Below are 230,686 nucleotides of genomic sequence, written 5' to 3' on the forward strand. Positions count from 1 at the left end.
GGCAGTGCCGATTCAAGCCTTGATGCAACGTAACCCGACTGTCGATTGGTCACAGGTCGATGACGTGATCTATGGCTGTGCCAACCAAGCCGGTGAAGATAACCGTAATGTAGGGCGTATGTCGGCCTTATTGGCAGGCTTACCGGTTGAAGTGCCTGCGACCACCATCAACCGTTTATGTGGTTCATCTTTAGATGCGATTGCCATTGCGGCACGTGCCATTAAAGCCGAAGAAGCCCATCTGATTATTGCCGGTGGCGTGGAAAGCATGTCACGTGCACCTTTTGTGATGGGCAAGTCGGAAAGTGCTTATGGGCGTAGCCAGAAGATTGAAGACACCACCATGGGCTGGCGTTTTATCAATCCAAAGCTCAAAGCCATGTATGGCGTAGAGACCATGCCACAAACCGCAGAGAACGTGGCGCAACAATTTAAGATTGATCGTGCAGATCAAGACCAGTTTGCCTTGACGAGTCAACAGCGCACAGCAACCGCGCAAGCTCAAGGCTTTTTTAAACACGAGATCATCCCGGTGAGCATTGCTCAGCGTAAGGGTGATCCAATTGTGATCGACACGGATGAACATCCGCGTGCATCGACCACACTCGAAGGTTTGGCCAAACTGAAGCCAGTCGTCACAGCAGAAGGCACCGTCACAGCGGGAAACGCGTCAGGCATCAATGACGGTGCGGCTGCTGTACTGATTGCTTCAGAAGCAGCAGTTGAACAATACCAGCTTAAACCCCGCGCCAAGATTATTGCCTCTACGGCTGTGGGGGTTGAGCCTCGCATCATGGGCTTTGCGCCTGCACCTGCGATCAAGAAACTCCTCAAACGAGCCAATCTCACCATCGAGCAGATGGATGTGATTGAGCTGAATGAAGCTTTTGCCGCACAGGCATTGGCGGTGACCCGTGATCTTGGTCTGGCAGATGACACGACACAAGTGAATCCAAATGGGGGGGCGATTGCGATTGGTCATCCACTGGGGGCTTCAGGGGCACGTTTAGTCACTACAGCTTTAAACCAATTGGAACAAACCGGTGGCACTTATGCCCTGTGTTCGATGTGTATTGGCGTGGGTCAAGGCATTGCGCTGATTATTCAACGGGTTTAACCCTCATTCTGATCTGACGTGATGTTTCTACTCATAACTAGCGTGGAAACATTCATTTTTTAATGAATTAAGGAACCATAATATGCCGATTTTAAATACGCCTGAAGTACAACTGCATTATCAAACCTTTGGCGATGCCAGTCATCCTGCACTGGTGTTTTCTAATTCCTTAGGCACCAACTATGGCATGTGGCAGCAGCAGTTTAATGCTTTAAAAGAGCAGTTCTTTGTCATTTGTTATGACACCCGTGGTCATGGTGGATCCTCAACTCCGCAAGGGCCTTATAGCCTGCAACAGTTGGGTGAAGATGTGATTCAGCTGCTAGATCATCTCAATATTCAGCAAGCGGCTTTCTGTGGCATTTCGATGGGTGGCTTAACCGGTCAGTGGTTGGCGATTCATTATCCTGAACGTTTTAGCCATGTGATTGTCTGTAATACTGCCGCCAAAATTGGTCAGGAGCAGGCTTGGCTGGATCGTGCAACACTGGTCAAAACTCAAGGTTTACAACCGATTGCGGACAGTGCAGCCTCGCGATGGTTTACAGATCCCTTTATCCAAAGTCATACTGCAGTGGTGTCCAATCTTCAAAACGACTTGGCAGCTGGTAGTGCCGAAGGTTATGCAAACTGTTGTGCGGCTTTGGCTAAAGCGGATGTGCGGGAACAATTAAAGACAATTACGGTGCCTATGCTGATTATTGCGGGTCAGCAAGATCCTGTAACCACGGTGGCGGATGCGCAGTTTATGCAGGCACAGATTCCGCAGAGTCAGTTGGTCGAGATTGATGCTTCGCATATTTCTAATGTGGAACAGCCGAGTGTGTTTAATCGAAATATTGTAAATTTTTTAAAAAGCCAAACACTCTAATTAGAGTGTTTGCTTTGTGAATGTTATCAATCACCTTTTGTTTGGTAGCCTTAAGCGTTTTCGATAAGAAAAATTAAAAAATAACTCTTATACGGTTAAATCTGTTTATCGAAGCCTGTGAGAACCTGTTCGCGACATGACTTTTAGATCAGGTTCATCACTACAATTTATTCAATTGGCTCAATCTAAAACTCAACTTTTATGCTTATGCCATCAACAGAATCAGCTTAACCAAGTAAATCCAAATCTATGGTGAGCGTCAATCTGCATATCCATTTAAGGATGAACAATAATTTTTACCGCAGACTCATTATTATGAATCAGTGTTTCAAAGCCTTGCGAAACCAGATCATCCAGCGCAATACGCTGGGTAATAAATGGTTCCAGATGAATCAGACCTTGCTCCACTAAACGGATCGTTTCCTGATGGTCATTTACATAAGCAATTGTGCCCCGAATATCTAACTCTTTCATGACCACACTATGCACATTAATCGTGGCAGGATGACTCCAGATCGACACAATGACCACCACGCCTGTGGGTTTCATCGCTGCGACCAGTGTATCCATAACTTTATTGACACTGCTACATTCAAACGCGACATCTACACCACGGTCTTCGGTAATTTTCATGACCTCCTTAACCACATCAACTTGCGATGGATCTAGCACATAGTCTGCAACCCCTGCTTCTATCGCTTTTTCTTTACGTTTTGCACTGAGTTCAGTAATGATGACCGTGAGACCTTTGGCCTTTAAAATAGCCGATAAAAGCAAACCAATAGGCCCCGCTCCACCAACCAAGGCGATGTCGCCCGCTTTTGCACCACTTCTGACGTAGGCATGATGCCCCACAGATAAGGGTTCAATTAATGCTGCCTGATCTAGGGGAATATCCTTCGAAATTGGGTGAACCCAGCGTCGTTGTACCGCAATTTTTTCAGAGAGTCCGCCCCCGCGTCCACCTAGCCCAATAAAGTTCATATTTTTAGACAAATGATACTTATCATTCGGACCTGTAGGCACATCATCAGCAATGATATAGGGCTCAACCACAACATGTTGCCCGATCTGAATATCCTCAACCCCCTCACCAACTGCATAAACTACGCCTGAAAATTCATGCCCCATGGTAATAGGTGCAGACTCTCCAGAAATTGGATGTGGATGACCACACGGCGGAATAAAGATAGGACCTTCCATAAACTCATGTAAATCTGTACCGCAAATACCACACCATGCCACTTGAATTCCAACTGTGCCAGGTAATACATTTGGTTCAGGAATATCCTCAATTCGAATATCCCCTCGATCATAAAAACGAGCTGCTTTCATTGTGTATTCCTTATATTGATATTAACGGTAAATCATTCCACCATCTGTCAAAATAGACTGACCTGTAATGTAGTTTGCATCCTCACTGGCTAAAAATGCAACTAATGCAGCCACGTCATCTGGTGTTTCAGCACGTCCTAAAGCAATACCATCTACATATTTTTTATACGTTTGACCAATTGGTGCACCTGTAATTTCAGAGAAACGCTGATCTATTTCGACCCACATGTCTGTGCCTACAACACCCGGACAATAGCTATTTACAGTAATTTTAGCACTGGCATATTCTTTAGCCGCAGCTTGCGTCAATGCACGAACTGCAAATTTAGTTGCCGAATAAACACCGAGTAAAGCAAAACCTTCATGACCTGCGATTGAGCATGCATTAATAATTTTTCCAGCCTGTTGGCGGTGTTTAAATTTATTTGCTGCAGCTTGAATCCCCCAAAGTACACCACCGACATTGATGTTCATAATTTGGTTAAATTCACTCGGCGTTACTTCTGCCAAAGCTTTAACTTGGGCAATGCCTGCATTATTGATCATGATATCAAAACCATTAAGTGTCGATTCGGCATGATCGATTGCTTGCGCAATTTGAACAGGATCTGAAACATCCGCAATAAATGTGGTGGCCTTTACGCCAAAAGCTTCAATCTCTTGTTGAACAACATTTAACTTTTCTTGATGAAGATCGACCAAGGCAATATGAACACCTTCTTGCGCCAAACGTAAGGCAATACCACGTCCAATGCCTTGTGCTGCACCTGTGATTAACGCGACTTTATTATTTAAACCTCTAGGCATGTTGCGACTCCTTAAATATGGATGGCACGCTGCATCGCGGATAACACCGACTCATGCATCGCCTCAGATAAGGTTGGATGGGGGAAGATCACCTGAGCCAAGCTGTCATCTGTCGCTTCTAGGTATTTGGCAATCGCAAAACCTTGAATTTGTTCTGTGACTTCATGTCCCACCATATGGGCACCCAACAACTCGCCCGTTTCCTGATTAAAAATGGTTTTGACGAATCCTGTGCTATCCCCCAAAGCCAAGGCTTTCCCATTGGCTTGTAATGGAAATTTGCCGACATTAATACAGAAGCCTGCAGCTTTGGCTTGCTGCTCCGTCAAGCCAATACTCGCCACTTGAGGATGGGTGAAAATACAGCCTGGAATTTGCGTACGATCCAAAGCATGTACCTCAGTCAACCCAGCGATTTTCTCGACACAAAGAATGGCTTCATGACTGGCTTTATGGGCTAAACAGGGTGCGCCTGCGACATCTCCAATTGCATAAACGCCTACCACATTGGTTTTGCACCAAGCGTCGACTTTGATATAGCCATGCTCAAACTCAATACCCAATGCTTCTAGACCCAGATTTTGGGTATTCGCTTTTACCCCAATCGCAGAAAGTACCTTTTCAACGGTGATCATTTGCACACCAGTCGATGTTTCTATATAACAATCCACTTGTCCGTTTTTGCTTTCGATACTTTTTACGGCGGCAGCCGTTAAAACTTTCATCCCCTGCTGTTCAAATTGCTTTTGCACATATTGGGCAACTTCAACATCTTCGCTAGGTAAAATCTGCTTGGCGATATCTACCAGCGTCACTTGGCAACCTAAGTCTTGGTAGAGGCTGGCAAATTCGCTGCCTATAGCACCCGAACCAATGACCAGTAAAGACTTGGGTAATTGCTGCGGTACTAAAGCCTCTTTATAACTCCAGACCTGATTACCATCGACAGCAATATGCGGTAAAGTGGCTGCACGTGCGCCCGTTGCCACAATAATATGCGGTGCAGAAATCTGCTGTTTCTGTCCCTGTGCATCGGTAAGCTCTAATTGTTCTTTGGCAATAAACTGAGCGGCTGCATGAAAAACAGTGACCTGATTTTTTTTCAGCAAATGACCGATGCCTTGCACCAATTGCTCGGACACCTGTCTGCTATGACGAACCAGTTGCTGAATATCAAAATCAACGGAACCTACAGTAAATCCAAACTGCTCTGTGTGTTTAAGCTGCTGCGCCAGTGCAGCTCCACTCAGTAGTGCCTTGGTAGGAATACAGCCCCAATTCAGACAGATTCCACCCAAATGCTGTTTTTCAACAATTGCGGTTTTTAAGCCCAGTTGCGCTGCGCGAATCGCAGCGACATATCCCCCCGGACCAGCACCGATGACAATCAGATCAAATTGTGTATCAGACATGGCGACTCTCCTACACTAAAATCAAGGCAGGATTTTCGACAAACTGCTTAAATGCCGATAGGAAATGCGCACCCAATGCCCCATCAATCACACGATGATCGCAAGACAATGTTGCTGTCACCATCTGACGTACAACAATCGCATCATGTTCGACGACAGCGCGTTTCTCCGCAGCTCCCAAAGCCAAAATGGCCCCCTGAGGTGGGTTAATAATCGCGTCAAACTGTTGAATGCCGAGCATTCCCAAATTGGAAATACTGAAACTGCCCCCCTGAAACTCATCAGGGGCTAATTTACCCGTTTTGGCACGGGTCGCCAGATCTCGCATGTCATTGGAAATCTGGGCTAAGGATTTGTGATTGGCGGCTTTAATAATCGGTGTAATCAGACCATTCTCAATCGCGACAGCTACAGCAATATCAGCCTGTTCAAACTGTAAAATTTGCTGATTTTCTTCATCAAACTGCACATTGACCTGTGGAACCTTCATCAATGCGGCCGCAGCAGCCTTAATCAACATATCGTTAATGGACAACTTGACTTGCGGTACACTACTGTTAATTTGCTGACGTAACGCCTGAACCGCTTCAACATTTAAGTCTATGGTTAAGCGAAAGTGCGGTGCATTACGTTTGGCGGCTTGCAGCCTTGAAGCAATCGCTTTACGCATGGCATTCATGGCTATAGTCGTGACTTTTGTTGACTCGGATGAATGCACATGGTCTGCATGTTGAATTTGTACAGGATTTTCACGCTGATAAACGGCTTCAACATCTTCCTTACAGACTCGTCCACGTGAACCCGATGCACGGCAATCATGCAGATTAATGCCCCATTGTTTTGCCAAACGGCGCGCGACTGGGGTGGCGAGCACGTGGCTATCATCCGCTTTAGATTTGGCGGCTTTGGTACTGGCCTGATGACGCACATCTGGCCAAGCCCCGCCTGCGGCTTGAACTGCGGTCTGAATATCCTGAACACTAATACGGCGTTCACGTCCAGAACCTGAAATCTGAGCCAAGTTCACATTATGTTTTGCAGCCAATTTCAAGGCATGTGGCGTAGCAAAAATATCATCGCTATGTTGGTAGCCTTGTAACACAGCAGGAATTGAATATCCGCCCTGAGTCACAGCTTTTGAAGTGTTACCAACACTGTTCTGTTTAGGCACAGCTTGTACTTTGCTTTCCACTTGAGCCGCAGCTACTTTTTCAGGAACCGTTGCGACAGCTTTATGTTCAGTTACAGCAGGTGTTCCACCTAAGGACTGGGCATAAGCCTCAATTTCAGCATCTGACACTTGAGCATCAGCACAAATGGCAATCACACCACCGACAACAAGGGTGTCACCATCTTTGGCAATAATTTTACGCAGCATGCCATCGAAAGGGGCTTCAAGAACATTGACGATTTTTGTGGTTTCAATTTCACAAATTTCCTGCCCTTTACTAAATTGCTCTCCTTCCTGAATCAGCCATTGGGCAATGGTGCCCTCTTCCATTGACAGACCCCATTTCGGGATTTCTAGAGTTTTAATTTCGCTCATCCTAAGCCTCCAACGTTTTACGTACAGCCTGTTCGATACGTTCTACACTTGGTAACCATTCTTTTTCCAACACGGGAGAAAATGGCACAGGTGAATGCGGTGGGGTCACCAGTTCAATCGGTGCTTTCAGATAATGAAAACCTTTCTGGGCAATAAGCGCAGCCACATCATGTGCAAAACCGCAACGGGCTGCCGATTCATCCACAATCACCACCCGACCTGTTGAAGCCACCGATTCTAAAATGCCATCTTCATCCAATGGGGAAATGGTTCGTGGGTCAACCACTTCAACCGAAATGCCTTCTTTGGCCAGCTTGTCAGCAACTTCATTAGCACGATGCACCATGAGACTTAAGGCAATAATGGTAATGTCGGTGCCTTCACGAGTGTAATTGGCGACACCAAAAGGAATGGTATAGGCCTCATCTGGTACTTCGCCTTTAATGTCGTACAACAACTTGTGCTCACAAAAAACCACGGGGTCATCATCTCGAATGGCTTGAATCAACAACCCTTTCACATCATAGGCACTAGACGGCACCACCACTTTTAAGCCTGGCACTGAGGCAAACACGTTATACGGCGACTGAGAATGTTGTGCTGCTGCGGAAAAACCAGCGCCAATCATACCGCGCACCACCATTGGAGCTTTTGCCTTGCCACCGAACATGTAACGGAATTTGGCCGCTTGGTTATACAGCATGTCATAGCACACGCCATAAAAATCCATAAACATTAAATCCGCCACAGGTCTTAAACCTGTTGCAGCAGCCCCTGCGGCCATCCCAATAATGGCAGACTCGGTAATCGGGGTATCAATGACGCGCTCCGAACCGAACTCAGTCCATAGCCCTTTAGTGACCCCCAATACCCCGCCAAACCCTTCGAGTTTATTGTCATCGGTATTTTTACCGCCATGTCCACCACGGACATCTTCACCCACAACGATCACGCTTGGATCACGGCGCATTTCCAGTTCAATCGCTTCTTTAATCGCGTTTCGATAACTTTTATTTGGCATTGTTCTACTATTCCTTTAGTAAGAGACGTAAACATCTGTAAGTAGCTGAGAGACTTCTGGATATTTGGCTGCTCGCGCTTTCGCAACAGCATCGTCCACATTCGCTTTAGATTGGGCATCAATGGCATCTAATTTGGCTTCGTCAATTTGCCCTTTGACTTTTTCACGAAAGATTTTCAATGGGTCTTTATGCTCTTTGACATAATCCAGTTCTTCTTTGGAGCGAATCAGTCCGGGATCTCCCTCAAAATGTCCATAAAAACGGTTGGTTACCGTTTCAATCACACTCGGACCTTCACCACGGCGGGCACGCTCAATGGCTTTTTGCGCAACTTCATACACAGCAAAGAAGTCTGTACCATCCACTTTTTCGGCGGGTAAGCCAAAACCTGCCGCCCGACCTGCAATGTCCTTACTGCCTACGGCATAATCATGTGCAGTGCCTTCACCAAAGCCGTTATTTTCAAAAACAAAAATGACAGGAAGCTTGAGCACGACTGCCATATTCATGGCTTCAAAGGTTAAGCCCTGATTTGAACCACCATCACCCGTAAACGACAAACCAATACCACCAGTTTTAACGGTTTTGGCGCTTAATGCCGCACCAATTGCTAAGGGAGGACCGCCCCCCACAATACCGTTGGCACCGAGCATGCCTTTATCCAGATCGGCAATATGCATGGAGCCACCTTTACCACGGCATAAACCATCATCTTTGCCAAAAATTTCTAACATCATGGCGTGAATATCACAGCCTTTGGCAATACAGTGTCCATGACCACGATGGGTCGAAGTAATAAAGTCCTTGTCGGTTAAATTTTCACAAATTCCCACGGCAACCGCTTCTTCACCGCTATATAAATGAATGAAACCTGGGATATCGCCTGTATTATTTTCATCGTGAAGTCGATCCTCAAATTCACGAATATCGCGCATTCTTTTGTATGCTGCTAGCAATTGCTCTTCCGTTAATTGCATATACTTGATCCTTATTCATAACGCTTAAAATAAAATTCAGAGTAGAAAAACATTCCAACCTGAATTTTTAAACCGTATATTTATATAAGAATATTTTGATTATTTTTCCTATTAGACTAAAAAAAATATTATAGAAAAATTATGAAATAATATTAAAAAACAATACATTAAATACTTAAAAATATCTTTAATTTTTTATTAATTTCAAAAACATATAAAAACAAACCTTTAACCAACCTTTGTTTTATATCATAAGATTTTTGGACTATTTTATTATAGTTTGAATATTTTAATTACAGCTCAAACCTGCAATTAAATGAATGTTTTTATATTAATTTAAACAATGGAATATATAAAATGGATTTAAATCACTCAGTAGCAATTGGAAAAAAACTACGTGGCACTGAAAAATTGGCGCGTATTCCGATTAAAGTGCTTCCAACCGAAACACCACCCAAAAAACCAGAATGGATACGGAGCAAAATCAGTCAGCCTGAAGAAGTGCAGATTATTAAAGATTTATTACGGCAACAAAAACTGCATACGGTGTGTGAAGAAGCTGCTTGTCCGAATTTGCCGCAATGTTTTGGTAGTGGGACTGCAACCTTCATGATCATGGGCGATATTTGTACCCGACGCTGCCCGTTTTGCGATGTCGCTCATGGTCGCCCGAATGTATTAGATGCCCGTGAACCACAGCATTTGGCTGAAACGGTAAAGAACCTGAACTTAAAATATGTCGTGATTACTTCTGTTGACCGTGATGACTTAAAAGATGGCGGTGCACAACATTTTGCCGATTGCATTCGAGCAATCCGTCAAAGCAGTCCAGACACTTTAATTGAGATCTTAGTGCCAGACTTTCGCGGGCGCATGGATCTTGCACTCGACATTCTGAGCCAGAACCCACCCGATGTTTTTAATCACAACATTGAAACTGTGCCACGCCTCTATAAAGCCATGCGACCGGGTTCAAACTACCAGCACTCCTTAGATTTACTCAAGCAATTTAAACAGTACTGTCCTGATATTCCGACCAAATCTGGTCTGATGGTTGGATTAGGCGAAATTAAAGCAGAAGTGATTGTGTTACTGAATGATCTTAAAGATCACCATGTTGACTACATAACCATTGGGCAATATTTGCAACCTTCCAAAGCACATGCCCCAATTCATCGTTTTGTTGCCTTGGAAGAATTTGAACATTACCAAATCCATGGTCAGTTATTACAATTTAAAAATATCTGGAGTGCACCAATGGTAAGATCGAGTTACTTTGCTGAAAAACAATATCATGGAGAAGCCACTCCTAACCCCTTTCATTACAAAAGTGCATTAACCCCATTTTAATTGTATGGTGCATCCATAAAATGAATGAAATTTTTACTAAAATTAGATAGAAAAACGAAGGTTTTCCTATTAGATTTTTGGGATACCGTTGAAAATAAATCCGCTCACAGCTTTAGGAGAAATTCCGTCAATCATCAAAATTTATCATGCAACTTACAGTCATAAAATGACAGGATGAAATTATTACTATTGGGCACAAATGGATATTTCAGCTCAGCCATGAAGGAATATGGAATGAATAATTTAGAAGAATTGAATACACGCTTACAAACAACGCATTTAGTCAATCAAGTTGATGTGAATGCCGCACCCTTAGTGACGCTACCCAAGGAAGAGCGTTTTTCTTTATTCAGTCGTACTATTCATCATACCTATGAAGAACTCTTAAGAATTGCTCACGATTCTGACATGGCAATAGGACTAACCGACCATCATGGGACTCTGCTATGGACGTGGAGTAGTCGAACAATGTTATCGTCTGCGGAACAGGTTCATTTTGTTGAGGGGGGACAATGGTCTACTCAAGCCGTCGGCACCAATGCGATTGGCTTGGCACTGAATAGTCAACGTTCCCGTTGTGTTCACTCTCATGAGAATCAAATGAATAGTGTTCGAGATTGGGTCTGTTACGCAGCGCCAATCATTGACCCGATTTCCAATCAATTTCATGGCGTGATTAATCTCTCGACCAAATATAAAAAACATACGCCTTTGGGCGTTTTAGCCGTTGAACGCTGTGCCGACCTCGTACGTCAATCTCTTTTAATTGAACAAAAAAATATATTGTGTATTAATGCCTTAGGTACACCGAGAGTATTATTCAATCAAACCCAACTGTTATTAACACATCGACAAATTGAGATTCTGTGTATTTTGGCTTTACGTTCGAATGGGATTAGCTTAGAGGAACTTCATTACGCCTTATATGGAGAGCGTGACGTCAGTACTAAAACACTGAAAGCAGAATTGTCACAACTTCGGAATTTATTACCTGACTGCATCGAAGCTCGCATATATAAATTAACCTGTGAAGTACAATGCGATTTTTTACAAGCTGAACAATCATTGAATGCAGGATTTCTCGCCAGTACGTTTTCATTATACAAGGGTTGTTTTTTAGCTAAAACAGAGAGCCCTTTTTTGTGTGCATGGCGCGAAAGTTTTGATGCCCGATTAAGCCATTTGATTTATCAAATGCAAGACATCGACCAATTATTAAAGATTATTAGTTATGTACCTGAGCGAAATGATGCCGTGCTGCGTTTGTTAGAATTATTACCAGAAGAAAGTATCTATCGCGAACGATTTTCAAGATTTATATAGGCTTGACTGGGCAAAACTAGCCTAATGGTTGCTTCGACCTTTTTTTTGCTCAAGATGAGATGAATCAAGAATTCATAATGGCATTCTTTTACATTATGAATTCTGAGCTGTTCTACTTCATCATGGAGCGTTCAAGTACGCTACAATATCATCGACCGTTGCACGTGCAGTGCGTGACACCCCGATTAAGGTGGCGGATGCCATTCCAGTCCACTCGCCATAACCCACGAACCATAAATTCGGCACTTTTAAAGATCGACCATTTTGCACAGCAACAGTATGATCAGGCTCGACAATATTAAGGCTGTTTACATGCTTCAGTGCAGGCTTAAAGCCAGTACACCAAATGACAGCATCGATGGCTTGATGTGTGCCGTCTGACCAAATTACACCATGTTGATTAAAAGCTGAAAAGGGCGCTCGACTATGTAAGACGCCACGCGCTCTGGCATCTTTAACACTCTCCACCATCACAATATCTCCCAAACCGCCCACTGGCTGGTCGACATGGCGTCCTTCTAATTGCACTTTTAAACGTTCCGTTGCCCGAAAAAACAAGACTCGACCATCCACATCATCCGAAAGAAATTGTGGGGGGGTCTGAGTGACCCAAGTGCATTCGGCTACTTTTGATACTTCAGCCAGAATCTGCGCACCTGAGTTGCCACCACCAACAACCATCACGTTCTTATTTTTAAAGGGTTCAGCATTTACATAATCGGCCGAATGTATTTGAAGCCCTTCAAAGTTTTCTATGCCATCATACACAGGAATATAAGGCTGCCCCCAAGTGCCAGTTGCACTGACCACCGCCTTTGCTCGCCAAAACTTTTCTCCCGCATAAACATCTAAAGATTGAGCATGCTGTTCAAGATGATCTACAGAGATCGGGCGTATTATAGGAAACTGATAACGTTGCTCATAAGCATTTAAGTATGCAATGACTTCATCCCTGCTCGGATAAGGCTGAGAGGTTGTCGGCATCATCCACCCCGACAAAGAGCTCCAAGTATTTGGAGAAAATAGACGTAGGGACTCCCAAGCATGTAACCATGCTCCACCAGCTTGAACCTGATCATCTAAAATAATAAATGGAATCTTTTTCCGTTTTAAAAAATATGCAGTCGATAGTGCCGCTTGACCACCACCAATAATGACTACATCAACCTCACTTTGCAGTTGAGCCAAAATTATGCTCCTTCAAGAACCTCAACTAAAAATTAATACCCTATTTTTGGGTTGCCGTCTTTCAAAAATTTATGGAATGATTGTTTATTCTAATTTAAAACATGATTTTGATAAAATTCCAAGACTATTTCAAAAAACTTAAATATACACCCGATAAAATTTTGATTTTTAAATGATGAATCATAAGTTTTATATACACATAGAAATATTATTAATTAAAAATCATTTACAAATAAAATCATCTACTGAATACAAAATAAATAAGTACATTAACTATTAAAATTTAAAAAGCCGTAAAGCTAAAATTTCAACTTTACGGCAATACGAAAATATTAGCCTAAAACTTAAATCCAAAATTTAAATTCACACGGTATAACCACTTATCACTATTTTGCGAGGTGGTTGAGGTATACCCTGTACTATTGGTTGAACCTCCAATGATATTAGAATTTTTTCCCCAAGTATAATCCGCCCACACCAAAAATGGTGAAGCAATAAACATCATGCCTGTCGTATTCATTTGTGAGGCTGACCAGTCACTACGTTCTTTATCTAAATAACTAAAGTCATTATAGAACTTAATTGCCTTTAATTTACCCATGTCCTTCACTGGTAAAGTATAAGCAATATTCAAGCTCGAAATAATGCCTTCAGAAGCAATGAAATAAGATGGAGTTAAACCATTGGTTCCCATTAAAGTCACGTCATTGCTGATACCCTCAGGGTTCTCAGCATCATATTTATAATCTATGACTGAGCCCTGAATATTCCAACGATTGAAATTGGTATTTGCATGTACACCAAGCGCATAATATTGCCCATTTTTATCCGTAGTTTTATTATGCAATTGGGAAATAGCGCCTGATAGCCCGAGTTCTTGCTGCCCCACGCCTGTATCAAACTTTTTTACTACACGCGTATTTAATTGATTGCGCTTTTCATTTTGATAGGCTTTCTGATTCGGGAATGTATTATTTAATTCATCATAACTCCCACTTTCCGGTGAATAACGCATATTGGTTTCCAGCATGGTTGGGTAATAGCCCAACTTAATATCCCAATCTTTATCGTTATAATTCCAATTCAGACCTGGTGCAATGTTATTACCATAGCCCAAGAAAAATGGAAGATGATAAGTCCACCCATTTTGCGGATAAGGATAAATTGCGAATGGTTTATATACAAAACCAGCTTCGAGGCTATTATTTTGGTTAAATTTATAACCAATATATGCTTTTTCTATCGAGGTATATTCATGATCTTGCAATAAGAAACTGCTATTTAAATATACATCCTCATATTTCCCTGTAATATCTAAACGTAAAATATCAAAATCAGTTTTACCAAATCCACGGTTTTTACTTTCAGGCCAGCTTTCATAACGATGGTTAAAACGAACAACACCACCCACTTTCAATGCAGCAGCTCCATCATCACTGTTCCATTCTAGCGCTGACTCTGAAGCCCATGTTGTTGTCGCCAAGCATGACATCATTACACCCACAACAGCCATCATCTGGTTTTTCATTTATACTTCCTCATTGGCTTGCCATTACAAGCTTTGCATTATTTGTTTTACATACAAAACAATGTTTGTTTTGTTTTTTGCTTAAAAAAAATTGGCTTGTATTGGCTAAAGCAAGTCATCCTTTTGCTTTGCACGTCTGATTCACCTTTTTTTAGCATGTGTTCTACCCTACGTGCCGAGGCACGTAGCATAGAAAAAAAAGATTATTTTTTGAGTTAGTCCAACTCAGCACTCTGCAGAGTGTCTATTAGTACAGTTTCTTTTGAGGAGGACCAGCAAAGTTCAGTGGCCCAATCGAATGCATATCCAGTTCAATAATGGCGGGACCATTCAGTGCAACAGCTGCTTGAATCGCTGTCTTAAATTCTTCTGCACTACCGACTTTCCAGCTTTTTACGCCCATTGATTCGCCTAAAAGCTTGTAATCTGGGGTATGCAATTCGTTGTAATACTGTCGACCATTGAAATAGTTATTTTGAATACCGCGCATTACGCCATATCCGCCATCATTCATAATCATTAACACCATGTCAGTATTTTCCTGCACCATGGTTGCGATTTCACCAATCCCGAGCATCAAGCCACCATCACCGACCAAGCCCACAACTTTCTTGTCTGGATTGGCAATACTTGACCCGATTGCATGAGCAAGCCCCAAACCAATTGCGCCTGCAAGTGAGTGGATATTTCGGTTCGGTGCTTGAAATGGGAATAAGCGACTCCCCCATGTACTACCCGACATGGTGATGTCGCGAACAAAAATGCCATCTTCAGGCAGTGCTGCACGTAAATGATCACAAATTAAGGCGTATTGGTCCATCTGTTTACGTAAGGCTGCAACAGCGGCATCTTTAGCAGCCACAATCGCTTGGTCATAGTTTGCATCAACCTTTGATGTGCCATTGAGCTGAGTTAACACGCGTGCCAAAGTGTCTTTGGTATCTGCACAAATAAAATGCCGAATCTTGTAGTTCCGTTGCTGAGCCACTGGATTGGCATCAATCTGAATAATATTTTCAGGAAATTCAACCGAATAAGTTTTAGTCTCATTACTGCGTAAACGTGAACCTACCACCACCACTAAATCAGACTCTTTTAGCAATTGCTCAACTGCTGCCGAGTTATGAAATGCGCCTAAACTGCGTGGATGTGCATCTGCCAAGATACCGCGACCATGCGTTGAAGACACCACTGGAATGCCTAAATCAGCAATCGCTTTAACTTCCTCTACCGCATGTAAAGCACCACCACCCACCCAGAACATTGGACGTTTGGCTTGTTGAAGTTTCTGGCTAATCAGTTCAATTTCAGTATCACTGGCTTGTGGTAATTGGAGCGCTTTGACTGGTCCTAAATCCAGTGGTAAATCAATTTCTGCGGCTTGAACATCAATCGGAAGTTCAACACTGACGGGCCCCATCGGCACAGTCGTGGCAACACGAATTGCTTCACGAATGACACCAACGGCATTGTCTGGACTGGTAATACGAAAGGCGGCCTTACTTGAAGCACGTAAGAACGTAAGCTGATCTTTGGTTTCATGAATAAAGCTGGCATCACGATCCAGATATTCACGCTCCACCTGACCCGTTAAATGCAAAACTGGGCTACCTGCGTTCATAGCTTCAATTAATGAGCCCACCGCATTACCTGCGCCAGCACCTGTACTGGTTAAGGCAACACCCAAGCCCTTAAAGCGTGCATGGGCATCTGCCATGGTCACTGCACCCGCTTCACCACGCGCTGCAACAAAGCGGATTTTCTCACGGCGCCCCACTGCATCGGCAATCGGTAAGTTATGAATTGAAATGACGCCATATATACTGTTTACATTGTGCTGTTCTAACACGCGGGCAATTGCTTCACCTACATTGACACGTTCCGTCATGAATATATTCCTCTAAAAATTCTGTTTTACTATCTGTTTAACTTTGTGCTGACTGATGCTTAGTCTGACCAAGGGTTTGGCGTCTCATTCAGTCCGATATAAATACTTTTTTGTTGCATATAGGACAAAATGCCCTGACGCCCTTTCTCACGACCAATACCGCTGTCTTTGAAGCCACCAAAGGGTGCTGAAATGGAAAATTTCTTATAGGTGTTAATCCACACTGTGCCCACTTCTAAAGCGCGAGCAATACGCCAAGCCTTACGATAACTTTCCGTCCAGATACCGGCTGCCAAACCAAAACAACTGTCATTGGCCTGTTTCAGTAAATCGGCTTCATTGTCATATTTCATGACCACCAAAACTGGTCCAAAAATTTCTTCTTGGCACACTTGAGCATTGTTATTTAAGCCGGTAATAATAGTCGGCAAATAGTAACTACCTTTCTCGAACTCGCCTTCAGTGATTGCTTGACCACCCGTTAGAATCTCGCCACCTTCTTGTTTTGCCAGTTGGACATAACGATCAACTGACTCTAGATGTGCTCGGTTAATTAATGAACCGATATGCACATCGGCTTGTTCAGGATGTCCGACACGAAGCTTCTCGGTGACTTCAACTAGACGTGCCAAAAACTGATCATAAAGACTGCTATGAATAAACAGACGAGAACCTGCAATACATGCCTGACCTGCGGAACTAAAAATTCCATATACGACACCTTTTACCGCCAGCTCAACATCAGCATCAGGCAATACAATCGTGGGAGATTTCCCGCCCAGTTCGAGTGACGTAGTGATCAATTTATCTGCCGCGATATGCGCCAAGTGACGTCCTGTAGTTGTACCGCCCGTGAAGGAAATTTTACGCACCAATGGATGCTTCACGATGGCATCCCCCACCACAGATCCTTTACCGACCAACACGCTGAGCAAACCTTTCGGTAAGCCTGCTTCTTCAAAGATTTTCGCCAATTCAAGTGCAATCAATGACGTTGCTTCGGCAGGTTTTAAAATCACGGCATTACCACCTGCCAATGCTGGTGCAAGTTTTTGCACTTCACTGGCAATTGGGGAATTCCATGGGGTAATTGCCGCCACGACGCCCACCGGTTCATGCACGCTCATGCTCATGAAGTCTGGTGCACGTTGTGAAGTCAGTTCATCATTCATGGTTTCACAAGCAGCCGCTACATAGCGTGCAGTTGCTGCAGCACTCATCACTAAGCCACGTGTTTCTGCTAAAGGCTTCCCGTTATCACGGGTTTGTAACTTCGAAAGTACATCAACACGCGCCTCAATAAGGTCAGCGACTTTATATAAAATTTTGGCACGCTCATGTGGCAAGCTGTTCCGCCATGTGGGTTCACGCCAAGCCTGATCAGCTTTTTGAATGGCTTCTTCGATATCTTCCGGACTGGCTGTCGAAATTTCGGCATTCACCGAATTGTCTGCTGGAAATGTACTTTGGATAACATTGCCTCGACCCAAACGCCACTCACCTGCAATATACAGTTCCTTTACCATGACTTTATCCCTCTTAAATCTGAATCGTTCCAACGCTATTACGACATGCGCGAATCACGCTGAGCGCAGCCAATGTTGAGGTCTTTGGGTTTGACGCAAGTGGTACGCCCATTAGCTCAATGGTCATTTCACCAAAGCGCCCTTCCGCTACAATGGTATGTTTGTTTTTAGTGATCGTCGGATCAACCGTGAGCTCTACTGTGGTGTCGTCCAGGCCCATGCCTGCAAGTGCTATGGTCGCAGCCACATTGGCATTGGCTGGAAATTTTAACGCTGCTTCACGTGCTGTTCCGCGATAAAACACCGTAGCTTCTGTGACTCGATCAAGATCGACCAACTGCTCGGCATAACTGCCCCGCCAGCTATTCGGGCTTTTGCAACCCTTATAGACCACTTTATCAAGCCCGCCCTCTTTGGCTGCCGCAATGCCATCAATTCCTGCAATGGCGCCCGCCAATAAATGTAAGTGCGCGCCATGTTGTTGAGCCGTTGCTTTAAGTTCGGCAAGAAATTCACTGTCTGCTAATGTCCCGACTGAAATCAGTCCAATGGTCCAACCCTGCGCTAAGACTTTTTTCGCATGTTCTTTAACCGCAGCCTGACCTGCAACTTCAATGACATAATCAGGCGTACCATCACATTGAGTTATATCTGAAATTACTTGCACACTATCGGATAATTTTGCTTGTACATCAGCAATGCTATCTGCTGGTACCACAACCCATTTCAATTCAAGGTCATGTGGCAAATGGGTATAGACTTCTGACGCCATCGCGCCGAATCCAATCATCATGAGTTGCTTCATGTCTGTCCTCAAATATGTTTGTTAAAACCACCTGAAACATCGAGTGCTGTTCCTGTGGTATATGAAGCCAATGGCGATGCAAGAAAAACCAAAGCGCGAGCAGGTTCTTCTGGTTTACCTAAGCGTTGCATTGGAATTCCACGCTTTTGTGCAATATTGCCGATCCATTCTTCCCAAGTTTGATTTTGGTCAGAGCGGTCTGCATAGCGGCGTTTCCACTGCGCCGATTCCACCATGCCCAACAAAATGGAATTGACACGAATGCCATACTGAATAAATTCATGTGATAGTGAATGGGTCAAATTCAGCAACGCTGCGCGTGCTGCCGAAGTCGCAATCATGTGCGGCTCGGGTTGCAGGGCTAACAATGAGTTAACATTGGTAATCGAACCAAATGCAGACAGTTTCAAATCTTCCAAAAATGCTCGAATAGGGTTCAGTACGCTGAAGTATTTCAACTCAATTTCTTTCATCCAATCTTCATCTTGTGTATTGTCAAAATTTGAAACGCGACCTTGACCTGCGTTATTAATCAACATGTCGACATGACCAAACTGTTGTTTCACTGCTTGTGCAAAGCGGTTGACTTCCGACTGCGCCAGCACATTACAAGCATGTGTAAAAACCTGCGCATTCGGATATTTTTCTAAAATATAAAGTTTTGATTCAGCAAGGCGTTGTTCATCCCGACCACACCATGCGACTTTGGCACCTTCTGCCACTAAGATTTCGACAGCAGCTAAACCAATGCCTGAAGAGCCACCTGTGACAACTGCTACTTTTCCTTCTATTTGGAAGCTCATAATTGATATCTCGTTTCAATGCTGCGTTGCAGACAAAATAATTGCATTAAATGCTTTGGGTTGATCGACATAACTGAGGTGTCCCGCTTCAGCGATCTCAATATAGTTTTGGCAATCCATTTCCTGAGCCAATTCTGCAATTGCTTGCGATGGGGTAATGCTGTCTTGCTGTCCAGCAACGATCACGCATTTCCCGCCTAAATCTTTCAAATAATTTCGAATTTCGTCATAAGCCAATAAGTAGGATGCTTGGGTAAATCCGCCTAAATTTAAGTTCTGCATCACATGCTCAATCAGCGCTAGGGTTTGTGGTAATTTTAAATACGTTAAATTGGGTCCACGGCTTTGTGCTAGTCCGTGATTGCCCAGCTCAGCCAACATTTTGGGGCGCTTGGCATACACTTCTGCCTGTTGCTCTGCACGATAGCGCTGATAGCCTTGGGCCACATTGGCAATAACCAATTGCTGAACACGTTGAGGATACAGGCGAGCAAATGCACTCGCCTGTAATGCCCCAAGGGAATGCCCCACAACAATCGCCTGCTGAATTTGAAGTGCATCAAACAACGCAGCTAAACGCTGAGCATAATCCTCCGCATTGGGGGTCTGCGTTGTTAATGCATCAGACAAACCATAGCCAGGTGCATCCCATGCAATTACATGAAAATACTGACTTAACTCATTCAATTGATTAACCCACGAGCCAGAACCAGAACTGATACCATGTAATAGCACCAAATACTGATCGCCTGTTCCAGCTTCCCGATAGGCCTGTTGATCGCCATTAATATCAACCAGCTGAATCGGGAAGTGTTTTAATGTTTCAATAAGTGTCATCTGTATTTCCCTGTCTTACATTAGTTGCGTTCAATCTGAGATAAAGGATGCTCAGGTGGATAGTTCGGAATTGTTGGTTTTCCAGCACCGAGCATCACGCACATCAAGGCATCTTCTTGTCCCGGATTAAACAAACCACGATAAATACCGGGCGGGATTGAAATCAGATCACGCTCTTTTAAACGCGTTTGAAACTTTTCACCGTTATGTTCGATGAACAGATCAATTTCGCCACGCAGCATAAAAAAGACTTCTTCTACATCATGGTGAATATGCAATGGACCTTCACACTGTGCGGGTAAAACCATGGTAGAGAATGTGAAATTTTCAGCTGGAACGGTATTACCATCCGCTACAACACCTGTTGCACCCGTCCCCATGTAGCGCATTTGCGCACGGCGATATTTCGGGTCGTAATCGGCTTGGAATTTCAACGCATCAAAGTCATATTTACGCGTCTCAAAACGTGCAATACGGGTATTCAGCCATTGTTCTAAGTTTGTGCCTTCCGGCTGATTCCATGTTTCAAATTGCTGAGAACTCATGTTTTTCACTCCTACTGAAAATCTTTTTAATAACGTTTAAGCAATGGGGTAAGGAAAAATGAACCTACAATTGCCACCACTGCTAAGAATGTGATACCGAGATTAAAGCTGCCTGTTTTCATTACAATCATGCCGATCAGCACTGGCGCAATCGCACTGGCAAAGTTCGCTAAGCCATTGAAAATGCCACCAGCTGTAGCGCCAACATCTGCTGTCGTTACTTTGGCTAAAAGAGCAAAGACTGCAGCTACACCAAATCCCCAAGAAAATGCACTGACCGACATTGACACGATAATCATGAATGGATTGGTCATAATCACCATGAAATAGAGAGAGATCCCTGCAACCAATAAACCAGTAAAGACCTGAATCGCACGCTTACCTAGTTTGTCGGAAAATAACGCTCCCAATACCTCACCGACCAACATGGCAATGAAAGGTAAACTTGAATAAAAGCCGAACTCTTTTAAATTGAAGCCCTTATCCTGAATCAGGTAAGACGGTACCCAGCTGTTCAGCCCCCACAAATAAGTCATCAGGGCAATATTGAAGAAGCAAACCAACCAGAACGATCCGTTTTTCAATAAACTTTTGGTGTTTTGTACATGACCTTGAAAGTTCACTCGTGTGCTGGCATCTTCCAGCTCAATCGTTTTACGCAGGGTCAAATTGCGTAGCCCAACCGAAACCAGAATCATGACAATGAGCGTCAAGCCCGCCATGACAAAAAATGTGCTGTGCCAGTCATGTTTAGCCAGTACTGCTGCCGTAATTGGGAAGCCTAAAAATGCACCTATCGGCGTTCCAAGCAAAAACATGGTTGAAGCACGTGCTTGCTGATGATCCGAATACGTCTGCTTGACGATGCTATAGGCCAAGGCAAAGAGTGGACCTTCGGCAATACCCAATAACACACGTAAAAACAACATGGTGCCGTAATGTGTAGTGAATCCCATAAACAACATGAGGATTCCCCATGATGTTACACTCCAAAACAGCATTTTCTTTGGGTTAAAAATATCGCCCAAAAAACTTAAAAAAACCGAGGAAAATCCGTAAGCCAAAAGAAAGCTTGTCATTAACCAGCCTAATTTTGCTTTATCTTGTGCAATCCCCATTGCATCTTGAAAGTGCGGGTCTGAAAACAATACAGCGATACTAATCTTGTCAAAGAACGCGAGTACCACACACGCCATTAATACAAAAGCAGGTATCCAATGCTTCAACCCCTTCTTTTCTTCTACATCGTTCAGCATATTTAACATTCCTTTGATCTGGCTCAACGTAGTGAAAAAAACGCTATGGTTTTAATTTCATGACATTAAACTCAGGGTTTTTAAGTTGTTCTGGATCTAAAACCGTTTGATTTTGAATCCAACGCTTAGCCAGTTTGACTAACTTGGAATCATTCACGGCGATCATATTAATGAGTCTGTTTTCTGCATCTAGGTACAAATAGCTCTTCTGGGTTGGACTGGTTTCTCGTACAACCAAACTGGACTGCAGCTTAGGTTGATATGTGCCCAAAATTTGAATATTGCAGTGATACTGATCCGACCATAACCAGGGAATATCGGCATATTCTGTGTCCATCCCTAACATGGATTTTGCAGCTGCAATGGCTTGATTTTGTGCATTTGCCCACGATTGAATGCAGTATCCCAATACTGGATGTGTCGCCACATCACCGGCTGCATAAATATCTTGATCGGATGTCTGTCCATAAGCATTCACGACAATGCCATCTCGAACTTCTAGACCCGCATCAGTTCCCAATTCTTTCGCAATTTCTGCACCAGCACCGACCACAACGCAATCAAATACTTGGCTTGGCTCTGGATAATTCAATACCTCTACGGTTTGATTGGACGCTTCAATTAAATGCAATTGCTGACTTTTTAAATGAATTTCAGTACCTGCCTCGCTATGTATCTGCTTTAAAAAATCAGAAACTTCTGGGCTAACACTTCGACCACTAAGACGCTCTGCATATTCATACACATGCACCGTTTTGCCTTGTTTACGTGCTGTCGAAGCGATTTCCAGACCAATCCAGCCACCGCCAATAATGGCGATCCTATGCGATTGTTCAATTTTGTCCGATAATCGTTGGCAATCTTGTACTCCGCGCAGCGTCATCACATTTGGAATATTGATCCAAGTCGCTACTGGAACGCGGGCACGACTACCTGTCGCAATCAGCAATTTGTCATAAGGCAAGATTTTCCCGCTTTCTAGAAAAACCTGTTTACTGTTACGGTCAATTCGTTTTGCCGAATCAGGTTTATGGAGTTCCAAATTAAATTCAGCAATTTGTTCTGCGGTAAATAAATTCAGGCTCTCATAACTGGCTTCTTTAGACAGAACTTGTTTTGACAAAGGCGGACGTTCATAAAAGATCTGATTTTCATCAGAAACCACATGAATTTCCCCAGAAAAGCCACTTTGACGTAAGGTATTTACGGCCCAACCTGCAGCTTGACCTGCTCCAACCACAACTATTCGTTCCATGTCATTCACCTTGCTATTGCCCTAAACCATTAGGCTTTATGTTGACGTCGGGTTTCATGATCCAATCCACCTTCAATTGCCCATTCGGTAAAGAGTTCAAGCGAATGCTCTTCAACACGTGGCGTCCAATCTTCAGTCAAATAATCATCATTGGTGTAGTATTCAAATGCGCCACCGAGTGGTGAATTGACATACCAGAAATAGGCAGAAGAAATTGGATGACGGCCTGGACCAATAAATGTCGACCAGTGCGAGCGGTTCATGTTTAAACCGCCACCAATCACTTCGTGAATATCACGCACTACAAAAGCGACATGGTTCAGTCCCGCGGGCTTATTCGGAATAGACAGCAAAAATAAATCGTGATGGAAACCTTCACCACGGCAACGCAAAAATGCCCCACGCTTGCGATATGCATCTGACAAATGAAAACCAAGCTTCTCTTTATAAAAAGCTTCAGTCGTTTCTAAATCTGGCGTAAAGAACACCACGTGACCAATCGCAACAGGCTCACCTTTGTCATACACAGGGCTTGCAGCATTAATCCGTTGAATATTGCCGTATTGATTAATTCCTTCGGTTTTCTTGTCAGGAAGTTCCTGCGTAATTGAACGCTGAAAAACGATAGTCATTCCATTCGGATCACGACATTGAATGTGATTATCCGCCTGAACAAATCCATCCACATCTTTGAGATTTTGTGCAAGCTGCTGTAAATCAGCATCATTTTCCACTCCCCACGTCACTTCACGTAGAGTTGAACCAGCCTCAATCGCTGGGGGCAAACGGTCATCCCCCATATCAAACACATAGATTTTGCTACCATTTTGGGTATGGAAAAGTTCCGTATTTTCTATATCTGAGTGTGTTTGAGACAAGCCAAAGTCCGATAAAAATTTAATCGCATCCGCTTTATCTTCTACACCAAATTTTAGAATTTCTATTCCTGTGATCATCTTCATTATTCCTTAGTTAAAGACAAAACCACCATTGACGGGAATGTTTTGACCTGTCACAAATGACGCAAGATCAGATAGCAAATATAAAGCTGTGCCATTTAAATCTTGGGGGTGTTGCTGCCTTTGAATAGCTCGACCTGTCACATACAACTGATGACGTGCTGCAGGCACATACTCTGTAGCCTCTACCAAGGTCAAACCCGGTGAAAGCGTATTCACACAGATATTAAATTCACCCAATTCACGTGCCATAGAACGTGTCATGGCAATGATGGCACCCTTACTGGCGACATAAGCCATTAACTTGGGCGCACCCCAAAGTGCTGTATCTGAAGCAACATTCACGATCTTTCCAGCAGCCGATGCTTTTAAATAAGGGGTACAGGCTTTCACCATCAACCATGTACCCTTCACATTGACGGCCATGACCCGATCCCATAAATCAGGGTCATATTCGGTTAAGTCTTTGCCACCAACACCTGTTGCCAATGCTGCACAGTTCACCAGACCATCTATCCCGCCCAGTTGGTCCTGTGCAAATTCCACTGCAGATATAATTGAATCTGCATTGGCTAAATCCAGTGAAACCGCATGAACTGAAAAACCTTGCTGCTTGAGTTTCGTGGCCTCAGCTGTGACTAAATCCAATAAAATATCGGCCATGACAACTTGCGCACCCGCTTGGGCAATTGCTTCGGCAAAAGCCAAGCCCAAACCTCGTGCCGCGCCCGTTACAAGGATTTTCTTTCCGTGCAGTAATGCATGACTGGTCATATGACAATCCTTATGGTGTATCTGGCAGTGAAGATGTATCTAAAACCGCAATTTTCTTTAATTGCTTTTCAGCTTCTTTCTTCATTAGTCGACGCAAACGTGCCAAGCCCACATCGTGCTGATATAAGAATTCTTTTTCTTTTGCATTCGGCGCGAGGTTTTCCAAAATAATGCGATCTTGCTCAAGTACATCCCAATGCAATTTTTCTAGATGATTACGATATAAGAAACGCCATACATTACGCTGCCAGCCACTAACCTTGCGGCAACGCCAGAAAAACACGCGAGTGTTATTGGCATCAATTGGTGTCGCAAAACCGATAATCCAGAATTCACCACCCGGGCCAAACTGCTTACGATAAGGGATGGATAAGCGCAACCAGCTTGCACCAGTATTGGCATATTCCACCCAGTCGAAGTTCACACCTGTTTGGCCTTCTTTCTCAAAGATAAAACCATGCTCAGTAGTGCGATGCTTCATTTCAGCAGTACGCTCACCTTCAGCCATAGAATGCGAAGTACAATGTAAATAGGTGCCGTGCATAGGGTCCATGACATTGTCGATAGCGTATTGATGATTCACTTTCCAATCCGCCTGACACAAAAATGCACTCCATTCTTCATTCGCCAACTGTTCAGGAAACTCCAATGCTTTGGGTGCTTCATTCGGATCAATGCCAAACCACAGGAAAATTGCCCCATGCTGCTCAATCACAGGATAATTCTTTAAACATTTTGTCCCGGTCATTGGACATTCATGTACTGCGGGTACATCTGCAACTACACCATCACCTCGAACTTCTACCCCGTGATACCAACATGCAATGCGATCTCCCAGATTCCATCCCAATGAAAGACGTGCACCACGGTGCGGACAACGGTCTTCAAGTGCATGAATTTGACCGTCAGCATCACGCCAAACCACAATATTTTCGCCCAAACGGGTAATTCCTACTGGATTAGCTGCTACTTCCCAACTGGCTAAAACAGGATGCCATTGATCACGAAGACCAAGTGCCAAATATTCGTCAGTAGATTGTGTAATAGATACAACTGCGTTCATGATTTCTGTCCTTAGATCAATAGCCCAAACGTTGCATTTCTTCTGTAAAAGAATCAGCAGTCCATTTTTCACCAGCTTCAGAACGGAAACCTTGCTGGTTCAAGGCATCAACTACTTCCTCTAATGCCGTCGCGCCATTTGTGAATGCGTTCATTAATTGGCTCACAAAGTCTTGCTCATAAACCGTTGGCTCTTTGTAGCGTGTTTGCCAAACCAACAACTCTGAATGACCAGGAATCTGAATATTATTAATTCCTGCATCCGTTGCTGGCGTCGCATGAATCCAGCTGGCGAGCTTTTCGTTAAACGTTTTCATCACTCTTCTCCTCCCTTCCTTAGATTTAAAGTTGTATCTGAATTTCCTGCCCATCGACACGGACAGGGTAAGTACTTAAATGACGGCAGCCTGGGCCACTAATTAGTTCACCAGTCGTAATGTCAAAAATTGCTTCATGTAAAGGGCATTCAACTGTCTGATCTTCAATAAATCCTTCCGTGAGCAAGGCGTAGGCATGCGGGCAAATGTTTTCAATCGCAAAATAATGATCATTAATCACAAATACACCGATTTTCTTGTCATTCACATCCACTGCTTTAGGTTCATCTTCAGAGACATCTTCTATGCCGCAAACTGAAATCCAATTCATTCTCCGAGTCCTCTATTTTGTTTTATATACAAAACATTGATTTATTTTCAAAACATACAGCAAGAATAATACTCTTGACGTTTTTATGTCAATAAATTTAAGACGATATAATTCAATAACTTAATAAAATTTAGATATTTTGTTATGTTTTTTAATGTAAATATTGTTTTGTATATAAACGTTGTTTTATGCCATTTTTAACTTTAGAATAGACCCAAAATAAAGCAATATGCACTAACTTAAACCCCTATTTTTTATGCAGGAAATTTAATCAAATGAGTGAAATTAACGAAGAAGATATACACGAGTCTGACAGTGCAAAAAATGATGAAAGGTACTTAGTACCAGGCCTTGTACGGGGGTTAGCAATTTTGCAAGCGTTTAATCACGAAGCTCAAGAAATGACCATTTCAGAAATTGCTGAAATTATAGATGTGAACCGTTCTAGTGCATTTCGACTCATTTATACGCTCGAGTCATGCGGCTATTTGAGAAAAGCATCACAAAAAACTTATGCGCTAGATTCAAAAGTAATGGAGCTCGGTTTTAATAGTTTATCCAAGCTTTCCCTGCTGGATTTATCTACACCACTGATGAAAGAATTACGCGATCAAACCAAAATCGCAGTTCATTTATCTATTTTGGAAGGCACACATATTGTTTTTGTAAATAATGTTCAAGCCAGTGGGCCATTTACCAGCACTATTACTTTGGGCACTCGATGGCCTGCGCATGCTACCGTTATCGGACAATTATTATTATCCAACTTGGCAGAGACAGAAGTTCGAAATCGCTATCGAAAATTTAATGAATGGGATACTTTTTCAGAGTTAACACCACAAAACTTAAAAGACTTACTTCAACGACTAAACTACGTCAAAACTCAAGATTCTATGGTGAGTTGGGGCCACTATAATCAAGATATGGCGGCGTGTGCTGCACCGATTTATCGTCAATCAACAAAAGAAATGGTTGCTGTTTTGTCAGTGAGTTGTCCAATTACGACCTATGATGAGCAAACATTTAAAACAAACATCGCTCAACAAGTTATAGAAACTGCAGATAAAATTTCAAAATTTATTTATTAAAATATAGTGTATTTAGAACAAGGCAAAGGACTGCCTTACTTCTATCTTAGCTTGTTGAGCATCAATTTTTTTAAACGCACCCTGTTTTTTTCAAAATAAAAAATAACCCCATGCATCAGAATAGGTTTGATTTCGACCCTTCGGCATATTTATCTGAGAGTTATATTGCTGAATAAGAACTTCCGAACAGCTTTTTGCAACAAAGCTCTTTACCATTTTAAAAGCCGATGCTTCAAACTATGAAACATCGGCTTAAACAGGATTCAGGTTAATTATGAAAAATCCTATTAAAATTTAAAACTATAATCCACATTAATACGCGTTTCATTTGCTGAATGGAAAGTCATATTGGTCGGCATATCATTTCGATAATGAGAAAAACGTGTTCTAAGCCCCAAACCTTTTAAACTCCCTTCAGGTACACGATAGCCTAGCTCAAACTCTAAAGATTCTTCTTCAAAACGTCGTTCACCATATGTTAATAAATCAATATCATCACCTTTAGCATAGCGCGTCATAAAACGTAGACCATTTAAAGAAGTATCGCCTAAACGGACATTCTTAAAATCATAGTCATAACGTAAGGAAATCACTTTTTCATCTTTGTTTGAATAATCCGAACTCATAAAATCTAAAACAACTGGACTTTCAGCACCGGATAAAAATGGCAAACCGGTATTGCCAAAGGACTGCATATAACCAACGGATAATGTATGCCCCTGTAAATTGAGGCCCCAAAGCCCACTAAAGTGTCGGTTATCCACAGCACCGATTTTTTTATTTCCAGCATCATCACTATTAAAAAAGCGAACATCCGTTAAAAAGTTGTACTGATCTGAAATAGGCTGCTTAACATTCAGACCCAGAAATTGCTGTTGGTAAATATCCTGTAGTTCAGCATGGTACATACGGACTCGATAGGCATCACTGAGCTGATAAGCTCCCCCAAGTGTATAGAAATGATCGGTTGTTGCAGCCCGATCAAAGCGATGATTTATATTATCAATACCAACATCGGTATAGCGAATCGAATCGCGTTGACGGACTTTATCGACATAAAACCCTTCCAATTGCAGTTTAGGAATTTCATTCGAAACCACTCTTACACCACGATAAGTTTGTGGGAATAAACGTGCTGGCGAAGAAAAAATTGTGGGCAGTTGCGGAACGAGATCACCCATAAAAAGTTCATTTTTACTTACTTTAACCTTACCAGTTAGGCCAATTTTCCCATAATAATCATCTCTAGAATTATCTGAATTGACGGGTAATAAACCTGTACGTGCGTAATCATCTGCCTTACTTCCTAACAAGTTAAATCCAGCCATCGCAAGGACATCCACACCAAATCCTACTGCACCATCTGTATAGCCAGACTGCCCTTTAAATATGAGTCCCTGAGCCCAGTCTCGAGCAGCCGTATAGCGATAAGGATCATTTTTATAATCCCGATCAAAATAGAAGTTTCGTAATGTGATTTCAGCCTGACTATCTGCAACGAATTGCGCATGTGCCATATTTGCAAAAATTGGGCACAAGCAGATCCCCATCCATAAAGATGTCTTTTTCATTTTTGTCTCAACTTTTATTTTTTAAACAGATACTTAGATCGATGTATTTAAAGAGTAATTTTCACTCTTTTGATGTCGATAAACGGCCTTACCCAAGATTAAAATCAGGAAAATTGCCAAGACAAATACAATGCTGTAGTAAACATAAAGATGTTGCGGCGACATCCCTTGATCCAAAAATAGACCTGCTATCGTTGGGGATAAAATGGCTCCAATACGCCCAAATCCAATCGCATAGCCAACGCCACGACTTCTAATATCTGCCTCATAAATCGTAGGTGAAATTGAATAGAGTCCTGCAACACAACCGTTAATAAGTGTACCCAGCAATAAACCAACCAACAGCGCAATACTCACTTGTGATGAAACTGCGACAAATAAGAAAATACAGAGTGCGGTTAAACCCAAGAACAAACTGAGGGCATGGAAAATTTTAATCCGCGATGCCAAAAGCCCAATAATTGCTGCACCAAAAATTCCCCCAATACTGATTAAAATTCCTGTGCTTACCCCTTGATCTTGCGACATTCCCATTGCAATTAAGATTTTTGGTGTCCAGCTCATTACAAAGTAAAAACCAAACATGACCAAGAAAAATGCAAACCATAAACACAAGGTTTGAAAACCCTGATGACCACGAAATAGTTTGGCAACATCCCCCCCTTTTTGCGGTTCTACTTGTGCATATTGTGGCAGTACGTCTAAATGCTGTAACTGCATACGCTCTAGAATTACATTGGTATTGTCCAACGCACGCGCTGGCTTTTTGGCCAACAAATAATCGAGTGATTCTGGTAATAACCATAAAGCAAAAGCAAACATGACAAGGGTTGTAACACCACCTGCCAAGAAAACAGAACGCCACCCTAAATGCTCAATTAAAACAAAAGTTAGCACGCCTCCCAAAGTTGCTCCAATACCATAACCTGTTGACATCAAACTGACGGCTAGACTTCTCCAACGTGCGTTTGCATATTCACTTGCCAACACGTTACTACTCGCCAAGATTCCACCGACCCCAATACCAGTAATAAATCGCAGTGCAGCCAGCATCGTATGATTTTGCACAATCGCACATGCAGACATACTCAAGCCTGCAATAATCAAACAAATTAGAATTAAGAAACGACGACCAATTTTATCGGCTAATGGGGCTAAAAAAATTGAACCTGCTGCCATGCCAAATAAACCTGCACTAAGCAATATCCCTATTTGTGCACCAGATAAACTCCATTCAGCCGATACAGAAGGCGCAGTGAATGCCATCACCATGACATCAAAGCCATCAATTACATTCAAAAATATACAAATCAGAATCACGAACCATTGGTAACGGCTCATTTTATTATTGTTAATCTCGTCTAAAACATTTCTTTCCATTGTGTATCTCCCAATTAGGTATGGAAATACACACGACCATGTGAAAACACATCATTGGGTGATTATGCATATCCATATCCATAATTGCCTAGAAGGGATAATTAAGAATTAAAGTGATCCTGTACACAGATCATTTTGATGAAGCATCCTGCTCTTTTTCCATACTGTATAAATGGATCCAAAAAATCAACAAATTTGTTAGAATTTTTATAGGTAGATTTAAAATACAAATTAATAATATTAATATTCATATATTTACAAAAAATAAATCAGCTAGATCCTACCTAAACAATGATAACAAAAAACAATATGGATCCACTAAGAAAGCAATTCCAAAATCTCTCAACCCCAAACAAATGGATCCAGAAAAACAACACCACGACTTCACAAACCCATTAAAAAGAACAAATAACCACTCATTTTATCTATAAATACCCTCAATGTATTTGACAAAACTACAAAACAAACATAAATTGGATCCAATAATTGACAAGGAGTCATCATAATGTTCATTAAAAATGCATGGTATGTGGCATGCCGACCAGAAGAAATCCAAGATAAGCCTCTAGGTCGTACCATCTGCGGTGAAAAAATTGTGTTTTATCGTGCGAAAGAAAATCGAGTTGCAGCTGTAGAAGACTTTTGTCCGCATCGTGGCGCTCCGCTATCTTTAGGCTATGTCGAAGATGGCAATTTAGTCTGCGGTTATCATGGACTGGTCATGGGCTGTGAAGGGAAAACCATTTCTATGCCAGCTCAACGTGTCAGTGGATTTCCATGCAATAAAGCATATGCCGTCATCGAAAAATTTGGGTTTGTATGGGTCTGGCCTGGTGAAAAAAGCCTTGCGGATGAATCCAAACTCCCAGTTTTAGAGTGGGCAGATCATCCTGAGTGGAGTTATGGCGGTGGTTTGTTCCACATTCATTGTGATTATCGACTCATGATTGACAATCTCATGGACTTAACCCATGAAACCTATGTGCATGCTAGTAGTATCGGACAAAAAGAAATTGATGAATCGCTGCCAATCACCAAAGTGGATGGCGATCATGTCATTACCGAACGCTATATGGAAAACGTTACTGCCCCACCATTTTGGCAAATGGCACTCCGCGGGAATCATTTGGCAGACCAAGTGCCTGTAGATCGTTGGCAGCGCTGTCATTTTTTTGCACCAAGTAATGTGCATATTGAAGTTGGGGTTGCACATGCCGGACATGGCGGTTATGACGCCCCTAAAGATAAGAAAGTCGCTGCTATCGTGGTTGATTTTATTACCCCTGAAACAGAAACATCACATTGGTATTTCTGGGGCATGGCACGTAATTTCCAGCCTGAAAATACCGAACTCACCGATCAAATTCGTGAAGGACAAGGCAAAATCTTCACCGAAGATTTGGAAATGCTAGAACAGCAACAACAAAATATTCTCAACAATCCACAGCGCAAATTACTCATGTTAAATATTGATGCGGGGGGCGTTCAATCCCGCAAGATTATTGACCGCTTATTGAATGAAGAAAAATCGTCATCGGTCACATCCGAAGTCGCTAAATTTCCAAATATTCACATCATTTAAAGGGAATTAACATGGACGTTATCATTAGTAAAATTCACCAACTCACCCCTTCCATCCGTGCCTTTGAGTTAATTTCAGCATCGGGTGCCGCGTTACCTCGCTTCGAAGCAGGTGCGCATATTGATGTTTTTCTCAAAAATGGCTTAACTCGACAGTATTCACTATCGAATTGTTGCAGCGAACAACATCGCTATGTCATTGGTGTGCTGCAGGATGAAAACTCACGCGGCGGTTCACGCTGCATGCATAAAGACTATCAAACAGGTGATGTGTTAAGCATTGGACAACCGCGTAATTTATTTGCCCTACATGAAAATACGAAAACAGCCCTGCTATTTGCTGGTGGAATTGGCATTACCCCGATTCTCTCAATGGCGTATCGCTTAAAGGAACAGCATATTCCTTTTGAATTACATTATTTTGTGCGCACCCATGAAATGATCGCCTTTTATGGCAATTTGACCACGCATTTTGCTGAACAGATTCACTTTCATATTCAGGATCAGGAGGAAACCCAATGTGATATGCAAACTGTGCTGCAAGACCCACAGCCAGAGAAACACCTTTATGTTTGTGGGCCCACAGGCTTTATGCAGTTTGTCATGCAGTCAGCCGAAACCGCAGGATGGCACGCAGAACAACGGCATCAAGAGCATTTTGTAGCACAGCAAAGCAAGCAGGAAAATAATGAAATGTTTACGGTAGAAATTGCGGGTACGGGACGTCGGATTGAAATCCATCCAGAACAGACCGTGACACAAGCGCTGCTAGAACATGGTTTTGATGTGCCCGTGTCTTGCGAACAAGGCATTTGCGGGACCTGTATCACTCGTGTCATTTCAGGTACGCCTGACCATCGGGATGTCTTTATGACCGAACAAGAGCGGGCTTTAAATAATCAATTCACCCCTTGCTGCTCTCGGGCCAAATCCAAACATTTGGTGATCCAACTATAAGCTCTCTCGCCAGACTCCCTCGCTAAACTGAAGCTGTGGGAGTCGATAATGCTGTTTCACTCATGATTTGTTTAACAGTTTCTCCCAGTAAAGCCACGCTGCTATGCTCTCGCATTAAGCTTTCTGCACGCCCAGATTGTCCTTGCAGTAAGGCTTCATAGATTGAGCAATGCTGCAAATGCGCATAATGCAAGCGACGATATTCGGAGAGTGCACGAGATTCATCATAGGTAATGGCTTGAACGGAAGCCATTGGCAACTGATTATTTTTTGAAAGTGCCTGAATTAACGCAATATTTTGCGCACCTTGAATAATCGTATCATGAAAAATAACGTTAAACTCATGGTAACGTGTCAACTCTTCATCGCCAAATTCGGTATGCTCTGCAAACAGTTGTTCTATTTGTTCAATACAGTTTTTTAAAGTCTGCTGTTGTTGTTCCGATAAGCCTTGCTCGGCTAAAGTCTTCGCGGCCAAACCTTCGAGTACGCCACGCACTTCTAAGGCATCATTCACCAATTTATTAGAGATTTCTCGAACGGTGTAACCCCGGGTAGGGTTTTTTAGTAATAAGCCTTCTTGTTCTAATAAGCGAAAGGCCATCCGTATAGGCTGACGTGAAACCCCCAACAACTCTGCTGTCGGAATTTCCGCAATACGACTGCCCCCTTCGAGTTCCCCCGAAAAAATCATTTTTCTTAATTTAATTAAAACTTGCTGTCCTGAAGACATCCTAGCCACACTGAATGAAATATTTTAAATTGATGCTACCCAATTCATTCAGGTTGTGACAATAGTTTTTTGTAGAAGAACATACTTAAGCAGCAATAGCGTGACATTGGGCATGATCTAAACCATGGGATTATTCTCCAGATTTTAAATTGTTCACCATAATGTCTAAATTGTTTCGAATCAAATAAGCCAGATTTATATCTATGCCTTGCAACATTTTCTGTTCGAGTGCTTCTACCACTTTATTGCACTCAGCCAGTTTCATTAAGCCTAAATCCGTGACTGTCACCAAAATTCGGCGGCCGTGAGTCGGATCTGGTTTTTTTTCAATCCATTGATTACTTTGCAAATCCTGCAAAATAATATTGGCAGATTGTGGTTTCATAAATGAACGCTCGGCCAACTTGGCATTCGACAAATTACTTTTAGATGCCAATACGGATAATGCGGTAAATTGTGGCAGCGTAATATCCAAAGCTTTCAAATGCTCGGTTAAATACTTGCTAACAACTCGGTCTAGACGGGCGATGGTATAACTTAATCGTGGACCATCTGCTATTTTTTTATCAATTGAACTTGTGCTTACCATAATTCTTAATCATCAAAAACCAATGAAAGAAGCATGAGAAGAAACGCTCACACTTCTTTCAATTTAAACTATTTAACGAGCGGTCGTGCTTTGTATTAACTGTACAGGCTGTTTAGGTTTTCTGACAAGCATCAGTGCTGAAATTGCTGCAATCAAAATTACAGGAATACTCGAACCAATCACAATGGTCGCGCTTTTACCAATCGACAGTAAGAACCCTGCCAATAGTGGACCTGCAAACGAACCAATACGACCAATTGCTACTGCTGCTCCAACACCTGTGCCGCGCATTTCAGTTGGATAATACATGGCGGCTAAACCATACAAGGCTGACTGTCCACCGACAATAAATAAGCCACAGCCTACTGCTGACAAAGCCAATAACGCCACTGTCGGTGAAAAAGACAGACAGCAAAGTGACAGCAAAATACCCATATAGATAAATTTAATCACGAAACTCATGCGCATTTTATCCAGCATCATGCCCATCAGTATGGAGCCAAACATACCGCCCACGTTATATCCCATTTGAATATAATTCGCTTCTAATTTCGAAAGTCCTTGAGCTCCCATTAATAGTGGTAACCAATTCAGCAAGAAATATAAAACCACTAAAGTACAGAAGAAACTGATCCAAATCTGAATGGTCGACATGCGGCGATCTTTAGAAAACAGCACCTGCATAAATGGCGTAGTCTGCTGGTTTTGAGTTTTCCGATCCAAGTAATCACTCGATTCTGGCAAAGACTTCAAGAGCAATGGAATGAGTAAAATTGGTGCAATACCCCCGACATAAAAAATATGTCGCCATTCACTATCCCCAACCAGAAGCATAGCAACAACTGAAGTTAGCAACCCACCAAATGGGATACCACTGTACATAATACTCACAGCTGTGCCTTTACGGTCAGATGCAACCGACTCAGAAGCCAGCGTAATCATCATTGGTAATGCCCCGCCCATGCCTAGTCCCGTTAGAAAACGAATCAACAACATTAAATGATAATCTCCCGCAAAAGCAGTCAGCAAAGACATAATGCCGAATAACAATATACTGAAAATTAATACTTTTTTACGCCCAACAATATCTGCGAGTCTGCCACCGATAATCGCTCCAGGTAGGGTGCCGATAATGGCCGCACTAAAAGCCCATGCCATCTGAGCATTATCCAACATAAATTCTGCACGCATACGAGGCGCTGCAACGCCCATGGATTGAAGATCAAAACCTTCAAAAATTGCGATCGCAAAACATAGCAATAAAGTGATTTTTGTCCTTGTCGAAGGATGTCGCACTTTTTCCATAACTGAATCCTTATTCTGCCTGATATTTCCATTACATCTTGTTGTTTTGTGCTGTTCTGTGAACACCCCTAAAATATCAGTTAGACTGATTAAAAAATCAATAGTATTTTTTATTTTTTTAATAAACATATAATTTTAACTATACATTTCATTCACTTAAAAAATAAATTAGAAATTTTCCAAAAAACACTTGAATGTAAGTTTAACTGATATTAGATTGTGTAAAGAACAAACAGACTGTCATTCAAGGAGAAAGCACATGACATATGATAAGCGTTGGGAAACCGTAGATGTACAAGTTGAAAATGGCATTGCATGGGTAACATTCAACCGTCCAGAAAAGAAAAATGCCATGAGCCCGACATTAAATCGGGAAATGATTGAAGTCCTCGAAACTTTAGAGCTTGATCAAAATGCTCGTGTACTTGTCTTGACGGGTGCAGGTGATTCTTGGACCGCAGGGATGGATTTAAAGGAATATTTCCGAGAGGTCGATACCCAACCTGAAATCTTCCAAGAACGTATTCGTCGTGATTCTTGCCGTTGGCAGTGGCAGTTGTTACGTATGTATTCAAAACCAACCATTGCCATGGTCAATGGCTGGTGTTTTGGTGGCGGTTTCTCTCCTTTAGTGGCGTGTGATCTCGCCATAGCGGCAGATGAAGCAACCTTTGGTTTATCTGAAATTAACTGGGGGATTCCTCCTGGCAATTTAGTCAGCAAAGCAATGGCGGATACAGTTGGACATCGTACCTCCCTGTATTACATCATGACTGGCAAAACCTTTAGCGGTAAAGAAGCTGAAAATATGGGCTTGATTAATAAGAGTGTCCCTTTAGCAGATTTAAAAGCGGAAGTGACCGAATTGGCCAACATTCTGCTTGAGAAAAATCCAGTGGTGTTACGTACCGCGAAAAATGGCTTTAAGCGTTGCCGTGAATTAACTTGGGATCAAAATGAAGACTACTTATATGCCAAACTCGATCAATGTATCCATCGCGATACCGAAGGTGGTCGTCAAGAAGGCTTAAAACAGTTTTTAGATGAAAAATCGATTAAACCAGGTTTACAAAGCTACAAACGTACTGGTTAATGATTAAATTTTAGATGGTTATGTAAGGATACAACCCATGCACAATGTACAGTCACTTAGACATGATGAATCTGTAGAAAGCACCGATGATAATGCTCGTGCTGAGCCGCACTTGACTCTAGTTGAGTCTGTGCGAAATCGCGCCACGCCATTGAATCAAGTTCAGTTGCTGATTCATGGTCAGTCAGTCGATGCTTCCAATCACGCGACTTTTGAGCGAATCAGTCCGATTGATGGTCAAGTTGCCAGCATTGCAGCTGCCGCAACCGTAGCCGATGTCGATCGTGCCATTGAATCCGCGGCTCAAGCGTTTCAAGCGTGGTCGAAACTTTCTCCGACTGAACGTCGCTTGCGCTTGTTAAAAGCCGCCGACCTCATGGATCAAAACACTGAGCAATTCATTCAAATTGGCATGCGTGAAACAGGTTCAACAGCGACATGGTATGGGTTCAATGTCCACTTAGCTGCCAATATGTTACGTGAAGCCGCAGCCATGACCACGCAAATGGATGGCAGCCTGATTCCCTCTGATGTACCCGGCAATATGGCAATGGGCATACGTGTGCCTTGCGGTGTCGTGGTCGGCATTGCTCCGTGGAATGCGCCGATTATTTTGGCTACCCGTGCTTTGGCCATGCCACTCGCATGTGGGAATACCGTGGTGCTCAAGGCTTCCGAAGCTTGCCCTGCTACCCAGCGCTTAATTGGTCAAGTGCTGCATGAAGCAGGCTTAGGAGAGGGTGTCGTCAATGTGATTACCCATGCCGCCGAAGACGCACCGCAAATTGTCGAGCGTTTAATTTCTCACCCTGCTGTGAAACGTATAAATTTTACAGGTTCAACCAAAGTTGGCAAAATTATTGCGGAAACAGCAGCGAAATATTTAAAGCCTGTGCTGCTAGAACTGGGTGGAAAAGCCCCTGTGGTGGTATTGAATGAGGCCGACGTGAATGAAGCGGTCAATGCAGTTGCCTTTGGTGCCTTCTTTAATCAAGGACAAATCTGTATGTCTACCGAGCGTGTGCTGGTACAGGAAGATATTGCAGATCAATTCATTCACAAACTGGTTGAAAAAACACGTACGATTCGTGCGGGCAATCCAAGCACGCAACAATATGCGCTGGGTGTTTTAGAAAGTACTCGTGCTGCGCAGCGTATTCAACATTTACTACAAGATGCGCAAAGCAAAGGGGCTGACTTGCCTCTGGGGATTCAAATTGAAGCAACCACGATGCAACCGACTTTGGTGTTGAATATCCAAGCTGATATGGCATTGTATCGCGAAGAATCTTTTGGTCCTGTTTGCACGGTGCAGCGTTTTGGCAGCCTTGAAGAAGGCATTGCCCTCGCCAATGACAGTGAGTTTGGATTATCCGCTGCCGTATTTAGTCAGAATATTGCGCAGGCACTGGATGTGGCGAAACAGATTGATTCAGGGATCTGTCACATTAACGGCGCCACGGTACATGACGAAGCTCAAATGCCTTTTGGCGGGACTAAATCTAGTGGTTATGGACGTTTTGGCAGCAAAGCCTCCATTGCTGAATTTACCGAATTACGTTGGATCACCATTCAAACCCAAGCTCGCCACTATCCAATTTAAGCGTGGATCTGGCATACAGACTAAATATAAATTGCATGAAGCAAAATACAATTAAGCGCAGTGATGCGCTTTCCATGGAGTGAAAACAATGCAAATGAATGCCACTCAATCACAAGATCGCGAAAGATTCGTCAAGCTTGGGCGTCATGATATTGATTATGTGTATCAAGATCAGATCTTGTATCTTCAACCCAAAGAACAACTGAAGAATTACCCGCAAAAATTGACTGATCGTCTGATTCATTTTGCACAAACCAAACCTGAACACATTTTTGCAGCGAAACGCAATGCACAAGGTGAATGGATCAAACTCAATTATGCCGAAACTTTACAGCGCGCTTGGCATATTGCTCAGGCGCTTCATAATCGCAATCTGAGTGAACAACACCCTTTAATCATTTTATCGGGAAATGATCTAGAACATTTAACCCTTTCCATGGCGGCAATGCTGGCGGGTGTTCCCTTTTCTGCCATTTCCCCTGCTTATTCCTTAGTTTCTCAAGATTTTGGCAAATTAAAACATGTGTTTGAAGTACTGACTCCGGGCATGGTCTATGCCAGTGATGGGCGAGCTTTTGCCAAGGCCATTGCAGCATGTGCCCCTGCCCACATTGAAGTTGTGACCAATAAAGGCATTATTGGGGATCATAGTTGCACGGCGTTCCAAGAACTTTTAGATACGCCGGTCACCAATGTCCAAGAACATTATTCAACTTTAGATGAACATCAAATTGCCAAATTTTTATTTACCTCTGGCTCCACCAAAATGCCAAAGGCTGTGCCGACAACCCACTTAATGTTATCGGTGAATCAGCAGATGCTGCTCCAAACCTTTCCCGAGTTTGAAGAAACACCGCCTGTTTTACTGGATTGGTTGTCTTGGCATCATACTTTTGGGGGCAGTCATAATGTTGGAATTGCCTTATATAACGGCGGTACCATTTATATTGACGATGGCAAACCTGTGGCAGGCAAGTTTGATGAAACTATTCGGAATTTAAAAGAAATTTCCCCAACGGTGTATTTAAATGTACCTAAAGGCTGGGAAGAACTGACCGACGCCCTAGAGAAAGATGCCGAACTAAGGGAACGTTTCTTTGCAAAAGTGAAAATTCTGTTTTTCGCAGGAGCAGCCTTATCCGAAGCTGGTTGGAACCGGCTAGATCGCATTGCACAACAACACTGTGGAGAAAAAATCCGTATTATGAGTGGGCTCGGCATGACCGAAACCGCACCCTCTTGTGCTTTTACCACAGGCCCACGCGTCATGGCGGGTTTTATTGGCTACCCGGCTCCAGGATGTGAAATTAAATTGGTGCCATATGGCGACAAACTGGAATTTTGTGTGCGTGGCAAACACGTCATGAAAGGTTACTGGCGTTTAAGTGCCGATCAGCAGAGTCCTGTGTTTGATGAAGAAGGCTTTTTCCATACGGGCGATGCTGTGCGTTTGGTCGATGAACAGGATCCAACTCAAGGGCTGATGTACGATGGCCGGATTGCTGAAGACTTTAAATTAAATACAGGTACTTTTGTCAATGTTGGCACCTTACGAAATAAAGTACTGATTCAAGGCAATTTGCTGATTCAGGATGTCTGCATTACAGGCTCAAACCTGAATGCGATTGGCTTTCTGATTTTCCCTAAACTAGATGCCTGTGCCGATTATGCGGGATTTTCTTTATCAGAGCATAGTGCTGAAGAAATTTTGAAACATCCGAAAATTCAGCAATGGTTCCGTCAATTCTTGATGCACTACAACAAAGATGCGACAGGTAGTTCCAATCGCGTTTCCATGCTTTACCTACAAACTGAAGCACCACAACTGGATGCAGGCGAAGTCACGGATAAAGGCAATCTTAATCAAAGCAATATCCTCAAACGACGCGCCAATCGAATTGAAGAGTTGTATCAGAAACAATCTGATAATGCCCTGATCATTCGGATTCCAACGCTTAACAACTAATCCATTGAAATCACAGTAAAAAAGCTCAGCTAACCTTGGGCTTTACCCTGACTTTTGCCAAAAAAAGGTGAAGTATGCAACACGATACCGAATTTGAACTGTTTAGAGATAACTATCGACGCTTCCTCAAAGAATATGTCGCTCCCCATTATGAGCAATGGGAAGAAGATGGCTTGATTCCGCGAAGTGTGTGGAAGCAACTCGGTGAAAATGGCTTTTTATGCGTGGATGTGCCTGAAGAATATGGCGGTTATGGTGCCCCTGTACATTATTCCCTGATGCTCGTACAGGAAACTGCGCAAGCTGGTTTTACCTCCTTGGCCGTCGCGATTGGTGGACAGAACGAACTGGTCTCGCCCTATCTGCAAAATATTGGCACGGAAGAACAAAAAAAATATTGGCTCCCGAAAATGGTGACGGGTGAGGTCGTAACGGCCATTGCCATGACTGAAGCCAATGCAGGCTCAGACTTACAAGCCATTCGCACTCAAGCGATTTTAAAGGATGAGCATTATATCGTAGATGGATCAAAAACCTTTATTTCCAATGGTCTGCATGCCGACTTAATTATTTTGGTGGCCAAAACCGACCCAGAAGCACGCGCCAAAGGGATTTCATTATTACTGGTAGATGCCAATTTAAAAGGGGTCGAAAAAGGCAGATCATTGAAAAAAATCGGCCTACATGCCCAAGACACCGCAGAGCTTTTTTTTGATCAAGTCCAAGTTCCCAAATCCCAACTTTTAGGAGATGAAGGCAAAGGCTTTTCTTATTTAATGCAAGAATTGCCACGCGAACGCTTGAGCATTTCCATGATGGCACTCGGTTCGATGTTTGGCGCCATACAACTCACCAAAGATTATGTATTAGAACGCAAGGCCTTTGGGCAACCACTCAGCCAAATGCAAAATACCCGTTTTGTGCTCGCCAATACCCAAATTAAAGCCAAAGCTGCGCAGGCTTTTGTGCATGAATGTGCCGAGCAATACCATCAGGACCAATTAACAGTCAGTCATGTCGCTGCATTGAAATGCTTTATTACCGACACGCAATGCGAAGTCGTAGACCAATTGCTGCAACTGTTTGGTGGTTACGGTTATATGCAGGAATACCCAATCTCGCGCTTTTTTGTCGATGCTCGAGTACAAAAAATTTATGGCGGCACCAACGAAATTATGAAGGAAATCGTGGCGCGCGAACTGCTTGGAAAATAATTCGAAATTACAGACATCAAAGGCAGATCATTTATCTGCCTGTTTTAAAACAACAATGATATTTCAGGAAGAAATGCAATGAAATCTAAACTATGGATGTACTCTACCCTCATGCTTTCCGGCACGGCTTTCGCAGGCGGCTTTATTGATAACAGCACGGTCGACTTAACCACACGAAATTTCTATTTTGATCGTGACTATCAGGAAGTATCCAAATATCCCGCAGCGAAAGATTGGACCCAAGGTTTCATTTTCAGAGCCAATTCAGGTTATACCGAAGGCACCGTAGGCTTTGGACTCGACCTTTTGGCCACCGCAGGTTTTAAATTGGATGCCAGTGCAGACTATGCAGGTACGGGTAACTTACCACGTGATCCTGTCACCAATGAACCTGCTTCCAGTTATGGACAAATCGGAATCACAGGCAAATCTAAAATCAGTAAAACCGAGTTAAAAGTCGGTACGCTTAGACCGATGAATCCCGTATTGGTCGCATCACCAGCGCGACTTTTACCGCAAACCTATCGCGGGATTTCACTAGACTCGAAGGACATTCCAAATCTGGATTTTCAATCGGCTTATATTGATCAGGTCAATCAACGCGATTCAACCAACTGGGAAAACCTGCGGATTTCAGCGGTCAATGGTCGCTTTAAAAGCGCTGATACCGATCAACTGTATTATCTCGGGGGCAACTATCAACTCATTCCAAGCACCAAACTGACCAGCTTTTATATGGATGTACAAGACCTGTATAACCAGTCCATGTTTGGTGTTAGCTATAATCACAAATTCAATGACAGCAACAATTTTAGCTCACAATTACGTTACTACCGCAGTCGTGAAGACGGGCAAGCCAAAGCAGGTTTGGTGGATAACGATCTGATTCATGGTTACTTCGAGCTCAAGCATCAAAATCACAAGTTTATTCTTGCCACTTTCCATCATATGGGTGACACCGCTTTTCCATACTTAACAGGGGGGGAAACGGGGCTCTTAATCGACACTTGGCCAGCGGAATTTTTGAATGCCAAAGAGCATGTCTATAGCTTCCGTTACGAATATGATTTTAAAAACTATGTGCCCGGTTTACGCTTTATGACCCGCTATACCACTGGGGACAATATCTATGCACCCAATTTGGGGGGTGACAATTTAAAAGAACATGAAACCGATTTTGATCTTGGCTATACCGTGCAAAAAGGCATCTTCAAAAATCTTGGATTACGCGCGCGTTATGCCATGTATGACAACAACATGCTGTCTAGCGCCAACATCAAACCTTCCAACGAAACCCGTATCAATATCGACTACACCTGGAAATTTAAATAATGCTGACTGAGGTTTTGCTGCTGCCGAACCTCTTTTTATTGAGATCAATATCATGAAAAAAATACTCAGCCTCGGCTTTGGCTTGAGCTTACTCAGCCTGACGCATGCGGAAACTCAATACCATCCACCCACCCCGCATTTAGAACCTTTGGCGCAATTTAACGTAGATTTAAATGCGCCAGTTTGGGAACTCGGCACCACCAGTGATGGGGGAAAACGCCGAATTATTCCAATTACAGGGGGCAGCTTTCAAGGTAAACAACTTAAGGGACGCATTCTCAATAACGGTGCCGATTGGCAGATTGTGGACAGTCAAGGACTGGCGATTATTGATACCCGTTATCTACTAGAAACGGAAGATGGCGCTTTAATTTATTTACAAACCAAGGGCTACAGGCATGGTTCAAGCGAAGTTTTAAAGCAACTGGCTCAGGGCGAAGATGTCGACCCGAACAAATACTATTTCAAAATTACCATGCAGTTTGAAACCAGCTCCCCCAAATATGCATGGTTGAATCAAACCGTTGCTGTCGGCAGTGCCATGCGTCTAGGCAAAGCCGTTATTTATGATGCTTATACGCTGCAATAAGTATCGAAGCTCTATCTATCTTTTAGTCATCTTCCGAAAAATGGATCTTTCATTATGACCCTAAGCACTTTAGCAACATTGCCCCCCATCCACCATCTTCTTGGGGGACACAACATTCAATGGCATGCAGAACAACTGGAACTCGAAATTAGCTATATGGCTTTAGACAGTTTTACCAATCCACGCGGCACCGTCGAAGGTGGCATGCTCTGTGCCATGCTAGATGATGTGATGGGCTTATTTGCCTTTATTGTCAATGGGCAAAAACCCGCAACGAGCATCAACCTAAGCACGGATTTTCTACACCCCTGCCACGTCGGTATCGTCAACACCAAGTGCCGCTTTATCAAGCAAGGCAAGACCATTTTAAATATCGAAAGTGAAGCTTGGCAAAACCATAAACGGATTGCGAGAAGTACTGCCAATTTTATGGTGCTCTCAGATTAAAGTTTAAACAATAAAAATGGATTTTGAACAATGAAAAAACGATTTGCGCCGAGAGATTGGTCTAAGCCTTTGAGCATGCTTGCTTTATGTATCAGTCTGGCGGCCTGTGGCGACAATAGTGAAAATAACGCCAATGTAACCAGCCAAGTTAAGCCACAGATTCCACAACTCACACCTGCGGTTGGAACAACATTAAAAGGGGCTTGTAGCGATTTAACAGGATTCCAATTTGCCAACACCAGTATTACTTCTGCAACCCTAAAAGCAGCGGGCAGCCTCCAAATCGCGGGGCAAGACATTGCAGCACATTGCTTAGTGACAGGCTATATGTATCCACGCACCAGCCCGATTGATGGACAAACCTATCAAATTGGTTTTGAAATGCGTTTACCGCTCGATTGGAATGGGCGCTTTCTCTATCAAGGCAATGGTGGTACTGATGGCAATATCGCAACAGCAACAGGTCAAGTCGGAAGTGGCGGCCCCTTAAGCAACGCTTTACATGATGGTTTTGCAGTGATTTCTTCTGATGCAGGACACAATGCCACACAAAATCCACTCTTTGGACTGGATCCTCAAGCGCGGATAGATTACGGTTATGGTGCCATCAGCAAGCTCACGCCTATGGCGAAAAATTTAATTCAAGCTGCGTATGGGAAACAGCCTGATCGTTCTTATGCAGGTGGAACATCCAATGGTGGACGACATGCCATGATGGCGGCGACACGTTTGGGCGATCAGTATGACGGCATTCTCGCCAGCACGCCTGGTTTTCATCTCCCTCGTGCAGCAGCCGCGCAACTCTATACCGCACAACAATTACGTCGTGTTGCCAGCGATGAAAACGATTTAAGTACGGCCCTCACCCTATCTGAACGCAAGGTTCTGGCTCAATCCATTTTAAATCAATGTGATGCTTTGGATGGTATAGCGGATGGCTTAGTTCAAGATGTAGAAGCTTGTCGCACAGCCTTTGATATCCATCGCGATGTTCCCGTTTGTGCTAGCACACGAGATGGAAACTGTCTGTCTACAGATCAAATTGATGTACTGGCGAATATTTATCGCGGTCCCGTGAACTCAAAGGGTGAAGCCTTATATGCCACGCAACCTTTTGACCCGGGGCTATTGGGCAGCAACTGGGCCAGTTGGAAATTTGAATCTTCGGTCGGCACCGCACGTGACCCTGTGGCTGTGGGAATCATTTTTCAAGTTCCCCCAAATCCCGAGGTCATGCTTAATTCGCGTCAGTTTGCTTTCAATTTTAACTTTGATACAGACTATCCGAAATTATCGGCCAGCAATGCAACCTATCAAGAAAGCGCCATGTCTTTTATGCTTCCTCCAGATGAATTAAATCTGGATAAACTCCAACAACATGGCGGCAAAATGATTGTTGTCCAAGGAACTGCCGATGGAGTATTCTCGGTCGATGATACACAGCATTGGTATGATCAATTACTACAGCAATATCAAAATAATGCCTATGCTACTGCTCCGAGTTTTGTCCGTTTTTTCAGAGTCCCGGGCATGAACCATTCTCGTGGCGGGATTGCAACCGATCAATTTGATGCGCTTACAGCATTAGTCAATTGGGTCGAATATGGTCAAGCGCCTGACCGTATTGTGGCATCTGCTCGCGGTGTCGGAAATGCCAGCGGTGTCATCAATACTGAGCTGCCTGCAGATTGGTCAGCTAACCGAACCCGTCCACTTTGCCCGTATCCATTGATTGCCCGCTATAAGGGTCAAGGGGATAGTGAAGCCGCTGAGAATTTTAGCTGTCAATAGCCAAGTTAAATTTGAAAAGAAAGAGCTTAAATTAAGCTCTTTTTTTATGGCTACTGACTCCCCTGTATAGCCACCCAATCGCTAGCCAGTCAGATTTAGCGCCATGTGATTTTTAAAGCTTGCATTCAACCATCATCCCTCCTATTTGAGTCTGGCGGATAATTTGGTTATCTAAGAATCTTGCCTCTATATTCAAAATGTAAATAAAGATATGAATTTATATTCGAATACATAAATTAAGCTTTTCAATATACTTCAACACATATTATTTTTTATCAATCTATATTCTAATGAAATATCTCGCTTCTTTTATTTCCGTTGCAGTGCTTGCGCCACTGTTTTCGACCTCTGCATTTGCGACAACGGGATATTTCATGCATGCATATAGCGTCAATTCTCAGGGAAATGCCGGAACTGCAATTGCCAATTTTCAGGACAGTTTAACCATTGCCAGTAATCCAGCAGGTTTAAGCTGGTTAGGTCAGCGTTTAGATACAGGGCTCACGATTTTCGCGCCGGAACGTGAGTCGGAAATTTCGGGCAATCTAGCGGGGGCAAATGGGCATTATGATGCCAATAGCCGTAAATACTTCGTCATTCCAGAATTCGGCTATACCCATCCAATTAATTCCCAATTCACTGCAGGTATCGCGGTTTATGGCAATGGTGGCATGAATACCCATTATAAAAATAATCCCTATGCTGTTTTCAATAACAGCGGCAGTGCGGGAATTTCTTTAACGCAAGCCTTTATCTCGCCTGCCTTGGCATGGAAATATACAGATCATCAATCTATTGCATTAGCCGCTAATATTTTATATCAACGTTTCAGCGCACAAGGCTTTAATGGCGATGTGTTCGGTGGGGTTTCAGAAAATGCCAATGCCATTAGCAACCGTGGTAATGATGAATCCTATGGTGTAGGGGCTCGTATTGGCTGGTCAATCAAACCCAATCAAGATCTGACAATTGGTGCAAGTTATTCGTCGAAAATTGATGCCAGCCGCTTTAAGAAATATGCAGGTCTATTTGCAGAACAGGGTGATTTCGATGTGCCTGAAAGCTATGGAATTGGTTTAAATTATCAGCTTACCCCAGCATTATCCCTTGCAACGGACTATTTACGCATTAACTATTCGGATGTAGATTCGGTCGGCAATGGGCTCGAACCGTTATTTGCTGGCAACAGATTTGGTACCGATCAAGGCCCTGGCTTTGGTTGGCACGATATTAATGTCTATAAAGTTTCGACCACCTATCAAGCTACAGACAAACTCACCTTGCGCGCAGGCTATAGTTATAATGATCAACCCGTAGCCAATGATCAAACCTTTCTGAATATTCTCGCCCCTGGTGTAGTCCAGCAACATGTAAGTTTAGGGGCAACATGGAAAATTGATCAGCAGCAAAAAATTAGTCTGGCCTATACGCATGCATTAGAAGAAAGCGTAAAAGGACAAGGCTCAATTCCGGTCAATTTTGGTGGCGGTGAAGCAGATTTAAGTATGAGCCAAAACATTTTTGGCATTGCATACGGATTAGAATTTTAGCACTTCGTAAGCTCGTGTATAGCTCACAGCCGTATTGGCAAAGACAGTATGGCTTATCGGATTCATCTAAAAAAATAGAGAGCATTACAAAGCATTATCAGCACACGATATTTTTTGAGCATAAAAAAACTGCCTGTGTTCGACACAGGCAGTTTTAACTTTTGATTGCCTAACTTAGAAATTTACAGTCCAAGCAAACTGTGCCGTCCGTGGGGCACCAAGGAACAAGTAATCATCCCCGAAGAAGCTACCCGCATCACGCCAGTATTTTTTATTCAACAGGTTATCCACATTAAACCGTAGCGTATTCTCATAACCATAAGCGCGGAAGTTATACGCTGCACCAGCATCAAAGACACTATATCCAGACACTTTTACCGTACCGGCTTTGTTGGCATATTTGCTGCTACTGTATTGCATGCCTGCCAACAAACGTAATCCTTGTACTTGTGGAACTTGATAGGACAAATGACTGGCAAAACGAACTTTCGGAACATTTTGCGTTTGATGGTTTTGATATTCAGCTGTGGCGATGTCCGTTAAACGTGAACGGGTTAATGCCAAACTCGAGGTCATATCTAAATTTGGCGTCAAACGTCCCTGCAAACCTAACTCTAAGCCAAGGTTATGCTGCTCACCATCTGCAACATAATTATAGTTTGAGTCTGTATATTGATTGTCTTGCTTTAAATCAAATATAGCTGCGGTAAATAGCAAGGCCTGCCATTGCTGCTTAACACCGATTTCATATTGTGTCGAATGCAATGGTGCTAACGTAGCAAAAGCATTATTGGCATACCACGGCGCTTGCCCACCATCACTGAGTCCTTTGGCATAAGAAGCATAGACATGGGTCTGTTCCCAAGGCTGATACATGACTGCCATTTGCGGTAAGAAACGGTTAAAGTTGGTGTCGCGAATTTGGTTGCCATCCGCTGCATAGGTTTGTTCATCTAAATGCAGCAACTTGCCACCCAACAGTACCGACCATTGCGAATTAAAAGCAATTTGATCCAATAGATTTAAAGCCGTTTGTTCACTATTTAATGATTTGTAATGATTACCTAAAGCGGTAGTCGATGGGCTATAGGTTGCAGGATCCGTATAAATATTGCCTGTTCCCACTAGCTCATTAATTGCATCATATTGGGCATGACGTTTATAGGTCTGAGACAAGTCCAAACTCAAATGATGCTGCCAAGAACCTGTAGCAAATGTTCCGTTCAGCCCTGCTTTAAACTGATTGGTGAGATAACTGTCATTTGGACTACGGAACTCATAAATATCATAATTGCCATTTTGGTCAAAGGTATTACCTAAACCTGTAAATTGGCACACATCACTATAACAGCCCCAAGGGAATGCTGAATAATCATCTACCACCACTCGACTTTGTGATGCTGAGAGCTTGCCTGTCCAATTGTCATTAAACTGATGAATCAAATTTAAACTGCTATTGAGACTTTCATTGGTCACAGGTTTGCCCCAACTTTGATAGCCGAGCAAACGATCCCATTCCACCCCAGTCGGTACAGTTTGACCATCTAATAATTGATAACCGGGCACAGAGCGTTGACGCTGACGCTGTGATTCAATATCAAATTCAAGTTTTGAACGATCTGAGATTTTCCAGTCTAAAGCTAAAGCCCCAAACAGGCGCTGACCATCGGCATGATCCACATAGGGATGCATTTCTTCTTTAGCTAAATTCATACGATAGCCAAACTGCTGCTCGTGCCCAAAGAAACCACCCAAGTCAGTTGCAACTCGGTTGCCACCATGACTATCACCTTCCACGGTTATAGCGCGAATGTCTTGGGGACGTTTGGTCACATAGTTGACCACCCCTGCAGGAGTCGACATCCCACTTTGAATAGCACTGATTCCCTTTAAAATTTCGACCTGTTCTTTATTTTCCAGCGCGACATTTTGTTCACCACGCAATAAGTGACCATTGAGTAAATAGCTAGAACCAGCATTTAAACTAAAGCCACGCATGACAAAATTAGAATAATAACCAATCGGTGCATAGCCATCGCCGACAGCCGCATCATTTTTCACGACATCTGATAGGTTTTTTGCATGTTGATCCGCAATACGCTCTGCCGTAATGATACTGATTGAAGCGGGAATTTCGGCCAAGTTCTGTTGGGTAAAACCCGTTAAATTGACTGTGGGTTGATAATAGCCCGATTGTGCGGCTTGAGCAGTTACAGTGATGGTTTCGAGTTGTGCTATACCCTCTTCAGCTTCTGCATGTGCCAAAACTGAACTCAGCCCTAAACATGAAAATGAACCTACTGCCAGTAATGCTTTTTGCAACCGCGATATTGAAAATGGATACGTATTCACTGTGTTCGCCTAACCCCAAAAGATAATTTTACAGTCTAAAATTTCGGGCATGAGTATTCACAATTTTCTCGAATTGGACAAGTAGTTCTACAACTTATCTGCGTTTTTTTAAGCGAGGTGCTTGATGTGCTAGATAGGGCTACAAGGAAATGCAGGACAGATGAGTTTGTGTATAAAATATTCTGCCTATAAAACGTAATGTCCTAGCTTTTATTTCGTTGTAGTCTGAACCAAAATAGCAATAGCTCGAGAATTGAGTTTCTTCCAGCTAAACCCTGCGTAGACAGATTCAATATGAAAGTCCTTTAATTTTGCTAGCCTGCTCTGGCCTGTAGAAAAATCCCTACTCTGTGAGGTTATCAAGCATGCTGCTGTTTTCTAAACCCTCCATATTCTAAAAGAAGACCCTCAATGGATCTTCTGTTGTACTGACATAGGTTTAGAACTGATAGTGCATACTGAAAACTGCGTTACGCGGCGTCCCATAATTCATGCTGTTGGCGCCAATGCCCTCGTAATAGACTTCATCAAATAAATTATCCACATTCAGTTGGAGCTTGATCTTCGGGTCGAGCTGATAACCGAGCATAAGACTCGCCAACCAAACCTCATCCTGTTCGATACGGCTCGTACCCGTACCTGTATAAGTTTTACTGCGGTAATTTAAACCTGCGCCAGCACTCCACTGATCCAATTTATATTTCACAAACAGATTGGAGGTGGTACGCGCACTGGTCGTGGTGACTTTATTGCCATCGGCATCTTTCGCCTCAAAATTGGCAATACCAAAATTTACGCCCCAATAATCATTAATTTCCCCATCCAGTTCAAGCTCTACGCCTTTGCTGACTACGCCATCTACCCCGCGATAAGCTTGTTCAGTCGTTTGCACCCCATTTTCAACCACATATCCCCCCGAAACTGCTTCGGCAAAGTTGGTTTGTTCTATTCGGAATGCTGAAAGTGCGGTATTTAGACGGCCAGAGAAAAATTCGCTCTTAATTCCCGTTTCATAATTCTTGCCCACAATCGGATCAAGATAGTGTCCAGTTACATCTCTACGATTTTGGGGTTTAAACATATTGGTATAACTGGCATAGACCGAATGATCCTGCGCAAAATCATAAATCACGCCAAAATACGGTGTGAATTCGTGCTCAAATTCCCGATTACCATTGCCATCTGAAGCTTCAAATTGCCAATCTGAAAGTCGTGCGCCCGCAACAATTTTCACGGGATCTAAAACTTGGAACTTCCCTGAAATATAAACCCCTTGTTGTGTAGTTTTATTCAGCGCCAAACTTTTTGGATTGGTGATTGGCGTTAATAACTGGGTATTCATATTGTTAAAATCCAGTTGGTTTGGGGTATTAATCATTAAATCCCCATCAGCGCCCTGAATCGTGCCATATTTATTTTTGACAATCTCAACTGTATTCCATGAACCACCCACCACAATTTCCTGCGGTCGCCCTGCAAGACTAAATGGTGCATTAATAAAGACGTCGACATTATTTTCATCATTACGCACATCAGATGAATAGACTGAAACAGCGCCTAAACTCTTATTGCTGGCTTTATCTACTTTGCCTGCCACATAGAGCAAAGCCGTGTCTTTATCATCTCGGCGGTAGGTATAAGCAACATTTAAATTCATATCGTTATACAGTTTCTGTTTTATTGAGGCGAAAACCGCTGAGGTATTTACATTCCAATAGGTCCAGTCCGAACTGACCGATAATGAGCGATCAAAGTTAGTCAACGTCCCATCGTTATAAAATGCAGGTAATCCTCCCCAGCGAATCCCCTCGCGTTCTAATTGTTGGTACGTAGCCGCTAAAGACAAACTGGTGGCATCACTTAAATCGTAATCCAAAGCGCCATAAACCACATTTCGCTCTTTGGAATAAAAATCCATAAATGAATCTTCTTGCGAATGCTTCACCAAAACTCGCCCACGCAAAGAACCATCCACATTTAATGCACCAGAAAGATCGGCTGAACTAGAAAAATTATTCCAAGAGCCTGCCGAAGCCTCAATGTTTCCTGTTAATTCTGTGGCGTTGGCATGTTTACGAATAAAGTTCAAACCCATGGCAGGATTGCCCGCACCGGTCATCAAACCATTCGCCCCTTTCACCACTTCAACCCGATCAAAAATCGCCAAGTCAAAATCGCCTTCAGCCAAAGACATGGTCGTCGGCAAACCATCAATCAGGTAATAATCAATTTGAAAACCACGCGCATAATAACTTTGACGCTCATCGGTACGTGTCGCGGTGACCCCCGTGACATTCGCCATTAAATCTTGAAAGGACTCAATATTACGGTCATCCAAATATTCACGGGTATACACTTTCACCGCTTGCGGGGTTTCACGCAATGACAAATCGAGTTTAGTTGCTGTACTGCTGCTGTTCGCTGTATAACTCCCCGAGTTTTCAGTCACTGCACTTTTATTCTCAGCCTTTAAGGTAATTGTGCTCAGTTGTGATACTTGCTTTTGAGTTTCCGGCTCTTGTTCGGTTTCCGCATAGGCAAAGCCTGTAGCACTGGATGCTAAAAAGATGATTTGCATTGCAAGATATAAGGGTTTGGGGGAAGACACAGTAAATTTATACATATCAGGATATTCACGAAAATTTAGAATTAAGATCTGAAAGGACTGATGTTTCGGATGCACTTTGCCCATGTGCTCGAGATATAAATATCTTCATGGACATCTCATTTTCAAAATGGATTCAGGAATATCACTTCCCTATAAAGCTTCTGTTTGAAATTGTGCTGACCAATCCATTGAAATAAAATACTAAAATATTTTAAATATAAATGATACTGATTATCGTTTTTATATTCATTATTGTTATTTATTTTGCAAATAAGTAAATCAGATAAAGCACCTCGGACTCCATACACAGTAAAAGTCTAGTTATTCGGATAAAAGACCTCCAACAATTTAATGATAAAGCACTAGAAAAAATCAGGGACTGAACATCGACTAGAAATAAAACGGCTTTAAAGGTATGATGTCATATGTCTATTTTTCTGAAAAAAATTATGTCTGCAATTAAAGTCACCTGTGCCGAAAAATATGTCTTAATTAATCAGCAGTTTAAGTTTGACTTTCCTGTGGAATACAGCGAGTTTCAACAACTCGATCAAGAACAGTTTCAAACACAAGTTCATAACCAAGATGTCATTATTATTAGTGACCTAAATGTGAACGAGCAAGTTTTAGCCAACAATCCTAATCTAAAATTATTGGCGCTCTGCTCCACAGGGTTTAACCACGTGAATCTGCCACTCCTCAAACAACATGGGGTTCAAGTCTGTAATATCCGTGGTTATGCTGGCGATGCTGTTGCCGAGCATGCCTTTACCCTCATGATGAACCTAATTAAAAACTTTAATCAGCAAACTGAAAGTGTGAAACAGGGTTTGTGGTCGAAAGGTTCTAGCTCTTTTTATCTCGCTGCGCCAATGGGTGAGCTGAAGAATAAAACCCTCACCATTTTGGGCAAAGGCGAAATTGGCGTTTCACTGGCACAAAAAGCTGAAGCTTTTGGCATGAAAGTCATTTTCAGTGAACGTAAAAATGCCCGCGAATGTCGTGAAGGTTATGTCCCTTTTGAACTCGCTGTGCAACAGGCTGATATTTTGTCTTTACATTGTGAACTCAATGCAGAAACTCAACATATGCTGGATGAGTCTGTCATTCAACTCATGAAAGATAAAAGCATTTTAATTAATGTCGGTCGTGGTGGTTTAGTCCATGATGCCGACCTAATTCAAGCCATTAAAAGTAACAAGCTTGCGGGTTTTGGCACCGATGTACTTCATCAAGAACCGCCTACCGACGATCATCCCTTAATTCAATTACAGCGCAGTCATGATAATGTGCTCATTACCGGACATATTGCATGGGGAACCGATGAAGCTCAGCAGCGCTTGTTTGATATTTTAGAACGGAATATCAATCAAAATATGCAAGGCCATCCACAAAATCTGGTCTAATATAAAACAAGAGCCATCATAATGATGGCTCTGCTTTTTCAATCACGAAAAGAACTTAATTAACTGAACACCCAAACTTATTGCTTAAATTTCTTAATACTTTTCGACAAATGCGCACGCATCATCTGACGTGCCAATAAGCCATCTTGATCCACAATCGCATTGAAGATGTTGACATGATCATGGTGTACTGTTTTTAAATAATCTTCACGGTTCACAGGGCTATGTTCAATTGATTTCACCCGCGCACGTGGAATGATTTTTTCACCGAGGTATTTAAGGAAATCAACAAAATATTGATTCTCTGAAGCTTCAGCAATGGCAATATGAAAGTCATAATCGGCTTTGACCGTACCATCATTTACATCTGATGAAATATGTTTTTCAAAATCATCCAGCGCCGCTTTCATTTTATCAATATGTACCTGTTTACGACGTTCTGAAGCCAGAAATACAGCTTCTGACTCCAAACTAATACGCAGCTCCAACAAGGCAACAATGTCATTAATGGTTTCTAGACTGGCATTTGAAAGCAAAAAGTTTTGCTCAGCGGTCTGCTCTTTGACAAAGGTACCAATACCATGCCGAGTTTCGACAAACCCCAAAGAGCGTAATTCTGTAATCGCTTCACGAATTACCGAGCGACTGACTTCAAACTGTTCGATAAGCTCGAGTTCAGTCGGAATTTTTTCTCCAACCTGAAAATCCCCTGACTGAATTTTTTCGATCAATTGTTCTACAATGATTTGGCTTAATTTTTTTGCAGATCTAGATTTAATCGCACTAGACATAATAAAGGAGACTCACCAAATGTTGGAAAATTAGGGACTTAGTTTACTATAACCCTGACCAATAATCCTATATCAAGTGTATTGGATCTCAGTATGGGGCAAACTCACGATTATAAAATAATCACGGCTGAAATGGGTGTATTCAAACTAGCATTGTTTGCTTAAAAATGAAATGCCATCATGACATCCATGCCCGCTCATCATGTAAAATGTCGCTATGGCAACTCTAGTTTATTCAAATACGTCAACTCTGCATGACAAAGATGGCTCATAAGCTTTGGGAAATTTTGCCTCGAACTCTGCTTTTTTATAGGCTTCGTATGACGCTTTGCTAATCATCACCGCTGATTCTCGTCCTTTACGGGTAATTTCGACAAGATAACCCGCTACGGCTTTATCCATAATCATGGACAACACAGCTTTGGCATTACTGCAATTAATACTTTCCATCAAATTCTGTCCTAAAAAAGCCACGCCATGATTCGTCATAGCGTGGCTCATGTGCTCTTAAGTCAATTACACGGCTGCTTTCGTTAGTACACCATTAATCAAACGATTAATTTGTAACGGATTTTCATCTTTTAACGCATCAGGTAATAACACCTGCGGAGTGTTTTGATAGCACACTGGACGCATGAAGCGTTCAATTGCACCTGTACCGACCGATGTGCCACGCGCATCGCTGGTTGCAGGGAATGGACCACCATGTACCATGGCATCACACACTTCTACCCCTGTCGGGAAGCCGTTAAACAACACACGACCTGCCTTACGGGTAAACAACGCCAATAATTGCTCTGCGGTTGCAAGTTCAGCATCTTCACCAATAATGGTTGCAGTCAATTGACCTGCCAATTGTTCCAGACCTTGTAACAGTGTTGCTTCGTCATCCACGGCAATCACAATCGACATTGGGCCAAACACTTCATGTTGTAATTTAGCATTGCCCGACAACAACACACTTTGCTCGGCTTGGAACAAATTCGCTGATGCTTGTGAAATTAGCGTTGCTTGCTGCCCTTGCGCAATCAATTCAAAGCCGGCTTCGGTCTTTAATTCAGCTACACCTTGTTGGTAGCTTTTTAAAGTTCCCGGATTAAGCATCACTTGTGGAAATGCTTGCTGAGTATGTGCAATCAAACCCGCAACAAACTGGTCAAACTCAGGGCTTTTTACCCCTAGAATGAGACCCGGCTTGGTACAGAATTGACCACAACCCATGTTAAATGAAGCCACAGTCTCTTGTGCAATTTGTGCACCACGAGCTGCCAAGGCTTGCGGCATTACCACCACTGGGTTCACACTCGACATTTCAGCAAATACAGGAATTGGCTGTGGACGGTTTTGCGCAATATTATACAGCGCCATACCACCTTCCAACGAACCCGTAAAACCTACCGCTTGAATCAGTGGATGTGCCACTAAATCTGCACCGATACGCCCACCAAAAATCATGTTGAAGGTACCAGCAGGCATTCTGCAATTTACAACGGCTTTTTCGATGGCTTCACCCACCAGTTCAGCAGTTGCCATATGACCTGAATGTGCCTTAAATACCACAGGACATCCCGCAGCTAATGCAGCAACCGTGTCACCGCCCGCAGTCGAAAATGCCAATGGGAAGTTACTTGCACCAAATACCGCCACTGGGCCTAAAGCCACTTTGTATTGACGAATATCAACGCGAGGCATTGGTTTACGTTCAGGCAAAGCTGGATCAATACGTGCAGCATAAAAATCACCGCGACGTAACAATTGAGCAAATAAACGCAATTGACCCGTTACGCGACCAGTTTCACCTTGCAAACGCGCCAATGGTAAACCCGTTTCTAAAGAAGCCACTTCTTGCAGCTTTGGACCCAAAGCTTCAATTTGTACTGCAATTTCTTCTAAAAACTCAGCACGTTGACCTTGAGTCGTTTGGCTGTACACCGCAAATGCAGCATCTGCAGCTTTGGCAGCAGCATCCACTTCTTCAAGTGTTGCCTGGCTGTAAACATAGCCCGTTAACTGGTAGTCTGTTGCGTTAATACTTTCAATTGCAGGTGCATGCGTAGCAACACGCTGACCATTGATAAATTGTTTACCATTATTAATTGCCATGAATGAACTCCAATGCCTGAATCTAAAAACTTATTGCGGACCTAAAGTTGCAATTAATGCAGCTAAATCTTCGTAGTCTTTCGGAGTTAAATCACTTAATGGTGGACGTACAGGACCAGCATCGTAACCAACAATTTTCGCACCTGCTTTAATCATACTTACGCCATAACCTGCTTTACGATCACGGATTTGAATTAAAGGAAGGAAGAAATCTTTAATTAAACGATCAGTCGTTGCGGTGTCATTCGCACGAATTGCGTTATAAAACTCCATGGCAGTTTTTGGAATGAAGTTAAATACTGCAGATGAATACACTGGGCAACCCAAGGCTTTGTATGGTGCTGCAAATACTTCAGCGGTTGGCAAACCACCTAAATAAGACAAACGATCACCGACAGTTTGAGTAATCCCCGTCATCATATCAATTTGACCTGAACTGTCTTTAAAACCAATCAGGTTCGGACACGCTTCTGTCAATTCCTGTAAAGATTTAAGATTTAAAACAGATACGCTACGGTTATAGAAAATTACACCGAAGTCTACAGAGTTACACACTTGTTTAACGTGTTCGATCAAACCTTCTTGGCTTGCTTCCGTTAAGTAGTGCGGCATTAAAAGAATACCTTGCGCACCTAAACGTTCTGCTTCTTGTGCTTGTGCAATCGCCTGACGTGTTGGACCACCTGCACCAGCGATAATTGGCACACTACCTTTACAGGTATCTACTGCAGTTTTGATAACTTCTGAATATTCATTACCAGTTAATGAGAAGAATTCACCTGTACCACCCGCAGCAAATAATGCGCTTGCGCCATACGGTGCTAACCACTCTAAACGCTTTTGATAAGTTTCTTTATTGAAATCACCATTCTTATCAAAGTCAGTTACTGGGAAAGAAAGTAAACCGTCAGAAATAATGCTCTTTAACTCAACTGCTTCCATTGTAGCTCTCCATGTTTTGTTTGCTGTTGTCAGACATCTTACATCATATGTTTAAGCTCTTACAATCCCTTTTCTAGAAACAACGTATTTATTTTTAATTACGTTTAAATATCATATATTTATGAAACATAAAAAATCACTAAACAAGGTATCAATCAGTTGGCACAACACTTATATCTCGTCCAATCATTCAGCAGAGAATAAAAAAAGCTGCCCAAAGGCAGCTTTCTTAAAGCATCAAACTTCTGACTTAGCGCACAAGACAAGGCTTTTTGTTATTAAACTTCCAATCTGGAATTAAAAATTGCATGCCTTCCGCATCATTACGTGCACCTAAACCATTGGCTTTATACAACTCATGCGCACGATTAATACTGTCCCAATCCAACTCAATGCCTAGACCAGGTGCTGTAGGTACCTGAATCTTACCTTCCTTAATTTCAAGTGGTTGCTTGGTTAACTGGTCTGTACCTTCTTGCCAAATCCAATGTGTATCAATTGCGGTCACCTTACCCACTGCGGCAGCCGCCACATGCGTAAACATCGCCAATGAAATATCAAAATGGTTATTAGAATGTGAACCCCAAGTTAAGTTATACATTTGACACAATTGTGAAACACGGACTGAACCTTCAAGCGTCCAGAAATGCGGATCGGCGAGTGGAATATCTACAGATTGCAATTGAATGCTGTGCGACATTTCGCGCCAATCTGTTGCAATCATATTGGTCGCAGTTGGCAAACCGGTGGCTCGCTTAAATTCAGCCATGATTTCACGGCTAGAAAAGCCTTGTTCAGCACCACATGGGTCTTCAGCATATGCCAGAACACCCTTTAAATGCTTACCCAGCGCAATAGCTTCATCTAAATACCAAGCTCCATTTGGATCAAGCGTTACACGAGCTTCAGGGAAACGACGTGCAATTGCAGTAACAGCTTCGGCTTCTTGTTCAGCTGGTAGCACACCACCTTTCAGTTTAAAATCCTTAAACCCATAACGATCATAAGATGCTTCAGCCAGTCGTTGAATTGCATCTGGTGTTAAGGCTTTTTCATGTCGTACGTTATACCAGTCATGCTTCAAATGCGGTGAAGTCGCATATTCCAAAGAAGTCTGCTTACGATCACCAATAAAGAATAAATAGCCCAGTACTTCAACTTCGCTACGTTGTTGTCCATCACCCAAAAGACTTGCAACGTTTACATTTAAATGTTTGCCAAGTAAATCAAGTAATGCAGACTCATATGCCGTCACCACATGAATAGTTGTTCTTAAATCAAAGGTTTGGTTACCACGACCACCCGCATCACGGTCTGCAAAGGTTTGATGGATTTTCTTTAATAAATTTTTATATTCGCCAATCGGCTGACCTTCAACCAACGCTTTAGCATCGTTTAATGTCGCTAAAATTTTCTCACCACCTGGAATTTCACCAACACCGACATTGCCTGAATTATCCTCAATAACAAGGATGTTACGCGTGAAGTAAGGACCATGAGCACCACTCAAATTCAGCAACATACTATCATGACCCGCGACAGGTATTGCTCTGATGGATTTAACAATAGGTGTAGTAGCCGACATTGAAATGCTCCTTGTCTCATTGACTCAAATTTGTAACGCAAAACTTATAAGACATCATATGACTTGTCAAGATGGGCACAAAAAAATTATTTTTTAATCGATAGGCTTGCCAAAATAATATTTTTAATCATATGATGTCATACATCTAAAGATTCCATTTAGAACTAGGACAATGGAAAGAGTGAGATGATTCCCTTTCAAGTTTCACTACTCTATTCTATCGATGAATTTGACATGACGTCACCTATTTCACGGAGCTGAAATAGGTCGCTTACTAAAAGAGTTTGTATATGGACAATTTGCAAACAAGTACAGCTGTAGTGCCAGCAAGGGCAACTCATACCAAAACCCGCTACTATATTTTAGCGATGATTTTTTTGGTTACAGCTTTAAACTACGGTGATCGAGCAACAATCTCGATGGCTGCAACGCCAATGTCTCAGGAATTAGGTTTAAATTCCGTGACGATGGGCTATATCTTTTCTGCATTCGGTTGGGCTTATGTGATTGGTCAAATCCCTGGGGGTTGGCTACTCGATAAGTTTGGTGCGAGAAGAGTATATTTCTGGAGCATTATGCTCTGGTCAATCTTTACTGTGATGTTGGGCTTTGTTGATATTTGGGGCTCAATTCCTTTAATTATTGCATCATTATTCATCTTACGTTTTATGGTAGGTTTATCTGAAAGCCCAGCTTTCCCAGGTAACAGTCAAATTGTGGCTGCTTGGTTCCCAACTAAAGAACGTGGTACTGCTGCTGCAATTTTTAACTCTGCACAATATTTTGCAACCGTCATTTTTGCACCATTTATGGGTTGGCTCGTTGCAGAAATCCATTGGCAATCCGTGTTCTGGATTATGGGTGGATTAGGCATTGTTGTGGCTTTCATTTGGCTTAAAGTGATCTATAGCCCAGAAAAACATCCAAGTGTTAATTCTGAAGAGTTAAAGTTCATTAAAGCCGGTGGTGCCATCACCAACATGGGTGAAAACCAAACTAAAGCAGTTGATGGTAAACCAAAAGTCAGCTTAAAGAATATTAAAAGCCTACTTGCCTCACGCATGCTTTTAGGGATTTTTATCGCTCAGTATTGTATTACGTGTTTGACTTATTTCTTCTTAACTTGGTTCCCTGTGTACCTTGTCAAAGAACGTCATATGTCAATCTTACAAGCTGGTTTTGCAGCTGTTGCACCAGCACTCTGTGGCTTTATCGGCGGGATATTGGGTGGCTTGGTTTCAGACCGATTAATTAAAATGAATCGTTCTTTAACTTTCGCCCGTAAATTACCGATTATTTTGGGTCTATTTTTATCTACCAGCATCGTGATTTGTAATTATGTTGAATCACATACTGCCATTATTTTCTTTATGTCTTTGGCCTTCTTTGGTAAAGGGTTTGGTTCATTAGGTTGGGCGGTCATGTCTGACGTTGCACCAAAAGAAATGGTCGGTCTCTCTGGTGGTTTATTCAATACCTTTGGTAATACTGCCGGTATCGTGATTCCTATCGTGATTGGCTACATCATTAATTCAACAGGTTCTTTCAATGGTGCCCTCGTATTTGTCGGCATCCATGCGGTAATTGCGATTTTCTGCTACCTCTTCATGGTTGGCAAAATTCAACGTTTTGAACTTAAAACAACACCATAAATCCCCTTTCAGATAGATCTGGGTCTAAGTGCTCCAGATCTATCTTCTCCCCCATCGTATACAAGGAAAGATCATGCAACAAAGACCACTACTCATCAAAATTAATCCGCTAGACAACGTCGCTATCGTGGTGAACGATGGTGGTCTTGCCCCAAATACCTATGTTGAAGCACAAGACATTACTTTGGTAGAAGCCGTTCCTCAAGGACATAAAGTTTTATTAACCGAATTAAAAGAAAACGATCCAATTGTTCGCTACGGCGAAATTATTGGCTATGCCAATAAAGATTTAAGTGCAGGTTCATGGGTGAATGAAGCTGTAACACGCATGCCTGAAGCACCAACTCTAGATTCATTAGACATGGCAACCCGCCCTGCCCCAAGCCTAGAACCCCTCTCTGGATATACTTTTAAAGGCTATAAAAACAAAGATGGCTCTGTAGGTACGAAAAACCTTTTAGCCATTACCACCAGTGTGAACTGTGTTGAAGGAATTGTAGATCACGTCGTAAAAATTGTTGAACGTGAACTTCTGCATAAATATCCAAATGTAGATGGCATTGTCGGCCTAAACCATCTCTATGGCTGTGGTGTGGCAATTGATGCCCCTGCGGCAATTGTGCCCATTCGAACTATTCACAACTTGGCATTAAATCCAAACTTCGGTGGTGAAGTGATGGTGGTCAGCTTAGGTTGTGAAAAAATGCAACCTGAACGCCTGCTCAACATTCCAGCAGAAAACAAACGTATTCCAGTCGAAGATCAAGACATCATTCAACTGCAAGACGAACGCCATAATGGCTTCCAAAGCATGATTGACCATATTTTGGCAGTGGCAGAACACCATTTAGAAAAGCTCAATCAGCGTCAACGTGAAGAAGTGTGTGCTTCAAATCTCGTCGTGGGTATGCAATGTGGTGGCAGTGATGCATTTTCGGGTGTAACCTCTAACCCTGCTGTCGGTTTTGCATCGGATTTAATTATTCGTTGTGGCGGCACCGTGATGTTCTCTGAAGTAACCGAAGTCCGTGATGGCATCCATTTGCTCACGCCTCGTGCAGCCGATGAACAAGTCGCCAAAGATTTGATTCGTGAAATGCAATGGTATGATGACTACTTGGCCGCGGGCAAAGTTGACCGCAGTGCCAACACCACACCAGGCAACAAAAAAGGCGGTTTGAACAATATTGTTGAAAAAGCCATGGGCTCCATTGCAAAATCCGGTAGCTCGGCGATTGTCGAAGTATTAGCTCCAGGGCAAAAGCCGACCAAGAAAGGGCTGATTTTTGCTGCGACGCCTTCTAGCGATTTTATTTGCGGTACACAGCAAATGGCCTCAGGTATTACCGTACAAGTCTTTACCACTGGGCGTGGTACACCGTATGGCTTAGCCGCCGTGCCTGTCATTAAAATGGCAAGCCGTAACACCATCGCAAACCGTTGGTATGACCTGATTGACATCAGTGCAGGTGACATTGCTATTGGCAAGCGCAGTATCGAGCAAGTCGGCTGGGAACTATTTGAACTCATTCTTCAGGTTGCCAGTGGCGAAAAGAAAACTTGGTCAGATCATTGGGGCATACATAACTCATTGGCGGTGTTCAATCCAGCTCCAGTGACCTAAAATTGCGGGATGAACGCTTTTGCAGCTTTCATCTCCACCACAATACCACTGGATCCACTTATGTTGTCGAATACACTTAGCTCTACCAGTCCTGTAGCCAAAGCACTTCTCTGCCTAATGACTTCTGCTTTGCTATTTTCGATTATGGGAGTCTGTATTCGTTTTGCATCTGAAACTGTTGATAACCCGACCATTGTTTTCTTTAGAAACGCGGTCGGTCTGTTTATTTTTATCCCCATGTTGTTAAAGCATGGGTTAAATTTTATTAAAACCGATAAATTATGGATGCACACATGGCGCAGTGTGGTGGGTTTAGCGGCAATGTATGGTTTTTTCTATGCCATTGCCCATCTTAAACTCTCGAATGCCATGGTCTTTAGCTATTCCTCCCCCATTTTCATTCCATTAATTGCCTATTTCTTTCTGAAAGAAAGAATCAGTCGTAGCATGATCATTGCAGCGGCTGTCGGTTTAATTGGAGTATTGCTGGTCGCAAAACCAGATGAAGGCATGTTCAATGCCCTGTCTTTTATTGGCTTAGGTGCCTGCTTTTTATCCGCTATGGCCTTTGTGACCGTTCGTGCTTTAACCAATACCGAACCACCTGAACGTATTGTGTTTTATTTCTGCATTTTTGGCACACTGATTTCATCTATCCCTATGTATTGGCATTGGCGTGTTTTTAGTCTGAAAGAACTAGCACTCCTGATTACCGCAGGTCTTTTGGCGAATATCAGCCAAATTTTTATGTCTTATGCCTACAGTCTGGCACCTGCGGGTCAAATTGGCCCAATGAATTATATTGCGATTATATTTGCTGGAGTTTGGGGATTTGTTTTTTGGCATGAAATACCCGATCTACTTAGTATTGTAGGGATCTGTATTATATTGACAGCTATTTTGGCGTGTAACCCCACTATTACGGCTAAATTCAAGCAAGTATTTCATACTAAATCGAAAATTTAGACATTTTATTATCTCGATCTGATCTTGTAAAAATACGCTAGCAGGACATCAAACCGCATGCCCTGCTCTTTTATAGCAATAACTTAATAACCACGTACTAGATCCACTTCATTGAGTAGACTTTTACCTGCCATTATCGATTGATCATTCTGCACAATTTGCTGAACCACCACATTCAAATCGGCATGTGAAGCAATATGTGGCGTCACCACGATATTGGGATGATGCCATAACGGGTTATCTGGGCTGAGAGGTTCATGTTCAAATACATCAAGAATTGCACCGCGCAAATGCCCAGAATCCAATGCTGCAAACAAATCTGCCGCATTTAAATGTCCACCACGTCCTGTATTGATGATTGCAGCTCCCTGCGGCAACAAATCAAAGGTTTTGGCAGACAGAATATTCTGCGTTTCAGCAGTCAATGGCAGCAAGTTAATCAGCACTTGAGGATGCTGAATAAAGTCGACAAACTGCTCCTGACCTGCAAAAGTTTTTACCCCTGCGATAGTCTTGGCTGAATTCGACCAACCCACCACTGGGTAGCCCCTATCTCTGAGTTGCTCCGCGACATGATGGCCAATTTCGCCCAACCCCATAATTCCGACACAAAATTCAGACGATGGTCTTTGCGTGAATTGTTGCCAAACTGCCTTTTGATTATTTTTAAGATAATGATCAAAATGGCGCTGGAAATACAAAATTCCCCAAAGCAAATAATTCAGCATCGCTGATTTATGGCTTTCATCAACAATGCGACAGACTTTATATTTTCCATTTAAAGCATGAATATTTAAATGTTCAACCCCTGCAGCCATAGAATGGATCAACCCAAGCTTAGGTAAATGCATTAATTTATCTATACTGGGAAACCAGCACGCGGCCGTTGTAGCTTCTTGTGCTCTGATATCATCCATGCCGCAATAACTATCTGGCGGTGCATATTTTGTGAAAGCATCCCAAACTATTTGCTCAATTGCAGGAATCTCGGTTGCAATTACAATCATTCACTCACTCCTTGTTGATTATCCTAATTTCAAGTTTTAGTTTTGTGTCCTGCTACTTTTGCCATGAAGGTGCATCAGTATTGCATTTCAATGCATAGCCGAAATTGCAATGTTCCGTCTCATCCCTGCTATGTTTGTCCTCGCAGCAGAGAGATGAACCCGCATGCGAATCATCTCGTCTTTGATTGTAAAAGATTGCTATGCGCCAATATGCGGCATAACTAACATTTCTGCTGTCCTGAAGGTTTTCGTTTTAATACTTGATTTTTTATTGATCTTTAAAACGCAGTGCCATATCAGCGTAGTTCAAGCCTGTACCTATAGAAAACAAGCTATGCAAATGACTCCACAGAAAAGAAAAGCTCTTTGTAGATGAAGGTATTTTTCTAGCCAATTGCTTTCAAACGATTATCCGTGAACTTTCAATCAATATGCTGTAGTTTGTGTTGCTTGGAGCTGGAGATATTTATCTCGGATGATCATAATTGCTTGCAATTTGAATTGTAGTTTAACTTTACAAAGCCTTTTAAAATCATTATTTTGACCCAGTTGAAGATGGGTATCAAAATTTAGGTATCTCTCCCTAGCCTATCGCTTTTTTTGTTTAATCTTATATTAAACTGAGTTGTTTGTTGTTTTTATAGACATTTCTTCTACAATAGTTTAATTCTGAAAAATCAAAAGTTGCTATAGTCTTGTCACAAGTTCTTTTATAGTGATCTTATACGGAACATATGCATGAATTCAGAACGCCAACAAAATTTTCTTTTACGTAAAGAAAAAATCCTAGCAATGGCCGAGAAGCTATTACTTGATAATAATCAAGATATTACTCTCGAAGAGCTTGCATCAGAACTCGATATTGCAAAAGGCACAATTTATAAGCATTTCGACAGTAAGAATCAACTGTACTTAGAACTGATTATTCTAAACGAAAAGCGTTTATTAGATATTTCTCATCAATACAATAAAGACATTAATACCTACGTATCTGAATACATGTTATATAACATGCTCAATTCCAACCGCACGATTCTGCTGCATGTGATTGAGGAACGTTTAACCAATAATGAACGTAAATTAAATAATTTATTTGATGAACTTTATAAAATTCGTGAAGCACGTATTTTAAGCATTAAAGATATTACTGAAACCTATCTCAAAAAAAGCAACAGTGCGATGTCTATTCGTGACTATCAGTCTTATGTCTGGACTGTAACTTATGGCGCCTGCTTACTCTTAAATTCAACGCATTATCAGAAGTCGATTGGCTCACGTGATCGTTTGATTCAACTCTATATTAATCAAGTCTTAATGACGCCGGATAAAGTCATCTAATTGAAAAAGGAGATCTCAGATGATCTCCTTTTTTTTAAGCGCTTTAACCGATGCTCGATAAAAATATTCTATTTTTTTGATGTTATGATTATTTAAATGCTTCAATAATAAAAGGATTGGATATGCCTGTACTTTTACAAGTTGACTTCCCCACTCAAGGCCCTTTCGCAGAAGAAATGACGCAAGCCTTTACCCCACTGGCAGAGAGTATTAATCAAGAAAAAGGCCTAATCTGGAAAATTTGGACTGAAAATGCTGACACTCAAGAAGCTGGTGGCATTTATGTTTTTGATACAGTCGAAAATGCCACCGCGTATTTAGATATGCATACTGCACGATTGCAAACTTTCGGTATCACTCACATTCGCAGTAAAATATTCCACGTCAATACCGAGCTTTCTAAGATCAATCATATTTCACTATAAATAAGCAGTCCTGAATTCTTCAGGGCTTCTTATCGGTTAGATGTAATGATTCAAGTATAGTCGGTTGTACAGGCGTACCGGATTGGTCATGTAAATAGACTTGTACGACTTTAAAGACAATCACGATGGCGAGACAAGTCGCAATACAGAAAATCCAGAAACCAAATGGGCTGCGGATATTGTGCGAGCCACAGTTCGGACATTCTTTAACGTCAGAATCAACCACCATGTCACAACAAGCACAATGATATTGGTACAGCATAGGTATGCTCCTATTTGACTGCAGTCGTTGTTTTTATTTTCACATTCCCCCAGCCTAGGAAATGTAATCTTCTTTCATGTTATGTGACTATTTGTAAATGTACAAGCAACATCATAGAGAAAAGTCGACCACCAAGTTCAAAAAGATCAAACCTACCCTCGCGGATTGTTTTTTGATTTTTATTTGCTAAAAAATCAGCATAAGGCCTGAGCAAGTGGATGGGACTCATTTTTCTGTATGCACGTCACCGGTGAGTTCATGTAATATGAAGCTTAGGATTCGTGGTTATCAAAAGGCGCATAGATGGTTCAATTAATTAAAAAAGGTGGTCTCCGGGAACGTGCCAACCGGAGCCGTAAATACCTTGGTTCGGAAAATACTGAAGCAACTCTAAAACCGAACAGTTACACGCATACTGTTAAAAATGCTGAAACTGCCGCAAGCAGCTCAGCATCTTCGACCAATTCAGAGACTGAAACTAAAACATCTGAATAGCGTCATACCAGAGCCATACTGCAAAAATCAGGAACAAAACTCCCGAAAATATATCTATATAGTGCCCTGAACGTTGATAGAACGCTTTAATTTTCGGGGTAGACATAATAAACATGAACAGGCTAAACACCAAAAAGGTCTGTATTGGAATAATGACCGCCAATTGTGTTTTTAGATGCGTCTGTGCCGATGAACCTAAAGCTAAGGCAAAAACACTGCTAAAGTAGATTAAAGTTTTCGGGTTCGACAGATTGGTGAGTAAGCCCAATAAGAAATATTTCTGATTGCCATTCGGCATCGACAATGTCCCTTCCAATTGTGGACTTTGTGTCGAATTGAGTCCTTCTTTCAACATTCCCCAGCCCATGCGGGCGAGAAAAAAACCACCAATCAACATCAACACTTGCTGTATCCATGGAAATTGCTGAACCAAGACCGTGAAACCCAGTAAGGTGAGTACAACCCACACGACAATCCCGATTGAAATGCCCAAAATGATTTTGAGTGTATTTAATCTGCTGGTCGATGCTGCACTTTTGGCAATCAATAAAACATCGGGGCCAGGCGTTAATTGTGCAACAAAATGCAAAGCACAAATGGTTAATAATAAAGACATCTTTTTATTAAGCGACTCAATTTTTAAAGTAGTTAATTATAATACTTGTTCAAATTTTTACTGTATATTTCACACATAAAAAAACCGAAGCTTTTAATTCACTTCGGTTTTTATTACAGCTTCAATTGATTTGATTATTTATTTACATCTTTCATTTCAATTTTTTTGGCTGCAGGCGTTACTTCACGAGCTTCACCATCAATCACACTTGAATCATGGTACTGACCACCTGACTGCTGGTTTTGCATATCCTGCATCTGACGCATTAAATCTGCAAATGGGTTCTGACCTTGAGCACCGCCCATGCCATTCATATCCCCCATCATGCCGCCCATCATTTTATTCATCATGGCTTGCTGGCGTTTCATCATGGTTTTCATTAACGCGGCCTGTAGCGCCTTTTGTACGGCTGGTATTAACAACAATACTGCAAATACGTCACTGATTAAGCCTGGAATTAACAACAAGAAACCTGCGAAAATTTTCGGTAAATTTCCAGTGAAAGCTGGATCCGCACTGATTTGTCCTGTTTGCATTTGTTGCATTTGCGGCATTATGCCCGCTGAATATTTACGAACAATATTCAGTCCCATAAAGAAGGCAGCCACAAACCAGAAAAAGACATACCACATGCTGCCGACGAGATCACCTACGCCAATCCAGACGAATACTTCTAGTATTAAGCCAGCTAGAACAATCAGAAATAATTTCATGAAAACTAATCAAATCTCTAAAATAAAATTAAACGTCATCATCTTAAAGGTCAGCCAATATGCCTTTTTTTTGATGTCTGAAGTAATGTATATGGGCTTTTTTCACTTTTTAAAGTGTTTAAAGCAAATAAAATTGCAGAAATACCTCAGCATAAACTTCACCTGTGGTTTTTATTGGGCCAAGTGCTGCAAGAATCAGCAAAAACGAAAATTAAGTTCCCATAAAAAAATATAAAATCATATAATTATTTAATCTGGTGCTTAGCTCACCTATTTTCCTTCTACAAAGTTTAACTATGTCATTAATTATTGGGATTGACCCAGGTTCACGCCTCACAGGCTATGGAATTATAGAAAAAGACGGTCAAAAATTACGTTTTGTTGATGCTGGCACTATTCGCACCGAAAGTAAGGACATGCCCGAACGTTTAAAACGAATTTTCGCAGGGGTTGAGCGGATTGTGAAATTTCATGGTCCCACTGAAGCTGCGGTAGAACAAGTCTTTATGGCTCAAAACCCTGATTCTGCCTTAAAACTTGGTCAAGCTCGGGGGGCAGCAATTGCAGCTTTGGTCAATTTAGATTTACAAGTCGCAGAATATACGGCACGCCAGATTAAACAATCGGTCGTGGGTTATGGGGCTGCGGATAAAGAACAAGTCCAGATGATGGTCGTGAAACTGTTAAATTTAAGCGTCACACCACAGGCAGATGCTGCCGATGCCCTTGCTGCTGCGATTTGTCATGCTCACGCTTCTGGCAGCATGACCAAGTTGGCGGTTTTGAATGCTCTCGGTGGTATGGCACGCGGACGCAGCCGTTCCAGCAGTCGCAGACGTTAATTGTAGATTTTATTCAGGATACGAGTCTGGAATGTCTAACACTTAGGCTATTTTATGATTTGAAAATCCTGAAATCCTATCACACCTTCATCTGAAACCGTACTCACTTCGATCACCTGAGCCAGATTCGGTCCGATATACGCCAATTCAATCAAACGTTGTAACTGCGCTGGCGTTGTGATGACCAATGCTTCCACCTGTCCTGTAGGTAAATTTCGCACCCATCCACAGACCTGCAGCTGAATCGCTTGTTGTTGAAACCAACGACGGTATCCAACCCCTTGAACTTGACCTGAAATCGTAAGTTTATAACGCCGTTGCATTCTGCCCACCATTCACGACCTGATAGATGACCCCGCCCATACTGTGCGCTTGTAATCCCCGCATCCCCTGTGCCGCCAAAAGATCACCCGCTTGAGCATGCAAAGTGACGATTTCATGTAAGTGGATTTGATGATGAAATTGCGCTTTTAAACTGGCAACCATTCCCGCAAGCACATCCCCCATGCCTCCTGTCCCCATGCCTGCATTGCCTTGAGTACAAATATACAAGTCTTGTTCCAAGATTAAACTGCCTGAACCCTTCAATACCCATTGCCCCGAAAAGGTCTCTTGTAGGCGATGAATAGCTGCAATACGATCCTGCTCAATGTCCGCCACGCTACACCCCAATAAGGTTGCAGCTTCACCCGAATGGGGGGTGGCATACATATGCTCATTCAATTTTTGCTTGTTTTTCGCTAAAAACCACAGTCCATCTGCATCCAACACCACTTCTAGATGCGAGCTTTGTTTCAATAAACCAAACCACTGTGTAAAAATTTCTGCAGCCCATTCATCACGCCCAAGCCCCATCCCAAAACATACCGCATCAACATGTGAAAGGAGCTGCTGAATCGCTGCTGGATCAAAGCCATTGATATCACGTACCATAATATTCGGTGCACGTGCCAATATCGCTTGATGATGCTTGGCATGACAAACCACACTCACTTTTCCAGCACCTGCATGAAAAGCCGCTTCAGCCGCCATGATCACGGCACCGCCCATATCGGCATGACCACCAACCACCAAGACATGCCCATAACTGCCTTTATGTCCAAATGCTTGGCGTTGCGGTAGCAAAATATGCTTTGGAGATAATTGAGCGATTGGTTTTAATTTTTCGTCAGCTGGAATAAGGCTCAGTAAATGCAGCTGCCCCACAAATTCTTTGCCCTGTCCTGTAAATAATCCTGCTTTATAACCTAACAAGGTATAGGTAAGATCAGCCTGAATTGCACAAGGTAATGCCTGCCCCGTATTCGCCTGTAAGCCACTCGGAATATCAACAGCAATTTTCAATCCAGTTTGCGCATTAAATAACTGAATGATGGTTTGCCATTGCTGATTCAACTCGCGATTCAAACCTATGCCAAATAGGGCATCGATATGACATTCAAAATATTCTAATGTTTGTTGTAATACTGGCTGTGCAATCTCAGTTTCGAGATCAATCAACGAGACATGCTGTGACTGCGCAAATAGATATGCCTGATGTAAATCAGGAGAAGAACCACGTTCTGTTGCTAAAACAGTGACCTGTAAACCCGCCTGTCTTAAATAGCCTGCAATGAAATAGCCATCCCCCGCATTATTGCCTTGTCCACACCAAACCGCGACTTTTTTTATCTGGTTTTGTTCAAACTGTACCAGCAACTGTTGCACGATTGTCCAAGCGGCTTGTTGCATCAAGCCCAAAGATGAATTTTGCTGAGCAAACCAACGTTGCTCCCATGCTTGAATTTCACTGCTATGGTAAACTGAACGTTGCATGATTTCCCCTATTATTGGTTTATGGCTTCAACCTCTTCTTCCTCAAAAATCTCACTGCAACAGCTTGATCTTCAAGAACTGAAAGCATGGATTAAAGCACAGGCTTTAGACTTGGGTTTTGCTGATTGTGTCATTGCCAAACCAGATGCTCAAGCAGAATTAGAACGTTTTAAAGAATATTTAAAACGTGGATACCATGCTGATATGAGCTATTTAGAGGAAAATCTTGATAAACGTGCCGATCCGACTTTATTAGTCCCGGGCACGCGCAGCATTATTTGCGTCCGTATGAATTATTTAGTGGAAACCCCAAAACCACGCTATGTCCCATACGAACCCAATGCAGCGATTATTGCGCGATATGCCCGTGGTCGCGATTACCATAAAATCATGCGTGGTCGACTTAAAACCCTTGCAAGTCGGATACGAGAACGCGTGGGTGAATTTGAATCCCGCCCTTTTGCGGACTCTGCCCCCATTTTTGAAAAGTCGTTAGCTGAAAATGCAGGTATGGGCTGGACAGGCAAACATACTTTACTGATTCATAAAAAATCAGGCTCCTTTTTTGTTTTGGGTGAACTGTTTACTTCTCTAGATTTACCCTTTGACGGCCCAACCACCAAACATTGCGGCTCTTGTACCGCCTGTATTGATATTTGTCCGACCCAAGCCATTGTCGAACCCTATATGCTAGATGCACGAAAATGTATTGCCTATTTAACCATTGAATACAAAGGCATCATTCCTGAGGAATTAAGGCGTGGCATCGGCAACCGTATTTTCGGCTGTGATGACTGCCAACTGATCTGTCCATGGAACGGCTTTGCCCAAAAAGCCAGTATCGAAGATTTTAATCCGAGACATAACCTTGATCGAGTCACTTTACTGGATTTATGGCATTGGGATGAGTCTACGTTTTTAGCCAATACCGAAGGCAGCCCAATACGGCGAACAGGCTATCAAAGCTTCATGCGAAATATTGCAATTGGTTTAGGAAATGCGCCATTTTCTAGCTTAATACTGCAAACTTTGCATGAAACTCGTCACTTACATGATGAGATTGTGCAAGTCCATATTGACTGGGCCATTCAAGAGCAACTGCTTAAATCACAAACAACTTTAAACTGATCTGAAGTGAACCCATCTTTCTGTTTAGATTTACAGTTCTTTGCAAAGTTATTGTTTTATAAAAAGGATAGTTACGCGTTTGTCACAAAATTAATTTCTTTTTTTAGAAACTTTGCTTGGAATTCCACTTAAAACCAGATGATTTTGTAACTAAAGCTTTAATCTAAACAGTCATTGTATCTACTCAAATTAATCGTCAGATACTATAAGTTTTGGTTTTTTTTGCCTTTGGTTTTGGCACGAAATCTGTATGATAAAAGCCAATAAAGAATACAGATGATGGACTTCTAGAATGACTGTACGTAATGATTGGACGCGTGAAGAAATTCAAGCTTTATATGAACAACCTTTTTTAGACTTGGTCTTCCAAGCGCAAAAAGTTCATCGTGAGCATTTCGATGCCAATACCATTCAAGTCAGCACTTTATTATCAATTAAAACAGGAAAATGCCCTGAAGATTGCAAATATTGCTCTCAATCTGCCCGTTACGACTCAAAATTAGAAGCAGAAAAACGCATTGCCGTAGACAAAGTGATTAGCGAAGCCAAAGAAGCCTTAGCTTCTGGTTCTTCTCGTTTTTGTATGGGTGCTGCATGGCGTAACCCACATGAACGCGATATGCCGTATGTACTTGAAATGGTTCGTGAAGTAAAAGCCTTAGGTTTAGAAACCTGTATGACCCTTGGTATGTTGAACCAGTCTCAAGCAGAACGCTTAAAAGATGCGGGTCTAGATTACTACAACCATAATCTGGATACGTCGCGCGAATACTATTCAAACATCATCAGTACCCGTACTTTTGATGATCGTTTAAATACACTTGAATATGTCCGCGGTGCGGGTATGAAAGTGTGTAGCGGCGGTATTGTTGGTTTAGGTGAAGACACAGCAGATCGTATCGGCCTATTACTCGAACTGGCAACTTTACCGATTCATCCAGAATCTGTGCCAATCAACATGCTAGTTCCTATTGAAGGGACACCTTTAGCAGATGTAGAAAAACTTGATGTAACGGAATGGATTCGTACCATTGCGGTTGCACGCATCATCATGCCTAAAAGCTATATTCGCCTTTCTGCTGGACGAGAGTCTTTATCTGATTCAGACCAAGCACTGGCATTCATGGCAGGTGCTAACTCACTGTTCTCTGGTGAAAAATTACTGACCACCCCTAATGCTGGCGAAGGTCGTGACAAGCAATTGTTCAATAAATTAGGTTTAGTGGCAGAAAGAGCTAAACCAACCGTTGCTGAAATTTCAGTAGATGCAATGGCAGGCTAATAGAGCTTCTCAAGTTCTTAAGCACAATAAAAAAGCCAGTTCTATGAATTGGCTTTTTTATTTGTAGTGTATTCCGTATGCTTAACATGTACTCAATGAGTGATCAGCCTCAACCCGCAAAATTATGCGCAGTAATTAAAATGCCGTATTGCGCATTCAGATAATCCCCTTTCCGAATAATATCCGCACCGTTGGCATGATAAACCGTTAATTGCTCGGCAACAGCATCGTACTCAAATCGGTCAAAACAATCCTGATGATGACACAGCCACTTCAATGTATCTGCGAGTTGATCATCAACAATATAAGTATTTTTTTGGAAATCTTTAGCCATATCAAATCAGGAACTATACGATTTTAATATTGTAACCAGCTTGGCTGAATTGGATAAGTGTTTGCTAAAAAATTCTGTCCCCCTGAAAGCACAAAATCCGAAATGACAGTATCACTTCGGATTAAGCTCGGTAAAATACAACCTTTAAGAGGTTTTATTTACACCACACTTTCGACATTCTAGATGCTCACCAATTTCCGCCATTTGTTCATATTCATAAATGTGGAAACACAGTAATTTCTTGAGCAATTGAAGCATTTTAAACTCCTTGTTTAATTTTTTTGCCGCTTAATTGTTTCGGTCCTGAAACATTTATGCATCTCAAGTAACAGATACATGACATAATAATTATCATATTTTGAACAAATGGCAAATAATTATCTGTGATGTACACTGCATTTCATCGGAAAGTTGAGCAAAAGCCTAGACTATTTTCCCTATGCAACATTGACGTTAAACAACGAACCAATGGCGCTCGTAATCAGCATGGCAAAACATCCCCAGAACAAGACTCTTAACGACCCCTTCAAAATTGGAGAACCCGCGGTATAACTCGCCAATGCCCCTAAACCAAGCAGTGAAAAAATTGCAGTAACGACAATGGCGTTGGCCATATACTGTTGTGGCGCAAACAGTACAGCCAGTAATGGAATCACCGCACCAACAGAAAAAGACAATGCCGAAGAAAACGCAGCCTGAAGAGGTTTAGCCACTGTCATTTCACTAATCCCAATCTCATCTCTTGCATGGGCAGCCAAAGAATCATGCGCTGTTAACTGCACAGCCACTTCATGCGCCAGCTTTTCATCTAAGCCTCGATGGATATAAATTAATGTTAGTTCCTTTAACTCTTGCTCAGGATTCTTTTCCAATTCACGGCGTTCGAGGGCTAAGTCAGCTTCTTCAATATCTGCCTGCGATTTCACCGAAATATATTCGCCCGCAGCCATAGAAATCGCGCCTGAAATTAATCCAGCCAAACAGGTAATAAAAATCGTTTGTTGGCCCGCACCGCTTGCAACCACCCCTATGACCAAACTGGTGACGGAGATAATGCCATCATTTGCCCCCAGTACTGCTGCACGCAGCCAACCCGATTTTTCTAAATTATGCTTTTCTATATGTATGGATCTTCTCATCGCAACTCTCTTTTACTTCGTTAGCACTTTTTACTGTCTTTTCAAGATCTTCTTCTATCCTACCGCAAACCCCATTCTAGACCTATGCATTCAGTCAAATTATGTTGTTCTGTTTAAGATTGACAAAAATTTAACCTAATAAAAAAGGTTAATGTCGAATATCCACATTAACCTTCTGATTAGAATTCAGTGAGATCCATAGAGCCCCAACTCGCTTATAGATACAAAATATTAATCAATAACCCTCCGTGATCCCCGCTTCATTGACCTGTCGCACTTTACCTGTGTCTTTATTCATAACTTTAAATTCAATTCTGCGGTTTTTAAATTGCCCTTCTGGCGTGCCATTTTCCGCAATTGGTTGCTCGGCACCGAATCCGACCGCTTGCAATTTAGCTGGATCAACACCTTTTTGTACCAAATAATCCATCACAGCTTGTGCCCGCTTCACAGAGAGCGCTTTATTTTCTTGTGCTGAACCGACATTATCTGTATGCCCTTCTATGACCAATTCCACTTGTGGAGCACGTTTAAGTAATGCGGCTGCCTGATCCAGAATCGACTTATTTAATTCTGGAATATCACTCGAATACGGTTCGAAATTAATAATTTGTAGATTTAGTGCTGTCGCAACATCCAGTGCCCGGATATGTTCAGGATTCAGGCTGGATAATGCTTTCTCAGCATCACTAATACTACTATCCACCGCTTGATTGATGTCTAAAGGCTGCTGGGTCAAAATTTGCATGTTTTTCACCAAAGGCTTAATTTTTTCAGCCAGTTCTGAAGCCCGCACATTACTTTCTGCTTGTATGACCAATTGATCACCCATCCATGTGAGTGAAACATTCGGTTGATCCTTTAAGATTTTGAGTACACTTGGTATTGCATCCTGATCAATAAAGGCACTATGCAGCTGACTATTATCATCTGCACCACAACCAACTGGATGGACAAAAATCTGCTTCACTTCTCCCTGTAAAATATCAATATAAGCTTTATCTGCAATCAAGATTTGACAGGTAACCAGCTGACCATCACTGCCTGTTGTGAGCTGAAACTTCGCTGGCATACTCGCAACCGCGCTACCTTCTGGCATCGGGCTAGGCTGATCTTTTGGACTGCACATTTTCAACAGTAAAACAGCAATCACCCCAAGCACAATAATCAATAAAATAGGTACCCACCATTTTCTCTGTGCTGTTTTATGATGTGAAGCAAGTGCCGTTGGTGCCTGATGCACGGTGTGCCCAACTAGCGTATTTACTCCCAATGCCGCAAGTAAAGGTTTTGCCCATAAGGGTAGCGCGACCTCTATATCGGTACTATGATTTTGCAAGAAATGTTCGATTGTATGAACATTACTAGAACCCGCTTGTGCTTCTAACACCCCCAAGGTCGGTGCAATGGCATGATTCAATGTTTCTTCTATTTCTGACGGCGGAGCAGTCGCACCAATCGCCTCTATGAATTTTTCTTTGAGCGATACGTGGGTTGTAAAAATATCATTTAAACGCGGGTTCAAATGATTCTGTAGCTCCGTGATATATTCAGGTTTATCCTTTAACAAGCTTAATAAAATGGGATAAAAATTATCGAGCGCGTGCTTTTTTTCCAGTAAATGTTCAGTCTCCGACTGTAATACAATGGGGGTGACTTGTTGCTGTAATAATTCAATAATATTGGTAAGCATTTCCTGCCCTCTTATTCTTCTGATGTTTCACTAAAATAGTGTATATGTTCGTTTTTTATACAGTGTAAATTATTGTATTTTCTCAAGCTACATTCAAACATTCCAAATAAAAGAAGCCAGCATTTGCTGGCTTCCACAACATCTATCCGGACTTTAGCCAATAAACGTTTGTACAACTTTACCTGTTAAAGTCTGGTTAATTAGTGGTGTGTTTTTACCTTGGGACAGAATACTGTCTTTGGTCAACGTCCATTCAAGTTCCGGATCAACCAACACCCAACCTGCTTCGTTTAACCAACGTTCTTCCATATTGGCAACTTTTGCAGGGGCTAAGGTGACCTTTTCAACCCATTGTAATGGACTAAATAAGCCTTGTTTCACCAAGTCCACACCCAAAGACACATAGGTATCAAATGCAGTAAAACCAGGCTCTGTTTCAGCAAAAGGTGCCATTTTGGCCGAGCTGCTTAATGGTTCATGGTGCGTACAAATCGCATCGATCACACCATCTTTTACCCCTTGACGTAAGCGCTCTTGATCTTTTTCTGAACGTAATGGTGGACGTACATGCGCCAAGGCATTAAAACCATCAATTAAGCTATCGGTTAAATGCAATTGATGCATGGCAACATCCGCAGTCACCGGTAAGCCTTTTTCTTTGGCAATACGAATTAACTCAACCGAAGCCCCACAAGACAACAAGCTAAAATGCGCTTTAACCCCTGTCGCTTCAATCATCAGCAGATATTTAGCAATCGCAACCGTTTCAGCCAAAGCTGGAATCATCGGCAAGCCTTGGCGTGACGCGATGAAGCCTTCATGTACACAACCATCTTTCGCAATTTGCGGTTCTTCTGCATAGAAAACCACCGTCAACCCTAAACCTGCGGCATATTCCAACGTACGAATCACGACATCATCATTGGCAAAAGGCGCATTGGCATTTGAAACAGCCGTACAACCACCTTTTTTCAAGGCTGCCATGTTAGCGGGTTGCTGGCCATTTAGACCCTGAGTTTGCGCACCAATCACTTGGAGATAAATACCACCATCCAGCATGGCTTTTTCCACTAAACCATGAATTAAGGCACCATTGTCCTGCACAATCGGTTTTGAGTCTGGTGGCGTAATAACATGCAGAATACCATTCTCGCGGGCTGCTCGACCTTCAGATTTTAAAGTCCCATGCTGTTGTTGACCTGGCTCACGTAAGCGCGCGCACAAGTCCACCATGGTTGGCATTAACCATTTACCCTGACCATCAATTGTGCTTTCAACCTGATCGGATGCCGCGACCAATTTACCTTGCTGAAGATAAACGGTTTGCACAGCATCGGTTTGCTGAATAGGGTCTAAGACACGGACATTTTCAATTTTTACAATACTCATGACGTTCCCTTATCCTGCAATTGCGTCTAATAAACCTTGTTCTTGTAACTGCCCCTGCATCGACAGGGCTAAGACTGCCATACGCACAGCAATGCCATTGGTGACTTGATTTAAAATCACCGATTGCGGACCATCAGCAATACTGGAATCAATTTCAACCCCACGGTTCATCGGCCCTGGATGCATGACAATACAGTCAGGCTTGGCTAAAGCTAAACGTTCTTTGTTCAGACCAAACATTTTGTAAAATTCTGCTTGTGACGACAGTGCTGGCGAATCAATACGTTCATTCTGGATACGCAGCGTGATAATGACATCACAATCTGTCACCCCTTCGTCCATTTTGTTAAATAAACGCACCCCAGCACCATATTCTTCAAAACCATGGGGCAATAAAGTATTTGGCGCAATCACACGAATATCGTTACAGCCCAAAGTTTGTAATGCTGCCACATCAGAACGTGCTACACGCGAATGCTTGATATCACCAATGATGGCGACACTGAGTTCTTCAAATGGCTTCTTAGTTTCACGGCGGATGGTCAGCATGTCCAGCATCGCTTGCGTTGGATGCGCGTGACGACCATCCCCAGCATTGATAATCGCAACATGCGGGCAAACGGTATTGGCAATAAAATGTGCTGCACCTGAAGATGAATGACGTACAACAAAAATGTCTGCCGCCATCGCTTCTAAATTCCACAACGTATCACGTAGCGTTTCGCCTTTTGAGGTACTTGAGCGTGCAATATCAATATTTAGCACATTGGCAGATAAGCGCTTCGCCGCAGCTTCAAATGTTGTACGAGTACGGGTGGAATTTTCAAAGAAAAGGTTCATGACCGTACGACCTTCAAGAAGATTGTTGGTTATGAGCTGATTTTGGTCATTAAAAAAGGACTGCGCTGTGTCCAATATTTTCGTGAGAGTGGCTTTCGATAGCCCTTCGATAGTGAGGAAATGCTTTAAATTTCCATCTTTATTGAGTTGAATCTGACTCGGAGTATGCAATGCAGCCAAGTGCATGAGAGATTCCTTATACGTTAAGTTAACGTATTATACAGAGATTCCCTTTATTTGGCAGTTGAAGTTTTCATCATTCACAGTAAATCTATGACGATAATAAAAATGAAACCTGAATTTCCTATGCAATATTTCAATCAGATAATTTAAACAAAATTGATCTCTGCACCTTGCGGCGACCAATCATCATAGATTGAGTGCGCATGATGATTGGCTTTAATGAGATGCTCAGCACCCTTTCATGCAACAAAATTTAACGTAATGCACCAATATAGTGATGATGTACTTGTGCACGATAGATTTCTTCTTCAGTGACTTCATCTTTACGAGGCTGTATAGGCTCAATCATGCGTTCAGCCATCCCTTCAGGTTCAATCTCTGTATCCAAATCCATAAAACTGCGTAAACGCTCAGCCTGTCGCACCAGTTCCGCATCCCCTGTTGCGCATGCCAAATCAACGACGTGTCTTGCATACGCTTTATTTTCTGCAAGATACAGTGCATCAATGACACGTCCAGAAACGCGGCGTAACCGTGTATAAATTAATGTCGCAGCTGAAAAAGCCTCAGGATGAGCAACGAATCCATGATTAGACATCTCTTTCATTCAATCCCCCAGTTTTATTAAATTTAATACGAATCAATCTTTCACAACAAAAGCATGAGAAGAAACACGGCATCAACCTCTTGCCCTTTATGCCTATAGAGTTAGCAAAATACATACCAGTTTATGAGAACTGTGCTTGAAAATATGATTTTTTTTATGATCTGTTTAGCCAAACATGCAATTTAAAAAGCTTTCAAAGCCAAAATCAGTTAAACTTTAGGAAGTATTTTTTTAAATTTTGGTCTATCTAATTTATGAATAGCTCTTCCCGTTTAAGCAACTATTGGGTCACATGTGCAGATGGGCTAGAAACCTTACTCCAAGAAGAATTACAAGGTCTAGGCATCGAACAAATTGAACGCTTTCCAGGGCGTTTAGTTTTTAAAGGCACATTAGAACATGCCTACCGTATTTGCATGTGGTCACGTTTGGCTTCACGTGTGCTACTTCCTATTCATACTCATGAATTAGAACGTAGTCATGATGCGCGGGATGTTGCAGAAGAACTCTATGAAGGTGCCATCAGCTTTGACTGGTCTTTGATTTTTGCACCACAAAGCACCTTTGCAATTCGTTTGCATGTTGAACGCGAAATTATGGTGAACAGCCAGTTTGCAACTTTACGTGTGAAAGATGGTGTAGTTGATTCCTTTATGGAAGCTGTAGGACGTCGACCAAGTATTGACACCAAACAGCCTGAAATTACCCTATATGTTTTGGCGGGTAAAACTGAGCATACTTACTGTCTCGATTTATCTGGTGATTCCTTACATAAGCGTGGCTATCGTCGTTTCATGACTGATGCACCTATTAAGGAAAACCTCGCTGCGGCTATTTTGCAAAAAGCTAAATTACAGCAATTAAACCCTGACATTATTCTCGACCCAATGTGTGGATCGGGTACCTTCATTATTGAATCATTAATGCTGTTAACAGACCGCGCCCCTGGCCTGGTTCGTCGTTTTGGTTTTAATGGTTGGAATGGCCATAATCACGATTTATGGATGTCGATTAAGGCTGAAGCTGCCGAGCGTCATCAACAAGGGATGGCAAAACCATTACCAAAACTTTATGCATTTGATGCGGATTGGGAAGCGGTTAAAGCAACCAAGCAAAATATTATTGCCGCGGGTTTTGAAAGCCTGCTCGACCAGATTCAGATTGAAGAACGTACTTTATCTGACTGGCCTGACTTTGAACTCGGCAACCAGACAGCCTTTATTGTGACTAACCCACCGTATGGCGAACGTTTAGGCGATAAAGCCTCAAACCGTGCCTTATATTTGGGTTTATCGGCATTATTGCAAAAGAACTTCCCAAATCAAACTGCAGCAGTCATTGCTTCCGCAGTTGAGCAAGCAGATGTCATGGCGTTCAGCGATCCGCAAACCATGCGTTTGATGAATGGTAAATTACCGATTTACATTCGTTTAGGTAAAATCAAACCTACAACGGTCATGAAACCTTTCCTTGAAACTTGGCAACCACTGCAATTTGAACCAATTGAAGGCGCAGAAGATTTTGCCAATCGTTTACAGAAAAATATGCAAACCCTGAAAAAGTGGGCAGTCAAAGAAGGTGTATTCTGTTTGCGTTTATATGATGCAGACTTACCCGACTTTAATGTTGCAGTAGACTTGTATGGTGACCGTCTGCATGTTCAAGAATATGCTCCACCGAAAACAATCGATCCAGAAAAAGCTAAAAAGCGTTTTAATTTAGCTTTAGCTGCTATTCGTGCGGTCACAGGCTTAGGGCGTGATGCAATCTTTATTAAGACCCGTGCACGTCAGGAAGGCAAGAATCAGTACACCAAACAAAGTACGGCTTCAAAACGCTTTATCGTGCAGGAAGGTCAGGCCAAAATTTTAGTCAACATGACCGACTATCTAGATACCGGCTTGTTCTTGGATCACCGCCAAATTCGTTTACGAATTGCCAAAGAAGCGCGTGGTAAGCATTTCCTGAACTTGTATAGCTATACCTCAACGGCGAGCTTACATGCGGCTTTAGGCGGTGCTGCAAGTACGACTAGCGTCGATTTGTCGAATACCTACCTGAACTGGTCAAAAGAAAACTTTGTCTTGAATGGTTTAACTGTCGATCATGCCGATGAACAACATCAATTCTTTGCCAGTGACTGTTTTGAATGGCTGAAAGAAGGTCATGAACAATATGACCTGATTTTTATCGATCCACCGACTTTCTCAAACTCGAAGAAGTTTTACGGCACTTTTGACGTGCAGCGTGACCATGTATCACTGCTTAAACGTGCCATGAACCGTCTAACTACTGAAGGGACTTTATACTTCTCAAACAACTACCGTGGTTTTGAGTTGGATGAAGAAATTGAGGCGATGTTTGATGTGCAAGAAATTACCCAAGACACCATTGGTCCAGACTTCAAACGCAATCAAAAAATCCACCGTGCGTGGAAAATTCAACATCATCCAATCTAATCCTAAATAAAAAAAGACCGCGTAAGCGGTCTTTTTTTATAGACTAAAATAGAAAAAAACTTATTCCGTTAAAAATTTCTTTTCACCATATTTATATTCCATCGACATTTTCATGACATCTCCATCACGCTTTAATTGTCCTGACTGCTGCATACTGCTGAACATACTTTCAAGTTCTTGATCAGACATCGGCTGCTGTGCCTTACCCGGCAAACTATTCATAATGGATGCGACCATGTTTTTATCAAACCGCATATCGGCTTTGTATTCAACCAAGCTCGGCACCATACTCACCATGCCTTTCAAAGTTTTTTGGTGACTTGGCATAAAACGCCCCGTCAAACTGGCTTTCGCCTCCCCTGTCCCGACCTTGAGTTGATTATCCTTAGACTCAAACTTAAATCCTTCATTCATCACAGCAAGTAAGGCGGGCTCCAGATCGTCCAATAACTTCTCTTTTGCGAGACAACTATTTTCACTCTTTTCTAGAATATCGAAGAAAGTCTGTAGCTTGGCTCGATTCACATCCAATAAATTGAAATTGAACTCAATATTTTGCATGGCGGGTGAATAAGGAACTTTCATTTCATCAGCTTGAATTGAAAATTTCGTATTCAATACTCGTTCCGTCAAATCACTTTCAGCTTCAATCCGATAGTTCTTTAGCTCGGCACTCATCGGAGTGTTCAAACCACGATCCGACATTTTCAACAAGTCCATATGGACCTTGGTTTTACCCGCTTCCAAATATTGCCCACTTAAGCCCTGATTGGTTTCTAGCGTGAGACCCGTCATTTGAAAGTGCGAATCGGCATCCATCACAGTTAAATTTGGAATCTTTAATTTCAGATCCAGTATTTTCAGCTGGTCATCTACAGGTTTAGCCCGATATTCGAGAGTGACTGGATCTAACCGTGTCTGTAATTGTGCTTCTTTACGACTAATCACAGGGGTGGTCAATGTTGATTTCATACTACCAAGCCAGTTGACCTGTGTATCAAGCTTTAATGGTTCGTTCAACAAGGATTTCAGCGCACTATTCGCTTGTACAACTTTTATATCGGACTGAATATGATATCCATTCCAACTGCGCTGAATATGATCGCGTCCAGTGAGCTTAATCAATTCTTTAGGTTTACATGGATCGAGCAGCAATTCTGCAGTCCAATCAGCACTGCCTTGCAAGGTGCCCATCTCAAAATTTTGGTAATTTAAACTTAAATTTTTACTGGGTTGTTTGGCTTCTTGCTGGTAGTAGCTCTGTAAGCTTTTATCGGCATATATATTCCCTCCAACAGCCAGTGTAGCCACGGCTACAATCCCTCCAATACCCCACGTTATTTTAGACATCTATATATCTCATATTGTCTGTTTATTATGTGTAAGCAGTATAATCAAAAACCTGAATTAAAGATAATTAATTTGCAAATAAAGCACTTATTAGAGATTTTTATCACAGAATAGTGCTAGAAAATGTCAGTTTTCGCCCTAAAAAATACATTGATAACCAGATTTTTACAGGCACAAAAAAACCAGCCGAAGCTGGTTTTTTTTGAAGGATTAAATCAATTTCATTTTATCAAAGACCAACTGTCCATGATCCGCTTTAATCAAAATGGTATCGCCTGGCTGAAATTCCGCTGCGAGAATTTTCTGCGCCAGTGGATTTTCAACTTGTTGTTGAATTGCACGTTTTAATGGGCGCGCACCATAGATTGGGTCAAAGCCAGCATCAATCAATAAATCGAAGGCAGTATCTTCAACCGTCAAACTCAAATCACGCTCAGCCAAACGATTGCGTAAGCGATCCAATTGAATATCTGCAATGCCGCGAATCTGCGCTTTTTTCAATGAATGGAAAATCACCAATTCATCAATACGGTTAATAAACTCAGGGCGGAAGTGTTGAGATACAGCCCCCATCACCACGGCACGTACTTCATCGTCTGTGGCACCTTCACCCAACTCGCGAACATCTTGTGAGCCTAGATTAGAAGTCATAACAATAACAGTATTCTTAAAGTCAACTACTCGACCTTGGGAATCTGTTAAACGACCATCATCCAAGACCTGCAACAAAATATTGAAGACATCTGGATGTGCCTTTTCGACTTCATCGAATAACACCACGCTATAAGGCTTACGACGCACGGCTTCGGTTAAGACACCACCTTCCTCATAACCTACATAGCCCGGAGGTGCCCCGACCAAACGGCTCACCGAATGTTTCTCCATGAATTCACTCATATCGATCCGAATCATGGCATCATCACTATCAAACAGGAAGTTCGCCAGTGCTTTGGTTAACTCGGTTTTACCCACCCCTGTTGGTCCTAAGAATAAGAACGAACCACTCGGACGGTTTGGATCAGATAAGCCGGCACGGGAACGACGAACTGCATTCGACACAGCAACCACCGCTTCATCTTGCCCAACCACGCGATTATGCAGGAACTCTTCCATCTGCAACAGTTTTTCGCGCTCACCTTGTAACATTTTCGACACTGGAATACCTGTCGCAGCACTCACAACTTCTGCAATCTCATTATCGGTAACTTTGCTACGCAACAATTTTGGTGCTTCATTTTCTTCTGCAACCTCAATATGCTCCAACTGCTTTTGCAATTCAGGAATCACCCCATACTGCAAGCGCCCAGCTTCCGCCAAATCACCTTCACGTTGCGCTTTTTCTAGGGCAATACGCGCTTGATCCAACTTCACTTGAATGTCTTTGTTACCTTCAACCAAGGCTTTATCAGCGCGCCAGATTTCTTCCAGATCGTTATATTCTTTCTCAACCGTCGCAATCTGTTCTTCAAGGTGCTTAATTTCACCTTTAGCCCCAGCATCTTCATCTTTCTTGACGGCTTCCAGCTGCATTTTGAGCTGAATCAAACGACGATCCAACTTATCCAAGGCTTCAGGTTTAGAGTCTAGCTCCATTTTAATCCGCGATGCTGCTTCATCAATCAAATCGATGGCTTTGTCGGGTAATTGACGATCGGTAATATAACGGTGTGACATTTTCGCTGCTGCAATAATCGCAGAATCGAGAATCTGCACCCCATGGTGCGTTGCATATTTCTCTTTGAGTCCACGTAAAATTGCAATGGTGTCTTCTACACTTGGTTCATCGACCAATACTTTTTGGAAACGACGCTCTAAAGCTGCATCTTTTTCAATATATTGACGATATTCATCCAGTGTGGTTGCACCAACACAACGCAGCTCACCCCGGGCTAATGCAGGTTTTAACATATTACCTGCATCCATTGCACCGTCGGCCTTACCCGCACCCACAAGCGTATGTAGTTCATCAATAAATAGAATGATCTCACCTTCGTGTTTGGCTAAATCTTTCAGTACCGCTTTTAAACGCTCTTCAAATTCACCACGATATTTAGCACCAGCAAGCAACGAACCCAAGTCTAAAGAGAGAACGCGTTTGCCTTTTAAGCTTTCAGGCACTTCACCATTGACGATACGCTGCGCCAAACCTTCAACAATGGCAGTTTTACCCACCCCAGGTTCACCAATCAGCACAGGGTTATTTTTGGTTCGACGTGACAAAACTTGAATAGTCCGACGGATTTCATCATCACGCCCAATCACAGGGTCAAGTTTTCCATTCAAAGCACGTTCATTTAAATCAATCGTATATTTATTCAGTGAATCACGCTGATCTTCATGATTATTACTCATGACCTTCTCATCCCCTCGAATTTTATCAATCACTTTACGCAAGCTATCGCTTGTTACGCCTACGCTATTTAATAATGACTTGGTTGCTCCTACTTCAGCGAGCGCTAATAACACCCAATCGGTTGAAAGGAACTCATCCCCTACTTTTTGCGCATAACTATCTGCCAGATTTAACGCTTTCACCGCTTCTGGACTCAGATTGATGTCCCCAGTTGGATTGGCAAGGGTTGGAGCATCTTTAATGGCTTGCTGTAATTTGCTTTGCAAATCACGTAAATTGGCACCCGCCTGTTGAAAAATACTGGAATTCGAAGCTTCTTCCAACAAGATCGACAGCACATGAATGCCTTCAATAGAGGTATGATCCTTACCCATAGCCAAGGATTGTGCATCAGAAAGTGCTTGCTGCAGGCGGTTTGTAAATTTCTCGAAACGCATTCTTGTTATTCCTCACAACAAATTTTTAACTTGTAAGATATATGGGAACTTATTTTTAGATTTCAAATTAATTTTCACATATTTTTCAGAAACTTAAATATAAAAATATGCTGTAGCTTAGTTATAATATTGGTATAGTTATTTTTATTTTCAAGAGTGTTGATGTAATTTTTTTACCCAACCGTCTTAAAGCAAATAACCGCCTATTCCTACAAATAATATCGTCTTGCAGATGAAGTCTTAAAAAGACAAACCACGACCTCCCAACAATAAAACGATGACTAGAATGAAAACAGGCTGGTTTAAACCAGCCTGCATTTGCAATTATTCTGCTTCAATAATCTCAAAATCATGTGTGATGATTACACCACCATCAGACAGCATTTTACTGGCCGAGCAATACTTTTCAGCAGACAATTCTACGGCTTTGGCAACCTGTTTTTCCTTCACCGCCTTGCCCGTAACCACAAAGTGTAAATGGATTTTAGTGAACACCGCTGGAATGCTATCGGCACGCTCAGCTTGCAATTGACATACAACATTTGTCACATCTTGACGAGATTTTTTCAAAATGGTCACAATATCGAAGGAAGCACACCCACCAAGTCCCATTAATATGAGTTCCATGGGACGTGGTCCACGGTTTTCACCCCCATACTCAGGGGAGCCATCCATGACTACACTATGACCACTTTCTGATTTCGCTTCAAAAGCAACATTCTCTAGCCAATGTACACTTGTTTGCATTGCAACTACCTAAAAAAAGCTATAAATTTACCGTGTACCTGTACACTAACATAATTTGAGTTGATAAGGAATTTCACCTCTTCTGTGTGACAAGTTCATTTTAGGTCTTGTGCGATCTATTACTTATCCATTTTCGGAAACCAAAAGCATGACTTCAAACTTTTCACAGCTGAGCACTGATGCGCTATCGCCAGGTCAATTACCTGAATCAGTCAAGGCACTATTAAAACGAGCATATATAAACCGTTACCCAAAACGTACAACTATTGTCGACGCTGGAACAGAATCAAAATCACTTTATTTGATTTTAAAAGGGTCAGTATCTATTATTTTACGTGAAGATGATGAACGTGAAATCGTAGTTGCATATTTAAATCCTGGGGACTTCTTCGGAGAAATGGGGCTATTTGAGGCAAATCCTCAACGTACTGCCGAAGTTCGTACACGCGACGTATGTGAAATTGCAGAAATCACTTACGAAAACTTCCACGAGTTAAGCAAACAGTACCCAGACCTAAGCTATGCTGTATTTGCTCAGTTAGTCCGTCGCTTAAAAAATACCACACGTAAAGTTACTGACCTTGCATTCATTGATGTTTCTGGTCGTATTGCACGTTGTTTGATTGATCTTTCTGCTCAACCTGAAGCCATGATCCTACCAAATGGTCGTCAAATCCGTATTACCCGTCAAGAAATTGGCCGTATTGTGGGTTGTTCGCGTGAAATGGTTGGTCGTGTTTTGAAAACCCTTGAAGATCAAGGCATGATTCAAACTGATGGTAAAGCCATTCTTATTTTTGATGTATCTTTAGAGCAGTCTAATACAGAAGACGACTATGAAGATGATGAAGAATAAATCTTCAAACCTAAAAAAAGCAAATCGAAAGATTTGCTTTTTTTTATGCCAAATCAATCCTTTCATTTCACAAAACAATATAAAACTCCGCATTAACAAAGTCGCTTATTTACGCTAGCCTGAGCAAAGCGTTTGTCGATTACTCAGGAAAGATGTCATGCAATTCAAACCATTAGGTAACAGCGGTATTCTCGTCCCCGAAATTTGCCTCGGCACCATGACCTTTGGTGAACAGAACACCCAGCAAGAGGCTTTTCAGCAACTGAACTATGCTTTAGAGCGAGGTCTGTACTTTTGGGATACTGCCGAAATGTATCCTGTGCCACCTAAACCAGAAACTCAGGGTCACACGGAAACGATTATTGGCAATTGGATTGCTCAACACGGCGGTCGGGACAAGTTACTAATTGCCTCTAAAATTGCAGGACCATCTCAAGGTGGCAGCCATATTCGCGATGGGCAAACCCGTTTCACCGCAACTGAAATCTCTTCTGCCCTAGATGACTCCTTAAAGCGCTTACAAACCGACTATATTGACCTTTATCAACTCCACTGGCCACAGCGTAATACCAACTTCTTTGGAAAATTGGGCTATGGCAATACTGAAGCTTTAGATGAAAAACCAGTAACAGCTCTTGCGGAAACTTTAGTTGCACTTGCCGAGGAAGTTGAAAAAGGACGTATTCGTCATATCGGATTATCGAATGAAACGCCATGGGGAACCATGAAGTTTTTACAGCTGGCAGAACAGTTAGGTCTCGATAAAATTGTCAGCGTTCAAAACCCTTATAACCTGTTAAATCGCAGTTATGAAATTGGCATGTCTGAGATTGCCAAATATGAAGGCGTTGGTTTACTTGCCTATTCGCCACTTGCCTTTGGCTATTTAACTGGAAAATTCCGTCATGGCGCTCGCCCAGCCAATGCGCGCATTACCTTATTTTCACGTTTTAGCCGTTACAGCAATCCTCAGAGTGAATGGGCAACAGAACAATACGCCTTATTGGCTGAGCGACATGGCTTGAGTCTAACGCAAATGGCTTTGGCATTTATTCAACAGCAGTTCTTTGTCACCAGTACCATTATTGGCGCAACCAACTTAGCGCAGCTTAAAGAAAACATTGATGCCTTTGACTTAACTCTCTCTCCTGAAGTGCTAGAAGGCATTGAAGCCATTCATCGCCAACAGCCCAACCCTGCACCTTAAGTAATTCACAAGATACCCAAAACAAAAAAGGATGCGTCAAGCATCCTTTTTTGTGATTTAGCAATAAGCTTAAAATTATCGCTTATTGTATACAGCTTGTGCGGCAGGCAAATTTTTACGCATGGCATCAATACGTTGGCTGTTCGATGGGTGGGTCGATAAGAACGATGAGCCACCAGCACCATCTAACTTATTCATTTTTTCCCACAAGCTAATGGCTGCTTGCGGGTTATAACCTGCTTTCGCCATCAACATCAAACCGCCTTGGTCAGCACGACTCTCTAAGCTACGCGAGTATGGCAAGCCTACACCCACCTGAGTACCCAACTGCGCTGCTGCTGCACCCAACTGCCCTACGCTATCCCCTGCATAACTTAAACCGATACCCAGTGCTAAATCTGTTAAAGCCTGTGCACCAATTTTATTCTTAGCGTGTTCTTCTAAGGCGTGAATCATCTCATGTCCCATCACCGCGGCAATTTCAGCATCGCTCAGGTTGAGTTTGTTGACAATGCCGGTATAGAACACGACTTTACCACCAGGGGCAACATAAGCATTGACTTGGTCAGATTTCAATACCGCCAATTGCCAATCAAATTTCGTGCCTGTTTGGTTCATCTGATCTGCATAAGGTTTTAAACGATTAAAGACCGAATAAATACGCTTATAGGTTGAAGAAGAAGTATCTAATGTATTGTTACCGCGTGCCTCTTGAACGGTTTTGTTAAACCCTTGCGTTGCAGCAACATTTAAAGAAGCGGTATCCGCACCTGCCATATCAGCAACTGTCGTACAACCTGAAAGTGTGACAGCTCCTGCCACACACAAACTCAACATCAGTTTGTTCTTCATTCTTTTAATCTCCACCATTCTTGGATTACATCAATATATGCGCATTATATGCAATGAATGTGGAGCTTTATACGTATAACAACTTCATAAACATAGTATTTATGTAATTGTGTTAATGCATAAACTGGTAACTTAACCAGTAGATTAAGCACAATACATTAAGCACCATATACACTTGGCCCAAGGGTTTTATTTTTTCTTCTAATTTTTCATCATTGCGCTTCAACCATAAATAAGCATTTTGAATCAAAATCAGCGGCACCAAAATACAGGCCAGAATTACACTTAAACCAACAAAGGCAGAAAAGACGATGGCAGGGTCTTGGGTTTGTGCTTGAATAATTAAAATTGCAATGGTCGGTGCTCCGCCCATGGCAAAGATTAACGAATGTAAAATGGTACTTGAAATGTTTTTTTGCATCCTACCTCAATCCTAAATGCAGACTTAAATCTGCTTATCCTTACCTTTTTGAAAAATATCAGGATTAAAATTAAATGCAACTTTACTTTAGTCTTGAGATTAAATACGTACAGAATGAAATTAAATCATTCAAATAAAAAGACCCCGCTATAAGCGAGGTCTTTCATTCAACAATTATGCATTAAGCATCAAATGGATGACGTAATACAATTGTTTCTGCACGGTCTGGGCCCGTTGAAATAATATCAATTGGGCACTCAATTAACTGCTCAATACGCTTGATATAGTTAATTGCATTTTGTGGAAGCTGTTCAACGCTGGTTGCACCCACAGTTGATTCAGTCCAACCCGGCATCGTTTCATAGATTGGCTTTAAGTTTTCGTATGCAAGTGCATCAGAAGAACCTACACAACCTGAATCTGTATTTTCGTAACCGACACAGATTTTCACTTCTTCTAAACCATCTAAAACGTCAAGTTTAGTTAAGCAAATACCAGAAAGTGAGTTTACATCAACTGAACGACGTAGAATTTCTGCATCGAACCAACCACAACGGCGTTGACGACCTGTAGAAGCGCCAAACTCATGACCAACTGTCCCTAAATGACGGCCAATCGCATCACCCGTATCGGTTGCTGCATCGTAGTGAAGTTCAGTTGGGAATGGACCCGCACCAACACGTGTTGTGTAGGCTTTGGTAATACCCAAAACATAGTCTAGGTGTAATGGACCTAAACCTGAACCAGAGCTCACGCCACCCGCAGTCGTGTTTGAAGATGTTACAAACGGGTAAGTACCGTGGTCTACGTCAAGCAAAGAACCTTGCGCACCTTCAAACATGATGTTGTCACCGTTCTTACGGTAGTTGTGTAATTCAGTTGTTACATCAACCACTAACGGAGCAACGACTTCACGCCATTGATCGCAAAGCGCAAGTACATCTTCCAATTTCACTGCTTCAACACCGTAGTATTGAGTTAGCTGGAAGTTATGGTAATCCAACACTTCTGCCAATTGTGCTTTTAATGCTTCACCGCCACGAACCAAGTCCGCAACACGCACTGCACGACGCGCAACTTTATCTTCATACGCAGGACCAATGCCACGGCCTGTTGTACCAATTTTTGCATTGCCACGCTTTTTCTCACGTGCTTGGTCAAGTGCAATATGGTTTGGAAGAATTAATGGACAGTTTGGAGAAATACGTAAGCGCTCTTTAACTGGTACACCTTGCTCTTCAAGAATCGTCATCTCTTTGATTAACGCTTCTGGTGAAAGCACAACACCGTTACCAATTAAGCACAATACGTTTTCACGTAAAATACCTGATGGAATGAGGTGTAATACAGTTTTCTTACCACCAACCACGAGAGTATGACCTGCGTTATGTCCGCCTTGATAACGAACTACCGCAGCCGCTTGATCTGTGAGCAGGTCGACGATCTTACCTTTACCTTCGTCGCCCCATTGGGTACCAAGTACCACAACATTCTTGCCCATAATAGCCTCATTACATCATGCTGTTAAAATTAAAACTCCGAGTAGTGACATGAACACCACTCGCAGTGATTAAATTGGTTTAACTTGCCACTCGCCAGCAACATCAACAAGTTGATGTGTCGCATTTGGAATAGAGTTTAAATCATCATTACCCAATAACTGAATTACACTTAAGCCTTGTGCTCGAACGGACGCAATCGCTTGCTGTAAATCAGCCTGTGTGCCTTTAGGCGCAACCACTACATCAGCAGCTTTGAACTGCCCTGCACTTAACGCATACAAGTCACAACTAAAACCTGTTGCAGGACGCGCACGGCCAAAATGCTCACCAATACCATCGTAGCGACCACCCTGTGCCAAAGAGGCTGCACGGTTCGGTGCATAAACAGCGTACATCAGACCCGTGTGATAGTGATAAGAACGAAGTTCAACCACATCCACACCAATCAATAGATTTGGCCAACGCGCCTGAATCGCAGACTGCGTAGTTTTTAATTCATCTAGAGCGTGCTTAAATGCTTCATCCGCTAAAATCTCAGCACTTAAATTAGCTTGCAACGCCACTAAATCATTTGCATAGCGACCTAAAGCATAGAAGTCAGCACCAAAATTCAAATCTTGCGTAAATTCTGCCAGTTCAGGCAATGCTTTACGTTGATAAAGATCAGATAATTCACGTTCGGTATTTTTATTTAAGCTTGCACATTTGACCAAGCTACGGAATAAACCGACATGCCCTAAATCCAGATGGATACCGTCAACTAGACCAGCTTTCTGAATTAGGCCGAGCATCACATCGATCATTTCGACATCTGCATCAATACTGTCTGAACCAAACAACTCGGCACCCAATTGTAAGGGCGCACGCGTGGTATTAAAGCCTTGCGGCTTGGTATGTAACACAGTACCTGCATAGCAATAACGCGCAACGCCATCAACAGGATGAACATGAGCATCAATACGAGCGACCTGCGGTGTCATATCCGCACGCACCCCGAGTAAACGACCAGAAAGCTGATCAATTACTTTAAATGTCGCAAGGTCTAAATCGTGATTCGATTCGGATAAAGAAGAAAGGGATTCTATGTATTCAATAAACGGCGTGTACACCAATTGATAACCTCGAGATGCGAGGAAATCCAAGGCGTCACGGCGCAAGTTTTCAATTACTTGCGCTTGCTCTGGTAATACATCAGCTACACCATCAGGTAATAACCATGTCTCTGAAATGGGCATGTTGTAAACCTAAATTCTTGTCAGCGCGGAAGTAATCCGCATAAAAAAATCGGGAGCACACCCGATTTCTCCTAGTTTAGCACGATAGTTCACACCATGCACTGAGATTTTTATATTTAATCGCAATCTCTCGCCAATTTGTTTGCACTGCAAAGCTATACTTAAGTCAAAGATTGTTATCAATAAATTCGTGTTTGCTATAGAGCATAGAATTAGAGCGGCAGTTCAGTTGTCTGCTTAATGCTCTGTAATGGAATTTCAGTTTTCACATTCTGAATCCCCGTGATTTTATTTAAATGCTGAATCTGAAATTTGCGATATGCATCCAGATCAGACACCACAATTCTTAAAAAGAAATCACAGTCGCCTGCCATGAGTTGGCATTCTACAATTTCAGGAATTTCCCGCACGGAGTCAATAAAATGATTGACCGTTTTTGCATCTTGTCCTTTGAGCCAGATTCGCGCGAACACAGTTAAACCCAAATTGACTTTTTGCGGATTCACCAAGGCGACATACTTTTCAATAATACCAAGATCTTCTAATTGTTTAACGCGTCTTAAACACGGTGAGGCCGAAAGCCCAACTCGTTGCGCCAACTCATTATTGGCCAGTTTGCCATCACGCTGTAAGGTTTGTAATATTCGTCTGTCTATTTTATCCACAGCACCCTCTTAGCATTTATCATTAATTTTTTAAATATTAGAGCAATTTTATGCTCAATTTAAAGCAAATATTGCTTAATTTAGCGTCTAATATCACCACAATGTTTTTAAAATGGCTACCCACGTTGTGAGGTATCTATATGTCCATTTTAAAAAACAGCTCAGTGCATCCGCTCATCATGAAAAGCCACGATCAAGCTGAATTTTTTCGTGGCATTAAAACCACACTCCCGATGCTGCTCGGTTTTGTACCGTTGGCCTTGGTGCTCGGAACCCAAGCTTCACAAAAAGGCTTATCGATTGTTGAAGTATCCCTGTTAACCGGACTGAATTTTGCGGGCGGTTCCGAATTTGCCATTTTAGAAATGTGGACCAATCCTCCACAATTTTTACTCCTCATGTTTATTACCTTTTTAATCAATAGTCGCCACTTGCTGATGGGCGCGAGTTTAGTGCCCTATTTAAGACACTTACCCGACCGGCAAGTTTACCCAGCACTATTTTTTCTCTGTGATGAAAGTTGGGCATTAGGATTATCCAATGCTCAGAAGCGCATTCATCAACTTGGGCTTAAACATGCTTTTAATATGCCTTACTACGCAGGAGTCTGTCTGGCGTTATATGTGATGTGGGTTTCAGTGACTACCTTGGGCGCAGTTTTAGGGCCTGTATTGGGCGATATTCACCCCTATGGTTTTGACATGGCTTTTCCCGCGATTATTTTGGTGTTATTGCGTGGCATGTGGACTAGTTTCGCAGCTGCCCGGCCTTGGCTGATCAGTCTAATTGTCGCAGCAATGGCTTATTTATACTTGCCTGCGGGATGGCATGTTCCTTTAGGAGCTTTGAGTGGAATCGCCTCGGCATTTTTCTTAATCGGAGATGATGAATGATACATAGCAGCACCTTAATTGCCATTTTGTTAGTTGCAATCACCACTTATTTAACTCGTTTATTGGGCTATGCGGTGTTAAAAAACAAGACACTATCCAACAAGCACAAGAAAATTCTGGAAGTTGTACCCGGTTGCGTACTCATTTCAGTGATTGCACCTTATTTTGTCAAAGAACAGCCCGCCGATTTAATCGCGATAGCCCTCACCCTTTTGGCGGCCTCGCGACTTCCACTGCTACCGACGGTCATCATCAGTATGTTGAGTGCCGCCTTATTGCGCCAAATTCTAGTCTGAAATTTGGCGCAAGAGCGTTAAAATGGACGATCAGTTTGCCCAACCGACTTGCTGAGTAAACTGACCAACTCTGCATTTTGCAATTCCAACTGATGCGTTCTTTTAACAGTTTTATCAATTGCTTCTTGTTGCACATGCATTTTCTTCGCGAGGTCTTGCATAATTTCCAGCGTTTTTTTCAGATTTTCCTCAAGGTGCACCACTTTTTCTTCCAGATGCTGTTGATATTCAACATCCCCAGCATTTTCTCCCTGCTGCTTGAACTGAAACCACACCAAAAAAATTACCGCCATCGCCAATAGCAATATAAATCCCCAGATTAACATCATCATACATTTCTCATTTTCATTATGTGCTTTAACAATATAGTACGATAAGAACGCCTTATTTTTTATAAAAATAAATGATTCCACTTATATTTTTAGATTTTTTTATCATCAGCGTATCTATATTCGAGCAACACGTTTCTTATGACGTAAATGATATTTTGATACATGTTTTAGATTCACAACAGACGGTTTAAGCCGATATAGTCAACACGCATAAAACAAGATTCACTTTAGAAAAACATTATTGAGACCTTCCTATGGAATTACATAGCAATCTTTACTACCACCATGTCAATGCAGGGTTGATGGATCAGCTTGATCGCCTGTTCCTACAGCATCAAGACCATCCAGTAACCTTCCTACAATTGGCGGCAGCCATTAATACCGAGTACGGGGCTGAACTTGCGCAGGATCTGCTTGATCAAGTTGACCAGATGGAATACGACCTCGCTCCAGAAAGCGTATCTCGTGTTGCTGGTTTTAGTATTCTGCACTTTGTCCATGGTTCATCAGGCGATGAAATCATGGAAGCCATGTTGTTTTTCTTAAAAGGACTCATTCCTGAGCTACAAGTTCAAGCATGGGGCTGTGGTGATGATGATCCGTGGGAGTTCTGGTTAAAGTTTGAAGGGGATGAACTGGTTCGTGAAGATGATGAGCCGTTCAATGATCCTGATCAAGATCAACTCATTAAAGCTGAAATTTACACATGGTGGCATGAAAATATGCCCAATGAAATTAAAGAAGGATTTCTCAACGAAGTCGAGTCTGAAGAATAAGTAACAATTAAAGCACCTTATGCTAGATCACGATAAGGTGCTTAATTGCATTAAACAAACGACTCGCATAGATCGAGCAAGCGGTTAGCATAACCCCATTCATTGTCATACCACGCGAACACTTTTGCCTGATGCCCAACCACCATGGTTTGCGTTAAATCTACAATCAGTGAATACGGTGAATGATTAAAGTCACTAGACACCAAAGGCTCATCCGTGACTTGCATGATTTCGGCATAATCACTTTCCGCAGCACGCATCAGTACTTCATTAAGTTTATGTACCGTTATTGGCGATTGCGACAAAAAGGTCAGGTCAATGGCTGCGACATTGATGGTCGGCACACGAATTGAATAACCATCTATACGATCTTCCATTTTAGGCATGACTTGTTTTAAAGCCCCAAGAGCCGAAGACGTGGTTGGAATAATATTTTGCCCCGATGCACGTGCACGTCGTAAATCTCGATGCGCATGATCTAACACCGATTGATCTGCCGTTACTGCATGAATCTCAGTCATTAAAGCGGTTTGAATACCAAAAGCATCATCAATAATCTTGACCAAAGGAACCAAAGCCTGCGTAGTACATGACACACTGGAAATAATCTGATCGGAGGCTTTCACGTCATGGTGGTTCACGCCATAGACAATTGCCGCATCGACCATATCAAACGGGGCTGCCCCAATAATGACCCGTTTTGCACCTGCACGAATATGGCGTGTTGCTGCTTCATGGGAACGAAATAGCCCCGTACATTCCAGCACCACATCCACATTTAATTGCTGCCAAGGCAGTAATTCTGGTTGTGCTTCACAAACAACTTGTACTTTTAAACTGGCAAGTCCTGCATGAATATGCATGTAGATTTGTTCATTTTCATATTCGACATCCACCTTGCCTTTAAAACGACCATGCGTACTGTCGTACTTAAACAAGTGAATTAATGTGTCTACATCTGCAATATCATTAATCGCCACGATCTCAAAATGGAAATCTTTAGGATTTTCGAACCACGCACGCAATACATTACGACCAATTCGACCAAATCCATTAATCGCCACTTTTTGCATGACTTTTCCCTTACATGAACCAAAATTTAAGCTGCCTTATGTTAATGGATTTTGCACTTAAACCAAGAGATTTTCGTGCCAAACCTCAACAAAAACTTGAAAGCAACATCAAATGGCAAAAATTGAGGAAAAAATAGACAGACTTATAACTCCCAAATTTCAACTTCAATTTTCAATCATGGCCAGCAGTTAAATTCACTTCAATATATACAGACTAAAGGATGACTTACAATTCCATAGTTTTGTCATTAATTCATAGTAAAGTGATTGGTGCGTGGGGCTTTTTCCGTTATAATTTGGCGTTTTAAAAAATTAAGCCTGTATTTTTATATGGTGCAATTGAGCACCAATAAGTGATACGTTTAGCCCAATTAGAGATTTATGGAGTGACTTGGTTGTGAGTACTCGTTTTATGACATCCGCTGAAATTCGCGAAGCTTTTTTAAGCTATTTTGAATCGCAAGGGCATACACGTGTCGCGTCGAGTTCTCTGGTTCCAGCCAACGACCCAACATTATTATTTACAAATGCTGGTATGAACCAGTTTAAAGACTGCTTTTTAGGTCTAGAAAAACGCGATTATGTTCGTGCAACAACGTCACAAAAATGTGTCCGTGCTGGCGGTAAACACAATGACTTAGACAACGTTGGTTACACTGCTCGTCACCATACGTTCTTTGAAATGTTAGGCAACTTCTCCTTTGGTGACTATTTCAAACGCGATGCCATCAAATTTGCCTGGGAATTCTTGACTGGCGACAAATGGTTAGCATTACCCAAAGACAAACTTTATGCCACGGTTTACCACACCGATGATGAAGCATTTGACATCTGGAACAAAGAAATTGGTTTAGATGCCAGCCGTATTATTCGTATTGGTGACAACAAAGGCGGTCAATACGCATCGGATAACTTCTGGGCAATGGGTGATACTGGTCCTTGTGGTCCATGTTCTGAAATCTTCTTTGACCACGGTGATCACATTTGGGGTGGTTTACCTGGCACACCTGAAGAAGATGGCGACCGTTTCATTGAAATCTGGAACAACGTATTCATGCAGTTTAACCGTACTGCGGATGGTGTACTTCACCCTCTTCCAGCACCTTCTGTCGATACCGGCATGGGCTTGGAGCGTATTTCTGCAGTTTTGCAACACGTTAATTCGAACTACGAAATTGATTTATTCCAACACCTGTTAAAAGCAGCTGCGGAAATTATTGGTTTAGATACTACTGCGCTTGAAGCTGAAGCAAAAGCCAATGGTACACCAGTACAATACCCTGCTTCACTTAAAGTGGTGGCTGACCATGCGCGTTCTTGCTGCTTCCTGATTGCTGATGGCGTAAACCCATCCAATGAAGGTCGTGGTTATGTACTCCGTCGTATTATCCGTCGTGCGGTACGCCACGGTAACAAATTGGGCGCAACAGGTTCATTCTTCCACAAAATGTTGCAACCGTTAATCGAGGTGATGGGTGCTGCCTACCCTGAACTTGAAGCACAGAAAGCACGTATCGAAGCACAATTACTGAAAGAAGAAGAACAGTTTGCTAAAACTTTAGAGCAAGGTCTGAAATTGCTTGAAGGTGAATTAGCTCAACTGAAAGGTTCTGTGATTCCGGGTGAAGTGGTCTTCAAACTTTATGACACTTATGGCTTCCCAACAGACTTAACTGCCGACATCGCACGTGAGCGTGATTTAACCATTGATGAAGCAGGCTTTGAAGTTGAAATGGCTGCACAACGTCAACGTGCGCGTGATGCTGGTAAATTCGCGATTGACTACAACAGCGTTGTGAAAGTTGAAGGTGAAACGCAATTTGACGGCTATGACGCAACAGCAGGTCAAGGTCAAATTATCGCAATCTATAAAGATGGTGAGCAAGTTAATGAAGTGGTTGAAGGTGATGAAGCATTAATCGTCCTCAATCAAACGCCTTTCTATGCTGAAAGCGGTGGTCAAATTGGTGACACGGGTATTTTCAAAAACGACACAGGTATTTTTGAAGTTCAAGACACCAAAAAGTCAGGCGGTGCCTTTGTTCATCAAGGGATCGTGACTGTTGGTCATCTAAAAGCATCACAAACTGTAGAAGCGATTGTCAAAGCGGATATTCGTGCCGCAACTGCTCGTAATCACTCTGCAACTCACCTTTTACATGCGGCATTGCGCCAAATTCTAGGCTCACACGTTCAGCAAAAAGGCTCTTTAGTTGCATCTGACATTTTACGTTTTGACTTTGCCAATGACCAACCTGTGTCATTTGAGCAGTTGCAAGAAATTGAGCGTTTAGTCAATACTGAAGTCCTTGCCAATACGGCTGTCACCACTGAATTATTAGACATCGAGTCCGCGAAAGCAAAAGGTGCGATGATGTTATTCGGTGAAAAATATGGTGATGAAGTCCGCGTACTGTCAATGGGTTCAATTATTGAAGAAAAGAACTTCTCAATTGAACTTTGTGGTGGTATTCACGTTCAACGCACTGGTGATATCGGTTTATTCAAGATCACGTCTGAAGGCGGTGTAGCTGCGGGTGTACGTCGTATTGAAGCGGTGACTGGTACTAAGGCGTTAGAAGTTGTACAAAAAGCTGAAGCTGATATTGTGCATATCAACGGTGTACTAAAAGCCCAGAAAGATCAAACTGTAGAAAAAGTTGAAGCTATTGTAGAAACGGCTTCTGCATTACAAAAGCAGATTGATCAACTGAATCAAAAACTTGCGAGCTTACAGGCTGCTGAACTTCTAAGCCAAGTTCAAACGCTTGCAGGCCGCACAACATTAATCACGACTGTTCAGGGCATGGATGCAAAAGCACTTCGTAACCTACATGACGGCGTGAAATCAAAATTAGAAAATGCAGTAATCGTGCTTGCAGGTGTAGAGGGTGACAAGGTGAGCTTGATCGCATCTGTAGCAAAAGAATTTACTGCTTCTATAAAGGCAGGTGACATCATTAAACACTTAGCAACTGAGCTAGGCGGAAAAGGTGGTGGTAAACCTGACTTGGCACAAGGTGGCGCGCCACTAAACGAGAAGTTTGCACAAGTGATGGCAGATTTAACTGCTTGGCTTGAAGCAAAATAAAACTTCACCTTTTGTGTAACTGACCCTGATTGGCACTTCAGGGTCATGGCTTATATGGAACAACTATGGCATTAATCGTTCAAAAATATGGCGGTACTTCTATGGGTACCCCCGAGCGCATTTTAAATGTAGCTCGTCGTGTGAAGCGCTGGCATGACCACGGCCACAAGGTAGTGGTTGTAGTATCAGCAATGAGTGGTGAAACTAACCGCTTATTAGCTCTCGCGAAAGCCATTACGGACACCCCTGACCCACGTGAACTTGACCAAATGGTTTCTACGGGTGAACAGGTAACGATTTCAATGTTAGCAATGGCGCTCAATTCAATTGGCGTTGAAGCTAAGTCACTTACAGGTCGCCAAGTCGGTATTAAAACGGACAGCGCCTTTACCAAAGCTCGTATTGAATCAATTGATACCGACGTCATGACTGAGCATCTCGATGCTGGTCGTGTCATTGTTGTTGCTGGTTTCCAAGGTTTTGATGCTGATGGCAACACTACGACTTTAGGTCGTGGTGGCTCGGATACTTCTGGTGTTGCACTTGCTGCTGCACTAAAAGCAGATGAATGCCAAATCTATACGGATGTAGATGGCGTTTATACGACTGATCCACGCGTTGCTCCAAAAGCGAAAAAGGTTGATCGTATTTCATTTGAAGAAATGCTAGAAATGGCATCACTTGGCTCAAAAGTCCTTCAAATTCGTTCTGTTGAGTTTGCAGGTAAATACCAAGTGCCTTTACGTGTATTATCAAGCTTTGATAATGATGACGATGGCGCATTTGATGAAGATTTCAAACAAAACGTAGGCACACTAATTACGACTGAGGCAGAAGACGATATGGAACAACCAATTATTGCAGGTATTGCATTTAACCGTGACGAAGCAAAACTCACTATCTTGGGTGTTCCTGATGAGCCAGGAATTGCATCTAAAATCTTGTCGCCAATCAGCAATGCCAATATCGAAGTGGATATGATTATCCAAAATGTCGAAGAAGATGGCACAACTGATTTTACTTTTACCGTAAATCGCACAGATTTGGCAAAAGCGAAAGCAATTTTAGAACAAACAGCAAGCAGCATCGAAGGCTGTGAAGTTGTTACACGTGATGATATCGTTAAAGTATCGATTGTAGGTGTGGGCATGCGTTCACATGCAGGTGTTGCGAGCAAAATGTTCACAGCATTAGCAGATGAAAGCATTAATATTTTGATGATCTCAACTTCTGAAATCAAAATTTCTGTTCTTATCGAAGAAAACTACTTAGAGCTCGCTGTTCGCTGCTTACATACAGCATTTGGTTTAGACCGTGAACACGGTGAATCAAGCGCACGTGCTTAAGAATTATTAGAAAATCGTCATTGTAAGACAATTTTTTCTAAATTCTATAAAAATACAGAGCCACTATAGTTTTTTCTATGGTGGCTCTGTTATATTAGACTTGAGGCGTTTTGGTAAATTTCAACAGAATTTTATAAGTAGCAACATTTTAGGCTTATACAATCCTGTTAAAATTTTCTTTATTACCAAGGTTGTGTTTTTTAAACTTTTTAATCAATGCAGGTTTAGCATTTTGCAAGGAGATAAACATGCTGATTCTGACCCGACGTGTCGGAGAAACATTAATGATTGGGGATCAAGTCAGTGTTACTGTGCTTGGCGTTAAAGGTAACCAAGTTCGTATTGGCGTAAATGCTCCAAAAGAAGTATCAGTTCATCGCGAAGAAATCTATCAACGCATTCAACATGAACGTGCGATGCACGAACACCTGCAACATCTCGATCAAGATTATCAACCTTCATTTGAAGAAGATAATTACTCGCAGAATAACTTTAATCGTTAAAATTAAACGTTATCTCCTAAAGCGGCTTTTCTAAGCCGCTTTAAATTTATGGGCTTTAGCTGTTTTCAGCTAAAGCCTTTTTTACTGGCGCGTAACTACGACGATGTTCAGCAATGACACCATGTTCAGCAATTGCAGCAAAATGTGCTTTAGTTGGATAACCTTTGTGCTTAGCAAATCCAAACTGCGGATATTTCTGGTCTAAAGTCACCATTTCACGATCCCGCGTCACTTTTGCCAAAATACTGGCCGCCGAGATTTCCGCGTGGAGTGCATCACCGCCCACTACCGCATCACAACTCATGGCTAAGCCTTGTGGCACTTTATTACCATCCACCAAAACATGTTCGGGCTGAATATTCAATGCTTCAACCGCGCGACGCATCGCCAATAAAGAAGCTTGTAGAATATTCAACTCATCGATTTCGGTATGGGTTGCTTCTGCAATTGCCCAAGCCAAAGCCTTTTCCTGAATCTCAATAAATAACTTTTCCCGTTTTTTCTCGGTCAGTTTCTTGGAATCATTCAAACCTTCAATCGGGTTATTCGGATCTAAAATCACTGCCGCGGCAACAACTGAACCCACTAAAGGACCACGCCCTGCCTCATCTACACCAGCTACTTGCATGTCTTACTCTCATAAAAAATGGCTGAATTACCAGCCATTTTTAAAATTTACCATTACTTTTCATGTTTAGTTTAACATTTCAGAAGCACATATCGCTGAAGTTTTTGTGTTGGCTAATGCCGCATAGGCATCTTTGGCTTTAGAGTCGATCGCCGCCAATGCCAATTGTTCTTTAGACAGCATTTTAGGCGCATTATCCCCTACACATTTACACACTTCACGTTTTTTCTTCTGCTTCTGATCTTCAGAAAGAAGTTTACTGCTCACAATCCAAGTTGGATTACTCTCGATTTCATCCATACACTTAGAGTTTGATGCCATTCGAATTACCGAAATTCCATCCGACTCAGACCCCATTGGTGAGGAAGCACATCCAGATAATATGAGCCCCCCCACAAGACACAATACCATTTGATATTTTTTCATAGTTATTCAACCTTCTTCTTCATACAATTTAATGAGTCGATTATTTATTATTCAAATTAATATAAATGATATTAGGTCAAAGCACAAAATTTTTAATTTAAAAAGCTAGGAAATTCCTAGCTTTTTCACACTTATTTATTGACCGCTTCCGCAACACAACTTTGGATCGTTTTAGTCACCACATTGGTGACGATGGTTGCACGCGCAGTCGGATCAATTGCAGCAGTCGCCAAATCAACGGTGGTCACATTTTGTGGCGCTTTTTCACTGACACAACCGCAAATATCAGTTTGAATGCTTTGCTTTTGTTCCGCAGTCATGAGCTTAGTAGCGGTATTCCATGCTGGAGTATTATTAAGTTCTGCAATACATTTTGAATTGATTGCAATTTTCATTGCTGCCATTCCAACTTGCTGGGGTGTAGCAGTTGTGGTTGTAGTATCTGTGCTTACACAGGCAGTCAAAGCCAATAGTACAGGTGCGAGCGCAGCAAATTTAATATTCACAGGTAATCCTTGGTCATTACATAAAGTGTAAGTATTTTGCCCGAACAACCTTAAATAGAAAGTCTTTATCTCTCCTATAAAGACTGGTTGCGCAAATAATCCGCAATACAAATCTCCACACAATCAGCGTTGCAACAAATATACGCATCGTTGCAGAATCGGCATTTTGTTGCAATTGTGAATTACGTAAGATAGCGTCACCTATTATCGCCTTCTTCATACCTCATGGAAAATAGAACCCCCTATTACACGCGCACAGCCCAAATTTTGCACTGGCTCATGGCCATTATTTTTATCGCAGCATGGATTATTGGCTTTTATAGTGGTAATTTTTTAAGCTACGAAAGTAATGGTAGTTTCAAAGGGGATGTGATTACCCTTCATAAAAATATTGCCACCACCCTTATCTTCCTGGTCATGATCCGTATTTTCTGGCGCTATACCCATCCTGTACCTTCGCTGCCGAATAGCATGTCTCCAATGATGAAAACGCTGGCGCATATTGGGCATTTGGCGTTGTATTTAATGCTTCTGGCTTTACCGATCACAGGCTGTTTATTTAGTTGGAGTGCTGGACACCCTGCCCCTGTACTCTATCTATTCAATCTACCCACGCTGATTGAAGAGAATTATGATGTGCTAGAAATTGTGAAACCCTTACATATTTATCTTTCATGGGGGGCTGGTTTCTTGGTGCTAGGACATATTGTAGCTGCTTTAAAGCATCATTTTATTGATAAAGATAGTGTATTGGTGAGTATGACCCGACAACCAAAATAATGCTAAAATTGATTTGATTAAGCACCTCTAATTGATATCTTTTGAAAAGAATAATTAAAAAAACCGCACTATAAAGTGCGGTTTTTTATTTGCTCTATAATTATAAAGCTTGGATTTCAGCAATCCACTTGTTTTTTTCTGCATCACTTATGAATGACGCTTCAAATGAGTTTTGTGCCAACTTTTTCAATTCATCATGATTTAAAGACAAGGCTTCCGTGATTGCCACAAAGTTATCATTCATATAACCACCAAAATAAGATGGATCATCCGAATTGACTGTAACCTGAACGCCTTGTTGTAATAAACGACGAATATTGTGCTGCGCCATATCATCCACTACACACAACTTTAAATTACTGAGTGGACAAACTGTTAATGGCATTTTTTCTGCAATTAAACGCTGCATCAATACAGGATCTTCTTCCGAACGCACACCATGATCAATACGATTGACTTTGAGCAAATCCAAAGCTTCCCAAACGTATTCTGCTGGACCTTCCTCACCGGCATGCGCCACCACCAAGAAGCCTGCTTCGCGCGCTTTAGCAAATACGCGCTCGAATTTTGAAGGTGGGTGTCCAACTTCACTCGAATCCAGACCTACACCGATAATTTGCTCTTTAAAAGGCATCGCCTGTGCCAATGTTTCAAATGCCACCTCTTCGCTAAGATGACGCAAGAAACACATAATCAGATGTGAACTAATACCGAATTTTTCTTTGGCATCATCACAAGCACGCTGTAAACCCTGAATAACCGTTGCAAAAGCAATACCGCGGTCTGTATGCGTTTGCGGATCAAAGAACATTTCGGTATGTACTACACGATCTTCATGACATTTTTCAAAATAGGCCCAAGCCAGATCATAAAAATCTTGCTCATGCACCAGTACATTTGCACCAGCGTAATAAATATCTAGAAAAGACTGTAAATTGTGAAAATTATAGGCCTGTTTCACTTCTTCAACAGACTTATATGGAATTTGAATCTGATTACGTTGTGCGATTGCAAACATCAGTTCTGGCTCAAATGTCCCTTCTATATGAACATGTAATTCGGCTTTAGGTAAAGCGCGGATGAGCTCTAGTTGATTCATACCTTATCCTCAGAAAGAAAAAAGGGTGTAAACAAGTTTACACCCTTAAAATTTGTGTGGGGATTAACCGCCAAAAAATGCAAATTTTACTGCCCAAAGCACAGCAACAATCCACACCATATATGGAACAGTTGATGCCTTGCCAGTACATAATTTAATTAATGCGTAGCTAATAAAGCCCATTGCAATACCATCTGCAATTGAATACGAGAATGGCATAAACACAATCGTCAAGAATGCTGGGACAGCTTCAGTAATATCATCCCATTCAATATGGACAATACCTTGAATCATGAGCACACCAACAAACAATAATGCTGGAGCAGTCGCAAAGCCTGGTACAGATTGGGCTAATGGTGCCAAGAACAAGCACAGGATGAATAACACTGCCACCACAACAGCAGTAAGACCTGTACGCCCACCCGCAGCCACACCTGCAGAAGACTCAATATAAGGGGTCGTTGAAGATGTACCTAAAGCAGCACCCGCAACAATTGCCGTAGAGTCTGCAAATAGTGCTTTTTTCAAGCGTGGCAATTTACCATCTTGCAATAGACCAGCACGATGCGCGACACCCACCAAGGTACCTGTAGAGTCAAATAAATCGACCAAGAAGAACACAAAAATAACGCCGACCAAACTGGCAGTAAATAGACCTTCAAAATCCATTTGCAAGAACGTTGGCGCAATTGAAGGAATCTCGCCAACAACACCTTTAAACTCACTCAAGCCCATCGCTGTTGAGATGGCAGTTAACACCAAAATACTGATGATGATGGCGCCACGGACTTTAAACTGATGCAATACGACAATGATTAAAAAACCGAATAAAGTTAACAGCACTGTCGGTTGTTTAAGATCGCCCAAGCCGACTAAAGTGGCTGGATTATCAACAATAATTCCTGAGTTCTTTAATGCAATCAGGGCGAGGAATAAACCAATACCACCACCAATCGCCAGCTTAAGTGACATTGGAATTGCATTCACAATCGCTTCACGGATTTTAAACATGCTAATCGCAATAAACACCAATCCTGAAACAAAAACGGCCGCTAAAGCAGTTTGCCATGGCACACCCATTCCCATACACACAGAATAGGTAAAGTAAGCATTCAAGCCCATGCCTGGTGCTAATGCGATTGGATAATTCGCAATAATCCCCATCACCAAACAACCAATCGCGGCTGCAAGACAGGTAGCAACAAAGACAGCTCCATGATCCATCCCTGTTTCGGATAAAATCATTGGATTCACAATAATGATGTAACACATGGTTAAGAAGGTGGTTACACCTGCTAGAACTTCAGTACGAAAAGTTGTCTTGTTTTCGCTTAACTTAAATAAGCGTTCAAGCATATTTTCTGAAGATGGATTAGGAGTCGTCATGACCTAGCCCCTGTAAAAAAACATGATGCCTTAAATCGAAAGTAGGATAGAAATTATACTTTCCGCCATTACAATTTCGAATTTAAAGCAATGGGTGTGCCAAATATCTGATGCTTTTTTTTAAGCTAAATATGGACACACCAGTAAGCAAAACTTGCCGTGCCGCACTAAAGCAAACGAAAAAAGCTGCATAAAATATGCAGCTCTATCATTTATACTTTTTAAACAATAACTTAAATAAAAAACATAAACATTTCATTAAAATCGGGCGGAATTATAACATATTGATTTTCTCATTGTTTCTAGAATTTATGAACTATTCAGACTTAGTGGCAAAATTCGCTCATAAAGTAAATTTAAACCTTTAATTACAAAAATAAATTCACCTAGCTATTGATCTTTTTTGATCAAAAAATTTTTAGATTGTGCTTCCGCCTCGATTTTTTCGAGTGAACTGTGTGCTTCATTTACCAAACGGTTAATTTCTTGTTTTTGTTTAGCCTCAGATTCGAGGTACACCCAAAAACCCAGTATTCCAATCATCATGATAAGACATGGTAAAAGTAACTTATTCATTCTAAGAAAGTGCAATTTTTAATTATTGGTAAAAATATACACCAAAATGATGTTTAGGTCACAATTTGAAGCACAAAACAGTGCAAAAATGAAATTATCGTTGATGGCATTCATTCGATTAATCACAGCAATCAGCATGAGTTGATGATTCACTGAAGCCGTCAAAATAAAATAGCGTATAAAAATACGGCAAACCCGGTCTACTGTCCTGCAGCCAGCATTTCATGTGACTGGCCAGCAATTGTCTCGCTGTATCGCAAAAAATACCAATCATTATTCCGCTAAGATAAGATATGACATCATGCTCAGATTGATTAAATCATAAAGCGTTTACTGAGTAATGATGTCAAAAACTGGACGATGCCAGCCATTTGTTCTTAAATCCTGATTTCAGCCTAGCGATATGGCAATAAAACAGCAAGATACTCAATGACCGCTCGGCTCAACTTATAATTTTTTCCATGTCATACTGGTGGTTGAATTATCTGTTTTCGACTTACCAAAGACTTTCATTTGATCCCCTGCACCGTTTAAATCGGCTTGGATCATATATACCATACCATTCTGCGGATTTACCCAAGTACCATTATTAAACTTGCTTTGTGAAGTTGCACGTAGGTTGGTTAAAATCTCCAGTCCAAATAGATATTTATTTTTCAACGCGCCTGTACATTTAGTGCAAATTTCAGTCGCAGCTGAGCCTGACTGGGCATACGATTTTGTAATCGAAGCACTGTATTGTTGTGAAGCTGAGTTTTTACGAATTGCCACCTCAGAAATATATGAGCCCGTTTTATCATCGATCACTTTCCAAGAACCGAGCAAAGGATCCACTGGCATAGCTGCTAAATATGATGAAGAAGCTAAAAGTAACGTCGAAGCAATTAAAGTTTTAAATTTCATAAAAATGTCATAATGAAAAAATGCTGGATTATAGCAAACTGATTCATTTTTAGAATTATTAATTGATATTAAAAAGATTTTTTAACTTTTGTTAGATATATCACACTTAGCTTTATTGTGAAGCTAGATCCAGCTTAAGTCGACGTTACCATGTATAAATTATCAGTTTGCTTGTGTGACAAAGTTGAGACATTCTCAAGGCTTACTCAAAAAGTCTTCAATACTGCAAATTTTTATGGCAGCCAAATTATAAACTGCTTTACCAATCTCTCGTCTTCACTACTGCAAGGGTGTATGAGTCAGATGAAGTACAATCTAAAGCATAAACAAAGCTTCATTAGGCTCCACTCATCCCCCGTAACTATATCTAAAGAGATTAGCAAAGACCACTTAGGCACTATGGCGGGATCGACATAGAATTGATGCCCATACCATATTGGCACTTCAATCTGGCTTATATCGAGAAATGGCATTAAATCTACAGCATTTCTAGCTTAATTCGCACTTATTGTAGAGAGATGAATTGGTTTTACGATAAATTTTAGGGCTAAGTAAATCCTGCTAAAAATTGTATTGGAGCCAGATATTTAGCGTGAGCTACGTGCAATAAAGCCACGTTTAGATCACTTTAAATTATTGTAATCAATAATATAAATCAAAACAAAACCCTCAAAGATAACCCCTTTTTGAGACATAGTTCCGAACACCAACCAACAATAGTGCATTAGTATCAATTTTATTAAAAAGTGTTAAATATGTATCATTTTTAAAACTCTTCTTTAAAATAGGAGAAAGGAAATTTATAAGAGGTTCAAGAGCATGGATTTCGATGTGTTTTTTTCCAAGAAAGATCGACTCGACGCTATCAATGCGGCTAAGGCAATGGTTTTCTTACCAGAAAATTGTTATTTTATAGAAGACCCACCACCTGAAATAAACTTTTATTTGAACGATAAAAAAGAAATTATGGCCAAAATCATTGTTTCATATAAAAACCATATTACTGAATCAATTGTAGACAAGCCATTAACACTGAAATTTCATGAAAATGGAATGAAACAATCCTGGGAATTTATTCATATCGGGCAACAAGATAGCTGGATTGTCTAAAGATCAACCTACAAATAAACACTAACTATAAAGCTTTGACATTGCAACTGATGTATTTTTGGGGAAGATGATTAATTATTTCTTTTTTAAGAAATCTAGGCAAAACAACAAAACTCAAAGCATAAAAAAAGGGCTTACAAGTCGTTGAAATTTCTTGTAAACCCTTTATTTGTGTTGATAGGCAAATCCAATATCTAAATTACTGCCCAATTTGTTATCGTTTTCAAATTAATATTATTCAACAAATGACACACCTCTTTCAAAGAAATCATTGTTTGATTCCTCAATTTCTACACACTCAAATCATGCCTTGTTTTTTGTAGTATCCCCTCTGACAAAAAGTCTTCCTTAGGAAACTTCTGGCGAACTTTTCATATGAGAAAAATTAAATCCGATCGGTTATGTTTTTTAGACTCTCTTTTCAAAAAAAAGAATGCTCAGATAATTTTCATCATCTGAGCATTCTGGGCAGTTTTATGAAGTAATTTAATTCAGTTTTGAGACATAAATTTCGTAATGTGGATTAACATTCTTATTTGAAATTACTTCATCTATTACGTATTTTTCTACAACTCCATCGGGCAATGAATGGTGAAGAAAATCTCCCTCTTCTACTGGTGTCTTTATATCTTTACTGGTGATCAATATTGACTCAACGATACAATATTTTAAAACCAACTCCTCTCCCGTACCGTTTTTTATTAATTTTAAATCTATTCTATTCATCACTTTAGGTCTCCTTTAAGTGATTAATTTATTATAAATAAATCATTATGATTAATAGCATTATGCTATTAGACTGTAAAGCAGAGTTGATCACAGTTTGCACATGACATTGTTTCAATTTATTTTTGAGATTTTACCATTCGGTCTAATTATTCTTACAAGAAATTGCAATCATATTGTGTGTAATATGCATTGTGCTTGATATATCTAGAGTAAAAGATTAGTTTTCATTGCTCATTTATGTGAATTTTTCCTAATTTTTTCCTATCAAATTTTGCCTTTTGATTTTTAGCATATCTTCTTACAAATTCAATATATTTACTAATGCCGTCAGACTTTTAATGATATTCATCATTTGATAAGTAAATTCCAGAACAGTTAACCACTTGCTTATATTTCATCAATAAAAAAAAGATCCTCTTCATGAGGATCAACGTTTTCATAGTTCACACGAGCTTTTTGATATTTTTTTCGCTTCTCGCCCCCTTTGATCGTCAGGTACATGCAATAAACATATTGGCATATGTCAAACCTAATGATCATATTATAAATTACTGATTTTTTTAAAGTTTCAACATCTAACTTTTACTGACTGATTCATAATGCTATAAATTATATTTAAATAATTTGTTCAAAATATAGTGTCTAGGTGTCTCTTAACTTTCCATCACAAAAAGCCAATAAAGTTCGACTTATCACACAACCTTGATCGTAAAATATTTGACCAGCAGGTAAGTAATATTAAGCCCTTCTCTTATCCCCCAAATTTATCTTGTTACGCCCAAAGTAAATGCAGAAGATATTTGTTAAAAAGATCGCAAGGTAAAACAATAGATGTGCAGACGTACCATCAATCGACTTAATGACTGTTTCGATCCCCAAACCTAAAATCATAAACAACAGTAAAAATGCCAAGAAATGATGAGTAAAAATGGCTAAACGTGAAGGTATTTCACCGTGAAAAGTGAGGAAATAGGTGTTTGGTTTTATTAAGTACCAGATCATCAGTACTGGAACCATCAACCATATACCTAAACCAAACGTTAAAGCGTAAATCATGTTTCAATCCTTTTAAGCAGCTTTATTCAAAGTATTACTTTGAGTATGATCAACTTCAATTTTTTCGAACTCTAAAAAATTCTTACTTTTCGATGACTTGAGGAATAAATTAAGTATAGCGAGATCTATTACAAACAAAATTAAAAATAGTAAAATTTAAATTGCAAATTATTGATATTCTGACCCATTTTATACGAGTAATAAAATAGATAAAAAGTCGAATAATCAGGTGCTGTCCAATCTAGTCCACAAAGTTTAATAAGGCTTTGCACAACACCTGTGACCATACGCAAAGAAAGTCGAAGTAGTGATTTAATCATTAAGCAGCATTGGATAGCTATATCTGAGTAGGTTTGATTTCTCGCTTGTTTAGCTTTTGGCTCTGCGTACAATTGAGTAGCAAGGTCAATCCAAATCGAAATATTTCCTCGATTGATCAGGGCCCAGTTATACGATGGATTTTACGTGTTCCCAACTTTGGTCAAGCCTTGGGTGAATATGAAAAACTGCATTTACCCAAGAAGAAACTTGCCAAAAATACCTTGGTGAATGTCACGGCGAATATTGGGAAATATCAGGATATGTGGGGGCATTTATACTGTACCGATATTACCCTGCTCATGATTTCTGAATACCTGAAAAAGCAAACTGACTTTCAGGCTGAAAAGCACCGTTCACAGCTTATCGACATCTGGAAATACTTAGTAGCCAACGGCTGGGCACCAGACAATATTGCCGAGAAAACCTTAAAACCAATACGACCTGAAAAGCTGCGTACTCGTCACTCCAACGAATCAATTGAATTAGTGAAGTCGGTTTGTCCGCCCTGGTTAAAACTGGCAATAGACCTTGCATTGCATTCTATTCAACGGCGTGCCGATCTGGTGGTGATGGAACGCTCAAGCATTAACATCAAAGACAACACCATGACCGTACTGCAGCATAAATCGCTGAATTACGACAAGCCTGTGTTTATTGAAGTGGATATGCATCCAGAGTTAAGAGAAGTCGTATTGCTGTGTATAGAGCATTCTATGCGACTACGCTGCCCTTACCTGATTGCAACGCGACCAGACCGCATTAACGAGCAAATCCGTAATGCGAAATTGCATCCTTTTGCTGTAACGGAAGATCACATTACCAAGCAGTTTAAAAAGTATAGGGACTTGTCTGGCGCGTATGATCATTTAGAGCCAAACCAACGACCATCGCTGCATGACTTACGTGCCTTGGGCATTTATAACATCACGCAGAAGTATGGAAAGAAGTACGCACAAGCACTGGCAGGACATGCAACTGTGAAGATGACCGACCACTATTTAGAAGGACATGAAGCGCCTAAACCAGAGCGGATTAGCTACCGTTAGTCATGCCAATAAAGCTGATGCTTTCATTTCATGGATCATCAGCTTTTGATTTCATATAATCGCCAATATGTTAAATGGATGGTTTTAAGGCTGATAAAAAACTTCGTAATCCTTGCCTAATTCAATCTGTAATGCTTTTTGTATTTCATATCCTATTTCTATAAATTTTTTTTCATCTCTTACTGTCTCAAATTTTGAATCAGGAGGGTAATCATCTACATAGATGGATTGATATTGATTATCCCATGCTTCTATTTTTTGTTTTAATTCAGTGGAAATTTTTAATTCATAATGATTGATGGGCAGAAAAAAATTGTCTTCTTCCATCCAAATGGGATAACACATGAATTCTGGTGATAATTTAACGTATTTTTTCATTTTCTCATTAGAAATTCTAAAATTACCATAATACACCTTATACGTAATTCAATTTTTTATTTCATATAATTCAATGTATTAATTGACTTGATGACCCCCAACTCAGATGTATTAGGATTTTTTAATAGCTTATCATGTTCCACGATTACTTATTAAACAAAGTTCCACGGCTTTGTGTAGTCTCATTTAACCCTAAAACAGAAAAAAATGTCCAGATGAAGAAAGAATAGATGTCCAAATAGTTATTTATTTAGCTGCCGTTAGTCATACCCAAGCTGATGCTTTCATTACATGGATCATCAGCTTTGGGACATTTAACCCAATTTAAAAATTTCGTAAAATCGCCATCATGTTAAATGGACTACAAATTAACACTAAGATATTCTTATTCTTTAATTTTGATGTGAATTTTAAATGCGTGAAGATATTGAGATTTTACTAAGTTTTTCAAACATGGTTAATAGAATCACGAATGGTGATGCAATACGACAGAATAAAGAAGAAATTATCACTAATTTTTTAAAATCATATTATACAGACATGTATGAAGTTGAAAAACTGCATATTGGTGATAAATATGAAAGTGCAAATATAGATTTTTTAATTGATTTAAAAAGAAAAATTTTTGAAAAATATTGGCACAATCATGAAAAATATTATCAACCATGTTCTGGTGGAAGCAGTGCACATTTTGATTGGGAAAAAGTCTCTGATATAAAATTGTATGAAAAAGGAGATGACTTTCAACAACTATATTTAATTTCAATTACATACAAAGGTATTTTTGATGATAGCAAGCTATATATAATCGAATATAAAGATGGAAGACTAGGTATTCAACATGAGTTTTTTGAAGTTATTTAAGGTTAAGTTTCCCTAAAATTAACATAATGCACGCTATACGTAATTTATTTTTTTATTTCATATAATTCAATATGTTAATTAGTTTGATAAATCCCAATTAAGATGTATTGGGATTTTTTAATAGTTTATCGTGTTCCACGATCAATAAGTAATCAAAGCTCCATGGCTTTGTGTAGTCTCATTTAACCCTAAAACAGAAAAAAATGTCCAGATGAAGAAAGAATAGATGTCCAAGTAGTTATTTATTAAGCTACCGTTAGTCATCGTTTTTAAATTTAAATGGGCGAGTTATAAACAGTAGGAAAATATTTCATTCCCCGAAAATACCCCGAAAGTTCCCCGAAAACAAAAAGCCCACTTTTGAAGTGGGCTTTTTGTTGCTGAATTAACAGCTATATTTGGTAGGCATATCCAGACTCGAACTGGAGACCTCTACGATGTCAACGTAGCGCTCTAACCAACTGAGCTATACGCCTATATGCGACGCATAATATTCATTTTTTTTTACTTCGACAAGTGCTTTCTGTTTTTCCTCAACACAAATGCACAAGTTTTAAGCATTTTCTTCAATTGCATCATATCTTTCATATCATGTTGAGGGGCATAAACAATTTTTTGATGTAATTCAGCAACCTTTTCAAAGAAATCAGCTTCATGCTTTTCCATGTTCTCGGCAAGCCGTAGCATCCAAACTGCGACCGTTTCAGCCTCTTGTTTACGCCATTCCTGCTGTAATCCTTTAGAAAACCGTTCAATTAAACGCTCAACTTCGGACATAGTTTGCCATTTACGATAAAAAATAAAGACAAAATATCCAGCAAGAACCAAAGAGATACTTATTATTAAAACAAGAACCATCGTATAAATTGAGTGAATGCCTATTTTATTCAACCAACTTTGTTGTGATTCAGCATTATAACCAACCACTTTACTTTGCCATTGATAACTCGCGTAATCACTCCAAACTCTTATTTTTTTGAGTAAAGCATATTGCTGATGATTTAAACTCGAACGCTGCTCACCCCAGATATCTTGATCAGTATCCATTAAATTTTGCATGCCCGTATCAATACGATTAGGCGCAATTATTGCTGTCGGATCAACCCGAATCCATTGTTGCTTTAATTTCACCTCTGTCCAAGCATGTGCATCAAGTTGTCGTACTTCCCAACTTTTGGCATCGGGTGCTAATTCGCCCCCCTGATAGCCGACTACCACGCGCGCAGGAATCCCCACATAGCGCATTAACAAGGCAAAACTGGAAGCATAATGTTCACAAAAACCCTGTTTGGATTGAAATAGAAACTCATCAATTCGATTTTGCCCTAATACACCAGGCTGCAATGTATAAGCAAAATGCTGAGCCTGATACCAACCAATCAGATTCTGCATATAGCGTTCGGGATCTCGATTAGACTGCTCAAACAATTTTCGAGCGAAGCTTCGAGCTTGAGGATCGAGTTGCACTGGGTATTCAGTCCATCGTTTTACACTCAAGGGATGTTCCTGAACATTGTCATTCAGATGTCTTGCCCCCACCCACTGCAAACGAATCGGCCGGTTAGATTGAATCGCGCGAACAGGTCGAATACTTCCATCGTATTTCAGTGCATATTGTGGATCAGTAACAACGGATTGTTCCAACCCTGTAATCCAGCTTTGTTGTGGATCGGCCGCTAAATATTGATAAGTAAACTTCGCTTGCTGTGCCCATACAGCTTGATGTGCGATAGGCATCGAGAGTTGATTACGAGGACTGCTGGTCCATGTCTGACCATCATATTGATCAAGCACCATGGCGCGCCAATAAAGTTGCGAGCGTGGTGGCAGTTTGGACATATCACCTAAAATTCGAAACGCCAAAGCACTTGATTGTGAAAGCTGTGCAATATCACCGGGTGACATGCGATCACTCATCCCCGTGACCGCTTTATTTTCAGGTACAGGAATGTGCCATAATGGAGGTAAGCGTGGGAAGAACAAAAAAAGCAAAATAAAAAATGGCAATGCATAACCAATAAATTTCACAACATGTTTCACATCATGTCGAAAACTGGTTTTTTCATCCGCAGAATGCATAAATCCTGCAATTTGAAGACGGTATAATCCAATTAAACTACTGGTTAAACAGAAAAATATTAGCAGAGCCATCCAAACCGACTGGCTGAGTAAAAACGAACTGACACTGACAAATAAAGCAAAATTAAAAACAATAATCACATCACGGCTATTTTTTATTTCTAAGGCTTTGGCAAATAAAAAAGTTGTTAAAACGGCAACACCCGCTTCTACACCTAAAAAAGTCTGATACCGCAAATAAATACTGGCTAGTGCAGCCACCACCCCCAAACCGATCCATAATTTTGCAAAAGGCTGTACGGCCGTTTTTCTAAAATGAATATACAGCGTGACCAGTGCTACAAAAAGTAGCCCAGTTAGAGCAATCGGTAAATATAGAGCTTGTGCCAATAAAATTAAACACAGGCTGAGCAAAATGGCAGTTTTAACTCCATGTGTCATACTGGTTTTCATGGGTTACGCCTGCGCCAATAATAATTTTGCTTTTAACATCTGCTGCGTTCCTGCTCCAGTTTCCAGCTCGGCATGAGGCAACACTAAACTAAAAGCAGATTGCTGTTGTTCACATTGCTCAATCAACCCCATCATCATGCGAAGCTTTTCTTCATGTTCAGGGCTCGGCATTTGCTGATAATTGATCTGTATATGCTGTTGCTCATCATGCTGTTCAAAAACTTTAACGTAGAGCCCTTGTCCTCTGGCCACTTGCTTCCATGAAATCGACTGAAGGGAATCACCTGTTTTAAAATCACGCAGTTCACGAAATTCATCCCAATCTAACTGCTGACTGTGCTTGGTCCGCTGCTGTTCTGTTCGTAAATCCTGCGCCTGTGGTGCAACCCACGAATGTTTTTGTAAATACAAATAACTCCACGCCCTGACCAAGCCAAAGGGATAAACAGAAAACAGCTGAATGCGCGGATAATGAAACATTCCCCGCTTAGAGGGGACAAATTCAAGGGTATAGCAATGTTGTAGCTCGTTAAATGAGACTTGCTCAAGATGTTGATCGGTTTTAATCCAAAGATAACGGGCTTGGGCTTGAGGTTGTTTAAAATATAACTGTAACAGCAGCGGTTGCCCAACTTGTCCAACTTCTGCAAAACGCAATTCGATTTGCAAACCATGCAACTGCTTAAATGTAATGTAAAAACTAATACATAAAATAGCGCTGATTAAAAAACAAAAACCTAAAATCAAGTTATTGGCGTAGTTCACCCCAGCGATAAAGGTAATTAAAATCAACACCAGATATAAAAAGCCTTGTTGATAGATAAAAACCAACACATCCTTTTGGCTTAAAGTTTTTGCTGTCTCCAGACTAAATCTTTTCTTGGCCCATTTTTGCCATGTGGACTGAATCACAATTTCTATCCTTCAGCTTAACTGACACGAATGTTACGCATCATTTGCGCAGTTTCAGCGTCACTTAACCCAATCCGATGCGCAGTAATGGCGACAAAAACCGCTTGGACATCATCAGCAGTCACAAAACTTCTTTGCTCAATTAAAGCGTGTGCTTGGGCGGCTTTCTTTAGCGCCAACAGTCCTCGCGTCGATAAGCCATGTCGCCCTTTACGACTTTCTTGGGCTAAATCCAACAGATAATCCATCACGACCTCACCCACAAATACCTGTTGCACTAAATGCTGCAATTCTAGAATTTCGTGTGGTTGGAAAACTTGCGCTAAAGATGAAATCAAAACCTGCCGCGAATCTTGTTGTAATAACAATTTTTCTGCTGAACGCGACGGATATCCGAGAGAGAGCCGCATTAAAAACCGATCTAGCTGCGATTCAGGCAAGGCATAAGTCCCACTTTGAAAAAGCGGGTTTTGTGTCGCAATCACCCAGAAGGGTTGGGGTAAACTATAACGATAACCATCAACGGTCACCGCCCCCTCCTCCATCGCCTCCAGTAAGGCACTTTGCGTTTTTGGACTACAGCGATTGATTTCATCCGCCAGTAAAATCTGCGTAAAAATAGGGCCTTGCTTGAACTCGAAAACATGTTCTTTTTGATTAAACATATTCACCCCAATAATGTCGCTGGCTAACATATCATTGGTAAATTGAATCCGTTGAAATTGTAGTCCTGCTAGATGGGCGAGCGCACTGGATAATGTGGTTTTGCCTAACCCCGGCAAATCTTCAAATAACACATGCCCGCCAGCGAATAGGCAGCAAAGCGCCAATTGTGTTTGGTGTTCTTTATCTAAAATAATTCGATTGATTTGCGTTAAAAACTGCTGAATTTTACTGGCATAGGCTTGAATATTGGCATCAATTTTATGTGTATCTTGTGGTAATTGCTGTTCAGCTTTTTGCTTTGCCCAAATCACAAATATTTCCCTAAATAAAAAACGGCGCATGATTAACATACACCGTTTTTCAATTTTTCCCAAAGGAATCAATAATTTTCTAACACTTGCTTAACATGGGCATTTCTTTAAAGTTCCGCCCGCGCTCGGATAACGTGCATCTACACAATAACGATAAAACGTCTTGGCATCCATAGGGGTTAAATCAGGATGATGCTTTTTCATGTGTTCCAGATAATGATTGTAATCAGGTACACCCACCATCAACCGAAAGCTCTGCTGCAAACGCTGCCATAAAGTGGCAATACGTGACCAGTTCTTAGGATTAAGAATAAGATCTTTCTGTGACATGATGGTCATCTTGATGATTTTCACAATCATGGCTTTACCATTTTTAGCGATTTTCAATTCCATGATTATTCACCTCTTGATGTCGCTGTAGAGGCATTTTCATCTGCATAGACTGCTGGTGCTTCGTTCACGGTTGGCACTTTGCTGGCTAAAGCACGACGGACTATACCAATTGAAGCGATCACCATAATCACTGCTACAATCATAAAGAAGCCACATAACGCTGCATTAATCTGATTCGACATAATTACGGTTTGCATTTCCGACACAGTTTTCGCTGGTGCCAAAATCTCACCACGCGCCATTGAATCAGAGAAACGATTGGCTTGAGCCAAGAACCCGATTTTTGGATTTTCATGGAAAATCTTTTGCCAACCCGCGACCATACAGGTAATCAGTAAGAAAATCGTCGGGATAATCGTGACCCAGACATACTTTTCTTTCTTCATCTTAAATAAGATAACCGTACCCAAAATGAGCGCCATGGCTGCCAGCATTTGGTTACCCACACCAAACAGTGGCCATAAGGAGTTCACACCGCCTAATGGATCGACCACACCTTGATAGACGAAGAAGCCCCAACCACCAACAGCAACTGCTGTCCCTACGACATTTCCGAAGAAAGAACCTGAGTGTTTGATTGCAGGAATGACAATCCCTACGGTGTCTTGCACCATAAAGCGACAAGCACGTGTACCCGCATCTACCGCTGTTAAAATAAATAAGGCTTCAAATAAAATCGCGAAGTGATACCAAAATGCCATCATAGAGCGGTTATTGAAAATTTCCGAAATGATGTGTGCCATACCAATCGCAAAAGTTGGTGCACCACCTGTACGGGATAGAATTGTCGATTCACCAACTTCCTGTGCCAATAAACTCAATGTTTCAGGTGTCACCACGAAACCCAAATTTCGAACGGCTTCTGCTGCAGACTCAACCGTAGTACCTAAGACTGCCGATGGTGCATTAATTGCAAAGTAAATACCTGGATCAAGTACAGTGGCACAAATCATCGCCATAATGGCGACGAAAGATTCCATCAACATACCACCATAACCAATCATACGAATGTTGACTTCATTATCGACCAGTTTAGGGGTAGTACCACTCGAAACCAAAGCATGGAAACCCGAAATAGCACCACAGGCAATGGTAATGAATAAGAAAGGAAATAAACTGCCTGAAAATACTGGACCTGTCCCATCAATAAAATGCGTTACAGATGGCATTTTCAACATTGGCATAGCGATCATAATACCGACAGCCAAGCCTGCAATTACCCCAATTTTAAGGAAGGTAGACAGATAATCACGCGGTGCAAGTAACAACCATACTGGCAGTACAGAAGCAATAAAACCGTAAATGATCAAACACCATGTGAGCTGTGTCCCTGTCAGGGTAAAAAACGGTCCCCAATAAGGATCTGCTGCAACATTACCTCCATAGACAATTGCCATCATCATCAATACAAAACCAATGATCGAGACTTCTGCAATTTTCCCCGGGCGCAAATAACGCATATATACACCCATAAACAGGGCGATTGGAATAGTGGCAGCAATACTGAACACACCCCAAGGACTATGCGCTAATGCTTTCACAACAACCAGTGCAAGGACGGCTAAGATAATGATCATCACGCCCAGTGCTCCAAGCATAACGACGATCCCAGCAAAAGCACCCAGTTCCTGTTTTGCCATTTCACCGAGTGATCGACCATCCCTACGGGTAGAAATAAACAACACCAAGAAGTCTTGGACTGCCCCAGCGAATACCACCCCGATCAGCAACCACAGTGTACCTGGAAGATAACCCATTTGTGCCGCAAGAATAGGGCCTACTAAAGGTCCCGCACCTGCAATCGCAGCGAAATGGTGTCCAAATAACACATATTTATTGGTCGGGACGTAATCCAACCCATCGGCTAAACGATGCGCTGGGGTTAATCGCTTTGCATTAAGTTCAAATACTTTGTTGGCAATAAATAAGCTATAGAAACGGTAAGCAATGCTATATACACAGATGGCGGCTAAAACCAGCCAAACTGCATTAACATGCTCACCGCGACTAACCGCTAATATTCCAAAAGACACCGCGCCTATAATCGCGACTAAACTCCAGACAAGTTTTGAGGGGAGCGTAGATTTTTGTTGAATCGTATCCATTCATAACCTCTTTTAGATTCGTTAAGCAGTTTGTATTCTTATTCGCGTTGTCTGCCGAATTCCTTATTTACTCTACTCCTTATACTTTGGTATTCCTCTACGACTTTGGCATAAAAAATATTGATTAATCATATTATTTATAAAGTAAATCTGGGCCAAGCTTTAAAAATATTTTGAGCTACATGTCTTATAAACCGCATTAGCAAGTTGCTGGCATTTCCATCAAGCCCCCAATGGATGATTAGATATTCTTATACTCATTTCATCAAACTGAATGATGCTGAACTTCGCTCCTTAAAGCCCCCTAGATATAGATATTTCTAATTCAGGTCGCTAGCGTTTAAACGCCCATTCAACGCTGGACAAAGTCTAGCGCTCTACTTTCCGAGACTGTGACCCCAAATCCTCTGATTTGATGATTATCCCCCTCATTGGATGAGCTGTAGCCTAAAAAGTGTGATGAAGCAAAGGCTTTGCTTGTTGATAACATTAACCCTATCACTCATTGTGCAGAAAAAAAAGTAGGTGCTGAAAATACTCATACAAATACTTTTAAGCGGATTATTCAGGAGTCTACCAAGATGAAAAAGGCTAACAAATCTCAGTGTATTGTGTAATTTTAGACAAGTTGCATGTACGACATTTACGAGGTTATAGGTGATAAAGATGTCAAAATAGTCTCGCATAAACTCTTATTCTACTTTTCATGTTGACCTAGGTCTTAGTCCATAGTTTTTAATCTAAGGACTGACTTGAGAATGAGAAATCACTTTGAAAAAATACCTGAAATTAACTCCTCTTTTAGACTTTGAGCATCCGCGAATAAAAGAGCTAATTCATCAGAAAAAATGGAATCAACTGAATGAGGTGGAAAAAGTAAAACAGATTTATAACTTTGTGCGGGATGATATTAAGTTCGGCTATAACACCAGTGATGCAATCAAAGCATCACAAGTATTAACCGATGGCTATGGACAATGTAATACCAAAGCCACCTTATTGATGGCACTATTAAGAGCTGTAGGCATTCCTAATCGTCTACACGGCTTCACTATCGATAAGAAATTACAGAAAGGTGCACTTGATGGACTCTGGTACGCACTTTCACCAGATAATATTCTGCATAGCTGGGTCGAAGTCTTTGTGCATGACAACTGGTACATTCTGGAAGGTGTCATTCTAGATAAACCATACTTAGCACAACTTCAAAAAATGAATAAAAGTATTTCAAACGTATTTTGTGGTTTTGGTGTGTTCACAGAGCATTTTGATCATCCACCTATAGATTGGAATCTCAGCAATACCTACATTCAGGACAAAGGGATTAATCAAGATTTTGGATTGTTTGATAGCCCTGATGATTTCTACAAAATGCATCAGCAACAACTGAGTTACCTAAAGGGCGTACTTTTTAGGAATTGGATCAGGCATTCTATGAATAAAAATGTTAATACGATTCGATCTACAAAAATGACCTAAAAGAGGATTTTCATTATAAAAACGACCAGTCGACATGAAACAGCATTGATGATCATCACTGATCTAGATGGTTCATTACTCGATCATCGTCATTATGATTGGGTCGCAGCAGAACCCTGTTTGTATCAGTTAAAAAATAAAGCCATTCCGATTGTGTTTTGTACCAGTAAGACCCAATCCGAGATAGAGACCTTGCACAAGCAAATGGGCTTACTGGGTCAGCCCTATATTGCGGAAAATGGTGCAATATTGTCCATCAATCATGAGATCCAGATTATTTCGGATGCTGCGACTGGTCTAAGTTATCCTCAAATTACAGAAATATTAACTCAGATGAGAGCAACTTATGGCTTTCAATTCCTTGGATTTCATGATGTTAACACTAATCAAATTATACAGTTAACAGGGTTAAGCCTTGAACAGGCACGATTTTCGCAAGAACGTATCGCATCTGAACCTATTTTGTGGAAAGACACCGCTGAGAATTTTGCGCTCTTTCAGCAATTATTGGCTTCAAAGCAACTGGATTTGATTCAAGGTGGTCGCTTTTGGCATGTGATGAATGCAGGCAGTCATAAAGGGGCAGCATTCAACGCATTTATGCAACACGAGCTACAACAGCAGAGAGCATGGAAAACAATCGGTCTAGGTGACAGTCCGAATGACTTATCTTTTTTAGAGCTAACTGATTATGCAGTCATTATTTGTTCTGCCTTAGACAAAACGATGCGGTTAAACCGTAAAGACACGCACAATATTTATCATAGTCAATATCAAGGTCCCCAAGGATGGTGTGAAGGTATTCGACATTTTTTACTATAGCAATGTACTTTTAAAAAGGAGGGCTATATGTCTGATTTTCATCAAAATGGAATGTTTAGCAACTTTCACAATCTTACCCGTCGTCCTGTAGAAGACCTAGAACAAGAATTACTGACTTTTTCAAAACGCCGAAAAATGGGCTTAATTTTACCTTCCTTATTTAGTGAACTTGACGGACCCGCCTTAAATCACATTATCAATGAACTCACCAAAGTGCCTTATTTAGAAGAAATTGTCATTGGGCTAGATCGGGCGGATCGGGAGCAATTCTTATATGCAAAAGCGTTTTTTGAACGACTACCGCAACGCCATCGTATTTTATGGAATGATGGTCCACGTTTAAAAGCAATTGATGAAAAGTTAAAAGAGAAAGGACTTGCTCCCCTAGAAGCTGGTAAAGGGCGCAATGTCTGGTTTTGTATGGGTTACAACTTAGCATCTGATCGAACCGACTGCGTAGCTTTGCATGATTGTGACATTTTAACCTACGACCGCGCTTTACTAGCACGGCTGATTTACCCTGTTGCCAACCCTTCTTTCCAGTACATTTTTTGCAAAGGGTATTATTCTCGTATAGCGCAAGATAAACTTAATGGGCGTGTTTGCCGATTGCTTGTGGGTCCCCTATTGCACTCATTACAACTGGTATATGGTCATCATGATTTCATTACGTACTTGTCCCATTTTCGCTATGCATTATCTGGTGAGTTTGCAATGCGTACCCGAGTCCTGAACAACATTAAAATCCCTTCAGATTGGGGGCTTGAGATTGGAATATTGTCAGAAATTTATCGAAATTACAGCCCGAAGCGCAGCTGCCAAATCGAAATCCTAGATAACTATGAACATAAGCACCAGCTATTAACACAGGAAGATGGCACTGGTGGCTTAAAATGCATGAGTCAGGACATAATTTTATCGTTATTACGTAAATTGGCGATATTGGGGGTGAATGTAACCAGCGACTCATTTCGAGTCTTGAAAGCAACCTATTATCGGAGTGCCTTAGATATGATAGAAATTTATCATCATGATGCCGTAATGAATGGGCTGACATTCGATCAGAATGTTGAAGAAATTGCGGTTGAGTTATTTACCCAATCCATTTTAGAAGCTGGTCAGGCATTTATAGACAGACCCAATGATCAACCCTTCATTCCAAGTTGGAATAGAGTGCAATCCGCATTCCCAAATATCTTTGAAGAAATCTATCAGGCGGTTGAACAGGACAATCTCGGAAGCGTCTAAGCTTTTAAGCATTAAAAGTGTAACAAATACAGTAAAGAGCTAGCACCCCCTATAAAAAAGCTCAGCAATGATTTCTTTATGCTCTCTCCTAAAACTCCTTTAGCATAGCAATTCAACCAATTCATGGATAAACTTTTATCTGGTATATCAAGAAGAAAGCTTATATTTATCGAGTCAGTGCTCAAGGCTACTTGGCAAGAAAACATGGGGAATTTTGGCGGGAAGCTGAGGTTTTTGATGAATAAAATTGTTAATATAAACCATGATATAATTACAACGAGAACATCATGTCAGTAGAGACCTATTCCAAACAAGAACTTGCAGAAACAACCTTAGCTGCTCTTGTAAATTTATTAAAATTAGATGGTTATGATCTCGACCAAATTTTACTGGATTACGTGAATCATATTTTAGATAACAAATTTTCCAATGCAGATGCCAGTGTAAAGTTAGCCAGTATCGACCAACTCAAAGCTTGCATAGATGATGCAAAACAAAACCCATTACTTGAAATAAATCCGAAGCCTCATGAATAGTCCGTAGTACTGTCATTTTTCAATTGATTCAATTTTATGCTATAAGGAGGTGCTTTTTTTACTTTTTGGCCACTTGGGCTTTTTATGAAAAACACATCTTCTTCTAATGACACTGAATCAACCGTTTTAGGTTGGAAATTTATTGCAATTGTCGGAATTATCACGGCGATCTTTTTTACTTTTTTATATTTGGCAATGTCGAGCGATCCAGAATATATGCCAAATCGTGAACCCAAAGTTGCCACGCAACCCACTACAGCCCCAGTACAAAGCTCTACAGAATCTAACCCAGCAAATCCCGTTAGCGAAGATGCTAAGCCACATTAATTGAATAAAAATGCCCTCACTTGAGGGCATTTTTATATAGGTTTGCAGTGCTTTACATTGCAACATGCTTTATATCGTTTTTACGCTTGTCGTGCTATACCACACACTTTCTATCTTTACTCAGATGATGCATTCGTTATTTTCGACCAGATACTGTACATCTCTTCTATTATAGTAGTGCGGTAGGCTCTGTATACCGAACCATCATAAAGTTGAAAATGAAATCATGTAAAAACCCAACTGATGAATCATCAAAATAAGGGTATTAAAGCCAAAAGATGGCATCTTTTTTATGCAGAACAATGCAGCAGTAATAAAAAAAGGTCTGTTCTAGTGTTAGATACAGACCAAACTCTGGAAAACGACCAGCGTGATAAATTTGTCGCAATTTTGCATAAAAATAAATAACCAATCAAGTTATTTTTCATTATTTTCTAGATATTTATAGCATGGTCTAAGCTTAGTCTTTCATTAAAAAAGTAAGCTCATATTCATCATGAGTAATTTTAATTCTTACACCTCGATAACAACGCTTGTCTGGATCTAAAGCGGAGTTCACAACCTCTTCGGCAAATTTTGGATCACCCATAAATTTGTCATATAACTTATAACCGATGCGCATTTTTTTTATTTTCTTATTCTTCTTGGCATATTTATCAATGGTCTGGTCGATCAAATCTAAATTTAAGTCACTCATGTAGTTTTCCCCTCAGGCTTTTTTAAGACTTAAATATTTGTACCTGATTACGATGACTAAAACTAGAATATTCGAAAATTAAAAACCCACCTGTTTCCAGATGGGCCGCACAAGGTATCTAAAGTCGGAATATCATAAAGCCATTTGCTTACATATCCCGCAACAGTAAGATTTATTGGATCTCTAAAGTTTTATCTTCCGCGATCAAAACAGAAAGAATGACAGGTAGCCCAAAGCATACTGGCACGAGCAGAATCCAGAATTCAACAGGTGGTTTATTGAAGAATACACTAATTAAAACTGCACCTAGAACCAGCACTGATAGGAAGATAGCTAAAAATTTTAAAGCAAATTTGAACAGCATTTGGACACCCCAAAAATTAATGTGGTCAGGAGTATACGCCTACACCCCTAATTCATCATTTTATTTAATAAATAAAATCATTGAATTAAATAATAAAAAAATTGAATGTATCTGAATTTCGAATGACCAATCTTGCATAAAGATATTTTCTTTTCATAACAACACTTAATACTATCTAGCATGACCTATCAAAGTAGATTCATCATCTTAATCTGGCATTTAGCCGTTGATCCATTCTGATGTATTCAAAAGAAGACATCCTGTCATATTCAGAAATACACAAACAAGGATGGTATAAAAAAACACCGATGAAAAATCATCTTCAGACCTAATTTAATTTTTTAGTATATCTTCAGATCACTGTTTGTCTGCTAGTGCTAATTAATCCTCTGAATTGTCAGAGATTGAGTTAAATCTGCAATTGATTGATAAGGTTTCGTATGTAGATGGATTAATTGTTAGCACCTGCCTTCATACAGCCTATTAGACGACTAGAATTTCCCCCTATACGTGTCTATTAAGCCTGAGAGGTTCAAAACCTATATTTAGGAACATGTACTGATAAAAAAATTTATTCAATAACACTTAAAATAACAATGAGAGAGAAAATATTTAAATCGGAAAAATGAAAGATAAAAAAAGGGATGATCAAATATCATCCCTTTAATAATAGTCTATGCTTAAACTATTATGCGCGTTCTAAATACTCACCAGTACGAGTATCTACACGAACGCTTTCTTCTTGCTGTACGAATAATGGAACACGCACTACTGCGCCTGTTTCCAATTTCGCTGGTTTACCACCACCGCCAGAAGTATCACCACGTACACCTGGATCAGTTTCAACAATCTTTAACACAACGAAGTTTGGTGCATTCACGTTTAACGGCACGCCATTAAACAACATGATGGTGCAAAGTTCGTTAGAATCGTCTTTTAACCATTTTGCCGCATCACCCATTGCAGTTTTATCTGCAGAGATTTGCTCAAAAGTTACAGGATCCATAAAGTTCCATAATTCGCCATCGTTGTATAAGTAGTTCATTTCTACTTCTACGATGTCTGCACCCTCAAGTGAGTCACCTGACTTGAATGTTTTTTCTAGAACTTTACCTGTTTTAAGGTTACGTAATTTAACACGGTTAAACGCCTGACCTTTACCAGGTTTAACGTATTCGTTTTCCATGATTGAGCATGGGTTACCGTCAAGCATTACCTTAAGGCCTTGCTTGAAATCATTTGTAGAATAATTGGCCATGACTGGCACACTCCAAACTTGCTAACTTAAAATCTATTAATGCTAGAATAGTCGATTAATGCTAGACTAGCACTATTTTTAACACGTGGCATGATAAACTATTTGTATCAAGAGCAAAACTGGCAATCTCAACTGAGTGACTTAATAACAGACCCTTTAGAGTTGCTTCAGACGCTCCAGTTATCTCCAGACCAATTATTATCAGGGGCAATCTTAGCTTCTGAACAGTTCAAATTACGTGTTCCACGCGCGTTCGTCGGAAAAATGAACACTGGGGATGTTTTAGATCCGCTTTTATTACAAGTTTTACCCCATCACTTAGAACTGGTCGAACATCCAGAATTTGTCACCGACCCTTTAGGTGAAGAACAAGCCAATCAACAACCTGGTGTTCTGCATAAATACAAAACCAGATTTTTACTGACGCTGACAGGTGCCTGCGCGGTTCATTGTCGTTACTGTTTTCGTCGACATTTTCCCTACCAAGAAAATCTGCCAAAAAATGAAGATTGGCTAAATATTCAGAGCTATATACAAAGCCAACCTGATATTAATGAAGTGATTTTAAGTGGCGGTGACCCCCTCACCCTCAGCAATCGTAAATTAAAATTATGGATTGAACGTTTAGAGTCTCTCAGTCAAATTAAATTTTTGAGAATTCATTCACGGGTTCCTATTGTAATCCCCAACCGCGTCGATGAAGAGCTTGTTTCTTTATTAAAAAACAGTAGGCTACGCATTATTCTGGTGGTACACTCCAATCATGCAGCAGAGCTCGATGATTTCACCTGCAGCCAACTGACATCGTTGGTAGAACATCAAATTACTGTTTTGAATCAGTCGGTCTTGTTAAAAGGGGTGAACGATTCCGCACAAATTTTAGTCGACTTAAGTTATCGACTATTTGAAGCTGGAGTTATGCCTTATTATTTACATGTATTAGATAAAGTGAAAGGTGCACAGCATTTTGATTTAATGGCAAATGAAATCGATGAGATTTACAAAGAGGTTTTAGCCAACTTGCCAGGATATTTAGTTCCTAAACTTGTGAGGGAAATTGCGGGCGAAAAAAATAAAACACCGCTTTTTGGAGTTTCAACTTTTTGAGTTAAATAACAATTATGAATATGAGCACCGCTGAAATGTTTCAGACCCCAACTGAATTGAAGTTGGATAAATTGAGTTTTAGTCAAAGCACGGTGACGGACATCCAAGATTGGGTGTCTAATTTGTCTATTCTACAATTAGGTGACTCTTCTCGGGCGCTCTTTAATGCGCTATTGGAAATTTCTGAACTGCAATGCAGTGAAACACTCCGTTTTGATTTAATCCATGCGATTCACCCTACCATTGAAAATGTATTGGCAAGCCTAGAAAAACACTTTTTCAATCAAGGTTTAATTACCACCGATCGCAATGATCATATTATTGAATTGGCGATGTTACTCCGCAGTTGTTTTGCCAAGACTTATATCGATATTGCCAAACGTTGTGATCATTTACTCGATCAACAGAAATTTTCGATTTTTGCCTTTAATCAAAAGAAAAATCTGCAAACTGCACGTATTTTAGCGAGTTACTATGCTTTACAGCAGTTGGGACAATTACTCTATCAACAGCAAGTGCTTTATACCAATCCATTATCTGGACAATGGTTGGTGACACATCAATTGATGGAAAATGCCATCAAGCATAATTTTAATCAGACCAATATTAACCAGTTACAAGGTACACAGCACCAACTGCAAAGCATCACTCAAGTGTATGCTCAAATCATTTTATTGGATATTTTAAATCCGCACCAAATTCGCCCTTCAGAAATTCAGGGCTTGTTTCTGTGTAGTTATGATTGGGCGAAGTTAATTCAAGTTTTACCGAAGGAAACGACATTATCGCGCTATATCGTGGATACCCAGTTAGACCATCCACCAGTCTTTAATGCGCATCAAAACAGTAGTTTTAAACCTAGCATTTATATTTCAACACAAAATTTACTCGACCATTTAACCGAAGCCCAAGGAAAACACGGTGAGTATTTGTCTAGAAATGAAAAGATCTTCCTGACTCCTGCTTTGCACTTCCATATTCACAGTTTACTCACCAGTAATGCCGAGCGACGTCATGAACGTTATGAATATTCAGCGCAATTACATATTTGTTTTGGCTTAAGTGTTGCACATTTTTATTTATCTCAAGGGCGAAATTTTAATGAAACACTTGAGCTAGATGCCCATTATGGTTTGCAATCTGAAAATAACATCTTTAGTTCTATGGGCGAACAAAGTCTTTTGAATACCAATAATATTAAAAAGCTAGACCGTGAGGCTAAACAGATTTATCCAGCTGAAGTTCTGGATATTAGTGTCAATGGCTACCGAATTAAATGGTCAGGCAATACCCCAAAAAATTTAAAAACTGGGGAATTTATTCTGGTTCAGGAAAATGCGCAAAGTGAATGGCGTGGCGGTGTGATTCGTTGGATTAAACAATCCACGGAAAAAAGCCTTGAACTTGGTTTAGAAATGCTGGCTCAAGATCTTTTTCCTTGTGCCGTATATGTTAAAAATGATCGTAATACTGGAAACTATTATCCAGCCCTATTGGTACAAACTTCCGAACTGAATGAGGTTTCAACGACACTGATATTACCTGGCTCACATCTATTTAGAGAAAAACAAACGATTCATTTACGTTTAGGTCAAGACGAACTTAAGGTCTATTTATTAAAAGCACATTTAATTACACAAAGTTTTATGCGATTTGATTTTGAATTACTAAACGATCAGCAAGAGCATCTGATTGAGAATTTTATTCAGAAACAAAGCATAAAAATTAAGAATCACGATTTATGGGAAGCATTGAAGTGAGAAATCCACTATTGTCCAAAAAGTTAAAACGTACGGAAACTCGTTTACTCATTATCGATGATAACCAAATTCGTTTTAACAAAATTTGTGAATTATTAACAGCAAGTGAGCACCAAGTTCATGCTTTTTTACTTGATGACTTACAAACATTTGAAAAACAACTCCATTTAAACTGGGATATTGTCATTTTTGGCTGTGCTTACGACTTAAAATACGAACAAGCACTGAGCTTGATCCGCGTTTCTAAACAGCCTGAATTACCCCTGATTCTACTCAAGCCTGAAGATTACGAACCCTCTCAATACGTCAATTACATTCGCAAAGGTGTATATGATGTTGCAAATCTAGATGATCCAGACCGCTTCTATTTGAGTGTACTTCGTGCCCTTTCTTTCAGCCGACTTAATCAAGGTCAGCAACACTTGATGCAAGAACTGGAAAATGTACAAACTCAAGCACAAGCATTGGTTGCAGAAAGCAATAAAGCTGTTGCGATTATCCAAGAAGGCATTCATATTGAAGCCAATCAGGAATACTTGAGTCTGTTTGGGCTGAACAGCGAAGATGACATTATTGGCTTACCTTTGCTCGATGTATTACAACCTAAAGACCTCAATGATTTTAAACTCCGCTTCAAAAAAATCTCGCAGGGACAGTTTGATCAAGGTCGATTCGAGCTTACAACGCTGAATCAACATGTGAAGTGCAATCCTTTAAAAATTGAATTCTTAGCTGCTGCGGAAGATGATGCCCTTCAAATTACCATTGAACTTACAGCAGATCAGAGTTCTGTTGCGCCTCAAATAAGTACAATTCCCGCTGAAAGCTTTGCGCAAAAACCAAATGTGTATCAGCAAATCAACCGTACGCTGACCAAACAACCATCTGATTATAATGCCTTGGTCCTGTTTTCATTGGCGAACTGCCCAGAGTCTGTATTTCAGCAAGATTGGGCCACTTCAAATGCCTATTTTGCCAATATGCATCAATTCTTAAAAGAACAAACCAATGTGCCTTTATTTAAAATCAATCATGCTTTATATGCCGGTCTATTTCAGGCCTCGAGTGAAAGCGTACTTGAATCTAAATTAATTGGATTAAGCCCATTAACCAAACCGCAGTTACTGGGTGTTCAGCAGCAAAGCTATCCTTTGAATCTTAGAATCGGCTACACTTTAATCCAGAACGAAATTGCCGACGAACAGCAGTTTGAGCAATATACGGAACGTGCTTACAACACCCCATTACCTTCAGGACAGCCAGAAAATGAAGCGGCTCTAACTTCTGTGGCCACTTCAAGTATTGAGCTAATTGATCATAGCCTCGATCTAAACACGCAAGAACAGCCTAGCGTATTAACAGCCCTACAAAAATGTTTAGAACGAGGTGAGATTCATCTTAAATACCAACAGCTTTATGACAAACAAGACACCAATTTGTATACCTATGAGGTCACTAGCGGCTTTATTTATAATAATGCCTGGTATGACATTGCGGGAATGCGAGAGTTGGCGGAAGATCCTGAATTGTCAGTAAAACTGGATCGCTGGATTTTAGTTGAAGCCAGTAAGCAATTACATAATTTCATTACCCAATATCCTGATGCCAAAATCATTGTCAATTTAAACAAAGAAGTCCTGTTTGCTGACCGTACTTTCCCTGAATTCATCGGCAAATTAATTACCATTGTCGGCAGTAAACAAGCTCATCCTTTGGTTTTACAGTTCTCTGAAGAAGACATTGCGAAGAATCTTACAGATGCACAGAAATACACGGTGCAATTAATACAAAGTGGTGCGGAGATTTCCTTACGTGATTTCGGACATTCTATTTACAGCGAATCCATTTTAAATCAAATGAATATTCATCAGGTCACCCTACATCCGCAACTCACGAAGATGTTAGACGCTGATAAATCGACGGAAGAACTACAAGAGCGCATTATTCGCTTCCATGAAATCAAGCCAACGCAGATGCTTTTACGTGAACTGAATAATATGACCATGTTTGCCAATGCTTGGAATGTAGAAGCCCGTTATTTACAGGGTGACTACTTCCAGAAAAAACTAGATCACTTAATTGATGTTCAAGACCAATAGGTCTTGAACATGAAAGATTAGCCGACCTGTTAATAGGTAAATTTTAAGCATAAAAAAACGAGCCAATGGCTCGTTTTTTTACAACTGAGGTATTAGTCGCGTTTGATAGAACGTGACATACCAGCAAAACGTTGTTTGAACTTGTCGATACGACCGCCAGTGTCAACGTTCTTTTGCTTACCAGTGTAGAATGGGTGGCATGCAGAACATACGTCTAGGTAAAGAGTTTCTTTACCAACTGCTGAACGAGTTTCAATTACGTTACCGCAAGAACAAGTTGCTACTAATTTTTCATATTTTGGGTGAATATCGGCGCGCATCGTCGATTACTCCTAAGTGTAAGAAAGGCTTATGCTGTCATCGCAATTGACCACTCTTGCAAATCGCAAGGAAAGCTAAAAAGCAGATCAACACCACAACAGACCATTCTCTTGGCCCACCGAGACGGATACCGTCAGAGCTAAGCACAACAAGTGAGCTACATTATACGTTAAAAATACCGAGATAGCGAATAATTCTCATCACTCATCCGTGTTTTGTTTGGACCAGCGGTTCGCAATAATACCGCAGACCATCAATTGAATTTGATGGAAGATCATAATCGGCAATACGATCATTCCCAAAGGCTGCCCAATAAACAGAATTTGTGCCATTGGTACACCACTTGCAAGGGTCTTCTTAGAACTACAGAAAAAAATCGCAATTTGATCTTTGCGCTCAAAGCCCAGCATTTTGGGTACATAATACGCAAGCAGCATAATCAAAGTTAAGAACACTGAGCACGCCACAACTAAAATCAGCAAAGTACTAGCACTCACCTCATGCCACAATCCAGCCACTACCGCACTACTAAATGCCCCATACACCACCATTAAAATGGTGCCTTGGTCAAAACTTTTGACTAAACGAGGTACTTTCAGCATATGCGGATAAACCAGTGGGCGTAATAGCTGTCCCAATACAAATGGTAGTAACAGCAATAAGGTAATTTGAATAATCGACGATGTTGGATCAAACGCATGTTGCGATTTGCCCAAAATAAACACACTGACCAATACTGGCGTAATAAACATGCCAATAATATTGGAAAAAGATGCGCTACATACCGCACTCGCAACATTCCCCTTGGCTACCGAGGTAAAGGCAATCGAAGACTGTACGGTTGAAGGTAAGAAACACATAAACAAGAAGCCCCAATAGAGCTCTTGCCCCAATAAGGGTAATAACAACGGTTTAGCCAGCAAACCTAAGATCGGAAAAACGGCAAAGGTAAAGAGAAAGACGACGACATGAAATTTCCAGTGCATAATTCCCTGCACGATAGCTTCACGAGAAAGCTTAGCACCATGCAAGAAAAATAATATCGCAATCGCAACCGTAGTAATAACGTTAAAGAAATGGGCAGCGGAACCAGAAACAGGGAGAAAAGAAGCCAAGACAACCATGGCAACTAAGAATAAAGTAAAGCGGTCCAAGGCAAGAAGCTTGAGCATGTTCATTGCTTAACATCCTGTTATATATATTTTAAAAAGTGAAGATGAAATAAAACCCAGTAGACAAATTTTACCCGTAGGTCAAGTTCATCTTACTGGGCTATTCAAATATTGCTAGCGTTTCGAGTGCTATATTCAATATTTAGTAAATCAATAACCGATTGCCTTAGTTATTGCGAGCATTTGAATCTTGTTGAATCAATTCAACTTTATAGCCATCTGGGTCTTCAACAAACGCAATAACCGTCACACCGCCTTTCATTGGTCCCGCTTCACGCACAACTTTGCCGCCACGTGCTTTAATCTCTTCACATGCCTTATAAGCATCTTCTACCCCAATCGCAATATGACCATAGGCATTACCCAAATCATAATGATCGGTATCCCAATTGTGGGTGAGTTCAAGTACCGTTGTACTGTCTTCATCACCATAGCCGACAAAAGCCAGAGTAAAACGACCTTCTTCATAATCACGTTTACGAAGCAAAGTCATACCCAGCACTTCAGTATAGAACTTCAAAGATTGTTCTAAATTGCCTACACGTAGCATGGTATGGAGCATTCGCATGTTATTCATCCTTCTGTTGAAGTTGTCTATGTTGATGTTCACGAAGTAGTTTCGCAACCCAAACCACTAAAATCAGAATTGGAATTCCAATTAATGTGGTCATGAGGAAAAAGTTTGGATAACCAATATTGGTGACAATGGTACCTGAATATCCACCTAGAATTTTAGGCGTTAAAGTCATCAATGAACTAAAGATCGCATATTGTACCGCAGTAAATGACACGCTGGTTAAGCTGGAAAGAAAGGCAATAAATGCCGCGCCTGCCAAACCAGATGCCAAATTATCGACAATAATCGCAAAATATAACCACAATGAGCTATAAGGCTTAATGACTTTACCTGTAATCAATACGTCCTGCTGAGCATCAGGTGTTGTAGCTATTGGATCAACCATGAGCTCTAAAGTAGATTGTTGGCTTGACACCTGATACTCATGGCTCACCTTGAGCAAGGTACCTGAATGCAGTTCATTCAATTGAGCTGTGAGCTGTTTATGTCGAGCATTTTGCAATAATTTACCATCAATTGCAGCACTAAAAATGCCCTGTGCGTCGAGTTTGGCTGAATAGGATTGACCATCTAACCATACACTGACAGGTTGATCCGCCTGTAATTGAGCAACATCAACACCCTGAACTTGACCTTTAACCACAACCGATTGCTGAGCTTCTTTCGGACTCAAGGCATTATCTGCAGTCAAAGGAAATAAGATCATCGACTTAGAGGTAAAACCCGTTAAATAAGGCATCAAAACTGATGACTTTTCTTCTGGGGTGTCGGCATATGCAACAGAAGCTTGGATTTGATGAGACTGCTCCAAAACTTGTGCAGGAACATGCAACTTCCAATAGCCCACTTCATCTGCCTGAACCTGATAATGCTGTGAACCAACAGCAATTTCAACTTGCTCTAAGGGTTGACCCGATTTCACCAAGCCAATAAAAATAAGATTGGTTGAACTGGCGAGCACCGCGCCGACAAACATCAATTTCATAATGTTCATGCGCTGAGCCAGTAATCCCCCCAGGAAGCCACCCAATAAACTGAAAATCACCCCGTAGATTTTCACGGCTTCAGCAATTTGCTCTTTGGTAAAGTTCAGATCTTGATAGAACACATTGGAAATGACCCCGGCAATGATGTCCGAAATGCGGTAAAAACCAATCAACAACAACAGTACTAGAGCCAGTTTCACCCCATAGCGCTTGAAGAAATCTGCAATCGGGTTGACCCAAGTTTCAAATGCCATCTGCTTGTTGACTGCCCCCAGTTTAACCAAGAGCGTGCCTATCGCTAATGCCGCTGCACCTGAAGCAATAAAACGCAAAGCTTCCATGCAAAACAGCAAAAATGAGTCCTTAATCGCCAAGGATGCCGTTAAAGCATCAATCAATACCCCTGAATAAATATAAGACACGACGAAGCTGATGACTGCCACAAAGAATACCGCCACTAAGCGATAGTAATCCGAACGGCGATATTCTTTATAAATACGATCGACTTTTGGCTCTCGAATCAACAGTGTGGTCATTATTCCGACCAACATGACTGCTGCCATCGCCAGATAGGTCATTTTCCATGCGCTATAAATATAGTTGCCTTTTGCAGTCCCCAGTGACGCGGCAAGGAATAAAGCCCCCGCACCTGCCACAATCATCCCGATACGATAGCCTGCGTTATAGGTCGATGCCAACACCGTCTGCATTTCCGTTTCCGCCAACTCAATACGGTAAGCATCAATCACAATGTCTTGCGTCGCCGCGGAAAAGCCCAACAGCACCGCCCCCGCTGCCATTTGATATAAATAGCTCTGCCCTAGAGCGGGATCTGAAAATGCCATGATACAAATGGCACAGATAATTAGACATTGCGCTATGAGTAACCATGCCCGACGCCGCCCCAAACGCTTGGTCAGAAAAGGTACTGGCAGCTCATCAATTAAAGGCGCCCAAACAAATTTAAAGGAATAGCCCAGTGCAGCCCAACTAAAAAAAGTCACGGCACTTTTATCAATTCCTGCCTCACCAAGCCACAGTGAAAGACTGGAAAATATAAGTAAAATTGGAATACCCGCGGAAAAACCGAGAAACAGCATAATCGCTGCCCGACGGTCGAGAAATGCCTGAAAAGCAGCTTTCCATCCATTTGCTTGCGTTGTCATTAGGTTATTATTTTCTACAAAAAAATCATGACTGCTATTCAACCGTTTAAGTATTCGGGTTTCAACAGTATTTATGAAATCATTGCAGTATTTTGACGAGAAAAACAGCGGCATTGCTTGAATTTTTCCACTAAACCTGTATACCTTAAATCTCTACCGCAATATTTTGTTTTGGATTTCACAGTGACCCAAAAACTTGAACAGATGAATTCTTCTTTATCTAGTAACCTTACAAATAATAATTCACGAGATTCACACAGCCACCTGATCACCGCTTTCGAGCAAGCAGAAATTCAAAATACGCTTAACCAGACACGTTTAAAACCAGAACAGCTGAGCCACATTCCCAACCTGACAAATATCCCATCGTCAACCAAACGGATTAAGCCACTCAATAATTTTTTGGGGCAAGACCGCGCGCGCGCCTCTGTTGAAGCAGGCATTGCCTTGCCTTATTCAGGCTATAACATTTTTGCTGTCGGCACTGCAGGCCTAGGCAAACGCACCATGGTAAAACGTTTGCTGCAACAGCATGCCAAAACCATGCCTACACCAAATGACTGGATTTATGTCAATAACTTTAAATCCCCTCGCCAACCGATTGCCTTACAACTTCCTGCGGGACAAGCTCCAAAATTTCAAAGCATGTTGCATCAGACATGGCAAACCATTTTAAAACAGCTCGAACGACGCTTTACTGCAGAAACCTATCACAACCGGATCGAGTTGATTCGCCAACAAACTGGTGATGAGCAACAACAAGCTTTGGTTGAATTAACCAAAGAAGGTGAAGAACTCGATTTAAAGCTAGTAACACGCAATGATGAGCATTGTTTTATTCCAGTACATTTCAAAGATGACGAATTGCATGAAATGTCCCAACAGGATATTGATGCACTCAGCAGCAAGCAACGTGCAGAAATCGTCTCTAATATGCGCTATATGGATAAAAAACTGGAGCGTTTGGGACTACATCTAGGCGACTTGGAAGATGATGCGCGTGACAAAGTACAAGAGTTAAACCGCGAAATTGCCAATCAAGTGGTCATGCCGCGTATCGACTTACTGTTAAATAAATTTCCCAAGGTAGAAGGGTTAGCGGAATATCTTAAATATTATGCTGAAGACATTATCAATAATGTCGAAATTGTGCTTGAACAAGAAGAAGATGATTTTACACCGGGCTTATTTAGCCGAGTACCGGCACGCTATCAAGCCAATGTGATTGTGACTTATAAACCGAATAGTGGCGCCCCTGTGATTTTTGAAGACTTCCCAACCCACTACAATTTATTAGGTCATGTCGAACAACTAACACAAAATGGCACTATTACCACGGATTTCACCTTAATTCGTCCCGGATCTTTGCACAAAGCCAATGGCGGCTTCTTGATGTTGGAAGCGGAACAGTTGTTAGAGCAACCTTATGCTTGGCAAGGGCTAAAACGTGCATTGAAATCTGGAAAACTAAAACTGTCTTCTTTGGAGCACATGCTGACCTTGACGGGCAGTATTTCGATTGAACCTGAATCTATTCCACTCAATATCAAAGTGATCTTATTGGCTGAACCAGAGATTTATTATGAAATCTTGGAGCTAGAGCCAGAACTCGGCAGCGTGTTCAAAATTCGTGCAGACTTTACCGATACGCTACAACGTAATGATGACAATGAACAAGCCTATATGCAGTTAATCGCTGACTATGTGCAAGCGGATAAGTTGCTGCCTTTTGATCGCTCTGCCTTGGCAGCCTTATTGACCGATTCAAGTCGTCAAGCCGAAGACCAAAGTTCACTCTCCCTGCATGCCTTAACGCTGGGAGATTTGATTCGTGAAGCTCATCATCATGCTGCTCAGGCAGGTGACAAAATAGTGGCCGACAAGCACATTAATACTGCGCTACAACATCGCCAATACCGTTTAGGCTATTTACGTGAGTTGTATTGGCAAGATTTATCCCGTGGTACGCAATTAATCGAAACTCGTGGGCACCGACTGGGACAAATCAATGCCCTCTCGGTTATTCACTATGCCGATGTGGAATTTGGTTTACCTTCACGCCTCACTGCTTCGGTCTATCAAGGTGGTGGCGATATTTTGGATATTGAACGCAGTGTAGAACTCGGTGGCTCATTGCACGCCAAAGGCGTCCTGCTCATGTCGAGTTTCTTAAAAGCACATTTTGGTCGTGAACAAATTCTACACTTCTCTGCGGCATTGGCTTTTGAACAAAGCTATGGTCAAGTGGATGGTGACAGTGCCACAGTGGCAGAACTTTCGGCGCTGATTTCAGCGATTAGCCAATTACCAATTGATCAGTCTTGGGCAATTACGGGTTCCATGAACCAACTGGGGCAAGTCCAACCCATTGGCGGGGTCAATGCAAAAATTGAAGGCTTCTTTGATGCTTGTAAATTACAAGGCTTAACAGGCAAACAAGGCGTAATCATTCCTCGCCAAAATATGCAGCACTTAATGCTTCGCTTAGATGTACGCGAAGCCGTTGAACAAGGTCAATTCCATATTCATGCCATCGACACCATTGATCAAGCATTAGAGATCTTGATGGCACGTCCTGTAGGAACACTGGATAAAAAAGGCCGCTACAGCAAACAGTCTATTTACGCTGCAGTAATGGAACAGCTCGAATACTGGCAGGCCATTGAAGATGGTGCCGAACTCGAGGAGCAACCGAAAAAGAAAAAGAAGAAAAAAGTCAAAAAGGACAAGAAAAAAGCCAAGGTCGCAGATGAGATCAAGGAAGAGTTATTGAAAGAGTCTACAGAAATCCTTGAAGCCTCTAATCAACAAAGTACTTAGTAAAACTTCTAAGCAACAACAAAAAACCAGCCATAAAAGCTGGTTTTTTGTTGTTATGGCATAACATAGCCACATTCGGCAACAAAGAAAAATTTGAATATAACTTATTTTTTTAAAAAGATTTTTGTTATTGTATATCCTTTAAATATTCAACTTAAACTTGAGAATAAAGTAAACATCTAGTTTCAATTCAAGTAGATCAAAATAGATTAAAGCGTAGAAAATGAGGCACGGATGCGCGAGACCGACCACGAAATTATTCAACTCTTCAAACAACATGTTCATCCTTTGTCTTCCAAACTGACTGAAATGTTAAATGAACATTTTTCACATCAAACTGAACGCAGAGGTTGCGGTTACACACAGACCACACGTGTCTTGGCGGAATACATCAATACCAGGCGACTCGCACAAGACTTTACCGATTTAAAGCTATTTGACCAATATGAAACCAAAGTGCTGAAAAACCTAATCGAACAATCTCATTTTAAGATTTCCGATTGGCACAATCTGGACCAAAATGCGGCTGCACAGCACTTACCCGAGGCTACCCCCGAAGAATTTAAAACAGAGGTTCAGCATCATGTGCAATTCCAAGCGCAATTACGCAAGATTGCCGCTCAGGCGCAACTCGAAGAAAGCCAGCTGCTGTGTGGACTAATAGCAGATATTATTCTTCCCAAAACAGCGACCGAAAGCAGTTTAGTCGAATTAAAAGCATTAGCGGAGAAACCTAAAGTGGGCTCCTGTCCAATGGCTGAAAACTTCTTCCTAAAGATTGCCCATGGTCGCATGTTGAGACAAGGTGAAATTAATATTTTTGTCGATGAACAGCAGCAACCGGTTTTACTGGAAAAACTTAATATGGGAGATAATCACTCTTGTATTAGTCTGAAACCTGTCTTAATGAATGGTGTGTGCTTACCCGCAGGTTCATTATTTTCTGTGGCTTATGATCGGGACCGCATCCTTGATAAAACACCAAATCAAAAATTCAAGGGTTTTGTTCTGCCTTATTCCGCGATTAATGGTTTTTGGTTTTTAAGACTCACCACTTTAGCCATATCGCCGCAAAACCGTGCCCGCGCCTTTAGTACACACTATGCACAACAAGTTGAAAATGGGCTATTTAGTCCAGGCACGACCCAACTGCAACAATTACGCGATATTGCCCTTATGCAAATTCAAGGTTAGCTTCATGTTACAGGTCTGCTACTCTCCGCATTATTATGCTCGCACGCATACCAACAGTATGGAAAAATTAACGGCTGTAGCGGAAGCACTGAAGCCTTTGGGCATTGCGGAATTTCATGTCCCCAACACGCAACCTATCGAACTGTTTAAGCAATTACACGCGCCTGAATATGTAGATGCCTTTCACAGCGGGTTTCCCGAAAAAATGGCAACTTTTCAGGGGTTTAAACCATGGAATAGCCAATTGCGAGATGCGGTGTACCAGATTAATTCTGGACAAGTCCTTGCAGCGGAGTTGGCTTGGCAACATCAAATCTCAGCCAATATTGCACAAGGTTTTCATCATGCAGTGCATGAATTTGGCAGCTCCTATTGCACCTTCAATGGTTTAGCCTTACTGGCAGAGAAATTCCCCAATAAACGCATTTTTGTTTTGGACTGCGACCAACACGGTGGTAATGGTACGGCTGAATTTACCAAACGCTATGACAACCTGTTTAATTTTAGTATTTATGGTCTAGCTTTTGGTTGCCCGACGTATGAACGCTCCGAAACCCGTCATGTACACAAGCATAATGGCAATTTTAGTCAATATATTCTGGCCATACATGAGGCATTTACAAAAGCACAAGAATGGCAGGCCGATTTAATGGTTTATCAGGCCGGAATGGACTGTCACCAAGATGATCCCTGTGGCTCCTCATGGTTTACAACCGAGTTGATACAAAAACGTGATGCCATGGTATTCCGACTCGCACACAGTCATCACATCCCCTTAATGTTTGTTTTGGCTGGGGGCTACCAAGCCTTAAATGCGCTGGTACCGCTGCATGTCAGTACCTTTCAAGCGGCTTATCAAATCTATTACGCAAAAGACTGAGATTTTAGACAAAAAAATGCCAATGTCAGAGACATTGGCATTTGAATGATTTTGATTGGATTAAGAAAAATCAAGACCTTTTTCAAAACCTTTCAATTCATAACGCGCCATTGCCAAGTTTGATTTAGAACGGTCTAACACCAAGTACAAGAATAATGTTTCATTGGTATCTAATGGGCGGATCAAGTGATATTGCTTACCCAAAGTAATTAAAATATCTTCAATGTTATCATTTAGTTGTAAAGCTTTAGCCACTTTACGCTTTGAACGAATAACCTCTGTATTGCCTGCTGCTGCAAGCTCTAGGTCAACACCTCCCCCTTGAGTTGCTAAAGCCAGACCACTTTCACTGTCAACCAGTGCAGCTGCAACAAAACCATCTAAAGTTGTTAATGGATCGAGACTAACACGTGCCATTTCTTGTTTCCTCTTGATATGGGAATAACCCGTTAAAATTATATGTAAGGCGAAGTTACTTTAAAGACCGAGTTTTTTACGTAACTTTCCAATAAAGCTGCGTAATCTATGCCCTTGTCCTGATTCTACTTGTTTTGTATCTTCCTGAAATTACACTTCATTTTGATGAACAAAACGCCCCAATTGCAGTAAAGCAGCGCAAGATACAAAATTCAATATCCGATCATGACTTAAATTCAAAAACTGTTTGACATCGTTCAAATTTGCACCATGTGAGAAACAAGCCGCCATTTTCAGATACTCTTTGCGCTTTAAATCTTTCTCAAATTGCGGCCAAATGTCTAACTTGAAATTCTGATTCAATTCGACTTGAGGTAATTGCAAATCTGTGGATTGATTGACCACTTTCCAAAGCCAAACTCTTAAATCAAAAACCTCTTTATTCTTCATAGTTTCCTGCACAAATTGTGCCGTCGCATAGGTTTGCTTCAGGGTTGAATTAAACTGAATCTGTTTTCCGGCCTCTACCCAGACTCGTTCGGTTCGCGTATCCACCAATGCTACAAAGCCATGCGCATCCAATAATTGAATAAAACCATTTCGTGGCGTGAAAATTTCATGAAAGACCTGTTCGGTCGTCATTTCTGCTTGCAGTACCGTAGGCACTGACACTGGTGCTGGACTTAAGGAAATATCAGTGTTTGAGGTAACCCATTCAGGCGTTACAAATTTGAGTTTTTCATACAACCAATCATGCAAATGCGATAAATTTGAAAATGGATAAAACAATTGATCGCCAAAAATTCGACCTGCATTTTCAGCTTTCTTGACTAAACGTAAATATGCAACTTTCTGACTGGATACTATATTTTGGACACTCGGTGCATTAAAAAATACATCGTTGACCAACAGCACATCAATCTGCCGTTCGGCTAAATTCACCCATTTCACCTGTACCGAGCTTGGAAGCGAAAGTAGGATTTGAGTTTTAATGTGATCTAAGGTACTAAGACTGAGCCCGAACACCGCAATATTTAAGATGTTATTCATTTTAAATGAACCCTAATGCCAAAATCTAAATTCACATCCTTGCAGTGACTCATCCAGCTTGCCTATCTGAATTGAATCCAGCCACTTTTCCAATAAAATAAAAAAACACTGATCTTTTGATAATTTAAACCAATGCTGGTGCCTGACATTCAAGCATGGCGATCAACATTTCAATCATGAGCAAGACGTCATCTTTTTTTCGCGCATCGACAGCAAATAAGGGATAATTTTTCTGATGAATTTGCATCCAATCACGATAGGGCTTGAGCTTAGCTTGATCTTCCTCATCTAAATGCGTAATCCCAACCACAAGATTCGAGCCATGACTCTCAAATGCATTTAAATAGAATTCCAAATCTTGCAATCGTTCTGCACGGCTATGATCGATCAAAACCACAATACCGATAGCGCCTTTGCTGATAATCGACCACATAAAATCAAATCGGTCTTGCCCTGGTGTGCCATACAGCCCAATTTGAGTACCATCCTCAAGAACAATTTCACCGTAATCGATACCGACAGTAGTCATCAGTTTTGAGTGTGCTTGAATATCGGTATTGATTGCTTCAGTAGACACAACAGCGACATCGGACAACGCTTTAATCGCTGCCGATTTACCTGCCCCCATCGTTCCACCAAAAACGATTTTGTACTGTTGTAAGATCATAATGAGTAAATAAGAATTAAAAATGTGATTTGTTTCACATTATAGTGATTTTTATAGGCAGAAAAAATCATTATTTGAATATTTATTAAAAATTTTGTTACACATTTCCTTAATTTTTTAAGGATTTATACATACAAACATTATTACCCACCACTCCTAATTATTATAAGTCATTATTTTATATACTATATTTATAAATAACACTTCGATTACTTCAACTGAAGCAAATTGACATTTTTGCTCAGCTTAAAATTTCACCTCTTTAAATTAAAATTATGCTTTTTATGTGATAAATATCACACCTTTTATAGGCTCAAATCATAGCTAATGCCTTCCCTTCCATAAACAAAGCTCGCCAGTCCCTATCCCATCATTCTTTAAGATTTTGTTCTGATTAAGCACCTCGCTATTAGCCAATCTCGATCTGCACAGCCATACTCAATGAGTTGCATTAACACAAATTACTTTTACCAATAATTACAAATACTTAACATTTTCTGTTCATTTTTTTATCGTTTTTACTCTATATTTTATGAGTCCCTTAAGCGGATATAACAACGAAAAGGAAATATCTTATGAATAAATTACTTGTTGCTTTAGGTCTTGCTGCTGCTGTGACTTTAGTTGGATGTAGTAAAGAAAAAGCGCCTGAAACAGGGGCTACCACTGGTGAACATTTAGAAAATGCGGCTGAACAAGCTGGGCATGATATGCAAAATGCAGCGAGCGAAGCTGCTGCGCAAACTGAAGCCGCGGCAAATCATGCAGCTAACCAAATTGATGCGGCTGCGGATGAAGCTGCTGCCAAAACCGAAGCTGCAGCAAATGATGTCAAAGATGCTGCTAAAGATGCAACAGCTAACGTTGCGGGTGCCGTTGAACAAGGTGCAGGTGATGTGAAAGAAAAAGCACAGCAATAATTTTTACTCAAAAAACACCCTTCCTGTAAGGGTGTTTTTTTATGGCGGATTAAACTATGCACCGAATGTTGTACCAAGCACTTCTTTGGACTTAAGCGATCATTGCCTTTGGGATTCTATTTTGCGAATAAATAGTGAATATTATTTGCTTATTTAATTGAGCTTCGGCAGAGTGAAATAAACTTAAGGAGCTTTGTCATGTCTTTATTAGAATTACTAGAAATTAAACATCCTATATTTTTAGCACCTATGGCAGGGGTATCGACACCGTCTTTGGCAGCTGAAGTCTCTAATCAAGGTGGTTTCGGCTCACTGGGATTAGGTGCAAGTCAGATTGATGCCGCTCGCACACAAATTCACGCCACCCAAGCATTAACCGACCGCCCTTTCCAAGTGAATTTTTTCTGTCATCAAACAAAGACCTTGGATCCTAACATTACCCAGCAATGGTTAAACTATCTCGCCCCACAATTTGCGCGTTTTAACACCCCAGTGCCGCAACAATTACAATGCATCTATCCAAGTTTTCTAGACAATGATGACTTTCTAAATCTTGTGCTTGAAACACGCCCCAAAGCTGTAAGTTTTCATTTCGGCATTCCGCATGCCCATCAAATTGAAGCACTCAAAAATGCGGGCATTCTCACGATGGTATCTGCGACCAATCTGCCTGAAGCCTTGGCAATTGAGGCGGCTGGAATTGATATGATTATTGCCCAAGGCATTGAAGCGGGTGGACATCGAGGTATATTTAATCAAAGCATTGATAGTGCAATTAAAACCTCAGATTTAGTGCGCTTATTAAGCCAACACTGCCACATTCCAATTATTGCCGCGGGTGGCATCATGACTGGGCAGCAAGCGCATATGCTCATGCAGCTAGGGGCAAAAGCCGTTCAACTAGGGACTGCTTTTGTGCAGTGTAAAAGCTCTAGTGCGAATGCTGTCTATCGTAAAGCCCTGTTTGATGCGCCAATTACGCAAATTACCGACAGCATTTCAGGTCGCCCTGCACGTGGCTTGGTCAATACATGGCATAAAGAAATTGATCAACCGAATCGCCCCGCAGTCCCAGCTTATCCTTATACTTATGACTTAGCCAAACAATTATATGCAGCAGCCTGTCAACAGGGTGATCATGGTTACGGCGCTTTCTGGGCAGGAACCAATGTAGCGCAGATTCGTGAACTTGAAGCTGCGGATCTGATTAATCAACTAGTCCTCGAAATGAGTCAGGCTCAATAATACTCAGCTCAGTAACAATAAGCCCAGCAATTGCCGGGCTTGTGTCGTTTAATGCGGAAGACATCAGGCTTTAAACATCGAGTAAATTGACCGGTTCGTCTTGTACATCATGCATCGTGTGACCCTCACCTAGCAGTAAGTTGAAATAATTTTCAACCACTTGGGCCTGTTCTCGTGTACTTTCCACTTTGTACATGTTCTGACGGAACTCATTACTTGCACGTAAGCCTTTGGTGTACCAAGCAATATGTTTACGGGCAATTCGACAGCCTGAATACTCTCCATAAAATTGATAGAGCTCAGTTAAATGCCCCAAAAGCACTTCTTTGACTTCAGCAATTTGTGGCGCAGCCAAATGTTGTCCCGTTTGTAAATAATGTGCAATTTCCCTAAAAATCCAAGGGCGGCCCTGTGCAGCACGACCAATCATAATCGAATCCGCACCCGTATAGTCCAGTACATATTTGGCTTTTTCTGGACTATCAATATCTCCATTCGCAATCACAGGAATCTTCAGGAGCTGCTTAACTTCTTTAATTAAGCCATACCGTGCTGTATTTAAATACATGTCTTCACGAGTACGACCATGCAGTGCCAAAGCCGCGATACCCGCCTGTTCAGCTCTTTGCGCCACACGTAAAATATTTTCATGCCCATTGAGAAAACCTAAGCGCGTTTTGAGTGTAACAGGTACATCTACTGCGGCCACCACTTCATCTAAAATTCGGGCGACCAAATCTTCATCTTGTAATAGTGCCGACCCTGCCAATCTGTTACAGACCTTTTTCGCAGGACACCCCATGTTTATATCAACAATCTGCGCACCATTGGCCACTTGATAACGCGCCGCCTCTGCCAACTCTTTGGGATCTGAGCCCGCGATTTGTGCCGAAATAGGTGCCAATTCCCCATCAAAATTTGCCCGGTACAAACTTTTCTTACTCATGCGTAAGGTTTTGTCTGCTGTCATCATTTCGCTGACCGCATGCCCAGCACCAAAGTATTTACATAGGGTACGGAATGGCCGATCGGTCACTCCAGCCATAGGAGCGACAATTAAATTATTTGACAGTTGATAGGGACCAATATACATATATATTCATAACTTTTAATCACTGACATAGTATACTGCATCTGCACTATTTGCTCATCCCTTACCTATTGCCCCCGAGACTATGAGAAAAACTGCTTTTTCGACATCCCTTACCCAATCTCTCAAACCGTTAAGCATCTTAGCACTCTCACTCAGTCTAATTGCTTGTGGTGATCATTCTTGGTGGAAAGATGATGAGCCAACATTAGACGCTGATCAAATCAAGCGCGTAATACCATCTCGCGTAAATGATCGTAGTTCTTGGGCGAAGGATATTTTCGACATTACCGAACAACTCGGTATTCCACAAACCAAAGAAAATGTTTGCAGTATTGTGGCTGTCGTCGATCAGGAATCAAATTTTGTCGCTGATCCGAAAGTGCCAGGCTTAGGTGAAAAAGCCGTCAAGGAAGTTCAAGATCGCCTCACTGAAAAATTCACAGATAAACTTGGTGAAACGCTTGGCGGCACAGTTTCAGGCTATTTTGAGGAAGTGCTGAAAACTCAACCCAGCCCAGAAGACAACTATTTAAGTCAAATGCGTCGCGTTCAAACCGAACGTCAACTGGATGAGCTTTATCGTGAAATCTTCGACTATATGTCTCAACACTATCATGTCAGTGCCTTAACAGGTGCTGCCAAACTGGTAGGACAAGATGTCGGGGAAAAAATGAACCCGATTACCACCTTAGGTTCAATGCAAGTGCATATCGGCTATGCCAAGGCACATAAGCGTCAAGGTGGGAGCATTGCCGAGTTGCGTACAGACTTATACAGCCAATACGGCGGACTGTATTATGGTATCCATCGTTTAATGATGTATCCAACCAATTATGATAAAGCCATTTATCGTTTTGCAGATTATAACTCTGGTATGTATTCGAGCCGTAATGCCGCATTTCAAAGCATGTTGAATGATTTAACTGAAGCTGAACTGAGCTTAGATGGTGATTTACTGCTGTATAATAAAGATGGGTCAATTCGTTCGAGCAAAAGTGAATCAGAGCGTGAATTAATTAATGTTTTTGCGAAAAACAATATTCTGGTTACTCCACGTCAAATTCGTAGCGATTTGAAGAAAGAAAAAGAGAAAGATTTTGAAGACACGGCAACCTATCGAGCCGTGACCAAACTCTATGAAGAAAAAACAGGCAAAAAAGCCTTTTATGCCACTATGCCACAAGTGGTTATTTCAGGACCTAAATTAAGCCGAGATTATAATACCAACTGGTTTGCAAGCCGCGTGAACGGACGTTATGAAACATGTATGCAACGGGCGAAACGTATAAAAATTTAGCACTCTTCGACTTTGACGGTACGCTCTGCAAAAAAGACAGCTTTACTGGCTTCATCTTTTATGCACTGTCTAAAAGACATATCGTGAAACAAGGCTTGAAACTGCTCCCTTGGATTCAAGCCTACTACTTCAATATTTACCCCGCGCATGCCATGCGACCGAAGTTGTTTAACGCCATGTTTAAGGATACGGACTATGCTGAAATTCAGCAGATGGCTGAAGCGTATGCGCAGCTACTCATACATGAGCTTGATGCAAAGTTTATAACTCAACTACGTCAACATAAAAGCTTAGGCCATGATGTGGTCTTGGTTTCAGCCTCAGTCGATTTATATTTAAAACCCTTGTGTCAATTATTAGACATCAATTTAATTTGCACTGAAACCGAAGTTCGGGATGGACGCTTAACTGGATACTATCAAAGCGCAGATTGTAGCCGTCTGCAAAAAAAAATCCGCATAAGTGAGCACTACAATATTGCTGAATATTCCAGTATTTATGCTTATGGCAATAGTGAAGAAGATTTGGAAATGTTTAGCCTTGCACAATACACCTATATGGTGGGACGCGACCAAACCTTACCCCCGCTTGAGTCGCAATTAAAAATGGCATAATCGCTGAAGCCACTTGTATTGCCCAATAAAAAAAGCCAACTCAATGTTGGCTTTTTTATACAGCAGAAAACAATTACGCTTCTGGTGCTGGGCTGTACTGTTCAACTAAAGGCTTTAACTCACCTTTTTGGAACATGTCGAGCATAATATCACTACCGCCAATCAACTCGCCATTGATCCACAATTGTGGGAATGTTGGCCAGTTTGCAATACGTGGTAATGTTGCACGAATATCAGGATTTTCTAGAATATTAACGTAAGCAAATGGACGACCAATTTGACTGAGTGCTTCTACCGCACGTGCAGAAAAACCACATTGTGGAAATTGTGGAGTGCCTTTCATATAAAGAAGAACTGCGTGTTTAGCAATTTGGTCACGAATTAACGCTTCTGTATCGCGTGTTTGTTCAGTCATTGATGAATCCTCAACTAATCTGCTTTGCATTATACCCAAAACACAACAAAACAGTATGGTTAAAGCAATAATTCCAGTTTTATTTACATTCAGGCTTTAATTCTAGATGAGATTTTGCTTATATAGGGTTTGTTTTTCAATTCCCTCCTGAATTGTCAAATCAATCCACTATCATCTCCTTACATTCGGTAAGTCGATGCTAGTGAAGTCAATTTTTTATTTTCAAATACGAGTTAGTTATGAATACCTTTACTCAAGCCCCTATACAAACTGATCAACCATCACATTTGATGCCTGTATTTGGCCGTCAGCCGATCAGCTTTGTCCGAGGCCGAGGAACGTATTTGTACACCGCAGATGGCACCGAATATTTAGATGCCTTAACCGGGATTGCTGTGTGTGGTTTGGGACACTCTCACCCTGAAATTACCCAAGCCATTGCGGAACAGGCCGGCACGCTAATTCACACCAGCAATTTGTTTGAAGTGCCTTGGCAAACGGCTGCTGCACAAAAACTCGCACAAGTTGCAGGTATGGAAGAAGTATTCTTCTCTAACAGCGGTGCAGAGTCGAATGAGGGTGCGATTAAAATTGCGCGTAAATTTGCGCATTTGCAAGGCATTAGCACACCTAAAATTATTGTGGCTGATCATTCTTTCCATGGTCGTACCCTCGCGACCCTTTCAGCGACAGGCAATAAAAAAGTCCAAGAAGGCTTTGAACCTTTGGTTGAAGGCTTTATTCGTGTCCCATTTGGTGATGTTGAGGCAATTGAAGAAGCTGCAATCCAACATCCCGATATCGTGGCAATTTTAGTTGAACCAATTCAAGGTGAAGGCGGTGTCAATACAGCACCTCAAGGCTTTAGCTATTTAGAAGATATCCGTCGTATCTGTAACCAACATAACTGGTTGATGATGCTCGATGAAGTCCAAACAGGGAACGGTCGTACAGGCCAATTCTTTGCCTATCAACACACCAATATTGTGCCTGATGTCTTAACGACAGCAAAAGGCTTAGGGAATGGCTTCCCGATTGGTGCTGTAATGACTCAAGGTCGTGCTGTCGGTGTACTCACTGCAGGGAACCATGGTTCAACTTATAGCGGTACAGCTTTAGGTTCACGTGTGGTCTATACCGTGATTGATGTCATCCAGAAAGAAAATCTGGTAGAAAATGCTGCGAAGATGGGCAGTTATATTGTGCAGCAACTCGCTCAACAGCTCTCTGAGCAAAAGGTAGCAGTGCGTGGCTTTGGTTTAATGATTGGTATTGATTTACCAAAACCTTGTGCAGAGTTGGTGCATATTGCACGTGATGAGCATCAACTGATTATTAATGTGACTGCGGGTTCAGTTGTGCGTTTATTACCACCGCTGAATATCACCCAAGAACAGGCCGATCAGTTGATTCAACGTTTAGTCACCATGATCCGCGCTTATCTTGCATAAGCACACAGTAAGGTGAGATTTATAATTTTGCCCCACAAAAAAAGCCGCGTATAGCGGCTTTTTTATTTCAGCTTTTTATGAAGCTTCTTGATATATTCTGCCACCGGGTAATTGGCTAAAATATTGTTTCAATGCATCTAAACAGCGGTGAATTTTCATTGGCTGTTGTTCACGCTTAGACGTAATTGCATAGAGATAGAAATTAGGTAGTTTCCATTCAGGTAATACCTCTACCAATGCCCCATTGACTAAATCTTTTTGAACATCAAGATATAAAATTCGAGAAATTCCATGTCCTTGCAGACATAAAGATTTGGCAATCAACACATTATTGGTGGTTAAACGCGAGCTCATTTCAATGCTCACGGTTTCTCCAGAAATACCATGCTGAAAAGCAAAACTTTCATAGTTTTTCATTAAGTTAACGGGAATCAGATCATGATTCTTTAAATCATCAGGACGTGAAATTGGTGCTGTCTGATTTAAATAACTTGGTGAAGCAACTAACACTTGTTCAACGCGGGCCAGTGGAACCGCATGTAAACTCTGGTCTTCAATTTTCGGACTCATGCGTAACGCAATATCAATTCGACCTTGAATCAAATCAATATAATGATTATCCGCTTCCAAATGAACAGCTAAACCTCGATGGGCCGACATCCAATGTGATAATGCAGGAATAACGTGATTGGCACCAAGTTCCGGAGTGGTTGCAATACGCAACTCCCCGACTAGGTCATCGCGCAATTCGTTAATACGAATTTTCCCGCGTTCTGCAGCAGCTAGCATCTCTTGGCAGCTATGAAAAAAAGCTTGTCCAGCTTCAGTCAAACTCAATTTCCGTGTCGAACGATGCAGAAGGATCACTTCCATCTCTTGTTCTAAAGAACGAATCTGCTGGCTTACAGCACTAGTAGTAATTCCTAACTCTCGTGCGGCTCCGCTAAATGAACTTTTTTCCACAACACAAGCAAACACTCCCATTGCTCGAAGTTGATCTAACATAAATTTCCCTCTAAACTTATGAGATGCTCCTACCTTTCGATAAAAGCAACTCATTGGATTATACGGTGAAATCTAAAAGTTGTAATGTTCTTAATTCAATTTATTGGTAAAACATTAGTCGGATTGATTGGTTTGCCATTTAGGCGTACTTGAAACTCAAGCATGGTGCGGGTTGTACCCGATGAGCCCATTTCTGCAATTTTTTGACCGGCTGTTACATTATCACCGCTTTTCACAATCATCTTGCTATTGTGTGCATAGGCGGTTATGTAACCATCAATATGCTTGATTAAAATCAAATTACCATATTCTTTTAAGCCATCTGCAGCATAAACCACTTGACCATTTGCAGCAGCATAGATTGGATCACCTACATTACCGCCATAACGAAGACCTTTGACATTATTGCTTAAGTTAAAGTTTTCAATCACTGCGCCATTAGATGGTTTAACCCAACGTAATGATGTTGCTTGCGTTGGTGCAACCGGCGTAGCAGCACTGCTCGATACAGGCGGTGCAACAGGCGGGTTGGTTGGCAAGGTAATGGACTGACGCTGAATAGGTGCCGTTTGTGTAACTGCTTGAGTAGTTGCGGTACGGCGGTTACCCGAGCCTTTTAATTTTATCGATTGTCCTACATAAATTCGATATGGCGGAGCAATATCGTTCATGTCTGCAATACTGATGTAACTTAATCCATAACGAGCTGCAATTCCGCTCAAGGTATCCCCTGAACGGACAGTATAATAGTCAGGTGCCGCAGCGTAGCGGGTCGGATTATTAATCTGAGGTTTAGATGCACATCCACTTAAAATTACAGTGCTGACAATAGCTGTTGAGATGACTAGGGTTTTCAACAATGCTGTTGGCGTAGCAAAGATCCGATTTTGCGACATCGCAGGCATTTATCTTCCTCTCTATATATCTTTATTGATTTTCATGCGCGTAAGAGTAGCAAAAATATTTTGAAAAAATCCGCATTCACGGACTTTTTCACAAAGTTACAACATTTACAAGGCTTTTAGCGGTACTGTTCATGCAAACTGTGTAAGATTTCATAATTGGTCGCATCCATCTGGATGGGAGTAATACTGACAAAACCGTTGGCCACTGCGAAAAAGTCAGATTCTATACCCATCAAGCCTTGTTTAGGCTCTGCAACGGCTTCCCCCGATAATCCAATCCAATAGACTTGATGCCCGCGCGGATCCACATGACTGGTAATTGGTTTGGATTGATGACGACGGCCTTGATAGGTAATTTTCTGTCCCTGCAATTCTGTAACGTCAGGAATATTAATATTAAGAATATGCCGTGGTGGTAATTCAGGTAACCCAGCCTGAATAAAATCGTGCACCCATTGTGCCGCTACCGCATAATCTTCAGGCTGCTCATAACTGCGCACATTACTGCCAGCCAACGAGACGGCTATGGCTGGTTGTTTCATAAGTCGCCCTTCAAATGCTGCCCCCACCGTACCTGAATATAGGACGTCATCACCTAAGTTTGCACCACTATTAATGCCACTCACAACCAGATCAAATTCAAAATCAAACAAGCCATTCATCGACAAATAGACACAATCCGCTGGCGTGCCATTTACGGCCCAGACATCAGGTGCAATCGAAATTGGTCGTAAGGGACGATCCAAAGTCAAGGCACTGGAAAACCCACTGCGCTCACTCTCAGGTGCCACGATAACCACATGACCTAAAGGTTTTAGCGCACGCGCCAAAGCTTGAATCCCTGGTGCAAAAACACCATCATCATTTGCAATCAGAATATTCACAAAAAAACACGCCTTTTAAAAAAGTGACTGACTAGAACATTTCATTGAATTATATGTGAAATTATATATATTAACGCGCAATATCAATCATTAAATGAGTGTCTTACAATGATTAAAAATGTATCACTTCGTCGTTTTATGGGGTTAAGCTGCGCGATTATTTTTGCTCAAGCTGTCAATGCTACCGAAGGCTTAACTCAGGAAGAAGCCAATACCATGGTGAAAGAAGACATTGCATCAACTCAAGTGATGGCAGAAGTTTGCCCTGCCCTTATTGGTAAAAATGCCAAACTCGACAGTAACGTAAATACCCTCACTCAAATGTATTTAAAAGAACATTCTGATGCAGCGATGACCTTAGACAAACTACAGTCAGATGCTGAATACCAATCAATTTTGCAAGAAACGCGTAAAGCCGCGCATGAAACCAGCAAAGAAGAACAACAAGCAGTCTGTATGGATGTTGTTGAATATCAAGCTTAATTAAGTACATGATCTACGAATGGCTTCTACATGCAGGCATTCGTAGATTGAGGTAGAAAAGTATCATTTATAACTTATTCATCATTTCAACCATTTATATACATTTATCCCCTTCCATTTCTTTGCAATCGGTTTAACCTTAGCGCAAATAGATTTACTTTTTGAGTTTATTGGTTATGCAATTAAAAGCTTTAAAAATGGCTTCATTGGCCTTGTTAACAACACTTACTTTTTCATTCAGCCACGCAGAAGAAAGCAAAGATGAAAATATTGAAGTCACCCTCAATCAAACTGTGACACAGCAAGAGCTTGCTGCCATTTATGTACTTTCAGAAATTTGCCCAAGCTTAGTCGAAAATAAAGACGGCTTTGAACAAGGCTATGCCAAGTTAGTGCAAGAGCATATGCCTGAAGAAAAAAATGCCGTGGATGCCCTTGCCAAACTTAGCCAAGCAAAAACATTTAAACCGATTTTGGCTGAAGCAAAATTAGATGCCCAAAATGCAGGCAATGATAAAAACCAAGAAATCTGTCAAGAATTAACCAGCTATAGCAATTGAAACAAATTGGTTACAATACTTTTGCAATAAGCCGATTTCACTGGTGGAAGTCGGCTATGCTTTACCCTAGAATGCTAGGTTCTTTCTGCTTATATCAAGATATTGGAACCCGCTAGAAATGATCCGTAAAAGCGCCCTTGCTGCAACATTACTATTACCAAGTTTCTCTTTCGCAGCAACTGTCTTATCTACGCCGCCAGAACTCAATAATAAATCTTATGTTTTGATGGACTATGAGACGGGGCAAATCCTCGCAGCAAAAAATGAAAATGAAAAGTTAGCACCTGCTTCAATGACAAAAATGATGACCAGTTACATCATTGAACAAAAACTGTTGAAGGGCGAGCTGACTGAAGATGAAAAAGTCCGCATGAACGAATCTGCATGGTGTCGTGGCAGTAGTACCGAATCATGTATGTATGTTCCTCTTAATGGCACAGCAACAGCATTAGAAATGTTACGTGGCATTATCATTCAATCGGGTAACGATGCATCTAAAGCAATGGCAGAACACATTGCAGGTAATGAGGGCACTTTCGCTTACATGATGAATGAAGAAGCGAAACGTATGGGGATGAGCAATACGCATTTCATCAACTCAACGGGTATGCCTGCAGATGGTCACTACTCAACTGCAAAAGATATGGCGACACTCGCGCAACATATTATTCACGACAGTTCAAAATACTATCCAATTTATTCTGAAAAAGAATTTACCTTTAATGGAATTAAACAAGGCAACCGTAATGCCCTGCTTTATACTGATCCAAGCGTAGATGGTTTAAAAACCGGTCACACTGAAGAAGCAGGTTACTGCTTAACCACTTCATCTAAACGTGGTCCAATGCGCTTAATTTCTGTGATTTTTGGTGCGCCAACAATTCAGGAACGTGCATCACAAACACGTAGCTTATTGGCTTGGGGCTATGCAAACTTTGAAACTGTAAAAGTACAACCTGCCAACCAAGTTTTAGCCAAAGCAAAAGTCTATTTTGGTAAAGAAAATGAAGTTCAAATTGGACTTGCAGAAAACTTCAATGTAACTATGCCTAAAGGCAAAGCTGATGCCATCAAAACCCAATTAGTTGTGCAGCCTAAACTCACAGCACCTCTACAAAAAGGTCAAGTGGTGGGTAAATATGTTGCAAGCTTAGACGGCAAGGTAATTTCTGAAAAGCCATTAGTCGCGTTACAGTCAGTTGAAGAAGCTGGTTTCTTCGCACGTTTACTCGACCATATTAAACAATTCTTCGCTAACTTATTTTAAGACTTGATTGCTTAAACTAAAGTTAAAGCATTCGTATGCAAATACGAGTGCTTTTTTCTTTTATACTCTAGGGTAAATTGCTGAATGATGCTGTATGAATATGAAAAAAAATATCCGCCCTTATCTTGATAGCAAACCCAAAATTGATGCCTCTTGCTATGTTGATGATGCATCGATTGTGATTGGAGATGTGGTACTGGCTGATCATGTTTCAGTTTGGCCCTTTGCTGTGATTCGTGGAGACGTGAACAGCATTAAAATTGGCAAACACAGTAACGTACAAGACCACTGCATGCTGCATGTCAGCCATAAAAATGATGCTAAGCCGAATGGCTCTCCCCTTATTATTGGTGAAGATGTCACCATTGGGCATCATGTCACTTTACATGGCTGTACTATTGGCAATCGAGTTTTGGTCGGAATCAAGAGTATCGTTTTAGACGATGTGATTATCGAAGATGATGTCATGATTGGTGCTGGCAGTCTTGTTCCACCGCGTAAACGTCTAGAAAGTGGTTATCTCTATGTTGGCAGTCCAGTACAGCAGGTACGTCCATTAACGGATAAAGAAAAAGAGTTTCTAACTTATTCTGCGCGCCATTATGTGAAAGTGGCGAATAATTACCGAGAGCAAGATTAATTAAAAAGCCCCATAGTTTGGGGCTTTTTAAATTATTAAAGATGCACCATTATGTTTAACAGTGATGGCTCTAGAAGACTAAACTAATACAACTAATGCTCCTTTAGCACAAAACGTAATCATATTCATCCGTCAGTCTTATTCATCAATACGCCCTTATGAATGAATTTTTCAGATTATAATTTTACAACTACTCGACCTCTAATTTTCCCATCTAAAATATCATTTGAAATATTTATAGCATCCGTTAACTGAATTTCAGTCGTTACTGTTTCCAATTTTGTTTGATCTAATTCGGCGGCCAAACGCTGCCAAGCTTCTGTTCTTAATTCGATCGGCGCCATCACACTATCAATGCCATATAACGTGATTCCTCTCAAAATAAATGGAGCAACTGTAGCAGGAAAATCCATGCCACCAGCTAAACCACACGCAGCAACAGCTCCTCGATATTTGGTTCCAGCACATGCATTGGCCAAAGTATGGCTACCGACAGTATCAATTACACCTGCCCAAACTTCTTTGCTTAATGGCTTACCTGATGAAGCTAATTCAGCACGATCAATAATTTCACTCGCACCCAAATAGGTTAAATATTCTGATTCTTGAGGTCGACCTGTTGAAGCGGTTATCTCATAACCTAGATGCTTCAAAAGCATAATTGCGATACTACCCACGCCACCATTTGCACCCGTCACTAAAATTTTTCCATCATTCAGCTTAATACCGTGCTTTTGCAAAGCCATGACACACAGCATCGCGGTATAACCTGCTGTACCAATGATCATCGTATCCTTAAAAGAAAAGGCTGAAGGTTTTCTGATAAGCCAATCACCTGAAACAGTGACTTGTTCAGCCAGTCCTCCAGAATACTTTTCACCCATGCCCCAGCCATTCAACACAACCTCATCGCCCTCTGTCCATGCTGGATGTCTTGATTCAATCACTACGCCTGAGAAATCGATGCCTGGGGTCAACGGAAAACTACGTACCACTGGAGCACGCCCTGTAATGGCTAAAGCATCTTTATAATTTAATGTTGAATACTTTACCTCGACTCTAACCTCTCCTTCTTGTAAAGGTTTTGCAGCAATCTCTGTAATTTTTGAGCTGTAACCCGCATCATCTTTAGTGATTTCAATACCCTTGTACATAGAACTTCCTCTTCATTTAATTAGACTACTTGTCTAGAATTAAGTAAAAAATAAATGCATACATCTGCATTCATTTTTTACTTAATTTTTAACCCGATTTAGCTGTTCTACACTGACAGCAAACAAGCGATAAAATGCATCTAAAGGACTGGCAGATTTGACCAAGCGCGCTCTCAGTACCGCACCTTCCCATCCAATCCAAAACTGATAAGCCGCTTCATCACACTTAATAACGCTATATTGTGAATCTGACTGATACAAACAATCAGAAACCAATTTCTCCCATACCTTAAAGATACTTTCGATTCGGGCGATAATCTCAGGCGGCAAGTACGCAACTTCTTGGCCTAAGTTGCCTAAAATACAACCTCGTTTAAAGTCGTATTTTTGCAGTTTTTCACCCGCATCTTTTACAAAATTTTGTAGCCTTTCCAATGGAGAAAGTTCTGGTTGGCTTAAAAACTGCTTTAATCGCTTCACAAAATAAAGTTCATAAGCGTACAAGACTTCTAAAATAAAAGCCTCTTTATTTGCAAAATAATGATAGAAAGACCCTTTAGGAACTTGAACTGATTTCATCAGATCATCCAAGCTCATGGCATTCATACCACGTTCTGTCAGCAACTCGATCCCTCTGCGGATTAACACATCTTTCGTGTCTGCATAGTTCCCACCATGTTTGGTTGGTCTACCACGAGGTCGTTTCGGTAAGGAAGAATAATTCATACTCAATAAAATAGACTAAGCATCTAGAAATAGCAATAGCGTTAAATTCGAATAATTTTTCTAGCAGATGTGAATTTCACAAGTATAACGCTAGCCACTTTTCCAAGAATCTAAAACTTCCCACTCAACATATTTAGTATATAAAATCAATATGATACATCCAAAAAAGAGGATTAAATTTAACTCCCTAAAATCTTTCAAAAATACGACTCATGATTTTTACAGATTGGCATGGCATTTATTTATCGAATACCTGTTGACTCAAACCAATGCATCAATCTATGAGCATCTAGGGCATAAAGCTTCATAATTTAAACAACAGAGAATGGATTAGCTCGAAGAAAACTCCCCATCAACATAGCCATCCCCCCCTAAATTTTGTAGAATACTCCTTTTATTCCATGGTAGTTTTTTATGACCGCTTGGGCGCCTCATGTTACCGTCGCTACTGTCGTTGAAAAAGACGGAAAGTTCCTCTTTGTTGAAGAACACAGTGAAGGGATCACACATACCGTGTTTAACCAGCCTGCTGGACATGTGGAATGTGGTGAAAGCATTATTCAGGCGGCTGTGCGTGAAACCATGGAAGAAACAGGTCATGCGGTTGAAGTCGATGCTTTATTGGGCATTTACACCTATACCCCGCCCATGTTTCCAGACCGCACTTATTTTAGATTTTGTTTTTTAGCACATGTCTTAGAATATTTTCCTGAAGCTGAACTTGATCAAGGCATTATTGGTCCCAAATGGATGAGTTTAGACGAACTTCAAGAAACAGCTCGCGCTCGAAGCCCTTTAGTCATTAAAGCCGTGAAAGATGCGCTGGCAGGTCGAAAATACCCTTTATCGCTCATCTATGAGCACCAAAACTCTCCTTTAATTTCTAATCTGGATGCTTAATCCTATGCAACAACGTGTCATCGTCGGTATGTCTGGTGGTGTAGACTCTTCTGTATCTGCCGCACTTCTTCTTCAACAAGGATATCAAGTTGAAGGACTTTTCATGAAAAACTGGGAAGAAGATGATGGCACTGAATACTGCACCGCCATGGAAGATCTGGCTGATGCACAAGCCGTTTGCGATAAAATCGGGATTAAGTTACATACCGCCAATTTTGCTATGGAATATTGGGATCGTGTGTTTGAACACTTCCTTGCTGAATATGCCGCGGGTCGTACGCCTAACCCAGATATCCTGTGTAATAAAGAAATTAAATTCCGCGCCTTCCTCGACCATGCCGTAAATTTAGGTGCCGACTTTATTGCCACAGGTCATTATTGCCGTCGTGGTGAAACCATGACCAACTCTCGTGGTGAGGAATATGCACCTTTACTCCGTGGTTTAGATAAGAATAAAGATCAAACCTACTTTTTACATGCGGTTCATGGCCGTGAAATTAACAAGACCTTATTCCCTGTCGGTGAAATTGAAAAGCCCGAAGTACGTCGCATTGCAGAACAGCTCGGTTTAGCGACTGCCAAGAAAAAAGATTCAACAGGTATCTGTTTTATTGGCGAACGTCGTTTTAATGACTTCTTGAAACAATATTTACCTGCACAACCTGGAAAAATTGTTCTGGATAATGGCAAAGAGGTTGGTGAACATCACGGCTTAATGTACTATACGCTCGGTCAGCGTGGCGGTATTGGCATTGGTGGTATGAAAGGTGCTGAAGAAGGTGCTTGGTTCGTATTACACAAAGATATTGAGCATAATCGTCTTGTGGTCGGTCAAGGTCATGAGCATCCATTGATGCACAGCACCGTACTTTGGAGCGAATCGATTGACTGGGTTGCAGGTGAACAAGAGATTCCTGCGACAGGTTTCCGCTGTACAGCAAAGACGCGTTATCGCCAACCCGATCAAGCTTGCGTATTATATAAAGATGACACGATGCCGAATGGCGTTCGCGTCGAATTTGATGAGTCACAGCGTGCTGTCACGCCAGGTCAAAGTGTTGTGTTCTATCTTGATGATGTATGTTTAGGTGGTGGTGTGATTCACCATACCAATGCCCCTAAACCTGATTTTATTTAAAAGGATTGTTCGGTATGGTTGAGTTACCGTTTCAACAGCCTCAAACGCTTAGTCAACGCCAAAATAGAGCGTTGGCTTTAGCGGCTGTATTTCAGGCAACGCAACTCACCCATATGACCGCTATTTCTGGACGACAGAGCATCGGAGATAGCGGAAACTTCTATTTAGAGCAGCTGATCAAAGCCAGCTTAAATATTCGTCCCACGTCCAATCAGTCTTGCCAAACTCTAGATTTTTTCAATCAACTTGCAGATATTTCATTAGGACTAAAGACACTCGAAAGCAGCATTACCCAGCCTTTCAATCCCGCACCAAAATCTCGTTTACCCAAACTGTCCAACACGAAACTTCCAATGTCTTATGCCATGGCATTACTACAACTCGAGAAGAAAGTGTATAGCAATCCTAAATTCGTTGAAATCATTGAAAAATCACAACAAAAAATTCTGAAACAACTCTCATTTTTTGACAATAACTACAGCCATCCCAGCATTATTGCCAATCTTGCGCAGACCTATGTTGAAACCGCAGGTCAAATCAATCCGCGCATTATGGTTCGCGGTAATGCAGAAGCATTTAAAGATGCTGGACACACCAATCGAATTCGTGCTGCCTTATTTACGGGTCTACAAATGGCACATTTGTGGCGTCAATTAGGCGGCAACTCTTGGGGCATGATCTTTAGCAAGCGTAAATTGCTCCAAGATATTCAAGATCTCGCTCGTTTGCAGTATCAGGTGGTCTAACCGGATGCTGTACGAAATTTTCGTTTTACGTTTTATTCCAAAGTTTAAGGAATCACCATGAACGCTTTAACTGCACTTTCTCCATTAGATGGACGTTACGCTAGCAAATGTGACGCACTCCGTCCTTTCCTCTCTGAGTTTGGTTTAATCCATGCTCGTGTGACTGTTGAAGTGCGTTGGTTGCAAGCGCTTGCGAACCACCCAGAGATTGTTGAAGTTCCAGCTTTTACTGCTGAAACTAATGCAGCTTTAGATGCTATCGTTGCTGAGTTCTCTGAAGATGATGCAAACCGCATTAAAGACATTGAACGTACCACCAACCACGATGTAAAAGCAGTTGAGTATTTCTTAAAAGAAAAAATTGCCAATATTGATGAACTTAAAAATGCGGGTGAATTCATTCACTTTGCATGTACTTCAGAAGATATTAACAACTTGTCTCACGCCTTAATGTTAAAAAATGGTCGTGATGTACTGATTGCTTCTATGCAACAAATCATTGACTCAATTGTTGTTTTGGCAGAAAAACATGCTGAACAACCAATGCTTTCTCGTACCCATGGTCAAACTGCAAGCCCAACCACTTTGGGTAAAGAAATGGCGAATGTGGCGTATCGTTTAGCACGTCAAATCAAGCAGTTCCAAAACGTTGAATTGCTTGGCAAAATCAATGGTGCTGTGGGTAACTACAACGCCCACTTGTCTGCTTACCCGGACATCAACTGGCCTGCGCATTCACAAGCATTTGTTGAATCTTTAGGTTTAGACTTCAACCCGTACACCACTCAAATTGAGCCACATGACTACATGGCGGAACTTTTTGATGCTTTACGTCGTTTCAATACGATTCTGATCGATTTTAACCGTGACGTATGGGGTTACATCTCTTTAGGTTTCTTCAAACAAAAATTGAAAGAAGGCGAAGTGGGTTCTTCAACGATGCCACATAAAGTTAACCCAATTGACTTCGAAAACTCTGAAGGTAACTTAGGTATTGCCAACGCAGTATTGGCGCACTTAGGTGAAAAACTTCCTATTTCTCGCTGGCAGCGTGACTTAACTGACTCAACTGTGCTTCGTAACATGGGTGTTGGTTTTGCACAAAGCTTAATCGCTTTTGAAGCTTGCTTAAAAGGTATTGGTAAACTTGAACTGAATGCTGCACGTATTCTTGAAGACCTAGACAACGCTCAAGAAGTATTAGCTGAACCAATTCAAACCGTTATGCGTCGCTATAACGTTGAAAAACCATACGAAAAATTGAAAGCCCTTACTCGTGGTCAAGCAATGACACGTGACATGATGGTGGACTTTGTCAATGGAACAGAACTTGAAGCTGTGCCTGCTGCTGACCGTGCGCGTTTGGCTGAAATGACACCTGCTAGCTACACGGGTAATGCTGCTGAACAAGCTAAACAAATTAAAGAATTAATTGCTAAAATCTAATTAGCTGTTAATTTGAAAAGCGAGGCTACGGCTTCGCTTTTTTTATGCCCTATGTTTATGTACTGACGAAAATAACAGCATGATAGAGTATCAACTTCACCTTAAACATTATATTTGCTTAGCCATTGTTGTATTGGCGATTGGCATTGCCAGTATTGATCCACTGGAATTTGAATCTTATTTACTGCATCAAGTTGGCACAGTATTAATGCTCATCACTTTATTGCTGGCCCTCTACAAAATCGGCTTAACCTTTATTACTTATGTTTTGTATTTGGCTTTTTTACTGATTCATATTCTTGCTGCACACTATCTTTACTCCTATGTGCCGTATAATGAGTGGCTAATTCAGCAGTTCCAGTTTGATTTAAATCAAACCATGGGATGGACGCGCAATATGTATGATCGTGCCGTGCATTTATTTTATGGTTTATTCCTCTACCCTTTTTTCTATCGCCTTCTTCAAGTTTGGCTACCAACACTGAAGCCTTATGTATATTTTCTTTTAGTGATCCAATTTGTCATGGCAAGTAGTTTAATCTATGAATGGATTGAATGGCTGATTGCTATGGGACTCTCCCCAGAAGATGCCGAAAACTACAACGGGCAACAAGGTGACATGTGGGATGCACATAAAGATATGTTTCTGGCGACAATCGGGGCGATTATCTATGGGATTGGACAACTACTCCTCTCCGACCATTCGGATGATACCTAATTGATTAGACCACTCAAGATAATTTGCTCTGTCGAGAGCACTAAAAAAGGTGCCTATAACAGCACCTTTTTTTTAAAGGAAAGTATCTATTTAAAGCTTTGGATCACGCATTTGCACCAAGTTACTATTTGCACTAGATAAGCTTTCCATCACCTTATTCATCACCACAGGCACAATCGAATCTACAATTTGCGCAGCTTGTAGGCCAATTTTCTCGCCCAAAGTCGGTTTGCGACGGGTTTGAATTACATAGACATCATGTTGCGGTAATAAGCCCAGTAAATACTCATCCGAGGTTTGTAGCTTATCCACCAAATTCAAATCCAAGGCATCACGACCATACCAGTGTTCGCCTGTAGCCACTTTCTCCATATTGAGTTGTGGACGATATTTTTCGACAAAATGCTTAAACAGCTCATGTGTCTGTTGCAATTCTTCTTCAAATTTGGCTTTACCTTCAGGCGTATTTTCACCAAACATGGTCACCGTGCGTTTGAACTGCCCAGCGGTGTACAATTCAAAATCGACGTGGTGTTCCTTCAATAAACGATTAAAGTTTGGCACTTGTGCCACAACGCCAATAGAGCCAACCACAGCGAATGGTGCAGAAATAATTTCACTGGCAATACAAGCCATCATATAACCCCCACTGGCAGCGACTTTATCTACACAGATGGTTAAATGAAAGCCTGCATCACGTAGACGAACCAATTGGGCTGCCGCCAAGCCATAGCCATGCACCATACCACCAGGGCTTTCTAGACGTACCACCACACGATCACGCCCCGCTTTCGCCGTTGCTAAAATCAGGGTAATTTCTTCACGAATATTATCGACAGCAGAAGCTGCGGTATCCCCTTTAAAGTCCAATACATAAACTTTTTGATTATTTTTTTTGCGCACGCGGGCTTCTTTAGCAAGCTGCTGGCTCAATTGCAATAATTCTAATTTAGAAGCTGTGGTTTGCGCGATTTTTTTTCTTTGTTCATTTACGCGTGCATTTAAGTGACTAACTCGTATTTCCGCAGGCAACTTAGGCAATTGAAATAACATATGTAAGTAATTCTCAATTTTGTTTAGACTGACTATAAGATGGGGCTTTTATTCCGAAAATTCAATATGGATTTTGCAAGAATATCGCAATATTCAATCGGCAAAAAATACAGTGCAATTGATTGTATATATCCACCTCACGCTGGAATAAAAAAACCGCAAATTTAAATTTGCGGTTTTGCTGTTTTTCTTCACTTAACCAAAGCGACCGGTAATATAAGCTTCTGTCAGCTGATGATCAGGTTGAGTAAAGACTTTTTCTGTCGAGTTCACTTCAATGAGATCACCTAAATGGAAGTAAGCGGTACGATCAGAAACACGTGCGGCTTGCTGCATGGAGTGCGTAACAATCGCAATCGTATACTGATTCGAAAGTTCTGAAATTAATTCTTCTACTTTTGCAGTCGCAATTGGATCGAGTGCCGAACACGGTTCATCCATCAGAATAACTTCTGGGCTTACCGCAATGGTACGCGCAATACACAAACGTTGTTGCTGACCACCTGACAAACCTGTACCCGGTTGGTTCAATCGGTCTTTAACTTCATCCCAAAGACCAGCTTTACGCAAACTATTTTCTACAATTTCTTCTAAATCATATTTGTCACGCGCCAAACCATGTAACTTTGGCCCATACGCCACATTATCAAAAATTGATTTAGGGAATGGGTTTGGTTTTTGGAATACCATACCAACTTGGGCACGTAACAACACCACGTCTAAATTTGGATCGTAAATGTCTTGATTATCAAGCATCACTTTACCCGTGACACGACAAGAATCGATCGTGTCATTCATGCGGTTTAAAGTACGCAAGAAGGTTGATTTACCACAACCTGATGGTCCAATGAATGCAATCACTTCATTTTGGTAGATTTCTAAATCGATCCCTTTAATCGCTTCAGCTTCACCATAATAGACATGGACATCAGAAGTACTCAGTTTAACTTGAGCCGTTTGACTTTCTTTTTTTGCAGATGCTTGCGTATCAAACTGAGAAATAAATGATGTTTGACGCTTTTGATCAGCTTCAGAAGATGTAAATTGTTGCTGTTCTGGATTCACTGATGTGTCCTGCTCTAAAGAGTTATTTACTACAGTATTCATATATTGCCCTCAATTACCAGCGGACTTCAAATTTCTTACGTAACCAAATTGCTAGACTGTTTAAACCAATCATAAGTGCAAGGAGTACGATAATGGCTGCCGCAGTACGTCCTTCAAAGAAGTTACGTAATTCATTACCCTGCCATAAATAAACTTGTACAGGTAATGCCGTGGCTTGATCTAATGGTGTACTTGGAATACTGGCAACAAAGGCACTCATACCAATCAACAATAACGGTGCAGTTTCACCTAATGCATGCGCTACACCAATAATTGAACCCGTCATAATCCCTGGTAAAGCCAAAGGTAAAACATGATGGAATACGGTTTGAATACGAGATGCACCTAAACCTAATGCAGCTTGACGAATTGATGGTGGCACTGCTTTTAATGAAGCTCGCGTGGTAATGATTACTGTTGGTAAAGTCATTAAACTGAGTACCAAACCACCCACCAATGGTGCAGAAAGTGGTAATTGCATCCAACCAATAAAGATCGCTGCACCTAACAAACCAAACACAATGGAAGGAACTGCCGCCAGGTTGTTAATATTGACTTCAATAATGTCCGTAAGCACATTCTTTGGTGCAAACTCTTCAAGATAGATTGCAGAAGCCACACCAATTGGAATTGAAATGAAGATCACGATTAACATCATGAACAAGGAGCCCATAAACGCACCAGCCAAACCAGAGGTAGCTGGCGCACTTCTTGAATCTGGATTAGTGAAAATATTGGTATTGAACGTATTTTCAATAATTCCTTTGGCTTCCATAGAATCAGCCAACTGACGAACTTCAGGACTTAATTGCTGTTGGTCATCTGGAAGATCTCGATCAATATTCCCAGCTAGCCATACATCCACATTTGCTTCGGTCAGAATTTTAATTTCTTCAGTTTTACCCACCAAAGATGGATTAGCAAACACCATATCACGTAAACGGTAAGATTCTGAATCAGTATAAATACTGGTCAGTTCGTCACGTTGAGCTGCCAGAGACGGATCTTGTTTGATCATGCCATTCACGATGAGTGCATCCCAATCCACCATCCCCATTTCAGTTTGCCAAGCGACATAACGCTCTTGAAACTGTGCTGGAGACTCTCCTGCACGTTGTACAGGTTTTGGCCCAGCATTAATGATGCTAGGATCAAAATAGACTGGAACAGAAATACTGGTTTGCCAAAAAGCCGGTAAACCTTTTGCCAAAATGCTGCCGAACAATAAAACCACGAAGAACAAGCCAGAGATTACTGCTGTCAAGCCGAAAATCCGGAAGGTTTTTTCCTTGCGATGACGCTTAGCCAATGAGTTTTCAATAATCTTTTTACGTTTTTCACGCAATTCAGCCGCAGCTTGTGAATCAAATGATTGATCCATAGGAGAGGAATTCGATGTGCTCATTCGTATTGCTCGCGATATTTACGCACGATGTACAGTGCAATAATGTTCAAACCCAAAGTGATTACAAATAAAGTCAGACCCAGTGCAAAGGCAACCAATGCTTGAGGGCTAGCGAAATCTGTATCCCCTGTTAATTGCTTCACAATCGTTACTGTCACTGTTGATACGGCTTCGAGTGGATTGGCATGAAGCAATGGGCTGTTTCCTGCCGCAAGTACCACAATCATGGTTTCACCCACAGCACGCGACACGGCTAGCAAAAAAGCTCCAGTGATCCCAGGTAAAGCTGCTGGTAAAACTACCTGACGAATCGTTTCCGACTTGGTCGCACCTAATCCTAATGAACCGTCGCGTAATGCACGAGGCACTTGAGTAATAATGTCATCTGATAGTGAGGATACGAATGGAATAATCATGATACCCATCACGAATCCAGCCGTCAGCGCACTGGTCGCATTGATATTGATGCCGACTTGTTCACCAAGCATTCTAAAAAATGGACCAATGATCATCATCGCAAATACACCATAAACAATGGTTGGAATACCTGCGAGTACTTCAATGGCTGGTTTAGCCCAAGAGCGGAAGCCTGAAGATGCATATTCAGCCAAGTAAATGGCAATCATAAGACCTAAAGGTACAGCAACCAGTAGTGCAATACCACTGACCATCAAGGTTCCCCAAATTAATGGGAGCAAACCATAACTACCTTCTGCATTGCCTGAAGTACTAAACCCTGGGTTCCATTCGGTACCAAAGAAGAAATCCATTGGACTGACAAAACGGAAGAAATGCATGGCTTCAGTAAACATCGACATGACAATACCAACCGTTGTCAGAATTGCCACACCCGAACACAATGCCAAACCGATATTAATGATTTTTTCTACTTGGTTACGAGCACGATACTGCCCTTGTACATGTCTTTTTGCCCAGACCAAACCGGCTAAAGCGGCAGAAATTACCACGGCTAATTTTGCAAAAGAACCAATACTTTCAACTTTTGCCAATTGTTGTGCAGCCGCAATTTCATATGGAGCAGCTTGATCACTCACGCCAAAACCTGATGCAATTGCTTGTACACGATCTAGAAGTACTTCAACACCTGCAGCGTCTAAACCACTCAACACATTTGCAGGAACATTGTTCATCACAATGTGACGCAGAATATTTGGCTCAACAATATTCCAAACAATCAAAATTAAAAAAGCAGGGATACCACACCACAGCGCAACCAATGCCCCATAATAACCTGGGCGCGAATGCAACATTGCTGAGTTATTTCCCTTACCTGCTAAGTTACGACTTTTTGCGAGACCAATTTGGTAGGCTATCGCAATTAACGCCAGTAACACGCCTATAAGTAGCAGATTCATGTATTCTCCACCGTTTTTTCAATTTTCATTCTTTGAAAAAACTCACTAAGTACAAAAAGCCAATGGTGGGAGATCCCACCATTTGCCTAATTCACCGAATTACTTAACCGCTTTGCCTGCTTTAAAATCAGCAAGGATTTTTGCACGCTCTTTGTCTGACATAGAGATCAAGCCTGCTTTTTCCAATTTAGAGCCTTTACCAGATACTTTCTTGCTTAAGAAATATTCTGTGTATTGCTGTAAGCCTTTGATTGACTGAAGGTGCTCACCTTTCACGTAGAAGAACAATGGACGTGAAACTGGGTACGAACCATTCAAAATTGTTTTCTCAGAAGGTGCAACGTTGTTTACTGTTGCAACGCGTAACTTGTCACGATTTTGATCATAGAAACCTAAACCGAATACACCGACTGCATTTGGAGAAGTTTTCAAACGCGCCAATGTTTCAGTATAGTCACCCGCAATTTCAATAACTTTACCGTCTTTACGGAAAGTTGAGCATGCTTTCTTCTGAGCATCTTTATCTAACTTCTTGAAGTAATCGTAAGCTTCGCAACCCGCTTCAACCATTTTCTCTTGGAACACTTCACGTGTACCGTGGTTAGATGCTGGAATCACTAAAGTGATTGCTTCGTTTGGAAGTGATTTATCAATTTGATTCCAACGTGTATATGGGTTTGGCACCAATTTACCATTTGATGGTAATTTTTCAGCCAAAGCAGCGAATACATGGTATGGCTTTAATTTATAAGCCGCTTTGTTTGAATTCGATGCAAATACAATACCGTCATAACCAATTTTGATTTCTTGAATCTTGTTTACGCCCGCTTTTTTACACGCTGCTAATTCAGAATCTTTAATTTTACGAGAGGCATTTGCAACATCAATTGTATTGTCGCCCACACCCGCACAGAATTGCTTTAAACCGCCAGAAGTACCACCAGAACCCACTACTGGAGTTTTGTATTGTGGGAAGGTATTACCAAACTCTTCTGCTACGATACTTGCATATGGAAGTACTGTAGAAGAACCCGCAATTTGGATTGTGTCACGTGCTGCATTTGCAGTTGTGGTTACAACTGCCCCTGTTACTGCCAATGCAAGTGCGATGTGGTTTAAGCGCATGCTCATCTCTCTTAATATGTATGCAATTTGGAGTACGCCACTTTTTTTATTCAGTTTTGTACTTTTTTCGATATGTGCATTTTGATTTTAAAATATGACAAATAAGTTACAGCAATATGACGCTTTTATGATATTTGATGCTTGAGTGATGATTTATTTAAAATTCTTTTAAATTCAGTATGTAACATTAATTATAATCTTACTTTTATTATTTCATTCCAATATGTAAAGTGTAACAATTCATCTGAATGTCATTTTTTAATGCTTATTTGCGCTGCATCAATTGAATTTTGAAGCATTCCACATTCTTCTTAGTGAAATGTTTATGACATCTCAATCCATCACGCTAGACTGCACATGACAACTCCAGCATCTCAAATGCGAGCTTGTTAAAGATAAAAAAGGATTGCTCAACTTTCGTCGAGCAATCCCTGCATGAGTCGCAATCTGTTATCAGTTTGATTGCACTTCTGGCAAGACCTCTATTTTCTTACGATATTTGAAGAAATACATCAATGCCAAAACAGCCATCCAGATTGGACCTAAAATCACGGCCAGTCGCATGTCAGGAGTTAAGAACATGATAATTAAAATAAAGCAGACAAAACCAATGGTGAGATAGTTACTCCAAGGTGTCCAAATACTTTGGAATTTGGTAAGACGCTTTTGTAATTTCATGGCTTTGTTAAATTTCAGATGGGTCACTGAAATCATCAACCAGTTAATAACCAAGGCTGCAACAACCAACATCATGAAGAGCTGAAAAGCTTGCCCAGGAATCAAGTAATTCACCAAAACACAGATGGCTGTAATAGATGCCGAAACAATTGCTGCTGGCATTGGGATACCACGAGCATTTACTTTTTTCAAAAATGCAGGGGCATTACCTTGTTCGGCTAAGCCGTGTAACATACGACTATTACAATAAATACAACTGTTGTATACCGAGATCGCGGCAATCAGCACCACAAAGTTCAAGACATTTGCTACACCATTACTATTCAATGACTGGAAAATGAGTACGAATGGGCTACCACCTTCTGCCACCATATTCCATGGAAATAGACACAGCAAAATACCAATGGCCCCGATATAAAAAATCAAAATACGGTAAACAATCTGATTCACTGCTTTAGGGATGGTCGTTTCAGGATTTTTGGTTTCTGCCGCAGTAATACCAATCAGCTCTAAGCCACCAAACGCGAACATAATCACCGCAAGCGCCATGACAAATCCGTGAATACCATGTGGGAAAAAGCCACCATGTTGCCATAAATTGGCAATACCCGCTTGCGGACCTGCATTACCTGAAAATAAAAGATAAGCACCAAAGCCGATCATACTTAAGATGGCAACAATCTTAATACAGGAGAAGACAAATTCAGTTTCACCAAAGAATCGCACATTCACTAAGTTAATGGCATTAATTAAAATAAAGAAAAATAATGCCGTTAGCCATGTTGGAATTTCCGGCCACCAAAACTGAATAAACGTACCAATGGCACTCAATTCAGCCATACTGACCAGTACATAGAGCACCCAGTAATTCCAACCCGACATGAATCCAGCCATTTTACCCCAGTATTTATTGGCAAAATAACTAAATGAGCCACTCACAGGCTCTTCAACCACCATTTCGCCCAATTGGCGCATGATTAAAAAGGCTATAATCCCGGCAATGGCATACCCCAATAAAATTGATGGTCCAGCCAGTTTAATCGTTTGTGAAAGACCTAAAAATAAACCGGTTCCGATAGCACCGCCCAGTGCAATAAGTTGAATATGCCGGTTGGATAGTCCTTGTTTCAGTACATGCTGATTATTTTCATCCATAATCTAATCTCCGATGTTGTGTGACGTCCTGTACACTTTTTTGCAGCAGCCTACCCGAAGTACAATAATCGCACCTCGGGCATAAGCTGACCTAAATATTATTCCTATTTTTAGAGAAGACCGTCCTGTCCTCTATTCAGAATGAGCTAACATTCTGACAAGCAACTGGTTGAGTACGCTCCTTTAACAAATCAAACGCTCGATCTCCATAATCAAAACGTGCAATCACTTCAGCAAATTTTTTCAAACTGGCTGGAGCATCCATTGCAGGGAGTTTGAGTTCTACAAAGGTTAAACCCTGATTTTGCTCTACATTGTCTAAAACTGTTTTGAGTTGACCCACTGTTTCTACCACATAAGTGCTATGGTCTTGTCCCCCATTAAACACACTAGGAATCGCAGTATAATTCCAATTTTGAATATCGTTATAGGCTGCATTTTCTCCCATAATCAGGCGTTCAATGGTATAACCACCGTTATTGAGCAAGAAAATGATGGGCTTTAAACCATGGCGAATAATGGTCGACAATTCTTGTACGGTCAATTGGAATGAACCATCACCAATGAATAAAATTTGGCGACGCTCTGGTGCAGCCAGTGAACTGCCCAATAACGCAGGCAAGGTATAACCGATTGAACCCCAAAGTGGCTGGGAAATATATTTGGCCGTTGCAGGCAGCTTTAAGCCCGATAATGCTGAATTTGATGTGCCAACTTCACCAATAATCACATCATCTTCTTTCAAAAAGCCCGCTATAGACTGCCAAAGTACATCTTGGCTCAGTTTTTGTTGCTCTGGAACGTCCTTGACACTGCTGTGTAATGGTTTTTCTACAACTGAACTAGGTGCTTTACGTGCAGCAACTTTTTTATTTAATTCAACCAGTAGTTGACCAATTTCAATACCCGGATAGTCTTGTCCAAAAATATTCAAGCCATAGGGTTTAATTTCAATGTAGTTTTCAGTGGCAATTTTATGGGTAAATACTGCTGTACCAACATCGGTAAAACGCACCCCAACCCCGATTAAGCAATCTGATTGCTCAATCGTATTTTTTACATGCGCTTGGCTTGCCCCACCCACATAAGTCCCCACATAGCGTGCTGAACCTTCATCCATAATATTTTTGGCAGTCGACATACTGGCAAATGGAATTGAACATTTTTGCGATAAATCATTCAGCAAAGAAGTTACACCAAATACCGAAGCTTCATTATCAATTAATAAAGCTGGTTTTTTAGCACGTGCAAGCACTTCACATAAGCGACTCACAGCACTTTGCAGCACATCAGGATCAACGGATGGATAACTTAAATCTAGTGGTTGTTCATCCACTTCAATTTTGACATGCGTAATATCTGAAGCTAACTGGATGTGCACAGGACGACGGTCTAGGAAACACTGTCGTAGCACTCGATCAATTTCAAATGCTGCATTTGCTGGTGTTAAACGGGTTTGTGCAACCGTGAACTCTTTCATACAGTTCATAATGTTGTCATAGTTGCCATCCACTAGAGTGTGGTGTACCAGAATTCCCTTTTGTACCGCATGCAAGGGTGGAATCCCTGAAATATGAACCAATGGCACATTCTCGGCATAAGCGCCTGCAATACCATTAATGGCACTTAAATCACCCACACCATAGGTCGTCGCCAATGCAGCAAAACCATTGATGCGTGCATAACCATCTGCAGCATAGGCTGCATTCAGTTCATTACAGTTTCCAATAAATTCGAGTTCTGAATCCGCTTCGACTTGTTCGAGATAAGATAGGTTAAAATCACCAGGGACACCAAAAAGATGCTGGATTCCCATTTGCTTTAAACGTAAATTTAAAAACTCACCGATTTCTATAAACATTGCTCTATCCTTTGAGACAAATTTTTATTACTTAGAAAAATAATATTTCATTTACGTGCTAAATTTCGTGCATAATGGAAACGGATTCGAATAAAAATACAAGATTTGTGTATCACAAAAGGATTTTATGCAATGGATAAGTTTGACTGGCAAATCATACAGGCACTACAAAAAAATGGTCGACTCACCAATCAGGAGATTGGAGATCAAATCGGCTTATCGGCATCACAGTGCTCAAGAAGACGACAATTGCTTGAACAAAAAGGTGTGATATTGGGATATGCGGCAAGAATCCAGCAACAGGCGCTCGGATTTGAGGTCACCGCCATGATCCATATCAATCTCAGAACTCACGAAGCCAAGTCGCAACAGGCTTTTCAAGAGTTAATCGAGGCCGAAGACAATATTCAAGATGCTTTTTCCATCAGTGGCGATGCAGATTTTATTCTTAAAGTCGTTGCTGAGAATTTGGAGCAGCTTTCTCATTTTGTCACTGAACGTTTACTTACTTATAGTTTTATTGGTCATATTAAATCTTACATTGTTCTGAAAAAAATTAAGGAACAGAATCATTTTATGATTAAAAACAAAAACTATAATTTCCCGCATGCCAGTTAAGCCTTAACTGACTTGACTCGATGAACAAGGCGGAAAGGACATCCGCCTTTTGCTTAAGCGGCTTTGCAGTAAGCTGATCACCCCTACATTAGCACTAACGCTTGCTAGAACAAGCCATCATTAGAAAAACCGTATAACAACCTCGCCTGTAGCTTTTATGCAAGTACAGGGAGTTGCATCAATGCTGTCTGCATTGGAATATTTCAGCTATAAAAAAGCCCGGAAGACTTCCGGGCTTTTTTGAACAGCATAACGATTAGTCAATTGCTGGCGTATAGGTGCCTGCTTGAATTGGACCTTTAATGCGGTCTGCTTCAGCAAGTACTAGTGACAACAAGTTCTTCACGTTTTCTAATGTTGCAACTGGGCTGAGTGTCGTCATTTTCAATGATTGCACTTGTCCAACCTTGGTTACACCAATATTTGCTTCACCACGAGCAAATAGCTCATCGGCAACGTTTTGGTTCAATGTATCCAACAATTCTACTGGGTAGTCTTGTGGCACAACACGGAACAATACTGATGCAAATTGTGGTTCTACGAGAAGCTCTAGACCTTCTGTTGCTTTAATATAATCAGCAACATCACGTGTCAATTTAACACCGTGATCGATCATTGAACCATAAAGCTCTTCACCTAATGCTTCAACCGTCATCCATAATTTCAACGCATCAAAACGACGAGTTGTTTGTAAAGATTTCGATACTAGGTTTGGAACACCATGTTCTTCATCATAGGCTGAGTTTAAATATTCAGCTTCGTAGTGCATGAAACGATAGTTCGCTTCGTCTTTGAGCAAGAATGCACCACAAGAAATGGTTTGGAAATAGTGCTTATGGAAATCCAGCGTAATCGAGTCAGACAATTCAATGCCATCTAACATTGAACGGTATTCATTCGATAAAATCAGTGCTCCACCCCAAGCCGCATCGATATGCATCCACGCGCCAAACTTGTTGGTGATTTCACGAATTTTCTTAAGTGGATCAATTGCACCCGCATCGGTCGTACCTGCAGTCGCAACCACACACGCAACGATTTTGCCTTCTGACTGTAAATGTGCCATGGTTTTTTCCAAAGCATCTACATCCATTTGAGCATTTTCGTTTACAGGAACAGTGACCACAGACTGGAAGCCCATACCCATCATCGCCATGTTCTTTTGCACAGAGAAGTGTGCATTTTCAGAACAAATGACTTTAACGTTCTTCATGGCTTCGGCAGGAATACCATCGCGCTGTACAGACCACGGATTACCGTTTTCATCTTTCCAGTTTTTCGAGATGCAAGCATCACGCGCAAGTAGCACACCCATCAAGTTGGACTGTGTCCCACCTGAAGTGAATACACCAGCTTGACCTGCACCATAACCGACTTTTTGACGAAGCCAATCAATCAATTGAACTTCCATCAAAGAACCCGCTGGGCTTTGATCCCATGAGTCCATAGATTGGTTGGTTGCATTAATCAAAACTTCAGCAATTTGGCTTGCAACCATGGTTGGGCAATGTAAATGTGCTAAAGAATGAGGATGATGTACTTTCAAGCTTTTATTTAAGAAAAGCTCAACCATACGATCTAATGACTTTTGTACACCCAAACCTTCTTTGGTCGGGTTAAAGGCAATCGCATCACGTAATTGTTTAATGCTGCCGCCTGTGTACATTTTGTCATTTTGCAACCATGCCGCTACCGCCTTGGTAGCTTGCTCCATTGCTGACTCGTAGTCAGCAATGGATTGGGCATCATTGCAGAGTAACGCTTTACGATGTTCTGCAAAATCAACCATTATTGAGCGCCTCGCACAGCAACAAGCGCTTCTGCAACTGCTTTCTTAAAGCGAGCAATCACTTCCACACATTCTTCTTGCTTGATGATTAATGGGCAAAGTAAACGAATCACTGTACCGTTACGACCACCTTTTTCTAACAATAATTTGTTATCAAAACATGCCGCTTGGATTGCTGCTGCCAATTGACCATCAGCAGGTAAAGAACCCATATGATCCGCAGGTTTACGCTCGTCAACGATTTCAACGCCGATCATTAAACCACGACCACGAACGTTACCGATACATGGGAACTCTTGCGCTAATTTTTTCAATTCAGCTTGCAAGAAATCACCGCGTTCTTGTGCATTTTGCGCCAAGTTCTGTTCAGTAATGGTTTTTAATACCACTAAGCCAGTACCCATTGCCAATTGGTTACCACGGAAAGTACCCGTGTGACCCGCTGGCTGCCACGCATCAAACTTACGTTTAATACCAAGTACAGCAAGTGGTAAACCACCACCTACAGCTTTAGACATTACTACAACATCTGGCTCGATACCCGCATGTTCAAAGGCAAACATTTTACCTGAACGTGCAAAGCCCGCTTGAACTTCGTCAAGAATTAATACGATGTTGTGCTTTTCAGTCACTTCGCGGATTTTCTTCAACCATTTGGTTGGCGCAGTTACAACACCGCCTTCACCTTGAATGGCTTCAAGAATTACCGCAGCAGGCTTAGTTACACCACTTTCAACATCTTCAATGAAGTTTTCAAAGAAATAAGTTAAAGCATCAACACCAGCCTCACCACCTAAACCAAGTGGGCAACGGTATTCATGCGGATACGGCATAAACTGTACGCCTGGCATTAAACTATTCACAGCATTTTTAGCAGACAAGTTACCTGTCATTGCTAAAGAACCGTGAGTCATACCATGGTAACCACCTGAGAAGCTGATTACAGAGCTACGGCCTGTATAAGTCTTCGCAAGTTTAATTGCTGCTTCAGTCGCATCTGCACCAGATGGACCACAGAACTGTAAGCAGTACTCTTCTTTGCCACCTGGAAGATATGAAAGTAACGCTTCTGTGAAAGCATCTTTCAAAGGTGTTGTTAAATCTAAAGTATGTAGTGGGATGCCACTTGTCAGTGTATCTTGAATACTTTGAACGACCGCAGGATGATTATGGCCTAAAGCCAATGTACCTGCCCCAGCTAAACAATCAAGGTACTCTGTACCTTCAACATCGGTAACCCAGCAACCTTGTGCTTTCGCTATCGCCAACGGTAATTTACGTGGGTAGCTACGAACATTCGATTCCATCTGACTTTGGCGAGTCAAGTAGTATTCGTTGGTGGAATTGGTGGCAGGGTTTACAGAAGAAACGCTCATATCGAATTACCATCTCTGATATGGGTTGAAAGAAATAAGTCTGGTGACTTGCGGTCCTTTGACTCGGTGCTTTATAGAATCTAGTTAGACAGTGTGTATCTATTTAAGAACTAGGTGCGGCATGATACCGAATTTTTCAGGAAAATAAACAACTTTTAGCAAATTTCCGCCCTAATTTTATCGAAAAAAAATCTACTGCTAACCTGTTCATTCATTATCATCTTACATTGTGACAAGCGAAAGAAAATATGATTTTTTTAACTTTTTATTGTTTTAAGCCCTTTATAAACTCAAGTTCATATCAATTTAAAATTAAGTCTATAATTTAATTCATTTTAATATCAAAATATAGGTCTCATTTCTCCTAAAAAAAATTACAAACTCACCACAATTCCTACGAGGATTCCCCATAAACAACAATTACCATAAGCTGAATTAAATAAATCTGAATATTCAAATAAAGGTCATCAATTATGCGCCATTTTGTACTTTCTTCTCTCATTTTAAGTAGCCTAACCTGCACCAGTGTTTTTGCTCAAGCAACTGAAGCTTTAAACTACAATTTAGTAAATGTTCAAGCGGAGGCTTCTCGCCAAGTTTCCAATGATGAAATGCATGCTGTGCTGTATATCGAAAAGAGCAATAAACAACCTGCCGAACTAGCGAGCCAAATCACACAACTGATGAATCAGGCAATTGCGACTTCACGTAAATACCCGAATGTCAAGGTTGAAACAGGCTCACAAACTACCTACCCAATTTATGACAATGACAGCCGCAAGTTAAAAGAATGGCGTGGTCGCGCAGAAGTTCAAATTGAAAGTACCGACTTTAAAGCAGCCAGTCAGCTCATCAGTGAGTTACAGCAAAACTTCCAAACAGAATCCATCAACTTTACTGTGTCTGATGCACAGCGTAAAAAAGTTGAAAATGAACTGATGATTGAGGCCTCTAAAAACTTCCAACAACGCGCACAATTACTCAGCCAGTCATGGAATAAATCTGGCTATAACCTAGTTAACCTGAACTTGAATACCAGTAACAGCTACCCTCAACCCATCATGATGCGAAATAGTATGGCGAAATTTGCCAGTGCCGAAGCAGCCCCTATGCAGGATGTTGCCGCAGGTGAATCTAAAATTACTGTGAATGCGAACGGAACTGTACAGTTTAAATAATTTGTAATAACTGACTCAAAACCGTGTTCTTGACACGGTTTTTTTTATTTTATTTTGATTTACGTCATATTTAAGATCGAAATATTACAATAATATTAAAAAATCATGGTAATTAATGATAACCATTATTATTCAAATAAATTAATTCTCCCTATAAGATACCGTCAAATTTTAAATCCTATCCCCTGTATGCCAAATCACTTAATCCAGTCTGCTCCAAATAAACTCTCACCTTTAACTTTAGCGGTTCAATTTGTACTGACTTGTGTTGTAACTCAAACTGCTTTTGCAGCAAATGCAGAGGACGCTTCTCTCAGTACTTTACAAACCATTAAGCTTCAAGCACAAGGTAACTGGCTAGAAAATGCCAATGCCGAAAAAGTACAAAAACATGCTGGGGCACGAACCATTATTGATCGTAAACGCTTAGATGAAGTTGCGGCAACATCCATTAAAGATGCGCTCAAACAAGTTCCTGGTGTGCAAGTTCAAGAAAACAACGGCACTGGTGGAAGTGACGTATCACTTAATATTGGCGTGCGTGGTTTAACTTCGCGCTTATCGCCACGTTCAACGGTACTCCTTGATGGTGTACCGCTATCCGTTGCGCCTTATGGTCAACCGCAGCTTTCACTTGCCCCAGTTTCATTGGGCAATATCGAATCTGTTGACGTAGTCCGTGGTGCAGGTTCTGTACGCTTTGGGCCACAAAACGTAGGGGGTATTATCAATTTTGCAACACGCGCTATTCCACAAGATTTTGCAGGTAATGTGAGTCTTACTAGCGAATATGCATCGGGTACCGATCAAACCAAACTGAGTCCAAGTTTATTTGTCGGTGGAACTTTGGATAATGGCTTAGGTCTTGCCCTACTGTATTCAGGCACCAAAGGTAATGGTTATCGCGAAGCCAACAACCAAACCGACATTGACGATGTAATGTTAAAAACGGCTTATCAATTGACTGATGCCGATGCGATTGCTTTAAATCTGCATCATTACGAAGGTCGAGGTGAAATGCCGGAAGGCTTAACTGCGGCTCAATATGCAGAAAATCCTTACCAATCTAATCAGTCCCGCAATTATTTTGCGGGTCGTCGCTCGGATGTGTCTTTGCGCTACACCCATCAAGATGAGCTAAATAATTTTGAATTACTCACTTATTATATTGACTCATTTCGCACCAGTAATTTAGAAACGGATCAAACTAAGAGTGGTCAACCAATTAAACGCTTAGACAATGCTCCTCGCGATTATCAAGTGTTTGCCATTGAGCCGCGTTTCTCTCGTGCATATTCCATTGGCAATACACAAAGTGAGGTTACGGTCGGCTATCGCTACATGAATGAAGACAGTTCAGAGTTTGCAGATCGTACCGAATATGCGGTTAATGCGCTTCCTGGTAAATTCATCGCGCGTACTTCAAGTAACGGTGGTACAGAAGCACACGCTTTCTATATTGATAACCGCTTCGATTTAGGTCGCTGGGTGATTACACCAGGTATTCGTTTCGAATCTATCGATACATATAACAATTTTAGTGTCTATAAATCAGGTTCTTTACTCAATACGGTGAATCCATCAATTCAATCTGATGAGTTCTTACCTAACTTATCTATCCTTTATAAAGCAACAGATCATTGGAATATTTTTGCCAATGCGGGGGTCTCTTTTGGTCCGCAACAATACAACCAATTGGCAACCACCAATAGCTCTACTGGTATGGCAATTTCTACCTTAGATGGTCTTTCACCTGAGAAATCGAATAACTATGAAATTGGGACAAAATATTTAGGCAATGGTCTTAATGCCGAATTGACAGCCTTCTATTTAGACTTTGATAAAGAACTACTTCTAGATCGCGATGTATTACAAAATGGCTATTGGACTAACTTAGGGGCAACTAGCCATAAAGGGCTTGAACTTGGTCTGGCCTATGACTTTGGTCATTTAGTCGATGCACTAGAAGGATTTAAAGTCTATAGCAACTATACTTTTACCAAAGCCGTTGCTGAAGCAGGTAATTTTAAAGACAAAGACCTCCCATTCTATTCACGCCATACTGCCAATGTGAGTTTAGGCTATAAAGTCGATCAATGGACAGTCAATGCCGATATGTTCGCGCAGTCGAAACAGCATTCTCCAGGCAACCAAGAATCGGGGATTTATCAAACTGTAGAATCGGCCGATGGTAAATACGGAGATATTCCAGGCTACTCCACTTTTGCTGTGCGTACCGCTTACGACTTTGGTCAGCAATTCCATGGCTTAAAAGTTGGTGGTGGTGTGAAGAATGTATTTGATAAGCAATATTTTACTCGCTCATCAGATGCCACAGGCGGTAAATATGTTGGACAACCACGTACTTTCTACCTACAAACCTCGTTTGATTTCTAAAATGAAGTTTACTTAAGCACATAACAATCTATGCCTAAAAAAAGACTACAATTCTGTGGTCTTTTTTTATTTCAACAAGATGACAGAATTATTACACTCTATGCACTTTGTATACCTAATACACCTTCATGTCTCTTTCAGAACTCAATCTTGCCTTTTTCTCTCTGATTAATGCCTCTCCTGATGCCAGCAACAGTAGCATCAATTTCGCTATTTTTATTGCCAATGACCTCCTGTATTGCATGATTGCACTTTTCGCATTGTTCTGGTTACGCGGGAATTATGAAACTAAAAAACAAATCTTAAAGGCCTTTATTTTCACCAGTATAGCCCTTTTGATTAGTCAGTGTATTTCCCATGCTTTTTATCACCCACGCCCCTTTGTGATGGACGTTGGACGTACACTGATCTACCACGCACCGAATGGCTCCTTCCCGAGCGATCATATGCTGATTTTTAGCAGCATCGCTTTTTCATACTTATTTTCGGCACAACGGAAATTGAGTGTATTCCTCTTGCCGATGGCTTGGTTGGTGGCTTGGTCACGCGTCTATCTCGGTGTACATTTCCCATTGGATATGCTTGGTGCATTTATACTGGCGTTTGTATTGAATTATTTTGGCTTAACCCTCTGGAACCAATATAAAGAGAAAATCATGCAATGGGTACTGACTTTGCATTTCTATGTATTTAAGCCCCTGATTCAAAGAGGCTATATTAAATAAATCTGTATAGATATAAAAAATCCCGCTCTTGAGCGGGATTTTTAAAATCAGTTAGTAAATTGCCATATGATCACGATGAATCATTTCCAGTGAACGGGCTTCACCAAGAACTTGATAAACCTTGTCAGAAGCCAAGCCCTTGACCAGTTCCGCAGAACGAGAGCTAAAATTCACACGCCCAACCGCTACACGGTAGCCGGATGGATCAACACACTCGACCACATCACCACGGTCAAAATGACCTTCTACCGCTTTCACACCTACAGGCAACAAACTACGATGATTTTCTTTGATGGCTTTCACTGCACCATCATCTAAAATCAAACGGCCTGCGGTTTGTAAGTGCGCTGCCAACCATTGCTGATGGGCTGTAATACGGTCATTATCCGTGATGAATAAAGTGCCCAGCATTTCACCCGCCATTAAGCGCGCAAGTACATGATCACTTTCACCACTGGCAATTAAGGTTGGGCAGCCTGATTTAGCCGCCAAACGCGCTGCACGAACTTTGGTCAGCATCCCACCACGACCAAACTTACCACCGCCACCTGCCATATCAAACAGGCTTTCATCTAAAGCACGTACGGTATGGAACAGTTTTGCATTCGGATTAGAACGTGGGTCAGAATCAAACATGCCCTGCTGGTCGGTTAGGATAATCAACAAATCCGCATGGACTTGTCCTGCCACCATCGCTGCAAGCGTGTCATTATCACCAAAACGAATTTCATCGGTCGATACCGTGTCATTCTCATTAATAACAGGAATCACACGCCAGTCGATGAGGTTTTGCAATGCATCACATGAGTTTAGGTAACGACGACGATCTGCAAGATCATCATGCGTTAACAACACTTGAGCGGTTTGAATGCTATGTTGCTCTAATACGCTAGACCAAGTATGGATTAAGCCCATTTGACCAATGGCAGCACATGCCTGAAGACTGGGTAGATCGGTGGGTCGATGCTCTAGCTTCATTCGAACCATACCTTCAGCCACAGCACCAGACGAAACAAGGATAATTTCATGCCCTGCTTGGTGTAGATCCGCGATTTGTTTCGCCCAATGCGAAATTGCCTCTAAATCTAAACCTTGCCCATTTGCTGTGAGTAAAGATGATCCGATTTTAACAACGATACGTTTTAAAGCCTTGAGCTGACGTTGCCCATCTACCACTTCTATCATCTTGTCCTCAGTTACATGTTGTTCGCTTGGAAATTAGCGAACGTAATACACTTCCATTTCGCCATCGTCGCCATCATCGTCTTCGTCTTCGTCATCATCGCCCAACAGACCAGCAAGACGCTGTTGACGACGCATTTCACGATAAGCTTCTTTCGCGGCAATGGTTTGTTCACGTGTTTCAGCTTCTAACTGTTCACGGAATGCTTTCACCTCTGCAGCGTATTCAGGATCTTCAACTTCGCGTTCACGTTGCTGTTCAATTTGATCCATGAGGTAATACACTACAGGCTTAGTCCCTTCTGATAACAAACCAGAAGTTTTAAATACTGGACCTTTCCAATCCAATTCTTCAAGAATGTGGTTACACCATTCTTCACTGGTTTCATCTTCAAGTTGATCTAACTTGTTCAACACCAAGACCACTGGCAGTTTTGCCAAAGTTGGAGAGAATTTCTTCAACTCCTTCATAATGGCTTTGGCATTATAAGCAGGGTCAGAACCGTCAATTGGCTGTACATCTACAATGTGCAATAAAATACGGGTACGTGCCAAGTGCTTCAAGAAGCGAATACCTAAACCCGCACCTTCTGATGCACCTTCGATCAAACCAGGAATATCAGCCATTACGAAGGAACGATGACGGTCAGCATCGACTACGCCCAAGTTTGGAACCATGGTTGTGAATGGATAGTCTGCAACTTTTGGTTTTGCGGCTGAAACGGCACGAATAAAGGTTGATTTACCCGCATTCGGCATACCCAACAAACCTACATCTGCCAACACTTTAAGTTCTAAACGAATTTCACGGAATTCACCTTTAAAACCATGTGTACATTTACGCGGCGTACGGTTGGTTGAAGATTTGAAGTGCGTGTTACCCAAACCACCATCACCACCTTTAGCAACCATCACTTGCTGACCATCTTCGACCAAATCTGCAATAATGTCGCCAGAATCGGTATCGACAATTGTGGTGCCCACAGGAACTTTTAAAATAACGGATTCACCGCCACGACCAGCACAGTTTGCGCCTGAACCGTTTTTACCACGTTCTGCACGGAATTTACGGGTATAACGATAATCTACCAATGTGCTCGTGTCGTCATCGGCTTGAATATAAATGCTGCCACCACGACCACCGTCACCACCATCTGGCCCACCAAAGGGTACAAATTTTTCACGGCGAAAACTGGCTACGCCATTGCCACCGTCGCCAGCCTCTACGGTAATGACTGCTTCATCAACAAAGCGCATACTGCCAATCCTCTAAAATCTTTAAAACCGCTTATTCTGCCACATTTTAAAGCATTTCTCGAATAGAATTATTCAACTAAATATTAATTTTGCTCATTATTGAGATTTAACAGCCTATTTTCATTCTTATTTTTCATTTTTTGCTTGGACGCAAATAAAGATTATTAACGTCTTCCGCTCTAAATCAGCCTTACCCGAGGAGAGATTCAAGCTTAAAAAGAAAGATTGATCAGGGTCTGCAATTATTCTCCCCTCCCACTCACTTCACTCAATTCGCAATTTTTGGTTTCTGTTCCAAAATTTCAGGAAGGGTACGCTCAATCCAAGCAATTAAATCACCTACTTTTTCAGCGACTTGCGCACCTAAAATCGTCAGTTGATATTCCACTTTGGGTGGTACGATCGGATAAACCGTGCGTAGGATAAAACCATCTTGCTCTAAGCTTTTTAAAGTTTGTGAAAGCATTTTTTCACTAATCCCCTCAATCTTAACTTTAAGTTCGCTAAAACGATGCACCCCCCCACTTAGGCAATGCAACACCAATAATGACCATTTACTCGAAAGGTGCTCTAAAATTTCGCGGGATGGGCACTCCGTAGATAACACTTGCCCTAATATTTTACTGGTTGCATATGTACTCATGTATTCCCCAACTCTGCTTACTATTATTCTATGTACTTTCATTTGGTAAGCTAACAGATTAATCTTTAGCCAGCAAGAATAGGATTTCTCGAGCTAAAACGAACATTCACATCTCACTCTATCTATAAGCAGCTTAACGTCGTACATCTATTTATGCTTTAAGGTGAATATTGCGTAGTGGTAAATGCATATTTATCTCTCAGTTTTACGAAAGTCTCACGTACAGCGTTTTACATCGTGGTATTAAAGCTGGCTTTGCGCTGTATTTTCATGGGGGCATTTAAATTTAGTTGTGCTGCTAAATGATGTAAGACATATTAATGAATGTGCAAATAAAATTAGAAATATACCGGTGCATCGTCGCAAATCTGCACTGGAATAGTGTAATCACGTTTTTAAATGAAATGGCGCCTCCATCTTAATAGGAAGATTCAATTTAAGCGAAAACCGAAGCAACAATTGGTGCTGATAAATCAAATCTGTTGTGATTTCTACTGGCATCAGTGGTTTTACATGAATTAGGCTCTGATAATCAATCAAGACCTGTATCGGTGTTTCAACCTGAAACTTTAATTCAGCCAAATACTTTCCACTTAATGGTAAATTTAATTGCCGATCGATATCAATCTAGGGGAGTTAACTTCAAACAATATCCCGTAATCTCAACCTTCTCGGTACTTTATTTTGCAGAGCATCATGCATTAATTTGAATACTACGCACTTAGTGGGAATTAAAACATTGATCCAAATTCATCAGTTATATTTTTAATTCAATATAAATATGCTTGTTATTTTTACTCAAAAGCAGTTCTAAACCTCAGGTAAAAAAAAGAGCTTCATGACTGAAGCTCTTTTTTACTTACAAAAACAAATTATGCATTTGTTTCTACAGGAATTTTTGGATAGCTTAAGCCGCCCATTTGTTCAGCAATACGCAATACTTGGCAGCTATAACCGACTTCATTGTCATACCAGACGTATGCAGTTAAGCGGTTACCAGAAGTGATTGTAGCTTGCGCATCAAACACACCCGCAGTACGCGAACCGATAAAGTCAGAAGATACAACTTCAGTTGAGTTGGTAAAACCAATCTGACCTTGAAGGTTAGAATGGATAGAAATCTGACGGATATATTCGTTTACTTCTTCACGATCAACTTCTTTATCTAACGTTAAGTTAAGAATCGCAAGTGAAACGTTTGGAGTAGGAACACGCACTGAGTTACCAGTCAATTTACCTTGAAGTGCTGGAAGCGCTTTAGCAACTGCTTTAGCCGCACCAGTTTCAGTAATCACCATGTTCAACGTCGCCGCACGACCACGACGATCTGCTTTATGATAGTTGTCGATTAAGTTCTGGTCGTTTGTGAACGAGTGAACTGTTTCAACGTGACCATTTAACACAGTGTATTTGTCATGCAATACTTTTAAGGTTGGGGTAATTGCATTCGTTGTACAGCTTGCAGCAGAAATGATTTGATCTTCATCAAGAATGTCTGCTTGGTTAACACCAAATACCACGTTCTTCATGTCACCTTTACCAGGTGCAGTCAAAATTACGCGTGCAGCGCCTGGGCATTTAAGGTGTTGTGCAAGACCTTCTGAATCGCGCCATTTACCTGTATTGTCAATTACCAATGCATTTTCAATACCATAAGCTGTGTAATCAACTTCAGATGGATTCGATGCATAAATCACTTTGATGAATTGACCGTTCGCAATAATTGCTTCGTTTTCTTCATCTACAGAAATCGTGCCAGAGAATGGACCATGGATCGAGTCACGGCGTAATAAAGACGCACGTTTTTCCAAATCACCATCAGAAGATTTACGAACAACGATCGCTTTGAGGTTTAAACCACGACCAAGACCAGATTGACCGATCATCAAACGTGCAAGGATACGACCAATACGGCCAAAACCGTAAAGAACCACGTCACGACCTTCAACTGAAGTCGCACGACCTTCGATTGATTTAACCGCACTCGCAACAAAGGCATCAACATCGCCACCTTGTGCTTTGTATTCAACAGCAAGTTTACCTAGATCAATTTCAGCTGTACCGATATTCTGAATTTTCGCCAATGCTTGAAGAATTGGGTAAGTATTCACAACAGAAAGCTCAACGTCCATCATACGTGTACGACGGTGTGCTTTTAGGATCTGGATAACCGAACGGTTAACTAAAGAACGACCATAAACTGAAGTTACGATGTTTTGCTCACGGTAAAGTTTACCGATTAAAGCAATCATTTGTTCCGCGATTTCTTCACGGTTTTTCCAGCGACCTTGGTGCTCTGCGTGTAGGGCGATAATAGTCTCTTTGCTCACAGATACGTCCTCTAATTAAATTGTATATCTAGGCATAAATTTCAAAACCCGACAATTGTAAAGGAATTGTCAGCAAGATTGAATCAAAAGCTGGTTCAGACGCTGCTATTTTCCTACATATTCATTATAAATTTACAAAATAGTTGTAATTTTTGATGTGATTTTACTTTTTGGACGAAAAATACGGATTTTTGAATTGGTTTGAATCGCCAACTCGATAGATGTGCCTGGGGATAAAGACAGATATTTATCCCCAAAATTTTGCTTAATTCTGATCTTTTAAACGCGCATCAACTTTTTCTATATTTCTTACCAAGCTCTGCTTCTGTTTGTGTTGTTTATACAAATGCAAACTGCCTTCAAGTATCAAAACCAATACTGCGCACCAAATCGGGATATAGGTGAGCCATTCATCGGGGGCGATCTGTTCGCCCAAAGCCACAGAAGCAGCTGCCAATAACACAGGTTCCAAATAACTGAGCAAACCGAACAGCACGAAAGGTAGATATCGGCTAGCCAAAATATAGCTTCCCAAGCCCAGTGCACTTAAAAAGCCTAAACCAATAATTGCCCAAATCAGATGCGGAAATTGAGGAATAACGCTCAAGCCATTTGAAATTGAGAGCAAATACAATGCTATCGGCAGAATTAGAAACAAATCCCACCAAAAACCACCCAAGTGATCAGATTGAAACAAACGACGTAAATAGAAATATAAAGGATAAGCTAAAGCGACATATAGCGTTTCCCAAGCAATACTGCCAATCCGCCAAATCTCATGCGCGACACCGAGGGCTGCCAGAATCACCGCCAGCAACTGCCATCGTGACAGTTTTTCCTTATGCAAAATACAGCCGATCAGCACCATCACCAGCGGCAGCAAAAAATACCCCAATGATACTTCTAGTCCTCGCCCGTTAATTGGTCCCCATAAGAACAGCCATAACTGCGAAGTACAAAGTATTGAACTGATCAGCAACCAAAGCAAATAAGTGGGTTGTTGGAGCACTTTTTTAAACAGTTCAGTAATTCGAGTGAGCTCACCCGACCACCACATAAATATGCTTAAAAAAGGTAAAGTCGCCAGCATTCGCCAAGCAAATGTTTGCTCACTGTCGAGCGGTTTTAAAAACTCTGTATAGCCGTAAAGCACGCCAAAAGTGACAGATGCCAATACCGACAGTGCTACGCCTTTATACATCTTGTTACTCGATTATTTTTTCGCGTTTAGTATAACGATAAGCGAAATAAAATACTTAATATTTAAGATAACTTTCACGCAAATCCAGACACTCAAAGTACTACATGTATGTAAGAGCTATTGTCATGTGCCATGTAAAAAACGAGAAGTTAACATTCATTCGCCAAACCCAATCAACTACAGACAATGTTTCACCAAATGCTGCCCAGTCACAGCGAAAAATATTCACTGTAACTCCCAACCAAGTTTAGTCGCTCAGGCTGGTATTTTTATTCAGTGGTGATGATGAAAGGTCAGCTACCCCTCATACAATAACATTCAGCCTGTATTATTTCTTCTCAACTTTCTTGCTCTGTGGGGTGTGAATTAAGTCGCTTAAATCATAGCCTAGCGTTTTTGCATAATCTAAATACTCATTCAACACTTCAGGTTTGGCTTCTGGAGTTCGAGAAAGAACCCACATATATTTACGACGCGGCTCACCCACCAGAACGGTTTGATAATCATCATCCAGTTTTAAAATCCAATAATCACCGCGCGCCACTGGCAACCAACGGACGGCTTCCGGCAAGAAGCTGACTTGTAACTTGGAGTTAAACGGAGGATTTTGCACAAAAGCCTCTCCGATGGCCTGCTGTAAAATGCCCTCTTTGGAATAACAACGATTATCTACATTCACATTGCCATTTTCATTTAAGGTATAGGTCGCAGAAACGTCGCGCGCACATTTATTTTGAAAGTACATCGGTTTGCGTGCTATTTCATACCAAACCCCCAAATAACGGTCTAACTCGACCTTTTCAACCACTGGCATTGGTTTCGTTTGCGCATAAGCCAGTGTAGCGGCTCCCAAACCGACTAGAATTGCCCCACCCAATACAATTTTTCCAATCCGCCAACCTGCCTGAGGAAGATTACTTTTACTCATCATGTCATTCCTTAAAAGGTTTTGATTCATTCACAATCAAACAGCATGTCTCTAAAAAATAACGAGCTTTAGGTCAGCGTATTGTAGCGTTATGTAATGATTTTGAAGTGCAAAGTTACCCAAGCTATTGTAACAGTTGTGCTTTTAAACGCAGGATCTCATCTCGTAAACGAGCAGCTTGTTCAAACTGTAATTCTTTAGAGGCTTTAAGCATCTCTTTTTCCAGTTTGGCAATATGCTTCGCAAACAGTTTAGGATTCGCAAGAAGATGTTGCTCATCTGCTGAAAGTGCCTGAGTCTGTTCTGCAAACTTGGCATCAATCTGATCGTCGCTCAGCACTTCACCTGTATCAATTTCTCTCACCACTTGGCGCACTGCACTTCGTGGGGTAATGCCATGTTGCAAGTTAAACTCGATTTGTTTGGCACGACGTCGCTCAGTTTCATCCATGGCTTTTTGCATAGAATCCGTAATCCGATCCGCATAGAGAATCGCTTTACCTTTTAAGTTACGCGCGGCACGACCGATGGTTTGAATGAGTGAGCGTTCGGAGCGTAAAAAACCTTCTTTGTCGGCATCCAGAATGGCGACCAAAGACACTTCAGGCATATCCAAACCTTCACGCAGCAAGTTAATTCCCACCAAGACATCATGAATCCCTGAACGTAATTCATGAATAATCTTCACTCGCTCTACCGTATCAATATCAGAATGCAAATACGCGACTTTCACGCCATATTCTTTTAAATAAGAGGTCAAATCTTCCGCCATACGTTTGGTTAATGTGGTCACCAATACCCGCTCGTTTAAATCCTTACGAATATTAATTTCAGACAGCACATCATCGACTTGGGTCAGCACCGGACGGATTTCAATTTCAGGGTCGACCAAACCTGTTGGACGGACCACCTGCTCGACCACTTGTTCCGATTTTTCCAATTCATATCGTGCTGGGGTTGCACTGACATAAATCGTGCTCGGAACAATGCGTTCCCACTCTTCAAATTTCATGGGACGGTTATCTAAAGCACTGGGTAAACGGAAACCATAATTCACCAAGTTCTCTTTACGCGAACGGTCGCCTTTATACATGGCACCAATCTGCGGAACGGTCACATGCGATTCATCAATAATCAATAGAGCATCATCTGGTACATAATCAAACAAGGTCGGCGGTGCTTCGCCTGCTGGACGTCCAGATAAATGCCGTGAATAGTTTTCAATACCGTTGGTGTAACCCAACTGCTGCATCATTTCCAAATCGTAGCGGGTACGCTGTTCAATCCGCTGTGCTTCCAATAATTTGTCATGCTCACGGAAAAACACCAACCGCTCTTTTAGTTCCTCCCGAATCGTGCCAATCGCACGTTCCAAATTATCTTTTGGAGTAACGTAATGGCTTTTGGGATAAATCGTGACCCGCGGGACTTTACGCACCATTTTGCCTGTTAATGGGTCAAACCAGCGAATGGAATCCACCTCATCATCAAACAGTTCAATCCGGATGGCATGTTGATCCGATTCGGCAGGGAAAATATCAATAATTTCGCCACGAATACGATAGGTCGCACGTAAAAACTCCAATTCATTACGGCTATATTGCATTTCCACCAGACGACGAATAATTTCATCACGGCTAATGCGATCCCCTACAACAATATGCAACAGCATACTCATATAGGCATTCGGATCACCCAAACCATAAATGGCCGAGACCGAGGCCACAATAATCGCATCGCGACGTTCCAGTAAGGCACGCGTGGCGGATAAACGCATTTGGTCAATGTGATCATTAATCGCCGCGTCTTTTTCAATAAACGTATCTGAAGATGGCACATAGGCTTCAGGTTGATAGTAATCGTAATAACTCACGAAATACTCAACCGCATTATTGGGGAAAAAGGCCTTGAACTCACCATAAAGCTGGGCAGCAAGAGTTTTGTTATGCGCCATGATAATGGTAGGTCGTTGTGTCTGCGCAATCACATTGGCCATGGTATACGTCTTACCCGACCCCGTGACGCCTAAAAGCAATTGATTGCGATAACCTTGCTCGATGCCCTGCACCAGTTTCTCAATCGCCTGAGGTTGATCCCCCGCAGGTTGAAACTGAGTCACCAACTCAAAAGGCTGATGATTGTCTTGCACAGGTTTTTGATGCTCTTGCATGGTTTCCATCTTCGACACAATATGACCCCTATAGTATGGGGGCAGTTTTACAACATGCAACAAGTCCATTGTGAGAATTATGCGCATGAAAACCAATTCACAGCAGGTAGAAATTCCCCCCTCAGATCTCCTCTACTAAAAAAGCATTGCTTGCCCCTTGACCCCTACGCTATTCAGTTGCAACATGAAGCAATAATGATGATTAGATAACAAACTTATGCGCTACCATTACCATGACGAAAGCATCGTCAAAAGCTTACCAGAAGATACCATTTTTGTTTTTGGCAGTAATATGGCGGGTACGCATGCGGGTGGTGCGGCCAAAATCGCTTTATTACATTTTGGTGCCATGAAAGGTGCCGGACGGGGTTGGGCTGGTCAAAGTTATGCCATTCCCACCATGAACGAGCATTTACAACAAATGCCACTTTCACAAATTCAACACTATATTGATGACTTCAAAATCTATACCCAGCATCATCCCAAAACCAAATATTTCATTACCTCAGTTGGCTGTGGGGTAGCAGGTTATAAAGTTGAAGAAATTGCCCCGATGTTTAAAGGCATTTCACACAATGTGATTTTCCCGATTTCTTTCCGCCCATTTGTGGAACAACCCTTACCCAAACTGCGTCAGGCTTTTTTAAAAGCAGTCTTGCAAGACCCTGTGATTTTCCCGACCGAGCCGCTGAATCAAGTGATTGAACAACTGCATCTGGCAGCAAATGAAAAAAGCTTGGCGCAAATCATTTTAAATACCCCGATGTATCCTACCGACAGTAATGGACGTGATCGCATTTTTGAGATTGAGGATATTCTGCATCGTCTGGATGAAAAGGGTTTCCGGATCGATTCGCCTCTAGAAAGCCGAATGGTGATTGGTGGTGTGATACTGGCTTTACTTGAGCTGTATAACATCAATGAACAGGATTTCTTAGAGGTCTGGAATCATCAACGTGAGATTGCAGCTCCTAAAGCAGAGAATAAAGCACGCAAACTGGCACGCTAAATCAAGCTCACTGCACTGGAGGTTGTCGACCACGACTGGTAGACAACCTCATTTTCAGGCAAATTTAATGCCAAATTAAGCACAAAATTACTTTTAAAACTTTTATTTATCACATGATTTAAAATTAAAACAATAGCTCCTATACTAAGTCACACTTAAAAATAAATACGAGCTATTCATGGAGTTATTAGATTCCTCAATTTTTGAATTATCCCCCATCGCCATGTGGTTAGAAGATTTCAGCGAAGTCAAAAAACAATTTGATCTATGGCGAGCGCAAGGTATTCAAGACCTTGAACAGTTCTTGCAGGAAGATGAATCTCGCGTATTAGAATGCGCTCGTAAAATCAGAATTTTGAAAGTCAATGCAAAAACCCTGCAACTCTTTCAAGCACAAGATCTTGAGCATTTACAGCAAAACCTTGAGCTGATCTTTAAACAGGATATGGCGAAAACTCATATTCAAGAACTGTTGAGTTTATGGGCAGGTCATACTGAATTTTCCAGTAGTACTGTCAATTACACCATTTCAGGACAACGCTTAGATATTCAATTACGCGGTACGGTGATACCAGGACATGAACATGATCTTTCCCTGCTTTTAATTACCACTGAAGATATTACCCCTTACAAAACCGCCTGCCGACTGGAAGAAAAAAACCGCTTGCTGGCTGAATCTCGCTTTAAATATTCCCCAACGTCATTATGGGTGGAAGATTTCAGTCGCATTAAATACCGCCTTGATCAGCTAAAACACATGGGAATTCGGGATTTCCAAACCTTTTTAGATGTACACCATGATTTTATTCTGCAATGTATTCAGGATATTGTGATTATTGATGTGAATCAGGCGACCTTAGATTTATTTGGCGCAGCCGATAAAGACACTTTATTAAAGAATGTCCATAAAATATTTGCCAAAGAAATGGTGCAAACCTTCCGTGAACAATTGCTTGAATTATGGAATGGCAATATCCATCATCAACGTGAAGCGGTCAATTATGCGCTAGATGGCAGTATTCGACACGTGTTATTGCAATTTACCGTTTTCCCCGATTACCAACATGATTGGAGCATGGTGCAGGTTGCGCTTACTGATATTACTGCACGTAAAAAAGCAGAAAACTATCTGGAGTATCTGGGCAAGCACGACGTGTTAACCAAACTGTATAACCGCTCCTTTTATACAGAAGAAATGAACCGGCTAGAACGTAGCCCTTTACGACCTGCGTCTTGCATTTTTCTTGATATGAATGGCTTAAAAGAAGTAAATGACAGTTTAGGACATGATGCTGGTGATGGTTTATTACGTCGTATCGGAGGGATTTTAAACCAGCTGATCCAAAATACGCTCTACTCTGCTTCCCGAATTGGAGGGGATGAGCTGGTGGTGTTACTGCCAGGTGCGGATGAAGCCGCGTTACATAACTGCCTGCACAGTCTGCAAGAATTAATTCATGTCGATAACCAATTCCATGCCAGTCAACCGATTAGCCTTTCCATCGGATATGCAACTGTAAAAGCCCATGAACGGATTGAAGACATGCTGAAACGCGCGGATCACATGATGTATCAACAGAAACAACAATTTTATGCGCAAAATGATCGTCGAACGCACTAGTTATTAGACAAAAAAAGAAGTGCATATGCACTTCTTTTTTAACGTTTACCCATGGAGCGACGTGTACCACGTGGAGGCATCCAAGTTCGATCTGCATATTGCTCAGGTTTAGGACGCACCTGATTATGGGCAGCTGAGTCTGACGATTGCTCATCAGTAGCTGGCATTGGGAATGGGAGTTTCACCAATGGCTTATTCGTAGGCTGTTGCTTACTCATGACCATGACTCAAATAAAATCTGACAGTAGTTTAAGGTTTTTTGCGCTCAGTTGCGAGTGACTTCATACGACTCTCTTGTTTTTGTATGCTTTGGAGACAAAAAATATTTATTTTATGCTTTTTTATGAATTTGCTTGTATTTTAAACGACGCAGTCACTATTTTTGAGCTAAGATAATATGCTTTTTATTTTTTATCCCCCCATAAGAAGGAATTCTGCCGTGGACGTACGTCTATCTGATCGTGTAAATGCCATCAAACCGTCCCCAACATTAGCTGTGACAAACAAAGCTGCTGAACTTAAAGCGGCTGGTAAAAATGTCATTGGTTTGGGAGCTGGTGAACCAGATTTTGACACCCCGCAACACATCAAAGATGCAGCAATTGCTGCGATTAACAACGGTTTCACAAAATATACCGCTGTAGATGGTACGCCAGGCCTTAAAAAAGCAATTATTGCAAAACTTAAACGTGACAATAATCTTGATTACCAAGCAAACCAAATTCTAGTTTCTTGTGGTGGCAAGCAATCATTCTTTAACTTAGCTTTAGCTTTGCTAAACAAAGGTGATGAAGTCATTATTCCTGCACCTTTCTGGGTCAGCTATCCAGATATGGTAATCATCGCAGAAGGTACACCTGTGATTGTGAAATGTGGTGAAGAACAACGTTTCAAAATCACTCCTGAACAATTAGAAGCGGCAATCACTGAAAATACTCGCTTAGTAGTACTCAACAGCCCATCGAACCCAACAGGTATGATCTACACCAAAGCTGAATTAGAAGCTTTGGCTGAAGTATTACGTCGTCACCCACAAGTATTTGTTGCCTCTGATGACATGTATGAACCAATCCGTTGGGATGATGAGTTCTACAACATCGCCACTGTTGCGCCAGACTTATATGACCGCGTAATCGTACTTAATGGCGTGTCTAAAGCTTATGCAATGACTGGCTGGCGTATTGGTTATGCAGCAGGTCCTGCAAAAATCATTGGTGCAATGAAAAAAATCCAATCTCAATCTACGTCTAACCCAACTTCAATTTCGCAAGTTGCTGCTGAAGCTGCATTGAACGGTCCACAAGATGTACTTGAGCCAATGATCGAAGCATTTAAGCGTCGTCATGACTTGGTTGTGAATGGCTTAAATGAAATCAACGGTATTTCATGCCTACCTGCGGATGGCGCATTCTATGCATATGCAAATATTCGTCCATTGATTCGTGCTAAAGGTTTAAAATCTTGCACAGAATTCTCTGAGTGGTTATTAGAAGAAACTGGTGTTGCAGTTGTTCCTGGTGATGCATTCGGTCTTGGCGGTTTCATGCGTATTTCTTATGCAACTGCGGATGAAGTCCTTGTCGATGCTTTAGCGCGTATTAAAAAAGCGGCTGACTCAATCGAAGGTGTTGATGCTGCGATTGCTTCTATCGAAGCTGAAAAAGCGGCACAATAATCTAGTCGATTATTGAAAAAAGAGCTCAATAGCATTGAGCTCTTTTTTTTGTGAGCTATTTTTCTATCTTTTCTTTTGTAAGCATCAACATTACATGGATCTCAGCATCTTTCCGCATTTGGCTGCTTGCTTAGCCCATTCAGATCGGGCTTATCATCAATAGACCTCTCACTCTCAAATTATTCGTGTTGTTCATATCGCCAGAACTCATCTATAGCAAGACGTTTTAACTACCATCGCTGGACTGTTACACCCCCGAAACCGCATTTCCCAGACTGTTTGCCGCGTCTAAGACATCTCTAACTGATTTACTGGAATCAATAACCATTTATTTTGCTCCATCGTGATCATCATGATTAAAACCTGATGGCTTTATTTCCCTCTTTTTGCTTGATGGGTATGATTATTTTCAATTCATGCCATTGAAAGATACTTACAGTAAGAACACAATTTACACTGCATAAATAAATATAATACTTGTTTATTTTTAAGAATCAAACATTTCGCAACATTTTTTAAATAGTCAGTTGTGGCTTGATCTTCTAAGATACGCTCACACCTAGCTAAATGCCTATGAGTTCATCATGCGCTATAAGATTATCGATGTATACCGACAACAGAATATTAAACGTTACATTGCTAAATGCTTAAAAGCCCGCTCCCCACGATTTATCGTCATTGAAAGCGCACTTACTCTCTGTCGTGATTTAGATATCATTGATGTAGATTTACACGCCGATCAAGCCACATGGGCAACCGGAGAACGCATCTGCTTAAATATTTTAACCAGTGCGGACAGCCTAGACAAAATTTATGAGTTAGATGCTTAAAGCATTATCTCCAAACTTTTCTTGACATCATTTTCCCGCAAAGATTATCTTAACCAACAAGTTCCTTTTTAGAACTTATTAATTAAGGGAAAATCAATGAAAACTCAAGAAATGACGGGATTACAATTACTCGAAGCGATGTGTGCAGGACAAATCCCTGCGGCAAGTATTAGTGAAACAATTCCTATGTCACCCTATCAGGTTGCTTTGGGCAGTATCCACTTTAAGGCCAAAGCTGATGCACGCCATTTGAATCCATTGGGCGGTGTACATGGGGGCTTTGCCGCAACAGTATTAGATTCGGTAACAGGCTGTGCAATTCACAGCATGCTCGATACTGGAGTGGGTTATGGCACCATCGAGCTAAATATTAAAATGTGCCGTCCTATTCCACAAAATAAAGAATTAATCGCGATTGGCACTGTAATCAATATGAGTAAAAAGTTAGGGATTTCAGAAGGTAAAATCATTGATGCCGATGGCAAACTATATGCACATGCGACGGCAACTTGCATGATCATTCGTCCTTAAAATCGGGGCACAATTCACTGACGTGTTGTGCCCTTTTAAAAAATTAGACTTTTTGCAGGCACTTCTGAGCAGGATCAACTTTAAACTGCGGTGTAGATAACGCTTTGTAATAGCAATAATATTTTAAGGTACGTTCCAGCTGAATTTCACAGACTGCATTTTGGGCCTGAGACCAAGCTTTGGCTTGTAAAGGTTTGGACCAAAGCTGTCCTTCTAAGGCAAATACATAAACACGCTCTTGTATGTTCGTTTCGGTAGCAAAATATGACTCAATCCAGCTTTGACGCGCAGACTCAACCAGCCATTTTTCAGAAAACCACAACTGTAGCAAATCACCAAGATATAATGGTACGGTCGCAAATGGGCGTACCGAAACCTGCGCGCCTTCCACAGGCGTATAATAATGCTCTGGTTGCTGAAGCAAGGTCAGATAGTTTTCTTGATAATATGAAAATTGAGAAAAAATTTCAGGGATGCTGAGCGTATTCATTCGCTTACTCCGATTTAGCCATTTTAGTGCTGGCAAGTTGGTTTAAATCCACACTGTTGAAGTTTTGCTTCAACAACTTTCTTTAATTAATCTAACAAGCGTTTTTATGGAGCACAAGCCAAAACTTTAGTTTTTTCTTTAAATCGATTTGTTTGCTTAAATATACGACAGACAAATCCAAAAACCATTTTTTTATGATCTTAAGGCTTGACCAGCGGTAAAATCTGCTTATAATCGCACTCAGATTCTCCAATAGCTCAGTCGGTAGAGCGACGGACTGTTAATCCGCAGGTCCCTGGTTCGAGCCCAGGTTGGAGAGCCAAATTCAAGAAAGCCCGCTGCATCAAGCGGGCTTTTTTTATGCCTAAAATTCAGTACTCATGCCGCCTGTAGACACCAAATCACTCTCCTCTATCGCCCCTCGTCGGTAATTTTTGCATCATCCGCCCAGATTTTCTTCTGCCATTAAAAAAGGCGCTTAATTGCTTAAGCACCTCAATCAATTTAAGCTGCCTGCATGGGCACACCACTATGAAAGCGGAAGGTATCATCAGGAGATAGAATAAGATCCTTTTCAACTTCTCGGATATGCTCAATACGCTGCTGAATATCCTCTTCTGGATCTTTCAATTTCGCGGTTTTCGCCACATCTAAAGCCAAAGCCAAATAGTCTTCATAATGACGCGATTCTGACTTTAACAAATAACGGTAATAACGCCCTAATTCTTCATCCACAATTGGAGCAAGCGCATAGAACCGTTCACATGAACGTGCTTCCACAAATGCACCTATCACCAACACATCAATTAAAGCTTCTGGCTCATAGGTTCGGATTTCTTTCCGCAAGCCACCTGCATAACGCCCCGCACTTAAGCCTTTCCACTCTTGTCCACGCTTTTGCATAAACTCAAGTACCTGCTCATAGTGCAGCATTTCTTCACGCACCAATTGGGCCAATTTGACTTGTAAATCGGTAAAAAAACTATAACGAAACATCAGGTTCATTGCTGTACCTGCAGCTTTTTTCTCACAATTGGCATGATCTTGCATCAAAATTTCTAGATTGTTTAATGCTGCATCTAACCATGCTTGCGGCGTCGTACACCCTAAGAAGCCCAATACGGGCTTCATCAAGTCATCATAATCAATTGTTGACATAATTTAAGCTAAACCCAGAGTATTAACGTGCAGCTTTGATCACAGCTTTCATTTGCTGCACAGCTTGCGACAAGCCGACAAAAACAGCATCCGCAATCAAAGAATGACCAATATTTAATTCATGAATTTCTGGGATTTGTGCAATCGGTGTAACATTTTCAAGGTTTAAGCCATGTCCTGCATTCACCACCAAACCTTTTTCCGCAGCATAACGTGCCGCTTTTACGATTCGATCGAGTTCATGTTGCTGCGCTTCTGCTGTTTCAGCATCGGCATATGCACCTGTGTGAATTTCGATGGTTGGTGCACCACACGCTACAGCAGCATCAATCTGCGCAAAATCAGCATCAATGAATAATGACACATCACAACCGATAGCCGTGAGTTCTTGAGTTGCCGCTTTGACTTCCTCAAAATGCCCTACAACATCTAATCCACCTTCAGTCGTAACTTCCTGACGTTTTTCAGGTACAAAACAGACATGCTGTGGTTGAATTTCTTTGGCAAACGCAATCATTTCTGGGGTAACTGCAAGTTCCAAATTCATACGCGTTTTTAATACTGGACGCATACGACGCACATCATCATCCTGAATATGACGACGATCTTCACGTAGATGCAGCGTAATACCCTCCGCACCAGCTTGCTCACAAATTAAAGCAGCATTGACTGGATCTGGATAACTGGTTCCACGTGCTTGTCGCAATGTTGCAACATGGTCAATATTTACACCAAGCAAAGCAGCCATAATTTTTTCCTAATCATGTTTTAGATTGAGTATTCTGAATCCACAGTTGGCGACTTTTTAATGGTCGATCGCCCAACAAAGAGGTAATCATTTGCCTATACAACTTTGATAATAATTGTAATTGCTCGGCATTAAAATCCCTACCCCTTTCATAGTACTGCATACTGAGGATCAATTCGCCCGATAAAGTAGATGCAGAAGCTTTTAAGGTAGGAATAAAGCCATCATTGAGCTGAAAAGTATAATGCTGCTCAGGGCAAATTAGGGCCTGATTGGCATCTACTGTATAATCAAGTGGGTAACCCAACTCCTCAAGCAAAGCATGCTCAAATTGTCTCAGGATTTGCCTTAAAAAGAGTGTTGGATGATCTTGCGTATTGAGCGTCTGTAAATGCTGAATCGTCAATGCATATTGGCGAAATGTCTCAGGCATCTCCACTTCTAAAGGGCATAAACGTAACAAGATTTCATTCAGATAAAAACCTGAAAAAAATGCATCACCAAAAAAGAAAATTGGATGATGCATAATTTCTAATTTACTGAAGTTTTTAAGTTCAGATTTACCAGTTGCCTGTAAACGCAATGGCTGATATTGCGGTGGTGGTGTCTGACGAAGAATGCCATCAACACGGCCATATTCTTGAGTATACAAGTGCACAATATGACTGCGTTCACGGTACTTTCGATGATGAATTAAATAGCCATGTAAAACTTCATTACGCATAAATCAACATCAATCCTGTTGATTTTGCTGTGTTTCCTCAGCCTTATGATCACCATCTGGAATCGCCAACTCCACCACAGCAACAGTGCCTTTCACCACACCCTTGGTGGTCTTATAAGCAATTTTCGCAGGAACTGTAACAATCTTATGTATACAACCTTGCAGCATAACAACACAAGCTACAATTAAGCATAGTTTTACCATTACAATTCCCGTATTTGCTTACAAGTTAGATATCACTATAACCAAGACTTTTCAGTGCACGCTCATCATCCGACCAGCCACCTTTGACTTTCACCCAAAGGGTCAGCATGATTTTTTGTTCAAACATTTTTTCCATATCGGCACGGGCATCCATACCAATTTTCTTTAACTTTGAACCTTTCTCACCAATCACAATGGCCTTTTGCCCCGGACGATCAACGAAAATGGTGGCATCAATATAAGTACAAGCCGGCTTTAATCTACCCGTTTTTTCATGCAGGACAGCATCTTCCGTACGGAATGATTCAATTTGAACAGTTAAATCATATGGAAGCTCTTCACCCAATTGACGCATAATCTTTTCACGGATAATTTCCGAAGCCAAGAAACGCTCAGAACGATCGGTAATTTGATCCAGTGAATACAATGGCGGCTGGAACGGTAAATACTGCTCAATTGTATTGCGCAAATGCTCGAGATTTGCGCCGCGCAGTGCAGAGACTGGGACAATTTCAGCAAAATTCATCAGTTTTGCGCGCTCTTGAATAAGCGGTAATGCCTGATTTTTATTTTCCAAGGTATCGAGTTTATTGATCACTAGAATCACTGGCATTTCAGCATTTTTAAGCTTTTCCAAAACCAGTTCATCGTTTTGCGTCCACTTCTGCGCATCAACCACAAATAAAACCAAGTTGACATCACGTAAGGCAGAATGCGCAGCACGGTTCATCATCTTATTGATGGCACGGACTTCTTTTTTATGCATCCCAGGCGTATCTACAAATACCGCTTGAGATTTTTCACGAGAATCAATCCCGACAATCTTATGTCGTGTCGTTTGTGGCTTACGCGAGGTGATCGAAAGTTTCTGCCCAAGCAAGTGGTTCATCAGAGTCGACTTACCTACGTTTGGACGGCCTACAATCGCCACAAAGCCACTTCTGAAGTCAGCAGGAATAGTAGTGCCTTGTTCGCTAAAAAACTGGCCAATTAAATCATTATTGTCGGTAGACGACTCGTGATCAGCATCATTGTGATCGGAATTCATGGTCATGCAGTTCACTGCTCCAATAGTTTTAAAATCTCCGCCGCTGCTGCTTGTTCAGCGAAACGACGACTTGAGCCTTCGCCCATAAATAAAGGTAAGCCTTCAACCGTACAATTCACTTTGAAATGCTGGTTCGGGGCATCCCCTTGAATATCCACTACCTCATAGAGCGGAAGTGGTTTTTTACGAGCTTGCAGATATTCCTGCAATCTCGATTTTGGATCTTTTAATTGATCTGTTGGCTCGATATGATCCAAATAAGGTTCATACCATTTTAACACGATCCGCTGCAGTACCGTTAAATCAGAACAATCCACATAAATTGCCCCAATAATCGCCTCTACAGTATCGGCTAATATTGATTCTCGATGGTGACCACCAGACTTCAACTCACCCGTACTTAAAATAAGACTTGTGCTAAGCTTCAAGTCATTGGCAATTTTCCCCAATGCTTCTTGTCGAACCAAGGTCGCTCGCATTCGAGTTAAGCGGCCTTCATTTTCATGCGGATATGCATGATATAAATAGTTGGCGATGATCATTCCTAATAACGAATCACCTAAAAATTCAAGGCGCTCGTAATTATATTTATGGCTCACCGATCGATGTGTTAAAGCAAGCTGGAGTAATTCTGCTTGCTTAAACTGATAACCGATACGACTTGCCAAGCGAATATCACTTAGTTTGGACTGACCTTTGATCAAAACTTTTCTCAAACTTTAACACTAAATCAATATTCAGTAAGAAAGGCTTTCTTACCTCATAGCTCTTGTTCACTTGCAAACCATCAACATTTGTAACTTGAGCAATGTCCTCGAATTTAATATCGCGTACATTGTTCATATCCAAACGCTGCCCCATTTGGCTTGAAAATTTCGACGGACTAATATCCTTCGGACTACTTTGCATTAACTCAGTAATCTGAGTATCAATCACTCGATCATCCCAATAGGGAGCCCACACTGCAATTGCAACTTTTGCCAAAAAAGCAAAACCAATAATTGCAATTAAAAATCCAATATATGACGCACCTTTTTGATTTCGACGCATTTTTTATTTTCCATTTTGGTCAATTAATCAATTTTACCGTTACGGCTAAATGACGGCAGCTTAAAGCCAGGCTCTTTATGCATCCACACATAGAATGCTCGCCCAGTTAAGTTCTCTTCAGGCACAAATCCCCAAAAGCGACTGTCCGCACTTTGATCGCGGTTATCCCCCATCGCAAAATAGTGCCCTTCAGGAACTTTTACTTCCCAATATAAACCATTTTCAGTTGAGTATTTACCATTTTCAATATAATTAATAAATGGTGCTTGGCGTGCTACGTTCACCCCTTCCAGCTCACGCATGGTAAAGGTATGCTGACCCAACGTTTCTTTATGATAAATTGAAGTTGGGGTATCTAAAGCATCTTTTTCACGGCTAAACTCCACCGGTACTTTAGCCACTTTTTGCCCGTTAATCGTCAACTGTCCTTGATCGTAAATAATATGGTCGCCCGGCAAACCGACTACACGCTTAATGTAGCTAATGGTCGGTTGTGGTGGGTAACGAAAAACAATCACATCACCACGCTCAGGCTCACCCACATCAATGATTTTTTTATTCACGATCGGTAAACGCACACCATAATCAAACTTATTCACCAAAATAAAATCTCCGGTTTCTAAGGTTGGCACCATAGAGTCTGACGGAATATTAAATGGCTCATAAAGAAATGATCGCAACACCAATACGACTGCAAGTACTGGCCAGAAATCGTAGGCCCATGTGATGATGAAGTTTTCATTTCCCCTGCCTTTGGTTTGTCTTTGTTTAAAAACAAACTTATCTAATAACCACACCAGAAAAAAAATCAGTGTGGCAGGCACGAGTATTAAATTAAAATCAAAATCCATGAGCTATACGACCTCTAATTCTTATCTTTCTACTTTCAACACAGCAAGGAACGCTTCTTGTGGGATTTCTACACTACCCACTTGCTTCATGCGTTTTTTACCTTCTTTTTGCTTCGATAAAAGTTTTTTCTTACGTGAAACGTCACCACCATAACATTTCGCCAATACGTTTTTACGCATGGCTTTTACCGTTGAACGCGCAATAATTTGAGCACCAATGGCCGCCTGAATCGCGACATCAAACATTTGACGTGGAATGAGGTCTTTCATTTTTTCCACCAAGGCAATGCCACGATGACGTGCATCTTGACGGTGACAAATCATGGCTAAGGCATCAACCTTTTCACTGTTAATCAAGACATCTACTTTCACCAAAGAAGAGCTTTCAAAACGGACAAAGTTATAGTCCAAAGATGCAAAACCACGAGAACACGATTTCAACTTATCAAAGAAATCCATGACCACTTCAGCCATTGGAATTTCAAACGTGATCGAAACCTGATTACCCAAGAACTTCATGTCTTTTTGCACGCCACGACGCTCAATACACAAGGTCATCACGTTACCCAAATATTCTTGCGGTACTAAAATATGACACTCTGCAATCGGTTCACGTAAATCTTCAACTGTTGAACCGTCTGGCATTTTCGATGGGCTGTCGATATAGATGATTTCACCTTTCTTGGTCAATGCCTCATAGACCACTGTTGGTGCAGAGCTAATCAGATCAAGGTCATATTCACGCTCAAGACGTTCTTGAACGATTTCCATATGTAACATGCCCAAGAAGCCACAACGGAAACCAAAACCTAGGGCATCCGAACTTTCAGGTTCAAAGAATAAGGCTGAGTCATTGATTTGCAATTTTTGCAGCGCTTCACGGAACGGTTCAAAATCGCTTGAATCAATCGGGAAAAGACCAGCATAAACCTGTGGTTTAACCTTTTTGAAACCCGGTAAAGTAGCGACTTCAGGCGTTGCAGCAAGGGTAATGGTATCACCCACTGGCGCACCAAAAATATCTTTAATCCCCGCAATCACAAAACCAACTTCGCCCGCTTCAAGCATATCGGTTTCGGTATGCTTCGGATTAAATACACCGACTGACGTGACAGGATGGGTTTGCCCTGTTGATTTCACCAACATTTTGTCGCCCTTACGGATACGACCTTGCTTAATACGAACTAAAGATACGACACCTAAGTAGTTATCGAACCATGAGTCAATAATTAAGGCTTGAAGTGGAGCTTCACGATCACCTTGTGGTGCCGGAATCACATCAACTAAACGCGCCAAAACACCTTCTACACCCAAACCTGTTTTTGCAGAACAGGTCGGTGCATCCGTTGCTTCAATGCCAATAATTTCTTCAATTTCATGAATTACACGCTCTGGTTCAGCTTGCGGTAAATCAATTTTGTTTAAAATTGGCAGAACTTCGAGTCCCTGCTCAATTGCGGTATAACAGTTCGCTACCGATTGCGCTTCAACACCTTGTGCAGCATCAACCACCAGTAACGCACCTTCACAGGCAGCCAAAGAACGAGAAACTTCATAAGAAAAGTCGACGTGTCCTGGCGTATCAATAAAGTTTAATTGATACTCTTGTCCATTTGGATGGGTATAGTACAGGGTTACAGATGCAGCTTTAATGGTAATCCCACGTTCGCGTTCTAACTCCATCGAGTCCAAAACTTGGGCTTGCATTTCACGATCTTGTAAACCACCACACATTTGAATAAAACGGTCAGCCAATGTTGACTTGCCATGGTCAATGTGAGCAATAATCGAAAAATTTCGGATGTTATTGATATCAACGGATTTTTTAGCTTGCGCCATGAGTTACCTTAAGAAAAAAATAGTGCCAAGTACTAAGCAGAGGTACTAAGCGTAAGCGGTTAAACAAATTGCTGCCGATTATAACAGATTGCAAAAATGAAAAAGTGATAAATTCGTTGAAACGCACGGGTTTTTACGACTGGTTATTTTACAAACAGCAGCTCCTTCATGTTGCAAATGTATAGCTGAGGCTAAAATCTAATGGATTAATCTGCGCATCTAAAGGCTGATACGCTTGTGAAAAAGTTGGAGAAATTCTTTTTGGTCGTCCCGTCGCTATTTCCACACAGGCCCATTTCGTTTGTCCCATAAATAATACCGCCTGATCCGCAGGTCGATAAAACGCATACTGACGAAACAGATACATACTGTTAATGTCACTTAACCAAGTTCGTAAAACCAGCTGATCATCCAATAATGCAGCTTTGCGATATTGCACATGATGTTCCACCGCCACCATGGCATGCTTTAATTCTAAATATTGCTGAATTCCCAAGCCTAAATGATTGATATGTGCAGAAGCGATATCCTGCATCCATTGCACATACACCACATTATTCACATGCCCCAAAGCATCAATATGTTTTGGCTGTACCGTTAAATTCAAATCAAAAATTGCACTCATGAACTACTTCGTCCTTGTCATGGTTTTACTTTAAGTCTGCAAACCACGTCTATACGCTGTTAAATATTGTCGCTTGCTAGAGGGTCTGATCATCAGACAAATAAAAATGCCAGTCTAAACTGAATAGGCTGGCATTGACCAGTTTGAAAGAGTTTTATCCCATCGGGTTGATTAAATTCGCATCCCGACAATAGCGCGTTGCCCATCTCGGATAAGAGAAACACGCACTACCGTATTTTTTTTCAAGCCAGAAACCGTCTTAATAAAGTCGTTGGCATTATTAATGGGACTATTATTCAATTGCGTAATGACATCCCCCGGTAAAATTCGTGCCTGCGCAGCTACACCGCCACGCATGACATCTTGAATGAGTATGCCACCTTGAATATTGAGTTGTGACAATTCAGCAACGGACAAATCCCGAATCGCAACCCCAATTTTTGGGCCTGAAGTTTCAGAAACTTGCTGTGCTTTTGCAGGTGTATCATCAGGTGCAGATGTGAGCGTTGCAGTGATATTACGATGTTTATCATCACGCAACACTTCGAGCTGAATGGTTTGATTCGGCACAGAACGGTTCAAATAATTCAATAATTCTGAGGTTCGAGAAATTGAAATCCCATTGTATTTTAGGATGATATCCCCAGCTCTCAAGCCTGCTTTCGCAGCAGGAGAATTCGGTTTGACTTCGGCAATTAAAGCCCCTTCTGGCTTAGGTAAGTTATACGATTCTGCAAGGTTACGATCAATATCCTGCATCATCACCCCCAAATATGAACGGGTGACCTTGCCATTCTTTTTCAACTGATCGGCAATATCCATGGCCACATCAATTGGAATAGAAAAAGATAAGCCCATATAGCCGCCCGTACCACTGAAAATCCTTGAATTCACACCAACGACTTCACCCCGTTGGTTAAATAAAGGCCCCCCCGAGTTGCCTGGATTGAGTGCCACATCGGTTTGAATAAATGGAACGGAGGTTTCTCCCATCATATTTCGCATTTTGGCACTGACGATTCCCGCTGAAGCTGAATAATCAAAACCAAAAGGAGAACCAATCGCTAAAACTGGCTCACCAACTTTGAGTTGATCAACATTCCCCGCTTTCAATGCAGGAAATTGACCGCCATTCACTTTTAACAATGCCACATCGGTACGCTCATCACTTCCAACCACTGTTGCATCAAGCTCACGGCGATCATTCAACATAATCGTAACTTTAGAGGCATTTTCCACCACATGGTGATTGGTCAGCAAATAACCATCTCGACTGATAAAGAACGCACTGCCATAAGCGGTCTTTTCTTGCGGGACTTGTTGCTGTGGAATAATCACTTGATTACCGAAAAATCGTTTTAAAATTTCTGGAACTTGTTGTTGTAAGATTTCTTCTTGGGTCATTTTTTTGACCACATTCACACTCACAACCGCAGGACTGACTTGCTCAACCAAGTTTGAAAAATCTACTGCTGATGCGGCTTGAGTTTGTACTGCTGCTATTGTAAACACAGCAGCATACATTCCTTTTTGTAGATAGCCACTTTTCATAAAGCTCATTCACTCAATTATTGTTACGTATTAGACAAAAAATTTTTATCATAAAACTTGTTACTCTTGCGTAATAATATGTTCAATTATGTTTTAGCAAAACAAGCACTTATTTTTAGATAAAGTTATAGGAACTTGATTGCTTTTTCTGATAAGACTCGACCAATTTACACTTGCCTTTTATGTGAAAAAGCGGTGTCATTATCAAACTTTTTTTAAAATTAGCTGATGGAAATGTCTAATTTAAGCTCAACGCATCAATTTGATGTGATTATTGTGGGCAGTGGTGGCGCAGGTTTAAGTTTAGCACTGTCATTACCTCATCATTTCAATATTGCAGTTTTAGCAAAATCAACCCTCACTGATGCCAGTACCTATTATGCGCAAGGCGGGGTTGCTGCTGTTTTGGATGAAACGGATTCTATTCAACAGCATATTGATGACACCATGATTGCGGGGGCACAATTATGTGAACTTGACGCAGTTAAACATACGGTTGAAGGTGGACGACCTTCGGTCGACTTTCTGTTAAATCATGGCGTGCAGTTTACTTTAGATGAACAGGCTCAACTGCATTTAACCCGTGAAGGCGGTCACTCGCAACGTCGTATCATTCACGCAGCAGATGCAACCGGTCGTGCTATTTCCACGACTCTGGTGCAACGGGCGCAAGAAAAAGACAATATTACGATTTTTGAAAACTATATCGCGATTGATTTAATTACCTCACAAAAACTCGGTTTAGATGAACCGAACAATCGCGCTTTGGGGCTTTATGCCTTAGATGAAAAAACCGAACAGGTCCATACCTTCTTAGCACCCTTTACCGCTTTAGCATGTGGCGGAGCAATGAAGGCCTATCTCTACACCTCTAACCCAGACATTGCGACTGGTGATGGCATTGCCATGGCCTATCGAGCTGGCTGTCGGGTTGCCAATATGGAATTTAACCAATTTCATCCCACCTGTTTATACCATCCACAAGCACGCTCGTTCCTGATTACTGAAGCAATGCGTGGTGAAGGCGCTTACTTACGCCTGCCAGATGGTGAACGCTTCATGTTGCGCTTTGATGAACGTGCCGAACTGGCACCGCGTGATATTGTGGCCCGTGCGATTGACTATGAAATTAAGCGTTTGGGTATCCGTCATGTGTGGCTGGATATTACTCACAAACCTGAAGCCTTTGTAAAAGAACACTTCCCAACCTTGTATGCACGTTTACTTGAACTGGGCATCGACATTACCAAGGAAATGATTCCTGTTGTTCCTGCTGCGCACTACACTTGTGGTGGGGTTGTGGTTGATGAACATAGCCAGACCGATTTGCAAGGCTTGTATGCGATTGGGGAAACCTCGTATACTGGCCTACATGGCGCTAACCGTATGGCCAGTAACTCACTCCTAGAATGTTTCGTTTATGGCATGAGTGCGGCAGAGCATATTGCAGCAGCATTTGTCGAAAATTATCAATCTCCACAAGTACCTGAATGGGATGATTCCCAAGTCATGAATCCTGATGAAGATGTGGTGATTTTACAAAACTGGGATGAGTTACGCCAAACCATGTGGAACTATGTCGGGATTGTTCGCACCACGAAACGCTTACAGCGTGCCTTGCATCGTATTGAAATGTTGAAACGTGAAATCACCGAATATTACGAAGATTATCAAGTCAGCAAAAATCTGATTGAACTGCGTAATTTGGTTCTGGTTTCGGAAATGATTGTACGCTGTGCGATGGAACGTAAAGAATCGCGAGGCTTACATTTTACCTTGGATTATCCTGAGCTGGCGCCTGAATTACGTAAAACCGTACTCACGCCACCTAATTTCCAAGTAGAAACTCCCTTGGTCAATGCGCAAGAAGCGGTATAAGTCATTAACACTTCTGGCACAGTCGCTAAAACTGTGCCAGAGATGACTCGCTTAGCCTATCGCAGCTACACGCTGCGGAGGTACAGAATAAGTCCCCGTGACATGTGCCACTGGCTCATCCTCATGGACTGAATAAATCCAGACCTCACCCACAATCAAGGCTTTGCCCACTTTCATAAGTTTGCACACGCCGCGTAAATCCTGTGAAGCCGCTGGTTTACGCAAAAAATTAATATTTAGATTGGTGGTCACCGTCAGCCCAACAAGACCAATCTCCCCCAATATCGCGATATACAAGGCATAATCTGCCACAGTCATCATGGTGGGACCAGACACCGTCCCACCCGGACGTAAATCCCGATCATCAATATGATAAATGACCGTTGCTCCACGCTCGGTGATCGATTCGATTTCACATTTTTCTAAACTTTGCGGAAAATGCTGCATTAAAAACTGAACAATTTCAGCTTGCTTCGCTTGCACATTCATTAATTGATCACTTCTAATTTCCCTATTCGATCATCACTATAAAAGATAATAGGATGATCGGCACTAGGAAATTCGATCAGGGATTAGGCTAAATACGACAAAGCTTGGGCAAAGACCTGATCTGGCATTTGTGTCGCATCGAGGCGCTTGATCCGCTCAGGCTGTTGCTCCCATAGGCTTTGATAACCTGCACGGACTTTCTCAAAGAAACTGACTTTCTCTTGCTCAAAACGATCGAGTGCACCACGTTCACGTGCACGCGCCATGCCCGTTTCAATTGGGGCATCCAACCAAAAGGTAATGTTCGGCATATGCGAAACAAAATGATCATTTAATAAATTTAATTTGCTCTGGTTTAAACCACGGCCTGAACATTGATAGGCAAAACTGGCATCGGTAAAACGATCACACAATACCGTCTTGCCCGCTTCCAATGCAGGCACAATCACCTGTTGCAAATGCTGCGCTCGAGCCGCATAAATTAGTAGCAGCTCAGTGTCATTGGACATGAGTTCATCATGATTGACGGTCAACAGCAAACTGCGAATCTGCTCGGCCATAGGGGTGCCGCCCGGTTCACGCGTCAGCACCACTTCGGTACCTTGCTGCTGAAAATGCTCATGTATTTTACGAATCAGGGTGGTTTTCCCGACACCTTCCGTGCCTTCAAAACTAATAAACATGCCTCACTCCTGTTTCGATTTTAAAACGCTTAAATATTCTTGTACCGCGCGATTGTGTTCTTCCAGTGTCGCGCTAAATTTATGCCCACCATTACCTGTTGCCACAAAATAAATATTGTCGGCATTGTCTGGATGCATGGCCGCTTCAATGGCTTTCTTGCTCGGTAAAGCAATCGGTGTAGGCGGCAGACCACTCATGGTATAGGTGTTATAAGCCGTCGGTGTTCTTAAATCTTGGCGGGTAATATTGCCTTTGTAACGATCTCCCATCCCGTAAATCACAGTTGGGTCAGTTTGCAAACGCATGCCTTTTTGCAAGCGACGTACAAATACACCTGAAACTTGCTCTAGCTCGCTGTCGACACTGGTTTCTTTTTCAATAATCGACGCCATAATCAGCGCTTCATATTTATCTTTATACGGTAAATTTGGTGCCCGATTTTCCCATGCCTGATCTAAATTTTTCATTTGACGGCGATACAAATCGGTCAGAATCTTCTTATCTGATTCGCCTTTATTGAAAAAATAGGTGTCAGGTGCAAACAAACCTTCAGGATGAGTAAAGGGGATATTTAAGACCTGCAACATCTCCGCTTGAGATAAAGTCGAAACTTCTTTTTTCACCATGGGATTCTGTTGTAATTGCTCAACAAGTTGCTTAAACGTGGTGCCTTCAATCACCAAAATACGGTTCATCTGCGCATTTTCGGCATTGGATATCAGTTCCAAAACCTGACGTACACTCATCCCTTGATGAATTTCATAGACACCAGCTTTTAAGGTGTCATGAATCATTATTTTTTGATAGAGCTTTAAAATAAATGGAAAATGGATCTTATTTTCTTTAGATAAACGATCAATCAAACCCGAATAAGAGTCGCCCTGCCCAATGGCCAAAAGCTGTTTTTTCCCTTCGACTGGATAAGCCTTAAACAAGCTCGACCACAGCATGCCGATAACAACAATAACAGCTAAAACAAACCAAACGCTGCGTTTTTTATATAACGCTGTCGTGACTGGTGTGCTTTTCTTTGCAGGTTTTTTTTTCGGTTTAGGTTTACTGCTCATAATAAGGCTAGATGATCTGATTCAATTGTAAAGTATTAAAAAGCTCAATACAGGGGTCAACCGCTAATGCTTGCTGATCAAGCATTGTGGCAATTTTCATAGGCTGCAACGCATTGCAAAAAAACAAGCTTTGAAAATTCGATATTTCTTCCGAATCCACCAAGCGCTGCTCACAAGCAATGCCAAATTGTTGCATGCGTCGTAAAATCTCGCTACGCATCACACCATGCACGCCATTATAACGAAGTTCAGGCGTAATCCATGTGTCATTTATGCGAAAGAAGCAATTACTGCTTACACCTTCTACAACCAAACCTTGAACATCCAACACCAACGCTTCTAACCAGCCCTGTTGATCTGCCTCTTGCTTCAGCATGACCTGCTCTAACCGATTCAGGCTTTTAATCCCAACCAAGTTCGGCATGCTTAAGCCCATTGCTGTCTGCAATATTCCTGCTTGGATCTGCTCATAGTGGAAAGTTTCAACCGCTTTAGGATAAAAAAATACCCAAACATCTGCTGGATGCTGCGGCAAACTATAACCCCGTTGCCCTTCACCACGGCTAATTACGACCTTTAACGTCCCGTTCAGATGCAAAAATTGCTGCTGCATCTGCAGCAAGTTTTTTTCAATTTGGGTCAAATCTGCTTGCAGAAACAGACGTTCGCACGCCTGTTGTAAACGCGCGAAATGCAAGGCTTCTAGCTCAATTTTATTATCGACAATACGTGCCGTAGTAAAACAGCCATCGCCATAGTGAAATGCACGGTCTAATAGTGCAATTTCCTTCACTTCTTGCGCATTCTTAAAACAAAGCATATTGATCTGTCCTCTTGACCCTGCCGTAGTGTAGGGAGTCTAGTTTAAATTTTATTGCTTTTTTATTCATATCAAATTCGTTTTTTATTATTTTTTTTGCAAAAAACTCAAGGCTATTCTTGCCTCATGACATAAACACACAAATTATTGAGGCAACAAATGCGTTTTTCTACTTTAAAACTCGGGGTCATCGCTGCACTGATTTCAATTACATCCGTCAATGCATCAGCACGTGACTTTCTGAACGTGTCCTATGATCCAACACGTGAACTGTATAGTGATGTCAACACTCAATTTGGTAAATACTGGAAAAGCCGTACAGGTCAAGACATCAATTTTAAACAATCGCATGGCGGTTCTGGCAAACAGGCCCGCGCAGTCATCGATGGACTTGAAGCCGATGTAGTCACTCTGGCACTGGCTGCCGATATTGATGTGATTGCGGAAAAAGCCAAGCTCCTCCCAACAGACTGGCAGAAAAAGTTACCACAAAACTCAACACCCTACACCTCCACCATTGTGTTTTTAGTGCGTAAAGGCAATCCCAAAGGCATTAAAGACTGGGGCGATTTAGTCAAACCGAATGTCGGCATTATTACCCCGAACCCGAAAACGTCAGGGGGCGCTCGCTGGAATTATTTAGCGGCTTGGGCTTGGGCCAAACATCAACCCAATGGAAATGATGCCAAGGCGCAAGCATTTGTAGGTCAAATCTATAAAAACACCAAAGTACTGGATTCAGGCGCACGTGGTGCAACCACCACTTTTGCAGAACGTGGGATTGGGGATGTCTTGCTCGCTTGGGAAAATGAAGCCTACCTTGCAGTGCGTGAGCAACCGGGAAAATTTGAAATCGTGACGCCATCATTATCTATTTTGGCTGAACCCCCAGTCGCGATTATTGAAAAAAATGTCAACAAGCATGGCACACAATATTTGGCACAGGGCTACTTAAACTTCTTGTATTCACCGCTTGGGCAACAACTGGCCGCCAAACATTTTTATCGTCCACGTAATGCCGCCACGTTGGCGAAGTACCAACATATCTTTAAACCGTTAAAACTGGTCACGATTGATCAAGAGTTTGGCGGCTGGGCCAAAGTTCAGAAACAACATTTTGAAAATGGTGGTGTGTTCGATCAGATCGTCAAAGCCAACAACACGAAATAAGCGATTATTCAATTACACAGGAGCATCGTCATGATTCATACCCTAATCGTACCGGGTGTAGGTGGCAGTGAAGCACAGCACTGGCAATCGTGGTTACAACGCAACCTCATGTCTAGCTCCCGTGTACATCAGACGAACTGGAACCAACCCATCTTGCCACACTGGGTTGAGCAATTTGTACAAACGCTGCAACCCATTCAAGGTGAAGTGCAAATCGTCGCGCATAGTTTCGGCTGTTTAACTACGGTTGCGGCTTTGGCACTCCATCCTGAACTGAACAAACAGGTGAAAAAATTGATTCTGGTTGCACCTGCCAATCCCGCACGTTTTGGCGAAGCGGGTTTTGCCCGAGATAGCAAACAGAATTATCAGGCCCTTTTTCAAAACTTCAAAATCCATGTGCCGACCAGCTTGTTGATTAGTGAAAATGATCCGTGGTTAAGCTTTGAAGATGCTCAGCAACTGGCCCAACACTGGAAATTGAAACCGATCAATTTAGGGCAAGTGGGTCATATTAATGTGGCTTCGGGCTTTGGGCCTTTTCCTGAAATTTATGACTATCTGATTCCTGAACCATCTCGGTCACGAATGCGTTGGTCGGATGATTACCCCCATTTTCTTAACTATGCGATATAGCAATTGCATAATTTAATTCACTGATTTTTTACTGATTTTTCTTAATCAGTTTGCTCGAATTTTGAGGAATTGTCATGTCGCAGCGATCCCGAGTGCTGCCTGGGTTTGGACTTTCGCTAGGTTTTACCCTCGCTTATTTATCTTTAATCGTGCTGATTCCACTTTCAGCAGTTTTTATCAAATCGCTTGATATTGGTTGGGCAGGTTTATGGGAAATTTTAAGTTCAGAGCGAATTTTAAAGTCGCTACAACTTAGCTTTAGTGCAGCCCTCATTGCAGCTGTCATCAATGTGATTTTTGGACTACTGCTCGCTTGGTGTCTGGTTCGTTACCATTTTCCTGGAAAGCGCATAGTCGATGCCTTGGTCGATTTACCCTTTGCCTTACCAACAGCAGTTGCAGGTATTGCCTTAACATCACTTTATGCACCTACAGGCTGGGTTGGACAATATCTGGATCCTTTAGGAATACAAGTGGCCTATACCCCCATCGGGATCACCCTTGCCCTGATTTTTATTGGTATACCCTTTGTGGTCCGTACCGTTCAACCGGTTTTAAGTGACTTAGAAACCGAGCTAGAAGAAGCGGCAGCCGCTTTAGGCGCCAACCGTTTGCAAATTGTGAGCAAAGTGATTTTACCCATTTTGTTCCCTGCCTTGCTCACAGGCTTTGCGTTGGCTTTTGCCCGCGGCGTTGGTGAATATGGTTCTGTGATTTTTATTGCGGGTAATCAGCCATTTAAAACTGAAATTGCACCGTTGCTGATTATTTCGCGTTTAGAAGAATACGATTATGCCGGTGCAACAACCATTGCCGTCGTGATGCTGTTAATTTCTTTTGCCCTGCTGTTTTTAATTAACTTATTACAAGCATGGGCAAGTCGTCGTACAGGGAGAACTGCAATATGAGCTTAGCCACTAACAGTCATGCCCTAGCACAACAGTTACAGTCTCGTGACGCGACCCGTGAACCGGTCTGGGTACGCTACACCTTACTCAGTATTGCCTTAATCTTCTTTTTAAGCTGCTTAATCCTGCCTTTGATTCTGGTTTTTGTTGAAGCCTTCAAGCAAGGCGTTGCGGTTTATTTTCAGGCTTTAATCGATCCAGACACATTATCTGCGGTAAAACTGACCTTATTAACAGCAGCAATTGCAGTACCCCTCAATGTTGTGTTTGGTGTGGCTGCAGCATGGTCCGTTGCTAAATTTAATTTTCGTGGAAAGTCGATTTTGACCACCCTAATTGACCTGCCATTTTCGGTTTCCCCTGTCATTGCCGGATTAATGTTAGTCCTGATTTTTGGGACACAAGGCTGGATGGGCAACTGGTTACTCGATCATGACATCAAGATTTTGTATGCCGTTCCAGCGATTGTGCTAGCAACCGTGTTCATTACCGTTCCTTTTGTTGCCCGCGAGTTGATTCCGCTGATGGAAGCTCAAGGGACAGAGGAAGAAGAAGCTGCGATAGTTCTTGGTGCTTCAGGTTGGCAAACCTTTTGGAAAGTAACGCTCCCCAACATCAAATGGGGTCTGATTTATGGGGTCATCCTGTGTAATGCCCGCGCTATGGGTGAGTTTGGTGCGGTCTCCGTGGTCTCTGGACATATTCGTGGAGAAACCAATACTTTGCCCCTACATGTCGAAATTTTATATAACGAATACACCTTTAGTGCGGCTTTCGCTGTGTCTTCCTTATTGGCTTTACTGGCCATTGTGACGCTGATTTTAAAAACATGGGTCGAGTTCCGTCAGGAAAAGCAAAACCAAATTAATAGCCATTCAACAAATTAAGTAGGCATAAGCATATGAGTATTCAAGTTAAAAATATTGAAAAACACTTTGGTGCATTCCATGCACTTAAAAATATCTCTTTAGACTTTCCAGAAGGCCAACTGGTTGCCTTGTTAGGCCCTTCAGGATGCGGTAAAACGACACTACTGCGCATTATTGCAGGTCTAGAATCTGCTGATGCTGGACAAGTTATTTTGGAAGGCCAAGATTCAACGGATATTCACGTTCGTGAGCGCCAAGTCGGCTTTGTGTTTCAGCATTATGCGCTATTCCGTCACATGACCGTGTATGACAATATTGCCTTTGGTTTACGGGTACGCCCTCGTGCAACGCGTCCCTCCGAAGCAGAGATTAAGAAGCGGGTCACTCGATTATTAGATTTGGTTCAGCTTGGCTTTTTAGCAGATCGTTACCCCGCACAGCTTTCGGGCGGACAACGTCAACGGATTGCCTTGGCGCGTGCCTTAGCGGTTGAGCCCCGAGTATTACTTCTTGATGAGCCGTTTGGCGCACTGGATGCCAAAGTCCGTAAAGAGCTCCGTCGCTGGTTGCGTACCCTACACGATGAACTACATATCACCTCGATTTTTGTGACCCATGATCAGGAGGAAGCGCTAGAAGTGGCCGATCAAATCGTGGTGATGAACAAAGGTAATGTTGAACAAATCGGCTCTCCACGTGAGGTCTATGAACAACCCGCAACCCCCTTTGTGTTCGACTTCTTGGGTCAAGCCAACCGTTTTGAAGGTCACCACCATCAAGGGCTTATTCAACTGGGTGAAGATCGTATTCTCTTAGATACAGCAAAACATGCACCGCATGGCAATGTTGTAGCCTTTGCCCGCCCGAATGAATTACGCATTCATACTCAGCCCAAAGACAATGCCATTCAAGCCACGTTTTTACGTGAAATCTGGATTGCAGGCAAAGTTTTGGCCGAGTTACAAGACCGCCAAGGCAACCTGATTGAAATTACGCTTAGCCCAGAAGAGTCAAAATTACATCAATTTAGACCAAATCAAACTGTTTGGTTAAGCGCAACTGCATTACACTTATTCGAAAATCAAGTCGCATAGAGACATTTAGGTGAGGCATCGCCACCTCACCCGCTTTAAGGTATAGAGAAATGAATTTCCAACAACTCAGAATTATTCGAGAAACAGTGCGACAGAACTTCAATTTAACCGAAGCATCTGCGGCTTTATACACCTCTCAATCTGGGGTCAGTAAACATATTAAAGATTTAGAAGATGAATTAGGGGTACAGCTTTTTATCCGTAAAGGCAAGCGTCTCCTGGGGTTGACCGAGCCAGGACAAGCCCTGCTCGGAATTGTAGAACGCATGCTGGTAGATGCGGACAACATTAAACGCTTAGCAGATGACTTTAATAAAGTCGATGAAGGCACTTTAACCATTGCCACCACACATACCCAAGCGCGTTATGTCCTGCCACCGATCGTGAATTTATTTAAAAAAGAATTCCCGAAAGTGCATTTAATTTTGCAACAAGCCAGCCCTGTTGAAATTACTGAAATGTTGTTACAAGGTGAAGCCGATATTGGTATTGCTACCGAATCACTCACTACAGAAGAAAATTTAGCCAGCGTGCCGTTTTATAACTGGCAGCACTGCATTATTACGCCTAAACAACATGAATTGGCACAAAAAGAAAAAATTGAACTGACCGATTTGGCACAATATCCGTTAATTACCTATCATGGCGGTTTTACGGGGCGTTCTAAAATCGACAAAGCCTTTGAAGAAGCACATGTAAATGTTGATATTGTGATGTCTGCGCTTGATGCCGACGTCATCAAGACCTATGTAGAGCTCGGTATGGGGGTCGGGATTGTCAATAACGTGGCTTATGATGCTGAACGTGACTACCGCTTAAAGCAAATCCAAACCGATATTTTTGGCGTCAACACCACATGGCTTGCAGTACGTAAAGGCCATTTACTCCGTGGCTATGGTTACGAGTTTATTTCCCTTTGCTCGCCTGAAACCGATATTAAAGCATTAAAGAAAATCGCTTATCCTGAAGACTAAGCAACAATATGGGATGGAGATAATCTAAGGATTATCTCCTTTTATTGCTAATTTTTAATTTCAACCAAATTCACAAGTTATACAATTAGTCAGAACAACATAATCATCTTGCTTCATTCTGCATAATTCCACACAATGAGTCGCACCAACATTAGAACAATCAGTAAATTCATCATAATTTTAGGTATGTTTTCATGTGGAAAATCAGCTCTTTGACCTCAGCCATCATCTTTCTTCCCTCCTCAGTTCAGGCGGGAGGGATGGAATTATCTGGACAATCCCTTGGCTCCTTTTTTGAAAAAGACAATTATGCTGAATTAACGGTTGCACATTTAAATGCCGATATTTCCGGACAAGTGCAAAATCAGGATGTTTTAGCCGAGATAGGCGTCACCGATTTTTCTACTGGTAATTTTGTCGAAGACCGAAATTTTCTACAAGCAGCACTCAAGTTTCAACCACATCCCAAGATTGCAGTCGGGCTGATTTTCGATCAGCCTTTTGGCGTCGACATTCAATATCATTATCGTCCTGAGACCGTGATCGGCCCCATCGAGATTGAATCCACAGAAATCAATTTTGACAGTCAAAATATCACCACCATTTTTGGCTATCAACCGAATCCCTCATGGCAAATCTACTCCGGACTGGCTCTACAAAGCTTTGAAGGCGAACTACAAGTATTCGGACAAAGTTTTTCTTTTTTAAATGGTTATCGTGCCGAGTTTAAAAAAGATCATGCAGTAGGTTGGCTTGCTGGTCTAAGTTATCAAATCCCCGAGTACGCATTACGTAGCAATCTGAGCTATCGTTCTGCCATAAAACACCAAGTTCATGTGAACGAATCTATTCAAAACCAGCCCATTAGCTTTACTACGGCGGATAAAACTACCATTCAAACACCAGCATCTGTCAATCTGGATTTTCAAACAGGAATTTCGCAGAAAAATCTGATTTATGCTTCTCTCCGCTGGGTCGATTGGAGTGACTATATCATTCAGCCCACTCAGTTCGCTGCCATCATCGCAAGTGCCGCGCAATATGCTCCTGAAATTCGTTCCTTCAAAATGATTAAATATCAAGAGGATCAATGGTCTGGAAAAATTGGCATTGCCCATCAATTCAGCCCACGCTGGGTTTCTACCCTTGATCTAGGCTGGGATTCTGGCAGCGGCAATACGGCGTCTACATTAAGCCCCGTTGATGGTTATTACGGACTTGGTCTAGGTGCACTCTACTACTGGCAACCCCAATCCTTCATGGCTTTCGGAACCCAATATTTACGCTTTAACAAAGCCAAAACCGTTATGGATCGTGAGGCGGAAGGAAAAATTGCGACTTTATATTCGGTCAATCAGAATGATGCATGGGTCTTTGGTGGAAAAATTGGACATCACTTTTAATTGGACATCACTTTTAGTTGACGTTGTCTATCAGCATAAAAAAACGGGCATGCAGCCCGTTTTTTTATTTCTAAGCTAGCTCTTAGAAGTGATAGCTTACACCCAGTTTCGCTACTGGCATCCATTCATATTTATCATCATTAGCAACATTACGCTCATGTTCAGCAAGTAGTTCTTGATCTGCGGCTGTACCACCCACACCAGTCAATTTGGCTTGCGGATTACCCGTATAATAAGCACCAACCTCACCAAACACACCTACACGGTCAGTAATTTTAGGTGCAAAACCTAGACCCAAGTATGGTGCAATGTCATTGTTATAGTTAACTTTACCCGTTACAGATTTAAAGTCGGTTTGCTTGCCATCAATTTCAATACTGCCACTACCCGCTTTAGATTTGAGCGTGTATTCACTATCGACATAGCCAACACCCGCTGCCATGTAAAGAGAATTTGCCCACATGTTCGAACTTGTACCCCAAGGACGTACTTCAGCGTTTAAATAAGTCAGATTATTTTTCATGTCCATGTCATATTTCACGCCATCTACAGACAGGTCATCTGACCAAGAAACATCACCACCATTATAACCAAGGGTTACACCCACATAAGGGTTTGCGGTCCAAGTGACTGCACCACCATAACCTGTTGTCCCAGCCTCAGCACGAACAGAAGTTGGCATTAATTGGTTAGAAACGCGACCATCATTAATGACTGGTTCTTCTGCCATTGCAGTACCTGCAAAAGCGGTCATTGTAGTTGCAATCGCAATTAAACTTAGTTTTTTCATTACTGGTCTCCTCAGAAGATTAAACTTTTAATCGTGAAGTTGTTTTGATGAACTCATGCTAGACCAGAACATCGGTACTTTTTATGAACAATTTGCTAGGTTTGTGTTAACTTTTGATACATATTTCATGAAATATCGTTTGCAAACACTAATTTGTTTAACAACTTATACAATTTAACATAGGTTTTTACTTAACTGTCTTAATTATAAATTCCGATGCTAAGACGATTTTTCATCTATTTTTGAGCAAATATAGTGTAAAATCTTCAAAATTTTTTTGGAAGGAAGATCATGTCTCAGCTTTCGACAATTATCGAACAAGCCTTTGAAGACCGTGCCAATTTCACAGCAGCGGACTGTCCTGCTGAAATTCGCAATGCTGTTGAACAAGCTATCGCTGGTTTAGACAACGGTTCATTACGCGTTGCTGAAAAAATCGATGGCGAATGGGTTGTACATCAATGGCTTAAAAAAGCAGTCTTGTTATCGTTCAAATTAAACGATAACAAACCAATTGAGTCTTGTGATCTTCGTTTCTATGACAAAGTAGACACTAAATTCTCTGGTTGGACTGAAGAGCAATTCAAAGCTGCAGGCGTACGTGTTGTACCGCCAGCAGTTGCGCGTAAAGGCAGCTTCCAAGCGAAAAACGTGGTGTTAATGCCATCTTATGTCAACATTGGTGCTTATGTAGATGAAGGCACAATGGTTGATACATGGGCAACTGTAGGTTCATGTGCACAAATCGGTAAAAACGTTCACTTGTCTGGTGGCGTAGGTATCGGTGGTGTATTAGAGCCATTACAAGCGAACCCAACGATTATTGAAGACAACTGCTTCATCGGTGCACGTTCTGAAATCGTTGAAGGCGTGATTGTTGAAGAAGGTTCTGTGATTTCAATGGGCGTGTTCATTGGTCAATCAACCAAGATTTATGACCGCGAAACTGGCGAAATCCACTACGGCCGTGTACCAGCAGGTTCTGTGGTTGTTTCTGGTAGCCTTCCATCTAAATGCGGTACTTACAGCTTATATGCTGCAATTATCGTGAAAAAAGTTGATGCGAAAACTCGTGCTAAAACCAGCTTGAACGAATTATTACGCGAAGACTAATTCTTCAAAATGCTTTTCGGTCTCTACGGTCAGGCATGATCGTAGAGATTTTTATTTTTCTATCATGTGGTTATCTTGTGCTATGAATACTCTCCGATCTTCGGCTATTCCTGTTTCTGATCCGGCTGCGGGCTTACGCATCACGGAGATTTTCTATTCATTACAAGGTGAAGCAAATACAGCAGGACTGCCGACGGTATTTATCCGTTTAACTGGTTGTCCGCTACGTTGTACCTATTGTGATACCACCTACTCCTTTGAAGGTGGCGAGCGCCAGTCGCTCGAACAGATTATTGAAACTACGCTAGACTTTCAAACGCCTTATGTCTGCGTGACAGGTGGCGAGCCATTGGCACAACCCAATGCATTACCTTTAATGACGCGTCTGGCCGATTTAGGTTGTGAAGTCTCTTTAGAAACCAGTGGTGCTTTAGATGTTGCTAAGGTCGATCCCCGTGTTTCAAAAGTATTAGACTTAAAAACCCCAACTTCGGGTGAAGAACACCGTAATTTGATCAGCAATTTGGCGCATCTTACGCCTCACGATCAGATCAAATTCGTGATTTGTAACCGTGAAGACTACGAATGGTCAAAACTACAAGTTGCACAGTACCAACTACAGGATAAAGTCAGTACCGTTTGGTTCTCCCCTGCTTTTGCTGTTGAAAAAGGTGCTGTACGCTTACCGCAACTCGCGCGTGACTTAGCGCAATGGATTTTAGAAGACCATCTCCCTGTTCGTTTCCAACTTCAGCTGCATAAACTGTTGTGGAACGATGAAACTGGTCGTTAATTGCTTTTAGAGATTTAGGAGATTTGCAGATGCGCACTCGTGCCATAGTCTTGTTATCTGGCGGCTTAGACTCAACTACTTGTTTAGCTTGGGCACAAGCACGTTACGAATGCATGGCAATTAGCTTTATGTATGGTCAACGCTCTACCACAGAACTTGATGCTGCAAAAGCGTTAACACAACGTGCTGGTGTTGAACATCGTATTATTAATATTGATTTAAGTAACTTAGGTGGTTCCGCCTTAACCGACCATAGCATTGATGTACCAGAACAGCTGCAAGATGGCATTCCTGTAACTTATGTTCCAGCACGTAACACCATTTTCTTGTCCTATGCTTTGGCTGCAGCAGAAGTTTTTGGGGCTGAAGCGATTGTGATTGGTATCAATGCTGTTGATTATTCTGGTTATCCTGATTGCCGTCCAGAATATATCGAAGCGTTTGCCAACATGGCACGCTTGGCAACTAAAGTTGGTGTCGAAGGAAAACCTCTTAAATTTGAAACACCTCTGTTACATTTATCCAAAGCAAATATCATTCGCTTGGGTATTGAACATGGCGTAGACTATAGTCAAACAGTGTCTTGCTACCAAGCAGATGACCAAGGACGTGCTTGTGGTAAATGCGACAGCTGCCGCTTACGCAAACAAGGCTTTGAAGACGCAGGTGTAGCAGACCCAACACGTTACATACCGTAATTACAGGGTACAGTTTATGAAAAATTTAAAATCAAACATTATTCTTTCTACATTAGTGTCTGCTGCGGCATTATTCGCAACAGCTTCACATGCTGCAGAATCCAACAAACTACAAGAAGCGTATAAAAGCACCAATGTAAAAGCTGCGTTAATTAATGTTTGTAAAGAAGAAACAGCCAAAGGTAATAAATTATCAAGTGCTGAAGTAAGCAAGTACTGTACTTGTGCGGTCGATGCAGATGGTAAATTAACCAATGCACAAAAATGGGAAATCCAAAGCGCGATTAACCAAAAGAAAAGCCCGAGCACATTAGCTTTTGTGCAAAAGCAAAATAAAGACTTACAAGCATGTTTTGGTCCTCAGTTAACCACTAAATTAAAGTCATTAACTGAAGAAGCGATGAAAAACGCTCAAGCGAAGAAATAATTCGCACTGCGTGAATCAAGCCTGCTTTATGCAGGCTTTTTCTATGGCAAAAAAGATAGAACTTAATTATGCAGGTTGAATGGAATACTAACGCGCAGGGTCAAAAATTTGTGGCTTCTTATAGTGGTGGCAAAGACAGCAGCCTTGCTCTCTACCAAGCCATGCAAATGGGTCAACCGGTTGCGCTGATTGTAATGCTGGAAGAACAGGGCTTAAAGTCACGCTCTCATGGAATGTCCTTAGATATCATTCATGCACAGGCCGATGCAATCGGACTCCCGATCTTTGTCGCTTCGGCAACATGGCAGGAGTATGAAAGTCAGTTTATCCAACTGCTACAACAAGCGAAGGCATTCGGTGCGGAAACCTTGGTCACTGGGGATATCGACTTAATGGCACATGCCGAATGGAATCAATCGGTATGCGATAAAAGCTCGCTCAGTTTATGCATGCCGCTTTGGCAACGCCCGCGTTTGGACATTGTGCATGAATTTATTGCACTTGGATTTCAAAGCATCATTGTGACAGTCAATCTAAACCTGGGTATGCAAGTCGAAGATTTAGGCCGAGTACTCACACTCGACTATGTGCAAGAACTGGTAGCGCGTGGCATAGATCCATGTGGAGAGGCTGGTGAATTCCATACCACCGTGATTAATGGCCCCATTTTCAAACATGCCCTGAATATTGTAAAAAGTGCTATTCTTTATCACGAAAATTATGCCTTTTTACCGCTTGAACTAAAACAACACCCGATTGAAGGATAAACCATGACGGATACAATTCTACTTCCCAATCAAAGCTTTCCCACCACAACAGGTGAAGTCAACTTAACTGAAGTACCGACTGAATGGTTGATTGTATATTTCTACCCAAAAGACTCCACGCCTGGATGTACGACACAAGCGGTTGGATTTTCTTATTTAAAAGACCAGTTTGATGCACTAAATACCACTATTTTCGGTGTTTCACGGGACTCGGTTAAAGCTCATCAAAACTTCACAACAAAACAATCTCTCACGATTGACTTAATCAGTGATAAAGAGGAAGTGCTGTGCAAGCACTTTGACGTGATTAAAGAAAAAAATATGTATGGCAAACAAGTGATGGGGATTGAACGCTCAACATTCATTTTCCATCAAGGCAAGCTGGTGAAAGAATATCGCAAAGTCAAAGCTGCAGGTCATGCTGAACAAGTGCTTGAAGATTTAAAAGCCTTGCAAGCTTAATGCAAAAATGCCGCTCATGATCAGATAGGGTCATCTGCATGCAGCGGCATTTTCTTTTGCTATTAACCCAGCACTAAAGACACGGCAATTCCCCACATCACCAGCGCAATCAAAGCATCAAGAATCTTCCATGATTTCGGATTTTCAAAAATAGGCGTTAACAGACGTGCACCATAACCTAGGCTAAAAAAGAACAACCAAGAAGCCGTAATCGCCCCCAAGGCAAAATAAAGTTTAGCGTGCTCAAATTGAGTAGAGATTGAACCCAACAACACGACTGTATCTAAATACACATGCGGATTCAGCCAAGTTAAGGCCAAACACACCAGAATAACTTTACTCAATTGGGTTTCTTCACGCTCACTGGCTTGCAGACCTTCATTGGCTTTGAATGCTCTGATTAAATGTTGCATCCCATACCAAAACAGAAACAAAGCCCCTGCCCATTTTGCAATCGACAAAATTTCAGGATGTTGCTGCATGACAACGGCAAAACCCGTTACCCCCAACACAATCAAAATTGAATCAGACAAAGCACATACGGTGCAAACCCAAAACACCGACTGCTGTTTTAAACCTTGCTTTAAAACAAAAGCATTCTGTGCCCCAATCGCAACGATTAGACTCAAACCGATCGCGATTCCTTGAAAATACGTTTGTAGTAGCATGATGATTCCCAATTGATTTAACTTCCTCGTATTATCAATTTTTTCGCACAAAACTAAATATAATTAAGAAAATATCAATATAACTAAATATTTTTTAGTTTATGCTAAAAGGAAATTTAAACCACACAGATCTAAAATGTTAAACAGCAAGCAATGTGATGCCTTTTTAGCGGTGGCAGAAACAGGAAGTTTCGATTTGGCCGCTGAACGCTTATATATTACCGCTTCAGCCGTCACCCTCAGAGTGCAAAGTCTGGAAAAGACGCTAGGTCATTTATTGATTGTACGCGAACGCCCATGCCGCGTGACTCAAGCAGGTCAATCGTTATTACATTACTTACAACATAGCCGTTTGCTCGAACATAATTTAATGCAAAACCTGACGGGACAATCTGCCGAGTCTGCATTTTATCAAATCAATATTGCCACCAATGCTGACTCTCTGGCGACGTGGCTATTACCCTTACTCAAAAACTATCTTGTTGAACACAACATCGTGCTACATTTTCAGGTGGATGACCAATCCCAGACTCATCATCTACTCGAGGCTGGCTTGGTCAATGCCTGTTTAACCACTGAGTCCAAAGCCATGAAAGGCTGTATTGCAGAATATTTAGGCAGCATGCATTACCGCTTTGTGGCGACACCAGAATTTACTCAGTGTTGGTTTAGTCAAGGGGTGACCCGCGATGCACTACGCCTTGCACCGGCTTTAATTTTTAATGAAAAAGATCATATGCATATTGATTATATTCAGCAAAAATTTGGGCTCAATCCCAACCAATATCCGCATTTTTTATTGCCATCTTCCAGTGCATTTTTGGATGCGGCGGTGATGGGATTAGGCTATAGCTGGCTTCCTGATTTTCAGGCGCAACACTATTTAAAGTCAGGTGAATTAGTCGAGGTTTCTTCAGCATTAAGCATCGATCTACCGGTCTATTGGCACCACTGGAAACAACAATCGCTCGCACTGGCTAAACTCACGCAAACCCTTTTGCAACAAGCTCCCAGCTATATGAACCAACAACTGAACACCTCATTTTAGCCCTAAAAGATGCATGACTAAGGGATTAATCCAGATTTCTCCACTGCCCGACCACTTGAATATTGACTTTTTCTCCAATACCGCCCAAAGCTTTTTTCATACCGAAATCACTCCGGCGAATGATGGTAAAGGCTTCCAGATCCATTAAATCTGGATTGCCCTGCCGCGGACTCATTTTGGCCTTGAAAGTAATTGGACGGGTAATACCACGTAACGTCAGGTTGCCGTGAATTTGGTAGTCATGCCCCCCGAGTCCTTTAAACTGGGTACTTTTAAAGGTCGCGGTTTTATATTTTTCGGCATAGAACAAATCAGGTCCCAGCACCATACTTTTATAACTGGGTTTATTCAGTTCTACACTATTAATATCCAACACCACCTGTGCAGTGGCACGTTCAGGTTGCTGTAGATCAAACTCCAATGCCGATTGCACTGTGTTAAAGCGGCCCTTCACCAAATTCATGCCAAATGAATCAATATGAAAGCCGACCTCAGAATTCGAGGTTAATTGCCAAGTCGAGGCATGCCCCACATTTGCGAAGCACAATAGTGCGCAGGAAAGCATACACAGCTTAATCCGATGTATGCCTGAATGATCATCATATGCAGAGTGAGTTCGCATGCCCATTCCCTCAATTGAGGTACTGAGCTTATAGTTTACTCAAGATTAGATTTATCTTCGGTGTGGTATTTGTGTTGCAATTGTTGATAAATCACGCTTTGTTTGAACTTTTGTAAAAACTCAATGGTGCCTTGAGGGAACGCCTCTTCCCAGATCTCACCACGATAAAAAGCTTCGCGCATTGGAGTTGCCGACATCGCCCCTTCTAGACTGTCAATTTCCACCATGTCCCACTCTGGAAATAACTCTAAATAATAGGATGACTCATCTTTAAAGTGCCCAATCAAGCCGACTTTATCTTCGGTTTGGACAATACCATTGACTAAGGTCTTGACCAAATTCACCCATTTTTTATCGTTATAGACATCAATCACATGCACAAAACGAATCCGTGCCGCATCTTGTTCAGAAAAATTCGACAAGATCATCTGTTCACGTTCTTGTGCGGTAAATGGATTTTTTATGTTGCGTTCCATTTGTGCCGAACCCAAAGCCAAAATGACATAATCACTCAGCTCTAATGCAATTTGGATGGTTCGCATATGCGCGATATGAAATGGCTGGAAACGCCCAATAAAAACCAGATAATCAAATGTATGCTTCATAGAATCTGAACTTTTTTATGAACTCATCAGTTGCACCCTTCTTCATCAAGATACGACATAATGGCACATAAAATTTAATTAAATTTTAAAGCAAGGATAGTACGATGACGCTCAGTTGTATTCAACAACCACATGAACATTTAAATGCAAATTTAGATAACGGGATTTTAACTTTAGCCATCAACCGTCCTAAAGCTAAAAATGCCCTGTATGGTGATTTGTATTTATGGATTGCCCAAGCACTCAATGAAGCGGATCAGTCTCAAGATGTGCGTGTGGTAATTTTACGTGGTGAAGATGCCGACTTCACTGCTGGGAATGACATGCAGGACTTTATGCAATTTATTCAGTCACCCTTACAAGGCAAGTCAGGCGATGCACCACCATTTGTGGTATTAAAAGCCGCGGCTCGTTTTTCTAAACCTTTAATTGCCGCAGTGCGTGGTGTTGCCATTGGCATTGGGGTCACCATCTTATTACATGCAGATTTGGTTTATAGTGACCAAACGGCATTATTCCAAATTCCATTTGTGAGCTTGGGGCTTTCACCTGAAGGTGCTGCCAGCCAATTGTTAATTCAACAAGCAGGCTATCATAAAGCGGCAGAACTGTTATTCACGGCGCAGAAATTCAACAGCGAAAAAGCGGTTGCGGCGGGTCTAGTCAATAGCATTGAAGAAGATGTCTATGCAGCAGCCTTTAAACAGGCACAAACCTTAGCGGCCTTACCATTGGCATCTTTACGCCAAACCAAAGCCCTGATGAAGCATAACTTAGAGAGCATCGTGGACTGTATTGACCATGAAGCTGAAATTTTTATGAAGCGCGTGTCTTCTCCTGAAATGGCCGAAGCCATTGCAGCATTTATGCAAAAGCGTAAACCTGATTTTTCTCAATTTAACTAAGACTTAATAAGGGGCTGCATGCCCCTTATTTACAACGCAACTCACGTAAAAACAACATCGCTCCGACTTAGCACACGATATTCTAAAAACAGTCTTTCATCGCTGAATTAAACCTATGACTCATTCAGATCAAACCCATTACATTACAGATGAATCAGGCAAAAAACGCTATTACGAGCCTGCTCCACAAGATATTGATATTAACAACTTCAGAAAAGTCATTGAAAGCCGTCGTTCGGTCAGAAAATTTACGGATCGGGCAATTCCAAGTGACGTTTTAGATGCCTGCTTAGATTTAGCTTTGCTTGCACCGAACTCCTCCAATTTACAGCCGTGGACCTTTTATCTGGTGCAGACCCCTGCCAAGAAAAAGCAATTGGTCAAAGCCTGTTTAAATCAATTGGCGGCCAAAACAGCGGCTGAACTGATAGTCTGCATTGCCCGTACTGACCGTTTAGATGATATGGCAAAACGTAATATTAGCGAATTTCCATTTCCCGAAACCCCACCAGCAGTTCAGAAATATTATCGCGTGATTCCGTACAATTATAAAACGGGCTATTTCAATACCTTAGGGAATGTAAAAAAAATTGCCTTTAAAGTAGCGCGGAGTTTTAACAAACAACTTCCTGTCACTGCTTTTACCCCCGCAGATGCCAAATTATGGGCAAGCAAAACCACTGCGCTGGCCTGTGAAAATCTGGTTTTGGCATTAAGAGCCTATGGTTTTGACAGTTGTATGATGGAGGGTTTTGATGAACCCATGGTGCGAAAAATCTTACAATTAAATGAGCAACAATACCCAGTCATGGTAATAGCCGCAGGTGAACGTGCGAAAGATGGTGTGTTTTTCCCACAATATCGCTTTGACCGCGAACTATTTATTCAAAAACTTTAAGGGCTTTGCCGATGGAATCTGTTCAATAAGATTTTAATGACTGGACTAGCCTTTGGTTCGACCTACTTTTCTTTCGGGAAAAGTAGGCAAAAGCTGAGGTGTAACTATAGCAGTGCAAGATCTACAAAACTGGTCAAATACCCTCGATATGTCAGTGTATTACAGAAACTTTTTTCATAATTCATCCTGCCTTAAGTAATTGCAGATGACATTTCCGTGTATCTCATTTTAGTTTGGAAAAGCGATTTGGGCTAAATATCCAAGATTTGAATAAACTCAAACGCAGGCTCTTCATAAGGATGGCTGGCTTTCAGTGCTTGTGCTACTGCTTGCGCCTGCACTTCAGGCACTATCGTTTCTACGCGCCATTCAGGGACTTGCTCCAGTGTATTCAACTGCCCAATAAATGGATTAGCACCGTTCACAGGCTTGAACTGCCCCATACCAAGCACTTGCCATGCACAATGTTCATAATCGCCAATTCCCCCAGCACCTGCAGCAAAGATGGCCTGTTTGGTGACTTCTAAATGACTTTCTGGCACATAATAAATTAATTTCAGCACAGGTTAATCCTTATCAAGATGATGCGCATACTCAGACATTGTGAAGGAAGTTCTTGATAAATCTCAAGTGGGATTAAAGCTCGATGTGTGTCGCATGCCTCCTGATTTAATTTGCCATACACAAACAACTATATTTTCCATAGCGTACAAAAGTGCGATTTTCAGTTATACTGTTAGCGCCAATCTTCCGATTGGCTTTTTTATTGCTCGTGTACTGGTGTTGTTATGTCCCAACTTCCTTCTATTTCAGCGGAACTCATAAATCGTGCGACAGCAGGTAATGCTGAAGCTCAATTTGAATTAGCCAATTTATATATGCAAAGTGAAGCTGAGCAAGATATAGAACTTGCCGAAGAGTGGGCCTTAAAGGCTGCGGGCAATGGTCATGTCGAAGCCATGTACTGGTTGGGTGAAGGCTATGTGGTTTATGCCAAAGAGCTGTTAGAAGAAGACCCTAAAGAAGCGAACACTTATTTTGAACATGCGTATCACTGGCTAAAACAAGCCAGCGCTTTGAATCACCCTGCTGCAATTTTAGAACTTGCAGGTTTCTATCGTCGTGGCAATGTGGTGGAAAAAGATATCGCCAAGTCAGTGGCTTTGGTACAACAAGCCGCAGAACTCGGTGAAGCACAAGCAATGCGTGATTTAGCCTGTATCTATGCACATGGTTTGGGCGTGGAAGTTGATGAAGCCAAAGCGGATGAATGGTCCATTAAGGCACAACAATTCAGTTAAGTTTAGACATGCCCATCTCGATGATGGGCAATCTTTTATTATTCAAAGCGAAATTTGGTATTCACAAAAATAATATTCAAGTCCTGTTTTGGCACAAAATTCTTTTTCCGAATTTCAAAGCGAGTTGAACTGATCTTTTGTACCTTGCCTTCCCAACAAAACGAGACCAATTCCCCCACATCACGCTCAATCGTAAGCTTAAAATCTGCAATCGGTTTCGCCCAGTTAGCACCCGTAGTTAAAATATAGCCCAGCGCCTGATACGGTGCCTGCTGCGCTTTCGCCTTGTTTAAACCCGCTTTGAAGGATGAATCCATACAATAAGTTTGTTCATCTTGCTCTGGATAGAGCGCAACCGAACCACCGACCAAGGGCTGATACTGGTGCTGAATATGCGTGATCGCATGGGCTTTAAAGCGTTGCTGCCAACTATAAACCACCTGTGCTTCCCAATAGACTTCATCCTCTTGCTGATAGGACTGGAGTAATTGTTGTATTTTTGGATTTGTACATTGCAGCATCTTCTGGCTGATTTTTTTAACATCCTGATTTTGCATCCACGGATACATCAAATCCATCTCAGATAAACCACACGCTTTGAGTTGAGGCGTGACATCAATCAGCGGATAGTCTGCCGAGTCATGCTTGGACTGA

At 41.5% G+C, this 230,686-nt stretch carries 215 protein-coding genes, 2 tRNA genes and 1 pseudogene (1 of these 218 cut by a window edge); 92 read left to right on the forward strand and 126 right to left on the reverse strand.

Going from position 1 to position 230,686, the window contains the following annotated elements:
• Together pcaF and pcaD are read left to right on the forward strand one after the other, a co-directional pair.
• Window positions 1–1,117, forward strand: a 1,117-nt coding sequence (gene pcaF / locus ACX17N_RS00005; RefSeq protein ID WP_458890544.1) for a 3-oxoadipyl-CoA thiolase, incomplete at its 5' end; no start/stop codon positions are given.
• Window positions 1,118–1,199: 82 nt separating this feature from the next.
• A complete protein-coding gene (gene pcaD, locus ACX17N_RS00010) occupies window positions 1,200–1,988 on the forward strand; it encodes a 3-oxoadipate enol-lactonase (RefSeq protein WP_458890545.1) in 789 nt (262 codons plus the stop codon).
• Between the two features lie 276 nt (window positions 1,989–2,264).
• On the opposite strand, the gene ACX17N_RS00015 is transcribed toward pcaD, so the two are convergent.
• The 6 genes from ACX17N_RS00015 to ACX17N_RS00040 are packed head-to-tail and all read right to left on the reverse strand — an operon-like array spanning window position 2,265 to window position 9,087.
• Window positions 2,265–3,323 (reverse strand): 2,3-butanediol dehydrogenase, encoded by a 1,059-nt coding sequence (locus ACX17N_RS00015; protein WP_458890546.1) that lies wholly within the window; start codon window positions 3,321–3,323, stop codon window positions 2,265–2,267.
• 21 nt (window positions 3,324–3,344) lie between these two features.
• Window positions 3,345–4,130, reverse strand: a complete 786-nt coding sequence (locus ACX17N_RS00020; RefSeq protein ID WP_458890547.1) for an acetoin reductase — start codon at window positions 4,128–4,130, stop codon at window positions 3,345–3,347.
• A gap of 11 nt (window positions 4,131–4,141) precedes the next feature.
• Window positions 4,142–5,542 (reverse strand): dihydrolipoyl dehydrogenase, encoded by a 1,401-nt coding sequence (gene lpdA, locus ACX17N_RS00025; protein WP_458890548.1) that lies wholly within the window; start codon window positions 5,540–5,542, stop codon window positions 4,142–4,144.
• 10 nt (window positions 5,543–5,552) lie between these two features.
• A complete protein-coding gene (locus tag ACX17N_RS00030) occupies window positions 5,553–7,088 on the reverse strand; it encodes a 2-oxo acid dehydrogenase subunit E2 (RefSeq protein WP_458890549.1) in 1,536 nt (511 codons plus the stop codon).
• 1 nt (window position 7,089) lies between these two features.
• A complete protein-coding gene (locus ACX17N_RS00035; protein ID WP_458890550.1) occupies window positions 7,090–8,109 on the reverse strand; it encodes an alpha-ketoacid dehydrogenase subunit beta in 1,020 nt (339 codons plus the stop codon).
• A 15-nt stretch (window positions 8,110–8,124) separates the two neighbouring features.
• A complete protein-coding gene (locus ACX17N_RS00040) occupies window positions 8,125–9,087 on the reverse strand; it encodes a thiamine pyrophosphate-dependent dehydrogenase E1 component subunit alpha (RefSeq protein ID WP_458890551.1) in 963 nt (320 codons plus the stop codon).
• Window positions 9,088–9,444: 357 nt separating this feature from the next.
• Between ACX17N_RS00040 and lipA the strand changes: the two genes are divergently transcribed.
• Window positions 9,445–10,437 (forward strand): lipoyl synthase, encoded by a 993-nt coding sequence (lipA, locus tag ACX17N_RS00045; protein ID WP_458890552.1) that lies wholly within the window; start codon window positions 9,445–9,447, stop codon window positions 10,435–10,437.
• 234 nt (window positions 10,438–10,671) lie between these two features.
• Complete coding sequence (locus tag ACX17N_RS00050; protein ID WP_458890553.1) at window positions 10,672–11,760, forward strand: transcriptional regulator; 1,089 nt, start codon at window positions 10,672–10,674, stop codon at window positions 11,758–11,760.
• A gap of 120 nt (window positions 11,761–11,880) precedes the next feature.
• On the opposite strand, the gene ACX17N_RS00055 is transcribed toward ACX17N_RS00050, so the two are convergent.
• From ACX17N_RS00055 to ACX17N_RS00125, 15 genes are all read right to left on the reverse strand, one after another.
• Complete coding sequence (locus ACX17N_RS00055) at window positions 11,881–12,948, reverse strand: ArsO family NAD(P)H-dependent flavin-containing monooxygenase (protein WP_458890554.1); 1,068 nt, start codon at window positions 12,946–12,948, stop codon at window positions 11,881–11,883.
• Window positions 12,949–13,285: 337 nt separating this feature from the next.
• Window positions 13,286–14,464, reverse strand: a complete 1,179-nt coding sequence (locus tag ACX17N_RS00060; RefSeq protein ID WP_458891099.1) for a hypothetical protein — start codon at window positions 14,462–14,464, stop codon at window positions 13,286–13,288.
• Window positions 14,465–14,723: 259 nt separating this feature from the next.
• On the reverse strand, window positions 14,724–16,364 hold the full coding sequence (locus ACX17N_RS00065) for a thiamine pyrophosphate-binding protein (protein ID WP_458890555.1): 1,641 nt from the start codon (window positions 16,362–16,364) through the stop codon (window positions 14,724–14,726).
• Window positions 16,365–16,423: 59 nt separating this feature from the next.
• The gene (locus ACX17N_RS00070; protein ID WP_458890556.1) at window positions 16,424–17,890 is read right to left on the reverse strand and encodes an aldehyde dehydrogenase; all 1,467 of its coding nucleotides are present in this window, start codon (window positions 17,888–17,890) and stop codon (window positions 16,424–16,426) included.
• A gap of 13 nt (window positions 17,891–17,903) precedes the next feature.
• Complete coding sequence (locus ACX17N_RS00075; protein ID WP_458890557.1) at window positions 17,904–18,695, reverse strand: aspartate dehydrogenase; 792 nt, start codon at window positions 18,693–18,695, stop codon at window positions 17,904–17,906.
• A gap of 8 nt (window positions 18,696–18,703) precedes the next feature.
• On the reverse strand, window positions 18,704–19,498 hold the full coding sequence (locus ACX17N_RS00080; RefSeq protein WP_458890558.1) for an SDR family oxidoreductase: 795 nt from the start codon (window positions 19,496–19,498) through the stop codon (window positions 18,704–18,706).
• A gap of 15 nt (window positions 19,499–19,513) precedes the next feature.
• Window positions 19,514–20,335, reverse strand: coding sequence for an alpha/beta fold hydrolase (locus ACX17N_RS00085; protein WP_458890559.1), 822 nt, complete (start codon window positions 20,333–20,335; stop codon window positions 19,514–19,516).
• Window positions 20,336–20,355: 20 nt separating this feature from the next.
• A complete protein-coding gene (locus ACX17N_RS00090) occupies window positions 20,356–20,880 on the reverse strand; it encodes a cupin domain-containing protein (protein WP_458890560.1) in 525 nt (174 codons plus the stop codon).
• A gap of 26 nt (window positions 20,881–20,906) precedes the next feature.
• Entirely contained in the window at window positions 20,907–22,136 is a 1,230-nt protein-coding gene (locus tag ACX17N_RS00095) for an MFS transporter (protein ID WP_458890561.1), read from the reverse strand.
• 43 nt (window positions 22,137–22,179) lie between these two features.
• A complete protein-coding gene (locus ACX17N_RS00100) occupies window positions 22,180–23,391 on the reverse strand; it encodes an NAD(P)/FAD-dependent oxidoreductase (protein WP_458890562.1) in 1,212 nt (403 codons plus the stop codon).
• A 29-nt stretch (window positions 23,392–23,420) separates the two neighbouring features.
• Entirely contained in the window at window positions 23,421–24,347 is a 927-nt protein-coding gene (locus ACX17N_RS00105) for a VOC family protein (RefSeq protein WP_458890563.1), read from the reverse strand.
• A gap of 12 nt (window positions 24,348–24,359) precedes the next feature.
• On the reverse strand, window positions 24,360–25,124 hold the full coding sequence (locus ACX17N_RS00110) for an SDR family oxidoreductase (RefSeq protein WP_458890564.1): 765 nt from the start codon (window positions 25,122–25,124) through the stop codon (window positions 24,360–24,362).
• Between the two features lie 10 nt (window positions 25,125–25,134).
• Entirely contained in the window at window positions 25,135–26,187 is a 1,053-nt protein-coding gene (locus ACX17N_RS00115) for a Rieske 2Fe-2S domain-containing protein (protein WP_458890565.1), read from the reverse strand.
• Between the two features lie 16 nt (window positions 26,188–26,203).
• Window positions 26,204–26,503 carry a recombinase-like helix-turn-helix domain-containing protein gene (locus ACX17N_RS00120; RefSeq protein WP_458890566.1) on the reverse strand — a complete coding sequence of 100 codons (300 nt, stop codon included), beginning with the start codon at window positions 26,501–26,503 and terminating at the stop codon, window positions 26,204–26,206.
• A 25-nt stretch (window positions 26,504–26,528) separates the two neighbouring features.
• Entirely contained in the window at window positions 26,529–26,834 is a 306-nt protein-coding gene (locus tag ACX17N_RS00125; RefSeq protein ID WP_458890567.1) for a non-heme iron oxygenase ferredoxin subunit, read from the reverse strand.
• A gap of 275 nt (window positions 26,835–27,109) precedes the next feature.
• Between ACX17N_RS00125 and ACX17N_RS00130 the strand changes: the two genes are divergently transcribed.
• Entirely contained in the window at window positions 27,110–27,922 is an 813-nt protein-coding gene (locus ACX17N_RS00130; protein ID WP_458890568.1) for an IclR family transcriptional regulator, read from the forward strand.
• Window positions 27,923–28,209: 287 nt separating this feature from the next.
• On the opposite strand, the gene ACX17N_RS00135 is transcribed toward ACX17N_RS00130, so the two are convergent.
• Window positions 28,210–29,493 carry an OprD family outer membrane porin gene (locus ACX17N_RS00135; RefSeq protein ID WP_458890569.1) on the reverse strand — a complete coding sequence of 428 codons (1,284 nt, stop codon included), beginning with the start codon at window positions 29,491–29,493 and terminating at the stop codon, window positions 28,210–28,212.
• 33 nt (window positions 29,494–29,526) lie between these two features.
• Complete coding sequence (locus ACX17N_RS00140) at window positions 29,527–30,873, reverse strand: MFS transporter (protein ID WP_458890570.1); 1,347 nt, start codon at window positions 30,871–30,873, stop codon at window positions 29,527–29,529.
• Between the two features lie 505 nt (window positions 30,874–31,378).
• On the opposite strand from ACX17N_RS00140, the gene ACX17N_RS00145 reads away from it, so the two are divergent.
• Window positions 31,379–32,455, forward strand: coding sequence for an aromatic ring-hydroxylating dioxygenase subunit alpha (locus ACX17N_RS00145; RefSeq protein ID WP_458890571.1), 1,077 nt, complete (start codon window positions 31,379–31,381; stop codon window positions 32,453–32,455).
• 11 nt (window positions 32,456–32,466) lie between these two features.
• On the forward strand, window positions 32,467–33,411 hold the full coding sequence (locus ACX17N_RS00150; protein ID WP_458890572.1) for a PDR/VanB family oxidoreductase: 945 nt from the start codon (window positions 32,467–32,469) through the stop codon (window positions 33,409–33,411).
• Between the two features lie 22 nt (window positions 33,412–33,433).
• Here the strand turns inward: ACX17N_RS00150 and ACX17N_RS00155 are convergent, their stop codons facing one another.
• The 3 genes from ACX17N_RS00155 to mhpT form a co-directional block, all read right to left on the reverse strand.
• Complete coding sequence (locus ACX17N_RS00155; protein WP_458890573.1) at window positions 33,434–34,144, reverse strand: GntR family transcriptional regulator; 711 nt, start codon at window positions 34,142–34,144, stop codon at window positions 33,434–33,436.
• Window positions 34,145–34,274: 130 nt separating this feature from the next.
• Window positions 34,275–34,733: a MarR family winged helix-turn-helix transcriptional regulator gene (locus ACX17N_RS00160; protein ID WP_458890574.1), complete on the reverse strand. Its 459-nt coding sequence runs from the start codon at window positions 34,731–34,733 to the stop codon at window positions 34,275–34,277.
• A gap of 72 nt (window positions 34,734–34,805) precedes the next feature.
• The gene (gene mhpT / locus ACX17N_RS00165; RefSeq protein ID WP_458890575.1) at window positions 34,806–36,038 is read right to left on the reverse strand and encodes a 3-(3-hydroxy-phenyl)propionate transporter MhpT; all 1,233 of its coding nucleotides are present in this window, start codon (window positions 36,036–36,038) and stop codon (window positions 34,806–34,808) included.
• A gap of 259 nt (window positions 36,039–36,297) precedes the next feature.
• Between mhpT and ACX17N_RS00170 the strand changes: the two genes are divergently transcribed.
• From ACX17N_RS00170 to ACX17N_RS00210, 9 genes are all read left to right on the forward strand, one after another.
• Window positions 36,298–37,131, forward strand: a complete 834-nt coding sequence (locus tag ACX17N_RS00170; protein WP_458890576.1) for a p-hydroxycinnamoyl CoA hydratase/lyase — start codon at window positions 36,298–36,300, stop codon at window positions 37,129–37,131.
• 151 nt (window positions 37,132–37,282) lie between these two features.
• Window positions 37,283–38,734: an aldehyde dehydrogenase gene (locus tag ACX17N_RS00175; RefSeq protein WP_458891100.1), complete on the forward strand. Its 1,452-nt coding sequence runs from the start codon at window positions 37,283–37,285 to the stop codon at window positions 38,732–38,734.
• A gap of 79 nt (window positions 38,735–38,813) precedes the next feature.
• Entirely contained in the window at window positions 38,814–40,700 is a 1,887-nt protein-coding gene (locus ACX17N_RS00180) for a feruloyl-CoA synthase (RefSeq protein WP_458890577.1), read from the forward strand.
• Window positions 40,701–40,774: 74 nt separating this feature from the next.
• A complete protein-coding gene (locus ACX17N_RS00185; RefSeq protein WP_458890578.1) occupies window positions 40,775–41,914 on the forward strand; it encodes an acyl-CoA dehydrogenase family protein in 1,140 nt (379 codons plus the stop codon).
• Between the two features lie 78 nt (window positions 41,915–41,992).
• Window positions 41,993–43,246 (forward strand): OprD family porin, encoded by a 1,254-nt coding sequence (locus ACX17N_RS00190; RefSeq protein ID WP_458890579.1) that lies wholly within the window; start codon window positions 41,993–41,995, stop codon window positions 43,244–43,246.
• A gap of 52 nt (window positions 43,247–43,298) precedes the next feature.
• Window positions 43,299–43,835, forward strand: coding sequence for a DUF3237 domain-containing protein (locus tag ACX17N_RS00195; protein WP_458890580.1), 537 nt, complete (start codon window positions 43,299–43,301; stop codon window positions 43,833–43,835).
• A 54-nt stretch (window positions 43,836–43,889) separates the two neighbouring features.
• Window positions 43,890–44,282, forward strand: a complete 393-nt coding sequence (locus ACX17N_RS00200; protein WP_458890581.1) for a PaaI family thioesterase — start codon at window positions 43,890–43,892, stop codon at window positions 44,280–44,282.
• 30 nt (window positions 44,283–44,312) lie between these two features.
• Window positions 44,313–46,073 carry a tannase/feruloyl esterase family alpha/beta hydrolase gene (locus ACX17N_RS00205; RefSeq protein WP_458890582.1) on the forward strand — a complete coding sequence of 587 codons (1,761 nt, stop codon included), beginning with the start codon at window positions 44,313–44,315 and terminating at the stop codon, window positions 46,071–46,073.
• Between the two features lie 290 nt (window positions 46,074–46,363).
• On the forward strand, window positions 46,364–47,623 hold the full coding sequence (locus tag ACX17N_RS00210; protein ID WP_458890583.1) for an OmpP1/FadL family transporter: 1,260 nt from the start codon (window positions 46,364–46,366) through the stop codon (window positions 47,621–47,623).
• A 174-nt stretch (window positions 47,624–47,797) separates the two neighbouring features.
• Here the strand turns inward: ACX17N_RS00210 and ACX17N_RS00215 are convergent, their stop codons facing one another.
• Both ACX17N_RS00215 and ACX17N_RS00220 read right to left on the reverse strand, forming a co-directional pair.
• On the reverse strand, window positions 47,798–49,975 hold the full coding sequence (locus ACX17N_RS00215; protein WP_458890584.1) for a TonB-dependent siderophore receptor: 2,178 nt from the start codon (window positions 49,973–49,975) through the stop codon (window positions 47,798–47,800).
• 439 nt (window positions 49,976–50,414) lie between these two features.
• Window positions 50,415–52,598 carry a TonB-dependent siderophore receptor gene (locus ACX17N_RS00220; protein WP_458890585.1) on the reverse strand — a complete coding sequence of 728 codons (2,184 nt, stop codon included), beginning with the start codon at window positions 52,596–52,598 and terminating at the stop codon, window positions 50,415–50,417.
• Between the two features lie 434 nt (window positions 52,599–53,032).
• Between ACX17N_RS00220 and ACX17N_RS00225 the strand changes: the two genes are divergently transcribed.
• Window positions 53,033–53,989, forward strand: coding sequence for an NAD(P)-dependent oxidoreductase (locus tag ACX17N_RS00225; RefSeq protein WP_458890586.1), 957 nt, complete (start codon window positions 53,033–53,035; stop codon window positions 53,987–53,989).
• 77 nt (window positions 53,990–54,066) lie between these two features.
• Here ACX17N_RS00225 and ACX17N_RS00230 read toward each other — a convergent pair whose 3' ends face one another.
• The 5 genes from ACX17N_RS00230 to gudD form a co-directional block, all read right to left on the reverse strand.
• Entirely contained in the window at window positions 54,067–54,780 is a 714-nt protein-coding gene (locus ACX17N_RS00230; protein WP_458890587.1) for a FadR/GntR family transcriptional regulator, read from the reverse strand.
• A gap of 231 nt (window positions 54,781–55,011) precedes the next feature.
• Complete coding sequence (locus ACX17N_RS00235) at window positions 55,012–55,230, reverse strand: type II toxin-antitoxin system prevent-host-death family antitoxin (protein WP_458891101.1); 219 nt, start codon at window positions 55,228–55,230, stop codon at window positions 55,012–55,014.
• Between the two features lie 66 nt (window positions 55,231–55,296).
• Window positions 55,297–56,883, reverse strand: coding sequence for an aldehyde dehydrogenase (NADP(+)) (locus ACX17N_RS00240; RefSeq protein ID WP_458890588.1), 1,587 nt, complete (start codon window positions 56,881–56,883; stop codon window positions 55,297–55,299).
• A gap of 30 nt (window positions 56,884–56,913) precedes the next feature.
• Window positions 56,914–57,825, reverse strand: a complete 912-nt coding sequence (gene kdgD, locus ACX17N_RS00245) for a 5-dehydro-4-deoxyglucarate dehydratase (protein ID WP_458890589.1) — start codon at window positions 57,823–57,825, stop codon at window positions 56,914–56,916.
• Window positions 57,826–58,075: 250 nt separating this feature from the next.
• Window positions 58,076–59,410 carry a glucarate dehydratase gene (gene gudD / locus ACX17N_RS00250; protein WP_458890590.1) on the reverse strand — a complete coding sequence of 445 codons (1,335 nt, stop codon included), beginning with the start codon at window positions 59,408–59,410 and terminating at the stop codon, window positions 58,076–58,078.
• A 290-nt stretch (window positions 59,411–59,700) separates the two neighbouring features.
• Between gudD and ACX17N_RS00255 the strand changes: the two genes are divergently transcribed.
• From ACX17N_RS00255 to ACX17N_RS00265, 3 genes are all read left to right on the forward strand, one after another.
• Complete coding sequence (locus tag ACX17N_RS00255; RefSeq protein ID WP_458890591.1) at window positions 59,701–61,062, forward strand: MFS transporter; 1,362 nt, start codon at window positions 59,701–59,703, stop codon at window positions 61,060–61,062.
• Between the two features lie 73 nt (window positions 61,063–61,135).
• Window positions 61,136–62,686, forward strand: coding sequence for a galactarate dehydratase (garD, locus tag ACX17N_RS00260; RefSeq protein WP_458890592.1), 1,551 nt, complete (start codon window positions 61,136–61,138; stop codon window positions 62,684–62,686).
• Window positions 62,687–62,746: 60 nt separating this feature from the next.
• Window positions 62,747–63,652 carry a DMT family transporter gene (locus ACX17N_RS00265; RefSeq protein ID WP_458890593.1) on the forward strand — a complete coding sequence of 302 codons (906 nt, stop codon included), beginning with the start codon at window positions 62,747–62,749 and terminating at the stop codon, window positions 63,650–63,652.
• An 83-nt stretch (window positions 63,653–63,735) separates the two neighbouring features.
• Here ACX17N_RS00265 and ACX17N_RS00270 read toward each other — a convergent pair whose 3' ends face one another.
• Complete coding sequence (locus tag ACX17N_RS00270; RefSeq protein ID WP_458890594.1) at window positions 63,736–64,659, reverse strand: 2-hydroxyacid dehydrogenase; 924 nt, start codon at window positions 64,657–64,659, stop codon at window positions 63,736–63,738.
• A gap of 738 nt (window positions 64,660–65,397) precedes the next feature.
• On the opposite strand from ACX17N_RS00270, the gene ACX17N_RS00275 reads away from it, so the two are divergent.
• A complete protein-coding gene (locus ACX17N_RS00275) occupies window positions 65,398–65,997 on the forward strand; it encodes a TetR/AcrR family transcriptional regulator (protein ID WP_458890595.1) in 600 nt (199 codons plus the stop codon).
• Between the two features lie 122 nt (window positions 65,998–66,119).
• Window positions 66,120–66,422: a monooxygenase gene (locus ACX17N_RS00280; protein ID WP_458890596.1), complete on the forward strand. Its 303-nt coding sequence runs from the start codon at window positions 66,120–66,122 to the stop codon at window positions 66,420–66,422.
• A gap of 19 nt (window positions 66,423–66,441) precedes the next feature.
• On the opposite strand, the gene ACX17N_RS00285 is transcribed toward ACX17N_RS00280, so the two are convergent.
• Window positions 66,442–66,684, reverse strand: a complete 243-nt coding sequence (locus tag ACX17N_RS00285; RefSeq protein WP_458890597.1) for an FmdB family zinc ribbon protein — start codon at window positions 66,682–66,684, stop codon at window positions 66,442–66,444.
• A gap of 303 nt (window positions 66,685–66,987) precedes the next feature.
• Here ACX17N_RS00285 and ACX17N_RS00290 point away from each other — a divergent pair, with 303 nt between their 5' ends.
• Window positions 66,988–67,179 carry a hypothetical protein gene (locus ACX17N_RS00290; RefSeq protein WP_458890598.1) on the forward strand — a complete coding sequence of 64 codons (192 nt, stop codon included), beginning with the start codon at window positions 66,988–66,990 and terminating at the stop codon, window positions 67,177–67,179.
• Here the strand turns inward: ACX17N_RS00290 and ACX17N_RS00295 are convergent.
• The gene (locus ACX17N_RS00295; protein WP_458890599.1) at window positions 67,163–67,795 is read right to left on the reverse strand and encodes a LysE family transporter; all 633 of its coding nucleotides are present in this window, start codon (window positions 67,793–67,795) and stop codon (window positions 67,163–67,165) included. The genes ACX17N_RS00290 and ACX17N_RS00295 overlap by 17 nt on opposite strands.
• Before the next feature lie 134 nt (window positions 67,796–67,929).
• On the reverse strand, window positions 67,930–68,508 hold the full coding sequence (locus tag ACX17N_RS00300; protein ID WP_458890600.1) for an FxsA family protein: 579 nt from the start codon (window positions 68,506–68,508) through the stop codon (window positions 67,930–67,932).
• A 296-nt stretch (window positions 68,509–68,804) separates the two neighbouring features.
• On the opposite strand from ACX17N_RS00300, the gene ruvC reads away from it, so the two are divergent.
• Window positions 68,805–69,350: a crossover junction endodeoxyribonuclease RuvC gene (ruvC, locus tag ACX17N_RS00305; protein ID WP_458890602.1), complete on the forward strand. Its 546-nt coding sequence runs from the start codon at window positions 68,805–68,807 to the stop codon at window positions 69,348–69,350.
• Between the two features lie 47 nt (window positions 69,351–69,397).
• Here the strand turns inward: ruvC and ACX17N_RS00310 are convergent, their stop codons facing one another.
• Window positions 69,398–69,673 carry an acylphosphatase gene (locus ACX17N_RS00310; protein WP_458890603.1) on the reverse strand — a complete coding sequence of 92 codons (276 nt, stop codon included), beginning with the start codon at window positions 69,671–69,673 and terminating at the stop codon, window positions 69,398–69,400.
• Entirely contained in the window at window positions 69,657–71,165 is a 1,509-nt protein-coding gene (locus ACX17N_RS00315; RefSeq protein WP_458890604.1) for an NAD(P)H-hydrate dehydratase, read from the reverse strand. The genes ACX17N_RS00310 and ACX17N_RS00315 overlap by 17 nt, the downstream gene beginning before the upstream one ends.
• 21 nt (window positions 71,166–71,186) lie before the next feature.
• Here ACX17N_RS00315 and queG point away from each other — a divergent pair, with 21 nt between their 5' ends.
• Both queG and bioB read left to right on the forward strand, forming a co-directional pair.
• Entirely contained in the window at window positions 71,187–72,293 is a 1,107-nt protein-coding gene (gene queG, locus ACX17N_RS00320; protein WP_458890606.1) for a tRNA epoxyqueuosine(34) reductase QueG, read from the forward strand.
• Window positions 72,294–72,585: 292 nt separating this feature from the next.
• Window positions 72,586–73,575: a biotin synthase BioB gene (gene bioB / locus ACX17N_RS00325; protein ID WP_458890608.1), complete on the forward strand. Its 990-nt coding sequence runs from the start codon at window positions 72,586–72,588 to the stop codon at window positions 73,573–73,575.
• A 109-nt stretch (window positions 73,576–73,684) separates the two neighbouring features.
• Here the strand turns inward: bioB and ACX17N_RS00330 are convergent, their stop codons facing one another.
• From ACX17N_RS00330 to ACX17N_RS00355, 6 genes are all read right to left on the reverse strand, one after another.
• Window positions 73,685–73,909: a hypothetical protein gene (locus tag ACX17N_RS00330; protein ID WP_458890609.1), complete on the reverse strand. Its 225-nt coding sequence runs from the start codon at window positions 73,907–73,909 to the stop codon at window positions 73,685–73,687.
• A 437-nt stretch (window positions 73,910–74,346) separates the two neighbouring features.
• Complete coding sequence (locus ACX17N_RS00335; protein ID WP_458890610.1) at window positions 74,347–75,048, reverse strand: VIT1/CCC1 transporter family protein; 702 nt, start codon at window positions 75,046–75,048, stop codon at window positions 74,347–74,349.
• Window positions 75,049–75,283: 235 nt separating this feature from the next.
• A complete protein-coding gene (locus tag ACX17N_RS00340) occupies window positions 75,284–76,741 on the reverse strand; it encodes an OmpA family protein (RefSeq protein WP_458890611.1) in 1,458 nt (485 codons plus the stop codon).
• A gap of 153 nt (window positions 76,742–76,894) precedes the next feature.
• Entirely contained in the window at window positions 76,895–78,130 is a 1,236-nt protein-coding gene (locus tag ACX17N_RS00345) for a dihydroorotase (RefSeq protein ID WP_458890612.1), read from the reverse strand.
• Between the two features lie 9 nt (window positions 78,131–78,139).
• Complete coding sequence (locus ACX17N_RS00350) at window positions 78,140–79,156, reverse strand: aspartate carbamoyltransferase catalytic subunit (protein ID WP_458890613.1); 1,017 nt, start codon at window positions 79,154–79,156, stop codon at window positions 78,140–78,142.
• A gap of 250 nt (window positions 79,157–79,406) precedes the next feature.
• Window positions 79,407–79,760, reverse strand: a complete 354-nt coding sequence (locus ACX17N_RS00355; RefSeq protein ID WP_458890614.1) for a hypothetical protein — start codon at window positions 79,758–79,760, stop codon at window positions 79,407–79,409.
• Between the two features lie 254 nt (window positions 79,761–80,014).
• On the opposite strand from ACX17N_RS00355, the gene rlmKL reads away from it, so the two are divergent.
• Window positions 80,015–82,219: a bifunctional 23S rRNA (guanine(2069)-N(7))-methyltransferase RlmK/23S rRNA (guanine(2445)-N(2))-methyltransferase RlmL gene (gene rlmKL, locus ACX17N_RS00360; protein WP_458890615.1), complete on the forward strand. Its 2,205-nt coding sequence runs from the start codon at window positions 80,015–80,017 to the stop codon at window positions 82,217–82,219.
• 60 nt (window positions 82,220–82,279) lie between these two features.
• On the opposite strand, the gene ACX17N_RS00365 is transcribed toward rlmKL, so the two are convergent.
• The 3 genes from ACX17N_RS00365 to ACX17N_RS00375 form a co-directional block, all read right to left on the reverse strand.
• Entirely contained in the window at window positions 82,280–83,569 is a 1,290-nt protein-coding gene (locus ACX17N_RS00365; protein WP_458890616.1) for a DUF945 family protein, read from the reverse strand.
• Between the two features lie 210 nt (window positions 83,570–83,779).
• The gene (gene clpB / locus ACX17N_RS00370) at window positions 83,780–86,359 is read right to left on the reverse strand and encodes an ATP-dependent chaperone ClpB (protein WP_458890617.1); all 2,580 of its coding nucleotides are present in this window, start codon (window positions 86,357–86,359) and stop codon (window positions 83,780–83,782) included.
• A 324-nt stretch (window positions 86,360–86,683) separates the two neighbouring features.
• On the reverse strand, window positions 86,684–87,106 hold the full coding sequence (locus ACX17N_RS00375) for an OsmC family protein (protein WP_458890618.1): 423 nt from the start codon (window positions 87,104–87,106) through the stop codon (window positions 86,684–86,686).
• 148 nt (window positions 87,107–87,254) lie between these two features.
• Between ACX17N_RS00375 and crp the strand changes: the two genes are divergently transcribed.
• Both crp and ACX17N_RS00385 read left to right on the forward strand, forming a co-directional pair.
• The gene (gene crp, locus ACX17N_RS00380) at window positions 87,255–87,962 is read left to right on the forward strand and encodes a cAMP-activated global transcriptional regulator CRP (RefSeq protein WP_458890619.1); all 708 of its coding nucleotides are present in this window, start codon (window positions 87,255–87,257) and stop codon (window positions 87,960–87,962) included.
• Window positions 87,963–88,119: 157 nt separating this feature from the next.
• Window positions 88,120–89,169, forward strand: coding sequence for an NADP(H)-dependent aldo-keto reductase (locus ACX17N_RS00385; RefSeq protein ID WP_458890620.1), 1,050 nt, complete (start codon window positions 88,120–88,122; stop codon window positions 89,167–89,169).
• A 75-nt stretch (window positions 89,170–89,244) separates the two neighbouring features.
• Here ACX17N_RS00385 and ACX17N_RS00390 read toward each other — a convergent pair whose 3' ends face one another.
• From ACX17N_RS00390 to ACX17N_RS00410, 5 genes are all read right to left on the reverse strand, one after another.
• The gene (locus ACX17N_RS00390) at window positions 89,245–90,021 is read right to left on the reverse strand and encodes a M48 family metallopeptidase (protein ID WP_458890621.1); all 777 of its coding nucleotides are present in this window, start codon (window positions 90,019–90,021) and stop codon (window positions 89,245–89,247) included.
• A gap of 112 nt (window positions 90,022–90,133) precedes the next feature.
• Entirely contained in the window at window positions 90,134–90,442 is a 309-nt protein-coding gene (locus ACX17N_RS00395) for a phosphoethanolamine transferase domain-containing protein (RefSeq protein WP_458890622.1), read from the reverse strand.
• Between the two features lie 181 nt (window positions 90,443–90,623).
• Window positions 90,624–91,943, reverse strand: coding sequence for an adenylosuccinate synthase (locus ACX17N_RS00400; protein ID WP_458890623.1), 1,320 nt, complete (start codon window positions 91,941–91,943; stop codon window positions 90,624–90,626).
• 69 nt (window positions 91,944–92,012) lie between these two features.
• Entirely contained in the window at window positions 92,013–93,179 is a 1,167-nt protein-coding gene (locus ACX17N_RS00405; protein ID WP_458890624.1) for an ATP phosphoribosyltransferase regulatory subunit, read from the reverse strand.
• Window positions 93,180–93,391: 212 nt separating this feature from the next.
• Window positions 93,392–93,844 carry an Lrp/AsnC family transcriptional regulator gene (locus ACX17N_RS00410; protein ID WP_458890625.1) on the reverse strand — a complete coding sequence of 151 codons (453 nt, stop codon included), beginning with the start codon at window positions 93,842–93,844 and terminating at the stop codon, window positions 93,392–93,394.
• 140 nt (window positions 93,845–93,984) lie between these two features.
• Between ACX17N_RS00410 and ACX17N_RS00415 the strand changes: the two genes are divergently transcribed.
• Window positions 93,985–94,737, forward strand: a complete 753-nt coding sequence (locus ACX17N_RS00415; protein ID WP_458890626.1) for an AzlC family ABC transporter permease — start codon at window positions 93,985–93,987, stop codon at window positions 94,735–94,737.
• A complete protein-coding gene (locus ACX17N_RS00420; protein ID WP_458890627.1) occupies window positions 94,734–95,033 on the forward strand; it encodes an AzlD family protein in 300 nt (99 codons plus the stop codon). Before ACX17N_RS00415 ends, ACX17N_RS00420 begins: the two co-directional genes overlap by 4 nt.
• Window positions 95,034–95,050: 17 nt before the next feature.
• Here ACX17N_RS00420 and ACX17N_RS00425 read toward each other — a convergent pair whose 3' ends face one another.
• Window positions 95,051–95,362, reverse strand: coding sequence for a hypothetical protein (locus ACX17N_RS00425; RefSeq protein ID WP_458891102.1), 312 nt, complete (start codon window positions 95,360–95,362; stop codon window positions 95,051–95,053).
• A 257-nt stretch (window positions 95,363–95,619) separates the two neighbouring features.
• Between ACX17N_RS00425 and ACX17N_RS00430 the strand changes: the two genes are divergently transcribed.
• Window positions 95,620–96,141 (forward strand): hypothetical protein, encoded by a 522-nt coding sequence (locus ACX17N_RS00430; RefSeq protein ID WP_458890628.1) that lies wholly within the window; start codon window positions 95,620–95,622, stop codon window positions 96,139–96,141.
• A 50-nt stretch (window positions 96,142–96,191) separates the two neighbouring features.
• Here ACX17N_RS00430 and ACX17N_RS00435 read toward each other — a convergent pair whose 3' ends face one another.
• Complete coding sequence (locus tag ACX17N_RS00435) at window positions 96,192–97,214, reverse strand: type I glyceraldehyde-3-phosphate dehydrogenase (RefSeq protein WP_458890629.1); 1,023 nt, start codon at window positions 97,212–97,214, stop codon at window positions 96,192–96,194.
• A 397-nt stretch (window positions 97,215–97,611) separates the two neighbouring features.
• On the opposite strand from ACX17N_RS00435, the gene alaS reads away from it, so the two are divergent.
• From alaS to csrA, 3 genes are all read left to right on the forward strand, one after another.
• Window positions 97,612–100,305: an alanine--tRNA ligase gene (gene alaS / locus ACX17N_RS00440; protein ID WP_458890630.1), complete on the forward strand. Its 2,694-nt coding sequence runs from the start codon at window positions 97,612–97,614 to the stop codon at window positions 100,303–100,305.
• 65 nt (window positions 100,306–100,370) lie between these two features.
• On the forward strand, window positions 100,371–101,651 hold the full coding sequence (locus tag ACX17N_RS00445) for an aspartate kinase (RefSeq protein WP_016166581.1): 1,281 nt from the start codon (window positions 100,371–100,373) through the stop codon (window positions 101,649–101,651).
• Between the two features lie 248 nt (window positions 101,652–101,899).
• Entirely contained in the window at window positions 101,900–102,154 is a 255-nt protein-coding gene (gene csrA / locus ACX17N_RS00450) for a carbon storage regulator CsrA (protein ID WP_016166582.1), read from the forward strand.
• Window positions 102,155–102,209: 55 nt separating this feature from the next.
• Here csrA and rnhB read toward each other — a convergent pair whose 3' ends face one another.
• The 3 genes from rnhB to ACX17N_RS00465 all read right to left on the reverse strand — a co-directional run bounded on the left by rnhB (window position 102,210) and on the right by ACX17N_RS00465 (window position 103,714).
• On the reverse strand, window positions 102,210–102,782 hold the full coding sequence (gene rnhB, locus ACX17N_RS00455; protein ID WP_458890631.1) for a ribonuclease HII: 573 nt from the start codon (window positions 102,780–102,782) through the stop codon (window positions 102,210–102,212).
• Between the two features lie 66 nt (window positions 102,783–102,848).
• On the reverse strand, window positions 102,849–103,208 hold the full coding sequence (locus tag ACX17N_RS00460; protein ID WP_458890632.1) for a hypothetical protein: 360 nt from the start codon (window positions 103,206–103,208) through the stop codon (window positions 102,849–102,851).
• Between the two features lie 131 nt (window positions 103,209–103,339).
• A complete protein-coding gene (locus ACX17N_RS00465) occupies window positions 103,340–103,714 on the reverse strand; it encodes a hypothetical protein (protein WP_458890633.1) in 375 nt (124 codons plus the stop codon).
• 225 nt (window positions 103,715–103,939) lie between these two features.
• Here ACX17N_RS00465 and ACX17N_RS00470 point away from each other — a divergent pair, with 225 nt between their 5' ends.
• Window positions 103,940–104,494 carry a cytochrome b gene (locus ACX17N_RS00470; protein ID WP_458890634.1) on the forward strand — a complete coding sequence of 185 codons (555 nt, stop codon included), beginning with the start codon at window positions 103,940–103,942 and terminating at the stop codon, window positions 104,492–104,494.
• A 100-nt stretch (window positions 104,495–104,594) separates the two neighbouring features.
• On the opposite strand, the gene ACX17N_RS00475 is transcribed toward ACX17N_RS00470, so the two are convergent.
• From ACX17N_RS00475 to ACX17N_RS00485, 3 genes are all read right to left on the reverse strand, one after another.
• Window positions 104,595–105,593: an adenosine deaminase gene (locus ACX17N_RS00475; RefSeq protein ID WP_458890635.1), complete on the reverse strand. Its 999-nt coding sequence runs from the start codon at window positions 105,591–105,593 to the stop codon at window positions 104,595–104,597.
• A gap of 63 nt (window positions 105,594–105,656) precedes the next feature.
• Window positions 105,657–106,979, reverse strand: a complete 1,323-nt coding sequence (locus ACX17N_RS00480; RefSeq protein ID WP_458890636.1) for an NCS2 family permease — start codon at window positions 106,977–106,979, stop codon at window positions 105,657–105,659.
• A 1,023-nt stretch (window positions 106,980–108,002) separates the two neighbouring features.
• Window positions 108,003–108,458: a DUF2147 domain-containing protein gene (locus ACX17N_RS00485; RefSeq protein ID WP_458890637.1), complete on the reverse strand. Its 456-nt coding sequence runs from the start codon at window positions 108,456–108,458 to the stop codon at window positions 108,003–108,005.
• A gap of 819 nt (window positions 108,459–109,277) precedes the next feature.
• Between ACX17N_RS00485 and ACX17N_RS00490 the strand changes: the two genes are divergently transcribed.
• Window positions 109,278–109,568, forward strand: coding sequence for a hypothetical protein (locus ACX17N_RS00490; protein ID WP_458890638.1), 291 nt, complete (start codon window positions 109,278–109,280; stop codon window positions 109,566–109,568).
• 486 nt (window positions 109,569–110,054) lie between these two features.
• Here the strand turns inward: ACX17N_RS00490 and ACX17N_RS00495 are convergent, their stop codons facing one another.
• The 3 genes and pseudogenes from ACX17N_RS00495 to ACX17N_RS00505 form a co-directional block, all read right to left on the reverse strand.
• Window positions 110,055–110,294, reverse strand: coding sequence for a hypothetical protein (locus ACX17N_RS00495; RefSeq protein WP_458890639.1), 240 nt, complete (start codon window positions 110,292–110,294; stop codon window positions 110,055–110,057).
• A 741-nt stretch (window positions 110,295–111,035) separates the two neighbouring features.
• Entirely contained in the window at window positions 111,036–111,353 is a 318-nt protein-coding gene (locus tag ACX17N_RS00500) for a hypothetical protein (RefSeq protein WP_458890640.1), read from the reverse strand.
• A gap of 215 nt (window positions 111,354–111,568) precedes the next feature.
• Window positions 111,569–111,793: pseudogene (locus ACX17N_RS00505) on the reverse strand (transposase); the annotation flags it as partial.
• Between ACX17N_RS00505 and ACX17N_RS00510 the strand changes: the two are divergent.
• The gene (locus ACX17N_RS00510) at window positions 111,719–112,720 is read left to right on the forward strand and encodes a site-specific integrase (protein ID WP_458890641.1); all 1,002 of its coding nucleotides are present in this window, start codon (window positions 111,719–111,721) and stop codon (window positions 112,718–112,720) included. The pseudogene ACX17N_RS00505 and the gene ACX17N_RS00510 overlap by 75 nt on opposite strands.
• 84 nt (window positions 112,721–112,804) lie before the next feature.
• Here the strand turns inward: ACX17N_RS00510 and ACX17N_RS00515 are convergent, their stop codons facing one another.
• Window positions 112,805–113,098 carry a hypothetical protein gene (locus ACX17N_RS00515; protein WP_458890642.1) on the reverse strand — a complete coding sequence of 98 codons (294 nt, stop codon included), beginning with the start codon at window positions 113,096–113,098 and terminating at the stop codon, window positions 112,805–112,807.
• Between the two features lie 414 nt (window positions 113,099–113,512).
• Here ACX17N_RS00515 and ACX17N_RS00520 point away from each other — a divergent pair, with 414 nt between their 5' ends.
• A complete protein-coding gene (locus tag ACX17N_RS00520; protein WP_458890643.1) occupies window positions 113,513–113,962 on the forward strand; it encodes a hypothetical protein in 450 nt (149 codons plus the stop codon).
• Window positions 113,963–114,361: 399 nt separating this feature from the next.
• Here ACX17N_RS00520 and ACX17N_RS00525 read toward each other — a convergent pair.
• From ACX17N_RS00525 to ACX17N_RS00550, 6 genes are all read right to left on the reverse strand, one after another.
• Window positions 114,362–114,438: transfer RNA gene (locus ACX17N_RS00525), tRNA-Val, on the reverse strand.
• 28 nt (window positions 114,439–114,466) lie between these two features.
• Window positions 114,467–116,482, reverse strand: a complete 2,016-nt coding sequence (locus tag ACX17N_RS00530) for a transglutaminase family protein (RefSeq protein WP_458891103.1) — start codon at window positions 116,480–116,482, stop codon at window positions 114,467–114,469.
• Window positions 116,483–116,497: 15 nt separating this feature from the next.
• Complete coding sequence (locus ACX17N_RS00535) at window positions 116,498–117,403, reverse strand: DUF58 domain-containing protein (RefSeq protein ID WP_458891104.1); 906 nt, start codon at window positions 117,401–117,403, stop codon at window positions 116,498–116,500.
• A gap of 20 nt (window positions 117,404–117,423) precedes the next feature.
• Window positions 117,424–118,383 (reverse strand): AAA family ATPase, encoded by a 960-nt coding sequence (locus ACX17N_RS00540; protein WP_458891105.1) that lies wholly within the window; start codon window positions 118,381–118,383, stop codon window positions 117,424–117,426.
• A gap of 90 nt (window positions 118,384–118,473) precedes the next feature.
• Window positions 118,474–118,779: a YbdD/YjiX family protein gene (locus ACX17N_RS00545; protein ID WP_458891106.1), complete on the reverse strand. Its 306-nt coding sequence runs from the start codon at window positions 118,777–118,779 to the stop codon at window positions 118,474–118,476.
• Window positions 118,779–120,881 (reverse strand): carbon starvation CstA family protein, encoded by a 2,103-nt coding sequence (locus ACX17N_RS00550; RefSeq protein ID WP_458890644.1) that lies wholly within the window; start codon window positions 120,879–120,881, stop codon window positions 118,779–118,781. The genes ACX17N_RS00545 and ACX17N_RS00550 overlap by 1 nt, the downstream gene beginning before the upstream one ends.
• Window positions 120,882–121,652: 771 nt before the next feature.
• Here ACX17N_RS00550 and ACX17N_RS00555 point away from each other — a divergent pair.
• From ACX17N_RS00555 to ACX17N_RS00575, 5 genes are all read left to right on the forward strand, one after another.
• Window positions 121,653–122,360 carry a transglutaminase-like domain-containing protein gene (locus ACX17N_RS00555; RefSeq protein WP_458890645.1) on the forward strand — a complete coding sequence of 236 codons (708 nt, stop codon included), beginning with the start codon at window positions 121,653–121,655 and terminating at the stop codon, window positions 122,358–122,360.
• Between the two features lie 48 nt (window positions 122,361–122,408).
• The gene (locus ACX17N_RS00560; protein WP_458890646.1) at window positions 122,409–123,182 is read left to right on the forward strand and encodes an HAD-IIB family hydrolase; all 774 of its coding nucleotides are present in this window, start codon (window positions 122,409–122,411) and stop codon (window positions 123,180–123,182) included.
• Window positions 123,183–123,209: 27 nt separating this feature from the next.
• Window positions 123,210–124,430 carry a glycosyltransferase family protein gene (locus ACX17N_RS00565; protein WP_458890647.1) on the forward strand — a complete coding sequence of 407 codons (1,221 nt, stop codon included), beginning with the start codon at window positions 123,210–123,212 and terminating at the stop codon, window positions 124,428–124,430.
• 287 nt (window positions 124,431–124,717) lie between these two features.
• A complete protein-coding gene (locus tag ACX17N_RS00570) occupies window positions 124,718–124,966 on the forward strand; it encodes a hypothetical protein (protein ID WP_458890648.1) in 249 nt (82 codons plus the stop codon).
• Between the two features lie 84 nt (window positions 124,967–125,050).
• Window positions 125,051–125,293 (forward strand): hypothetical protein, encoded by a 243-nt coding sequence (locus tag ACX17N_RS00575; protein ID WP_458890649.1) that lies wholly within the window; start codon window positions 125,051–125,053, stop codon window positions 125,291–125,293.
• A 460-nt stretch (window positions 125,294–125,753) separates the two neighbouring features.
• Here the strand turns inward: ACX17N_RS00575 and ACX17N_RS00580 are convergent, their stop codons facing one another.
• Both ACX17N_RS00580 and efp read right to left on the reverse strand, forming a co-directional pair.
• A complete protein-coding gene (locus ACX17N_RS00580) occupies window positions 125,754–125,990 on the reverse strand; it encodes a hypothetical protein (protein ID WP_458890650.1) in 237 nt (78 codons plus the stop codon).
• Between the two features lie 1,052 nt (window positions 125,991–127,042).
• The gene (gene efp, locus ACX17N_RS00585) at window positions 127,043–127,612 is read right to left on the reverse strand and encodes an elongation factor P (RefSeq protein ID WP_458890651.1); all 570 of its coding nucleotides are present in this window, start codon (window positions 127,610–127,612) and stop codon (window positions 127,043–127,045) included.
• 90 nt (window positions 127,613–127,702) lie between these two features.
• Between efp and epmB the strand changes: the two genes are divergently transcribed.
• Genes epmB through ACX17N_RS00600 form a run of 3 tightly spaced genes read left to right on the forward strand, consistent with a single transcriptional unit; the run spans window position 127,703 to window position 132,578 of the window.
• The gene (epmB, locus tag ACX17N_RS00590) at window positions 127,703–128,719 is read left to right on the forward strand and encodes an EF-P beta-lysylation protein EpmB (RefSeq protein WP_458890652.1); all 1,017 of its coding nucleotides are present in this window, start codon (window positions 127,703–127,705) and stop codon (window positions 128,717–128,719) included.
• Between the two features lie 14 nt (window positions 128,720–128,733).
• Window positions 128,734–130,479, forward strand: a complete 1,746-nt coding sequence (locus ACX17N_RS00595) for a GTPase (protein ID WP_458890653.1) — start codon at window positions 128,734–128,736, stop codon at window positions 130,477–130,479.
• Complete coding sequence (locus ACX17N_RS00600) at window positions 130,461–132,578, forward strand: EAL domain-containing protein (RefSeq protein WP_458890654.1); 2,118 nt, start codon at window positions 130,461–130,463, stop codon at window positions 132,576–132,578. The genes ACX17N_RS00595 and ACX17N_RS00600 overlap by 19 nt, the downstream gene beginning before the upstream one ends.
• Before the next feature lie 92 nt (window positions 132,579–132,670).
• Here the strand turns inward: ACX17N_RS00600 and rpmE are convergent, their stop codons facing one another.
• From rpmE to ACX17N_RS00620, 4 genes are all read right to left on the reverse strand, one after another.
• A complete protein-coding gene (gene rpmE, locus ACX17N_RS00605; RefSeq protein ID WP_004752972.1) occupies window positions 132,671–132,898 on the reverse strand; it encodes a 50S ribosomal protein L31 in 228 nt (75 codons plus the stop codon).
• Between the two features lie 201 nt (window positions 132,899–133,099).
• Window positions 133,100–134,077, reverse strand: coding sequence for a bile acid:sodium symporter family protein (locus ACX17N_RS00610; RefSeq protein ID WP_458890655.1), 978 nt, complete (start codon window positions 134,075–134,077; stop codon window positions 133,100–133,102).
• Between the two features lie 160 nt (window positions 134,078–134,237).
• Window positions 134,238–134,639 carry a lactoylglutathione lyase gene (gloA, locus tag ACX17N_RS00615; protein WP_458890656.1) on the reverse strand — a complete coding sequence of 134 codons (402 nt, stop codon included), beginning with the start codon at window positions 134,637–134,639 and terminating at the stop codon, window positions 134,238–134,240.
• A gap of 1 nt (window position 134,640) precedes the next feature.
• Window positions 134,641–136,800, reverse strand: coding sequence for an AmpG family muropeptide MFS transporter (locus tag ACX17N_RS00620; RefSeq protein ID WP_458890657.1), 2,160 nt, complete (start codon window positions 136,798–136,800; stop codon window positions 134,641–134,643).
• 183 nt (window positions 136,801–136,983) lie between these two features.
• Between ACX17N_RS00620 and ACX17N_RS00625 the strand changes: the two genes are divergently transcribed.
• The 3 genes from ACX17N_RS00625 (at window position 136,984) to ACX17N_RS00635 (ending at window position 141,694) form a co-directional block, all read left to right on the forward strand.
• Window positions 136,984–139,620, forward strand: a complete 2,637-nt coding sequence (locus ACX17N_RS00625) for a Lon protease family protein (RefSeq protein WP_458890658.1) — start codon at window positions 136,984–136,986, stop codon at window positions 139,618–139,620.
• 234 nt (window positions 139,621–139,854) lie between these two features.
• Window positions 139,855–140,814 (forward strand): hypothetical protein, encoded by a 960-nt coding sequence (locus ACX17N_RS00630; protein WP_458890659.1) that lies wholly within the window; start codon window positions 139,855–139,857, stop codon window positions 140,812–140,814.
• A gap of 4 nt (window positions 140,815–140,818) precedes the next feature.
• Window positions 140,819–141,694, forward strand: coding sequence for an arginase family protein (locus ACX17N_RS00635; protein ID WP_458890660.1), 876 nt, complete (start codon window positions 140,819–140,821; stop codon window positions 141,692–141,694).
• A gap of 60 nt (window positions 141,695–141,754) precedes the next feature.
• Here the strand turns inward: ACX17N_RS00635 and ACX17N_RS00640 are convergent, their stop codons facing one another.
• From ACX17N_RS00640 to ACX17N_RS00650, 3 genes are all read right to left on the reverse strand, one after another.
• Window positions 141,755–142,111: a roadblock/LC7 domain-containing protein gene (locus tag ACX17N_RS00640; protein ID WP_458890661.1), complete on the reverse strand. Its 357-nt coding sequence runs from the start codon at window positions 142,109–142,111 to the stop codon at window positions 141,755–141,757.
• Window positions 142,112–142,261: 150 nt separating this feature from the next.
• Window positions 142,262–143,161 (reverse strand): hypothetical protein, encoded by a 900-nt coding sequence (locus ACX17N_RS00645; RefSeq protein WP_458890662.1) that lies wholly within the window; start codon window positions 143,159–143,161, stop codon window positions 142,262–142,264.
• A gap of 124 nt (window positions 143,162–143,285) precedes the next feature.
• A complete protein-coding gene (locus tag ACX17N_RS00650; RefSeq protein WP_458890663.1) occupies window positions 143,286–143,828 on the reverse strand; it encodes a GTP-binding protein in 543 nt (180 codons plus the stop codon).
• Between the two features lie 575 nt (window positions 143,829–144,403).
• Here ACX17N_RS00650 and ACX17N_RS00655 point away from each other — a divergent pair.
• Window positions 144,404–144,748, forward strand: coding sequence for a hypothetical protein (locus ACX17N_RS00655; protein WP_458890664.1), 345 nt, complete (start codon window positions 144,404–144,406; stop codon window positions 144,746–144,748).
• 198 nt (window positions 144,749–144,946) lie between these two features.
• The gene (locus ACX17N_RS00660; RefSeq protein ID WP_458890665.1) at window positions 144,947–145,993 is read left to right on the forward strand and encodes an NAD(P)H-dependent flavin oxidoreductase; all 1,047 of its coding nucleotides are present in this window, start codon (window positions 144,947–144,949) and stop codon (window positions 145,991–145,993) included.
• A gap of 70 nt (window positions 145,994–146,063) precedes the next feature.
• Here the strand turns inward: ACX17N_RS00660 and dusB are convergent, their stop codons facing one another.
• A complete protein-coding gene (dusB, locus tag ACX17N_RS00665; protein ID WP_458890666.1) occupies window positions 146,064–147,086 on the reverse strand; it encodes a tRNA dihydrouridine synthase DusB in 1,023 nt (340 codons plus the stop codon).
• Window positions 147,087–147,168: 82 nt separating this feature from the next.
• On the opposite strand from dusB, the gene ACX17N_RS00670 reads away from it, so the two are divergent.
• Together ACX17N_RS00670 and ACX17N_RS00675 are read left to right on the forward strand one after the other, a co-directional pair.
• The gene (locus ACX17N_RS00670; RefSeq protein ID WP_458890667.1) at window positions 147,169–148,383 is read left to right on the forward strand and encodes a DUF1615 domain-containing protein; all 1,215 of its coding nucleotides are present in this window, start codon (window positions 147,169–147,171) and stop codon (window positions 148,381–148,383) included.
• Complete coding sequence (locus ACX17N_RS00675) at window positions 148,350–148,997, forward strand: HAD family hydrolase (RefSeq protein WP_458890668.1); 648 nt, start codon at window positions 148,350–148,352, stop codon at window positions 148,995–148,997. Before ACX17N_RS00670 ends, ACX17N_RS00675 begins: the two co-directional genes overlap by 34 nt.
• Window positions 148,998–149,070: 73 nt before the next feature.
• Here ACX17N_RS00675 and grxD read toward each other — a convergent pair whose 3' ends face one another.
• Entirely contained in the window at window positions 149,071–149,412 is a 342-nt protein-coding gene (grxD, locus tag ACX17N_RS00680) for a Grx4 family monothiol glutaredoxin (protein ID WP_016166729.1), read from the reverse strand.
• Window positions 149,413–149,651: 239 nt separating this feature from the next.
• Here grxD and ACX17N_RS00685 point away from each other — a divergent pair, with 239 nt between their 5' ends.
• Window positions 149,652–150,863, forward strand: a complete 1,212-nt coding sequence (locus ACX17N_RS00685; RefSeq protein ID WP_458890669.1) for an acetylornithine/succinylornithine family transaminase — start codon at window positions 149,652–149,654, stop codon at window positions 150,861–150,863.
• Window positions 150,864–150,938: 75 nt separating this feature from the next.
• Here ACX17N_RS00685 and ACX17N_RS00690 read toward each other — a convergent pair whose 3' ends face one another.
• From ACX17N_RS00690 to surE, 3 genes are all read right to left on the reverse strand, one after another.
• Entirely contained in the window at window positions 150,939–151,868 is a 930-nt protein-coding gene (locus ACX17N_RS00690) for a LysR family transcriptional regulator (protein WP_458890670.1), read from the reverse strand.
• Window positions 151,869–151,963: 95 nt separating this feature from the next.
• The gene (locus ACX17N_RS00695) at window positions 151,964–152,773 is read right to left on the reverse strand and encodes a peptidoglycan DD-metalloendopeptidase family protein (RefSeq protein ID WP_458890671.1); all 810 of its coding nucleotides are present in this window, start codon (window positions 152,771–152,773) and stop codon (window positions 151,964–151,966) included.
• A 116-nt stretch (window positions 152,774–152,889) separates the two neighbouring features.
• Complete coding sequence (surE, locus tag ACX17N_RS00700) at window positions 152,890–153,657, reverse strand: 5'/3'-nucleotidase SurE (protein ID WP_458890672.1); 768 nt, start codon at window positions 153,655–153,657, stop codon at window positions 152,890–152,892.
• Window positions 153,658–153,765: 108 nt separating this feature from the next.
• Here surE and ACX17N_RS00705 point away from each other — a divergent pair, with 108 nt between their 5' ends.
• The 4 genes from ACX17N_RS00705 to ACX17N_RS00720 all read left to right on the forward strand — a co-directional run bounded on the left by ACX17N_RS00705 (window position 153,766) and on the right by ACX17N_RS00720 (window position 156,607).
• Window positions 153,766–154,140 (forward strand): MCR_0457 family protein, encoded by a 375-nt coding sequence (locus tag ACX17N_RS00705; protein ID WP_458890673.1) that lies wholly within the window; start codon window positions 153,766–153,768, stop codon window positions 154,138–154,140.
• A 176-nt stretch (window positions 154,141–154,316) separates the two neighbouring features.
• Window positions 154,317–154,700 carry an MCR_0457 family protein gene (locus tag ACX17N_RS00710; protein WP_458890674.1) on the forward strand — a complete coding sequence of 128 codons (384 nt, stop codon included), beginning with the start codon at window positions 154,317–154,319 and terminating at the stop codon, window positions 154,698–154,700.
• A 118-nt stretch (window positions 154,701–154,818) separates the two neighbouring features.
• Window positions 154,819–155,967, forward strand: a complete 1,149-nt coding sequence (gene dacC / locus ACX17N_RS00715; RefSeq protein WP_458890675.1) for a D-alanyl-D-alanine carboxypeptidase PBP5/6 — start codon at window positions 154,819–154,821, stop codon at window positions 155,965–155,967.
• 100 nt (window positions 155,968–156,067) lie between these two features.
• The gene (locus tag ACX17N_RS00720; RefSeq protein ID WP_458891107.1) at window positions 156,068–156,607 is read left to right on the forward strand and encodes a gamma carbonic anhydrase family protein; all 540 of its coding nucleotides are present in this window, start codon (window positions 156,068–156,070) and stop codon (window positions 156,605–156,607) included.
• Window positions 156,608–156,783: 176 nt separating this feature from the next.
• Here the strand turns inward: ACX17N_RS00720 and acuI are convergent, their stop codons facing one another.
• Entirely contained in the window at window positions 156,784–157,761 is a 978-nt protein-coding gene (gene acuI, locus ACX17N_RS00725) for an acrylyl-CoA reductase (NADPH) (RefSeq protein ID WP_458890676.1), read from the reverse strand.
• An 81-nt stretch (window positions 157,762–157,842) separates the two neighbouring features.
• Window positions 157,843–158,487, reverse strand: coding sequence for a TetR/AcrR family transcriptional regulator (locus ACX17N_RS00730; RefSeq protein ID WP_458890677.1), 645 nt, complete (start codon window positions 158,485–158,487; stop codon window positions 157,843–157,845).
• Window positions 158,488–158,901: 414 nt separating this feature from the next.
• Here ACX17N_RS00730 and ACX17N_RS00735 point away from each other — a divergent pair, with 414 nt between their 5' ends.
• The 5 genes from ACX17N_RS00735 to ACX17N_RS00755 all read left to right on the forward strand — a co-directional run bounded on the left by ACX17N_RS00735 (window position 158,902) and on the right by ACX17N_RS00755 (window position 163,435).
• Window positions 158,902–159,387, forward strand: a complete 486-nt coding sequence (locus ACX17N_RS00735) for an NUDIX hydrolase (RefSeq protein WP_458890678.1) — start codon at window positions 158,902–158,904, stop codon at window positions 159,385–159,387.
• A 4-nt stretch (window positions 159,388–159,391) separates the two neighbouring features.
• Window positions 159,392–160,525 (forward strand): tRNA 2-thiouridine(34) synthase MnmA, encoded by a 1,134-nt coding sequence (mnmA, locus tag ACX17N_RS00740; RefSeq protein WP_458890679.1) that lies wholly within the window; start codon window positions 159,392–159,394, stop codon window positions 160,523–160,525.
• 14 nt (window positions 160,526–160,539) lie between these two features.
• Window positions 160,540–161,271 carry a high frequency lysogenization protein HflD gene (gene hflD / locus ACX17N_RS00745; protein ID WP_458890680.1) on the forward strand — a complete coding sequence of 244 codons (732 nt, stop codon included), beginning with the start codon at window positions 160,540–160,542 and terminating at the stop codon, window positions 161,269–161,271.
• Between the two features lie 57 nt (window positions 161,272–161,328).
• The gene (gene purB, locus ACX17N_RS00750) at window positions 161,329–162,717 is read left to right on the forward strand and encodes an adenylosuccinate lyase (protein ID WP_458890681.1); all 1,389 of its coding nucleotides are present in this window, start codon (window positions 161,329–161,331) and stop codon (window positions 162,715–162,717) included.
• Window positions 162,718–162,796: 79 nt separating this feature from the next.
• Window positions 162,797–163,435 (forward strand): DUF2238 domain-containing protein, encoded by a 639-nt coding sequence (locus ACX17N_RS00755; RefSeq protein ID WP_458890682.1) that lies wholly within the window; start codon window positions 162,797–162,799, stop codon window positions 163,433–163,435.
• Between the two features lie 90 nt (window positions 163,436–163,525).
• Here the strand turns inward: ACX17N_RS00755 and sohB are convergent, their stop codons facing one another.
• The 7 genes from sohB to ACX17N_RS00790 all read right to left on the reverse strand — a co-directional run bounded on the left by sohB (window position 163,526) and on the right by ACX17N_RS00790 (window position 173,195).
• Window positions 163,526–164,488, reverse strand: coding sequence for a protease SohB (gene sohB, locus ACX17N_RS00760; RefSeq protein WP_458890683.1), 963 nt, complete (start codon window positions 164,486–164,488; stop codon window positions 163,526–163,528).
• 195 nt (window positions 164,489–164,683) lie between these two features.
• Window positions 164,684–165,595, reverse strand: coding sequence for a phosphate ABC transporter ATP-binding protein PstB (gene pstB, locus ACX17N_RS00765; protein ID WP_458890684.1), 912 nt, complete (start codon window positions 165,593–165,595; stop codon window positions 164,684–164,686).
• Window positions 165,596–165,608: 13 nt separating this feature from the next.
• Window positions 165,609–167,000, reverse strand: a complete 1,392-nt coding sequence (pstA, locus tag ACX17N_RS00770; RefSeq protein ID WP_458890685.1) for a phosphate ABC transporter permease PstA — start codon at window positions 166,998–167,000, stop codon at window positions 165,609–165,611.
• The gene (gene pstC / locus ACX17N_RS00775) at window positions 166,997–168,376 is read right to left on the reverse strand and encodes a phosphate ABC transporter permease subunit PstC (protein ID WP_458890686.1); all 1,380 of its coding nucleotides are present in this window, start codon (window positions 168,374–168,376) and stop codon (window positions 166,997–166,999) included. Before pstC ends, pstA begins: the two co-directional genes overlap by 4 nt.
• Window positions 168,377–168,475: 99 nt before the next feature.
• The gene (locus ACX17N_RS00780) at window positions 168,476–169,501 is read right to left on the reverse strand and encodes a substrate-binding domain-containing protein (protein WP_458890687.1); all 1,026 of its coding nucleotides are present in this window, start codon (window positions 169,499–169,501) and stop codon (window positions 168,476–168,478) included.
• Window positions 169,502–169,954: 453 nt separating this feature from the next.
• The gene (locus ACX17N_RS00785) at window positions 169,955–171,334 is read right to left on the reverse strand and encodes an amino acid permease (protein ID WP_458890688.1); all 1,380 of its coding nucleotides are present in this window, start codon (window positions 171,332–171,334) and stop codon (window positions 169,955–169,957) included.
• A gap of 136 nt (window positions 171,335–171,470) precedes the next feature.
• Window positions 171,471–173,195 (reverse strand): alpha-keto acid decarboxylase family protein, encoded by a 1,725-nt coding sequence (locus ACX17N_RS00790; RefSeq protein ID WP_458890689.1) that lies wholly within the window; start codon window positions 173,193–173,195, stop codon window positions 171,471–171,473.
• A 132-nt stretch (window positions 173,196–173,327) separates the two neighbouring features.
• Between ACX17N_RS00790 and ACX17N_RS00795 the strand changes: the two genes are divergently transcribed.
• Entirely contained in the window at window positions 173,328–173,813 is a 486-nt protein-coding gene (locus ACX17N_RS00795) for an Lrp/AsnC family transcriptional regulator (RefSeq protein ID WP_458890690.1), read from the forward strand.
• Between the two features lie 256 nt (window positions 173,814–174,069).
• Here the strand turns inward: ACX17N_RS00795 and ACX17N_RS00800 are convergent, their stop codons facing one another.
• Both ACX17N_RS00800 and ACX17N_RS00805 read right to left on the reverse strand, forming a co-directional pair.
• Entirely contained in the window at window positions 174,070–175,602 is a 1,533-nt protein-coding gene (locus ACX17N_RS00800) for a pyridoxal phosphate-dependent decarboxylase family protein (RefSeq protein ID WP_458890691.1), read from the reverse strand.
• Window positions 175,602–176,978, reverse strand: a complete 1,377-nt coding sequence (locus ACX17N_RS00805) for a diaminobutyrate--2-oxoglutarate transaminase (protein ID WP_458890692.1) — start codon at window positions 176,976–176,978, stop codon at window positions 175,602–175,604. Before ACX17N_RS00805 ends, ACX17N_RS00800 begins: the two co-directional genes overlap by 1 nt.
• Before the next feature lie 473 nt (window positions 176,979–177,451).
• On the opposite strand from ACX17N_RS00805, the gene ACX17N_RS00810 reads away from it, so the two are divergent.
• From ACX17N_RS00810 to ACX17N_RS00820, 3 genes are all read left to right on the forward strand, one after another.
• Complete coding sequence (locus tag ACX17N_RS00810; protein WP_458890693.1) at window positions 177,452–178,156, forward strand: SIMPL domain-containing protein; 705 nt, start codon at window positions 177,452–177,454, stop codon at window positions 178,154–178,156.
• 189 nt (window positions 178,157–178,345) lie between these two features.
• Entirely contained in the window at window positions 178,346–180,553 is a 2,208-nt protein-coding gene (locus ACX17N_RS00815) for a TonB-dependent receptor family protein (RefSeq protein WP_458890694.1), read from the forward strand.
• 128 nt (window positions 180,554–180,681) lie between these two features.
• The gene (locus tag ACX17N_RS00820) at window positions 180,682–181,278 is read left to right on the forward strand and encodes a phosphatase PAP2 family protein (RefSeq protein WP_458890695.1); all 597 of its coding nucleotides are present in this window, start codon (window positions 180,682–180,684) and stop codon (window positions 181,276–181,278) included.
• A 51-nt stretch (window positions 181,279–181,329) separates the two neighbouring features.
• Here the strand turns inward: ACX17N_RS00820 and proB are convergent, their stop codons facing one another.
• The 7 genes from proB to uvrB all read right to left on the reverse strand — a co-directional run bounded on the left by proB (window position 181,330) and on the right by uvrB (window position 190,989).
• The gene (proB, locus tag ACX17N_RS00825; RefSeq protein ID WP_458890696.1) at window positions 181,330–182,463 is read right to left on the reverse strand and encodes a glutamate 5-kinase; all 1,134 of its coding nucleotides are present in this window, start codon (window positions 182,461–182,463) and stop codon (window positions 181,330–181,332) included.
• 33 nt (window positions 182,464–182,496) lie between these two features.
• Window positions 182,497–183,717, reverse strand: a complete 1,221-nt coding sequence (gene cgtA, locus ACX17N_RS00830; RefSeq protein ID WP_458890697.1) for an Obg family GTPase CgtA — start codon at window positions 183,715–183,717, stop codon at window positions 182,497–182,499.
• Between the two features lie 268 nt (window positions 183,718–183,985).
• A complete protein-coding gene (locus tag ACX17N_RS00835) occupies window positions 183,986–184,360 on the reverse strand; it encodes a winged helix-turn-helix transcriptional regulator (protein WP_458890698.1) in 375 nt (124 codons plus the stop codon).
• A gap of 872 nt (window positions 184,361–185,232) precedes the next feature.
• Window positions 185,233–186,690, reverse strand: coding sequence for a glyceraldehyde-3-phosphate dehydrogenase (locus tag ACX17N_RS00840; protein ID WP_458890699.1), 1,458 nt, complete (start codon window positions 186,688–186,690; stop codon window positions 185,233–185,235).
• A 265-nt stretch (window positions 186,691–186,955) separates the two neighbouring features.
• Window positions 186,956–187,891 carry an EamA family transporter RarD gene (gene rarD, locus ACX17N_RS00845; protein WP_458890700.1) on the reverse strand — a complete coding sequence of 312 codons (936 nt, stop codon included), beginning with the start codon at window positions 187,889–187,891 and terminating at the stop codon, window positions 186,956–186,958.
• A 328-nt stretch (window positions 187,892–188,219) separates the two neighbouring features.
• Window positions 188,220–188,822 (reverse strand): lipocalin family protein, encoded by a 603-nt coding sequence (locus ACX17N_RS00850; protein ID WP_458890701.1) that lies wholly within the window; start codon window positions 188,820–188,822, stop codon window positions 188,220–188,222.
• Between the two features lie 121 nt (window positions 188,823–188,943).
• Window positions 188,944–190,989, reverse strand: coding sequence for an excinuclease ABC subunit UvrB (gene uvrB / locus ACX17N_RS00855; RefSeq protein ID WP_458891108.1), 2,046 nt, complete (start codon window positions 190,987–190,989; stop codon window positions 188,944–188,946).
• A gap of 217 nt (window positions 190,990–191,206) precedes the next feature.
• Between uvrB and ACX17N_RS00860 the strand changes: the two genes are divergently transcribed.
• Both ACX17N_RS00860 and ACX17N_RS00865 read left to right on the forward strand, forming a co-directional pair.
• The gene (locus tag ACX17N_RS00860; RefSeq protein ID WP_458890702.1) at window positions 191,207–191,998 is read left to right on the forward strand and encodes an A1S_2505 family phage non-structural protein; all 792 of its coding nucleotides are present in this window, start codon (window positions 191,207–191,209) and stop codon (window positions 191,996–191,998) included.
• Between the two features lie 178 nt (window positions 191,999–192,176).
• Complete coding sequence (locus ACX17N_RS00865) at window positions 192,177–193,619, forward strand: sensor domain-containing diguanylate cyclase (protein ID WP_458890703.1); 1,443 nt, start codon at window positions 192,177–192,179, stop codon at window positions 193,617–193,619.
• Between the two features lie 38 nt (window positions 193,620–193,657).
• Here the strand turns inward: ACX17N_RS00865 and ACX17N_RS00870 are convergent, their stop codons facing one another.
• Complete coding sequence (locus tag ACX17N_RS00870) at window positions 193,658–193,837, reverse strand: hypothetical protein (protein ID WP_016166827.1); 180 nt, start codon at window positions 193,835–193,837, stop codon at window positions 193,658–193,660.
• 221 nt (window positions 193,838–194,058) lie between these two features.
• Between ACX17N_RS00870 and ACX17N_RS00875 the strand changes: the two genes are divergently transcribed.
• From ACX17N_RS00875 to ACX17N_RS00885, 3 genes are all read left to right on the forward strand, one after another.
• A complete protein-coding gene (locus tag ACX17N_RS00875; protein WP_458890704.1) occupies window positions 194,059–195,294 on the forward strand; it encodes a pyridoxal phosphate-dependent aminotransferase in 1,236 nt (411 codons plus the stop codon).
• Window positions 195,295–195,878: 584 nt separating this feature from the next.
• A complete protein-coding gene (locus ACX17N_RS00880) occupies window positions 195,879–196,124 on the forward strand; it encodes a hypothetical protein (RefSeq protein ID WP_458890705.1) in 246 nt (81 codons plus the stop codon).
• Between the two features lie 96 nt (window positions 196,125–196,220).
• Window positions 196,221–196,655: a PaaI family thioesterase gene (locus ACX17N_RS00885; RefSeq protein ID WP_458890706.1), complete on the forward strand. Its 435-nt coding sequence runs from the start codon at window positions 196,221–196,223 to the stop codon at window positions 196,653–196,655.
• Between the two features lie 43 nt (window positions 196,656–196,698).
• Here ACX17N_RS00885 and ACX17N_RS00890 read toward each other — a convergent pair whose 3' ends face one another.
• Window positions 196,699–197,145 carry a hypothetical protein gene (locus ACX17N_RS00890; protein WP_458890707.1) on the reverse strand — a complete coding sequence of 149 codons (447 nt, stop codon included), beginning with the start codon at window positions 197,143–197,145 and terminating at the stop codon, window positions 196,699–196,701.
• A gap of 246 nt (window positions 197,146–197,391) precedes the next feature.
• Here ACX17N_RS00890 and ACX17N_RS00895 point away from each other — a divergent pair.
• Window positions 197,392–197,467 (forward strand) — tRNA-Asn (locus ACX17N_RS00895).
• A gap of 182 nt (window positions 197,468–197,649) precedes the next feature.
• Here ACX17N_RS00895 and ACX17N_RS00900 read toward each other — a convergent pair.
• From ACX17N_RS00900 to ACX17N_RS00950, 11 genes are all read right to left on the reverse strand, one after another.
• Window positions 197,650–198,303, reverse strand: a complete 654-nt coding sequence (locus ACX17N_RS00900) for a MiaE family protein (protein ID WP_458890708.1) — start codon at window positions 198,301–198,303, stop codon at window positions 197,650–197,652.
• Window positions 198,304–198,325: 22 nt separating this feature from the next.
• A complete protein-coding gene (pdxJ, locus tag ACX17N_RS00905) occupies window positions 198,326–199,051 on the reverse strand; it encodes a pyridoxine 5'-phosphate synthase (RefSeq protein ID WP_458890709.1) in 726 nt (241 codons plus the stop codon).
• Between the two features lie 13 nt (window positions 199,052–199,064).
• Window positions 199,065–199,775 (reverse strand): DNA repair protein RecO, encoded by a 711-nt coding sequence (gene recO / locus ACX17N_RS00910; RefSeq protein WP_458890710.1) that lies wholly within the window; start codon window positions 199,773–199,775, stop codon window positions 199,065–199,067.
• Window positions 199,776–199,784: 9 nt separating this feature from the next.
• Window positions 199,785–199,979, reverse strand: coding sequence for an NF038104 family lipoprotein (locus ACX17N_RS00915; protein WP_458890711.1), 195 nt, complete (start codon window positions 199,977–199,979; stop codon window positions 199,785–199,787).
• Window positions 199,980–200,004: 25 nt separating this feature from the next.
• The gene (era, locus tag ACX17N_RS00920; RefSeq protein WP_458890712.1) at window positions 200,005–201,033 is read right to left on the reverse strand and encodes a GTPase Era; all 1,029 of its coding nucleotides are present in this window, start codon (window positions 201,031–201,033) and stop codon (window positions 200,005–200,007) included.
• 5 nt (window positions 201,034–201,038) lie between these two features.
• On the reverse strand, window positions 201,039–201,731 hold the full coding sequence (rnc, locus tag ACX17N_RS00925; protein WP_458890713.1) for a ribonuclease III: 693 nt from the start codon (window positions 201,729–201,731) through the stop codon (window positions 201,039–201,041).
• Entirely contained in the window at window positions 201,703–202,077 is a 375-nt protein-coding gene (locus ACX17N_RS00930) for a DUF4845 domain-containing protein (protein WP_458890714.1), read from the reverse strand. The genes rnc and ACX17N_RS00930 overlap by 29 nt, the downstream gene beginning before the upstream one ends.
• 23 nt (window positions 202,078–202,100) lie before the next feature.
• Window positions 202,101–202,928 (reverse strand): signal peptidase I, encoded by an 828-nt coding sequence (gene lepB / locus ACX17N_RS00935; RefSeq protein WP_458890715.1) that lies wholly within the window; start codon window positions 202,926–202,928, stop codon window positions 202,101–202,103.
• A gap of 21 nt (window positions 202,929–202,949) precedes the next feature.
• Window positions 202,950–204,767, reverse strand: a complete 1,818-nt coding sequence (gene lepA / locus ACX17N_RS00940; protein WP_458890716.1) for a translation elongation factor 4 — start codon at window positions 204,765–204,767, stop codon at window positions 202,950–202,952.
• Window positions 204,768–204,933: 166 nt separating this feature from the next.
• Entirely contained in the window at window positions 204,934–205,392 is a 459-nt protein-coding gene (locus tag ACX17N_RS00945; protein WP_458890717.1) for an acyl-CoA thioesterase, read from the reverse strand.
• Window positions 205,393–205,563: 171 nt separating this feature from the next.
• Entirely contained in the window at window positions 205,564–206,943 is a 1,380-nt protein-coding gene (locus ACX17N_RS00950) for a Do family serine endopeptidase (RefSeq protein WP_458891109.1), read from the reverse strand.
• A 228-nt stretch (window positions 206,944–207,171) separates the two neighbouring features.
• Here ACX17N_RS00950 and nadB point away from each other — a divergent pair, with 228 nt between their 5' ends.
• Window positions 207,172–208,821: an L-aspartate oxidase gene (gene nadB, locus ACX17N_RS00955; protein WP_458890718.1), complete on the forward strand. Its 1,650-nt coding sequence runs from the start codon at window positions 207,172–207,174 to the stop codon at window positions 208,819–208,821.
• 51 nt (window positions 208,822–208,872) lie between these two features.
• On the opposite strand, the gene ACX17N_RS00960 is transcribed toward nadB, so the two are convergent.
• The 4 genes from ACX17N_RS00960 to pabC all read right to left on the reverse strand — a co-directional run bounded on the left by ACX17N_RS00960 (window position 208,873) and on the right by pabC (window position 211,881).
• A complete protein-coding gene (locus ACX17N_RS00960; RefSeq protein ID WP_458890719.1) occupies window positions 208,873–209,310 on the reverse strand; it encodes a PaaI family thioesterase in 438 nt (145 codons plus the stop codon).
• An 83-nt stretch (window positions 209,311–209,393) separates the two neighbouring features.
• Window positions 209,394–209,993, reverse strand: coding sequence for a dTMP kinase (gene tmk, locus ACX17N_RS00965; RefSeq protein ID WP_458890720.1), 600 nt, complete (start codon window positions 209,991–209,993; stop codon window positions 209,394–209,396).
• A gap of 3 nt (window positions 209,994–209,996) precedes the next feature.
• Window positions 209,997–211,061: an endolytic transglycosylase MltG gene (mltG, locus tag ACX17N_RS00970; RefSeq protein ID WP_458890721.1), complete on the reverse strand. Its 1,065-nt coding sequence runs from the start codon at window positions 211,059–211,061 to the stop codon at window positions 209,997–209,999.
• A 7-nt stretch (window positions 211,062–211,068) separates the two neighbouring features.
• Window positions 211,069–211,881, reverse strand: coding sequence for an aminodeoxychorismate lyase (pabC, locus tag ACX17N_RS00975; protein WP_458890722.1), 813 nt, complete (start codon window positions 211,879–211,881; stop codon window positions 211,069–211,071).
• Window positions 211,882–212,040: 159 nt separating this feature from the next.
• On the opposite strand from pabC, the gene ACX17N_RS00980 reads away from it, so the two are divergent.
• From ACX17N_RS00980 to ACX17N_RS01010, 7 genes are all read left to right on the forward strand, one after another.
• Complete coding sequence (locus tag ACX17N_RS00980; protein ID WP_458890723.1) at window positions 212,041–213,051, forward strand: sulfate ABC transporter substrate-binding protein; 1,011 nt, start codon at window positions 212,041–212,043, stop codon at window positions 213,049–213,051.
• 30 nt (window positions 213,052–213,081) lie between these two features.
• On the forward strand, window positions 213,082–213,687 hold the full coding sequence (locus ACX17N_RS00985) for an RBBP9/YdeN family alpha/beta hydrolase (protein WP_458890724.1): 606 nt from the start codon (window positions 213,082–213,084) through the stop codon (window positions 213,685–213,687).
• A gap of 74 nt (window positions 213,688–213,761) precedes the next feature.
• Entirely contained in the window at window positions 213,762–214,595 is an 834-nt protein-coding gene (gene cysT, locus ACX17N_RS00990) for a sulfate ABC transporter permease subunit CysT (RefSeq protein ID WP_458890725.1), read from the forward strand.
• Window positions 214,592–215,482 (forward strand): sulfate ABC transporter permease subunit CysW, encoded by an 891-nt coding sequence (gene cysW, locus ACX17N_RS00995; RefSeq protein ID WP_458890726.1) that lies wholly within the window; start codon window positions 214,592–214,594, stop codon window positions 215,480–215,482. Before cysT ends, cysW begins: the two co-directional genes overlap by 4 nt.
• Window positions 215,483–215,496: 14 nt before the next feature.
• Entirely contained in the window at window positions 215,497–216,558 is a 1,062-nt protein-coding gene (locus ACX17N_RS01000; RefSeq protein WP_458890727.1) for a sulfate/molybdate ABC transporter ATP-binding protein, read from the forward strand.
• 50 nt (window positions 216,559–216,608) lie between these two features.
• Complete coding sequence (locus ACX17N_RS01005; protein WP_458890728.1) at window positions 216,609–217,532, forward strand: CysB family HTH-type transcriptional regulator; 924 nt, start codon at window positions 216,609–216,611, stop codon at window positions 217,530–217,532.
• A 194-nt stretch (window positions 217,533–217,726) separates the two neighbouring features.
• Window positions 217,727–218,935 (forward strand): OmpP1/FadL family transporter, encoded by a 1,209-nt coding sequence (locus ACX17N_RS01010; RefSeq protein WP_458890729.1) that lies wholly within the window; start codon window positions 217,727–217,729, stop codon window positions 218,933–218,935.
• Between the two features lie 82 nt (window positions 218,936–219,017).
• Here ACX17N_RS01010 and carO read toward each other — a convergent pair whose 3' ends face one another.
• Window positions 219,018–219,725 carry an ornithine uptake porin CarO gene (gene carO / locus ACX17N_RS01015; RefSeq protein WP_458890730.1) on the reverse strand — a complete coding sequence of 236 codons (708 nt, stop codon included), beginning with the start codon at window positions 219,723–219,725 and terminating at the stop codon, window positions 219,018–219,020.
• Between the two features lie 291 nt (window positions 219,726–220,016).
• Between carO and dapD the strand changes: the two genes are divergently transcribed.
• The 6 genes from dapD (at window position 220,017) to ACX17N_RS01045 (ending at window position 223,985) form a co-directional block, all read left to right on the forward strand.
• Window positions 220,017–220,838 (forward strand): 2,3,4,5-tetrahydropyridine-2,6-dicarboxylate N-succinyltransferase, encoded by an 822-nt coding sequence (dapD, locus tag ACX17N_RS01020; protein ID WP_458890731.1) that lies wholly within the window; start codon window positions 220,017–220,019, stop codon window positions 220,836–220,838.
• Window positions 220,839–220,920: 82 nt separating this feature from the next.
• The gene (gene queE, locus ACX17N_RS01025) at window positions 220,921–221,631 is read left to right on the forward strand and encodes a 7-carboxy-7-deazaguanine synthase QueE (protein WP_458890732.1); all 711 of its coding nucleotides are present in this window, start codon (window positions 220,921–220,923) and stop codon (window positions 221,629–221,631) included.
• Window positions 221,632–221,660: 29 nt separating this feature from the next.
• Window positions 221,661–222,329: a 7-cyano-7-deazaguanine synthase QueC gene (queC, locus tag ACX17N_RS01030; RefSeq protein WP_458890733.1), complete on the forward strand. Its 669-nt coding sequence runs from the start codon at window positions 221,661–221,663 to the stop codon at window positions 222,327–222,329.
• A gap of 16 nt (window positions 222,330–222,345) precedes the next feature.
• Window positions 222,346–222,756 carry a hypothetical protein gene (locus ACX17N_RS01035; protein ID WP_458890734.1) on the forward strand — a complete coding sequence of 137 codons (411 nt, stop codon included), beginning with the start codon at window positions 222,346–222,348 and terminating at the stop codon, window positions 222,754–222,756.
• 68 nt (window positions 222,757–222,824) lie between these two features.
• Entirely contained in the window at window positions 222,825–223,523 is a 699-nt protein-coding gene (locus ACX17N_RS01040; RefSeq protein WP_458890735.1) for a Dph6-related ATP pyrophosphatase, read from the forward strand.
• Between the two features lie 3 nt (window positions 223,524–223,526).
• A complete protein-coding gene (locus ACX17N_RS01045) occupies window positions 223,527–223,985 on the forward strand; it encodes a peroxiredoxin (protein ID WP_458890736.1) in 459 nt (152 codons plus the stop codon).
• A 62-nt stretch (window positions 223,986–224,047) separates the two neighbouring features.
• On the opposite strand, the gene ACX17N_RS01050 is transcribed toward ACX17N_RS01045, so the two are convergent.
• Window positions 224,048–224,653: a LysE/ArgO family amino acid transporter gene (locus tag ACX17N_RS01050; protein WP_458890737.1), complete on the reverse strand. Its 606-nt coding sequence runs from the start codon at window positions 224,651–224,653 to the stop codon at window positions 224,048–224,050.
• Window positions 224,654–224,789: 136 nt separating this feature from the next.
• Between ACX17N_RS01050 and ACX17N_RS01055 the strand changes: the two genes are divergently transcribed.
• Window positions 224,790–225,701, forward strand: a complete 912-nt coding sequence (locus ACX17N_RS01055; protein WP_458890738.1) for a LysR family transcriptional regulator ArgP — start codon at window positions 224,790–224,792, stop codon at window positions 225,699–225,701.
• Window positions 225,702–225,726: 25 nt separating this feature from the next.
• Here ACX17N_RS01055 and ACX17N_RS01060 read toward each other — a convergent pair whose 3' ends face one another.
• Window positions 225,727–226,323 (reverse strand): YceI family protein, encoded by a 597-nt coding sequence (locus ACX17N_RS01060; protein ID WP_458890739.1) that lies wholly within the window; start codon window positions 226,321–226,323, stop codon window positions 225,727–225,729.
• Window positions 226,324–226,358: 35 nt separating this feature from the next.
• The gene (locus tag ACX17N_RS01065) at window positions 226,359–226,928 is read right to left on the reverse strand and encodes a nicotinate-nicotinamide nucleotide adenylyltransferase (protein ID WP_458890740.1); all 570 of its coding nucleotides are present in this window, start codon (window positions 226,926–226,928) and stop codon (window positions 226,359–226,361) included.
• 104 nt (window positions 226,929–227,032) lie between these two features.
• On the opposite strand from ACX17N_RS01065, the gene ACX17N_RS01070 reads away from it, so the two are divergent.
• Both ACX17N_RS01070 and ACX17N_RS01075 read left to right on the forward strand, forming a co-directional pair.
• Window positions 227,033–227,833: an enoyl-CoA hydratase gene (locus tag ACX17N_RS01070; protein ID WP_458890741.1), complete on the forward strand. Its 801-nt coding sequence runs from the start codon at window positions 227,033–227,035 to the stop codon at window positions 227,831–227,833.
• 115 nt (window positions 227,834–227,948) lie between these two features.
• The gene (locus tag ACX17N_RS01075; RefSeq protein ID WP_458890742.1) at window positions 227,949–228,731 is read left to right on the forward strand and encodes a nitroreductase family protein; all 783 of its coding nucleotides are present in this window, start codon (window positions 227,949–227,951) and stop codon (window positions 228,729–228,731) included.
• A gap of 251 nt (window positions 228,732–228,982) precedes the next feature.
• Here the strand turns inward: ACX17N_RS01075 and ACX17N_RS01080 are convergent, their stop codons facing one another.
• Window positions 228,983–229,294 carry an NGG1p interacting factor NIF3 gene (locus tag ACX17N_RS01080; RefSeq protein WP_458890743.1) on the reverse strand — a complete coding sequence of 104 codons (312 nt, stop codon included), beginning with the start codon at window positions 229,292–229,294 and terminating at the stop codon, window positions 228,983–228,985.
• A gap of 225 nt (window positions 229,295–229,519) precedes the next feature.
• Between ACX17N_RS01080 and ACX17N_RS01085 the strand changes: the two genes are divergently transcribed.
• The gene (locus tag ACX17N_RS01085) at window positions 229,520–230,032 is read left to right on the forward strand and encodes a tetratricopeptide repeat protein (RefSeq protein ID WP_458890744.1); all 513 of its coding nucleotides are present in this window, start codon (window positions 229,520–229,522) and stop codon (window positions 230,030–230,032) included.
• Window positions 230,033–230,070: 38 nt separating this feature from the next.
• On the opposite strand, the gene ACX17N_RS01090 is transcribed toward ACX17N_RS01085, so the two are convergent.
• On the reverse strand, window positions 230,071–230,686 hold the 3' portion of the coding sequence (locus tag ACX17N_RS01090) for a DUF4424 family protein (protein WP_458890745.1). 362 nt of this gene lie beyond the right edge of the window; the window shows 616 of its 978 coding nt (coding positions 363–978); its start codon lies off the right edge, out of view; it ends in the stop codon at window positions 230,071–230,073.

It is taken from the genome of Acinetobacter sp. GXMZU3951, assembly GCF_054457875.1.

Bases quoted from the DNA above. Each gene is read 5' to 3' on its own strand.
- ACX17N_RS00030 (WP_458890549.1), bottom strand. From the start codon at position 7,088: ATGAGCGAAATTAAAACTCTAGAAATCCCGAAATGGGGTCTGTCAATG.
- ACX17N_RS00915 (WP_458890711.1), bottom strand. From the start codon at position 199,979: ATGGTAAAACTATGCTTAATTGTAGCTTGTGTTGTTATGCTGCAAGGT.
- ACX17N_RS00300 (WP_458890600.1), bottom strand. From the start codon at position 68,508: ATGAAATTATTTCTGATTGTTCTAGCTGGCTTAATACTAGAAGTATTC.
- ACX17N_RS00730 (WP_458890677.1), bottom strand. From the start codon at position 158,487: ATGAATTATTCTTCCTTACCGAAACGACCTCGTGGTAGACCAACCAAA.
- ACX17N_RS00405 (WP_458890624.1), bottom strand. From the start codon at position 93,179: ATGCCCATTTCAGAGACATGGTTATTACCTGATGGTGTAGCTGATGTA.
- ACX17N_RS00705 (WP_458890673.1), top strand. From the start codon at position 153,766: ATGATTAAAAATGTATCACTTCGTCGTTTTATGGGGTTAAGCTGCGCG.
- ACX17N_RS00040 (WP_458890551.1), bottom strand. From the start codon at position 9,087: ATGCAATTAACGGAAGAGCAATTGCTAGCAGCATACAAAAGAATGCGC.
- ACX17N_RS00270 (WP_458890594.1), bottom strand. From the start codon at position 64,659: ATGATTGTAATTGCAACCGAGATTCCTGCAATTGAGCAAATAGTTTGG.
- queG (WP_458890606.1), top strand. From the start codon at position 71,187: ATGGCTTCAACCTCTTCTTCCTCAAAAATCTCACTGCAACAGCTTGAT.
- ACX17N_RS00430 (WP_458890628.1), top strand. From the start codon at position 95,620: ATGGAATTACATAGCAATCTTTACTACCACCATGTCAATGCAGGGTTG.
- ACX17N_RS01035 (WP_458890734.1), top strand. From the start codon at position 222,346: ATGAAAAATTTAAAATCAAACATTATTCTTTCTACATTAGTGTCTGCT.
- pstC (WP_458890686.1), bottom strand. From the start codon at position 168,376: ATGAATCTGCTACTTATAGGCGTGTTACTGGCGTTAATTGCGATAGCC.
- ACX17N_RS00130 (WP_458890568.1), top strand. From the start codon at position 27,110: ATGAGTGAAATTAACGAAGAAGATATACACGAGTCTGACAGTGCAAAA.
- ACX17N_RS00675 (WP_458890668.1), top strand. From the start codon at position 148,350: ATGTATGCAACGGGCGAAACGTATAAAAATTTAGCACTCTTCGACTTT.
- ACX17N_RS01055 (WP_458890738.1), top strand. From the start codon at position 224,790: ATGTTAAACAGCAAGCAATGTGATGCCTTTTTAGCGGTGGCAGAAACA.
- pstA (WP_458890685.1), bottom strand. From the start codon at position 167,000: ATGAGCACATCGAATTCCTCTCCTATGGATCAATCATTTGATTCACAA.
- acuI (WP_458890676.1), bottom strand. From the start codon at position 157,761: ATGTACAAGGGTATTGAAATCACTAAAGATGATGCGGGTTACAGCTCA.
- ACX17N_RS00280 (WP_458890596.1), top strand. From the start codon at position 66,120: ATGCCTGTACTTTTACAAGTTGACTTCCCCACTCAAGGCCCTTTCGCA.
- ACX17N_RS00140 (WP_458890570.1), bottom strand. From the start codon at position 30,873: ATGGAAAGAAATGTTTTAGACGAGATTAACAATAATAAAATGAGCCGT.
- ACX17N_RS00900 (WP_458890708.1), bottom strand. From the start codon at position 198,303: ATGTCAACAATTGATTATGATGACTTGATGAAGCCCGTATTGGGCTTC.
- ACX17N_RS01085 (WP_458890744.1), top strand. From the start codon at position 229,520: ATGTCCCAACTTCCTTCTATTTCAGCGGAACTCATAAATCGTGCGACA.
- grxD (WP_016166729.1), bottom strand. From the start codon at position 149,412: ATGACTGAACAAACACGCGATACAGAAGCGTTAATTCGTGACCAAATT.
- ACX17N_RS00115 (WP_458890565.1), bottom strand. From the start codon at position 26,187: ATGAACGCAGTTGTATCTATTACACAATCTACTGACGAATATTTGGCA.
- ACX17N_RS00515 (WP_458890642.1), bottom strand. From the start codon at position 113,098: ATGAAAAAATACGTTAAATTATCACCAGAATTCATGTGTTATCCCATT.
- ACX17N_RS01045 (WP_458890736.1), top strand. From the start codon at position 223,527: ATGACGGATACAATTCTACTTCCCAATCAAAGCTTTCCCACCACAACA.
- efp (WP_458890651.1), bottom strand. From the start codon at position 127,612: ATGGCCAATTATTCTACAAATGATTTCAAGCAAGGCCTTAAGGTAATG.
- ACX17N_RS00805 (WP_458890692.1), bottom strand. From the start codon at position 176,978: ATGAGCGTTTCTTCTGTAAACCCTGCCACCAATTCCACCAACGAATAC.
- queE (WP_458890732.1), top strand. From the start codon at position 220,921: ATGAATACTCTCCGATCTTCGGCTATTCCTGTTTCTGATCCGGCTGCG.
- ACX17N_RS00865 (WP_458890703.1), top strand. From the start codon at position 192,177: ATGGAGTTATTAGATTCCTCAATTTTTGAATTATCCCCCATCGCCATG.
- pstB (WP_458890684.1), bottom strand. From the start codon at position 165,595: ATGAATACTGTAGTAAATAACTCTTTAGAGCAGGACACATCAGTGAAT.
- ACX17N_RS00425 (WP_458891102.1), bottom strand. From the start codon at position 95,362: ATGATGTTAATCTGGGGATTTATATTGCTATTGGCGATGGCGGTAATT.
- ACX17N_RS01000 (WP_458890727.1), top strand. From the start codon at position 215,497: ATGAGTATTCAAGTTAAAAATATTGAAAAACACTTTGGTGCATTCCAT.
- rpmE (WP_004752972.1), bottom strand. From the start codon at position 132,898: ATGCGCGCCGATATTCACCCAAAATATGAAAAATTAGTAGCAACTTGT.
- csrA (WP_016166582.1), top strand. From the start codon at position 101,900: ATGCTGATTCTGACCCGACGTGTCGGAGAAACATTAATGATTGGGGAT.
- ACX17N_RS00785 (WP_458890688.1), bottom strand. From the start codon at position 171,334: ATGGATGAAAATAATCAGCATGTACTGAAACAAGGACTATCCAACCGG.
- mltG (WP_458890721.1), bottom strand. From the start codon at position 211,061: ATGAGCAGTAAACCTAAACCGAAAAAAAAACCTGCAAAGAAAAGCACA.
- ACX17N_RS00500 (WP_458890640.1), bottom strand. From the start codon at position 111,353: ATGATTTACGCTTTAACGTTTGGTTTAGGTATATGGTTGATGGTTCCA.
- ACX17N_RS00315 (WP_458890604.1), bottom strand. From the start codon at position 71,165: ATGCAACGTTCAGTTTACCATAGCAGTGAAATTCAAGCATGGGAGCAA.
- pcaD (WP_458890545.1), top strand. From the start codon at position 1,200: ATGCCGATTTTAAATACGCCTGAAGTACAACTGCATTATCAAACCTTT.
- ACX17N_RS00580 (WP_458890650.1), bottom strand. From the start codon at position 125,990: ATGAGTGACTTAAATTTAGATTTGATCGACCAGACCATTGATAAATAT.
- ACX17N_RS00085 (WP_458890559.1), bottom strand. From the start codon at position 20,335: ATGACACTTATTGAAACATTAAAACACTTCCCGATTCAGCTGGTTGAT.
- cgtA (WP_458890697.1), bottom strand. From the start codon at position 183,717: ATGCGCTTTGTTGATGAAGCAGTCATTACCGTAGAGGCTGGCGACGGT.
- ACX17N_RS00850 (WP_458890701.1), bottom strand. From the start codon at position 188,822: ATGATGAGTAAAAGTAATCTTCCTCAGGCAGGTTGGCGGATTGGAAAA.
- ACX17N_RS00125 (WP_458890567.1), bottom strand. From the start codon at position 26,834: ATGAATTGGATTTCAGTTTGCGGCATAGAAGATGTCTCTGAAGATGAA.
- ACX17N_RS00490 (WP_458890638.1), top strand. From the start codon at position 109,278: ATGGATTTCGATGTGTTTTTTTCCAAGAAAGATCGACTCGACGCTATC.
- ACX17N_RS00735 (WP_458890678.1), top strand. From the start codon at position 158,902: ATGACCGCTTGGGCGCCTCATGTTACCGTCGCTACTGTCGTTGAAAAA.
- pabC (WP_458890722.1), bottom strand. From the start codon at position 211,881: ATGCTTTGTTTTAAGAATGCGCAAGAAGTGAAGGAAATTGCACTATTA.
- ACX17N_RS00340 (WP_458890611.1), bottom strand. From the start codon at position 76,741: ATGCTTACCAATATTATTGAATTATTACAGCAACAAGTCACCCCCATT.
- recO (WP_458890710.1), bottom strand. From the start codon at position 199,775: ATGCGTAATGAAGTTTTACATGGCTATTTAATTCATCATCGAAAGTAC.
- pdxJ (WP_458890709.1), bottom strand. From the start codon at position 199,051: ATGGCTGCTTTGCTTGGTGTAAATATTGACCATGTTGCAACATTGCGA.
- ACX17N_RS00640 (WP_458890661.1), bottom strand. From the start codon at position 142,111: ATGGCACGTGTTAGTCTCGATCCATTAACAACTTTAGATGGTTTTGTT.
- ACX17N_RS00960 (WP_458890719.1), bottom strand. From the start codon at position 209,310: ATGAATGTGCAAGCGAAGCAAGCTGAAATTGTTCAGTTTTTAATGCAG.
- dusB (WP_458890666.1), bottom strand. From the start codon at position 147,086: ATGTATATTGGTCCCTATCAACTGTCAAATAATTTAATTGTCGCTCCT.
- ACX17N_RS00445 (WP_016166581.1), top strand. From the start codon at position 100,371: ATGGCATTAATCGTTCAAAAATATGGCGGTACTTCTATGGGTACCCCC.
- ACX17N_RS01065 (WP_458890740.1), bottom strand. From the start codon at position 226,928: ATGAAGCATACATTTGATTATCTGGTTTTTATTGGGCGTTTCCAGCCA.
- ACX17N_RS00220 (WP_458890585.1), bottom strand. From the start codon at position 52,598: ATGTATAAATTTACTGTGTCTTCCCCCAAACCCTTATATCTTGCAATG.
- ACX17N_RS00160 (WP_458890574.1), bottom strand. From the start codon at position 34,733: ATGGTAAGCACAAGTTCAATTGATAAAAAAATAGCAGATGGTCCACGA.
- ACX17N_RS00170 (WP_458890576.1), top strand. From the start codon at position 36,298: ATGACATATGATAAGCGTTGGGAAACCGTAGATGTACAAGTTGAAAAT.
- gudD (WP_458890590.1), bottom strand. From the start codon at position 59,410: ATGTCGGCTACTACACCTATTGTTAAATCCATCAGAGCAATACCTGTC.
- cysT (WP_458890725.1), top strand. From the start codon at position 213,762: ATGTCGCAGCGATCCCGAGTGCTGCCTGGGTTTGGACTTTCGCTAGGT.
- ACX17N_RS00610 (WP_458890655.1), bottom strand. From the start codon at position 134,077: ATGAACATGCTCAAGCTTCTTGCCTTGGACCGCTTTACTTTATTCTTA.
- ACX17N_RS00635 (WP_458890660.1), top strand. From the start codon at position 140,819: ATGTTACAGGTCTGCTACTCTCCGCATTATTATGCTCGCACGCATACC.
- ACX17N_RS00330 (WP_458890609.1), bottom strand. From the start codon at position 73,909: ATGGCTAAAGATTTCCAAAAAAATACTTATATTGTTGATGATCAACTC.
- epmB (WP_458890652.1), top strand. From the start codon at position 127,703: ATGATAAACTATTTGTATCAAGAGCAAAACTGGCAATCTCAACTGAGT.
- ACX17N_RS01040 (WP_458890735.1), top strand. From the start codon at position 222,825: ATGCAGGTTGAATGGAATACTAACGCGCAGGGTCAAAAATTTGTGGCT.
- ACX17N_RS00485 (WP_458890637.1), bottom strand. From the start codon at position 108,458: ATGAAATTTAAAACTTTAATTGCTTCGACGTTACTTTTAGCTTCTTCA.
- nadB (WP_458890718.1), top strand. From the start codon at position 207,172: ATGGAAATGTCTAATTTAAGCTCAACGCATCAATTTGATGTGATTATT.
- ACX17N_RS00065 (WP_458890555.1), bottom strand. From the start codon at position 16,364: ATGACGGAACGTGTCAATGTAGGTGAAGCAATTGCCCGCGTGTTAGAA.
- queC (WP_458890733.1), top strand. From the start codon at position 221,661: ATGCGCACTCGTGCCATAGTCTTGTTATCTGGCGGCTTAGACTCAACT.
- ACX17N_RS00100 (WP_458890562.1), bottom strand. From the start codon at position 23,391: ATGGAACGAATAGTTGTGGTTGGAGCAGGTCAAGCTGCAGGTTGGGCC.
- ACX17N_RS00720 (WP_458891107.1), top strand. From the start codon at position 156,068: ATGAAAAAAAATATCCGCCCTTATCTTGATAGCAAACCCAAAATTGAT.
- ACX17N_RS00420 (WP_458890627.1), top strand. From the start codon at position 94,734: ATGATACATAGCAGCACCTTAATTGCCATTTTGTTAGTTGCAATCACC.
- ACX17N_RS00375 (WP_458890618.1), bottom strand. From the start codon at position 87,106: ATGCAAACAAGTGTACATTGGCTAGAGAATGTTGCTTTTGAAGCGAAA.
- ACX17N_RS00660 (WP_458890665.1), top strand. From the start codon at position 144,947: ATGTCTTTATTAGAATTACTAGAAATTAAACATCCTATATTTTTAGCA.
- ACX17N_RS01050 (WP_458890737.1), bottom strand. From the start codon at position 224,653: ATGCTACTACAAACGTATTTTCAAGGAATCGCGATCGGTTTGAGTCTA.
- ACX17N_RS01005 (WP_458890728.1), top strand. From the start codon at position 216,609: ATGAATTTCCAACAACTCAGAATTATTCGAGAAACAGTGCGACAGAAC.
- ACX17N_RS00575 (WP_458890649.1), top strand. From the start codon at position 125,051: ATGAAAAACACATCTTCTTCTAATGACACTGAATCAACCGTTTTAGGT.
- ACX17N_RS00630 (WP_458890659.1), top strand. From the start codon at position 139,855: ATGCGCGAGACCGACCACGAAATTATTCAACTCTTCAAACAACATGTT.
- ACX17N_RS00835 (WP_458890698.1), bottom strand. From the start codon at position 184,360: ATGAGTACATATGCAACCAGTAAAATATTAGGGCAAGTGTTATCTACG.
- dapD (WP_458890731.1), top strand. From the start codon at position 220,017: ATGTCTCAGCTTTCGACAATTATCGAACAAGCCTTTGAAGACCGTGCC.
- rnhB (WP_458890631.1), bottom strand. From the start codon at position 102,782: ATGCAAGTAGCTGGTGTAGATGAGGCAGGGCGTGGTCCTTTAGTGGGT.
- cysW (WP_458890726.1), top strand. From the start codon at position 214,592: ATGAGCTTAGCCACTAACAGTCATGCCCTAGCACAACAGTTACAGTCT.
- ACX17N_RS00435 (WP_458890629.1), bottom strand. From the start codon at position 97,214: ATGCAAAAAGTGGCGATTAATGGATTTGGTCGAATTGGTCGTAATGTA.
- ACX17N_RS00255 (WP_458890591.1), top strand. From the start codon at position 59,701: ATGGACAATTTGCAAACAAGTACAGCTGTAGTGCCAGCAAGGGCAACT.
- ACX17N_RS00530 (WP_458891103.1), bottom strand. From the start codon at position 116,482: ATGACACATGGAGTTAAAACTGCCATTTTGCTCAGCCTGTGTTTAATT.
- ACX17N_RS00685 (WP_458890669.1), top strand. From the start codon at position 149,652: ATGAATACCTTTACTCAAGCCCCTATACAAACTGATCAACCATCACAT.
- dacC (WP_458890675.1), top strand. From the start codon at position 154,819: ATGATCCGTAAAAGCGCCCTTGCTGCAACATTACTATTACCAAGTTTC.
- ACX17N_RS00110 (WP_458890564.1), bottom strand. From the start codon at position 25,124: ATGACCAGTCATGCATTACTGCACGGAAAGAAAATCCTTGTAACGGGC.
- lipA (WP_458890552.1), top strand. From the start codon at position 9,445: ATGGATTTAAATCACTCAGTAGCAATTGGAAAAAAACTACGTGGCACT.
- ACX17N_RS00885 (WP_458890706.1), top strand. From the start codon at position 196,221: ATGAAAACTCAAGAAATGACGGGATTACAATTACTCGAAGCGATGTGT.
- ACX17N_RS00050 (WP_458890553.1), top strand. From the start codon at position 10,672: ATGAATAATTTAGAAGAATTGAATACACGCTTACAAACAACGCATTTA.
- ACX17N_RS00155 (WP_458890573.1), bottom strand. From the start codon at position 34,144: ATGTCTTCAGGACAGCAAGTTTTAATTAAATTAAGAAAAATGATTTTT.
- ACX17N_RS00015 (WP_458890546.1), bottom strand. From the start codon at position 3,323: ATGAAAGCAGCTCGTTTTTATGATCGAGGGGATATTCGAATTGAGGAT.
- hflD (WP_458890680.1), top strand. From the start codon at position 160,540: ATGGTTGAGTTACCGTTTCAACAGCCTCAAACGCTTAGTCAACGCCAA.
- ACX17N_RS00475 (WP_458890635.1), bottom strand. From the start codon at position 105,593: ATGAATCAACTAGAGCTCATCCGCGCTTTACCTAAAGCCGAATTACAT.
- ACX17N_RS00870 (WP_016166827.1), bottom strand. From the start codon at position 193,837: ATGAGTAAGCAACAGCCTACGAATAAGCCATTGGTGAAACTCCCATTC.
- ACX17N_RS00195 (WP_458890580.1), top strand. From the start codon at position 43,299: ATGAAAAAAATACTCAGCCTCGGCTTTGGCTTGAGCTTACTCAGCCTG.
- ACX17N_RS00520 (WP_458890643.1), top strand. From the start codon at position 113,513: ATGCGTGAAGATATTGAGATTTTACTAAGTTTTTCAAACATGGTTAAT.
- ACX17N_RS01075 (WP_458890742.1), top strand. From the start codon at position 227,949: ATGACTCATTCAGATCAAACCCATTACATTACAGATGAATCAGGCAAA.
- ACX17N_RS00415 (WP_458890626.1), top strand. From the start codon at position 93,985: ATGTCCATTTTAAAAAACAGCTCAGTGCATCCGCTCATCATGAAAAGC.
- ACX17N_RS00670 (WP_458890667.1), top strand. From the start codon at position 147,169: ATGAGAAAAACTGCTTTTTCGACATCCCTTACCCAATCTCTCAAACCG.
- ACX17N_RS00390 (WP_458890621.1), bottom strand. From the start codon at position 90,021: ATGAAGAACAAACTGATGTTGAGTTTGTGTGTGGCAGGAGCTGTCACA.
- ACX17N_RS00470 (WP_458890634.1), top strand. From the start codon at position 103,940: ATGGAAAATAGAACCCCCTATTACACGCGCACAGCCCAAATTTTGCAC.
- ACX17N_RS00355 (WP_458890614.1), bottom strand. From the start codon at position 79,760: ATGAAAGAGATGTCTAATCATGGATTCGTTGCTCATCCTGAGGCTTTT.
- ACX17N_RS00205 (WP_458890582.1), top strand. From the start codon at position 44,313: ATGAAAAAACGATTTGCGCCGAGAGATTGGTCTAAGCCTTTGAGCATG.
- ACX17N_RS00285 (WP_458890597.1), bottom strand. From the start codon at position 66,684: ATGCTGTACCAATATCATTGTGCTTGTTGTGACATGGTGGTTGATTCT.
- ACX17N_RS00200 (WP_458890581.1), top strand. From the start codon at position 43,890: ATGACCCTAAGCACTTTAGCAACATTGCCCCCCATCCACCATCTTCTT.
- ACX17N_RS00460 (WP_458890632.1), bottom strand. From the start codon at position 103,208: ATGAAAAAATATCAAATGGTATTGTGTCTTGTGGGGGGGCTCATATTA.
- ACX17N_RS00385 (WP_458890620.1), top strand. From the start codon at position 88,120: ATGCAATTCAAACCATTAGGTAACAGCGGTATTCTCGTCCCCGAAATT.
- ACX17N_RS00480 (WP_458890636.1), bottom strand. From the start codon at position 106,979: ATGACGACTCCTAATCCATCTTCAGAAAATATGCTTGAACGCTTATTT.
- gloA (WP_458890656.1), bottom strand. From the start codon at position 134,639: ATGCGAATGCTCCATACCATGCTACGTGTAGGCAATTTAGAACAATCT.
- ACX17N_RS00400 (WP_458890623.1), bottom strand. From the start codon at position 91,943: ATGGGCAAGAATGTTGTGGTACTTGGTACCCAATGGGGCGACGAAGGT.
- bioB (WP_458890608.1), top strand. From the start codon at position 72,586: ATGACTGTACGTAATGATTGGACGCGTGAAGAAATTCAAGCTTTATAT.
- lepB (WP_458890715.1), bottom strand. From the start codon at position 202,928: ATGGATTTTGATTTTAATTTAATACTCGTGCCTGCCACACTGATTTTT.
- ACX17N_RS00295 (WP_458890599.1), bottom strand. From the start codon at position 67,795: ATGTCTTTATTATTAACCATTTGTGCTTTGCATTTTGTTGCACAATTA.
- ACX17N_RS00985 (WP_458890724.1), top strand. From the start codon at position 213,082: ATGATTCATACCCTAATCGTACCGGGTGTAGGTGGCAGTGAAGCACAG.
- garD (WP_458890592.1), top strand. From the start codon at position 61,136: ATGCAACAAAGACCACTACTCATCAAAATTAATCCGCTAGACAACGTC.
- ACX17N_RS00095 (WP_458890561.1), bottom strand. From the start codon at position 22,136: ATGCTGAACGATGTAGAAGAAAAGAAGGGGTTGAAGCATTGGATACCT.
- ACX17N_RS00190 (WP_458890579.1), top strand. From the start codon at position 41,993: ATGAAATCTAAACTATGGATGTACTCTACCCTCATGCTTTCCGGCACG.
- ACX17N_RS00210 (WP_458890583.1), top strand. From the start codon at position 46,364: ATGAAATATCTCGCTTCTTTTATTTCCGTTGCAGTGCTTGCGCCACTG.
- ACX17N_RS00565 (WP_458890647.1), top strand. From the start codon at position 123,210: ATGTCTGATTTTCATCAAAATGGAATGTTTAGCAACTTTCACAATCTT.
- sohB (WP_458890683.1), bottom strand. From the start codon at position 164,488: ATGTTATTTCAATTGCCTAAGTTGCCTGCGGAAATACGAGTTAGTCAC.
- ACX17N_RS00075 (WP_458890557.1), bottom strand. From the start codon at position 18,695: ATGAAGCAACTCATGATGATTGGATTCGGCGCGATGGCGTCAGAAGTC.
- ACX17N_RS00950 (WP_458891109.1), bottom strand. From the start codon at position 206,943: ATGAAAAGTGGCTATCTACAAAAAGGAATGTATGCTGCTGTGTTTACA.
- ACX17N_RS00860 (WP_458890702.1), top strand. From the start codon at position 191,207: ATGCGCTACCATTACCATGACGAAAGCATCGTCAAAAGCTTACCAGAA.
- ACX17N_RS00225 (WP_458890586.1), top strand. From the start codon at position 53,033: ATGTCTGCAATTAAAGTCACCTGTGCCGAAAAATATGTCTTAATTAAT.
- rarD (WP_458890700.1), bottom strand. From the start codon at position 187,891: ATGTATAAAGGCGTAGCACTGTCGGTATTGGCATCTGTCACTTTTGGC.
- ACX17N_RS00365 (WP_458890616.1), bottom strand. From the start codon at position 83,569: ATGTCTAAAATAACGTGGGGTATTGGAGGGATTGTAGCCGTGGCTACA.
- ACX17N_RS00695 (WP_458890671.1), bottom strand. From the start codon at position 152,773: ATGCCTGCGATGTCGCAAAATCGGATCTTTGCTACGCCAACAGCATTG.
- ruvC (WP_458890602.1), top strand. From the start codon at position 68,805: ATGTCATTAATTATTGGGATTGACCCAGGTTCACGCCTCACAGGCTAT.
- ACX17N_RS00980 (WP_458890723.1), top strand. From the start codon at position 212,041: ATGCGTTTTTCTACTTTAAAACTCGGGGTCATCGCTGCACTGATTTCA.
- ACX17N_RS00790 (WP_458890689.1), bottom strand. From the start codon at position 173,195: ATGTTTATAGAAATCGGTGAGTTTTTAAATTTACGTTTAAAGCAAATG.
- ACX17N_RS00800 (WP_458890691.1), bottom strand. From the start codon at position 175,602: ATGGTTGATTTTGCAGAACATCGTAAAGCGTTACTCTGCAATGATGCC.
- ACX17N_RS00930 (WP_458890714.1), bottom strand. From the start codon at position 202,077: ATGCGTCGAAATCAAAAAGGTGCGTCATATATTGGATTTTTAATTGCA.
- ACX17N_RS00145 (WP_458890571.1), top strand. From the start codon at position 31,379: ATGTTCATTAAAAATGCATGGTATGTGGCATGCCGACCAGAAGAAATC.
- ACX17N_RS00650 (WP_458890663.1), bottom strand. From the start codon at position 143,828: ATGATCTTACAACAGTACAAAATCGTTTTTGGTGGAACGATGGGGGCA.
- ACX17N_RS00350 (WP_458890613.1), bottom strand. From the start codon at position 79,156: ATGCACTTGGCTGCATTGCATACTCCGAGTCAGATTCAACTCAATAAA.
- tmk (WP_458890720.1), bottom strand. From the start codon at position 209,993: ATGTTTATTAGTTTTGAAGGCACGGAAGGTGTCGGGAAAACCACCCTG.
- ACX17N_RS00345 (WP_458890612.1), bottom strand. From the start codon at position 78,130: ATGAGTATTGTAAAAATTGAAAATGTCCGTGTCTTAGACCCTATTCAG.
- ACX17N_RS00820 (WP_458890695.1), top strand. From the start codon at position 180,682: ATGTCTCTTTCAGAACTCAATCTTGCCTTTTTCTCTCTGATTAATGCC.
- era (WP_458890712.1), bottom strand. From the start codon at position 201,033: ATGACCATGAATTCCGATCACAATGATGCTGATCACGAGTCGTCTACC.
- ACX17N_RS00135 (WP_458890569.1), bottom strand. From the start codon at position 29,493: ATGAAAAAGACATCTTTATGGATGGGGATCTGCTTGTGCCCAATTTTT.
- ACX17N_RS01010 (WP_458890729.1), top strand. From the start codon at position 217,727: ATGTGGAAAATCAGCTCTTTGACCTCAGCCATCATCTTTCTTCCCTCC.
- ACX17N_RS01070 (WP_458890741.1), top strand. From the start codon at position 227,033: ATGACGCTCAGTTGTATTCAACAACCACATGAACATTTAAATGCAAAT.
- ACX17N_RS00655 (WP_458890664.1), top strand. From the start codon at position 144,404: ATGAATAAATTACTTGTTGCTTTAGGTCTTGCTGCTGCTGTGACTTTA.
- ACX17N_RS00020 (WP_458890547.1), bottom strand. From the start codon at position 4,130: ATGCCTAGAGGTTTAAATAATAAAGTCGCGTTAATCACAGGTGCAGCA.
- proB (WP_458890696.1), bottom strand. From the start codon at position 182,463: ATGATAGAAGTGGTAGATGGGCAACGTCAGCTCAAGGCTTTAAAACGT.
- ACX17N_RS00290 (WP_458890598.1), top strand. From the start codon at position 66,988: ATGGTTCAATTAATTAAAAAAGGTGGTCTCCGGGAACGTGCCAACCGG.
- rlmKL (WP_458890615.1), top strand. From the start codon at position 80,015: ATGAATAGCTCTTCCCGTTTAAGCAACTATTGGGTCACATGTGCAGAT.
- purB (WP_458890681.1), top strand. From the start codon at position 161,329: ATGAACGCTTTAACTGCACTTTCTCCATTAGATGGACGTTACGCTAGC.
- ACX17N_RS00275 (WP_458890595.1), top strand. From the start codon at position 65,398: ATGAATTCAGAACGCCAACAAAATTTTCTTTTACGTAAAGAAAAAATC.
- ACX17N_RS00495 (WP_458890639.1), bottom strand. From the start codon at position 110,294: ATGAATAGAATAGATTTAAAATTAATAAAAAACGGTACGGGAGAGGAG.
- lepA (WP_458890716.1), bottom strand. From the start codon at position 204,767: ATGGCGCAAGCTAAAAAATCCGTTGATATCAATAACATCCGAAATTTT.
- ACX17N_RS00035 (WP_458890550.1), bottom strand. From the start codon at position 8,109: ATGCCAAATAAAAGTTATCGAAACGCGATTAAAGAAGCGATTGAACTG.
- ACX17N_RS00600 (WP_458890654.1), top strand. From the start codon at position 130,461: ATGGGAAGCATTGAAGTGAGAAATCCACTATTGTCCAAAAAGTTAAAA.
- uvrB (WP_458891108.1), bottom strand. From the start codon at position 190,989: ATGCAAGAGCATCAAAAACCTGTGCAAGACAATCATCAGCCTTTTGAG.
- ACX17N_RS00780 (WP_458890687.1), bottom strand. From the start codon at position 169,501: ATGCGCTTAAACCACATCGCACTTGCATTGGCAGTAACAGGGGCAGTT.
- ACX17N_RS00570 (WP_458890648.1), top strand. From the start codon at position 124,718: ATGTCAGTAGAGACCTATTCCAAACAAGAACTTGCAGAAACAACCTTA.
- mnmA (WP_458890679.1), top strand. From the start codon at position 159,392: ATGCAACAACGTGTCATCGTCGGTATGTCTGGTGGTGTAGACTCTTCT.
- lpdA (WP_458890548.1), bottom strand. From the start codon at position 5,542: ATGTCTGATACACAATTTGATCTGATTGTCATCGGTGCTGGTCCGGGG.
- ACX17N_RS00810 (WP_458890693.1), top strand. From the start codon at position 177,452: ATGCGCCATTTTGTACTTTCTTCTCTCATTTTAAGTAGCCTAACCTGC.
- mhpT (WP_458890575.1), bottom strand. From the start codon at position 36,038: ATGGAAAAAGTGCGACATCCTTCGACAAGGACAAAAATCACTTTATTG.
- ACX17N_RS00550 (WP_458890644.1), bottom strand. From the start codon at position 120,881: ATGGATACGATTCAACAAAAATCTACGCTCCCCTCAAAACTTGTCTGG.
- crp (WP_458890619.1), top strand. From the start codon at position 87,255: ATGACTTCAAACTTTTCACAGCTGAGCACTGATGCGCTATCGCCAGGT.
- ACX17N_RS00815 (WP_458890694.1), top strand. From the start codon at position 178,346: ATGCCAAATCACTTAATCCAGTCTGCTCCAAATAAACTCTCACCTTTA.
- ACX17N_RS00395 (WP_458890622.1), bottom strand. From the start codon at position 90,442: ATGCAAAAAAACATTTCAAGTACCATTTTACATTCGTTAATCTTTGCC.
- ACX17N_RS00755 (WP_458890682.1), top strand. From the start codon at position 162,797: ATGATAGAGTATCAACTTCACCTTAAACATTATATTTGCTTAGCCATT.
- ACX17N_RS00880 (WP_458890705.1), top strand. From the start codon at position 195,879: ATGCGCTATAAGATTATCGATGTATACCGACAACAGAATATTAAACGT.
- ACX17N_RS00090 (WP_458890560.1), bottom strand. From the start codon at position 20,880: ATGAGTTCTCAGCAATTTGAAACATGGAATCAGCCGGAAGGCACAAAC.
- ACX17N_RS00070 (WP_458890556.1), bottom strand. From the start codon at position 17,890: ATGGTAAAGGAACTGTATATTGCAGGTGAGTGGCGTTTGGGTCGAGGC.
- carO (WP_458890730.1), bottom strand. From the start codon at position 219,725: ATGAAAAAACTAAGTTTAATTGCGATTGCAACTACAATGACCGCTTTT.
- ACX17N_RS00710 (WP_458890674.1), top strand. From the start codon at position 154,317: ATGCAATTAAAAGCTTTAAAAATGGCTTCATTGGCCTTGTTAACAACA.
- clpB (WP_458890617.1), bottom strand. From the start codon at position 86,359: ATGCGTTTCGAGAAATTTACAAACCGCCTGCAGCAAGCACTTTCTGAT.
- ACX17N_RS00150 (WP_458890572.1), top strand. From the start codon at position 32,467: ATGGACGTTATCATTAGTAAAATTCACCAACTCACCCCTTCCATCCGT.
- ACX17N_RS00120 (WP_458890566.1), bottom strand. From the start codon at position 26,503: ATGAAAACGTTTAACGAAAAGCTCGCCAGCTGGATTCATGCGACGCCA.
- ACX17N_RS00890 (WP_458890707.1), bottom strand. From the start codon at position 197,145: ATGAATACGCTCAGCATCCCTGAAATTTTTTCTCAATTTTCATATTAT.
- ACX17N_RS00105 (WP_458890563.1), bottom strand. From the start codon at position 24,347: ATGATCACAGGAATAGAAATTCTAAAATTTGGTGTAGAAGATAAAGCG.
- ACX17N_RS00595 (WP_458890653.1), top strand. From the start codon at position 128,734: ATGAATATGAGCACCGCTGAAATGTTTCAGACCCCAACTGAATTGAAG.
- ACX17N_RS00080 (WP_458890558.1), bottom strand. From the start codon at position 19,498: ATGAGCTTCCAAATAGAAGGAAAAGTAGCAGTTGTCACAGGTGGCTCT.
- ACX17N_RS00620 (WP_458890657.1), bottom strand. From the start codon at position 136,800: ATGACAACGCAAGCAAATGGATGGAAAGCTGCTTTTCAGGCATTTCTC.
- ACX17N_RS00240 (WP_458890588.1), bottom strand. From the start codon at position 56,883: ATGGCAATTAATAATGGTAAACAATTTATCAATGGTCAGCGTGTTGCT.
- ACX17N_RS00265 (WP_458890593.1), top strand. From the start codon at position 62,747: ATGTTGTCGAATACACTTAGCTCTACCAGTCCTGTAGCCAAAGCACTT.
- ACX17N_RS00060 (WP_458891099.1), bottom strand. From the start codon at position 14,464: ATGATGGCTGTTGTGGGTGTAATGATGTCATGCTTGGCGACAACAACA.
- ACX17N_RS00645 (WP_458890662.1), bottom strand. From the start codon at position 143,161: ATGAATAACATCTTAAATATTGCGGTGTTCGGGCTCAGTCTTAGTACC.
- ACX17N_RS00690 (WP_458890670.1), bottom strand. From the start codon at position 151,868: ATGTTAGATCAACTTCGAGCAATGGGAGTGTTTGCTTGTGTTGTGGAA.
- ACX17N_RS00230 (WP_458890587.1), bottom strand. From the start codon at position 54,780: ATGTCTAGTGCGATTAAATCTAGATCTGCAAAAAAATTAAGCCAAATC.
- ACX17N_RS00235 (WP_458891101.1), bottom strand. From the start codon at position 55,230: ATGGAAAGTATTAATTGCAGTAATGCCAAAGCTGTGTTGTCCATGATT.
- ACX17N_RS00310 (WP_458890603.1), bottom strand. From the start codon at position 69,673: ATGCAACGGCGTTATAAACTTACGATTTCAGGTCAAGTTCAAGGGGTT.
- ACX17N_RS00945 (WP_458890717.1), bottom strand. From the start codon at position 205,392: ATGAGTGCAATTTTTGATTTGAATTTAACGGTACAGCCAAAACATATT.
- ACX17N_RS00335 (WP_458890610.1), bottom strand. From the start codon at position 75,048: ATGAGAAGATCCATACATATAGAAAAGCATAATTTAGAAAAATCGGGT.
- ACX17N_RS00185 (WP_458890578.1), top strand. From the start codon at position 40,775: ATGCAACACGATACCGAATTTGAACTGTTTAGAGATAACTATCGACGC.
- ACX17N_RS01060 (WP_458890739.1), bottom strand. From the start codon at position 226,323: ATGCGAACTCACTCTGCATATGATGATCATTCAGGCATACATCGGATT.
- kdgD (WP_458890589.1), bottom strand. From the start codon at position 57,825: ATGGAAGCAGTTGAGTTAAAGAGCATTATTTCTGACGGTTTACTTTCT.
- ACX17N_RS00560 (WP_458890646.1), top strand. From the start codon at position 122,409: ATGATCATCACTGATCTAGATGGTTCATTACTCGATCATCGTCATTAT.
- ACX17N_RS00795 (WP_458890690.1), top strand. From the start codon at position 173,328: ATGGATAAGTTTGACTGGCAAATCATACAGGCACTACAAAAAAATGGT.